A 230,686-nucleotide genomic window follows, 5' to 3' on the forward strand; every position below is an offset into this window, starting at 1 on the left:
GTATCTTCCAATTGTTTTTCAGAAGGCGTCAACTGTCGCTTAATCCATTTGTAGTACCCACCTCTAGTTACTCCAGCTATATCACATAGAATGGTAACTGCATAACCTTTTTCTGATAGCCCTTTGATGGCTTCAAACTTTCTCGTTTTTGGTACAGATTCCACTCCTCCTTTTACATCCCTAAGAGCTTTTTTAACATTGCATTCTCCGCTTCTAATCGTTTCATTTTAGCTTCTGGATCTTCTGGATTGTTTTTTGGTCTACCTATACCTGGACCTTTCGTTTTACCACGTTTTTCTTCTAGTCCTTTGATACCTTCAGCTTCAAAGTGTTTCACCCAACGTCTTACTACCGAGTGATCAATTCCTAATTCTTTAGCAACCGTTTTGTATCCCATTCCTTCTTTCAAGTATAAATTTACTGCTTTTTTCTTAAATTCTATATCATAAGTTACTCTAATTTTGCCCATAGAAAAATCCCCTCCATAGTAAACAGATTAATGTGCTTTCTTTTTACTGTCTACTATAAGGGGATCATATCAAAATGAGAGTGGTCTTTTTATTACTTTATCTATCAACCTTTCCAAATTATTCATATCAACACTTTCTTTTAAGACCTTCTCTTCCTAGGACCTACAATTAATTTAATCGCCGTTCTTTCTTGATCATTAATAGTAACCTCTTGAAATGCTGGAACAAAGGCCAAATCAATACCACTTGGAGCAACAAATCCTCTTGCGATTGCAATTGCTTTAATCGCTTGATTTATAGAACCCGCCCCAATCGCTTGAATTTCCACATTGCCACTTGTTCTTAGTACACCAGCTATTGCACCTGCTACTGAATTTGGTTTTGATTTTGAAGATACCTTTAATATATTTTCCATGTAAGTTGCTCCCTCTATTATTTAATCGCTCTTTTGTTACGGTTTAAAATATTTCAACGTATCTTTTATTACTATTCACACCAAAAGCAAACAATGCTACATATGTACATTCATTCGATACTTTTCGTCTTCTTCCTGCCCCACTACGTAAATAAAAGATAATAACCACAAACTCTAATATACAAACACTTCAAAATAGACATTCACTTAAACGATCACATCATTGCAACTGAGGATAATGGTTTTACTTTCACATGTAAAATATGAGTGCCCGCTTTACTTCAATCTTTCAAGATATTCCACTGATATTTCCACCAAAACATCAACCTTGTCTTCTTCAAAATCGTTACAGCTACTATTCTATTACTACATTTCATCGTATTAGCACTTTATACTCCAAATCTATCACCTTTTATATAAGACAAGCATAAAATACTATGAGTATACACTTCATTCATAATAGGAGGTCATATATTGGGTTCATACTATCATTCTTCAAATTCAAATAAAAAATGTTCATGTAACTCTTCTTCCAGTTCATATAAAAAATGTTCATGCAACTCCTCTTCTAGCTCCTATAAAAAATGTTCATGCGACCATTCACATAAAAAAAGCTGTCCAGCATACGGCACTTTTTGGCAAACTGAGTTTATAACTGTCCCTTTTGGAGATCCTTTTCCATTTAATCACGTTGGCCCTATAGCAGGAGGAGTTTCCTTACTAAATCCTACTACTATACAATTTAGTCAAGCTGGTGATTATAGAGTTTCTTTCATTTCAACGATTAACACTACTTCAAATCCTGTATTTCCACATATTCCAGTCATGACTATATTTTTAAATAATAATCCACTTGCTAATAGTCAAGGTGATTTCGCTTTCCAAATGAATACTTCATCAAATAACGAATGTCTTCAACTAGCAGGCGAAACGATTGTTACAGTGACAGCTAATTCCACTCTTCAACTGAAAAATAATAGTGGTTTTAATCGTCAAAGTATTGCAACTTGTGATAATGGTATTAATTCAGTTGAATTAACAGTTATAAAACTAAGTTAATAATCCTCTTCACATTCAGATGCTATTTCAGCATCTTTTTTATTGAATAATGCTCTTTTAATTCCTATAATCAAACATAAATTCCATTGTACGTTTCTGTTAATCTAATAAACATGAAAAAAGTACCGAACTCTTCTACTACAAAAGTTCGGTACTTTTTATATTAAAAACTTCTCATTCTTTCTTACTTCTCCACATAAACCGACTTAACAATTGTACGATTATACGGTTGTCCTTCTTTATTCGTCCCTTTTATATCCATCGTAACGTTATATACTCCTGGTTGCTTTATGTCCTTCAAAGCACCAGTAAACGTATTGTTATTACCCTTTTGTAATTCATTGTATTCAGAGACTAGTTTCCCTTCTTTATTAACTACTCTTACTGTTATAGAAAGATCCCCTTTCATTTCAGGTGCCACAGGTGATTTTTTCAGTTTATACTCAGATTTATTCACTTTAACTTTTGTAGGCATTTGGAGAACAAATGGTGCACCACTATTGTAATCGCTTACGATTAAAAATGCATCTTTCGACTGCTTCGCCATCATTTTAACTTTCCATTCTCCTACATCCATTTTATCAAATTTAAATGTTCTAATTGTCGCACCACCAAAGAAAGATTCACCTTCACCAGTAGTAATAACGCTATCCTTATTTGTATATATTTTTCCTTTTGGAGACATCATTTGTACTTCTACATCCGAAGACGCTGTTAAGATAGAAACTATTCCTTCAGCTTTTTTATCAACCGTAACAGTTTGCTCTATCCACTGATTTTGTGGCAATTCTCCTCCTAATATGTTTTGATTTGAAGTTGTATTTAATTGTTCTATATTTTCATTTGAACTAGTGCTGGATGCTACTAAAGCCGGTACGGCTACACTTGCTGTACGTAAATATGGTTCAATTCGAGAGAAAACAGAAGATCCTTTTCGTATATTATCATGATCAAATCTGGAATCTGTAAATAAATGCGTTCCATATGGCAGCTTAGCACTCCACTCATTTACTAGTCCATCATTTGAACCGTATGATGACAAATATAACCCGCCCATAGATAGCGCAGAAAATACTGGTCCCCAGCTAGTCCCAGTAGCCGTATAGTAACGGTTTAATTTAGCTGCTGGATTATTATCAATCGTTGAACGAAATTTTGCCATTTCGCCCATTTGTAATGAGTACGTACCATCATCTTTTTGACCTAAAATAGAAGCCAGCCATCCTGCCCACCAACTATATGATAAGTCCGCTAAATTTGAGCCATGATGTGGCGTCGCAAGCGTAATAACATTTCCTACAAATCGATTTGCACCATATCCTACTAATGCAGCCTGTGTATCGATACCGCCTTTACTATGTGCTACAATATTAACTTTTTTACCGAAGTGATTATATATTTCTTCTAATTTTTGTGCTAACAATTTTCCGTTGTCCCACTGACTAGCTGACCCTTTCCCAGCAGCATCATATAATTGTATAAATACTGTTTGATAGCCTGCTTTTAAAGCATAGTCATACATATCATTTATATCGTGATACACTGTCTTTCCATACCAACTATCAGCATTCCCATTCCTTCCTTGTACAAAAAGAATTGGAGGCTTATTCTCATCGTAATTAGCAGGTTTTTGACCTAAAAACCATTCTCCAGGTGTAAATACTTCTTTATCTGGAAATCCCGTTTTAATTTCTTTTACTTCCTCCGCCTCTACCTTCGTACTAACAGCCATCGGAGTTATAATAAAAAATGCGAGAAATAATAACATACACCTTTTCAAAATCCTCATTAACATTCCCCCTTTTTTGAAAGGAAGCACTATTTTACTCTAGTTATTTTTGCAGGTGAAATAACTAGTAACTGTCCTTTCTTATGAAACGTTATTCTCTCAACATGTATTCATTCCTTTTCCTATTAAGCTCATTAAAAATTTCTCAACATATTTCTAGCTAAAAAAGCTGCGTATAAAAGGTCTATTTCATAACCTTTTATACGCAGCTTCTTTCTTATAAATCAATGATATACTCATCATCATATTTATCGTATTGGAGCCCTGATCCTATTTTTGATTCCGTAACTTGATCTCTTAAAAACGGTGCAGCTTCCATTTTGCTAGTTGCAATTTCAATTCCATATTTTTTCGTTAAATGGGCTAATTCTATTAAAAACCACTCTCTTCGCAATGTAACTGGAATATCCAATGTTCTTCTTTTCATATATAATAGCACCTCTTTAATTTCATAACTTAATGAACATCACTACATGCACGTGTGAAAACTACCTTTCATCACTAACATCCAATGAAACATTATAGTATATGCATGTCCATTTTAAACGTGCTATTACAAAACATATTTTAGTTTACATAATCATATTATGTAAGAGTAGAAGAGAAAGGTATATCCCTTCCCTTCTACTCTAGAAACTTAAATTAAGAACATCTTGGTACACCTAAAGCTAAGAATAAACCTGCTACTCCCGCAGTAATCGGTACTTTTAACGTAATAACATCGTCTACTTTCGTTACTAAAAAGAAAGCATTACCTTCTTGTAATATACAAGTTACCAATAATTGAAATTCCATTTAAACCCCCTCCTTTCAATCTATATATTATACTTTATGAATTCTCTTTAAAAATGTAATAGGGAATATATCTATTTTTCCTTATATACGAAATAAATGTTTATAAGTCTATTAAAAATACTAATTTTCTAAATTTATATAAATCGTGTAATATCCAATAAGTTCCTATATAATCAATAGTGAAAATCTTACAAATGGAGGTATAAAAATGGCGATTTTGAGTAATATTGGTGCAGCTTTATTTTTTATTGCTTTTATTCTTTTAATACTATGTATCATTTCATTCTTTAAGAAAAATGGAAAAGCAAAACAATATGGTCGTCCTACTGTTATTCTTTTTATGATTTCAATTCTCTTAATAGGAATGGGCACTACAAAATCTGAACACCCAGTCATCGATTTTTTTGCTACTTTAAGTTTAATTTTATTTATTTTTTTCCTTGTTCTAGCAATCTTATCCGTAATTAAAAAGACAGGTGTAGCAAAAAAACAATTTATTATCACTGCTATTTTATTTGTCATTTTTGTTGCATTATCAAGTATTTCAGCTCCTTCTTCTGAAAAGACGACAGCAACAAATAAACAAGTCGCTTCTAATAAGGCAGAGAAAAAAGATGATAAAAAGAAAGAAGCGGACGAGAAAACTCAAAAGCAAGAGGATGAAAAACGCCAAGCCGAAGAGCAAGCTCGTAAGCAAGAGGATGAAAAACGTCTAGCCGATGAACAAGCTCGCAAACAACAAGAAGAGCAAAAACGTCTAGCTGATGAACAAGCTCGTAAACAACAAGAAGAGCAAAAACGCCAAGCTGATGAACAAGCTCGTAAACAACAAGAAGAGCAAAAACGCCAAACTGATGAACAAGCTCGTAAGCAACAAGAAGAGCAAAAACGCCAAGCTGATGAACAAGCTCGTAAACAACAAGAGGAACAGAAAAAAGCACAGCAAGCTCAAACACAACCTGCTGCAAGTAACAATAGTAATGTAACTTACAAAAATTGTACTGAAGTTAAAAATGCTGGAAAAGCTCCATTATATAGAGAGCAACCCGGTTATAGCTCTAAACTTGATCGTGATGGCGATGGAGTTGCATGTGAAAAATAGTAATAAAAAAGAAGCTTCTAATAAGCTTCTTTTTTTATCAAATAGTATGGTGACTAATTACCTCCTCTCTCTTCCGTTTATAACACTCCTATTATTCTCAAAACTGACACATTATAAGTGATTTCAATCACCACATTGTTTTTCATTTATCGCTATTCTTAATTTAGATATTACATTTAAACTTTATGGAGGCATTCATATGGAACATACATTTACTGAAACTTCAATTGTTGGTGAGATTGTCACACAATTTCCGAAAGCTAGTGATCTCTTTAAATCATATAGAATAGATTTTTGTTGTGGTGGTAATAAGCCACTTATTGATGCAATTCATGAAAGAAATTTATCGGCGGATGAAGTAATTACAGAGTTAAATACGCTTTATCATAATACGAAACGATTAAATGAATCTGAAATTGATTGGAAAAGTGCTTCTTATCGCGAATTGATTGATTATGTTATAAATAAGCATCATCGTTATTTAAATGAAGAGTTGCCACAATTAAGTCCTTATGTGACGAAAGTGTTACGTGTTCATGGAGCAAGTCAGCCTCATTTAGCTCAAATTCATAAGCTATTTCATGAACTAAAGATGGAATTAGAACAGCATTTAATTAAAGAAGAAACGGAAGACTTCCCATTAATTTTAGAATTTGAACAAAATCCAACTGATGAAAATTATGCAAAGTTACGTAATGTAGTAGATGAACTAGAAAATGAGCATAATCATGCTGGAAATATTATAAAAGAACTTCGTAAAGTGACAAATGACTTTACTCCTCCAGAAGGCGCTTGCGGTACTTATCGACTTGTCTACCAACGTCTTGAATCGCTAGAGTCTGATTTATTTGAGCATATTCATTTAGAAAATAATATTTTATTTCCACGTGCCATTAAGAAAGCTTAAATACAGTGCAGGACATGAGTATACATGCTTTGAAGTGACCCCATAAAGTTAGACAGATTATTTCATTAGGCAACCTTTTATGCATGGGTCCAGTATTGTAACGGGCCCATGCCCCTTTAGTTTTGCCTTAATTCTTTTATGATTATTGTACTTTATATATTTTGCTAGTTCTTTCTTAAAATGTTCTATACTCTTAAATTCTTTTCGATACAGACATTCTGACTTCATGATGCCAAAGAAGTTGTCAATCACTGCGTTATCGTAACAGTTTCCTTTACGAGACATTTTAATCCCCATTCCTTCATGATATGATACACTTTTTTATGATTTACTGTACGTCCGCGATTCGTAAGTTCATCACGAATACGACGATAACCATAAAGCCCATCATGTTCGTCATAAATGGTTCGAATCAATCCTTTTCCTTTAATTTCTTGAACGTACAAATTAATGTGGGTGCCTTATCTATAATGAGGACTGTTGGTTCTTCAAACGTTTTTACTAACCTTTTCATAAAGGTATATGCCGCCTAATGATTTCGTGTTTTTCGGGGTTGAGATATCCAAAGTGTATCATAAAAAATCCTTCTGTTTTTAAATTTTGGCTTGTCTGACCTATCAATAAACCTATACACACCAAAATTTAAAGACATAGTTTAAAACAGGAACTTTAATTTTTTTATTTTAGGAGGAATTTTATTATGAACAACAATGGATATTCATCTTATCCCCGACCACATGTAGATCTTCACTGTCCATTTGGACCAGGTAGCTGCCATTACGATGTTCATTATCCAGACCCATATGGACATGGTCCTGGTGCATTAGTACCTATTAGTCCATGGGGCGGAGGAATGGGTGGAGTACATGGACCTGGCCCTGGTGGTTTATTAATACCTGTTACTCCACCATTTGGTGGCGGATTTGGTGGCGGATTTGGCAGTGGGTTCGGTGGCGGACATTTCGGTCATGGTCATAGATAAATAATAATGTACGCGAATACAGACAAAAGAAGACACTTGATGTGTCTCCTCTTTGCAGCAAATACAACGAACACAATTGGATTGAACTGACTCCATAAAGTTAGACAGGTCCTTTCATTAGGCAGCCTTTAGGGCATGAATTCGGTATTGTACCGGACTCATGCCTTTTAATTTTCCCTTAATTCGTTTGTGATTATACTAATTGATATATTTTTCAAATTCTTGTTTAAAGTGTTCTATGCTTTCAAAATCTTTTAGGTAAAGAAATTCAGATTTCATAATACCAAAAAAACTCTCAATACCCGCATTATCGTAACAGTTCCCTTCACGGGACATACTTTGAGTAATCTTGCGTTCTTTTAAGGCATAACGATACTTCTTCATTTAATAGTGCCAGCCTTGATCAGAGTGAATAAGGAGGTTGTCTCCTTCCGTCAATTGTTGAAAAGACTTCCCTAACATCCTTGAGACAAGTGAATAGGTTGGTCTTGAGTCAATGGTATACGCAATAATCTCTCCGTTAAATAAGTCTAACATCGGTGATAAGTAGAGTTTCTCACCGCATAATTTAAATTTTTAATTAGGTGGGTGTCTCTTCACTCCCCCACCTAACCTATCTACCCACATAAAAAATTCCCTTTCACTCATCTCTTCACATAAATCCGAATTTTAACAATTTGTGAATCATTATAAAAATGTGATAAATATCACATCTCCCCCTTATTTAATTTTCTATAATAAAAATATAATCCTTTGTTCAATATTTCACATAAAAAGGGGAAACGAAAATGAAAAAACGTTTAGTTATGATCGGAAATGGTATGGCTGGCATACGTTGTATCGAAGAAATATTAAAACATGATAGTGATTTATATGAGATTACTATTTTTGGAGATGAACCGCATCCAAACTACAATCGCATTATGCTCTCTCATGTTTTACAAGGAAAAACAAATATGCAAGATATCATTATGAATGAATACAGTTGGTATGAGGAGAACGAAATAAACTTGTATACAGATGAAAGAGTTCAGAGTATTAACCGTGAAGAAAAAATCATTATCACAGAAAAGAATCGTACTGTTACATATGACAAACTCATTGTCGCAACAGGTTCTAGCGCTTTTATTTTACCTGTTGAAGGTTCCACTCTTTCTGGTGTAACAGGATTTCGAACTATTGAAGATACACAATTTATGATAGATACCGCTAAAGAAAAGAAAAAGGCCGTTGTCATTGGTGGCGGGTTACTCGGTTTAGAAGCCGCAAGAGGTCTAATTGACTTAGGAATGGACGTACATGTTGTTCATTTAATGCCTAGCTTAATGGAGCAACAACTAGATACGAAAGCAGCTTCTCTTCTGCGTGAAGATTTAGAAGCACAAGGCATGAAGTTTTTAATGGAAAAGAAAACTGTAAAAATTCTTGGCACAGAACATGTTGAGGGCATTCAATTTGAAGATGGTGAAGTTGTAGATTGTGATTTAATCGTAATGGCTGTCGGAATACGGCCAAATACGAAAATAGCAAGAGATGCTGGTCTCATTGTCAATCGAGGCATTGTAGTCAATGACTATATGCTTACAAATGATGAATCCATTTATGCAGTTGGCGAATGTGCAGAACATGATGGTATCGCATATGGACTTGTTGCCCCTCTTTATGAACAAGGCGCAATATTAGCGAAACATATAACGAATTTACAAACTGATGGATATACGGGCAGTATCGTCGGTACGCAATTAAAAGTTGCTGGTTGTGATTTATTCTCTGCTGGCCAAATTTATGAAGATGATCAGACGAAAGCAATTTCAATATTTGATGAATGTAAACGTTCCTATAAAAAAGTATTAATTCGTGATAATAAAGTCGTCGGTATCGTTTTATATGGTGACACAGCTGATGGCACACGCCTCTTTAGCATGTTAAAGAAAGAAGAAGATATACAAGAATATACAGCCGCTTCCCTTCTTCACAAAGCTGGTGAAGAAAGTGAACTTGACGTTGCTACAATGAGTGCAGATGACACGATTTGTGGATGTAATGGTGTTACGAAAGGTACAATCGTTCATGCCATTTTAGAGCAAGAGTTAACTACTTTTGAAGAAGTAAAAGGCTGCACGAAAGCCGCAGGATCTTGTGGTAAATGTCGTCCGCTTGTGGAACAAGTTTTATCTCATACACTCGGAGATGCTTTTGATGCTTCTGCGCAGTCTGCTGGTATGTGCGGATGTACAACTTTATCACGTGATGAAGTCGTAGCCGCCATTCACGAGAAAGGCTTAAAATCTCCAAAAGAAGTACGCAATGTTCTTGGTTTTGCACATGAAGACGGCTGTTCAAAATGTCGCCCTGCTTTAAATTACTACTTACGGATGGCGATTCCAGAAGAATATGAAGATGATAAATCATCTCGTTTCGTTAATGAAAGAATGAATGGTAACATTCAGCACGATGGTACATTTTCTGTTATTCCACGTATGTACGGAGGCGTTACAACAGCTGATGATTTAATGAAAATTGCTGAAGTTGCGAAAAAATATGACGTCCCTCTTGTGAAAATTACAGGTGCGAGCCGAATTGGCTTATACGGTGTAAAAAAACAAGATTTACCTAACGTATTTGCTGACTTACATATGACTTCGGGATATGCGTATTCAAAATCTCTTCGTAATGTAAAATCATGTGTTGGTTCTCGCTTCTGCCGTTTCGGTACGAAAGATTCATTAGGACTTGGTATGCTACTTGAACAATCATTAGAAATGGTAGATACACCACATAAAATGAAGATGGGTGTAACGGGCTGTCCTCGTAACTGTTCGGAAGTACTAACGAAAGATTTTGGCGTTGTTTGTGTCGAAAATGGATACCAACTTTATATTGGCGGAAATGGTGGTACAGAAGTACGCGAAGCTGATTTTGTAATGATTGTCCCAACTGAAGATGATGTCCTTCGCATCGCTACAGCTTACATGCAATATTATCGTGAAACTGGTATTTATGGAGAGCGTACTGCCTACTGGACAGAACGTTTAGGCTTCGATCACATAAAAGAAATACTACAAGATGCAAGTATGGTGACTACGCTAAATGAACGCTTCCAAACAGCTCGTAGCACATATACGGAAGCGTGGGGACAAGCACTAGAAACGAAGTCATTAAAAGCGATGTATGAAGTAGAAACTGTGAAATAAGGAGCTGTGATCTATATGATACAAACGAAAGAAAAAATAAAAGTTATGCGTGCGGAAGACCTTCCTATTCAAATCGGTAAAGAAGTGCAAATGAAAGGTATGTCTATCGCCCTATTCCGCCTTTCAAATGGAGATATTCGAGCTGTAGAAAATCGTTGTCCTCATAAAAACGGACCGTTAGCAGAAGGAATTGTATCTGGAGAATTCGTCTTTTGTCCACTGCATGATTGGAAAATCTCATTAATAACAGGTGAAGTTCAAAAACCTGATGACGGCTGTATCCAAACATACGAAGTAGAAGTTATTGATGGTGACATTTATATAAACATGTAATTTACGAAAGGAAGCCTCCTCTGGCTTCCTTTTAAATAAAAATAGAAGAGGTGCGATTATGAACGGATATGTATATTTAGTTGGTGCAGGACCAGGTGATGAAGGGCTTATTACAAAGAAAGCGATAGATTGTTTAAAGCGTGCAGATATCGTTTTATATGACCGTTTATTAAACCCTTTCTTTCTTAGTTATACAAAAGAAACATGTGAACTTATTTATTGCGGCAAAATGCCAAAGAATCATATTATGCGACAAGAAATGATTAACGCCCACCTCCTTCAATTCGCACAAGAAGGAAAAATCGTTGTCCGATTAAAGGGCGGAGATCCATCTATTTTTGGCCGCGTTGGTGAAGAAGCAGAAACTTTAGCAGCAGCGAACGTTCCATATGAAATCGTACCAGGTATTACATCTAGCATCGCCGCTAGTAGCTATGCAGGTATCCCCCTCACCCACCGTAACTACAGTAATAGCGTCACTTTATTAACTGGGCATGCAAAAGGCCCTTTAACCGATCATGGAAAATATAATTCATCCCACAATAGCGACACAATTGCCTACTACATGGGTATAAAAAACTTACCTACAATTTGTGAAAACTTACTACAAGCAGGAAAGAAAAAAGATACGCCAGTAGCCGTCATTGAATGGGGTACAACCGGAAAGCAGCGCGTTGTCACAGGAACACTTTCAACCATTGTTCCTATCGTCAAAAACGAGAATATTTCAAATCCAGCCATGACAATTGTTGGTGATGTCGTTTCCTTACGTAATCAAATCGCTTGGAAAGAACGTAAACCATTACACGGTAAAAAAGTTTTATTTGCATCCGCAACAAATAAAACAAGTTCAATGGTGCAAAAGTTACAAGAAGCCGGTGCAGAAATATATCAAATTCCAACTTTCAAAAAGGAAGAATACACATTAACATTTGAACAAATCAATGAAATTTTTAACGTTGATCGCCTTGTTTTTTGTTCAGCTGAAAGTGTAGAAATATTGATGCGATCATGTAGTAAACATCAGAAAGATGTTCGTTCCTTACAGGCGAAACTGCAATATTTGAACGTTGCCACTCAAGAAAAACTGATGCAATATGGGCTACTAAGTAAACAAGCAGAGTTCTCTTCCGATACTACTGTTTATTTAGGCAGAAATATTAATCGGATTGCTTTTATTCAAGAGAAAATTGGTGCCGGGTCATATATGATGACTCATGCGTATACAATTGATCATCGTTTCGATGAAGTCCATTCTCGTATGCTTTCTGAATTCTCATGGGATAGTATTGTATTTGAAGGGCGTGCCTCAATTGATACATTTCTATCAGAAATAAAACGCCTTGGCTTTATCGATATTCTTACTCTTCCCTTCTCATATACCGATATTCCAACTTTACACTATGCGAAGAAAGTCGGGTTTCATAACGTAGATCAACAATTACAAGACATGATTATGAAGAAAGACATGGTGGGACAATGAAAGGAATTGTATATGTTGGACACGGTAGTCGCCTGCAAGAAGGTAATGAACAATTCATTCACTTTATTCAATCTGTTATGAAAGAACGTAACGAACAGATTCAAAAAATAGCTTTCCTAGAACTAACGACACCTACCATTCAAGATGCAGTTACAGAAACGATACTAGAGGGCGCAACTGAAATAATGATTGTACCTGTTTTATTATTTGCAGCAGCTCACTATAAACGTGATATTCCTTTTGAAATAGAGCAACTACAAAAGAAATATCCTCAAATAACATTTTCAGTTGTACCACCTTTTAGTACGCATCCATATATGGTTGAACTTGTAGTAAAAAGAATACGTGAAGCTATGCCAAAGCAAGATAGTAGTATTTTACTCGTAGGACGAGGCAGTAGTGATCCACAGCCGATACATGAGTTACAACAAATCGGAGCTGCTGTCGAACGAAAACTCGGTATGCAAGTATCGTGCTCCTTTTTAACGAAAGGAACACCCTCTTTTACTGCTGAGCTCAAGACTATAACATCTACGGTATCCCATGTATATGTCATGCCGTATCTTCTCTTTACCGGACTGTTGCTTCAAAAAATTAAGTTGCATACAAAAAAATATGCTCACATCACGACTTGTAACTGTCTTCAGTTTGATACATATATGAAATTGACATTATTAGAACGAATGGAGGAATGTGTGTATGTATGACATGTACCCTCTTATGCTTAATCTAAATAAAAAAGTAGTTGTTATAGTTGGTGGAGGTAAAATTGCATATCGAAAAGCGTCTGGATTAAAAGATACAGGCGCTTTTGTGACCGTTGTCAGCCCAGAAATTTGCGAGGAAATGAAGGAACTACCTTTTATTACTTGGAAGCAAAAAACTTTTAGTAATGATGATATTAAAGATGCTCACCTTATTTACGCAGCTACAAATCAACATGATGTGAATATGATGGTCAAACAAGCTGCCCATGATTTTCAATGGGTTAACGTTGTAAGTGATGGTACAGAATCATCGTTTCACACACCGGGTGTCATACGAAATGGTGAATATGTTGTAACGATTTCAACTTCAGGTAAAGATCCATCGTTTACAAAGCGTTTGAAGCAGGAACTAACATCTATATTTCCTAAACTTATAAAAAAGCTTTCTCGTACTCACAAATAATAATCTATTTCTTAGCTAAAATAGTAATTCCCTTTGGACAAACGTTTTTTAGAAGCGTTTGTTCTTTTTGTATTGGTTCCTTTTTTGAATTAAGCCGCTTGATTATCAGGCATGGTACAATTGTAAACGACACCTAATATATCAAAGACTGTTTTCCTCTCATATCGATGGGATTTCCGTCCATCATTTACCGCCTCAAATCTATTCGGTTTTAAACGTATATTCAAAACAAAATATATGACAAATAAATAACGACAGTTACTGTAATTATGCTGAAAAGTGTTGAAAATAAAACGATTTGTGCATGTAGTTCAGGCTCTATTTGATACTCCATAGCAATGGTTGATGTATTTCTTGAAGTAGGAAAAGAACTTGCAATAAATAATGATTGTGCAACAATACCATCAATGTTTAGTAGGTAGATCATGGCAAGTGCTAATAATGGTCCCATCAGTAGCCTTCCAATTAAAGCCCATGTTATGACTCGATGGAAAAAATTAAGCTTAATGTTGGATAATTGTGCTCCTAGCAATATGAGTGCTATTGCAACAAAACTATTCCCAAGCTGATTAAGAGGTAGAAAGATAGAATTAGGTATTTGAATTGTAAAAGATTGAAAGAGAACCCCTAATATGAGTGCATAAAACACAGGCAGTCTTAGAAATGATCGAATAATACTTCCGATTGTTTTTGTTGCTGATAGTAAGTTATATATCCCATACGAATAAGTTAAAATATTCTGAAAAATAACAATAAAAATTTGAATGGAAACCCCCACTGGATTGTGACTAAAAATCAATTGACTTACTGGTAATCCATAATTACCGGAATTCATTAACGAAATGCTATTTTTTAGAGCTGCACTTTCTCCTTTTTCTAACTTTAATGTTTTTGAAATGAAATGACTTACTATCATCACACTCAGACTGTAAAGCATTAAATAGTATATTATCTGGAGCAACAAACCTGTTTCTATACTAATATCATATATATTCACAAATACAGCTGCTGGCATCAAGCAATAAGTAATAAGTGTAGATAGCTGCTTTAAGTTAAATTGGAACTTTCTTTGTAAGATTGCACCAATTAGCATCAATATTAATATTGGTAATATTACGTCTAATATAATAAAAACAAACATTTAAAACCTCATTCTAAATATATTTTATTTGGATTAAACACTTTAAAAAATATGGACACATTTAATTCAAATGTAGACCCTGACGCTACCTAAAATACCATTTAAAAGCATTCGTATACAGGATGTTATCGGTAGCTTGTTCATCAAATAGCTGTTGAATCAATTTGATATCTGCATACTCAAAAGGTCTTTTCGCTCTGGTAGATGGTAAATCTGTTCCAAACATAAGTGCATCTGGGTTAACTTCATAAATCGACTTTAAGGCATTCTCAACATCTAATTCGACACGACCAAAACCAGTAGCTTTCACATGTACCCCTTTATCAACTAGTTTTAATAAATGTGGTAAACCTTCTTCTGATAACCCTAAATGATCAATTGATATAGCTGGTAACTTTTCTATAGTGGATGCAATTTCGGGCAACTCTTTTGCATCCATATAAAGCTCACTATGCCATCCTACTAATTCATGAACTCTTCTAGCAAAGTAATCCAACTTCGATAAATCTTCTGAACCACCTCTTTTAATATTAAAACGTAATGCTTTTATCCCATTTTCATTTAAATTTAGTATTTCTTCATCCGTCACTGTAGAAGGTAATTGTGTTACGCCACAAAATGTTGAACCCAACTGTTTTAGTGTCTTTAATAAATATTCTTGATCAAACCCTTGGAAAGAACCAGATACGATCGCTCCACCAATTACATTCAAATTAGGAGTTTCATTCTGATAGTCTTCTACAATAAAGTTGGGCGGAAAATATCCTTGGTTCTCAATAACCGGAAAATTAAAATCAATAATATGAAAATGTGCATCAAAAATTCTCATTTCATTTCCCTCCCCTCTCTTTTCTTTAACATATCAAATATGACTCATAAAGAAAATTATGGATTATTTATACAAATTCATAATCTTATCTTATCGACCTAAACTTTATTCTTTATTTTAAGTGTACTTTTTCACAATATCCATTAGCCTTACCAAAAAATCTGGCCCTAAAAAATATGAAGTTTTTTCTTGTTATAAATACCGTCATATATTTTTATAATTTCGGGATATTTATATATGTTTCTATATATAAATATATAGTTTTTTAGAAAGGAGCGACTATTTATCGATTCGTTAGCGATCAATAGTCATCGTTTCATTCAAAAGTTATTACTTTCGTTCTCGTTATATTCCGAATGTTTTATGAGGATTTTTCGGTTGTTCATTTCAGTCTTATAACAATCGTACTGTTGCTTTTACTTTGGAAACTTTCAATAGACAATAAACTGAGTTCTCGATTGTTGAATTAGATTTAAGTTCATACATTTATCTCTTAATATCTTTATCTGTAGGCAAAACAATTGCAGCTATTATATAAAGTAACACTGTAAATCCGCTAGAAAAAAAGGCTGATAATGCAGTTACTATACGAAGGATACTAACATCAATTCCATACTTATCACTTAAACCACCTAATACACCTGATACTTGTTTATCTTGAGTAGACTTATATAATTTTTTCATCTAAACACCCCGATTCAATTAAATATTTGTATGTTAAAAATTAGTTCGATCTTTGGAAGAAATTTAAACTTTCTTTAACTAACCTGCCCTTTAATTGAATAACACCTGACATCTATATTTTAACATAAAATCCCATAAGCCTTCTTTTTTTCATTTTAAAACCACATTATTTTAGAAAACAAGCGTTTGTTGAGATATCAATAAAAAACATGTTAGAGCCTATTACTAAAAGAACCATACCAAAATACTTTGGGACGGTTCTTTTTCCTGATTAATGATTCTTTAACATCACTAACAGTTTCTCTTGGCTATACATCCATACTGTAATGATTAAACAAGCAAGTGCGACTTCTGATAATGCCATAAATCCAATTGCATAATGGCCTGTTAGTTGGAATAGTAAAGTTAAAATTAGCGGCGGGAAGAACCCTCCTAGTCCGCCTAAGGCTGAAACAAGTCCGTTTACAATCCCTGCTTGCTCTGAGAAGTACATTGGAACGAGTTTGAAAATTGTACCATTACCAATCCCTGCACAAAATGCGACTAGTAAGCAACCAAATGTATACACGTTCATACTAGGCATAAATGATAAAATAATACCTGAAAGTGTTAAACCGATAAATACGAAGATTAATATTTTAAATGGGTTAAATTTATCACCTAGCCAACCGCCAATTGGACGCATCATTGTTGCTAATACGATGAATCCAGCTGTCCGCATACCTGCATCCACTTTCTCTAATCCGAAGTGAGATACTAAAAAGTTTGGTAAGTATACTGTAAATGCGACAAATGATCCGAATGTTAAAAAGTAAAAGATACATAGAAACCAAAGTTTTTCATTTTTATATACACCTTGAATTTGTTCCATTAATGGTGTATTCACCTTTTTCTCCTTACGATCGCCTAATAAAAAGTTCATAAGTGCAAATGCTGCAAGTAAAACTAAATAACACTGTACTGTCGTTCTCCAGCCAACTGAAGTTGCAATGACAGGTGCTAAAAACGAAGTAATTGCTGTTCCGGCGTTACCGACACCGTAAATACCATTTACAAAACCGTGACTCTCTTTCGGAAAGTATTTCGGTAAAGATGTTACGCCTACAGAGAATACTGCGCCACCGATTCCGACAAATAATCCACCAATAATTAAATCCATCATTGAATTGGCAACACTAATATAAAAGACAGGAAATAATAATAGAATAAAACTAATAAAGAATAATTTTCTTGCTCCGAAACGATTTGTCCAATAACCAATTGGAATGCGAAGAACAGAACCTAAAATAACCGGTACTGCTGTTACCATAGAAATTTGTCCCGCAGTTAATGGAATATCCGCTTTAATATAAGGCATTAACGATGATAAAATGACCCATACCATAAAACCGATAACTAGATTAGAAGTTTGTAAACTTAATTGAAAATTAGGACTTTTCATCCTGTTCCCTCCTATGTATGCATAGTTATATTCATTCCCTCCAGCCTAATCACGTCCTAACATGATTAGGCTGAAAAGAATCAACCACCACTTACTGGCGGAATCATTGCTATAACATCGCCAGTTTGAATGATGTCATCCTCTAGTGCATACTCTTCATTGATAGCGACCATGATCTCACTTGAAATCGCTACATTGTATTTCTTAATGAGCACTTCCTTTAGTTCAGCAACCGTAATATTTTCACAATCTATGTGTAATGCTGGCTTACTTACTTCTTCTTGTAAATGTGCAAATAATAGTACTTCAATCATATTCTCAACTCCTTTCCAGGCTCACCATTTGCATATGCTACCTTCTCTAACTGATCACCAATCCATGATTCACCATCTTCCCAGAACTCTTTCTTCCAAATGGGAACAATTTGTTTTATACGCTCCATAATATATTCGTTTGCCTCATAGGCAGCTTCCCGGTGTGGTGTAGAAACAGCGACGACAACAGCAAAATCAGAAATTTGTAATGTACCAATGCGATGTGTAATGGCGACATATGTCTCAGGCCACTTCTCTCCTACTTCGGTGCCAATTTTCTCAAGCTGTTTTTCTGCCATTGTTTTATATGCTACATACTCTAAATATAGTGTACGACGGCCTTTCGTAAATTCTCTAACAGTACCAATGAAAGTAGTAACTGCGCCGCATTCACGACGAATTACTTTGTTTGTAACTTCTTCAATTGAAATAGGTGTATCAATTACTTCATAATACGTATGTGTCATCTTGCACCTCTTATCTTTGTATAAGTTAGTAATCTATTTTTCTATTATTTGTATGATCGAAGTGGTTCTTCCCAAGGCCACTCACTTCCGGCGTTTGATTCTAATAAAAGTACCGAAACAGTAATTCCTGCTTCAAATCCTCTCGTTCCTCCCGGCAGGACGATACATGCGTTCGCCTCTGCAAGTGAAGAAATGGCACTAGATTTGTCTAAACCAACTGGTGTCACTTGCAATTTTCCATCTACAATTTCCACTTTCCCTCTTACAAAACGAGTAAATGGGTTTGCTTTCGGAAAATCTTTCTGTAAAATTGCTTCCGCTCGATATACATGCGGATCTTTCTTATGCAAGTATGTTCTAATGACTGGCCTAACATATAATTCACAACCGACATAACAAGCAGAAGGGTTACCAGATAGACCAAATAGTAGTTTTCCTTCTAACTCAGCTACAGTTGTCACACTTCCTGGTCGCATCGCTATTTTGTTAAAAAGTACATTAGCTTGTAACCTTTCATAAATAGCAGGTAAATAGTCATAGTCTCCTACTGAAACACCACCAGTTGTAATTAAAATATCGACTTCTTTTATCGCTTTTTTTACAGTGTTATAACACGTCTCAAAATCGTCAGCGAATTGTCCATAATACTGTACAACTCCGCCCGCTCGTTCAATTTGAGCAGCAATCATATAAGAGTTACTATTTCGTATCTTCCCTGACTTTAATTGTTCATGTACTTCAAGTAATTCACTCCCTGTCGTCACAATCCCAACAACTGGGTGTTTTACAACATGTACTACACTATAACCAAACGTAGCAAGAAGCGCTGCTACTCCAGGGTTAATAACAGTCCCTTTTCTCACAAGAATGCTATTTTGTTTTACATCCTCTCCTTTAAAAGAAATGTTATCCCCAGAAGAGAAAGAACGTTTTAATTTCATATATGTCTTTTCATTTTCTTCAAACCCTTCTGTTAGCTCTAACATAACAACTGCATTACACCCTTTCGGAATTGCGGCTCCTGTCATAATACGGACAGCTTGAAATGCTTTCACTTCTTCTGTAAAAACAAAACCGGCTCCAATTTCGCCAATCACTTCAAACTGAATGGGGTTACTGCTACTTGCTTCTATTGTATCTTCCGCTCGAATTGCAAACCCGTCGTACGGAGAGCGATCAAAATGCGGAACATCATGGTCTGCATTAACATCTTCTCCTAGCGTTCTACCGTAGCTTTCTATAAGAGAAACCTTTTCTATTTCACCCTGGTAGGCATATTCCATTACACGTGCAACTGCTTCTGCCACTGGAATTGGTATACGTTTTTCTAACATTTTTTCACCTCGTTTTAATAAATTGAAACCCTCTTACTCTTTATCCCATATATTTTGCGTATAATCGTTTTGCTATTTTCACATCATTTGTCCCATGAATAAATGCCCTACCGTCTGTAAATAAAACGAAACGATATTGATCAATTAGAAATGATAGTAAGTACGGTGTTTTTTGGACATGTACACTTTTTTGTAATCGTTTTTGAATTTCGGTTAAATTAAGATCTCTCTTTATTCCTGAACGGATTTGAACTGTATTCCGTCCGCATAACACTTCCGTTTTCATTTGCGCTTCAAATGCTAGACTTGGATACGTTCGTGATTTCCCGCAAGATGGACATGTACTTTTTCTCTGTCTATTTACTTTTAATGAGAGATATTGATTGTTCCAAATATCAAATGATAACATTGTTCCTCGCAGCGCCTCAAAATCATCCACCAATATTTTTATCGCCTCTGTTACTTGGTGAGCAACAACCATCTGTACAGCTGGCTGAATAATTCCGGCTGTATCGCATGTTGCACCGCCCATAGGATGATCCATCAGACAGCGAAAACATGGTGTTTTCCCAGGAAGAATTGTATACGTTACACCGTAACTTCCAATGCAGCCACCATATATCCAAGGTATATTTTCTTTTTGTGAAATGTCATTTATAAGTAGGCGCGTATCGAAATTGTCAGTCGCATCTATTATAAGATCCACTTCTTTTGTTAACTCTGCTATTTCTTGCATTGTGACATCCGTTACAACTGGTATAATTTTCACTTCAGAATTAATCTTTCTTACATGTTCTGCCGCTGCAATTGCTTTCGGTTTACACTGGTGTACATCTTCTTCTGTATATAACTGTTGCCGCTGTAAATTACTCCATTCGACGTAATCACGGTCGGCAATTGTCAATTTCCCAATTCCCATCCTTACGAGTGCTTCTGCATTTGCAGCTCCTAGTGCACCCGCACCGATTAAGAGCACATGCTTTTCTCTTATTTTTCTTTGACCCATTTCACCAATTCCAGAAAACAATACTTGCCTTGAATATCGCCCTTGCATAGGGAATCCTCCTTTCGCTATCCGCCAATGTATGACATTTCAACTTTTGGACGTTTATTTGTACTTTCCGCCGTTCTTTCATCTGAATATCGATCTGTTCTATATCGCCACGTATGTTGTAAAATTTTTAATAGTGATGCATCAGGAATATTTTCTCGAAGAAGCGTTCGTAAATCCGTTCCTTTCGTTCCAAATAGGCACGTAAAAAACTTACCGTCTGCCGAAATACGAGCTCTCGTACAAGAGGAACAAAATGACTCAGATACTGAAGTAATAAATCCAACTTCTGCATCGCTCCCTACATATCGATACAATTTCGCAACTTCTCCAAAATAATTAGGCTTAACGGGCTCTATCGGATATACACGATTAATCGTCTCTATTAATTGTTCCTTCGTAATAACTTGTTCAAAATTCCATCCGTTCGTACTGCCCACATCCATAAACTCAATAAAACGGAGCTGAATTTCTTGTTCTTTAAAATAACGAGCCATATGAAGAATTTGACTATCATTCATCCCTTTTTTTACGACCATATTTACCTTTACTTCTAATCCAGCAGTCTTTGCTGCTTCAATTCCTTTCAGTACAGGTTTTGTACTTACATTTCTTCCGTTAATTTTTTGGAAGACATGGTCCTCTATCGCATCTAAACTAATATTTACACGTTTTAATCCCGCCTCTTTTAGCGCCTTAGCTTGTTTTGCTAAATGTATACCGTTTGTTGTGAGCCCAATATCTTTTAAACCTTCTAGCTTTGTAAGACTTGCAATTAACTGCGGTAAGTCTTTACGCAATAAAGGTTCGCCGCCAGTAAGCCTAATTTTATTGACTCCCATACTTATAAACAATCTTGCTAATCTTTCTATTTCATCGAACGTTAATAAAAACTCTTCTTGTAAAAAAGCGTAATCAGGCCCGAACACTTCAGCAGGCATACAATATGTGCACCTAAAATTACAACGATCAATAACTGAAATACGTAAATCTTGAAGTGGTCGTTCTAAAGAATCTTTCATTTTCTCGTGCATCTATATCCCTTCTTTTCTGCTGCAATCCTTAGTAAGCTTTCAATTTTTTTATTTGCCTTCATTATAAAAAAGAAGCGACATATTCAATGTGACTTTTCTCACATTACTTTCCCCATTCAAAAATTCTTCACAAATCTGTTCGAATTTTGTTCACATCTCCATCCCCTTACTACTTACGGTCATTGAAATTTTACATTATTTTTAAAATAGCTCTTGCATTTTCAGCATATTTACACTCAAAATAGGAAATGTATTGCTTATAAGAAGAAAGGTGATTGCTGTGACAAACAGTATGACATTATCTCAAGATTTAAAGGAATTACTTGCATCTGTTGAATATAAAATGCAGATTAAAAAAGGAAGTTTTATTTTTCAAGAAGGTATGGACGCGACAGAACTCTATATCGTCCACTCAGGAAAAGTACAAATTAGTAAACTAAGTGCTGACGGGCAAGAATTAACACTTCGGATTTGTTCGGAATATGACATTATCGGAGAATTAACATTGTTCACGGACAATGCGAAGTATTTATTAAATTCAAAATGCCTTGAAGATGTTGAAGTAGGCGTTATAAAGCGTGAAGCGTTAGAAAAAGCATTACTCCAAAAGCCCGCACTTGTATTTGAATTTATGAAATGGATTAGTGAACATTTAAGAAGAATGCAGACGAAGTTTCGAGATTTAGTATTACACGGCAAAAAAGGTGCCCTATATTCTACTCTCATACGAATGACAAATAGTTATGGTGTTTTAAAAGAAAATGGAATTCTCATCGATTTACCATTAACGAATCAAGAACTTGCTAATTTCTGTGCAACTTCACGTGAAAGTGTAAATCGAATGTTAAATGAATTAAAAAAGCAAGGTACAATTTCTATTCATAAAGGAAAGATTACAATTCACGATTTACAATTTTTAAAATGTGCAATTGCTTGTGAAGATTGCTCTGCTTCTGTTTGTAGCATTGATTAGCATCTTATTTAGATACTTATACCTATAAGGAAAGCCGAGGTCTCCAATTAGATCTCGGCTTTCCTTATAAATTACTAAACATATAAAACTAAATCATTTTTTCAATTCATTTGGAATACGTCTTCTGTAAATTACATAACTACGGCTTACATATTTAATTGGGGCACTAAATACATGTACCAGTCTAGTAAATGGCCATACTGCAAAAAGCCCTAAGCCTGCGAGAATATGAATTTTAAACCATACAGGTACTTCCGTCATATATTCAACTTTCGGTTGGAAAATAAAGAGACTTCGGAACCAAGGACCTATCGTTGTACGATAATCAAATCCTTTTGAGTCGATGTTTAAAAATGTTGAAGAAAGCCCTGCCATCATAACGATAAGTAATAAAATAAGCGCAATATAATCTCCCTTTGTACTCGTTGCAATGATGCGTTTTACCGTTACACGGCGGTATGTTAATATAATTAAACCGATGATAGAAGCAACACCTGCCGGAAGCCCGAAACTAATTGCTACTACATGATACATATGCTCAGAAATACCTATTGAACGATATACAGCTTCTGGAATTAAAATCCCCATAACATGACCGCCAATTACGAACATGATCCCAAAGTGGAATAATATACTTCCGATTCGGAGCATTTTCTTTTCTAATAGTTCACTAGATTTTGATGTCCATCCAAATTGATCATAGTTGTATCTGAAAATATGTCCACCGATAAAGATTGCAAAAATGATATAGGGAAACAATACCCATAGAAATTGATCCATCATTTTAACAACTCTCCTTTCTAATTTGTCTGTACACCCCATGCATCGATAGCGAGTAGAACAGCCGCAAGAATTGGTTCATACATACTATCTGCTTCTTTTAACTGAACGTGTAATGCTTGTATGTTCCCCTTGTATTTACTCATAATTAGTTCACTGTCTTGCTCATTTGCATTTGCAAAAAATTCGAGTAATAGCGGTAAATAATCAGGGAGTTCTTTATCTGTTACTTCAAAACCAGATTTTTTATAATGTTGTTTTAACTCTAGTAATTCAATACCTCTTTCTCTTTGTTCACCAGTGTTCATATAAGTAAGATACATATTTGTTTTCTTACCAAAATCGAATGTATATACGTAACTGTCAATGAGTTGATCATTCGTTTTATCTAGCACCTGTTTTACAAATGCTGTAAGTGATACTTTAACGTCTTCCTGTTCAATTGCTGCAATCTCTTCTTGTAATTCAGTTACATCTTCTCTCCACCCTAGTTCCGGGTAGGAGAGAAGGAATGAAGAACAGGAAAAAGCAGTTTGTAAACTTTGTTTCATATTTTTCTGCCTCCTTTATTTAAGAAATTGTCATACAAGAGCCTGGGCCACCTGCGAATGATAAACCACAGCTTCCTTGTTCGTTATATAAATCTGCAACTTGTTCGCGGTGAGTGGCCGGAATGACGAAGCGATCTTTATATTTTGCGATAGCAAGAAGACGATACATATCTTCTACATCCTGTTTCGTTAAACCAAGTTCTTTTAATACAGCTTCATTTGGTTCTTTATTAATTTGCAGTGCTCTCATATGCGTTCGCATGACAGCCATTTTTTTTAATGTAAGACGAATGTGTGATTCATCTCCTGCAGTGAGTAAGTTCGCTAAATATTGAATTGGAATACGCATATTATCGATAGCAGGGAAAATCTCTTCTGCTTGCCAGTTGCTTCCTTTCCCTTCCACCATGTTCATAATTGGACTAAGTGGCGGTATATACCAAACCATTGGCATTGTACGATACTCTGGATGAAGAGGTAGAGCAATTTTCCAATCGATAATCATTTTATAGATTGGCGACTGTTGTGCCGCTTTAATCCATTCTTCAGGAATGCCTTGTTTTTTCGCTTCAGCTGCTACTTCAGGATCATTTGGATCTAGGAAAACAGTAAGCTGAGATTCATATAAATCTTTTTCATCTCCAACAGAAGCTGCTTCTTTTACTTTATCAGCATCATATAGCATTACCCCAATATATCGAATACGTCCTACACATGTTTCCGAACAAATCGTTGGCATACCAGCTTCAATACGCGGGAAACACATTGTACATTTCTCAGCTTTATTCGTTTGCCAGTTAAAGTACACTTTTTTATATGGACAAGACGATACACAGAATCTCCATGCCCGACATGCGTTTTGATCCACAAGAACAATCCCATCTTCTTCACGTTTATACATCGCACCAGATGGACAAGATGATACGCAAGATGGATTCATACAATGTTCGCATATGCGTGGTAAATACATCATAAAGACATTCTCAAAATCTGTTTTAATTTCTTCTTCCATTTTCTTTACGTTCGGATCTTGCAATCCTGTTATATGTCCACCAGCTAAATCATCTTCCCAGTTTGGACCCCATTCAATTTTGTCAATAAATTCACCTGTAATTGCTGATTTCGGACGAGCAACTGGTTGATGCTTACGCTGCGGACTATTTGTTAACGTTTCATAATCATAGTTCCAAGGTTCAAAGTAATCATCGATTGTTGGTTGATCTGGATTGTGGAAAATATTCATAAGGCGTTTCATTTTCGAACCAGATTTCAGCTGAATTTCACCATTTTTCAATTCCCAGCCGCCTTTATATTTCTCTTGATCTTCCCATTGCTTCGGATAACCAATACCAGGTTTCGTTTCTACGTTATTGAAGTACATATATTCAGCACCTGGACGATTTGTCCAGGTGTTTTTGCATGTTACGCTACAAGTATGGCAGCCGATGCATTTATCTAGGTTCATTACCATTCCGACTTGTGCTTTAATCTTCAAGCCAATCTACCTCCTTCAGTTTACGGATTACGACATTTAAGTCACGCTGGTTCCCAGTTGGACCATAGTAGTTAAATCCATAGCTTAATTGGCCATATCCACCAATCATATGTGTTGGTTTAACATGAATACGGGTTGGACTATTATGTGTTCCCCCGCGGGTGCTTGTTAATTTCGTACCAGGTACGTTAATGTGGCGATCTTGCGCATGGTGCATAAATGCCATTCCTCTCGGTATACGGTGCGTTACAACAGCACGTGCTACGACAACACCGTTACGGTTAAAGCACTCGATCCAATCATTATCAGCAACTCCAGCTTCTTCCGCATCCTCTTTATTCATCCAAACAGTTGGACCACCTCTAAACAGCGTTAACATCGGCAAGGAATCAAAGTACATACTATGAATCGACCACTTATTATGCGGTGTTAAATAGTTTAGTGTAATTTCTTTTCCTTCTACTTCAGGTCTAGATTTACGGAAAGGTTTATGTTGCAGTATTGGCTTAAATGTTGCCATCGTTTCACCAAACTCTTTCATCATGTCGTGATCTAAGTAGAAAGATTGTCGACCAGTTATCGTTCTCCAAGGAATGAGACGTTCCACATTTGTTGTAAATGGTGAATAACGTCGTCCACCTTTTTCAGAACCTGTGAAGGCTGGAGAAGTGATTACTGTTTTCGGTTGTGCTGTAATTTGTTCGAATGTGAAGCATTCTTCTTCACGTTCTTCTGCTAAATCACGTAGTTTTAAATCCGTTTGTTTTTCAAGTGCTTCCCATGCTTTTACAGCCATGTGACCGTTTGTTGTAGAAGAAAGTGTTAATACCGCTTCAGCAGCATTGATTGCTTCTTTTATGTCTGGGCAACCTTTCGCAATAGAATCTGTTCGAACAACTCCTAATCGGCTCTTTAATTGCTCATATTCTTTTTCTGCAGACCAAGAAATCCCTTTCGTACCAATCGGTTGCTTTCCAGCATTTGGCCCAAGCGCTGTCATTTTTTCATAAATCGTTTTATAATCCCTTTCGACAACATGAATTTGTGGCATCGTTTTACCTGGGATTGGTTCACACTCGCCTTTGCTCCAATCTTTAATCTTGCCGAGTGGTTGTGCTAATTCTTGCGGTGTATCGTGAAGAAGTGGTGTTGCAACGATTTCTTTCATTGGTTCAAGATCGATTTTCTTCGCTAAATCTGACACAGCTTTAGAAAGAGCGGTGAAAATATCCCAGTCAGATCGTGCTTCCCACGGTGAACCGATTGCTGGGTTAAATGGATGCACAAATGGATGCATATCTGTACTACTTAAATCGTGCTTCTCATACCAAGTTGAAGCTGGTAAGACGATATCAGAATAAAGTGCTGTTCCAGCCATGCGGAAATCTAAATTAATAAGTAGATCAAGCTTCCCTTCCGGTGCGTCCTCATGCCACTTAATTTCTTCTGGTCGTATTGAATCACTATCGTCATTCATTAACCCGTTTGTTGTACCTAATAAATGTTTTAAGAAATATTCGTGTCCTTTACCAGAACTTGAAATTAAGTTTGCACGCCATACGAATAAGTTGCGCGGGAAGTTATTTTTGTTATCTGGATCTTCAATCGCAAATTTCAGTTCTTTTTCTTTTAATTTTTGTGCAACATATTTCCCGATTTCCTCTTGCGTTGTTGCACCAGCGGCAACAGCTTCTTTATATAATTCAATTCCATTTTTCTCAAATGTCGGATAAGAAGGTAACCAGCCGAGTCGTGCTGCTAATACGTTATAATCACCGTGATGTTGATAACGTGAGTTACCTTCAATTGGTGATGCTAAATGGCCAACAGGTGTATCTTCATAACGCCATTGATCTGTTACGAAATAGAAGAAAGATGTACCGTTTTGTAATTTTGGTGGCCCTTGCCAATCTTTTGCCATCGCAATCGTTTGCCATCCTTCTGCTGGACGCAGCTTTTCTTGGCCAACATAATGTGCCCAACCGCCGCCATTTACACCTTGTGCCCCCACGAGAAGAACAAGATTTAAAACGGCACGATAAATCGTATCAGAGTTAAACCAATGGTTAATACCAGCTCCAACAATAATCATCGAACGACCATTTGTATCAACAGCATTTTGTGCGAACTCACGAGCGATTTGAATAATAAGCTCTCGTTTCACTCCCGTCATTTTCTCTTGCCATGCAGGTGTAAACGGCATATCATCATTGAAGTCTTTCGGCTCTTGTCCGCCAAGTCCTCGGTTCACACCGTAATTTGCTAACGTTAAGTCGTATACAGTTGTAACGAACGCTTCGCCTTCTTCTGTCATAACCTTTTTCACTGGAATTGTGCGTTCTAATACTTTGTTTCCATCATCAGAGAAGTACGGAATTTGTACCGTACCAACCGCATCTTCCATTCCAAGTAAAGAAAGGCGTGGATCAATCTTTTCACCTGTTTGTTCATCTTCTAAACGTAAGTTCCATTTCTTTTCGTTATCCCAACGTGACCCCATTGTGCCTTGAGGTGTTGCAAAATCATTCGTGTTTTCGTTCCATAGTACAGGTTTCCATTCTCCTAACTTCGTTTCGCGTCCAATATCAGAAGCATTTAAGAAACGATCAGCAACGAATTGATCTCCTTTTTGTTTCAATGTGACGAAGAAAGGAAAATCAGTGTATTGCTTCGCATACTTTGTGAAGTATTCCACTTGATTATCTACGTAAAATTCTTGTAAGATCACGTGCCCCATTGCCATCGCAAGTGCACCGTCTGTACCTTGTTTCACACTAATCCAATCATCCGCAAACTTTGTTGACTCGGCGAAGTCAGGACTGACAGAAACAACTTTCGTTCCTTTATATCGAACCTCTGCTAAAAAGTGTGCATCTGGTGTTCTCGTCATCGGAACATTTGAACCCCATGTCATAATGTAACCAGAGTTATACCAGTCACTACTTTCTGGTACATCTGTTTGATCACCCCAAATTTGCGGAGAAGCTGGTGGTAAATCCGCGTACCAATCATAGAAGCTAAGCATCGGCCCGCCCATAAGTTGCATAAAGCGGCTACCAGCTGCATGACTTAACATCGACATAGCTGGAATTGGTGAGAAACCAACATTTCGGTCTGGACCGTATTTCATTACTGTGTAAAGTAAAGAAGCTGAAACGAGTTGTAATACTTCATCCCAATTCGCACGAACGAATCCTCCTTTACCACGTGCCTGCTTATACTTTCGTGCTTTTTCAGGGTTTTCCACAATACTTTTCCAAGCGTCTAGTGGTGATTCGTTATTTTGTAGTTCTTCTTGCCACATACTCCAAAGAACACCACGTACATACGGATATTTCACACGAAGTGGACTATAGATGTACCAAGAAAAACTTGCTCCACGTGGACATCCTCGCGGTTCAAAATCAGGCATATCTGGACCTGTTGTTGGATAGTTAAGCTCCTGCCCTTCCCAAGTTACAATTCCATCTTTCACATAAATGTTCCAACTACATGAACCAGTACAGTTCACGCCATGTGTAGAACGAATTACTTTATCATGTTGCCAACGCTTTCTGTACACATTCTCCCATTCGCGATCTTCATATGTTTCTTGTGTATGATTATCGTTATAACGATCTATTGGCGAAAAATATTTTAAACGTCTCATTAGTGCTGAATGTTTCTTCTTCATACTGTTCACTCCTTTAATACGTCTCTCTTACATACCCTTACTATAAGAGAGGTTGTAAAATACAGATGTGACATTTCGCACAGTTCAAGAGATTGTCAAAAATTCCGAAAAAAATATAAAAAAGTGAAAATCTAATCATTGTGGAGGGTTCATATCCTTCACTGACTGTTAAATTACTTCCTTGCTTCTAGCAAAGGTTAAGATGAAGTACAGATATGCAAAAAATTTCTTATATAATAGAGGAAGTAATTTGGGAGTAGTTAAATTTGATATGCCTAAATCGTTAGATGAATTAACAAATGAAAATATAATACTTTAAATCCACCATACCAAGGGTAACTATCCTGAAAATAGTTGAACAAAAAACGCCAGGAAATCTATATGAATTGTCAGCAACTTGGATTGAATGAAGAGAAGAATACACCAGAATGGCAGGACTTTAAGATAATAATAAAAGGAGAATATTATGATATTAGAACCGCTTTATGCAGAAAACATTATAGTAGCCGTCATATATAAAAATGAGTTTAGATGGTATGTAACAGATAAAGAACTATGGTTTTTAGATTATAATAAATTAGATAATGCATATAAAAATTTAGGTATAAGCATTGAAGATAATGACGAAACGGAAGAAAGAAATGGAATAAAAGTATTAGATCATGAAAATGTAGAAGTATTTTTAGTAAGGATTAATCAATATAAAACAACTAAAGAAGAATTAAATTATTTACTACTTGAAAATATTAAAATGAAAAATGCAGGAGAAGATCTATTAGATTTTAGTCCAGTCTTATTAATTAACTTTGATAATAAAATACTATATTCAATGTTTCCAGAACCGGCCTCATATGAAAACTATGTACCAAAAGATTGGAGTGGTACATATGAAGATTTCACTGAATTCATACCTACATCAGAGAAATATTGGATAGATAAGTTTAATAATAATCTACTTTTACTATAAGTAAGACAAGAGTAATGATAGTATAAGAATTTATTACCTTAATAGTGCTTATGAGATTAATAGAGAAGTAAATAGAGTCACTAAGGCCAGAAATAAAGGAGTGTATTAATTTAAATAGATGGCCTCTTCATGTGAAGCCGACTTTATTTTATTCCTATACATTTTAATCACACGGCGTATTAATATATGTTCCAAACTTTACGCGTAGGGTTTCCTACGCTATTTATTTTGCTCATTGAGGTCAATCTTTCCTTCCCCTCTTCTACTTTTACCGACGATACTATTCTATATCAAAACGTATTTCACATAAAACGAGAAATCATTATTTACCATATTGCCCTAAGTTCCGGAAACAATTATACTAGATGTAATCGCGATGAATAATCTGAATATTCTCAGAACTTAAGATAAGAGTTTTACTACTCGCAAATAGAGAGATAAATTCTATTTTCCACTAAATAGATTAGAAAATGATAATAACATTAGGAGGATTACGATGCACCAGCTTGATTCATTACATCCCATTATAGAAAAAATAATTAACAATATTGAAAAGTTAATGGTCGGAAAGCGAAAAGAAACGATCTTAGCTTTGACAGCTCTCTTAGCTGAAGGTCATGTACTATTAGAAGATGTTCCTGGCGTTGGGAAAACAATGTTAGTACGTGCTCTTTCTAAATCCATTGATGCTGATTACAAGCGCATTCAATTCACACCTGATTTACTGCCGTCAGATGTAACAGGTGTTTCTATTTATAATCCGAAAGAGCTCCAATTTGAATTCAAGCCTGGACCAATCATGGGGAATTTTATACTTGCTGATGAAATTAATCGTACATCTCCAAAAACACAGTCTGCCTTACTTGAAAGTATGGAAGAAGGCAATATTACAATAGATGGCATGACAAGACCGTTACCAAAACCGTTCTTTGTAATGGCTACACAAAATCCGGTCGAATATGAGGGAACATATCCTTTACCAGAAGCACAGCTCGATCGTTTCTTATTGAAGCTAAAAATGGGATATCCTACACCAGAAGAAGAATTTGAAATTTTAAACAGGATGGAAAAAACAAATCCCCTCTCCCATTTACAAGCTATTACAACAATAGAAGAATTACTTTATTTACAACAAAGCGTACGGGAAATAAGCATGGACAAAGCAATCAAGCATTACATTGTAAAGCTTGTTAGTCAGACTCGTTCTTATAGTTCTATACAACTAGGTGCAAGTCCACGTGGCTCGATTGCTTTAATGAAAGCTTCACAAGCTTATGCATTCATCCATGGTAGAAATTATGTTATTCCAGACGATGTTAAATTTTTAGCTCCTTACGTATTGGCTCACAGACTCATTCTAAAAATGGAAGCAAAATTTGAAGGAATTACAGGAGAACAAGTTATCACAAAAATCGTTGCGCGAACTACCGTACCTACTCAAAGGAAGATGAACCTTTAATGAAACGGATACTCCGAGCACTCTATCATTTTACTAAGTTATCACTCATTCCGTTATGCCTAGTCTTAACATTTGTATACGCTATGCTTCAAGGTGGATTTGTAAGTTGGTTTTTGTTTTACAGTGCAATTCCTATCGGCCTTTATTCACTACTGCTTCCCTTCTATGCTTTACGGAACGCCGAGGTAAAACGAAGAACAAATCAAGACGAATATGTAGCAGGAGAACCATTTTTAAGCACGATTACAATAAAAAGAAGTTTTCCATTTCCCTTACTTTATTTAATTATAGAAGATGAACTGCCATCACAATTTACAAATTGTAGGAAAACGAAGATGAATAAAGTAATACTCTTTCCAGGGTTAAAACGAAATATTTCGTTTCAATATGCAATTGACACAATACCTAGAGGAGAGCACACTTTTTCAAGCGTACGTGTCAAAACTGGTGATCTATTCGGTATGATGGAGAAAGAAGTAACTTTTTCAGTTCCAGATACATTTTTAGTCTACCCTCAGTATGTAGATATAACATATCGACAAATGGAAAATCATTTCGAACAAGGAGCACTTTCAGCAAATATAAATTTAGTAAAAGACTCTACCATTTCTGTCGGTGTGAGAGACTATAAACCTGGTGACCGCTTTTCATGGATTGATTGGAAAGCAACTGCACGAACAAACAACATTATGACGAAAGAGTTTGAACAACAGCGCAGCCATAATATTATGATATTCATGGACAGAACCCCATCCCCTCTATTCGAATCAGTCGTCACATTTACTGCCTCTATTGTCAGGTCTGTCTTGAAGCAAAATTCACCGGCGTCATTCGTATCTATCGGAAAAGAACGAACTTTTTTCCCTTTAGACAATGGGGATAGTCAGTTGCATCAAATCTTTTGTCATTTAGCGAAAGTACAAGCAGATAGTGTATTCCCGCTCTCCCGGAGTGTAGAAATGGAATTAAGAAAAATTTATGAGCCCGTCACGATTATACTCGTGACAAGCGATCTTTCTCCCGATATTCAAAAGGCGGCTGACTTTGCTGCTATAAAAAATAGAAAATTAATGGTGTTTGTCGTAAAAGAAAAAGCAAATCAACTCTCACACCGAGAACTCAGTATTCTAGAAACTCTACAAAAACGACAAATATTTGTAAATGTGGTTTATGGAAACCAGTATACAAACGTGTTTTTTGAGGTGAGCAAATGATAACATTACAGGAAAAAAAACAATGGGATATGACTAGATTTTTCATGCATGCATGCGCATTTCTACTTTTACTAGAATGGCTAAGGCCCCTTATAGGTATTACAAACGTAGGTAGATTGGATGTTTTTGTAATATTTATAGGGATTTGCTTCACGCTCTCTTTTTTTCAAACAAGGTGGCAGATTCCAATAAAGATCGTCACAATTTTATTCATCATTCATTTCCTATATTATAAAAACGCTTTTATAAATCCATCTTGGCTAATGAAATTTTTTACTGATATTTCTCGAAATTCCTCCTTGTTGTTTCAGGGGAATTTGCTAGATGTTTCTCCAGTTTTTCCAACACTTTTATTTTTTTTATCCTTTTGGTTTTTGAGTGCTTTCATCTCTTTTTGGATGATTCATAAAAAACGCGGGCTGTTATTTCTTATATTGACTATTATTTATATCACCGTTTTTCATAACTTACATTTATATCATGCAAACTACGCTATTATTCGTACTGTTGTCATCGGCTTTTTTATGCTTAGTCTTCTCCGCATAGAACGAATAAAAGAGATGGAACACTTACAAAATTATGCTAGAGAAATCTCAAAATTACTTAAACCTCTTACAATATTTATTGTATTGTCAGCAACTATCGCATACTTTGCTCCAAAATTTGGCCCTCAATGGCCAAACCCAATGGATTTTTTAAAATTCAACACATCCGAAGCAAGTAAAAAACAAGAAGTTTCTAAAATTGGGTATGGTTTAGATGACTCGCGATTAGGCGGTCCTTTTAAGGCAGATCCTACAATTGTTTTCACAGCACAAACGCAAAACAAACAATATTGGAGAGTCGAAACGAAAGATTTTTATACAGGAAAAGGCTGGGAAGTTTCTGAAAATCAAAAAAAGGTTTCTTTTAAAAATAAAAACGACGTCGTGAGCTGGTACGAACAAAATACAAAAACAGAGACAACTCAGGCAACAATCAACATGCAAAAAAGATATCCTCACCTTACCTATCCAGCAGGGTTAATATCAGTTGAGGCTTCTTCAGATGTATCATACAGCGTTGACCCATTTTCTGAAAAAATCTATACGATGGACGGAGGTTCTTCTACTACTTTACATTCATATAAAGTAACATATGGGGTCCCGGAGTTTTCCATAGAAAACTTGAAAGCTGTAAAAACGAATGAAGGTCAAGAAACAAATCCTTATTTCATGACAAAGTACACGCAACTTCCCGAATCATTACCGCAGCGAGTAAGAGACTTAGCTGTTAACCTAACAAATGATAAAGACAACCGATATGATAAAGTATTAGCTATTGAAAATTACTTCACCGACCATTCTTTCGTATATGAAACAATGAATGTGTTGTTCCCTGCCAAAAATCAAGATTATGTTGATCAATTCCTTTTTGATACAAAAAGCGGCTACTGTAATAATTTTTCGACATCTATGATTGTATTACTTCGTTCTGCTGGGATTCCTGCTCGATGGGTAAAAGGTTATACAGAAGGAACTCTTGATAACACACTAGTTGGTGCAGAAGGTGAGGATGTATTTAAAATCGCGAACGATAACGCACACTCTTGGGTCGAAGTATATTTCCCAGGATACGGATGGATTCCATTCGAACCAACAAAAGGATTTACCAATCCCTATAATTTCACAAATAATACTCCTGCTCCTACTTTACAAAATAGCGAAGAAACTAATTCTCAAAATGCGCAAATGCACAAAAGAAACAATGAAGCAAAGCTCAAAAGTTTAATTGAAGATACAGAAGACGCTCCTACTAAAAAGCTTACAAATTCTAAAAATGGACTTTCTTGGTGGTACGTATTCCTCTCTACGATACCAATTAGTATCATCGGATACATTCTCTTCACCACTAGAATGAAATGGATTACATTTTTTATTATTCTTTTCTACAAATACCGAAAAGATGATGCTGTTTATAGCAAAGCTTACGGTGCACTTTTAAAACAATTTGGCAGAATTGGTATACCACGAGGGGAAAGTCAAACATTCCGAGAATATGCTCTCCACATTGATACACTTTACAACTCGGCTCATATGCAACAACTTACTTTCAGTTATGAGAACGCTATGTATCAAAAGGGACAGGCCGCAGCAGAATGGAAGAAATCCGTACACATATGGGAAATTCTTATAAAAAAAGCAGCCTCTCCGCCTAAATCAAATGACTTCCATTCAGCGATTTAATCTTGATAATGTGAGTTGAAAGAAAACGCCTCAAAGAACTACATTGTTCTTTGAGGCGTTTTTTAATAAAGTGAAACTTCTAGTTATTCTCCAAGTACCTTCTCAATCTCAACCTCTAAATCTACCGGTTTCGTCTGCGGCGCAAAACGCCCTACTACTTTCCCGTCTTTTCCAATTAGAAACTTCGTAAAATTCCATTTCACTGCTTTCATACCAAGTAAACCTGGTGCTTGTTCTGTCATGTATGTATATAGAGGATGAGCCTTATCACCTTTCACATCAATCTTTGCAAACATCGGGAAGTTTACACCGTAGTTTAATTCACAAAAACTAGTAATATCTGCTTCTGTACCTGGTTCTTGTCCTCCGAATTGGTTACAAGGGAAACCGAGTATTTCAAGTCCTTGGTCTTTATATTTATCATACACCTCTTGTAATCCTTTATATTGCGGTGTGAAACCACACTTGCTAGCTACATTTACGATAAGAAGCGCTTTTCCTTCGTAATCTTTTAACGATTTATCTTCTCCTGTTATCGTTTTAGCTGAAAAATCATAAACTGTCATTGTCTTTGCCCCTCTCTTCACTATCATTCTATGTTTATACTATACTACATTCGTGAATGTGCAGCTCTTATTACGTACTTATAAGCTATAATGATAGCGCTTTATTTCCGTTCGGAAATTCGACACAAACTACTAGACTTTTATGATGGAAAGTTTTACAATTGAATTGTGAACAAAATGTGACAGTTTATATTCCATTATAAAAGAAAAGGATGGTGTCCATTATGAAAACTGCACAACATGAAACAATTTCAAATCGCGAGTTTTATTTCGTACTATATATGATGTTATTGTATGTTACTGGCTGGGTAATCGATGTAAATGGTTTATTCTTAAGCTCCTACTTTAATTTAGCAGGAGAGATTATGCTTCCAATCGTAGGTGGCATAGTTGGACTGTTCGTTATGTCTATCAATAAAGAACAAACGAAATAACAACACTTTAAAAAGGCAGAAGACGAGCTTTCGTTTTCTGCCTTTTTCTATTTTAGCGTATAATAGAAACATACAGTAACTAAGGAGTGGTAAAGATGAAAAAAGTAGAGCAATTATCTTCTCACCTATATCTTATTGATGATTTCGATTTACAGCATAATGAACGAACAGGTACGTACGTTTTATTAGGTGACGATATTACTTTAATTGAAACTTGTGCAGCCCCTTCTCTTCCGTATATTTTAGACGGCTTACAACAATTACATATTGATTTATACGATGTAAAAAACATTATCGTTACACATGTTCATTTAGATCACGCCGGGGCTGCTGGTTTAATGATGGAAAAGTGTCCAAACGCTACTTTATATGTGCATTCTCGCGGTGCTCGTCATATGATTGACCCAACAAAACTCATTTTAGGCGCAAAAGCTGTATACAAAGAAGATTTCGATAAACTATTTGATCCAATTCTTCCTATAGAAGAAAAACGTGTTCGTATTGTACAAAATGGTGATACGTTAAAAATTGCCGAAGACCGTACACTTACATTTTACGATACACCGGGACATGCTAAGCACCATATTAGCATTCACGATTCATTAACAAATGGCATTTTTACTGGCGATACAATAGGAATTTACTATAGAGAACTCGCAGACCTTGGTGTAGAACTATATTTACCATCAACGTCCCCTTCACAATTCCAACCAGATGCGATGATTGCTTCTAAGAATTACATTCAAAGTATGAATGTAGATACTATTTATTTCGGTCATTACGGTGCATCATCCAATGTTACAGAAGTATATAACCAGCTTGAACATTGGTTACTTATTTTCGTTCATACTGGTAAAGAGGTCTTTAAACAGTATAATGATTTCGATGAAGCGACTAAAGCTTTACAAACTGTATTAATGGATAAGATCTCTTCTCATCTGACAAAGTTAAACGTTCCAACAGATCATTCCGTTTATAACATTTTACATCTAGATATAGAAATTAGTGCGATGGGCATTATAGATTATTTCACGAAGCAAAAAAAAGCAAACCCCACTATTAAATAACCGTAAAAGAAGAGATATACAACAGTAGTTATTGTATATCTCTTTTTTCTTTGAATATATTTTGAGTAAAGGATGGTGGAATGCAATGCAAAAAGTAATGCTATACCTCTGCTTTACATTATTTATCGTCTTATTATTATTTGTCGGAGTGAAAACTCAATTTTATTTAGATACAGATGCGCAGGTGAATTTTAACGTTTATCCAAGATTATTCTACTTTACACTCTTCCCTCTTATAGTTGGCATTTTATTACGATTTCTTCAATCCATTAATCGCGAAATAAGTAAACAAAACTGGCGCTTTCAACCGGATAAATTTATCGCTATTACTGTGCCTACGCTATTCATTTCCTTTTCTCCAGCTCTACTCTTTTCACCAGTTGGTGCGTACCTACCTTATTTAGCAAATATTATTCTTATAAATACAACTTTTGTTACGATAATTAGTTTAATAGCTGGTTATTCCCTTTTAGATTGTTTTATACAAAAAGATAAGGAGAATAGTAAGGAATATAACTAAGTGATTTCCCACTTTTATTTTATTAAGCAAATCAAGATAATTATGCCCTGACTTGTATGCAAAAGAACTTAATGTTCAATTTTTAAGTGTCGTTGGTTATGGTAGTTTATTTATAAGTGCAATACTCCTTGTAAGAGTTGCTATACATGCGGTAAGGAAATTTATGTAATAACAAAACGAGTATGAAATCGCATAGATTTTATACTCGTTTTTTATTGTTCATATATTTAATTGACAATAGGAAATTTATGTTAAAATTAAGAAAGTCGTGCACTAAGTCAAAATATATTTCAAACAAGGGAGACTTATTATGAAATTAGGGACTTTCTCGTTTCTAACGTTTCTCGCAAGTATATGTTCTTTCTTTATTTTAAGAGGACCTCATGCAAATTTAACTTTAATTATTACGATTTTAGGCATACTTTCATTACTCGGAATTATTTTTGCGATCGCATCAAAAAATTGGTTATTCGGAATAGTTGGTACAGCATTAAATGCAGTAATATTAGTATTTGTATATTTCTTATTGCTAGCAAAAGGAATAGGTGGTTAATATATTTACGTTTCAATAAGAAAAGCTCACAGCTTAGGCTATGAGCTTTTTTATTTATCGCACCTTTTCATCTACATACTCCATAAACTGCTCTGCTTTCATAAACCTTTCTTTGTACGCCTCAGGTATATCTTCTACTTTTATTCCACCAGTCGATTTAGTCTTCACTCGTACTATTTCATGTGTCATTAAAGCTTCCATATAGCGATCAAACTCTTCTTGCGTTAATATTTCTTTACTAGATTTATGACCATTTAATTTATCAAAGTATGGTTGAAGGCCCATACTTACCTTTTTCATTTCTTCTCTTTTTTCTGGTGATAATTGATCATAATCAATATTACCGTTCGAATCCCCGTACGCAAGCTTTGCATTTGTTAATTTTTTTAGTTCTTTTGTAAATTCTTCATATTCCTTCGCACCCATTTCATCTTTCGCTTCTGATAATTTTGCATTAAAACGCATATATGCTTCTAACGTCATTGCTCCAGCATGTTTTTTTAAATTCTCAAACGATCCGTATATACCATCCGCCATAATAGATTGATACGCAAAACCAGTCGTTGGGAGTAAAAATACTGCCGCAAGCACCCCTGCGATAAGGCGCTTCTTCCTTTTACTTCCCCCGCTCTTCATTTTTATTTGGACAATTACTTTTTCCTTTAACTCCGGCGGAGCAATAATCCCCTTCGCTTCTTCTTGTATAGATTCTCTAACTCTACAATCTAAGCTCATTTCACATTCCCTACCTCTCCTAAAAAGATTTCTTCTACTTGCTCTTTTTGACGTAGTTTTTTTAATGCCGCGTGAATTCTAGATTTCACAGTACCAATTGGAATATGTAATATTTGTGCTACTTCTTCTTGTGAATAATCGTGTAAGTATCTTAAGATAATAACTTGTTTCAATTTATACGGTAATTTATGTATAAGTTCGATTAGTTTTTGGTTTGATATTTTACTTACAATATCGTTAGAAAAATCAATTTGTACTGGTTTTCTTTGCTCTTCTGCTTTTTTCACAATACGTAGTCGCATCCACCTCTTTCTTCTATAAGAATGAATTTGTTTAATCGCAAGTCCGATTAGCCAAGGATGAAATGGCTTCTCATTATCATATTTACGAAGCGATTCATATAGCTGTATGTATATTTCTTGAACGACATCATCTACATCCGTTTTATCACCTATTAAAAAATGTGCTGTTTTATATACTTCTTGAATCGTTTTATCATACAATTCGCCATACGCCTCTTTATTGCCTGATAAAGTTAATTGGATTAAATTTGTATACAATGTTTCATCCTTCATGTACCTTCCCTCCTTTGTCTTACACTTTATATTGGCAAGTAATTGATATTTCGTTCGATTTTTCAAAAGTTTTTTTATATAAATTAATATAATGATTCAATCAGTTCATAAGCTTCACTTATAATCACACATAACTATTATATAATTTTCCAATTTCTAATGACGATTTAAAATAATTTACATAATCAAATTTAGGAGGATATATAATGAAAGCTATCATTGTAACGTCGTTCGGTGGTCCTGAAGTGATGAAATATACAGTTGTGGATATGCCGACTATTTCAGAAGATCAAGTTTTGATTCGCGTTGTTGCTACTAGTATAAATTTCGCCGATATTAAATCCCGTCATGGTAAAAAAGGAAATACAGCACTACCTTTTATACCAGGGATAGATGCCGCTGGTATTGTAGAACGTGTCGGTTCTCAAGTGAAAAATATTTATCCTGGACAACGTGTCATTGCTTTTCCTCAAAATGGATCTTACGCAGAATACGTTTTCGCAAACAAAAACCTTACTTTCGTTTTACCTGATAACGTCGATTTTCAAACTGCAGCTGCTTGTCCGATTGTATCTTTTACAAGCTATAATTTACTCGCAAATGTTGCAAGGCTTCAACAAGGTGAGTCTGTACTCATTCATGCAGCGGCTGGTGGAATTGGTACGACAGCAATTCAACTTGCTAAACTATTAGGGGCTGGAACAATTATCGGTACTGTTGGAAATGAAGCGAAAGGTAAAATCGCTTTAGATGCTGGAGCTGATTATGTTATTTGTCATCAAGATGAGGGTTTTGTAGAGAAAATCAATGCGCTGACAAATGGCGAAGGGGTCGATGTAATTTTAGATTCTATTTCTGGAACGGTTTCGGAAAGAAGTTTAAAATGTCTTGCTTATTACGGTCGCCTCGTTCATTTCGGTAATGCAAGCGGTGAAATTGGTAACTTTCAAACGAAAGATTTACACGCAAGTTGCCGCTCTATACTCGGTTTTAGCTTTGGTACTACACGAAAAAAACGTCCTGAACTACTCCAAGAAACTGCAAATGAAGTTTTCCGTTATTTACGTGATGGTCGGCTGAAAATGAAAGCTGCGAAATCTTTTCCACTTCAAGATGCAGGGAAAGCACATGAATGGGTCGAAAGTAGAAAAAGTACAGGGAAAGTAATACTAACTGTTCAGTCCCCTTCCTGAAATGAATACTTGAAACCGAGGTGTCATTCATGGGATCACGAATTATGCATGCTATTATCGCTAACAGGATTGCCGAAAAACTAAATATCCAAGATAAAACTTCTTTCATACTTGGAGGTGTAGCCCCCGATGCGGTTCATTCAGCAGAAGAAAAAGGAGCTTCACACTTTTACGCTGGCACAACGAAAAACTATACGAGAAGGATAGATTTCAATTCTTTTTTTCAAAAATATAAAGTTCATATGGACTCCCCTTTTCTTTTAGGCTATTACACTCACCTCATTGCCGATGATAATTGGCTAAGTGGCTTTTTTCTACCGTGGCTAAAAAATAGAATAGAAAATGACGAAACGATCGCACCTATGTACTATAACGATTTTAAATTGTTAAATGCAAAGTTGCTTCATCATTACGATAACGAACAACGGCTCTTCTCTCTTCTCAATCAAGAGGCTCACATTGTGGATATTGAAGAGGTTTCTAAAGAAAACGTATTAGCTTTTCGGAAGTATCTTTTTGAAGATATGTTGTATCCGGAGCAACATTTGCATGAAGACTTACAAGTATTTACGCTTAATCAAATCATTGGTTATATTGAGACAGCTATTGAAAAAGGCGTATTTTATATTAATCAACTCTCTAATGAAAAATCCACTTCAAACATGTAATCCCCCTCAATATATTTGAGGGGGATTTTCACATAGCAATATTATTATCGGTTCTTTTCCATAACCGCAAAATAATTGCCTTCACTATCAGCAAAGTTAAACACTTTACCAGAAGGCATAGTTACCATTTCTCCAACAGTAACATTTTTATTTTTTAAATCTGTATATAATTGATCAAGATTTTCTGAGAAGAACATTAAAGATGGTGTACCAAGATTTAATTCTGGGCTCATCTTAGAAATAACTTCTTTATTATGTAATATAATGCTCGTTTCTGCACCGCTATTCGGAGCAATTTCAATCCATCTCATTCCTTGCTTATTATCTTCCTCTGCTACTACATGAAACCCTACCTTTTCCGTCCAAAAATTTACTGCCTCATCTTGATTATTTACATATAACATAATTTGTCCGACTTTATGAATCATTTCATTTCCCCCTAATGGTTTTAATATTCTATGTAGGTTTCTACAGGTGCTATTATTATTCCTTTTTCATTCAGTTGAATACTTATAAATCGCTAGTCAGTGAACTACCCACCACTTAGTATCTCTTACGTGCTTACCGGGAAGTGGAGGCTTCTCGGTTCATCGTTACTTTTGATAGCTAACTCCCTTGTTCCAAAGGTCATTTTGTTACTATTTATGCCAACGCTAAGAAGCGTATGGCTTCTTTTTTGATATTGATAGCTGCGCTATAATCACGACTGATTGTGAGTCCACATAATGGCATTTCTTTTTTATTTTCACAACGACTACACATCTTTGTAGAAGGAAACCATTTAACTATTTTTACAAGCTGTTTACCTTGTTCTTGTAGCTTATATGCTAAAAAAGGTCGTGAGCATCCGCCAACCGTTATACGCTACACTCTTACCAAATCTAAGTACTCGTGACATTCCTTTCATATTGTATTTAATAAATCATGGTAAAGTTTAAGGTCGATTATGGCTATAACTCTATATAAGCTTTTTCCCCACCTGGAATCTTAAATTTATTTACATCATATTCTTTAATTATATATTTCTTTATCGCTTCAAAATCTTTACCAAAAGCAAGAATTGGATTTTTTGAGAAATATATTATTTCTTCCTCGTCATAAATTCGGGCTTTAATTACTTCTTTGTCAGAGTGAAACGATAAATTGACTCCTTTGTAAAAATATTCATAGTACCCCTCTTCATCCTGTTCACTCTTATCTTCAAAAAGAACAGATTCAATATGATATATAGTTCCATTTACATTTATTGATTTCATACAACACTACTCCTTTCAAGAATATCCATCAGAACGTAAAGTGATATTAAAGTTGTTTAAATGTTGTTCAACTAAAACACCCGTTAGTTCACTTAAGGTAATCCAATTAAACCTGGAGTAACTCCTTCTATTCTTGCCCAGTCAAATAAAGTTTCAACTATCATTTGATTCTTACATTTAATTTTTAATAAACTGCCTTCTGACGTCGTACTTATTTCAAAATGCTCAATGATATTTTCTGTTCCTAAACTTTCTATTGTTAAATTGCGAATAGTAAAGAAAGAGATTTCCACATAAATTACATCCCTATTATTCCAGCGTTTAGGTTTATGTTCAACGTTTTCTTTTGTCATCAATTGGGTAACTAAGGTAGGGCCATCCCTTTTAAGACACACTTCTAATAACTCTGCGTCTTCAAATTTTGGTACTTTTCCAAAAATGCTAATTAACGCCTGGGGATTTAAAATTTTTAATTGATCAATCATTTTTATACTCCCTATTTATTATTCCTCTTCTCAAAATAATAATGTTTCTCCATCCCATCTACTTGTCCCATTCTTGTATTGTACTCAGGTCTTTCATTGGTTGATCTCCAATGCCACGTTTCCCGAAGATATGACCGGCTAAGTGATCTAGAATTATAATTTTTTGTCCATCGACTTCATATGTGAATTCCTGGGTCATAATAGGCTGTTTTTTATCATTTAGTATCCATTTTTTGAAGAGTCAATGGGCTTTATGTCGCAACACTCAAAATGAATTTCATAATATTCTTCCTCAGAAAATATTTGTACAATTTGTCCCGTGCCCTTATCAGCAATTGTAAATTCGTTAGTTTCAGAAATGTCCCAAAGCTCCTCAATAAATTTTGTGAAGTTCAAAATCCTAATATTTGCCCATATCGGTTCTAAACCATTAGGAACTAATATAAAATATTCTGTTATATGATTTGAAAAATTTAAAGAAGCTAAAGAATTTTCAATCCATAAAATATACTTACTTTTAACATTACCAATTGGAATACAAAACTTTGGTTTAGAGTCAACCTTACGAAACTTTTTCAATGGTATATCGAATAGTTCTATCCATGCAGAATCGGGATTTTCAAATTCAATAAATTTTAAATTTGAAAATAGGCTAATGATTTTTTCAGCACTAATTAACGCCTTCTTCCTACAAATCCTATCATTTTGATATATCATAATCTATACGCCCCTCATTTATTATAATAAGTATGATGATCGTTATTAAGCCTGAAATGTTCAAATATCTTTTCTTCATAAAAATCCTGTCTTTTTTCAAGACAATTATGGATGGTATCTTCCTTTCACGAGCTGTTGTAGACCCACTATGTATTCCACGCTCAATAATACTTTTTCATAATAATCCAATTCTATCTTAAGGTCAGGGTAGGTTTTCGGCATTTTCGTTCGCCAGGGGTTCGCAAAATCTGTGTAATATTTAAAACTTCGATTCTAAAACACCACGTTTTATGGGGGAGAGATAAATCCCTTTAAATATATTTGTATTACTTCGGATATGTCCACTTTATTCTACTGATAGTTCTCTATGGAAAACAACTATAAAATATGGAGTAATTAAATTTAAGTGAAAAAAGACCACACTTTCTAGTGTTTTTTACGCTTCAATATCTTTCCCTTCTGCTACCACTGTATCTCGCCACAACACAAGTAGTTTTCTAAATTCAGAGGTCTCAATTTTACATTGGTTATTTGGGGCACTCATAAATAAGTTAATAGCACTAGTATAATTAGGTTCAATGTAGACTGCTGCTACGTTCCCTTCTATTTCATATTGCGGAACTTCTTGCTTCACTACAGTATCTAAAATCTGTATATACTCATCTGCTTCATCATCTAAAATATCTTCTAAAAAATGAGAAATTATAGCAATCTCTTTGGGCAAACGTATTCTTAATCCGCCGAGTCCATCACGGTAAAATTCGTATATGTATTCCATTTTTCACCTCCTAATATAAATAGATTACACATTTATCATCTCATTATTCTGTATATTTTTTCTATTTTAAATCTGAGAGAGGTTTGTCTTACATATCTAACTGTATCGACTTCAATCTTATTATTATTTGCTTCTCACGCTTTGGAATTAACAATTACTGTCGTACGTATTGCATGTGGTATTGTTTTTGAAATGCGTCAGAATCAGAACTCATTTGCGTAGCAATTTTTTCAGCTTTTTGAACATTACTTTGAAAGATTGCCATTATAATTTAACTCCTTACTTTAATATATTTTTTAAATTACAAAAGAAGAGCCTATGTAGTTTTTATATTAATGATATTTAACAGGGAATATGTAGTATTTTCATATCCCCCAAAACATAGACCTATACCAATAAGTTAATCCATAAAATGGAACACACCTTTAATTATACTAATACATCCTTACATTGACTTAGAAAAAATTCAAGTTAGTGAATAATCTTTCTATATATTTTTAAGAGGAAATAATTAGTACCTAAAATGAGCATATTGACTCAAATCAAAAAGACGTAACTACAAATAGTTACGTCTTCCCTATTATTTATCCCGTAAACGTCCGATTGGTGAGGGATAATAATCAGTGGGGGAACCCCTACTGATTATTTTTTCACTTTATCTAGGCTTTTTCTTCCCAGTAAATGCTGGTTTCTTTTTCTTTGGTGCTTTCGGTTTCGTTTCTACAAATGATCCGTTGAACATTTCTTGCTTTGTAAACACGATACCTAGTTTTTTTGCAAATTGAAGTAATTTACGCTCTTCTTGTTGTGTTACAAGAGAAACGACAGTTCCTTCTTTACCCATACGTCCTGTACGTCCTGAGCGGTGAATATATTGGTCTACTGTGTCTGGTAACTCCAAGTGGATTACATGTGTTAAATCATCGATATCTATTCCACGTGCTGCAATATCAGTAGCAAGTAGAATTTCTAATTTCCCGCCGCGGAAAGCACGCATCGTTGCTTCACGCTCTTGCTTACTTGCTTCTGCATGAAGAGCTGCTGCTTTCATTTTACGGAATTGCAATTTCTGAGTAATTTCATCTAAACGGAATGGGTCATTTAAGAAAGCAACTGCTTTTACATCGCCCATATGCATAATTCTTCTTACGTAATCATTTTTTTCGCGTCGCTCACAAATGATATACGTATGCTCAACTAAGCTTTTTGTCTCTGCACGTGTTATACGTACTAATTGTGGTTCAACTGCTAAATCACGTGCAGCATCTTCTGCCGCTTTTGTAATTGTCGCCGAGAAGAATACTAATTGACGATCTCGCATTGTAGACTTAATTACATCTTGTACTGCGCCCATCATCTTTTGTTTTACAATTTGATCAAACTCATCAAATACAATCGTTTTCACTTCATGCATCTTTAGCTTTTTCATTCGAATTAATTCTAAAATACGTCCTGGTGAACCGACAATTACTCTCGGATGTTTCTTTAATTTTTCAACTTGGCGCTTAATATCTGCACCACCAATTAAAGATGCCCCTGAAATTTCAGTCCCTGCTGTAAACTTTTGAACCTCTTCGTGAATTTGCATTACAAGCTCACGTGTTGGCGCTAAAACAACAACTTGTGGTTGTTTTACTTCAGGATTAATTTTATGTAAAAGGGGTAATAAGTACGCTAATGTTTTTCCTGTTCCAGTTGGAGATTCAGCTATAACGTCTTGTCCTTCTAAAATAGTTGGAATCGCTTGTTTTTGAATTTCAGTTAATTCTTTAAAACCAGCCTTCTCCCAAGCTTGTTGTAAAAATGGTTGCATATCTTTTATCATTTGTTTTTCTCCTTTATCTCTATTTTTGAAGAAAATGTTGTATTGTTCGCACCGTTTCTATCATGTGTGAAATAACAGCTATTAAATCATCAACATGGTCTTCTGTAATCGCTTTTTGAAATAGAACCTCTACCTTATTATGATATGAAATCGCTTGCTTATTATATTCATATGAAATTTTCTGCGTAATCATTCTTTCTTTTCCCCATATAGAATGCATGAAAGTTTCAATTTCTTCACACACTACCTCTGGCTTTTCTATCGGGAATGAAAATGCTAACTTCATTTCACAACCTGGTGTAAATTGTGGTACTTCCAATATTTCACCAGACAAGTTCTTTGCATCTACAGATAGTGAAAATGTTGCTTTTACTACCGGTTCGAACGGTTCTGTTAATTGAAATGAAATATGGTATATACGACTTAATGAGGCAAGGTCCATCATGTCTTTTCGATCTGTTACAAGAATATCTCCATGTAAATCAAAATCATAAACAGCACCTTCTACGATTACTTTTAAATTATCAAAAGCAGTTGGATCAAACATAATTTCCTCCAAAAAACAGGCGCCTTTCGATGGAAAGGCGCCACTTGATGTATATATAGTTTACAGATAAACGAGATGAATTACAACCTTTTAGAATAAACCTACTGCTTTTCCATCTTCATTTACATCCATTTGTAGTGCTGCTGGCTGCTTTGGAAGGCCTGGCATTGTTAACATTGTTCCTGTTAACGCAACGATAAACCCTGCACCAATAGATGGTTTTAGCTCACGAATTGTAACGATAAAGTCAGATGGACGACCTAATTTTGTTGCATCGTCAGAAAGAGAGTATTGTGTTTTAGCCATACAAATTGGTAGGTTACTCCATCCTTCTCCTTCATATTGAGCTAATTGCTTACGTGCTTTCGGAGCAAACTCAATATCTTTTGCACCATACACTTTTTGAGCAATTGTACGAATTTTTTCTTCTAATGGTAATTCTAATTCATAAAGTGGTGCGTAGTTGTTCTCACCTTTTTCGATTTCTTTTAATACTTTTTCAGCAAGGTCAACTCCGCCTTGGCCACCCTTTTCCCAAACTTCCGTTAAGGATACTGCATAGCCACGCTCATTGCACCACTCTTGTAAGTATGCAACTTCTGCATCTGTATCTGTAATAAATTTATTAATTGCAATTACGAAAGGTACACCGAAGCTTTGAATTGTTTCAACATGCTTCTGTAAGTTTTCCATACCTTTTGCTAATGCGTCTACATTTTCTTCTTTTAATTGATCTTTTGCTACGCCACCATGCATTTTAAGCGCACGAATAGTCGCAACAATAACAACTGCTTCTGGTTTAATGCCAGCTGCTCGAGCTTTAATATCTAAAAACTTCTCTGCACCTAAATCAGCACCGAATCCAGCTTCTGTAATAACATAATCACCTAATTTTGCTGCCATTGTTGTAGCGATAACACTGTTACAACCGTGAGCGATATTCGCAAATGGTCCGCCGTGAATGATAGCTGGTGTATTTTCTAACGTTTGTACTAAGTTTGGTTTTAATGCGTCTTTTAATAATAATGTTAACGCACCTTCTACACCTAAATCTTTAACCGTTACAGGTTGATTTGCAAAGTTATAAGCAACTACGATGCGAGATAGACGTGCTTTTAAATCTTGAATATCTGTTGCAAGGCAGAATACGGCCATAATTTCAGATGCCACTGTAATATCGAAACCATCTTCACGTGGTACACCTTGAACTGGTCCACCAAGACCAATTACTACGTTACGTAGGGCACGATCATTTAAGTCAACACAGCGTTTCCAAACGATTTTACGCGTATCAATCCCAAGTGTGTTTCCTTGTTGGATATGATTATCAATAAACGCCGCTAACGCGTTATTAGCAGTTGTGATCGCATGAATATCTCCAGTAAAGTGAAGGTTAATGTCTTCCATAGGTACAACCTGTGAAAAACCACCACCTGCTGCTCCACCTTTTAGCCCCATCGTTGGTCCAAGAGATGGTTCGCGAAGTGCAATTACTGTTTTCTTACCAATTTTATTAAAAGCTTGACCTAAACCAACTGTTACTGTTGATTTACCTTCTCCAGCTGGAGTTGGGTTAATCGCTGTTACTAAAACAACTTTACCGTCTTTCTCGTTCTGTAAGCGCTTAAAAATATCAAGAGATAACTTACCTTTATAATGTCCGTATGGCTCTAATTCATCTTCTAAAATATTTAATTCAGCTGCAATTTCTTGAATCTTCTTCATACTCGCTTCTTGTGCGATTTCAATGTCGGATTTAACTGTTGTAGTAGTTGTCATATACCCTAGTCCCCCTTTAATTGGTTCTGATGATATTGTATCAGTTTTTTGTATTTTCTGCACTTATTTACCTCCTAAAAATTCTTTCATTTCTTTATACGTTTTTTAACATAAATACCCATAAGAATGTTAACGATTGTTGTAACTCGATAGGTAGTTGACCTAGCATCTTCTCATTTACTCCGCGCTTATATACACCGATGCCATCTACAACTTCAAAACCTTGTTCTTTCGCTAACTGTTCAAATTCCCAAGGCATCATCGTATTACAAACAACGTCTTTGCCGTATAAACGAGGATAGCTGTTCTCTCGAGGTTTTGCTGTCGGTCCTAAAATTGCAATACATGCATACCCATCGCTTTTTAAAATGCGCTTTATCTCATTTAATGCTCGTAATGGTTCCTCGGTCCATTCTAAAGAATTAATTGCCATAATTGATTCAAATTGCTCATTTTCAAATGGTAAGGAAGAAAGATCCCCTTTTATAAAAGATAAATTCGGTCCTTCTCCGCGCTCCTTCCCTTTTTGAATCATCACTTCTGATAAGTCTACTCCAACTGCTTTATAGCCCGCTCGACTTAATTTATATGTACCGTATCCATCCCCACAACCAACATCGAGCACCTGAGCTTCTTTCTTCACATACTGTTCAAAAAATGGAATAATTGTACTCCTACTCCCGCTATCCCACATCTCCTGACTATTTTGAGTCCAAAATTCTGCACTACTATCCCATTTTTTCTCTGCTGATTCATGCCAATTAAATTTCGTCATACATTCCCCTGCCTTCACGTTTTATCACTCATTTCATTCTACATCATTTTCCAAAATTCCTGTTTATCTTCACTAGGAGATGTACAAGCTAATAATGGAATCTTTATTCTCCAATTTTTGCTTTACTTGGGTTTAACTCATACTCATGTTCTTCTCTTTATGTAAGATACTATAGGTACACCCAATTGAAAGAGAGGGATGTACATGCGAAGAAAGAGAAATCATCATTTTAAAAGTGGTGAAAAAAACGAAGAGTATGCAGCTGAAATATCACCAACTGGCATACCAATTAGACATAAGCGTAAAGAAATTGCAAATGAAATAGAAGGTACAAATACCGGTGCAATGGTAGGCTATGTCGCTTTATTTCTTTCGCTTTTCTCAATTGCATTTTATCCGGTTACACTCGGCTCTCTTGCGATTTTAGTCGGCTTATTAGCTGTCAATTTCGGCGCAAGAACACTTGGATATACAGCAATTGGTTTTGGTAGTTTTTCTGTTTTATTTACTTTACTCTATCCGCTTGCTTTGTCAGCGTTTTAAAAAAACACACCAAGTTATACTTGGTGTGTTCATTCGTGGTACAACATAATATGACCGCATCCACAGCAATGTTTCGCTGTAATTTCTTGAAACACTGGATAATTTTCTTCATCCCGATGCTCAATAAACACCTTTTCAAATCGATACATATTTTGTGCATATGCCCAATCTTGTTTCGTACGGGCATACAAAGTTGAGGAAAAAAACTCCTCACCACCGCAAACGATACATGTATTCTTCATTACTACCCCTCCTATGCTTGTCTTACTTCATCTATATGAACATAAGCATAAGAAAAAGACCTTCTATTACTAGAAAGTCTTCTCTGAAACAAAAAGAAATGTACCAAACATTCCTACTCCGCTATATTCTTTCGTAACACCAGCTTCTGTTTTAAATGTTTGCTTTACAGTCATAAAAAATACACCATTTCGTGCATCTGCACTTTCAAATTGTAATCTTTCTTTTTTACCATCTACATTTTGTGTGCATTCAAAACTACTCTCATTACATTTCAATGCATACTTATCTTCTAGATACAATTTAAAATCTGATTCTTTCGGACAAGTTATAAGTAATATCGCCACGAGAATAATACTTACAATACCCACAATTGTATAATATTTCTTCATTTGTACTCCTTTCAAATGACAAGAAAACTTGACTGCATGCGCCAAGTTTTCTTAGTCCACAACCCATTGCCACTCTTGTTCTTTCTTATCAAAAATGAGCCAACCTGTCTCTGTTGCTTCTTCTTTCAATTCGTCAATATTATCTAGTACCTCATCCGTACTTTCATACGAACCAACTACATATACCGGAATTTCAAGACCTCTTCTTGACTCAATTTTCCCTGCTAGATCAATATAAAGACCATCTTCCATTAATGGAAGAAACCCCATGATCACTTCTTTCGAAATTGCTGGGAAAATTTTTGATTTTTGGAACAAAGAAAAACGTTTCTTACCGAAAGCACCGAGTTTATAAGGAATGACTTTACTTAACATTCCTACAAAGTCAGCAATTCTACGATAATACACTTTGTTGTACCATCCGTCATCATGTGAAAAATAAACAAATCTATTTTTCAATAGTGGAAAGAATGTTCTTGCAAGTGGTTCTTTTTTGTGAGCCAAATATAAAAGCTCTGCAATTTCTTTTGGCTCTAATTCATCTAAATCGCTTGCATCATCAAAATCTACCCAACAAAATTCATCAAATTCATCAATCTCTGCTTGAATTAGCTTATGTATATTTTCTTCCTCAACATATTCAAATAAAGTATGATAATGAAAATCTGTCCATTCAAAGTTATGCTTCAAAAGCAACACTTGATGAAGCGGTGAAGGGATGTTACTTGCAAACTCTTTAAACGTAATTCCTGATGTAATAAAACAATGACCCCGACGATTACCATTAATATATATCATATTCTTTACTTGGTCAGATCCTCCAGACAAAGCACCTAGCCACCTTCGTTTTATATGTTTCAATTCTATAGCATATTTTAACATGAAAAATTTTAGAAACATAGAAAAAAATTCAAAAACTATTTACAATTTCATGTGTTTTATTACATAGTGATTACAAGAAAAAACACCTGCTCGTGAGCAGGCGTTTTTAAAGGATTTCATCTGGGTTTTGAGGATGATGATTTCCCTCTTTCTTTTCATCTTTTTGGAACATCGATTGAATTTTATCAATTGTTTGTGGAGCTAATTCAATCATTTTTTCTGCTAAATGTGTCGCATTTTGTAGATGCAGAATATTTACTCCATCTTTATTCACTACAAGAAATGCTACTGGTGTAATAGAAACACCACCCGCGCTACCGCCACCAAATGCAGGGTTACCGTTCGCTCTTTGTCCATCATTCGTTTGGAAATCAGAACCTCCTGCTCCAAACCCGAACGCTACTTTAGAAACCGTTAACACTACACCACCGTCAGCCGTTTGAACAGGCTCTCCAACAATCGTATTTACATCGACCATTTCTTTTAAATTTTCCATTGCCGCTTTCATTAACCCTTGAATTGGATGATCCACCGTTCATAACCTCCTTTGTCATATCTTTCCTAGTTTTTCCGAAAGTTTGTGAACTAAACATAAAATTTTATATTGATTTCAAAAAACTTAAGTTGTAATATTTAGAAAAATAAAAAAAGAGGTCGATTCGTTATGATGCGAAAATTAACAAAGAAAGATCATGAACAAGTATTCGCTTACCTAAAAGAAGAAGCAGCCATTAACTTGTTTATTATTGGAGATGTTGAAGCTTTCGGTTATGACACAGATTTTCAAGAATTATGGGGCATATTTAAAGAGAATGGAACATTAAAATCAATTTTACTCCGCTTCCACGATTCATTTATCCCCTATAGTAAAGAAGACTTTGTTACCATTGATTATGAGACACTTCTTTCCGCATATAAGCCGCTTAAACTCTCTGGCAAGTCAACTATTGTAGAAAGATTTGAAACTGCTCCAAGTCTACAATTAGGCGCCAAAAATGAAATGTATTTTTGCGAATGTCTAAATGACAACAACTTACCTAGCACACCAATTTATGAAACAATTAAACTTGCCTCACTCGATGATATAGAACGAATTATGCAATTAAGAAGTGACATCGCTGAATTTCCGACTACTAATGAATCAGAGAAAATATTAAGGCAGGCTATCGAAACAAATACAGGACGCACATACTATATTGAAAAAGACGGTGCAATCATCGCATCCGCCTCTACTTCCGCTGAAAATTCATTATCCGCTATGGTAGTTGGTGTATGTACACACCCGAATTATCGTGGAAATGGCTACGCTTCACTCATACTACAAAAAATGATTCAGGACTTTACGAAAGAAGGCCGAACACTTTGTTTATTTTATAACAATCCAGCTGCTGGACGAATTTATAAACGACTAGGATTTAAAGATATCGGGATGTGGACGATGTATCGATAATAAGCAATCGTGTTCGCTTAATTACGATACTTTAGAGGTTGGAGACGTACAATGAGGAATGTTTTTGTTCAATACGGTTGTTGATACCGTTCACTCTTAACGATGTTTATCGTTATCCACATTTCACCCTACATCTTACTATTTGTACAAGCGGTAATATGTGAATTCCGTTAAATAAATACCGCAATAAATTCCGTATTCCGACGAATTTATCCACAAAAAAGACCGCCCTCTAAGGCGGTTTTCTTGTTGTATTCATTTTTCTTCCATCGCGTCCAATACATGCGTCTTCAAATATAAATACGCCGATATCTCCTCTTTCGTCATCCCTCTATCAGCACACACTCCGTCTAACAGAACCCATTCAGAATCTCCTACGAAATTCAAAAAGCGCTTCTTATCTTCAGCTACTACCAACATCATGGCTAACTCTTCAGTACTTGTTATCTCACGTTTCCGTCCTAGCTCATCGATATAGAATACGGATATTTCATTATCTGAGCGATACACCTCAAATTGAAACGTCTGCTTCCCTCGCTTCACTTCAATAGGATACCACTTTAGTTCTTCGTAACCTGGCATTGATGTTTCGTATTAGGGTGCGTGTCATATTTCGACTCCTTTTTCGTTATGTAATAACTACACAACTAAGTTTACCAAAGTTCCATTAAGTAAACGTTAAGCTAGCTTAACGTTTTTAATATACATTTACTCTATATCTATCATATTGTTAAATTTAAAGGTAAGTTTGTTATGGAATAAATAAAAAATTCCACACATATACAATTCCATTTTGTTGTTGATTTCACAAATTATCCCTATAAATATCAATATATCTATTTACTTTTAAAAGACAATATTATAATTTACTAAAAGTAATACACACATAGGGAAGGAATGGAAAATATGTTAAAAAAACTAAAAAAGGTTATGTTTGTTGTAATTGCTGCTATTACGTTATCTACAGGGTTAGCAACAATCGCCCCAAAAGAAGCTTCAGCACATTGGGCAGATCCTCAAATGGATTGGGCTATTAGAAACTATGTCATTAAATTTGATATGAGAGATAGTCCGGCGTATCGAAAAGACTTTTGGATTATGATTGCTAATTATTCTCAAAGACGGTACAACTCTTACGATGAAGCGCGCCAGTATGTAATAAATCGAGGTATTTCTGACGGATCACGTGGAGCTGATCGGATCACTCGTCATGAAGCGGTAGCCATGCTCTATCAAAAGCGTTTCAATAGCCCTGCATGGTCTCCTAAAGGCGGTTTCAGTAATTCAATTGCATGGGGAACAGGTCAAGGTATTTATGACGGTAGTCGTGGAAACGACTTTGCAACCAGAGCCGAAGTTATTACTATGTTATACAAATACACTGATAAGGGTAAGTGGGGCTAATCGTATATCGACTATGTCTCTAAGCCAGCATACATAGATATATAGATAAAAAAGAATGCTGTGTTTAAACTTGATGAACCGAACAAAAATAAAAGCCGCCCAACAGGACGGCTCTTATTTTTGTTAATCAAACTATTCTTTTATTTAAATGAACCCCAACTACTAACACGTTTTCCGTTTGAAGTTTCACCAGTTGCAATGTAACCATATCCGTTTGAACGTGGTTGACGTATCCATACATAACCGTCTTTTTCATAACCGAATGCATCATACTTTACTTCATCGCCTGCATTAAGTGTAGCGATAATTGGAGCATCAGTTAATGGTGCGGTACGAAGTTTAATAGATGTATTTAACTTAAATACACCGTCTTGTTTTGTAAACCAACTAGAATCATATTGACTATTTGCAATTGTTTCATCTACTCCAGTAAACCATGAAAGAGGTTTATCTCCTATAAGTGAGTTAAGATCACACTTACCAATGCCAGGTACATTTCCAGTTTCAGTGTACTGCCAAATATCACAAGGATACGCTGGCTTATTATCACCATATCGCGGAATCCATACAAAATCAGCTTGTATATTACGCGCTCCAAACGAATCATACGTATGATGCCCTACATATAACCCTATCTTTTTAGCTCCTAGTCGGCGTAGTTCATCGATAAACGCCTGTGTCCCACCTTGCATATCACTCATTGTTTGCACTTCAACATCAGCTACCCAAAACTTAGCTGATTTGTCACCACGAGCCCAAAAGTCTTGCGCTTCTTTCTTGGCATCGTTGATAGATACAAAACGACAAAATGCATAATTTCCAAAAGGAATATTCCTTGATTTCATCGCTTGTACATATCCATTATACAAAGGGTCTACATAATTCGAACCATCTTGCACACGTGCAATTACTAAATCTAATTGCGGTCCTGCTACATCCCAATTAATGTCTCCATTCCACTTAGAAATATCTGCAATATAACCCATTATTCAACATCTCCTTTTTTATTATCATATTCAGAGCTTGTTTTTTTGCTCTTACCACCTAAAACTTCTACTGCGTTTGTTAACGCTGAAGGTAACGGGATTCCCATACGCCCTGCATTTTCTAAAAGTGAAAGCAACTCATTTCCGATAAAGAAAAAGATTGTCGCTTCACGAATAGCACTATTACTTCCAAGTGCTGTATCTAACTGAATCGCGACTCCAACCAAAAGAAAAAGCACCACCTTTTTGGCGATGCCTTTAAAACCAACTTTACTTTTTAGTTCTCCGTTGTATCCTGCTGCTATCATGCCAGTTAAATAATCAATAACTGCCATCGTCACTAAGATTTTCAATGTTGCATCCCATCCTCCCAAAAAATACCCGCAGAATCCACCAAATGTAGCTATAAATGTTTTCAATAATACATCAATACGATCCACTTATTTACCTCCTTTTTTAAAAATAAAAAAAGCCCACTCTATTGCGCGCTTGTAATTAAGTCTTCTCTTCCATTTTCAGTTAAGTATTTATCGATTCTTTCTTTATATGCTTTCATCTTTGTGACGATAAATGTATACGTAAAAACTTCATCAATTACTCGTTGAGCCATGTACTCAGCCATGTTGCGTCAGCTCCTTTTTATTAGATACTAGAAATAATTAATTCATCTAAAGCTTGCTGCATTAATTCTTGTTGCTTTTTAAGCTTATCAAGTTCACTTGGTTGTGGTATTTGTGGCTTGTTCAACTCATCCAGTTCTTCTTGTGTGATTGTTTCAATCCACTTGCCATCTTTAAAAACAGGTTTCCAGTTTGGTTGTGGGAGGGGAATCTCTGTTGCATTATCAGGAATATCATAGACGTCTTTATACCCAATCACATCTTCCTCTTCATACTGCACTTCTTCATTCCCGTATATAGGGTACTTATAACCATCGGCTTCTTCTGTTCCGATAACCACCGTTTCAATTCTCGTTTTAGTAACCATACCTCTTATTTCTTCTTGTCTTGGAAAAATAACATCATCACCTATATAAGCTCCTGTGTCTTTGTTGTACAAATAAATATGTTTCATTGTTCAGCCTCCTTAAATGAGATACGTAAGTGTGAATGACCAGAATTTCAAAGGGGTACTTCCTTCGGATATCCACTCGCAATGGACCGAACCATCCGCACGAATGGTAATAATACCTTCAGCGGAATTTAGATCACTTTTTATATATGAACTTGAAAATCCCATATCACTTAACGGACGGAAAGTTGTTGGAAGTGTAGTAATGATTTGGTTATTTTTTACGCCTATAACATTAACAGTTAGGCAAACGGTATTTCCTGTTCTTTTTACCTTAGATGTTTTACCTGTTTGATTTGTTACTCCGTTTAGTAGAGTTAGGTTTGTCCAATCGGTGTCGTTCTTTGTTTTGAAATCAGCTAGTATACTGAAAGTTTTAGTTGCTGTATCGTGTTCGAAAACAGTGAGAGCATTTACGTTATCGTACAATCTAATCTTATTGGCGCTATTCATACCTAAATTAGTTTGGGCTACTCCATCTTTCGACCATAATATATCCCTAGCTGCCGTTCCAGTTCTGTCCAACGTTAAGTTTCCACTCATAGTATCTCCAGCTTTTTTAAGTACGTTTGTACCTGAAGCTAATATGTTAAACGCGTCAGTGTCATGGTTGTAAGCCCACGCTGTTTTAGTTCCTCCAGTGGAAGGAAAACCTTGAAGAGATGCGCCTGTTGCACTCATAGTCATTTGCCCTTTTTTAACTCCCCCAGCTGTCCACTGTAAGGTTTTGAAACCTCCAGTGATGTCCATGTCAAGATTACCTGTCATAGTGTCGCCACTACGTTTAACAACGTCTGCCTTATCGACCGCTATTTGCAAAGCATCTATCTGTTTCTTAAGCTTATCAAACTCTGCGATGTAATTTTCTATTGGGATGTTCCCTTGTTTCACATCGTTTCCTAACGAAATCCGTATGTCCTGTGTTGTAAAACGTTCAGTCCCTTTTTCAAAAGCAAAGTAACCAATCCACACTCCAGCACTTGATACAGCTTCTTTTGATACGATATACTCAAACACTCCGTCTTTTGCATTCGTAACAACTGCATCGTCACGAACGAAATTACCGTATGGGCTAATCGCTTCATACTTTACTACATAGCCCGTTAAATCCACTGGTTTCCCTCGTTCTTTCAGGTTAACAATAACCTTAAATCCGTTTCGATCATTCTCCCTTGAACTTATCGTTCTCGTCATGATCATGTTCGCTAGATCGATTAGCATCGTTTCCTAACTGTCCTAAAAGCGACAAAATACCTTTGATTAGTGCTTCGATTAATTTAACTCCTGCTTCTAAAAGCTTCGGTAGGTTTTTAATTATTTCGCCAACGAGAGTTATGATTAACTTAACTGCCGCTACTATTAATTGTGGAATCACTTGAAAAATACCAGCGATCAACGCTAGTAGAATGTTAACCCCTGCGCTTATAATCTGCGGTAAATTAGCGATAAGCGTCTCGACAATTTTAGCGATTAACGTTAAAGCTGCGTTAATTAACTGCGGTAATATCTGAACAATCCCATCTATCAACGCCATGAGTATCTTTACCCCTGCATCAATAATTGCGGGTAGATTCGCTAGAATTGTATCAGCAACTTTCGTTATTAAATTGACTGCTAAATCAATTAGCTGAGGTAACATTTGTACGATACCGTCTATTAACGTAGTCAATATCGAAATACCTGCCGAAATGATTGCCGGTAAATTCGCTGTAATCGCATCGATTAAAGTAGTAATAACCGTGATAATCGCAAGTACTATTAACGGAAGCGCTTGTGTAATACCTGTAATTAGCGTAGTCAATAAGTTAATACCTATCTCGATTAACTGAGGTAAGAACGATATCAATCCGTTGATAATCGTCTCGATAATCGTTACAGCTACGGGAATTAACGTAGGTATCATTTGCATGATTCCTTGGATTAGCGTAAGAATCAGCTGTAATCCCGTTTGGATAATCGTAGGTAGGACTTGTACAATTCCAGTGATTAGCGCCTGTAAAATTTGCATACCTACTTCAATTATCATAGGTAGATACGTAGCAATTGACTGTATAATCGTATTGATCACTTCAACCATCGCTTCTAGTATCGAAGGTGCCGCTTGGACCAATCCGTTTACTAGACTCATAATCATTTGCGAGCCAACTTCGATTAATTGCGGTAGTGTTCCCAATAGGAAAGCTGCTACTGAATTAAAGACATTCGTAATTACATCTAAAATAACGCCTTTGTTAGTATCGAGATAGTTGGCAATTGGGGCTACATATTTATACTCAAATTCTTTCCACTACAAATAGAGATATTTATGAAACATTCACCACACTTATGTCGCTATTATCTTTACATGCAAATGCCCTTCTTAATATTACTGCTTCTTATTATACTGTGCTTTCAAATCAATATATTCCTGTCTCGCATCCTGATTATTACCTTGGTGACTATCAAAAGATGTATGTATTTGTGATATATATTTTACTAAATTGCCCTCATCATTTCTCTTCTTATAATTCACTACAATACTTACTTCCAATATCTGCTTTGAACCATTTTTAGAATCAATATGCAATGCGATTGATCCACCACCATATTCATCAAATTGTATTTTCAACTTATCATTAATGATACTCTGAAACTCTAATTCAGTTAGTTTGTATCCGACAGTACTAGGCTGATCAAACTTTTTTATATCACCTCCGGGCTTCATCTTTAGTTTCCTTATTCCTTTTAAACGATTTACAATTAAGTTCACATATGAAACATCCAGGTTTGAATCCGGACTTTGTACCTGTCCATTTTGATACATAATATTGGTACTATAATTAACTTCTTCTTTATAATTTTTATTATCTACTTCCGAGGTAATTTCTTGTGTTGTATTTCCATATAAACTTTTATCTTTTATATTATATACACCTGTCGAAGTTTGGTAGATTGTTTTACTATGCTCTCCATCTTCTTTTTGTTCATATGTACTATATATACCTCTTTGTTTCACATACGCATATCCATCATCACTAGCGGACATAACCTTTTTCATGTCACCTTCATCCAATGCCTTAACAAATGGCTCATACTCTATCTTTTCTTCAAAAAACTACATGCTTGTAGTAGGCTGATTGCTATTATGATAGGAATCATTTTAGAAACCTTTTTTGTGTTCATTTCATCATCACACTACACTCTCTATATTTTCGATCAGATTATCTTCTAATCACTTTAATCACCTTACATAAGTAAATTTTCTTTTTGTAGTTCAAATACTCTCCTATAAATTATTACTTTTTCACCATCAAAACTTACAATACACACTTTCTTTATGCCTTACGTTTCGATTTACCTTTTTTATTTTTCTTTCGATATCTTGGAGTCTCTCTTTTATGTTGCTCCCATGAAATGTTAAATGACGGAAATTTAAACCTGCAATATGCTAATAGCTGAAATTCAGCTGCTCCGATTGCTATCGTATACATTAAAAAGGTCCCTACTACATACATAAATAAATCATCAAACCCATAATCGTTATGAAAATATAGCAAAATAAGAATAGTTACTGCGTATAGTGTAGCCCACTTCATCATCTTTCCTTTTGTTTTACTAAAGAAAGAAGCAGACCTCTCATCCATACTAAACGCACCTTCACTCGCTTGTTTAAACGTATCAATTGTTGTCACGATATGAAAAATCACTGCTCCTAAAAGCAATAAACCCGCATACAGTATTGTAATCCAGTCAATTGAATTATTAGCCATTTTAGTAACAGTCAACGCAGTAGGAGCTATTGTTGCCATTTGGAATGCATATAATAATACGACAAGGGTTTGTAGTTTTTGAAATTTAAATTGAGCTATCGGAAATGAATAAATAATGAAAAGAATTATTTGTAGGCTGTACAATAACACTTCTAACTTAACAATTCCTATATTAAAGAGAAGCATACAGTAATCCCACCCAGCTGATAAAACAATAGAAAAAATAGTTATTGAACTAAATAGTATTCCTCCAAACATAAATCCTGTAGCACCCTCCGGACTTAAACGATCATTACATGTCATCCTAAACTTATCTAAATCTTCCTCTTTTATATTCCACATCCTGGCTCTTCACCCTCTATACAGTTTAAATAATTTTCATTCACTTCAATTCTATTTCACTCTTATTTACTTTTCGATTGGGATTTTGTATTTTGCCTTCAAAATCTCCCACGCATTCTATCATTCTCTTCCCACGTTATATTAAATGGCGGACATTTAAATTTATTCTGCCATTTCCCTTTATGCCTTACGTTTCGATTTACTTTTTTTATTTTTCTTTTGATATCTTGGAGTTTCTCTTTTATGTTGCTCCCACGTTTTATTAAATGACGGAAATTTAAATCTGCAATACGCTAATAGCTGAAATTCAGCTGCACCTATGGCTATCGTATACATTAAAAAGGTCCCTACTACATACATACCTAAAGTATCAAATCCATAATCGTTATGAAAATATAGCAAAATAAGAATAGTTACTGCGTATAATGTAGCCCACTTCATCATCTTTCCTTTTTCTTTACTAAAAAAGGAAGCGGATCTTTCATCCATACTAAATGCACCTTCACTTGCCTGTTTAAACGTATCAATTGTTGTCAAAATATGAAAAATTACTGCTCCTAAAAATAATAATCCTGCATACAGTAATGTAATCTGATCAATTGAATTATTAGCCATTTTAGTACCAATCAAAACTACGAGTAATATTATTGCCATTTGAAATGCATTTAATAATACAACAATTGTTTGTAGCTTTTGAAATTTAAATTGAGCTTTTGGAAATAAATATAGAATGAAAAAAATTACTTGCAGAGCATATAACAACACTTCCAGCTTAACAATTCCTATATTAAGGAGAACCATACAGTAATCCCAATCACCTGATACAATAATAGAAAAAACGGCTATTGAACTATAAAGTATTCCTCCAAACATAAATCCTGTAGCACCCTCAGGACTTAAACGATCATTACATGTCATACTAAACTTATCTAAATCTTCCTCTTCTATATTCCACATCTTGGCTCTTCACCTTCTATACGTTTCAATTATTTTTCGAACACTAAAATTCTATTAATATATTATTTATTTTTCGTTTTGAATTTCTTATTTTGTTTTCGAATTCTTCCACACTTTCTCTCATTCTCTTCCCACGTCATATTAAATGACTTGAATTTAAATCTACAGTACACCAATAGTTGAAATTCTGCCGCTCCAATGGCTACTGCATACATAACAACATTACACATAACATAACCAAACATTGTGTTTAATGAGTAATTATTATTTATATAAATTAAAACAAGAAGAATTAACACATAAATTACAGCACCTTGTATAACATGTCCCTTTGTTTTACTAAAAAACGAATCTGATTTGTCCCCACTACTAAATGCACCTTCGCTTACTTGTTTAAATGTATCAACTGTTGTCACAATATGAACAATAATTCCACCTAATACTAATAGACCTACATAAACACGTGTATTGAGATCAATTGAATTCTCAATCATTCCAGAAAGAACAAATAACGTGCATCCGATAGTTCCAAGTTGAAATGCATATAATAATATAACGAGCGTTTGTAATTTTTGAAATTTATAACGTGCTTTAGGGAATAAATATAGAATTAAAAACATTACTTGCAAACCATATAACACTAATTCAATCCTAACAATTACCTTATCAAACAAGGTAGTATAATAATCCATTCCTCCCACAAAAATAATAACCATAAATAATGAAGTATAAAATATCGTTCCAAGCATAAATCCCGTCGCACCTTCAGGACTTAAACAATCTTGACATGTCATTCGAAACTTGCCTAAATCTTCTTCTTTTATATTCCACACCCTAACTTTTCACCTTCTATACAGTTTAAATAATTTTCATTCACTTCAATTCTATTTCACTCTTATTTACTTTTCGTTTTGGATTTTGTATTTCGCTTTCGAATTCTCCCACGCATTCTCTCATTCTCTTCCCACGTCATATTAAATGACTTGAATTTGAATCTACAGTACACCAATAGTTGAAATTCTGCCGCTCCAATGGCTACTGTATACAGTAAAACAATACCTACCGCATAAAGAACTAAAACATCAATTCCATAACCATTATGAAAATATATCAAAATAAACAGGATTAGCGCATATATTGTAGCCCACTTCATCACATCTCCTTTTCTTTTACTAAAAAATGAGATGGATCTTTCATCCTTACTAAACGCACCTTCACTCGCTTGTTTAAATGTATCAATTGTTGTCACAATATGAACGATAACTGCTCCTATAAATAATAACCCTACACAAATTAAAGTCATTCGATCAATTGAATAATCAGATATTCCAGGAAGAACTAACGCTGTAAATGTTATTGTACCTAATTGAAATGCATATAATAATACAACGAGCGTTTGTAACTTTTGAAATTTATAACGTGCTTTTGGAAATGAATATAGAATTAAAAAGATGAATTGTAAGCTATATAAAACAATTTCAGTTTTAACAATTGTTTTATCAAAATAAGTATGATAATAATCCAATCCCCCCATAAAAATAAAAAACATAAATACTGAAGTATAAACTATCCCTCCAATAAAGAAAACCATAGCACCCTCAGGACTTAAACGATCATTACATGTCATCCTAAACTTATATAAATCTTCTTCTTTTATATCCCACATCCTGGCTCTCCACCTTCTATACAGTTTAAATAATTTTCATTCACTTCAATTCTATTTCCCTCTTATTTACTTTTCGATTTGGATTTTGTATTTCGCTTTCGAATTCTCCCACGCATTCTCTCATTCTCTTCCCATGACATATTAAATGACTTGAATTTAAATCTACAGTATGCCAATAATTGGAATTCTGCCGCTCCGATTGCAACCGCATACATTAAAACAGTTCCTACTCCATACATAACAAAAAAATCAATTGAATAATCATTTTGAAAATACATCAGAAGAAGTAGTATTAATATATATATTATAGCCCCCTTTATCACAGCTCCTTTTGTCTTACTAAAAAACGAGGTGGATCTTTCATCACTACTAAATGCACCTTCACTTGCTTGTTTAAATGTATCTAGCGTTGCTGCAATATGGATAATAACTGCTCCTACAACTAGTAGCCCGGTATACATCCTACCAATTGAATTATCAGCCATTTCAGAAACAATCGAAACTACAAATAATATCGTTCCAAGTTGAAACGCATATAGTAATACGATTAGCGTTTGTAACTTTTGAAATGTAAAACATGCTTTCGGAAATAGATATATAATTAAACATATAATTTGAATACTAAATAACACAATTTCAGTTTTAACAATTGTTCTATCAAAAAAATTGTTGTAGTAATTCAAATCACCTACAAAAATAATAAACATAAATATTGAAATATAAAATATTGTTCCAAGCATAAAACCCGTAGCACCTTCAGGACTTAAACGCCCTTGACATGTCATTCGAAACTTATCTAAATCTTCTTCTTTTATATTCCACACCCTGACATTCCACCTTCTATACAGTTTAAATAATTCTCATGCACTAAAATTCTATTACATTCTTAATATTTTTAAGTACATAGATCTTTGTACAACTAAATTTAGATAATTTTTTAGGTATACCATTACCACATTAATTACGCTAATCATATAATCAGATTGCTTTTTGATAGTTCAAATAGTATCCTTTCTCCTCAAAAGTTCCAAATACTCTTCTCTCTTTCACTTAAGTATAACCGTCTTCTTGTCACCTTCATCCATTGCTTTTATTAGGCTCTCATACTTTATTTTGATTTCCTAAAACTACACGCGCTCAGCAAAACATAACTGTTATCACAGTAACTATTTTTCACTACCCCTTTACTCATATCCTCACAACATTTATCATTCTCAAAATTCAATCAAAATATATTATTTTTAATTTATATACTCTTTTTCATAATTTACATATTCTTTTTTGGCACTTTGATTATTATCTTCTCTGGTATGATAATATGTTGAAATTTCTTGATTGCGTTTTATAAGCTTATCTTCTTTTTTTTCTTCATAATTTACCGATATTGTTATTTGTATTATTCTCATTTGATTTTCTTTTGTATCATTAGGCGTATTAAATTCAATCATCAATATTGCAGAATCAAATTTATCATATTTTAAATTTAACTTATCATTCATGATGTCTTTAAACTGTAATTCAGTTAAATTATAGCTTATTATGCTCGGTTCACTAGATCTTTTTTTATCTTCACTCGGTTTCAATTTACTAAGTTCATTTAATCCTCTAAACATTAATTTTACATATGAAACATCTATGCCTTGATTCTGGGCTATTGAACGGGATTTTTCATTTTTTAAATTTGTACTATAGACCGTTTCTTTTTTGTAATTTTGATTACTACCAACGTTTTTATCATTTTTTATATCAGTAACAATCTTTTGAGTTGTTTTCCCATATAAGTCGTCTTCTTTCACATTATATACTCCATGGGTTGTTTGATATATTATCCTGCTATGTTCACCATCTTCTTTTTCTTCATAAGTACTGTCGCTAGTCTCTTCTTTCACATATGCATATCCATCATCACTCGCAGACATAACCGTTTTCATATCACCTTCATCCAATGCCTTTACTAATCTCTCATACTCTATTTTTGTTTCCCCGAAACTGCACGCGCTTAGTAAAAACGTTACTGTCATTACAATAACTATTTTTTTAACTAACCTTTTACTCATGCCATAACTACACCTTTCCCCTTATTTTATACATTACTTATTATTCAAATATTGTTTTTCATACTCCTCATATCGGGTTTTAGAAGCTTTATCGTTATCTTCTTTACTATTTAAATAGATTGCTATTTTTTGATCATGCCTTATTAATCGGCCTTCTTTATTCTTTTTTTCATATCCCATTGTGATGCTTATTGTAGTGAATTCCATTGGATTTTCTTTTGAATCTTTCGCCGAACTAAATTCCATTAATAATATTGCTTCATCAAATTTATCGTAGTCCACCTTTAACTTATTATTAATTATTTTTTGAAATTCCGATTCAGTTAAGTAATATGTTACCTTGGGTGGTTCATTAAATCTTTTTTTATCTTTTTTTGGCCTTAAACTATCTATTCCCTTCAATCTATCAAATATGAAATAAACATTCGAAACATCCAAATTTTGATCTGGACTTTTTAATTGATTATCTTCATATTTAATACTAGTTCTATATACAATCTCTTCTTTTTTTTGCTCACTATTTAATGAACTAGCAATTTCTTGCCAAGTTGTTCCATAGAACTTTTTTTCTTTAATATTGTATACTCCTCCTGTTGTTTGATATACGACGCTAATGCGATTATCATTTTCCGCCCAAAACGTGCTATCCCTAACCTCTTCTTTCACATAAGCATACCCATCATCACTCGCAGACATAACCGTCTTCATATCCCCTTCATCCAATGCCTTTACTAATCTCTCATACTCTATCTTCGTCTCCCCAAAACCACATCCACTTAATAAACTTGATACTATTGACAGAACTATCATCATCTTAGCTTTCTTCTTTAACTTCATACTGACACCCCGTTGATTTCTCTAGGCATTTTTAAGTTCATTATTTTCCCTTTTGGAAAGTAATACACTTCACCTGTACTTATTGGTATTTATTTACTCATACAGATTATATTGAAGATACTTTAATTTTTATTAGCATCGATTTTTATACAATTCTTAATTGCTTATATACTCTGTTCGAATTTTCAGAAACCAAAACTTATTTTATTTCTTTCGCTTTCTTTTCCGCTCTCTCTTTATAACGCTTTAAGAATTCCTGACGTTCCCTTTCATGTTCCTCCCACGAAATATAAAATGATGGAAATTTAAATCTACAATAGGCTAATAATTGGAACTCAGCTGCGCCTATGGCTACTGCGTACATTACAAGGGTTCCTGCCATATACCCCACTAAAACCCCTGTTTCATAATTATTATGAAAATAAATTAAAATAAGAAGGGTTAGTACATATATCGTAACACCAATCATTGCATTGCCTTTTGTTTTACTAAAAAATGAAGTTGCTCTTTCATCCATACTAAATGCTCCACTCTCTGCTTGTTTAAAGGTATCAATCGTTGTCACCAGATGAACAAAAACTGCTCCTAGAAACAATAAACCCACATACAATAATGTAATTTGATCAATTGAATAATTCGAAATTGCTGGAAGTATAAATAATGTGAATCCTATAGTTCCTAGCTGAAATGCAAATAATAATATCACAAATGCTTGCAACTTTTGATATTTGAAACGAGCTTTTGGAATTAGATATAGAATGAAAAAGATTACTTGCAAACCATATAACACTAATTCAATACTAACAATTATTTTGTCAAAGAGAGTTGGATAGTAACCCCAGCCAATCTTAATTAATGCTACCAAAATAAAAAGCATGAATAATGAACTATAAACTATTCCTCCAAACATAAACACCATAGAATCTTCTGGGCTTAAGCGATTTCTACATGTTATTTTAAATTCATCTAAATCTTTTTCTTTTATGTTCCACATTTGTTAACTCCACCTTTCCCCGAACTATAGTATATTACCAAAATATAGATGCAATTTTCTTAGTCACTGATTTTATACCTTTTTATTTTCATCGCCACTCTTAACCATCTCTTTTGTTGTACTGCGCCTTGTATTTTAAATATTCCTGTCTCGCATCTTGGTTATTATCCTGTTTTCTATTAAAATACGTTATTATTTGGAACATATTTTCTACTAATTTTCCATCCTCATTCTTTTCTTTAAAGTCTATATCTATCCTCATTTGCAAAATTTGTTTTGGATTTTTTGGGGCATCCAGGTGCAATACGATTGTTGCTCCATCAAATTCATCGTATTGTATCTTTAATTTATTATTAATAATATTTTTAAATTCAGATTCAGTTAGTCGATATCCCACTGAATTAGGCTGATCAAACTTTTTTATATCATCTTCAGGCTTCATCTTTAGTTTCCCTATCCCATTTAAACGATCTACAATTAAGTTTACGTATGAAACATCTAGATTTGAATCTGGACTTTTCACCTGTCCATTTTCATACTTAACATGAGTACTATAAATCGTTTCTTTTTTATAATTTTCATTTGTCCTTTTTCCCTTGTCTTTTTCTATATCAGTCGCAACTGTTTGTATCGCCTCTCCGTATAAACTTTTATCTTTTGTATTGTATACACCTTCCGTAGTCTGACGAATTGTTTTACTGTGCTCTCCATCTTCTTTTTGCTCAAACGTACTATAAATACCTCTTTGGATCACATAAGCATACCCATCATCACTTGCAGACATAACCTTTTTCATGTCACCTTCATCCAATGCCTTAATAAATGGCTCATACTCTACCTTTTCTTCAAAAAAACTACATGATTGTAGTAGGCTGATTGTTATTATGATAGTAATCATTTTAGAAACCTTTTTTGTGTTCATTTCATCATCACACTACACTCTCTACATTTTCGATCAGATTATCTTCTAATCACTTTAATCACCTTACATAAGTAAATTTTCTTTTAGTAGTTCAAATACTCTCCTATAAATTATTACTTTTTCACCACCAAAACTTACAATACACACTTTCTTTATGCCTTACGTTTCGATTTACCTTTTTTATTTTTCTTTCGATATCTTGGAGTCTCTCTTTTATGTTGCTCCCATGAAATGTTAAATGACGGAAATTTAAACCTGCAATATACTAATAGCTGAAATTCAGCTGCACCGATGGCTATCGTATACATTAAAACAGTTCCTATTACATATCCAATAAAAGTATCAAATGCATAATCATTATGAAAATAAATCAAAATAAGAAGGATTAATGCGTATATTGAAGCAACTTTCATCATAGTTCCTTTTGTTTTACTAAAAAAGGACACAGATCTTTCATCCATACTAAACGCACCTTTACTTGCCAATTTAAATGTATCTATTGTTGTTACAATATGGAAAATTACTGCTCCTAAATATAGCAAACATACATAATTCAACGTAATACGATCCATTGAATTATTAGCTATTTCAGAAACAACTAAAACTGTAAGTAATATAGTAGCCATTTGAAATGCATATAATAATACGACAAATGTTTGTAACTTTTGAAATTTAAATTGTGCTTTTGGAAATAAATATAGCACGAAAAAAATTACTTGCAGAGCATATGCCAACACCTCTAGCTTAACAATTCCTATGTTAAGGAGAACCATACAGTACTCCCAACCACCTGATACAATAATAGAAAAAACGGCTATTGAACTATAAAGTATTCCTCCAAATATAAAGCCCGCAGCACCTTCAGGACTTAAACGATCTTTACATGTCATCCTAAATTCATCTAAATCTTCTTCTTTTATATTCCACATCCTGACTTTTCACCTCTATACAGTTTAAATAATTTTCATTCAATAAAATCCCATTACATTCCTAACTTTTTAAGTACATTCATCTTTGTGTAACTATATTCAGATAATATTATCTCTACATTAATTACCGTACATAATCAGAATGCTTTTGATAGTTCAAATAGCCTTCTTTCTCCTCAAAAGCTCTAAATATTCTTCTCTCTTTTACTTAAGCATATCCCTCATACTCCCTGAAACTCCACCCACTTAGTAAAAACGTTACTGTCAGCACAATTGTATCGAGATAATAAAGCTCTTTAATTTTATCTTCAGAAAGGTGATAACTTCCCATCAACAATTTGCTAGCAGGTTATTACAGTTATTTTAAATTTGTTTTTTATTTTAATGGATTCGATTTTTGCAAATAATAATGTTGTTTAATTTGAGAAGCGAATATTAAAAACATACTGCTTAATAACTCGTGATTAAGTCTTCGCCCTCATATCTAGGATCTTTCTCAACTTTACCATCTTTTGTTTTGATGACTTTTAGTCTACCTAACCACTCTGCTCCGTTATATGTCTCTTCACTTACCCATACATTATGCTTTTTACCGTCTACCTCAACTACTAATGTGGGGTGTGTAAACATGAATTCCTTCTCTACATGCCTACCTACAATTTCTGCATGTAATGATGTACCTTCTTTAACTAGTTTACTATTCTGATACCCTTCGATAATAGGTAATCCAATAAATACAAAGAATATCAGTCCAAATATGATTACTTTCTTCTTTGTACTCCATTTATTCTTTTCTTTCAATTCCTTCTGTCTCGCTTCTCTTTCTTCGCGTTCCTCCAAACTCTCATTTAAAGCGTCTTCCCATGCCTTAATTTCCTCTTCGATTTCTGCTTCAGCTCTTGCTAGTTTTTCTAGTTGTTCATCGGTTGCTACCATCTCATATGAGTTGTCTCCAACCAAACGAATTTCAGCACCATTTTCTTTTACTTTTCGCAAGTCTTTTTCTGTACAATTAAACTCTCGAATGATTTCCCCTTGTGTGTTTACCAGTCTAACGTAAATGTTTTTTTCTCCTTCTTCTTAAACATCTGAATTCCCCCTTATTTGTTTCCTATCATAGATAACCCTATTGCAATTAAGATAAAGAAAAAGATAATAAGGAAATTCTTCCCTTTGCTTACTTGTGTTGTAGAACCTTCCAAGACAGCCCATATAAAAATTGGGAAAAGAAGAATACCTAGGAGAATATCAACCAACTTGTTGCTACTCTTCTTTAGTGGTTTTTCTTCTACTATCGGTTTTATCTGAACAGATTCTTTTCTTATTTGTTTCGGTTTCTTTTTCTTACGTCTATGATTCACCCAACATACTCCTTTTAGAATAACTTTTTCCTAACTATAAAAATACCGAAATATCCCATTTTCATCGTATAGGATAAAATGATTCATTTCTTCACAAATAGATTTCCACCATAAAAAACAGTCTATGACTATTATTTACAAATGTTATTTCAACTTTTATTTTATTCTTTTTCTATTCGCTATAAATTCTTGACGTTCTTTTTCATGTTGTTCCCACGTAATACTAGATGTTTAGATTCTTATTCAATCAAAAATAGACTTTCCTCTTTCCATGTTGGAAGAGGAAAGTCTATTTATTTCTAAATATATTATAGCCCTTGTTTTATTAATAATTGTTACTTATTATTTTCAGCCTTGTTCTTTATCGTTTTTACAAATTCATTTCGCCATATTTTAAAATTATGAGCAAATTTTCCTTCAATAGAATTTTTATACCCTTCAAATTTCACTTCTAAAATATCAAAGTCATTGAATAATTTATATGTCTCTGCCGTCAAACCTACTGGGTGTAATACCCCACCATAATCATAGAAAGTGTCTTCATCGAGAAGTATTCCTCTTGTAGTAATTACATACTCTACATCTTTTTCTTCCTCAGTACTCAACCTCACTACACTTCCTAAAGGCAAAACTTTCTCCATATAATCTTTCATATTAATTCACCGATCCTTTTAACACGATAATTTTCTCTTCTATTTTTTGTCGCCTTTTTTCTAATTGGCGGATACGATCAATAAAAGCATCACGTGTTTTACCTTGCAAACTATTATCAATACTACTTTCTAATTTTCTAATATCTCCTGTCAAAGATACAGCTGCTTTTTCAAGTTGCATAACAACGTTAATAATTTGATCTCGCCCACCACTGTCTGGAAATGTACTATGAACCCTCGACATTATCATATGTAAATCCATCCTCATACCCCCTTCCTTAACATTTATCAATAATAGGAAACTGAAGCTAACTCTTCATCTTTTGCTATCATAGAAATTACCGCATCTGTTACATCTTGACTTAACTCTTTTAAATCATTTGAAAGTTCGTTCACATCTCTGGAAATCTCTACTAATAATGAACGATTTAACCCTCTACTACCATCATTCATAAAATAGTTTAATAATGATTGGCGATGGCTTCTTACATAATCTCCAGCAATTGAAGCAATATTTGTATCAATTTCAAAGTCACCTTTAAATACATCTAAAATATCTTGAACAAGGGAAGATGCTACTTCTTTTGCAATTGCTATAATTTCATCACGGGATAAATAAAGAATGATGCATCCTACTAAAAAATCTACAGCTGCGTTAAATACTGATTCTAACACTTCAAGTACCTTTTCCTTACATTTTGCTAATTTATTCTCTATCCAATCCACAGCCGCATTCACCTGATTTCTAACTTCTTGTATAACTTCCTTACTAAATTTCAAAGCTTTTTTTCCTGTTTCTACACCTATACTTGCTATTTTTGTTGCTAGAGCACTAGTATCTCCCACTACTGTTATTGCAACTAGAATTGCACTGACTGGGGTTCCATTTACCACTAAATCCACTACAACTTCTTCTGTTGTACTTAATGTTTTTTTTCCAGTGATTCCTTTATATAGGTCCCCAGCAGATTCTGATATTTCTAAAAAACCAAATTTCCAATCAAATCCTGTTTCGCTAACCTTTTTCAATTTATCTATTGCTACATTCCCATTCCTAGAATAAAATTTTGGATCATATAAAAAAGAATGCCCTTCCCCATTTTCCATTTTATAAACCTGTCCAGGTATTACAAAATCTGCGGCCTTAATGGCGCCATACAAAGGATCATATTCATTTATAAGACTGCGGCAATTTTTCATATTGGTCCCGTATCCGTACTTAACCACATCTTTATTTAAAACAGGCGCAGGATTTAAAGCTAATACGTTTATATTATCTTCTTGATGTCTTAATGCAACTGTATTCGCTGCTCCGCCACCTAAGGAGTGCCCTAGTAAAGTTATCTTCTTTCCTTTATTCTCCGCCTTGACTTTTTCATAAAATTTTTCTGCTTGACTATACTGAAATTCCGCTAATGACCCCAATATAGGTGAATTAGTTAAATTATGTAGCCCAATTGCTCCATCGGTTGCTAAATCGCCTATTTGGCTCGGTTGGGTTCCAACGTATACAATGAAAATTTCATGCGTGTTTCTATCCTCTAAAGCATATGCCCCAAATCCAGTTACTGAATGAATATCATCAGAAGCTATAAGATTAGCATTAAAGTTGTCTTGTAACTTCTGTTGATTTATTATTGGATCAGAATTATTATATTTTTTTTCTTGTGCATTATAATCATAAATATCTTTTGCCGATAATCTTAATTTTCCTACATCACTACTTAATTTATAATCTTCCTCATTCACCATATTCTCCCCCCTTATATATATTAATGGCTTTCTTTAAATTTCTTTTCATATTGTAAGTAATCTTTTTTTGATTTCCGATTATTTTCTTCTTTATTATGTAAATATGTTGTTATTTCTTGATCATGCCTAATCATATTATTTTCTTCATTTCTTTGTTTATAGCCTATCGAAATTGTTATCTCTGTTATTTCCATCGGATTTTCCTTTGTATCCTTAGCAGAATTAAATTCAATTAGTAGTGTTGCATAACTAAACTTCTCATACTCTAATCCTAAATTCCCATTAAATATCTCTTTAAATTGAGTTTCTGATAAATTATAGCTTATCGTTGCTGGTTGGCTGAAGCTTTTTTTATTCACATTTGGTTTTAATTCTTTTATTCCTTGCACTCTATTGAGCATTAATTTTATATTAGACATATCTTTCCCTCGATTTGAAGCTTCTAGCTGTCCATTTTCGTATCTTATATCTGACTTGAATACAAATTCTTCTTTATATTGTGGGTTGTCACTATGTTTTTCATCCTCAACTGGAGTATTGACTTTCTTTTGTGTCTCACCAAAAAGAATATTATCTTTAATACTATAAATACCTTGCGTTGTTTGATAAACTACTCCTATTTGCTTATTATTATCCTCAATAAAAGTGCTATCCCTAACCTCTTCTTTCACATACGCATGCCCATCATCACTCGCAGACATAACTGTCTTCATATCCCCTTCATCCAACGCCTTTACTAATCTCTCATACTCTATCTTTGTCTCTCCAAAACCACATCCACTTAATAAACTTGCCACTATTGACACGACTATCATCACCTTAGCTTTCTTCTTTAATTTCATACTGTCACCTCGTTAGTTACTCTAGGCATTTTTAGTTTCATTATGTTCCCTTTTTGATAGTAATACACTTCATCTTTACCTAATGGTGCTTCGTTGCTTATATATTTTATGTTGAAGATACTTTGATCATTTAATGGCATTGCGATAATTGCTGCTGTTAGTTTACTTCTCATTTTCATAGGTAGAGCTTCACGATTTCGGTCCATGTAGTCATGGTGACCTGCTAATACAAAGTAAATACCTACTGTACGAGATAGATCAATTAAAGTCGCTGCATCCTCCATTTCTAAATAAACAAATTTACTAAACTCTTCAACATTTGTCATGATAATGAGTTGTTTTGTGAATACAGGAATTTCTCTACCTTCTTGTCTTGCTTGTGCTAATTCAAGAGCTCGTTCACGAATTACTTCCATCCAATACTTCGCATGCATATTTATTTCATTTTCGTCTACAATGTAGTGCGTCACATTGTCTTTATATTGAACGAAACTATACTCTGCTGTATCCACTAACGTCACATTTTCAAAATAATCTTTATTCAATTGAGATAGGATGCTAGATACAATTTGTTTTCTCATACTATCATCTACACTATAAATCATTAAATGATCATTCACTGCAATATCATGAGCTATAACTTCTACGTTTGCAAAATCAAGCCCCATTGGAATTCTTGCTGCTTGTAGAGCTTTTGTAACGTCTTTATTTTTACGATAAGTAGCAATATCAATCACTTCTGGCATCATTGGAATTGCCTTCGGACGTTCTCCATCCCATTCTCGGTCCATATCATTTGCTTCTTGTTGTAATAATTGAATTTGTTGTAGTTCATCTTCTGCTTTCGTAGGCAATGCAACCTGGAATAATGTAGGAGATTCTAGTTTTATTAACGCTCTTCCTGCTGTTTCTTCCACTTTTATATCAGATCTCCCTACAATACTAGCTACTTCACTTTGATCAATCATATATAGGCAAGTTTGGATTTTAATATTATTGTACAATTGAATTCTAAGTGCATTTTGTCGCCCTGCACTAATTAAGGTATGAATTCCTAAACTTGCACCATCTCGGACAATTTGCATAATTAGCATTTCAAAGCTTTCATAGAACTTCGCTTCTTTTACTGCATCATAATTATCGATTGCAATAATAATATGTGGTATTTCTTTCCCACTTGCCTTTTCATACATTTCAATATTTGCAACGTCATATTCACTTAATAATCGTTTACGATTTTTCATTTCTTGAGTTAATCTTTCAACAAACTTTAAACATTTTTCAGATTCGTCAATCGTAATCGTATCCGCTACATGAGGTAATCCTTTTAAAGGTAGAAGACCATTTGTTCCAAGGTCCACTAAATACACATGCAAATGCTCCGGACTATGCTGACGAGCTACATCCATAATGACTGATTGTAAGAATGTTGATTTTCCGTAGCCTGGACTTGAGAAGACCGCTACGTGTCCGTCTTTACTAATATCTAGTGTTAATGGTGTTTGTGATTGTAATTCAGGCTGATCTAGTAGACCAACTGTTGCTTGTAATGGTTTCTTTTCTTTCGTCCATGCTTCTTTGAACTGAATAGCATGTAAGTCTTGTAAATATACGCTTTCTGGAAGTGGTGGTAACCACGGTCTTGCTAACGCTTCAATTTCATTTATTTCTGCGTAATCGTGAATGTAGTCAATAACAGCATCCAGTTCAGATGGTACGCTTATTACTTCTTTACTGCTACCAAGTCCACTTAAGTCTTCACTTAATATTTCATATTGTCCTAGATCATTTATTGCATAGATTGTTGCATCTAAATGTTCTTTATCCTCTTTATTTTCTACATAGTCTGCTCCGCTCCAAGCTGATTGGAATAGTTCATAAATTTCATTATTCCCAACTTGTAAGTAAGCACGTCCTGGTAATGTAATTTCAGCAGCATCCGGTGTTTTTAAAATTTCATTACTATCTGACGTATTTTGAACTTTTAATGCTAGTTTGAATTTCGAGTTACTCCAAATTTGATCATCTACAACACCACTCGGTTTTTGCGTAGCTAATATTAAATGGATTCCGAGCGAACGACCGATACGCGCTGTTGAAACTAACTCTTTCATAAACTCTGGTTGTTCTGACTTCAGTTCCGCGAATTCATCACTAATTAAAAATAGATGCGGCATCGGTTCACTTACTAAGCCTTCTTTATACAGTTTTTGATACTGATTAATATGGTTTACATCATTTTCCCCAAATAAGCGTTGTCTTTTTTGCAATTCAGCTTTAATTGATGCGAGCGCTCTCATGCTTTGCGCTCCATCTAAGTTCGTAATTGTTCCTAATAAATGCGGTAAGTTTTTGAATAAATTCGCCATACCGCCGCCTTTATAGTCAATTAGTAAAAAGGCTACTTCGTACGGATGGAAATTAACTGCTAGAGATAAAATGTACGATTGTATAATTTCCGATTTACCTGAACCGGTTGTACCTGCTATTAACCCGTGTGGTCCGTGTGCTTTTTCGTGTAAGTTTAAGTTTACGATATCTTCTTTCCCACGTAATCCAAGTGGTACAGCTAAAGATTTATGCGCTGCATTTTTCTCCCAACGACTTGTGATATTCAGTTCTTTTACTTTTTCAACGCCGTACATTTCTAAAAATGTTACGCTTTCTGGAATACTATTTTTTAAGTTTTGCAAATGATTTAATGGTGCTAATGCCCGTGAAATATCTTCTAAATTGAATCCTTTTGGCACATGATTTAGTTTAAATTGACGGTTAACAAGTTCTCCTTGCTCTAAGATGATGTTCCCTTGTTTTGCATCTCTTATGTCTATTACCGTTTTCACATGCTCCGGTAAACTTTGCATAACATCTTGTACAAATACAAGTGATACACCTAATTGACTCGGATCATCATTAAAGAATTCCATAACAACATGGTCTAATATTAGTTTTTCATCTGTAATGAGAACGACATAGTGCGGTGCAAAGTACATTTTTTCATTAGTAGAACTTTTTTCATCTAGTTTTAATTTTCGTTCTTTCAATATTTGATACAAACTATTTAACACTTGATCACGGCTACGATCATGGTATACAAATCCACGTACATTTATATCGCGAACACTTCCATGAGGTAACCAGCGCATCCAATCCCATTTTTCTTTTTCCTCTTCCGGAAAAATAGTAATAAACTGCAAGTCATAATAACTATGGAATAAAGCCGTTTGTGCAACTAATAATTGTAATTGCTCTAACACTAAAGAGCGTTGACCAATATAACCGACTGGTCCATTCATTAAATCTGTTACAACTGGTACATCTTCCAATGATAGATAACGCTGTCTTAGTTCACGTGCTATATCAATTAATTCATCTTTCGTTTGACTAAATTCTTCTTCATTAAATTGAATTTCAAAACTCGTATTAGCTTGTCCTGTTCCAACGCTAAATGTTAAGAAATCATGATGTAACATTGTTTTTTCATAAATTCGAGGATTTACTTGAACTGCCATATTACGTATTACTTCTACATTTGGATTGTGATAATGTAATGCGTGACGCTGTTTTTCACTTTCTGCATGTAAATCTTTCGTTTTTTGTTTTATATACTCTCTATAGCTTTTATCACGTTCAACAATGTCGACTTTATATTGCTTTAAATTTTTTATATAAGATGTGACAGAAACAATGATTGTTACTAATGTCATCGCAATCGATGCGATAATAAACATTCCATATTTCATGAAAATTGCAAGTAATACGGTTACGACAATCATGACAAGTGAAGGTGCAATGATTCTTGCTAAATGCTCCGTTGGTTTTGATGGCATACTTGAAGGCTTTGCAATTGTCATTTTCTCTTCTGGTTCACGGTAAATAATACGCGGTGAACGATGATAGTCTGGATAACCACTTTGATAATTTGTTTCTGATTCTACTAAAATAGGTAACGCAGATTTCACTTTATCTTCTGAAGAAAGTACTTGAATGTCTTCACTACCAATCTCCAATAAAATACCATCAAAATATAATACGTCTCCTGATTCCAACATAACGCTATCTTTTAACTTCGTATAATTATGAAATACATCCCCGCCATACACGTTCACTTTAAAAGAATCGTACAACGTTTCGCGAGATAGCATTAAATCTACACTAGTCCCAGTAATAGAAATATCATCGTAATCGTTTTGACTCACTGTAAGAGAATGTTTCGTTCCGATATCAAACACTTTAGTTGTGCCAACAATAGATATAAAGATTTTCAAGCTCACATCTCTTGTTTTCCCAATCTCAATTTCCTTATTAAATTCTATTAACTGATCCTGTACCATCCAAGCATTTACTTCATTATTCCACTTTAACTCTACTTCTTGTTCTAAACTTGGATTCGTAATATCATTTGTCCACTCTTTTCCAATCGACACTATTGATTGCTCATTTGGATGTAATGTGCACTTATATATTTTGTCTCCATAAGTCAATACTAATAGTTGCTCCATCCGTGTTCACTGCTCCTTTTCAACTGTCTCATCAAGTGCTTGCTTACTCTTTTTTCTCTGTGTTCGACGAGTCTTTATCGTTTGATGCATCGCCATATTTCTTTTTATACTCATTTAATTGTTGCTCATATGTTTTTAACTTTTGATCACGCTCTTCACCTGATAAATCCGGATTATTTTTCAGTGATTCAATTTGTTTAACAAGGCCGTACATAATAAGCTGAGGATCATCAAGTATCTTAGCTAAATCTAATGATTTATCAAAATCACCTTTTCCGTTATACATCCAATACAACAAATACTTTTCATCACTTTTCAAACTAATATTTTTCATAATTGACTTCTTTTGATCTTCGCCTAGTTTTTCAGCTGTAATGTATGCAAATGCTAACTCATATTTAGATGCAATCGGTAATGATTCAAATTCCTCTTCATTTAATTGCGTAATTACTTTGTCATAATCAGTTGCTATGAAACTCACATTTGCTTCTAATAATTTATTTTGATAAGGAAATTTTATAAAAGTGAAATATATTAAAGGAGCAGCTAAAATAACTGTCGCCGCTATGAAGGAAAAAGCTAAGTATTTAAATGATTTATAGCTCTTTTTAGGTACTAACTGCATATTTTTTTCTGTTTTTGTTTGTTCCTTCTCAAAGCTGTCATCAAGAAACTGCAGTAATGCATCTAAACTTTCCATTTGAGCAACTGTCTGTTCAAATGTTGTTTCTTTTGCATCTTTTAGTAACCCAGCATATAAATCATCAAAATTGTGCTTTTCGGAGAATAAAGCAATAATTAGACACTTGTATTGCGTTAAAAATTGCTCTTCTAACAACGGGGTTGGTGGAACAATATCTCGAATTCCTCTATGTATAATACTTGGCATTAAATTCGCATTAAAAACTATATTGTCTGGATGTAAAAAGAACGTAATTCGTTTATTTAAATATTTACGAAATTGCGCAACATTTTGAAGCAGTCTCAATTTCTCATTTCTTCCAAAACGGCCAAGGTCGTCCCACTTATATAATTTTTTGTCGACTTGAAATAGAAACGTAAACATATCATCCATTTCTTCTATCGTTAATGGTACAAAGTCAGATGATGCGCCCGTAATTATATCGAATTGACGGAAGTCTTTTATACGTGTTTGAGATTTTGTCATCTCCAATTTCCAATTTTCTTTTTCTATTTGAAATTGATAGTTCATTGCATCAATTTGAATTGTTTTTTCCGTCATGTTTATCCTCTTCTCCTTTTCTTTATAACCAGTAATAACTTATTTTCCAAAAACTACAAGTAAGAAATATTCTTTATAAAACTTGTAAAATATCTCCGTCTGTTATTTGGTGATCAATTAAACGATCATTATCTGTTAAAACAATTGACTTATTTTTCACTTTCATTACAAAATGTGAACCTTCATGATTATCAATCTTTAACGTATCTAATAAGTTTTTCAATAAATATTTAATAGATTGATGATTCGGAATACGCAAATCATATGTATTTCCATTCCATTTACTAAAATCTACCGTTACATTAATATGCGTTTGTATTGCCATTACTTTACCTCCAACTTTTCCGAAGAACCGTATAAATACCGATGCAAATAAGTAAAACACTGCCGCCTAACAATATGATTACTGTTGTACTGATTGGCTTTTCATTCATTGTTTGATTACTCGCTACTTCATCAGCGCTTTTTCTTACAACGTATTCACTGCTAAATAAACTATTTTTCGTATCTTTAACACGAGTATTTTCTTTTTGTTTTATAAAAAGAGAATCTCTTAAGGATTCCATCTCTTTTTGTTCTTTCTTTTTCTTTTTTTGAATTTCTTCTTCTATATCTTTATTAAATAACTCAATTGATGCTTTATCTAATTCTGTTTCCTTATGTTCCTTTTTATTTTTTTCTTGGTCTTTATCTTCAAAGCGGTCTACTTTAAACTGAATCTTTCCATCATCACCAAGATAACTGTCCGCCGCGCTCCTAATCGGTAGCGCGACAAACAGTAAAAGGAAACAAATAAATGATAACTTAACCACTATGCTCCATTGTTTGATCATTTACTTCTTTTTCCTCCCATTTCTTGTGCCATACAAATAGATTACTAACTAATCCTATAATGGCAATTACAAACAATACGATAAAAATAACTTTTCCTGTATCTTTACCGCTAATAAAATCATTTAGAAAACCTTCTATATATTGAAGCGGTGAAAATTGACGCAATTTACCTACAGAAGACATTTGGTCTACTTTACTTCCAACTGCTTCAGTTAAAAATAGATACATACTTAAAAATACTAATAAGATAAACATCCCTACCATTTTTATTTGTCGTAGTAAGTATGTTGAAACTAATACGAACGCCATCATAATGATTGTGATAAATGCAATCCATAGTAAACTTTGATCCTGACCGAATTTTAAAAGACGGCCTGAAATGATTCCTATACTGATTCCTTCCACAATCGATATTCCAAATGCTACTACTGTAGTTGGTACATTCATATCAATTAAAGAGAATCTCTCTTCAAAATGATCTGATTGCGTTCGTTTCTTTTCTTGATTCGCAATTGCATATGCTGTAAATAACGCAACAATGAAACAAGTTAATACGATTAAGTATGGTGTAAAAGCATTACCAGCTACAATTACCCCATCATTTTGTTTCTGAACTGGACTAGATAAAAACTCATATAGCATCTCATTTTGACGATCTCCAATACGACTATTCGCCAAAATCTTCGTAAAGTTTTTCGAGAATGCTTTATCATCTTCCATTTTCTTCGTAAAATCATTTAATAAGGAATCTGCTTTCGAAACAATTGTCGTTCCGCTGTCTTGAATTTCTTTTGCTTGTCCATTAATTTGGTCAAATGTTTTATACACATCATCTGATGTCGCTAAACTATGCTTTGAACTCTCTACTAATGACTGAGTTTGCATCGTTAAAGATTTAATACCAGAGTCTAACGATAGTACAGCTGTTTGCTCACCTGCATTATTAGTCGTTAATACTTGTTGTTCTTCAGCTAACTTTAAGCTACTCTCACGCCATTTCGCTAAACCTTTTACATACTCTCCTAAATTTTGATTCATACTAGTTGCTTGCTGCATCGTTTCATTTAATTTCTCCGCTAGTAGCATTGAATTTTGATCTGCACTAGTAATGAGCTGTTGGTAAGAGTCTATTTTTTGTTTTAAACCTGTCATATCTTGCTTTACTTCACTCGTAATACTAGCTGAAACAAGATTTGAAATTAAGTCAATTAAGCTTTGTTTATTTAATACGTAATACAAAGATTGTTCAGTTGCAATTGTATCTAAACTTCCCTCTTCTAGCTTAGGACCTACATCTTTCGTTCTTAAATCAATCCCATAATACATTTCGTAAAGGCTCATTAAACCTTGATAACTTTCAACTGTATCTACTGCTTCTTTTATTAATACATTAGATATATTTTTTGTTAATACTTCTGTTTTTTGATGTACAACTTGATTCGTTGTACTTTCAATAGTTTTTGAATTGCTACCGTTATCTGTCCCAGTGTCTGGCTTCTCTCCTGTGTCAGGTTTTCCTCCCGTGTCTGGATTTCCTCCTGTATCAGGTTTTCCTCCGGTGTCTGGATTTCCTCCTGTTTCAGGTTTTCCTCCCGTTTCTGGTTTTCCTCCTGTATCAGGTTTTCCTCCTGCATCAGGCTTTACACTGTCACCATTATTACTCTGTTCTGTTTTTTGAATAATAGGCGTTTTAGCATTGTGTACTAACGGCATTATGCCATACTGTGATTTATGAACCACATTTTCCACCTTGCTATTTTCCGTTTGTGTTCCTTTATCCTCTTTATTAGGTTCTTCTTTTTCAGAACTAGTTTCTTTTTTATGAGTCCCGCTCAATTCCCACTGCCACGTTACAGGAGAGAAAACATCTATATTGATGTTTGGATCTTTTAACTTTACATGCAAGCTAATCTTTATATCCCCTTCATTACGAGGAGCTATTGTAATTTCTCCTGCTTCGCTTTGAAGAAAGTCACTTGTACGATCCACACCATCAATATGTAACGCTTCTGTACTTCCATCTAGTTTAAATTCTTCTGGAATATTTATCTTCAAATTTTGTGAAGATTCCATTTTAATTACTTTCGCAGTATCACTAAATGTAATTCCCTCTGTATAAAGTTTATCCTTTACTTCTTTAATAGCGCTTCCTAAAGATATTTTATTTACAGGATCATAATAAAAATTATTTTCTTTATTATATTTTTTTGTAAATTGAATTACATTTTGCAGTTGTAATTTCGTTGTATCTGGCAAATCACTTTGACCGATTTCTTCCATGTTTAAACTCGGTAATTTCGCAATTAAATTTTCGATTTGTTTCTTTATTCGAACATCTGGTTGCTTCATTAATGTATTTATAAAGATTTCTTGCTTTCCATCATTCGACATAGATTGCTTTAACTTTTTAATTACCGTCTCTTGAATATCACTTTCTAACTTTCCTGCAAGTTCTGTATCATATTCTGACACTTGTTTTTTTACATCTGTTAAATACTTTTGAATTGTTGAAGCATCAGCTAAAATATTAGGATCTTTCTCTGAAAGCGTAAACTGATTTGCGATAATTTTATTCGCAGATTCTAATGCACTTAACTGTTTTAAAACATCGCCTGAATTCATATCACTCATATACTGATTAAATTGATTTGTAAAATTATTCGCTAACAGATTATTATCCGTTTGTATTTTTTGAAAGTTATTAAATCCTTCTAAATACGTATTATTAGATTTATTCCCTTCATCTAAAGCTTGTCCAAACCCTTTTAAAACATCTTGGAATCCTTTAAAACTATTAACAGAAATACCAGTGTAATCTTGTACCGTTTTAAATTGGTTTGTGTAATTTGCCAACGGGCTATGTACATCTTTTTTATACATAGTCGTTTGATTGGTCCCTTTTTCAATTATTTTACCTATATTATCTTGTGCACCTTGCAACTTACCGATAACACTTGCAAAATAAACATCGATGATTTGCTTATTAAAATCTTCTAGAATAGCAGAAGCTGTATTTTCTGCCTCAGCTTTCAAATCTTTATTCCCAGTTGCATTTACTTTATAATTTAAAGTTAATTTCTCTGGAAGTTCTGAATCAATTGCAACAGCCTTTCTAGAAAAATCGTTAGGTATTACAATCATCATATTGTAATTATTATTTTTCAAACCACTTTCTGCTACACCACGACTTACTACGTACCATTCTTGTTTCGTATTTTTATTTACATTTTTAACAAATTGATCTCCAAACGCTATTTTATTACCTTCAAATACAGTACCTTGATCTTCATTTACCAATGCAACTGTCATTTTTTGCGTAGCATTCTCATTTGCTTTCTTAACATTTTGATTTAACGCTAAATAGGAGACCCCTGTTGATAACACAAGAGCTAAAATAATAAACAACAAGATGCTCCACTTGAACTTTTTCACTACTTATCACTCCTGCGACTGCGAGTCTATTAAGTTAAAGACTTCGTATCTTACTCTAATTTTAAAGTAATTTAGCCATACAACGTATGGTTGCATGGCTAAATTATATAGTTCTTTTTATCTGTCTTATTGTAGACCGAAATTACGAGAAAGATCTTCGTCATGTCTTGCAACAGCTTCTGCAGTTTTATTAAGCTGCATATTAATTTCTTGTAATAACTCTGCGAAGTTTTGTACTTTTGGCTTTAATTGATTGAACTGTTGATCAAAACCTTCGAAAGCACGACCTTCCCATTCTCCTCTTAATTCATTTTGTAAGTTTTGTAGTTGACGTAAAATGTCCTCAATTTGATTTGCACCTTGTCCATATCGAGTCGCTTTCGATTTAAGCTCCTCTGGTGACATGCGAATTTGTCCTGCCATGAATAAATCCCCCTTAAAATTTAAAAATAGTAAAATTAACCAATAATCAATTCTACAAATTGATTATATCAATAATTTAAAAATTTCTAAACAAAAAAATGATATTTTTCCAAATTTTATCTTTTACTATAATAACATTATATTATATAATACTAATTTATTTGTTTTTAAGCATACTCTATAAATTTAAAGAAAATCTTTTATTTTATGTATCTTTAAGAACTTATCCATTTTTAATTTCAGCAATAAAGTGTTCACTAAATCATTATTTTGTCCTATCTCATTTATGTAAGTTGATTCTATTTGTAATGCCGGATACACCATTTGCAAATACGCAACATATTCTCTTTCTCTTTTTATTTTTCTCACTTCAAAGTCATAATTACCTGTCTTTCAACAAAACCAAACTCTTCATACATCTCTTTCGCAAAATTCCCAGCAAATACATTCAAACGAATTTCTGAATAATTCTTTTGTAATTCCTTAATACCAGCCCACATTAACTTTCTTGACAACCCTTTTCCGCGGTACTCTGGAAAAACATACAATTCGTATATAAACCCTAGTTTTTCATGAGAAAAATAGTCCGTATTTTCCCCTATTAATATCCATCCCATTACATTGTTTTCTTCTTTAACGACTAAATAATATGCTCCCCTTTCTACAATCGGCCTTGTAATTTCAATCGCTTTCTCTGTACTTAAGTGACAATTCCCTCTTGTCCCTTCAAAAAGCGATTGAGCTGCATATTGTATTATTTCGTCCGTTTCTTCCCGATTTGCCTTTTCTATCATTTTTCACAACTCTCCTCTTTAATAGGCATTACTATCGCTCGTTCAAGTTCCTCCGACTCAATTACAATTGCCATCAATCCCTTTTCCGTACTCGTTTCATGAGATTCGTCCTTCTCCCAAAACACAGCTTGTCCCGCTTCCACCTTCACTTTTTCTTTATCTGCTCCGCATACATATCCTTCTCCGTCCACAATAAGAAGCAGCTGTGATACAACTGCTTCATGATATCCAATTATTCCATTCTCTCGTAAATGCATAGCACCGATATGTACATTTCCTTTATAGTTTAATATTTTTGACATTATGAAATTAGATTGAAATGCTGAGATTTTCTTTCCCACTTTTTCACTAAAATCAAAAATTTTCATTACTAATCCTCCCTATACGTATAAAACCATCCTTACTGTCTGCATCATATGTCCTTCAAAATCTTCTTCAAATTCCTCTAATTGTGCAAAACCTTTCGCTTCATAAAAACGTTTTCCTTTTTCATTCGCTGCTTCTACATGAATGTATAGTTTTCGAATTCCTTTTAATTCCGTTAACCCTTTTTGTAATAAAGCACTTCCTACCCCTTTCCCTTGCTGATCTGGTAACAAATAAATCGCTCCTAATTCTGCTTCGTTTTGCAATCTAACAGGTGAAAAATTCGCAAAGCCAATTACTTCTCCCTCTTCTTCCGCAACAAATAAATGTGTATTTTCAAGACGATATTTCATTTTTTCATCAGAATAGGCCTCGTCTAAAAATCTGTCTTGAATCTCTCTCGGAATAATGCTTTCGTATGTATCATGCCAAGCAACTTTCGCTACTGATTGTACCGCATGGATATCTTCTTGCTTCATTTCTCTAATTACATATGTCATCTCGTTGTCTCCATTCTCTTAAAATTATATTCTGCTAATATACTAGAAGAAATGGCAGAACCATTTTCATAATTCACCTTAATTAATTTTAATTTCTCAATTGAAGCTGTTGCATAATCAAATTTTTCATAAATATATTCCATTGCAATTAAAAACTGATTTGCATGTAACTTATTTGCAATCGTACAATGCGGAACCCATTTTCCTGGCACATAATATGAATTTAAATTATCATGAAAAGTTTTAAAATTATCATGATAATAATGATGAAGTTTTAACAATTCATCTGTAATGGTCGGTGCTAAAAAGATCGTTCCATTAGTAGGAAAAGTTCCAACAGAAGGAAAATTTATTGCAGCCATATTTTCTTGAACAGCTACAAACTCCTCTAGTTTCTTAGTATATAAGTTAACATCTACCTCATTGTAATCAGCTAATGTAATATGAGGTTCTACTCCTGCTAATTGATTTGTGCCAATGATATTTGTTATTTCATTTTGCAATTCTATAATTTTATTAGTAAACACACGATCAAATGTAGCAATAATAACGTACATACTTCCTCACCCCTTCATTACATATAACGCTTCCCATTCTTCACGAATCATTCCCATTCGAATAGAATCATAGTACGTTCCGTTATAGTATCGGCATTTGCGCATTCTACCTTCTAAACTCATTCCTATTTTCTCCGCTACTTTCATCATGCGTCCATTACCAGACCAAGTCGTGATTCCTACTCTACCAATCTCCATCTTTTCAAATAGTAAATCTCGATATAACGTTAACGCATCTGTACCGTAGCCACCATTCCAGTAATTTGGATTATAAATTACAAGCCCCATCTCTAACCAACGCGTCGGCTTATACTCCCAATAAAACCCGACCGTCCCTATAATTTGACCGTTATTTTCTATAATTAAATTTGATAGTGGTTCTTCTTTTAAACGAGTTTCCATCTTCTCTTTATAAGACGGGTATTCTTGCATTGAGAACGGGAAATATGGCGCATCCCATTTTTTCCATTCTGGATTTTCTTCTTTAAATACGAGATCCCATAATGTTTTTATATCTGATTCTTCAATTGTACGAATTGTAACTTTATCCCCTTTTAATATTACGCTTTTCATAATTTCCTCCTACAATCCTCTTTATTTCATATATAATTATAATGTTTTTTCAGAAAAATCAAAACAAATATCGTTTATTGTATTGTATAATTTTGTTATAAGATACCAATTATTCATGTAGAAAGCTGGTGATTCAATGAATAATCGATTTAGTATTGCTTTATTTCTCACTATTATTACGACAAATATTATTCTCTATTTCTTCTTACCATTACGTATTGTTACGAAATGGGACTTCAATGGAACGCCTACATCAACAATGGATAAAAGCACCTTTGTTATCGTAAATATAATTATATGTACCTTCTTATTCTTTTTATTTTTAGCTTTATCTAAAGCAGCGAGTAACCAGAAATTTCTCCTTTGGATTGGCAACACAATTTTACTATTTTTATTTTTTGTCGATATTGTCATTGCTCTCATCGCTCTTGGCTTCACTCTTCCTCTTGATCATTTAATATTTTTAGCATTAGGGCTTTTGTTTATAGTAATAGGCTATTTCAGTTCCAAAATTGATACGAGTAAATCAACGGTTTCATTGGAATGGAATGATAAACACCTTGAAAAAAGAGCTTCAAATATTTGTAGTATTTCAATGGTAATAGCAGGTATTTTCCTATCCGGGCTTCCATTGATCGTTCCTGTTCCGTATAGAGGTTATGCTATAATCGCAATTATTTTAGGAATGACGCTTGCCATTTTACCGAGTACGATTTGCTTACTTATGAAAGACAGCAAGCAATCTACTCATTTAAAAAGGTAATAAAAAATAGGTTCTATATATTATGTCATATAGAACCTATCCTTCTTTATAATTCTTTATAAAAAGAAAAACTTACCTTATCATAACCTTCTCTTTCATAAAAGCGGTGAGCGTCTAATCTAGGAAATGCTGATGTAAGAGCGATGGACTCACATTCGTTTTCTTTTCCCCAGTTCTCTATATATGATAGTAATACATTCCCATACCCTTTTGAACGATGTGCTTCTGCTGTTACAAGGTCATATACGAAAACGTGCTTCTTATTATAAAAATTCGTACAAATCGCTACACCAGCTAGACTCACAACTTCATCCCCTTCATTACGTAGCGAAAACAGTTTATAATTTTCTTCTTTCATTTTTTGAAATAAAGAACTTACTTCTTCTTTTGAAAGTTTTGTTCTTAACTGTTGTAATACAGGAAATACATCATGTAAATCCTCTTCTGTTACTACTGCTTTAATATTCATTATGATTCTCCCCTTACTATTTATAAAATTTTCTAAATGTTATATCATCATTATAGAAAGCCACTGTCCTTAGCTTAAGTGACAGTTTTATTCTTTTTTATAAGGCCAGTATGAAAAGGAGCGTCTACGAATGGATCTGACTATCCCATTAGTATTACAAAGTAAAACACCCCTTTACTTACAAATTTATGAATATATGAAACGTGAAATCTCTCATGGATCACTACGTGCCGGTACACGCCTTCCTTCTCACAGAAATTTAGCTATGCAACTTAATGTGAGCCGTATTACAGTGGAATCTGCTTATCAACAATTACTAGCTGAAGGGTATGTAGAAAGCAAACCGAAACGTGGGATTTTTGTTGCAGAAGTTAATATTGATGTCATTCAAAAGAAACAGCAAATTGCGTCAAACAGTGCTAACAATAAAGAAAACGAACAATATGATTATGATTGTAGTCAAGGACTTATTGATCAAAAAGCTTTTCCGATAACAAACTGGAAAAGAGCAATCCACGAAACTTTATTTCAGTATGAAAATGAATTATTTGCTAAGGAAGATCCACAAGGTGAGCTCATTCTACGAGAACATATTTCAAAGTATTTATATCATGCTCGCGGGGTACATTCTTCACCTGATCAAATTATTATCGGAGCAGGTACGCAGCCTCTTCTTTGGCTACTACTTCAGCTGCTTGGTTCAAAAAAGGAATTCGGAATCGAAAACCCTGGATTTCACCGTATTCCTGCTATGATTCAAAGTTCTGGTCTTACCGTTCACCCCATCCCTTTAGATGATAAAGGAATTCATATTTCCGCTTTACGTGAATCGGGTTGCAATGTAGCGTATGTCACTCCATCTCACCAATTTCCACTTGGAATCATTATGCCATTATCTAGAAGACTCGAGTTATTACAATGGGCGAATGATTGTAAGGGCTATATTATTGAAGATGATTACGACGGGGAATTCCGTTATATAGGAAAACCTATTCCTTCTTTACAAGGACTAGATGCAAATGAACGTGTTATTTATATGGGAACTTTCTCGAAATCTTTTTTACCTTCTTTACGAATGGGATATATTGTTTTACCACCTCATCTGTTAAGAGCCTATGAAGAGCTTGGTGGTATGTTTAAACAAACTGTTTCTACGTTGCAGCAACTTACCTTTGCCACGTTTATTCAAAATGGTGATTGGGAACGTCATATTAACCGAAGTCGGACGTTATATAAAAGAAAACATATTTCTTTAATTAAATCTATTACAAACGAGATGGGAAATAACGTTCATATACTCGGTGAACAATCCGGACTTCATATTGTACTTCACGTTCATAACGGGATGAATGAACAAGAACTTATTCATGCAGCCGCAAAAGAACGTATTAAGTTATACCCTCTCTCCACATACGATTCTGTTCATAATGTAATGGATGAGTCGTATGTATTGCTCGGTTTTGGCAGTATTCCAGAGGATCGTATCGAAACCGTTGTCCAATTACTGAAAAAGGCCTGGTTCGCTAAATAAAAATAGCTCTACGCAAGTTATACTTACGTGGAGCTATTTTCATTCACTATTTTTCTGATCTCGCAGTCCTTCCCGGACGTTTGACACCAGTTGTTTCTGTTGAATAGGAAGCTTCAATGATAGCAGTTGGATCTACAGAGAGAACGAGATCTTTCATTTTCGGATAAATGAAACGGTTTGTAATACAATAAATGATTCTCTTATGTTCTCCTAAAAAACCACCTTCTCCATGTAGATACGTAACGGATAATTGCAATTCTTTCATAAGTAGATCGCCTATTTCTTTATTTTTACCAGAAATAATCATAACGCTCTTTCCTTGATTAATACCATCTAATATGAAATCAATCATCTTCGTAACAATATAGAAAATTGCTAATGAGAACATCGCTTGTTCAATTGAAAATAAAATGGCAACAAAAATGAAAATAACCGCATTTACAGCAAGTAAAAATGTACTAATCGGCACTTTAAAATGTTTATTCATCCACACAGCTAACATTTCTGATCCATCAATTGCTCCGCCCATTTTTACTACAATCCCTACACCCACACCAAATAGAACTCCTCCATAAAGAACAATTAACAATTCAGAAGTTGTAATTGCTGGAAATGGTTTTAAATAAATCAATCCGAGTGTTGTAACAACATTTGCATAGGATGTACGGATGAAGAACTTCTTGCCCATTACTTTTGCAGTAAATAATAAAATCGGGATATTAATTCCTAAGAACACTCCATAAAGCGGCAATCCTGCAACTTTATTCGCCATAATAGCAATGGCCGTTACTCCGCCATCTACTAATCCATTAGGTGCTAAAATAAGTTCTAATGAACCCGCTACAATAATTGAGCCAATTGTTAATAATACGTATTCAAATACTTTCTTCATTCATTACCCCCAAAACTTATATATTTTCTTAGTATTATTTTAACGTAATTTTACTACTAATTCAAAGATATGAGTTTATATACACAAAAGTTTCACCTTTACAGTGATTTTTTATGTAATTTATTTATAGAAACACACTTACATATTACAGTAAGTGTGCTCCAAACATTTATTTAAGTTTTAAGTATGAATTCATCTTCATTTTAAATATTTCATCAACTGCCCTATTATACCCACCAGCATTTCGAAGTGACTCTCCAACTTTACGACTATTTTCCTTAAACGTCACATCATCTATAACTTTTTCTACAGTCTCACGTAACAATTCAGAAGTTAATTCTTTACGATTAAGCCTTATTCCAGCCCCTACTTCGGTCACTCGTTTCGCAACTAAAGGCTGATCTCCTGTTACCGGAATTACAACTAACGGGACACCATAATATAACGCTTCACTCGAACTATTCATACCACCATGTGTCACGAATACATCAGCATACTGTAATACTTCTAATTGCGGCACATAATTATACAACTTAAAATTATTCGGAATGTTTTCAAATTGATTTATATTTATTTTCTTACCAACAACTAATACGACTGTCGCTTCTACATCTTTAAACGCTTCAAAACATTTTTCATATAGTTCAGGTTGTTCATTAAAAACTGTTCCCATAGAAATGAAAATCAATTTTTCATCTTTTAAATCTTCCATAGAAAAGCTGTCTACTTCTTTTCGAGTAGCAATAGATGGGCCGACAAACTTATACGATTCATCGAATACATCTGAACGCGGCTGGTATTCTTTTGAAGTATATACAATAGTAATATCACCAGGATGATTCATAATGTCATACATACTATTACATTTCATTCCATACTGCCTATTCCATTTTTCCATTCCCGCTAAACAAGATTGATATAATGGATTCGTTTCATCTACTTGTCTTGATTCTTGTTCATCGTTAAAAGTAATGTACTGATTAAAAGCAAATGTTGTACAAGAAGAAACGCTAGGTAATTTTAAAACATTGGCTATAATACGTCCTACGGGAAAATGATTATCGTATATCAAGTAATCGTACTTTTCCCCTTTTGTTTCTTCTACAATTTGAGTCACAATACGCTCTGATGCCTCAATCATATGAGATAGCATCGTCAAAGGACTCCCACCTTCATTTACTCGTTCCATAATATTAATTTGAGAGAGGAAATTCTCAAACACTCGGAATTCTGCACCTGTTGCTTCAATCTTCTTTCTATAATCTTCAATACAATACGAAACAACTGTCTCCCCTCGCCGAATTAACTCACTTACAATAGCTAAAGTCGGATTTATATGACCTTCTCCAGGAAAATTTATTACGAGTACATTTGCCATCATATTCTCTCCTATCTAACAATATTAATAGTTAATTATATTAATTAATTTAAAACTATTATAAAGGAATCTATTCTACTTCTTCATATTTTTCACTTCATTTTATTATTGAGAAATATTTTTCATAACCTACATTATAACTCTTATAAAAGTATGCTTAACCTTTCATTTATTGAAAAATACGGGATTTACATTCAGGCATTTTTACAGATTTATCATCAGAAACATTATTTTGATAATTCATACAAAACTAGAAAAATATAATTTCCACACTGATTTCTCACTATAAATTTATTTAAGTTCTATGTTGTCCTTATCTTTATCCATTTGGAACATATTCTGTTATATAATGAATTTATAGAATTTACAGAAAAAATGAGCAACTTCATGCTACAACAACTATTCACTTCACCTATTTTATCTATTCAAGCTTTACACCCAGGTTATGAAGACCATGCAAGCGATGTGTTTCTCGTCCGAACAGAAGATGCAGAAGTCATCGTTCGTTCTTCTAAAATGAATGAAGAGCCAAATAATGATTTTTGGTGGGGATGTAAAAACCTATTTGGAATTAATCCAAGGAACGTACATCATTTAAAAGCTGTACATACATTGCTGCAAGAACATACTAATCTTCCTATCCCAGCAATATTAGAAAAACATATTTTAAATGGCCGTGAATTCGTTGTAGCCGAAAAGTTAGTAGGTAACACAGTTCAATCTTTTATCGGGCAACCAGATTCTATTTTATTCAGTCTAGGAAAAGGGCTTGCAGAAATACATACATTTAAAGCCGATTACATAGGAAATGTGTCAGGTTCCTTCCAAATTACACTAGATGAATTCCAATCACACATTTTAAATGTGAGTAAAGAGCTTGTGAATATGTTTTATTCCGATAATGAAAGCATACAAAATGCATTTCCTACTTTTGAATCACAACTTTCTTCCTTACCAGCACCAAAGGAATCAACGCTCGTTTTAATTGATATGGACCCTACTCAGTTTTTATCAGATGGTACAACTATTACGGGATTAGTAGATACAGAAGCCTATGCCGTTGCTCCCCGGGAGTTTGATTTTATCGGCTTAGAATATGTGTTTACAGAAAAAGAGGCGCATGCTTTTAAACAAGGTTACGAAACCATTATGCCCCTTCCTCATCTTGCAGAATGTAGACCTCCCTATCGATATTTGTACCGGTTATTATCTGTTCAGGGCAGCGTGGAGTTAAAAAAGTGGCTTAGTCATCCATCCTATTTTTAAATACGAATGAGAGGGGTTATGAAATGAATATTGAACAAAAGAAATCTTTAATAACAAACGAAATTCAGCGCATGAAAGATTTAGCTCATATTTGTGGGCAACACGATCAAATTGATTACTCATCAGATTTACATATAAACTTTTTAACTGCTCGTACTAATGAAGAGATAAATGATTTCCTATTTTATGATAATACTCAATTAATCGGTGCATTAAGTATGTATGATTTTGAAAGACCGACAAAACTGGAGTTAATAGGGTTTGTTCATCCGAACTATAGGAAACAACATATAGGCACTACTCTTTTACAAACTGCAATGAAAGAAATACGAATCCGAAAGGCAGATGAAGCTCTTCTTATTATGAATGGGGATTCTGATTCTGGGAAAGAATTTGCAAGACATATGAAGTTACCTTATTTATATAGTGAATATAGTATGGAGTTCAAAGCAAAAGAAGTGCAAAAATCAACAAAGAATACTATACAGCTCACTCTTGCATCTTCAGGGTCACTTCTTGATCTTATTGAAATTTCCAGTAAAGCTTTTGGAGATTCAGCAAAAAATACCGCTACATGGTTACAAAAAATGATGAATTCCCCTTCCTATCAAGTTTACTGTGCTCTTATCGACGAAAAAGTGATAGGAACGATTACAGTTTCTGAGCAAGAACAATCTACTACACTATCAGGGTTCGCTGTTCATCCTTCTTATCAAGGTAAAGGATACGGAAAAGATATTCTTAGTTATATGGTACATACCCTTATTACAAAAGGAATTTCAACAATTGAATTAGACGTCGAAACGAAAAATAACCACGCTTTAAAACTATATACACAATGTGGTTTTGAAATGAAAAAGAAGCATAACTATTATAATGTAATGAATCTTGAGGTGAATACATATGTGTAAAAAACTAATTTATTCTGATTATGATATTTTTGCAGACATCTATAATAAACATTGGGGACATTTTGCTGAACACTCCTATCTACTTTTGGAAAAATTCGTTTTACAATATGCACCACCACATTCTCATATTTTAGATCTTTGCTGCGGGACTGGTCACCTTACTAAGAAATTAATTGATAATAATTTTGTAGTAACTGGTATAGATGGTTCTGCTCAAATGATTGAATACGCACGTCAAAACGCGCCAGACGCAACCTTTATCGTCGATGATGCTCGTTATTTCAATATAAATGAGCAATTTCACTATGTTATCTCTACTGGCGATAGCTTAAACCATATTTTAAAATTAGATGAATTAAAAAATGTTTTTCATAATGTTTACTCCGTATTACATAGCGAAGGTACATTCGTATTTGATATGAATATGGAGAAAGGTTTTCTTGAAAATTGGATTGCTTCATTTCATATTTCAGCGGAAGAATATGTATGTACAATTGATTCTACATATGATAACGAAAATAAAAAAGCAGAAATGAACTTTATACTATTTCAACATGACATAGATAATAATTGGACAAGAAGTGACTTTTCTTTTGAGGAAGCTTGTTATTCCAATGAAGAAATAATTTCTTCATTGGAATCTGTAGGTTTTAAGAACATTCAATTACACGGTACAAACAGAACATTTTTCATTTGTCAAAAATAAAAAAACTGAATCACAACGATTCAGTTTTTTCTTAGTATATTTACGACAGCAGCCGTTTCATTATTTTCTTTATAAACTCGTGGAATTCTTCTGTCTAACATACATGTAACTTCATAGTTAATTGTACCTAACATATCCGCTACTTCTTCTACCGCAATTTCTTCTTCACCTTGTTTACCGTAGAATACTACTTCATCCCCAACTTGTACTGGCATTGCTTTTGAAACGTCTAACATAAGTTGATCCATACAAACACGGCCAATAACAGGTACTCGAACTCCATTTATTAATGCATGCCCTTTATTAGATAACTGACGATTATATCCATCAGCATAGCCAATCGGTACAGTTGCAATCCATTCTTCACCAGTCGTTACATACGTATTCCCATAACTTACACCGCGATTCTTCTTCGCATGTTTAATATGAGCTACTTTTGATTTTAACGACAACGCAGGCTGTAAAGAAACGACTGCATGATCTACCTCTTTTGAAGGATACATTCCATATATTCCAATACCTACACGGACCATATTTTGAAATGTATTGCTAAGCTCCATTGAACCTGCACTATTTGAACTATGAATATATGGAATATGAATTCCTAATTCTTTTGCTGCATTGACAGCTTTCTCAAATAAACTTGTTTGCATATTCGTATATGATTTATCAATTTCATCTGCCGTAGAGTAATGTGTAAACATTCCTACTACCTCTACATACTCCATACGGTTTAATTCTTCTAAAAATGGTTTAACCTCTTCTTCTTGTAAACCGATACGACTCATTCCTGTATCAATTTTCACCTGAATTTGCGCTTTCTTTTGAAGACGGTTTGCGATTTCATTTATACCTTGTAAATCTTCACTTCTATAAACAGTCATCATAACGTCATATTGAATTGCCTCTTCCGCAGCTGCTACTGATGTATAACCTAAAATTAAAATCGGCACGTTAATTCCTGCTTCTCTTAACTCTATCGCTTCATCTACAAATGCAACTGCAAGCTGATTTATTCCTACTTCAATAGCAGCTTTCGCAACTTCAACCGCCCCGTGGCCATACCCATTTGCTTTTACAGCAGCCATCATTGCAATATTTTCATCATTCACACGCTTTTTAAATTCTTTTACATTATGTTTTACTGCATTTAAGTCAACTTCAATAATTGTATCTCTTCCATATTTCAAACTCATTGGTCTAACTCCTAACTCAATAATTGCATTCCATTCTATTTCACGTTTCATATGACCTTTTACAATATAATACTTTTCAATATGCTAGTCAAACTACTAGAATTTTCGGAATTTTGAGTATGATATAATACTCTTAAGAAACTATTATATACGGAGAAGAGGAGAATTACAATGTTTGTACAATCTGCATTGCATCAACTACAAGTTGCTGTTGATACTTCTATTCAAATGCTTAACCAATATAATGAAGATAGTTTAAAAATACAACCAATTCACTCGAAGCGATCTTTATTTGAAATGTGTGCACATCTTTCTCTTATTTGCCATGCAGATTTACTCATTTTAAATGGTAGTACGGATAAAGAGTTACGTACTTTTTATTTAGAATATACACCGGAAACAATTGCCCATATGCAACAAATAATGATTGAAGGATACAATCTTCTCTCTAAAACATTTCTTTCCTATTCCCAAGAAGAATTAGCAGAAGTTATGACTGCCTATTGGGGTGTTTCTTATTCTCGGTTTGAATGGTTACTTGAAATTCTCTCACATTTTTATCATCATCGTGGGCAAGTTCATATTTTATTGTGCGAGCATATGAAAGATCCTCGCATTCCTTTATTTGAGTGATTTTCCACTCATTCATTATCCAATTTACATATCATCAAATACACGTTCATTATTAATAAATAGAGAAGCTATAAAACCAATAAAAAGTATCATTCCTAATAAAATAAACGTTTGAGCATAACTTCCTATTTTCATAAGATAAATAGAAATGATGGGTCCTATACTAGTACCTAAAAATAAAATAAAAGTATAAATGGAAACTGCTATTCCCCTTGCTTTTCCTCCCAATTGGCCTACAAGAGAAACTAAAGACGGAACTGATATAGCAATACCTATTACAAAACAGACACTCATTATGACAAGTAGAGGCAGGTATGAAACAAAACCCATTGCACTTAGACTAATAATAGCGACCAACAATCCCCCCTGAAGAACTTTCCTTACTTCGAACCTCTTTGTTAAACGACCCGCAATCGGTGACAGCAACATACCAAACAGCCCCGCTAAGCGAAAATAAAGGATTTGTTCTGCAGTTAAAGTGTAAATAGGAGAGCTCAAATAATTCCCTAAAACAATATACATATTAACAAAAGCCATTAATAAAACAAATGCAATCATATAGCTCATTACTAAGCTTTTATGTGTAAAAACTTTACCCATTTGTTTAATTGGTCCCAAAATATCAGTATAGGATTGAGACGTCTCTCCTTTCGGAAGAGAATAATGAACCCATACAGCAGTAATCATATAGACAATGCTAAGAAGAAAGAACACCATATGCCATCCAAAATGCTGACTAACAACCGTACTGATTACCTGCCCTACAATTCCAGCTACTAAAAAACCGGTACTAACAAATCCTATTGTTGTAACCTTTTTTTCTACTGGAAACATTTCTACAACGTAGGCTAACGCTACCGGAGAAAATGTAGCTGCTGCGATACCCTGTAATCCTCTAAGAATAACAAGCCAAAATAAACTCCCTACAAACCCTAAGGAAAAAGAAATAATCGACAGAGCAAGTAAGCCAATGAAGATCACTTTTTTTCGCCCATATTTATCAGAGATTGCCCCAAATAACAAACAACCTATAGCAAAGCCAACAGAAAATATACTGCCTGTAGCTGCAGATTGTGCTAGTGAAGCATTAAAAAAGTCTGAAAATAGAGCAATTAAAGGGATTGTTACATATAAGCTAGACATAACTACCATACCCGACCAACATAATACAACGGTCATTATTGTGTAATTCTTTTCACTATTTATTTCCTTTCCTATTTCCATCATAATATCTCTCCCTTATTATAATTTTTTTATCCACTTAAAACCTCTAAAGTACGCAAAATGGCATTTCTTTAACTGCTACTCGTTTTAAAAAATATGACTGTCTCTAAAGTTAGTTAAACATATAATAAGGTAAGCTAATTATATTTCCAAATAAATAAGTTGATCCTCATAATCAACTTATTTACCTACCTTCTCCTAATTTCACCTGCATAGTTACTTGCATTTTATTTAATAGCTTCTCTAAAACTTGACGCTCTTCTTGATTAAAGTCTTCAACTAACGAAGCGCAAGATAACCAAAAAGTTGGTAAAGATTGCGTAACTAGTTCTTTTCCTTTCGGGGTAATTTTCACTTTTAATCTTCTTCGATCTTCAGAATGATGGAGTCTTACAATTAACTCTCGTTTCTCCATCCAATCTAATAAACCAGTGACAGAAGCACGTGTTATCCCTAATCGACTCGCAATATCCGAAGGACTCATATTCACTTCTTCCCCATTTGATTCCATTTCACGCAAAATAAACAACAGTAAAAAATCTAGTTTACTTTCCGAAATACCAAGCGGAGCTAAATCTACGTCAACAGCATCAAGAACATTATCAGACGTCCATAACATTAACAAACCAAGTTTTGCTGCGATTGGATCCGTATCCGCTGATGCTGTCTTTTTTATTAACTCTGTATACGGCCCAATCCCTAAAGGTAGAGAATCATTTTTTGAACCCATTTATCTTCACTCTCCTTCCCCTTAAATTAATTAGCTTACCTAATTACTTTTCATTATACTCACATTTTTACTTTTATTGCAAGAATATTGTTAAACAAAAAATCCTGTCATGAAAACAGGATTTTTCAAACTGACTAGCTATTATCTTTAAATAATACGAAACTCCTTTAAGGCAAAGGAAATACCACCTTCACTTGCCTTCTTTGTAACGAAATCAGCTTTTGTTTTTAGTACTTCTCCGCCATTCCCCATCGCAATTCCTAATCCTACATATTGCAACATCTCAATATCGTTTCCACCATCACCAAAAGCAATTGCTTCTGATTTACAAATGTTTAAGTGATCCAATACTTTTTGAATTGCGGTGAGCTTCGATACTTTATTATCTTCCAATACATTTATGACATAACCATGAAAACGGTCGAATGTAAGCATTGGGTATTTTTCAATAAATTTTTGAGATTCTATTTCATCCGCATACAGACATAAACAATAGATCTCTTCAGACAAATCCTTGCTTTTTTCAGGGTACTCCCCTAAATTTAACGTCTCGCTAAGCGCTTGCATTACACGCTCATTATCTGAGGCTATTCCGTTCATTGTAAAACCCTCAGTAAAATAAGAAACGCCGTGACCATGTAATTCTGCAAACTCTGAGATATCATGAACGATTTCACTGGAAAGTACTGATTTATGTATAACTGATTCCTCACACTTAATATGCGCACCATTTGCAGAAATAAACGTATTTATGCCTAGTTCCTTAAATTGCGAACATAAGCTATATGGTCTCCCTGTAGTAACAACTACATGAATCCCTTTATCTATTAATCTTTGTATCGCTTCTTTTGTACTATCGTGCATACTTCTGTCAATCTCACTTAAAAGCGTACCGTCAACATCAAAAAATACTACTTTATACATAGGTTTTTACATCCCGTCCAAATGATTCGTATCATTAATGAAATGTATCGTTTTTTGTTCACCATCAATTTCAATTAAACTTATTCCCGTATCTCCCATTTTAAAATAATAATCCATTGAAATTGGCATTTTGAAAAACGCACGTAATAGACTATTTATTACACCACCATGTGCAACGATTGCAATTCGGTCATATGTATTCTCTGTCACGATTTTAGAAAAGATGCCTTCTATTCTCATTCTAAATTCAATAAATGATTCCCCGTTTTCAAATCGATCATGAAGAAACTTTGGCTCTGGATATTTTTTTGCCTCTTCAAATGATAAGCCAGCTTGTACCCCATTATTAAACTCCATTAGTTCCTCTTCTAATTGAATTGGGCATCCAATTCCTTCTGCTAATGTTTCACCTGTTTCGCGAGCACGTTTTAATGTACTTGCCCAAATGAAATCTGGCGGAAAATCTGCTTTCACTTTCTGCATAAGCCTTTGCACTTGCCTTCTTCCTTTTTCTGTTAATTCAAAGTCTGCTCGTCCTTCATGTACATGTAAAATATCTGCTTCGGATTCACCGTGACGTATTAATAATATTTGCACTTGTTTCCCACTCCCTTGTTTAATATCCACAAAATTCCATTATATCATATTTTAAATTTTCTTTAACAAAAATATATTACTTTGACAGTTTTTTAACCGTCTAGTAAACGTGTTATTCCACTTAACAATTCCAAACACTCTAAACTTATAATTCTTTGAAAAGTGACAAACAAAAAAGCCCTATCCATAATGGCAAAGGACTAATATTTTTTATCCTACTCAAAAATAAAAAGAGAAATGGCATCCCATTTCTCTTTTTCACTCTTATTGTTCTTTTGGTGTATCTGAAGAAGGCAATTTCTTCGCTTGTTTTTCTTTAAAGATTTCTCCAATTGCCCCGAGAGTACCAAGTGTTTCAATTGCATTAGACGGAATAAAGACTTTATTTGCTGGACCTTTTGCAACCTCAATCAATGATTCAAATGATTTATAAGCAAGTACGCGTTCATCTAAATCTGCTGCACGAAGTAATTCAATTCGATTTTGTTCTGCTTTTGCAATTTCCTCAATCGCTCTTGCTTCCCCTTGCGCTTCTAGTTCTTTTGCTTCCTTTATACCTTCAGCTTCTCGAATACGTGCTTCTTTATCACCTTCAGCCATTAAGATTTTACTTTGCTTTTCACCTTCAGCACGAAGAACTTTATCTTGTTTTGCAGCTTCAGCTTCTAAAATAATCGCACGTTTATTACGTTCTGCTTTCATTTGTTTTTCCATCGATGCTTGCACATCTTTTGGCGGATTAATATCAACAACTTCAACACGCTCAATGCGAACGCCCCATTTTTCTGTTGCTTCATCAAGTGCTAAGCGAATTTCTGTTGAAATTTTTTCACGACCAGATAGCGTTTCATCCAGTTCCATTTTACCGATAATTTGGCGCATCGTTGCAGAAGTAATATTACGAACACCATATTCATAGTTCGAAATACCATATGTCGCAAGTTCTGGTTCCACAATTTGATAGAAAATGATTGTATCAATTTCTACTTGTACATTATCTTTCGTAATTACCTTCTGTGGTGGTACATTCGTTTGTTGAATACGTAAGTCATGATATACACGAACACGGTCTACAATTGGTATTAATAAATTTAATCCCGGCTCCATAATACGCTGAAACTTACCAAATCTTTCAACGACTCCAACTTTTTGCTGTGGAATAATTTTAATTGTTAATGCGATAAATGTAACAACAATTAGTGCGAAAATAATCGTTAATGTTAATGCTACTGCCATATTTATTCACTCTCCTTTTTTACTTGTAATATAGTACTATGCCTCTTTATAACAATTACTTTTTCTCCAGCATCAATTGGATCATCTGCAATAGCTGTCCAAATATCTCCATCCACCTTCACAATACCATTCGCTTCTTTTGTGATCGCTTGCATAACAATGCCTTTTTTACCGACAAGCATATCTACTGTATCAGTAAAACCTTTTGCTTCTCGAAAGTTTTTTGAAATTCTTTTCGTAAAGAAAGTCAATGTTAAACTTACAATCGCACCAGCAACAACTTGTAACAGTAGTGCTTCAGGAGCAAACAAAGCAATTAGACCTCCGACAACAGCTCCAATTCCAAGCCAAAGCATATAAAACGTAATCGACAACATTTCCGCAATAAATAAAATACCAGCTATTATAAACCAAATCACCCAAGCAGCCATATGCAACCCTCACTTTCTTTCTCATTTTCTATATGTATATGAAGAAAAGAATGGTTTATCCGCCCTTTCTTATACCAGGGCATTTACTACAAGCTATTGTACATATTCACTGTTATAAAAAGTATTAATAAAATACTATATTAATATATTCTTCATTATACATGAAAATCCCTTTCAAAAAGCGACAAAAAAATGAAATTCTTTCGAAAATTTAATTTTCAATTTATAATTATTTTAACTACTAAAATATTATTTTTTAGGAAGGTGGTGTGCTTGTTGCAAAGTCGTTCATTAACTTACTATTTAGGCTCTAAAATATGCATTACTCTCGCTGACATCGTATACATCATGATTATTACAACTCATATGTATATCACAACGAAATCAGCTACATTAACCGCTCTTTTTCCATTAGTACAAGTCATAACTAATCTTATAGCAAATACATCTGCACCACTTATAATGAATCGTTTTTCATCTTATTCATTACTTTTCACACTACAATGGACAAAAACTGCTCTATTATTTTTATTAGTGATATTATTCCCATCCCTGTCCACAAATATTGTAGCACTATTCATTTTCATTTTTTTCATTTCATTATGTAGCGGTTGGAGCGCGCCATTATTATACGGTATCCTTCCTCGCCTTACACGAAAAGAACAATTAGTAAAAGTAAATAGTATTTTTTCCTTTTCCACACAAATTGCGCAAGCCGCTGCTTATTCATTTACAAGTGTCATCGTTCTTCATATCGGTGCTACTTCTACACTCATGATGAATAACATTTTGATGATTTTTGGATGTGTTGCACTACACGTTTCATTACGCTCCATATATACTGAACGAGTAATAGAGCCTTCTTCAAAAGGCGCTGCTTTATTGGAAGGTTGGAAACTCTTATTTCAGAACCCTTCTCTCCGTATCGTTACATGTATGGACTTAATTGAAACTTTCGCAGGGACAATATGGATCGGTGCTATTACAATGGCTTATGTAACGACTGTTCTTCATAAAGGAGAAGAATGGTGGGGATATATTAATACAAGTTATTATGTTGGGACGTTAATTGGCGGGATATTAGCATGGAAAATGAGTACATACATTCAAAACAATTTAATACGCTCCATGGCGATAGGCTCTCTTATGTTTAGTATTCTTACATTTTTATATGGTATGACAAGTAGCGGGTTTATTGCGCTTTTTCTATGCGTTCTAATGGGTCCATGTTATCAAATTAGAGATATTTCTCAAACGACAGTGCTACAATCAAGTGTCGCCCCTACTTTACTATCAAAAATGTATACAGCTCATGGTGCACTCCTCTCGACAGCTTCTGGTCTCTCTATGCTTAGCGTTGGAATTATTACCGATTTGTTCGGTGTTCGTACGATTTATATTCTCGCTTCTATCCTTATATTGTGCTCTGCTTGTTTATCATTTAACTTATTAAAATATGATAAAACAGAGCAAAAAGATATTTCACTTTAATTAACAAAATAAATAGGACAGGAATTCCTATCCTATTTATTTTATTCATGATAAGTTAGGGATTTTCCGATGCTTTGTCGCTTGTTCAAAAGCGTATGCTAGTTTAATCAAGGTCCCCTCAGAAAAAGCAGTGCTTGCAAGAGTAATTCCAAACGGTCTCCCGTTATCCATATATCCCGCAGGTATTGCTATAGACGGATAACCTGCTTTCGCACATATAGTGGAGCCTATATAAGAAGGGAACAGAATCGCATCAAGATTATATTTATCCAGTGCAAAATCAATGCCTTGTTCTTGAGAAAAATATATATCTTCTAATCTTGCATTTAAATATTCTGGATTTCTTAACGTATTAGGAACATCTTTTCTTCTCTCCAACTTAGTTTGTCCATATTTCAAAGCTCTTTCTGCTATATTTTCATTAAACTCCATTAACTCTGAAATAGAATGCACTGGAATAGTAGAAGGTAATTTTGAAAGATAGTTATCTAAACTATGCTTTAATTCATAGAGCGATACACCCCAGCTCCATTCTCTATGAAAAGACGGAATATTAATATCCTCTACTACTGTCGCACCCCCACTACGCAACACTTCAACCGTCTCCTTAAACAACTTTTCATCATACTCACCAGTTTCATAATAATCTTTTGGTGCATTGCTAAATACACCAATCTTCGCTCCATGTAAGCCAGTAACATCAAGATACTTTGTATAATCATGTTCTGCTATACCTTCACTTTTATGAGTAGCTACATCCTTCTCGTCTACCCCAGTTAAACTCCCTAGCAAAACAGCAGCATCTGTAACCGTTCTAGCAAATGGTCCCGCTGTATCCTGCGAATAAGTAAGCGGAATAATTCCCCTACGACTAATTAGACCAACAGTCGGTTTAATACCTACTACAGAGTTTTGAACAGCTGGACTCAATATAGAACCATCTGTTTCTGTTCCAACAGATACTACTGTAAAATTAGCGGCAACTGCTATCGCAGATCCTGTACTTGAGCCTCCAACAAACATATCATCCTCACCTGTACCATAAGGGTTTATTGTTTGCCCACCTCTTGCACTATATCCAGCCCACATGTCAAAAGACATTCCATTTGCTAATTCTGTCATATTTGTTTTTCCTATTATCACTGCTCCTGCTTCTCGCAGTTTCGTAACGAGAAATGCATCTTCAATACTTATATTTTGTTCCAGGGCAATCGTACCTGCACTGGTATGCATAGAGTCATTCGTTTCAATATTGTCCTTAAGTAAAACAGGTATACCATGTAATGGTCCCCGTCCACCTTTTGTCTTTCTTTCATAATCTAACGCTTCTGCAATAAAGATAGCGTCTGGATTGATTTCTAAAATAGAATTGATTTTTGGTCCTTCTTGATCATATTTCGCGATTCTATGAAGATAATACATAACTAATTCTTTTGAAGTTAATTGCCCAGCTTCCATCGCTACTTGTATATCATGAATATTTAATTCTTTTTGTAATCGTGCATTGAACTGAATCTCCATCTTCATTCTCCTTCTTTAAAAGCTTTTATTGATAACGTGTATCTATTACTTTTTCATTTTCTCCGCTCCTCGCATATACAATTACAATCCCTTTCAAAGAATTCAACTTACCAATATAAAAACCTTTTATTTCCTGAAAAATAAAAAAAGTCTGAAACGAATGAACTTCCGCTTCAGACCTTTTATTACTTTACATATACTTCATCTAACAAATGTAAAAACTCACCTTGTTTCCCCGCTAATTCAGGGCATTTTGCAATATCAATCCATTCGTAGCAAAATACTAAACCTTCATCTTCCTCACCGGCACTTACAGTATGTTCCCAATTATCCTTTACATCTGTTGGTAACGTTACGTGGAAAAAATGGCGTTTTTGATATTCCTTTTTCTCCTTTACATGTATGATGTAGTCGGCTAGGAATCGTTCTATGCATAAATGACGTAATCCAGACTCTTCTTGTACTTCACGTAACACTGCTGTTTCTAACGTTTCCCCTTCGTCAACTGTTCCCCCCGGTACTTGTATACCAGCTTCAGGTATATCACGATGTTTAAAAACAAGCAGTTGCATAACTCCCTCTTTTTCTCTTGTTACATACACGTGTACCTTTTTCTTATATAACACCGTCATAATCCTTCTCTCCCCTCAATTGTTCACTCTGTTACTTCTTCAAGTGTCAGTTGATTTTCATATAAATATGTAGCTTGTGGATTTCCCACATACCTCACGTGCCATGGTTCAAATCGATAGCCCGTAAGCGATTCTTTCTCTTTTGTATATCGAATGACAAAACCAAATTTATGGGCATTTTCAGAAAGCCACTGCCCTTCTTTCGTTTCACCAAAAATTGTCTCTAACTGAAACTTAGCAGATTGCGATGTAATATCCATAGCTAGTCCAGTTTGATGTTCACTCGTTCCAGGAACTGCACTCGACATTGCTGTTTTTGCTTCTCCATCTTGTTTTTTATACATCGTATTTAATGCTTTTTGTCGATCAAAAGATCTAAATCCAGAGACTGCAAAAAGGAAAATACGCTCCTTATCAGCTTGCTGAAACATTTCCTCAAGTGCCCCTGCTGCCTCTTTCCTCATTTTTTTCTTTTCTTGATCACCTTCACTTGAGTAACGTACTTTCGGAATAACTAAATCTGGCGGTCTATACCCATCTGGCAAACGCCTACTTTTATTCACAAGCACAAGCATCGAATTCGGATTACTAATGACCGCAATATCACCATCCATATTGGCAATCGTTTCTTTCGCTTTCGGAAATATGTTATTTACATTTACCTCGCGCGCCTGCTTATCCTTATACATTTTATAATTGATTCCTGCTACTCCAACAATGAGTATCATCGCTACGATACCAAGTAGTGTCCATCTTTTTTTCATATAACGACCTCTTATTTTAATAATTTGGCCATTTCATACTCATCGATGTTCTCTCCATCGATAATAAGAGCAGCTCTTTTGACACCTTCTTTCTCAAATCCAGCTTTTTTATATAGTGCCTGAGCTCTTGTATTGTGGGCCATTACCGTTAATTCTAAACGCCATACATCATGTAATCTTGCCCACTTCTCAGCCTCTTTAAACAATCTCGTCCCAATACCTCGCCCGCTATACTCTTGCAAAATACCAATTACAATACTTGCTACATGTCTCTTTCTTTGAATATGATTTCCATTCACTAAAATAAACCCTACTATACTCTCTTCTTCAACTGCTACAAATATTGTTGCATATTCATTTTCTATAAAGCGATGAATCATTTGTTCTTGTTGCTCGGCTGTAAATTTTCTTTCTCCTGGTTCGTATAACATAAATTTCGTTTCTTCGTCTAGTTGCTTACTTAATTGCAAAAATGGTGCTGCATCTTCTATTTTGATCTCCCTAATCACTTCAATCACCCTACCAGTTTCATAATAAAAAGTTTTCCTTGTAAAAAGATTTTCTCTACTTTCCCGAAAATCCCTTTGTAAATCTCCCAGTATAATTTGACAAATTTCGATATTACTATAACAACGACAAATTATGTCTATTCTGTGACGTCTCATCATGACAAAAAACGCAAGCATTACACTCACGTTTTTTCAGACTCTCTCACAAATTTATGTTTCATTTTATCCATTCACCTTTTCTGCCTGCCAGAAATATTCACCAAATGCTTTAGCAAGGGCATCAATCGATCGATTTAGTTCTTCCTCCGTATTATCTACGCCACCAACTTCAATTAATATCGCTTGCCCTGACAAGTCTTGATTGTAGACACCATTTCCTGTTTGGAATCCTTTTTGAATGACACCACGACTCACTCCTGGGTACTTCTTACTAATCGTCTCATGTAAAGCCGTTGCTAATTGTAAGTTCTTTTCATAATTTTTATTGCCTTTCCCTACTACAAACGCAAGCTTCGCATATGATTTATCACCAATTGCTTTTGTCGTGACATTTTTCCGAGCACTATCACGATGTAAATCAAAAAAGTATTGTAGTTCTTTATTGCCGGCCATTGCTTCTTGTACAATTTCCCGTGACATTTTGTAAGAACTATTACTATTTAACCCTTTACTAATCAACTTTTGACCGACATCAGTCTTGTCGTTAGTAGCTCCGATCCCTTCACTTGCTAATTGTTCACGAAATCGGTCGCCGACTATTGAAATATTCGTGACGGAACTTGTCGCTTTATTCGGATTTGGATCGTTTGTTAAATTGAGTAACGGCAAATAAGATTCCCAGCTATGCGAATGATAAATAAACGCAACTTGTCGTTTTCCTGTCGTTTGATCTGGTTGCTTTTTCCCTTTGTTCGTATCCGGCTTTGGAGCCTGTCCACCTTCTCCAGTCCGTTCTTTTACTACTTCTTCAAGTGGAACGCTCGACTCAATCGGTAAGTTAGAATAATTGGTCCCTTCACCCGCAATAACAATTTCTGTATCGTACTTACCAAAACCAGGTAGCTCTTTGCCGACAAAACTGCGTACATCATTAAAACGAATATTCGTAGCCATCGAAAAGAGAAACGAAGAAATCGAAAAATCCTGATTTAAATTTCGATACTCTTGTGTAAAATAATGATTCTCTTTCCCAAGAACATACATGTAACCATTCATTGATAACTCATTTAACCAATTATATAAATACGTGGACTTTGTCTCTTTCATAGAAGTTACCATCATACTAATAAGAAAAAAAGTCGCAAGTACTGTAGCAATAATAAATAAAACTAACTTACGTACACTTGTGAATTTCACATAAAAAAAGCCTCGATTCATACTATCACCCTCTCTATTCCAAGTTATGTACAAGCTCTAGAGAATAGACCGTCTAAATTTCGGCTATATTGTTAATGAGGTGAAATGAATTGAAGCTACTAATAGGAACATTACCCTTTGTACTATCATTTATTTTTTATTGGCTTGCTAAGCATCCTACAATCCGTGTTTCTTTACATATTTCAGCTTACTTAGCACTTTATGTACTCGGTACAATTATTTCTATTAATATATATGACGTTTTAATACAAGATTTAGTTTTTATGACAAGCATTCATGGAATTTTACTAAATCCATTTTTTCTTATATCAGGAGCGTATATAGGGATATACACCTTGCACTTAATCTTGTCTTACATTATTACGAAAATAAAAAATGGAGCGTAATGAAATGCAACCACCATTCATTTGTCATACATGCAAAAAAAGAATTGCGCGAAAGAAAGATCTTATTACTGCCACATCGTACTTCCGCTTTTATTTATTTCACAGTGATTGCTTTAAGCGACAGCAAGTGTTTATCTCACGGTTTATCCCTGTGAATACCCTTTTTAATTTCTTTCTTATTATATATGGACTTATTTTTGGCAGCATGCTTATGATTACAGAACCATCTATTATTTGGGTGATTTTCTTATTTCCCATTTTATATCGGTTTCTTTCCTATTATTATGTTGAACGTTTTTTCTCTACATAACGTGCAGACTGTCCTCTAGGAATACTTAAACATTCCCACTCTTTTTCTTTTAACATTTTACCGATGTAAATAATTTGTCCTATATGCAAAGCATAATGAGAAATTTGTCTTTCTATCGCTTGCATGACAGTATGTGCTTCACCACGAATATATACCGTCTGTAATAAATCTTCTGGCGTTAGCACATGCATCGTTTTCAAAACATATTCCCATCCGTCATTCCATGCTGCGAGAACCTCTTCCTTAGAATGATAACCACCTTCAAATTCAGCATCTCGGTTACGATCTATTTTTTCACCATCAGATGTTAAAAAATCCGTCCATCTAGAACGCATATTACCATGCAGATGCTTTATAATAACCGCTATACTATTTGTTGCTTCATGAGAAGACCATTCGATCTGTTCATATGATAATTGAGAAAGCACCCGTTCCCCTTGTTTCTTTGTTGCTTTAAAATTCGAAATCGCACATTGTAAATATTCTCGTCCAATATCCATGTTCCCCCGCCTTTACACTAACTAATTTTCGTTCCATTTGGTAATTCCATATTAGGCTGAAGTAATACGACATCACCAGCTTCAGGTACTCCGCCTAAAACAAGCACTTCTGATTTAAATCCAGCCACGCGCTTCGGTGGAAAGTTTACAATCGCAACGATTTGCTGACCGATTAAATCTTCTGGGGTATATCTCTTCGTAATTTGAGCACTTGATTGCTTAATTCCAAGCTCTCCAAAATCAATTTCTAGTTTAATCGCTGGAACTCTAGCTTCTTTAAATTCCTCTGCATGTGTTACAGTTCCAATTCTTACATCCAACGTTAAAAAATCTTCAAAATTAGCCATTTTATCATTCCTCCCATTTATTACTTAGACAAAACAATAAAATCCCCTTTAAAAAAAGAAAGGCGCCTAAGCACCTTTCTTTTGTAGTTCACTTGATTCATTTGATTTATAGAAGAAGAAACCGAGGATCCCGCCAATACATGATGGGATTAACCATCCTATTCCTTCATTATATAATGGTAACATTTGTAGTACGTTAGAAATCGCGTCAATTTGAATATTCGCACTTTCTAAACCGTTAAAGAAACTAATTAACAATGCACCTAAAATAGCTCCAATATAAATGGTATTACGCTTCCCTATCCATTTATGGAAGTAAGAAAGTACGATTAATACGATTGCAACTGGATAAATGATCATTAACACTGGTAAAGTGACTGCAATTAATTGTGTTAAACCTAGGTTAGATACAACTAAACTAAACACACATACCATTGTTACAATCGTTTTATGCGAAAGTTTTGGGAATATGTTTGTAAAGAAACCAGCACAAGCTGATGTTAATCCAACAGAAGTTGTTAAACAAGCAAGTATAATAACAAGTCCTAATAAAATTTTACCACTTGTTCCATATAACTCATTTACAACATTCGTTAAAATAAGTCCACCATTCTCCGAGACACCAAGTGATGTACTCGTTGAACCAAGATAAGCAAGTGATAAATAGATTAACGTTAAACCAAGTACAGCAATAATACCTGATACTACTGTTATTTTTGCAACTTCACTACTCTCTTTTATCCCTTTAGAGCGGATAACTTGTACAACGACAATTCCAAATACAAGTGCACTAATTGCATCCATCGTTAAATACCCTTGAATAAATCCACCAAAGAAAGCATTTTCTTTGTATGCCGCTAGCGGTGCAGCTGGTTCTCCAATCGGATCAATAATTGCCTTTCCGACAATAACAGCAACAATCAATACTAACAATGGTGTAAGAAATTTCCCGAACCAATCCACTAATTTAGATGGATTTAATGATAAATACCACGTTATTCCGAAGAAAATTATAGTGAAAAGAAATAGCATGTACCACTCTGAAACCAATGCCTCTGATAGAAATGGCTTCATACCCATTTCAAATGAAACGGCTCCCGTACGCGGAATCGCGAAAAATGGTCCAATCGCTAAATAACTAATCAATGGGAAAATAAACGCAAATACAGGGTGAACTCTAGAAGATAGCGCTTTCAAGTCCCCCTCTACAAACGCGACAGCTGTTACAGCTAATAGGGGTAATCCGACTCCCGTTACTAGGAATCCAATTGTAGCAATCCAAACATTCTCTCCAGCTTGTTGCCCTAAAACTGGTGGGAAAATTAAATTTCCTGCTCCTAAAAATAGTGCAAATAACATTAAACCAATTGCTACCGTATCACCTGGCCTTAAACGTCCCTTCATACTTTTCATTTGCATAGCACTTTTTCATTGTTTTTCTCTATTTTCACAATATGCTATGCATCCTCCTCTCTGCTCAAGATGATAAAATATGCCCCTTACAAAGCAGTGTCTTTCTCCATAATTTCTCCATTCCCCTTATTCTTACTCTAACTATTATTTTTTGATTTTTTTGAATTTTTAACTCATTAGAGTGGTATTGCGTGGAGTATAGTTGTCAGACCTCTTTGTTTTTATCACACATATAGTAACATATTTAGTTGAAAAATAAAAACATATTTTCAAATTGATTTTTTTGAAAATCAAAATTATCTACATTTTTCATTCTTTCACACAAATATTGTTACAATCTCAACTTTTATCCTATCGTTATTTTCAAATAATTTTATACACGTAACATAGTAAAAGCCATCCAACATAATTAGATGGCTTTTGTATGTTACTCTATCGTTTCAACTTCACGTGGATTTTTCATCTCTTCCACATACACAACTCTAAATCCATGATCTTCTAAATCTTTCAATAACGTCTCTAATTCACCATCGTTAAACTCTTCTCCTAATGTAAACATAATTCTACGAACTAATAAGGCATCATTATCAAAAGTCATTAAACTTTGGATACCTGTATATTTTTTTAATACTGTCGATAATTTTTGAATGGCCCCATTATAATCTTGTGTCCCAATCATGACAGAATATTTACTAGAATGAACGCCCCAAGCATCTTCTAATAACTCGAAAACCTTTTTATGCGTTAAAATTCCAAGAAAGACTCCATTTTCATCAACTACTGATAAATAAGGTAATTTTTTTATTGTAAAAAATACTTTAAAGAACGAAGAATCTTCTCTAACATAACCTTCTTTATCGTTTAATAATTGTACTACACTCTCTTCAAGCGAACCTTTATATTCTAAAATATCTACTTTGTATACATTCCCTAAATATTTCTCTTTTTTTTCATCTAAAACTGGTACACAACGATACCCAGTTTTATTTAAATGCTCCAGTGCTTCCCCTATCGTAATTGAACTTGAGCAAAATAAAACTTCCCTTTTCGGCACATAATTCCCTTTAATCCTCATAAACAGCCTCCTTATGTTAAAATACTTTCTGTGCCATAACTATATTATATTTTCAGAAAAAAATAAATGATTTATTTAACTTTTCTGAAAATTATTCATTTTCTTGTCATAATTTATTCACGTTTCATTCACTTATATCCCCTACAATACTAAATTTCTTTAAGAAAAATATATTGTAACTTACGCCAAAAAAAGCTAAAATAAGAATAAGAATTTTCTGAATATTCTAAGAGTAGGTGATTACATGTCTTTATTGCGCTCACATATATGTAAATTTATCGTTGGTGTTCTCATTATATTTATCATTAGTCCTATTCCTGCATTATTCATTACACATAAATACTCATACATAACTGGCTTTATAAGTATTTTTCATAACTTCGCACAACTTTCTTCTATGACAATTCCAAAGATTGATTGGATGCACGAATCTATCTTTTTCTCAGCAAATCAAATGGTTAACACTTCTAATCATTCAACACCGTTATTCCCTTACATATGGGAAATATATTTTTTATCGATTGTTCGTTTTACCTTTACTCTTGCAATCGGATTCTTTATCAGCTTAGGGATTGGCCATTTATTTTTTAAAGCACCTCAATCGGTTAAGAAGTTCACTTCTTTATTAAAATGGATACCGTACTCTTTTTGTACTGTATTATTACAATGCTCAGTCTTATTACTACTCCTATACATCACAAAATTGATAAAGCTTCCTTACTACTCATCTTTTATCATCGTTTGTAGTACTTCCATGATTATCATTATGCAAGCAATAAAAAAGTGGATTCCTTTCTTAAGTAACACAAATGAATATGAAATAAAACAATCTTCTTTCCTTGTAGATACATTGTTTTTAGCGCTTACTTCGAATCACAAATCTATTCTAGGTTCCATTATTCTTTCATTCGTTATTATGGAATGCGTTTTTCATGCAAGCGGACTATTGCAATTTATCGTTCAATTCGGCGGAAATGCACCTGTTATTGTTACAATTAGCTTATTACTTTTGTATATCCCATATTGCATACTCTCTTTCCTTCAAACACTATGGACGACAAATCACGTTAAACAACAATCATATGCTTTAACGAGAAGTATTCCAAAACCTTAATTTGAAATAACCCTCTATAATCTGAAAGTAGGGGGTTATTCCTTTTGTATAGCGGACAAAATAACAGCAAATTCAAAAACAATTGCAGAAACATACCAATATTTACCCTTTTTCTTTGACTATTCTTTTCGTTTGGATTTATTATAAAAGTATAACATAATCGCAGGAGGTGACATCTTTATTCCAAACTACGGAATAGAGAACACACTTGGACATATTAAATATTTTTCTCATCTTTGTACTCATCCTTATTTCCGGCTTTTTCGTTGCATCAGAATTCGCTGTTGTAAAAGTACGAAAAAGTCGTATTGACCAACTTGCAAATGAAGGCAATAAACAAGCTTTAGCTGCAAGAAGTGTCCTATCTAATTTAGATGTTTATTTATCAGCTTGTCAGCTCGGGATTACGATTACTTCTTTAGGGCTTGGTTGGCTCGGTGAACCGACTGTGGAACATTTACTACGACCGCTCTTTGAAAAGATTAATATTACTGGAACAATGGCGAATACTTTATCCTTTATTATTGCTTTTAGTGTTATTACATTTTTCCATGTTGTATTAGGTGAATTAGTTCCAAAGTCTTTCGCCATTCAAAAAGCAGAAGCAATCACACTTAAGTTTGCACGACCACTTATTTTATTTGATAAAATTATGTATCCATTCATTTGGCTACTTAATAGTACGGCAATCTTTTTCACAAAACTACTCGGTTTAGAGCCTGCGAAAGAAAATGAACTTGCCCATTCTGAAGAGGAACTACGACTCATTTTAGGTGAAAGTTTCAAAAGCGGCGAAATAAACCAAACCGAATATAAATATGTAAATAATATTTTTGAATTTGACGACCGGGTCGCGAAAGAAATTATGGTCCCTCGTACAGAAATGATTTGCTTATCTACTGAAAATACGTTAGAAGAGAATATGGATATCGTCGCAACTGAAAAGTATACACGCTATCCGATCATCGAAAAAGATAAAGATGATATTATCGGTATGATCAATACGAAAGAAATATTTCACGATCAAACGAAAAACATTCATAAACCACTTGAATCTTACATACATCCAGTACTAACTGTATTTGAAACTGTTCCAATTCGCAAAACATTAGTACATCTACAAAAGAATCGCGTTCAGATGGCAATCGTTATGGATGAATATGGTGGTACTGCTGGACTTTTAACAATGGAAGATATTCTTGAAGAAATCATTGGAGAAATTCAAGATGAGTTTGATGCGGATGAATCACCTATGATTGAAAAACGTACGCCGAAGCTTACTGTTTTAGATGGGAAGGTGCTCATTTCTGAAGTAAATGATATGTTTGGCCTGCATATTGATGATAGCGATTTAGATACAATTGGAGGCTGGCTCCTCTCTCAAGCAGTTGATTTAAATATTGAAGCTGGTTATTCCATTGAATTTGCCGGTTTTCAATTTAAAGCACTAGAACTTGATGGACATCAAGTGAAAAAAATTGCGGTACATAAATTAGACACGAAGAAGGAGTTATAAAGTGACAGTATTATTAACAATCTGTATCATTGCCTGTTTCATTGTTTCATTTCTCGCCTTTATTTATCCTATCATTCCAGGCATCCTTGCTGTCTGGGCTGGATATTTAATTTACCATTTTGGTATAAATGGCGGAGAACTAACAACTTCCTTTTGGATTATTCAAGTCATTTTCACACTATTTATTTTCATTGCTGATTTTATTGCAAATGGATATTTCTTAAAGAAATACGGGAGTTCTAAATGGGGAGAGCGTGTCGGTATGATTTCTATCATTGTCGGATCTTTCTTCTTCCCACCATTCGGTTTAATTATCATACCGTTCTTATCGGTATTTATTACAGAACTAATGCATAAAAAAGCGCCAAAAGACGCCTTTCTAGTAGGAGTTGCTACTGTAGTTGGTTTTTTAAGCAGTACAGTAGCGAAAGCTATTCTCCAAATCATTATGATTCTCATATTTGTATGTTATATCATCTTTTAACCATCCCAATTTCGGGATGGTTTTTTTAATATGAAATACCTACTCGACTATTCTCATATTTGTTTTCACTACACAGATTCCACGTAAATTGCGCTGTATCACCAACTGTTATTTTCGCTCCCCCTTCTGGTAATACATCTTTTTCAGTTCGATACACTCCTGTCACATCACCGTCTATTAAATGCGTCGGACAAACGACCGTCCAACATAAATTACTACTACTAAGTATCTTATATGCAGCTAAATGATCTTCTGCTGCTGTTGTCATTTTCCTTTTTGATTCAGCTGATTGAAAACGATATAAATTTAGATTTGTTCTTGCTTGTAAAATACCAGCTGTTCCTATTGTAATGATCTTATCAACCCCTACTTCTTCCATTTTCTTTATAATAAGTGGCATACTCTTCGCCAATGTCCCATTTTGATCCGTTCCAAGTGCACTAATTACTATATCGCTTCCTTCTATCACTTTCTTTATATCATTTTCATTCCATACATTACCTTCTATAACTCGTAACCTTTCATGATTTATTTCTATTCTATTTAAATCACGCGCTAATGCAGTCACTTCAGCTGCATCCTTTAATGCTAATTTTATTATATTTGAACCTACTCGACCAGTTGCTCCCAATATACATACTTTCATTTGTTTTCCCCCTTTTTCATTCTTTCTCTATTTTTCAATAATTTTAATCAATTTTCAACAAAAAAGCTTCCTCATATATAGGAGGAAGCTTTATTATTATTTTACCCCGCTTTAACGGGCAGTAAGACCCCACCTCAAAATTCAGTAAAAACAAAGAAGTTAGATGGGGATCAACTGCCCGTAAAAGCCCGATTGGTTCAACTAATAATCAGTGGGGGATGCCCCACTGATTAAAGTTTCACTTTATTTCTTTTCTTTAGAATCTGTAGACTTCTCAGTTCCACTTGTTTCTTTATCCTTTTTGTCCTCTTGTTGTGTTGTTGTATCGTCTTCTTTCTTCTTGTCCTCACCTTTACTACAACCTACCATTAATAAAGAACTTGCAAGTGCCATAGCAGTTAATGATTTAACCCATTTGTTCATTTGCGTTTCCTCCTTTAGATAGAATATGTACAACCCCCATATTACTCTCTATTTTTAAAGGAAAGATTGAAAAATAGTAAATAAACGGTAAATATTTGTAAATTTTCTGATAATAAATATGTACACCTAGTCTTTTTTCTCCATGAAAAGTAAAAAAACTAAGGCGCCTATCTTTCCGCCTTAGTTTCTTATGCAAACTTCTCATTTTCATATACATGTTTAATCTTATACTCTTTCTTCACAACATATTGCCATACACTATAGGCATAACGATTCATTTTCAGGAAGCAATTTTCTAAAAACGAGCGGAATTCTGGATTCGCAACTTCAACTGCCACTTGAGCGAACTTTAGTGCTAACCGTTTTAAATGCGAAATATAACAAGTTGCAATATGGATATCCCCTGCATATTTACTATCAGTTTCCTTTTCCATTTCATGAAAATGAAATGAGATTGGTTCACAAGTTATATGCTGTACATTCTCTCCTTCTTGAAAATTCACTTGTTCATTATATGCTTGCAACATATATGGTAAATGATGCTGCAATAGTTCCTTTAATTCTTCATCTCTTACCTTTCCTGTATACTCCCCAACCTTATATATAAGCATATAACTATATCTCATTAATTCTTTCATACAATCCATGAAAGTGCCTCCCTTCTCTTTTGTCTATATGCTATAAATATGATGCTATAACATTTGCTATTCTTGCTAAAAACCAATCCCATTTACTAATTTTCTCAAAATCTTCTTCCGAAAATTTTTTTGATTTATGAAAGTCTTCTTTTAATCGGTTCCATACGTCCGCTGTTACTCCCTTATCATAGATAATACAATTAGACTCCGTATTTAAATAAAAACTTCTATTATCAAAGTTTGCGGTACCAATATCAACAATTTCTCCATCAATGATTGTTACTTTCCCGTGAAAAAAACCATTCTGATATTGATAAATCTCCGCTCCAGCATGTAACATGTCTTTCAAATACGGATAGGCAGCTTGTTTTAACAATACTGCATCACTTTTAAATGGTACGAGAATTTTCACATTGACACCGCGGTTTAATGCATCTTTTAACTCTTTCATCATTTCTTTACTTGGTACAAAATATGGCGTTGCAATAATTAAAGACGTTTTAGCCTGCTTTAAAAGTGCTCCATATTTTTCCCATAAACCTTTTCCATCTGAAAATAAATATTGATATTTCACATTCCCAATTGCAGGTAAACTTTCATGTATAGGCGTTTTTTCTCCTGTATCTTCTTCCCAGTCAGTTGCAAATTTTCTTTCCATATCCGTGGCACCATTCCCCTTGACTCGTACATGATAATCACGCCACGGACCAAATTTCGGATTTTGTCCAAGGTACTCCTTTCCAATGTTAAAGCCGCCAACGTATGATACTTTTCCATCTATCGTAACGATGCGTCTATGGTTCCGTTGGTGCAACGAATAGAATAAATGTTTCAATTTAGGTTTTTTACTAAAGGTAAACTGGACACCATTGCTTTTTAGTTGATGAATTATCTTTTTCTTCAGCTTATATCCGCCTATTCGATCGACTGACAATTTCACTTCTACTCCGCTCGTTGCCTTTTTCTCAAGTAACTGCAAAAACTCTTTGCTTATTTCATCTTTACCTACAATATAAAAATGGATATATACGTACTTTTCTGCATTACGTATATCCTCAAATAATTTCTTATATAACTCTTCACCGTTCGTATATAGTTGAAATTCACCTAATCGAACTTGTCCTAATTCATATTCACTAGCCATTTTTTTCCCCATTTCCACATCGATGTTCATCCAAATGAATACACCTACTAAAAAAAGGAGTACAGCGAAAAAGTGTTTCATGGATATTTTCCTTTCTCCACTTACTGTTATTTCTATATCTTCCCTTTTTTAATACATTATCATTCAAGAAAATATGTCATTACATGATATATGTCCATATCAAACGATAGCTCATTTGCATATTGTATGTTGTATCTTAAAATAAAAGGAGGAAATAACAATGGGCTTCGCACATGGTAATGGATTCGCGCTATTAGTCGTATTATTTATCCTCTTAATCATCGTCGGTGCTGCTTGCTTCTGCTAAGTAGTTATCGTCATATGATATGTGGATGAAAAAACTATAAAAGCGGACACCTATTTTTAGGTGTCCGCTTTTCATATGAAAAACATTTCAGTCCGTTATAATATCTTTAACGACTACATATTCAACTCAAAAAGTTAGTAATGTGGCTACTTTCTTACTCTCCGCCTTACGTATATGGCGTTGTTCTGCACGCAACACAGCAATGCGATGTAATTCTTTCTCTTCTTCTGTTTCAGGGATTACTCGAGGAACTGGAACTGGATTATTATCCTTACTAAGTGCAACAAAAGTAACAAATGACGTTGCTGCTATACGTTTCTCACCTGAAATTAAATCTTCTGCTACTACCTTCACAAATACTTCCATAGAAGTTCTACCCGTCCAAATTACAAAAGATTCATAACTAACACAATCTGAAGAGCGAACAGGATGTAAGAAATCTACCCAATCCATAGATGCTGTGACACATTCTTTTCTTGCGTGCCTTGTTGCCGAAATAGAAGCAACCATATCCATCTCGGCTAATATCTTCCCACCAAATAGCGTATTATGATCGTTTAAATCTGTTGGAAATACTCGGCTCGTTTTAAACACTCTAGACTCATTAGCTGTTTTCCCTTTTACTTCAGTCATTGTTATCACCTCTTTGATTATTTAACCCGCTATTTGCAGACATTAAGACTCCCACCACAAAATTCGGCTGGAGCAAAGAAGTTTGGCAAGAGTTTCATTTTCCATTAACACTAGAACCGTATGAGCTTATTATCACTACACGTTTAATATTAACAACATTCAGAACTTTTAGTCCACAAAAAAGAACCGATGTTATCAATCGGCTCCTCTAAATACATATTGTTCTTTTGGCGGTTCAACCTTATTCCATTTCGTTACTTCTAATACAGGGATATTCGCATGGAATGGCTGATAAAATTCCGTTGATATTTCTCCTTCAACTTGAATCCAATCATCATTTTTCCATTCTATACCTTCTGGTTTTTTCACTAACATACCATATACACCAGAATCCGCTACACAATGTATAATCCCGAAACGGAATAAGAAATATTGTTCTTTTTGAGAAGAGTCATCTTTGAAAACAAACCCTTTAAAAGATAATTTTTTCCCAGTAAACTCGCCAGGATAATTATAAATTGTTTCCATCCCTTTTAGAAAATCTTCATCTTTTAAAGTAATACTATCTTTCGTAACAAACTCTTTTTTCCCCTTTTCCATTACACCACGGTATCCTTCTTTCCCGTAATAAATGCTCGTATCAGGTCTTAGAAATTGCCTTGTCATAAATGGATCTGTACTTTCTGCTTGCGCAACAGGAAAATGAAATCCTTTCGCCTTAACAATATCTGAATCTAATGTCGCAATTGGGAAAAATAATCCTGAGACAATTGGAAAACAAAACAATGAGTACGAAAATGCTTTTTTCCACCATGTATTCTCATCTTTTGAATGATCATGCCCGCAATGGCTATGATCACAACTACAATCTTGTTTTTCTTGTTCTTTCTGATGTTCTTTTTGGAATACGATAATAATTTGAACGACCGTTAAAAAACCTAAAATAATAGCTGCTGTTGTTGATAAATAAGCATACTTCATATTGATATACTTCGTAATATTACCGGAAATATGAAGCTGCGCGATTAAGATTGTAAAACCTAATAATATATACGCTCGAAACATAACCTACCACCCCATCGCATAAATGAGTAGTGAGCTTGCATAAACAACAAGTGTAACTGTAACTGTAACGACAATTACAAATTTCGTTTTAAACGTTGCAAGCATCATAAACATATTTTTAATATCCACCATCGGTCCATATACGAGGAACGCGACAAGTGACGCTGTTGAAAATGTACTTTGGAATGACGAAGCAATAAACGCATCCGCTTCTGAACAAAGTGATAATATGTAAGCTAGTCCCATCATAACAGCTGGTGAAGAGAACGGCCCTTGTCCTATAGCAAGAAGTGTTGAAGTTTGTACGAACGTTTGAACTGCCGCTGCAATTAACGCACCTAATACTAAATATTTTCCCATCGAGAAAAATTCCTCAACAGCATGCGTACATACATCCCACATTTTTTTACGTAATGGACGCTTATGATTCACTTCTGGGAAGTGATCATCTCGTAATTGATGTTCTTTAAACATAAATGATAATATAATTCCAACGATAATTGCTACGATAATCGCTACAATAGAACGATACCATACCATGTGCATACTACTTCCAAAGGCAACGTATGTTGCAAATAATACGACCGGATTAATAATTGGCCCAGTTAACATAAATGCAATCCCGGCATATGGCGGAACCCCTTTTCCGATTAACCGTCTTACAATCGGAACGATTCCACATTCACAACCTGGAAACATCATACCTAAAAAAGTAGCCATTAAAACAGACAGAAAACGGTTTTTCGGCATCCATTTTGCTACCATATCTTCTGTTACAAACATTTGAATGAATCCTGAAATAAATACACCAATGAGCACAAAAGGAAGTGCTTCGATCAATATGGAGATAAAAATTGTATTCATTTGCAGGAATGCTTTCGGTAATTGAAACAATTCCATGATGTATTTCCTCCAACTTTTCATTAACAATATGTAATTTTAACCTCATTTTATGAATTGGACAAGACTTATACGGAATTCACCCCTTTCATATACATTACATTTTATAAGTTATATTCTATTCAAAATTTGGGATTTCATAGCAAAAAAGCTGCTCTAGCGCAGTTACACAACTATGCTAGAGCAGCTTTTTTCTCGTTAAAAGTAACGTTTCTTCCAAAAAACAAATGCTAATGTGAAAGATAGTGTTACACATATTATGAGTACAATTACAAAACCATGTGCTTCCCCTTCAAACGGAACCTTTACGTTCATTCCAAAGAAACTAGAAACCATCGTTGGTAACGATAAAATGATTGTAATAGACGTTAACAGTTTCATAACACTATTTAAATTATTTGATATAACGGAGCTAAAAGTATTCATCATTCCACTTAAAATGTGACTATATATTTCCGCCATTTCAATAGCCTGTTTATTTTCAATTAATACATCTTCTAATAAATCTTGATCGTCTTCATACATTTTTAAAAATGTACTGTTACGCATTAATTTTTGAATTACAATTTTATTCGCCTTTAATGATGTTGTAAAGTAAACTAAACTTTTTTCAAGGCCTAGCAATGTGAAAATCTCTTTATTTTTCATCGACTTATTTAATTGATGCTCTAAATCGATTGTTTTTCTGTTAATTTGCTTTAAGTATCTTAAATAATAAGTAGAAATCGTATATAAGAGCTGAAGTGCAAAGCGTGTCTTTTTAAACGTATAAAATTCTTTAATACGTTGATTAATAAAGCGTTCAAAAATTGGGTTTTCTTCTAAACAAATTGTCACAAAGCAATCTGGCATTACAATCATACCTATTGGAATCGTGTCATAAATCGAATTTCCTTCTTCATCATGTCTAACTGTTGGAATATCCACGATTATTAAAGTATTATTGTCTTCCTTTTCAATACGAGAGCGTTCTTCATCATCTAAAGGGTCTTTAATGAAATCTAAGTCTACATTTAAAGTTTGTACTAGATATTGAATTTCTTCTTCCGTTGGATGAAGTACATTAATCCAGCAACCCTTTTGCATTTCCTCAACCTCTTGTAGTTTTCCGTTTCGGTCTGTTAAATAAATATTTAACATACTATCACCCCGATTCTTTTTACATGTAGGAATCTACCTCTCTTACATAACAGTTTTTGAACCGCCATTCTCAGCATATGAAACATACGTTTAAATTTCAATAGAAAAATTATTTTGAAAACGTTTTTATAAGAAAAATATTCTAAACAAAGAAAAAGACAGAGTGCTCTCTGCCTTAAAAAGCTTATGTTGCCTTTATAACATATTTAGAAAGCATCCACAAGTTAAAGCCAACTGAAATCGTATAACCAGCGTATGTTGAAATAATAAAACTTACATAATCGAAATAAGGAAGCAATACGATATTTAAAACTATCTTCACAATAATACCAATTACTAATCCTAGCACTGTTTTCTGTTGTTGATTAATTCCTTGTAACATCGCAGCTGTAACTGTAAAAAGCGAAAATAGTATACAGGCAGGAGCATAATACTGTAAAATAACTCTCCCCATCTCCGGATCATTTCCGGTACCAAATAAAAGAGTATATACTGGTTTTGCTAACAACATCATTCCAATTGCCGCTGGTACCGTAATACCTACTACTAATACATTCGTCCTCGTAAAATGTTTGTACAGTAACTTCACATTCCCTGCTGTATAGGCTTTTGTCATCTCAGGTACGAGAGACATACTAAAAGCAGTCGCAACGGAAACCGGAATAAGTACAACCATCTGGACAAGACCAATTATTGCATTAATCTTCTCCGCTTCTCCTTGCATATACCCTATTTGTATAAGTAGTTTATTAATTGTAAATGTATCAATCGTCTGATACAACGGAATTGCTAAACCAACCACAACAAACGGTATTGAATATGTAAAGAGCTCCTTATACAGCGAGAAGAAAGATTTCGTTGTTTGCGGTATACTTGCCATCTCTTTTTTCTTTAAGTGCTTTCTCCTCCTTATGTAATACGCACTTAAAACTGTTAATCCACCTATCGCTCCCATAAAAGCACCGAACGTTGAAATACCAACAGCTAGCGAGATAGAAGCTTTTAAAATATATAAAACGACAAAACTTCCTATTAATATGGTTAAGACCCGAAAAAATTGCTCGACAACTACACTTAAAGCAGAAGGCCCCATCGATTGAAATCCTTGAAAGAAGCCCCTTAATAAACTCATTACTGGTACAAGTATTAACGCAAAACTTACAATTTGAATATTATTAGTGACAGCTGTTATGCTATTCCCAGTTTGATCATTTCCATCGATTACAAGTTTAGCTAAATGTGGAGCTAATATATATAGCGCAAAACATGAGATGACTCCCATTATTAACATAAAAAAGATACCACTCTTAAGTACTCTCTTAACCGTATGATAATCATTCAGTTGATCATATTTTGATACCATTTTTGAAACGGCAAGTGGTAGTCCCATCGTCGCAATGCTGAGCATAATCGTATATGGGCGATAAGCATACGTGTATAAAACGTACCCACTCGTACCGACCATTGCTGTAAATGGTATAACATATATAAATCCTAACATTTTAGATATCATCGTTGCCATCGTTAAAAATATCGTTCCACGTATAAACGGTGACCCTTTCATCACATTCCTCCGCTACGCTTTATTATTACACATTATGGACAACTCCTTTTTTTTAGAACCGAAACAAATAAAAAAAGCCAATGAAAAATCATTGACTTTAACGCGCTGCTTTTTTCTTTTTGAAATACTTTAAACCGAAGTATAGAGCACCAAAGAGAACAGCTCCTATAATTATGTAATGTGTGTAATCAGATGCATACTCTTTAATGTGTCGCCAATTTCCACCAAGCTTTTCACCTAAGTAGATAAATAGTATTGACCATGGAATAATCGCAACCACAGTATACAGTGTAAATAGTTTTAATGGCATTTTAGCTAATCCTGCTGGAATAGAGATTGCATGTCGTACTACTGGGATAAAGCGTGCAGAAAAGATTACTCCTGCTCCGTAACGCTTAAACCAACCTTCCGCTATGTCTAAATGGTGTTTATTAATAAGTAGATATTTCCCATATTTCTCTACAACCGGACGCCCTCCGTAATATCCAAGCCAGTATAAAAAGATTTGGGCTAAAGTACCACCAATAGTTCCGGCGATAACTGCACCGACAAAACTAATTTTTCCATCCGCTACTAAAAATCCAGCATACGAAAGTACAATTTCACTCGGGATAATTTCAATCATTAAAGCTAGCGCTACTCCAAAGTAACCTAGGCTTGCAAAAAATTGCAATAACTGATCTATTATGCTTGCTAACATTTTATTTTCTATCTCCTTTTTTCTTCACATACCATCCCATTATTACATAAAGGTTGCATTCTGCCAATATCTTTATTTCAACAATATCATCGGCATAGGCATTATTAATCTATTAATGTTTCTTTTTGAGGTTCTTTCATGTAGGCAAACATTTCTTTAATTTGCTCTTCTGTATTTCTAGCAATCGATAAATTAGGCAATTCATTCTCACCAAAAAACTCCACATCTTCTGTTTCAATACTAATTTTCTTTTCACCACCAACAATCTTACAGCCAATAAAAATTTTATATACATGTGTTGCTGAAGGCGATGGTTGATGTTTTTCTTTATCAAATATAGCGAATAGCTTAAAATCATCTACTTCATAACCCGTCTCCTCTAAAACTTCTTTTGCTGCTACTTCCGTTGGCGTATAACCGATATCGGCCCATCCACCTGGCAATGCCCATTTCCCATCACTTTTTTCTTTCACAAATAATAGTTTTTCATTTTGAAAAATGACTGCTCTTATATCAACTTTAGGTGTTTGATAGCCTGTCTCACTTGCAAATAACTTCTCTATTATTTCCCAATCTGTCTTTGTATAATGTGACATCATTGAAATCGTAATATCCCGTAATTGTTGGAAACGCTCTATATCATACACATCTTTAGAATACGTTAAACCCGCTTGGGCTATAGCTTGTATTTGTTTTACCCAATCAATCCATTTTACCGTCATGTTTCCACATCCCCCATACTCTTTTAAGTGAATAGTAAGTCAGTTTTGTTGATACATCTTTATTATACAAAAAAAGAGATTGATAATGTTCCAATCTCTTTCAAAATTAATCCAATTCATGTAAGTGGTCTTGTATATACTTTCTTCTTTTATTTATATATCCATCGATCATATCAGCTTCTTGATCAAATGTTTCTAATTTTTCTTTCATATATGGATCTTGTAGTAAATAAGGACGAATCGATTCACACAAACTTTCAACTTTCGGCATCATAAACGAAACGGTAAATTGTTCTTCTAGTATTTCTTCCAAAATACTTCGGTATTGCTTTCTAAATACAGGTATATCTAACAATCTTGCACTTAACGTGTTATAGCCTTGAATGCGAATATACTCATGATTAAGTGGTCTTCCTTGTACATCTCGCCCCCAAGTTGCATCATAATCCCACGGTATCACTTCAAATAAATTTGTTTCATCGTTATGATATAGTGCATAGTTATGAACGAAACCATCAAAGTTTTGTGTGAAAATAACGCCAGCTAACCACCTTAAATATTTATCAACATGTAGAAACTTCCCAATTTCTTTTTCATAAACTTCCCTCGACAAAGCGTTCGCTTGAAATACAAATTCACTCAGTTGTTCTTCACTATTTTTATTCGAATATTTAAATTCATAACCCGCAAAGAGCTCGGTCTTAACATCTTTATCTCTCTCACTCATTAAAGAAAAATTCGCATCATCATCTATTGCATAATAAATAGAACCACCCGGTAATCCTCTATTTTTCAAAAAGTTTTCATCAACTGATTCTAACTGTAAATATACACCTTGAATTTGACCATTAATTTTTATAAATACATGTTGTGATTTTGGTGAAAGTACACCAATATCATGAAAAAAGTCTAAAGATAATTTGTTTCGTATGAGAGACGGATCCATAAACTCAGAATTTAAATGAATTTCTTTCGCACCTTGAAATTTTTTCGGTTTATAAAACATAACATGATAAGACTTTTTCTCAAACTCACGAATATGAGCCCCCCGGTATACGATATCAATATCATACTTCTTTTTTCCATAAGTTAATTTTGCTGGCACTGGACTGTCTGACCAAATGTCTTTTTTTAATTCCACTAAGTACATTGGATGAATAAAAAAATCATATGAAGGTAGCATGTTTTATCATCCCTTCTCAGTTCTCTTCATTCAATGTATGCGCCTTGTCTTGTCCATACATCCGCTATCATCCATTTATATAAAATTACACTCTTGTCTTGTTCAGAAAGACGTCATATCTCATATCATGTTAAGGAAAAAGAATACCTTTTCACCTGAATACATGATAAGGAGGATTTCTATGAAACGTGATATTAGAAAAGCTGTTGAAGAAATCAAAAGTGCTGGGATGGAGGATTTCTTACACCAAGATCCAAGTACTTTTGAGTGCGATGATGATAAATTCTCTCATCATCGATGTACAACAGGTTGTAAATGTACAACTGGGGGTAAATGTCCAAGAACAAGATGTACTCGCGTGAAACATTGTACTTTTGTTACAAAATGTACGCACGTAAAAAAATGGACATTTGTTACAAAATGTACTCGTGTGCGCGTTCAAAAATGGACATTCGTTACGAAAGTGACTCGTAGAAAAGAATGCGTTTTAGTTACAAAACGTACTCGCAGAAAACATTGTACTTTCGTTACAAAATGCATACGCTTTGAAAAGAAATTTTTCTGGACAAAACGAAGTTTCTGTAAAAAATGCGAATTCTTCCCGCATAGAGACGGTCACTCGTGCGATGATTCATGTGATCATGATAGAGACTGTCACGATAATGGACACAAATGGAATGATTGCAAAGGCGGACATAAATTCCCATCTTGCAAAAACAAGAAATTTGATCACTTCTGGTATAAAAAACGTAATTGCTAGTTTTTATACCAACCAAAAAAGGCCGTTTTGCGGCCTTTTTTACGTTCATTGAAAATGACTTATATCTGCAAATTGCTTCACTTCACCTTTATCTTCTTCAAATTCTATTATACTTAGACTAGCACTATGCATAAATGGATCATCCCACACATTTTCTATTTCAATACCCGCAAAATGTCCTACAAGTAGTTTTGCCGCTGCCGCATGGGAAACAATTAATATACTTTCTCCTTTATGCTTTTCTAAAAGAAGCTGTATCCCCTCAATTACCCTTTTATAAACAGACTCAAAATTTTCTCCTGATGTTGACTGAAAAAGATGTGGCTCATACCAAAACAATTGTATTTCATCTGGGTATTCCCTTTCTATATCAGCGATTGCCTGTCCTTCCCATATACCCATGTTAATTTCATAGAAATGCTCATCCGCTATTATCGGTATATCACGATCGCCCTTTATTAACTCTGCAGTATGAAGGGTTCTTTCACTCGGACTACTATAGATCGCATGGATAGATAAATCTTTCATTCGGTCTCCTAATTGCTTTGCTTGTAACATACCATTTTCAGTTAAAGCAGAATTTTTCCGCCCTTGCATTCGTTTCGATACATTCCATTCCGTCTCACCGTGCCTTGTTACATATACAGTTGTTTTCATTTCACATTCCCCCTTACCATTTTGGCCGCAATTCCCACGGTTCTACTCGTCCTACAATCCATTCATCACATTTATTCTCAATTCCTTTTATTACCCCATCCGATATTTCTTCATGGGTAAGCCATCTCCCGTATGTATCTTCTAATATAAAACCTAATATTATTCTATGGTAGCTACATTGCGTACCACCTATTTTTTGTGCGGGTATACGCGACGCTTTACTACCTAAAATATGAAAAACGTTGTATGTTTCAGACGACAAATCCACTTCTCTACAAATGAATGACAACGTATCCTTCGCACTTGCGTGTACCCATGCGACAACTAATGTTATTGGGCCATTCTGCACAATTGTGCTTTTAATAGCTAGCTTTACATCGTCATCATTATGATAATCTAACGGAAGACATGTGATACTTTCTGGCGCAGCACTCTCTCGCTTAACATTTTCTAATTTCACTTTATCTCGTCCAATAATAGAAACATGAAATCCTTGCTCACAAAGCCACATAGAAACTCTCTTTAGCATTCCTGTTCCACCAATTACTAGCGCATACAACTTCTTCCCCCCTTAGTAAAATGTCATATGAGACTTATCTTCCCTATAATAGTTCAGTCGGTCTTGCAATGTCCCTGAATGAAATTCAAACTTATGGCCGTCAGGATCAACAAAATATATAGACTTACAATCCCTTACATCCCGTTCTCTTCCTTGTAAAATATGAACATCGTTTTCTTCTAATCGTTGCAGTAGACGTTCAAAGTCTTTCTGTTCAACTGAAAACGCAATATGCGTATAAGATTGATGAATCTCATTTCTCGGAATATGTGTTTCTTCATTAAGTGCTACCCATACCCCACATATATTAAAATACGCAAGTTTTCTCCCTTTAACTAATAATTCTCCTTCTAGTACTTTTTCGTAAAATATAATAGATTTTTCTAAATTAGACACTGAAAAACAAAGATGATTGATTCCCTTTAACAACTCTAATTCCTCCTATACAAATAAAAGATGAGCGAAAATTCACTCATCTTTTATTATACTATTTCTTTGTAATATATGCCCATTTATAACTGAAGTCCCCACCAAACGTATGATTCGCAATACCTTTTACGTATGGCTTCTCTAAGTAAGCCGTACTTTGTTGGTACGTAGGAGAAATGGCAGCATCTTGACCAATTAAGATTTTTTCAGCTTCTGCAAGGGCATTCCAGCGTGCTTTATCATCTTTTAATAGCTCTCCTTTTGATTTCGCTACTAAATCATCATACTTCGGATTAGAATAATCCATTTCATTAAATGAGCTTCCAGTAACAAACATATCAATATAAGTCATTGGATCTGGATAGTCCGGACTCCATGCAGATAATGAGAATTCATATTCAAATTTCTTTTCTAACTCTAGCTTTTGCTTATATGGTTGTTGTTTCAAATTCACTTTAATACCAGGTAAATTTTTCTCTAACTCTTCTTTAATAAAGTCACCCACTTTTTTACGGCTACCGTTATCATCATTTAGAAATTCTACTGTAATTGTATCTTGGCCAAGCTCTTTCTTCGCTTCTTCCCATAATTTTTTTGCTTTTTCAGCATTATCTTTGCTGTCACGGAAATTTTTATTTACAGTACGGAAATCTTTCCCATCTGGTCCTGTCGTAAATTTCTCAGGTACTAAGAAATATGCTGGTAATGATCCGTCATTTAAAATAACATTTGCAATTCCTTTTTTATCGTATGCCAGATCAATCGCTTCACGAACTTTTTGATTTTTAAACGTTGCATTTTTCTGGTTAAAACGTAAGAAATACATACGTGGATCTAACTTCGTTTTAAATTCATCCGGCTTATTCTTTTTATACTTATCAACAAATTCAGAACTTAAAATAACACGGTCCGCTTGATCACTATCATATAAGTTTACTCCCGTGCTCGTTTCCTTCACAATATTTACATTAATTTCTTCTAACTTCACAGTATCTTTATCCCAATAATTAGGGTTTTTCTTTAACTGATAACTTCGTTCATGTTTCCATTCACTCATCGTAAATGGTCCATTATATAATAGTTTATCTGCTTCTAATGCATATTTATCCCCTTGTTCTTTCACATATTTTTCATTTAAAGGGAAAAATGTAGGGAATGAAGTAAGCTCAAGGAAATATGGTGCTGGCTGTTCTAATTCTACTACTAACGTTTTATCATCCTTCGCTTTCACTCCTAATTGATCTAGCGGTAATTCTCCTTTATTTACTTTCTGTGCATTTTTTACATCAAATAAAATAAATGCATACTCAGCAGCCGTAGCTTTATCTAATGCACGTTGCCATGCATATACAAAATCTTGCGCTCGAACCGAATCACCATTAGACCACTTTGCGTCTCGTAATTCAAATGTATATGTCTTTTTATCCTCACTAATCTTCACATCTTTTGCCATACCTGGAGTTGGTTTATTATCCTTATCTAAACGATATAACCCTTCCATTGCATTTACAAAGGCACGGAATGATACAGAGTCTGTTGATTTTGACGTATCCATTGAAGGAATTTCTGCTGTTTCTAGTAAGTTTAATACTTGCTTCTCTGCTGCTCCCTTACCTGCTTCTTTCTTCGTTGTAGATGCCTTCTCCCCATTTCCGCAACCTGCAACTAATACACTAGTCGATAATGCAACTGCAGCAATCATTGTTACTTTTCTTTTCATTCTTCCTTCCCCCAATCTATATGTATAAATGAAAGCCAGTATAATATATATTATTATACAAAAGATTCAGATTATTTCAAATATTATTTTTGTACAGTAAAAAAAGAAGCTGATAGAACACTCTTCTATCCACTTCTTTTTCTATTTCTTTTACTTGTAATCCATCCTCTATATCAAATGGGTTTTGAACTTTAAATATTTCGTCCATTATCTTCAAAAATTCTTCCTCATTTTTAGATTCGCCGTTAATCGTAAGTGAGTACGGCTCAATCTCACCCAATTTATAATCAACAACAAATTGGATTTTCACCTTCTTCCTTGGCATATCAGGACTAACCCCTTGGAATTCTACTAATTCTAATCCTTCCGTTCCACGATAATATATCCAACCTGGATTTCTAAAGTAACTTTCAAACGATTCACCAATGGAAAAGAACGGATATTCATAAAGCGAGCTTGTACGAACTTTTTGAATAATATCTCGATCTGTCGGGAAAAAGAAATGGCTGAAAAAGATACTAGCAACCGCTAAAATCGTAACGATTGTCGCTCCTACATTACTCGTTCCACCACTATCACGAATGAGATAGTTTTCAACCGATGCATCTTGAATTCCCCGTGCTTTTATTCGATATATACGTCTTTCTGCAAATTGATAATATAATCCATTTGCAAAAATCCCCATCCCAAACAGAATAAAAATGAGTAACAGAAACGTAAGAGGCACCATATTAATGATTGGTAATGCTACGTTGAAGCCCATATAATAAGAAAACGCATCACATGCTACTAATAACAGTAAAAATAATGCTGCAGATACATAATACTTACGATATCCAAGCCAACCCACATTGAAAATAGCAGCCCAACCATTCCAGCTCCACCTAGCAATCCGCTTATCCTCAAGTTCCCATTTCCTTTTGTAATACCGATATTGTCTACCTACATATACTTCTAATTCCTTGTCTATTAGCGAGCATCCTTCACCTTGTTCAGTATGCAAAGTCCGCTGGCAACTTTCACAATTCAACCGATCTCCCTCGCAAATTTGCCCACAATTTATACATTTCAAAACAATCCCTCTTCCCATCCATACGTCATTTCAAAATACCTTCGTGATTTAATAACCACTCTTTCCTCCATAAACCGCCCGCATACCCAACAAGCTTCCCGCTCTTTCCTATTACACGATGACACGGAACGATAATTGAAATTGGATTACGACTATTTGCTCCTCCTATCGCTCGTACAGCTTTCGTATTTCCGACCTTCTCTGCAATATCTAAATATGAAGCACTTACGCCATAAGGGATAGTATAGAGCACATCCCATACATTTTTTTGAAATGCTGTTCCCTCAGCAGACAGTGGGACCGTAAACTCTCTTCTTTTCCCCTTAAAATATTCATCTAGCTCATTTATACATTGATCTATCATTTCATTTTTATGTTCTTCTTGTCTCTCATCAACAAATATAACAGACGTAATTCCTTTATCGTTCGCTGTAATTTCCAGCAAGCCTAATTCACTTTCATAATAAGCCTGGTACATATGTCATCCTCCAATTCAATTCATATTAATTATTGTAACACGAATAGACAAAATTTTTCGTATAAGCGTTTTATTAGGGAAACAAAAACAAGAATGATAAAATGTAAGAAAATTAAATCTAGGAGGCTATTGGATGAATTCTGAACTTTTTTCACCTTATACAATTAAGGACGTTACATTAAAAAACCGTATCGTTATGTCACCTATGTGCATGTATTCATCAGAAAACGAGGATGGCCAAGTAACTAATTTCCATCACGTTCATTACGGAACAAGAGCTGCTGGTCAAGTTGGTTTAGTTATGATCGAAGCAACAGCCGTGTTACCTGAAGGAAGAATTTCTAATAAAGACCTAGGTATATGGGATGATAGCCTAATTGAAGGCTTACATAAAACGACAACTTTTATACATGATAACGGCGCAAAAGCCGCCATTCAACTTGCTCACGCCGGAAGAAAAGCTGAATTAAAAACGGATGCTCTCGCTCCATCCGCAATTCCGTTTAATGAAACTATGAAAATCCCAGTAGAAATGAGTATACAGCAAATAAAAAAGACCATATTAGCTTTTCAAGAGGCTGCAATGCGATCCAAACAAGCTGGATTTGACGTTATTGAAATACACGGCGCTCACGGTTATCTTATTAATGAATTTCTTTCTCCACTTTCTAATAAACGGACTGATGAATATGGAGGTTCACCTGAAAATCGCTATCGTTTCTTACGTGAAATCATTGACTCAATAAATGAAGTTTGGAACGGACCGTTATTTGTTCGTATTTCAGCAAACGATTATCATCCTGACGGTTTAACGGTTCAAGATTACGTTCCATATACAAACTTGATGAAAGAACAAGGAGTAGATTTAATTGATTGTAGTTCTGGAGCTGTTGTTCCGGCACACATCGATGTATATCCCGGGTATCAAGTGCAATATGCTAAACATATTAAAGAACATGCTAACATTGCAACTGGGGCTGTTGGTTTGATTACGACTGGAGTACAGGCAGAACAAATTTTAAATAATAACGAAGCAGATTTAATTTTTATCGGACGTGAGTTACTTCGCAATCCTTACTTTCCAAGAATAGCCGCCAATGAACTTAGCTTTGAGTTAGAAGAACCGTATCAATACAAACGAGCACCGGGGAAAATCATTACAAATAAATAAAACCGAGAAGTCATTCTTCTCGGTTTTATTTATTCTATCGTTGTAATTTCATTTGAATTATAAATATGGATACCCGATTCTTCTCGCAATGCAGTTATATACATTCCTTTCGCCACATCTTTAGCTGAAATAGGTTTATACTTTTTGAAAGCCCCTTTAAATATAAAAGGAATGATACGAGATAACTTTTCAGCCATTCGTTCACCGAAACGAAATTCTTGTCGATTTCCTACTAATAAAGATGGCCTAAAAATGTGAATACCACCAATGACTAACTTTTGTAATTCCTCTTCCATTCTCCCTTTAACTTGCGAATAAAAGAAAAACGATTTAGGTTTTGCTCCCATTGAAGACACAACAAGGAAATTTTGTACCCCTTGTTTTTCAGCTAAACAAGCAGCTCGTAACGTATATTCATAATCTACCTTTTTGAAATTTGCCTTTGTTTTTGCTTTTTTGATTGTTGTTCCTAGACAACTAAATACGTCATCTACAGCAAAAAACTCTTTATATTCCTCTAACATCGAAAAATCTATTTGCTTTTGCTGTAACTTTTCATGTTGCCATTGCATTGGTTCCCTTACAAAAATAGTAACCGAATCGTAGTAATCTGATTCAAGTAATAGACGCGTTATCTCTTGTCCAACTAAACCACTTGCACCAAGTACTAACGCTGTTCGCTTATTCATATATGCATATACCTCTTATTTTACTTTTCTCTCCTTCAGTAAAATACAACTTTTAGGAGTTTCCTGCTCTCATTTTACCACAAGTAAAGCACTATGCGTACGCATAGTGCTTTACTCACTCTTTTTTCTCATCTTTCTCTCGCAATTTTGTTACTGTTGATGCATCTCCTAAATTACTTATTAATCTTCTTAAAAAAATTAAGACTAATGCTAATGGTAATACTACCGCTAATATCAATAAAATAGCTTCCATTAAGTAACCCAAACACTCATCCCCCTCTACACCCTCCTTTCAAATATATGAACGTAGCGTTGTCACATATGCATGCATTCCTAAAAATAATACATCCAAATTTGACAACTTTATAACAAAAACAAATCGGAATGATTATTATTTATTGCAACTTTATAAAAGATGTATTATACTAAGTTCGCAAACTAAAACGTAATTATTCCGTTTTGCATTAAAATGATATTTTTCTTCTATAATTGGGGAAAATATATCCGTAAAAAAAGAAAAGAGGAGAACTTCATGCCTAAAAGATTGACTATATTTTCATTCTTACTTATTTTCACTTTAATTTTTACTGGCTGCTCAAATAAAAAAGAAGGTAATGCCAAGAAAGACGGAAAGCTAACTGTTTATACTACTATTTTTCCTCTTGCAGATTTTGCAAAAAAAATTGGTGGCGACTATGTAACTGTTGAAGCGATTTACCCACCTGGTGCAGATTCACATACATTTGAACCAAGTCAAAAACAAACAGTAAAAGTTGCAAAAGCAGATTTATTCGTTTATAACGGTGCTGAATTAGAACCATTTGCTGAAAAAATGGAAAAAGCATTACAAAAAGAAAATGTTAAAATTGTAAATGCATCAAAAGGTATTGAACTGCGTACTTCTACTGAAGAAGAGCATCATGATCACGGAGACGGTCATAAAGAGGATGAACATCATCACGATAAAGACCCACACATTTGGTTAGATCCTACTTTAGCAATGAAACAGGCAGAAAAAATTAAAAATGCACTTGTAGAATTACAACCTGATCATAAACAAGAGTTCGAAAAAAACTTCGCAGCACTTCAAACAAAATTTACTGATTTAGACGATCAATTTAAAGCAGCAGTTGCGAATGCAAAAACGAAAGATATTTTAGTTTCTCACGCAGCTTATGGATACTGGGAACAACGCTATGGCCTGAAACAAATTGCTATCGCTGGTATTTCAGCTTCTGATGAACCATCTCAAAAACAGCTTGCTGACATTACAAAAACAGTAAAAGAACATAATCTACAATATATTTTATTTGAAACATTCTCTACACCAAAGGTAGCGTCCGTAATTCAAAAAGAGACGGGTACAAAAATTTTACGCTTAAATCACTTAGCTACTATTTCTGAAGACGATGCGAAAAATAATAAAGATTACTTCACTTTAATGGAAGAAAACGTAAATACATTAAAAGAAGCTACTAACTAATCAAATTTTTAAAAGAAGCTGAATATGTCATTCAGCTTCTTTTTTATTTGTTCTTACTTGACTTGACCAAAATAACAAGTAAAATTATCCATATTAGCTTTTAAGCTATATTAATTTAGAAGGTGAGTTGGAATTATGACTCTTCACATTTGTGAAGTTACAGCAAAAAATTGGCGTTCGGTAGCTGCTTTAAACGTCGCAAAAGACCAGCAGCAATTTATTGAAAGCAATGCGTTTTCTCTAGCAGAAGCATTATATGAGGGAAACGGAACGTCAGTAGGTTTATATGATGGAGAAACACTAGTAGGATACGCAATGTATGGATGGTATTGGGAAAAACGTAAAAGTGTGTGGTTAGATCGCTTTATGATTGACGAGCAATATCAAGGAAAAGGATACGCAAAACGTTTCCTTCGCATACTCATTCAATTCTTACAAGATAAATTTGAATGTAAAATAATTTATTTAAGTTTACATCCAGACAACAAACTCGCAATGGGATTATACGAGTCATTTGGTTTCCGTTTAAATGGTGATATTGATGACGAAGGTCCAGTTGTAGGTGTTGTAATGGAGTTACTATTAGATGAACATACAAGCCTGTGAAAACGGGCTTTTTATTATCCTTCGTCTTTTGCAATCTAGCATTTTTCCATAGGGTACTTAGTTAATTCCAAAAAATAAGCCTGCAATATATGCAGACTTATTTCACACACTCCTCAAAATGTTCTTGGAACCATTCTTTATTAATATCTTTTCCGATAAACACGACTTCACTTACTCGTTCTTCGCCCTCTTGCCACTCTCTATCGTATGATGCAGCAAACAATGTATGCACACCTTGGAAAACGATACGTTTATCTACTCCATCAATCGATAAAATTCCTTTGTAGCGATATAAATATTCACCTAGTTCTTGAACGACAGCTGACATCCATTCATTTAGTTTTTGTAAATCTAACGGACGTTCTTCACGCAGTACAAACGATTTTACACCTTCTAGATGATTATGCTCTGTATGGGGATAAATTTGTAACGTATCTTTCGTTTTAAACGTCTGAATTTGTAGTAACGATTGAATATCCACATCACAGTTAGTCGCCTCGATTAACTTTGCAGTTGGGTTAATACCTTGCAGTTCCCGCAAGAGATTTTCCTTTTCACTTTCACCCACTAAATCTAATTTATTTACTAAAACGACATCAGCAAATGCAATTTGTTCCTTTGCTTCTAGTCCTTTTTCAAAATGTTTATGTATATGATAACTATCTACTACTGTTACAACGCCGTTAATTTGGTATGCAGATTGAATAACAGGATCTAGAAAGAATGTTTGAATAATCGGACCTGGATTTGCAAGACCAGTCGTTTCAATTACTAATCCATCAAAATCCATTTTCCCTTCTGCTTTTACGTCCAGTAATTGTTTTAAAGCGACGAGTAAATCTTCACGTACAGTACAACATAAACATCCATTCGTCATCTCCATAATCTCTTCTTCTACATTCATAATCAACTGATTATCAATACCAATTTGCCCTATTTCATTTACGATCACTGCTAATTTCTGACCGTGATTCTCTGATAAAATACGATTTAATAATGTCGTTTTTCCTGACCCTAGAAAACCCGTTAATATTGTTACTGGAATCATCCATTACATCTCCTTATAGCTATATGTTTCTACATTATAGCATATAGAGAAAATCGTTTTTGTAGCAAAACATATTTGTTGTATGTACGATACTGTAACTATATAATAATATGTAGCAAGAAAGCCTTTTCAAAAAATGATTCATTCATCAAGGAGGTACTTATAATGGAACGAGTTCAAATGGCCGAAACACTAGAATTTTCTCGTATTATTCAAGGTTTTTGGCGTTTAGCAGAATGGAATATGACAAAGCATGAGTTACTTTCTTTTATGGAAGCTTGTATGGATATGGGAATTACTACTTTCGATCATGCTGATATTTATGGCGGCTATACGTGTGAAGGATTATTTGGAGAAGCGTTACAACTCAAGCCTTCCTTACGCGAAGACATGCAAATTATCACAAAATGTGGAATCGCTCCCCCATCACCAAAATTTCCAGAGCGATATGTTGCGCACTACAATACTAGTGCTGAACATATAATAAAAAGCGCGGAAGACTCATTACAAAACTTACATACAGATTATATTGATGTACTGCTCATTCATCGCCCTGATCCATTTATGGATCCAAATGAAGTAGCAGAAGCGTTCTCACGCTTAAAGCAAGAAGGAAAAGTCTGTCACTTCGGTGTATCTAACTTTTTACCTTCACAGTTTAATATGTTAAGTTCTTATTTAGATTTCCCGCTCATTACAAATCAAATTGAAGTATCTGCGATGCAGCTTGAACATTTCGAAAAAGGGACAATTGATTTATGCCAAGAAAAGCGAATCAATCCTATGATTTGGTCGCCTCTTGCTGGCGGAGAAATCTTTACTGGTCAATCAGAACGTGCCGTACGTGTACGTGAAACGTTACAAAAGGTTGCTACTGAACTAGATGTTACTAGCATCGATACAGTTATGTATGCATGGCTGCTTGCTCATCCTGCTAACATGATGCCAATCGTTGGATCTGGTAAACTAGATCGTGTTAAAACAGCCGCTCTTGCTACAAAAGTTAATTTAGATCGTCAACAATGGTTTACAATTTTCGAAAGCTCTAATGGACATCCTGTACCATAATACACAAAAAGAAGAGCTGTTTCTTTACAGCTCTTCTTTTTCATATGTATTTCTAGTCATGGCAAATACACACATATCCCTTAATCCATTTCCATCTACCGCTACACTCGCACTTTCCAATGTACCTTCTAACTTAAATCCTAATTTCTCAGGTATCGCTCTACTCTTCTTATTTAAAGAATCACATCGAATTTCTACGCGGTTTGCTTTCAGCTCAGAAAAAGCATAATCCATTATACCCTTTGCAGCCTCTAGCATATAACCCTTTCCACTAAACCTTGAATCAATCCAATACCCAATTTCAAATTGAGGTATATCCCAATTAATACGATGTAATCCAGCTGATGCAATAAATTCACCTGTTTCTTTCGAAAAAACTAGCAATCTTAAATCCTCACGCTGCAAAAATTGAATATGCGATTTTCTAATGCTCACTTCTACTTCTTCCTCTGTTTGCTCTTTTTGTGCAAAAACCATCCATGGTTTTAATTCTTTCATAGAAGCTTGAATTGCATCGTATACAGCTTTACCGTCACCTGGTTTCGGCATTCGAATAAATAGCCTTTCAGTATAAAATTCAGAAGGAAAATCGAATAATAACGGATTCACTTTCAACACTCCTTTTAATTCTTTTATATATAATAATATCCACCTTAAACTATACAGTAAAGAAATTTCTGAATTTTACACATTTTAATCATTCACCTCTACCGCTACACGAACGCCCGATTCAATTGCACCTTGTATCCATCCGTGATATAACGTTGTATGATCACCTGCAAAGTATAATCTCCCCTCTGGTTTTATAATAACTGGTTGTAGTTCGGATTCTTGACCTGCCTGAAATAGCGCAAATCCTCCAAGTGCATATGGATCCAATGTCCAACTTTTTGATATGCCAGACATGAACTCATCATATACTTGACCGCCTAATATTGTTGCCAAGTTTTGTAATGTATAATAAATACGGTCACCTTTTGATAAGCCATCCCATAACAACGCATCATAAGACCATGTATAGCTTCCTAACATCATAGCAGGGCCTTTCTCTCCAATTCCGTGACTTGGATAATAAGCGTAACGAATTGGCAAATCCGTTATAATTCTGCCACCTAATTGTCCTTGCTTTTCCCAAAATCGACTTTTAAATTGAATTCCTATTTTCGTTGCTGGCATATAATGCAATTCACGAATTGCTTTCCATTTTTCATGAGATATAGAATCAAATGGATCTACTTCCACAAAGCGCATTGTCGAAAATGGAATTGTAATAATAACTAAATCCCCTGTAATACTACTATATTCAAAAGTTTCCTCGTTTCGATAAAAAGCTGTTACACCATTATCGTGTTGTTGTAGCTTCATTAGTTTTTGATTATATATAATGTTTTCTTCTAATTGTGGTAAAAATGACTTTGGTAATCTATCATTCCCTCCTACTATTTCACAAAAGCCACTCTCCTCTTGCATAATATATAAAAAGCGTAACGTCTCAACAAATGACCTTTCCAAAAAACCTTCTAAATCTAATAAAACACCGATCATCTCGATTGTTACTGGTGAAAAGTAAGTATTATATTGATAAGGATGATACTTTAAAAATTGTCCTGTAGAGTATCTCCCAAAATCCTTTACTACTATATCCCAATTTTTCTCTGGGTTCTTTTTTATAAAATTTATAATAGGCTGCACTGCTAGTAATAATAGCTCCTCTGACGTTTTCCCGACTTCATTCATTTCCACAGGATACTTTAATATACTTGGATCTTTTTCATATTGTTTTAATGTCGTTTTTCGGCCATTTACATAAACGATATCTGTCTCATTTCTATTAATAAAAGGGCTTACCTGTAGCCCAAATTTTCTTATATATGCCATCGTTAATGTGTGCGAATACGGAATCCTCATTGCTCCAACATCCAAATATAATCCGGTATCTTCCATTCTAATCGTTTCTATACGACCACCTACCCGGTTGTTTGCTTCAAAAATCTTCACTTCATGTCCTGCAGTTTTTAACAAAGACGCCGAAACCAACCCAGCCATACCGGCTCCTACTACTATAATTTGCTTCGGACGAGTCGTCTTCTTTAACCCTTTATTTATAACTTTCAACACTTCATCCATCTCAGTGTTATACATTATATCTTTCTGCACAATTCCACCCCTTACTTCATAAAGTGAAACTATAATTAGCGGGAGATTCTTCCTCCACTGATTATTAGTTGAACCAATCAGGCATTTATGGGGAGTTTTACTCCCCGTTAATGCGGGATAAAATGGGCATTAGTGGTTTAGTGCATTTTATTCATAAATTCCTATAAACATAACAACATAGCAAGTGAAATATTCACTAAAAGTACATAAGAGTTAGCTTTCACACCTCATCACGCTTCGTATAATATAGCAACGGCAAAGAAGGAGTGGTTGAAAATGAAACAAACTTACGACTACAACGCTACAAAGAAGTATTTAGAAGGAAAGAAACACCAACTATGCAACAAACTTAGTAGTAAACAACTATCTAAAAAAGAGCGTGAACAACTAAAACTTGAGATTGATAACTACGAATATATATTAAATTTAGTCGAAATGAATCATTATGAACGAGGCTTTCCTCGTTAAAAGTGGATAAGTGGTTTATCCATTTTTTATTTTGAGCATTTTATTACGCATTTTTCGTAAGTAAATATATAATAGGATGTACATTAAGATTGCGAGGTATATTCTATGATCAAATTAAGTGTGTTAGACCAATCCCCTATTTCAGATGGTAGTACAGCAGCCCAAGCTTTTTCACATACAGTTACACTTGCACAAGAAGTTGAAAAATTAGGATTCACACGTTTTTGGGTATCTGAGCATCACAACTCTGTCAGCCTTGCTGGTTCAAGTCCTGAAATACTTATTTCACATATTGCAGCAAAAACAGATCGTATGAGAGTGGGTTCAGGTGGTGTTATGTTGCCACACTATAGCCCATATAAAGTGGCTGAGAATTTCCGTGTTTTAGAAGCGCTTTATCCAAATCGTATTGATCTTGGTGTCGGCAGAGCACCTGGTGGTATGCCAATTGCAACTCGCGCACTTCAAGAAGGCAAAATGGTCTCACTTGATCAATACCCAGAACAAATTGCAGATGTTGCAATGTACTTACATGATCAAGTACCAGAAAACCATCATTATGCAAATTTAAAGGCTACTCCTGTCATTCCAACATCTCCCGAGATGTGGATGCTTGGTTCTAGCGGAGAGAGTGCAATGATTGCCGCAAAACAAGGTGCTTCTTTTGCATTCGCACAGTTCATTAACGGATACGGTGGCCCTGAAGTAATGAATGCTTATCAAGAACAGTTCCAACCTTCTTATTTAGGAGATAAACCAAAATCAATCGTCTCTATTTTTGTTATTTGCGGAGAAACGAATGAAGAGGCGGAAAAAATTGCTTCTAGTTTAGATTTATCAATCTTATTACTAGAACAAGGAAAGCGTACAACTGGTACTCCTTCTATCGAAACTGCACAAAATTATTCATACAGCGCTTATGATTTATTCCGTATAAAAGAAAATCGTCAACGTATGATCGTCGGTGATCCATCTTCTGTGAAAGAACAAATCGTAAACTTAAGCAAAGCGTACAATACTGATGAATTTATGATTGTCACAATTACTCATCGATTTGAAGATAAATTGAATTCTTATCGCTTACTAGCAAATGCTTTTCATTTATAATGACAAAAGGGAGATACATCAATTATGATGTATCTCCCTTTTTTACTACTTATTATTTTTGTCGTCTATATATTCAATAGCTTCTTTTAATAGTTCATCAAAACCCTTAGGATAATCATGATTTAAATTGGGTACAACTTTAAACTCATGTTCTATATTCTTATCTCTTAATAATTGTACAAATTGCTGCGTACATTCGAAACAATCTTCATCTTGATCCCCGCACACTATATATCCCTTTATATTTTTATTCTGTAGCACTCCCAACAACTCATTCCATTCTTCAATCTCTGGAAGCCACGGCGCCACAAAAATAAAACCATCTACATCTATATCTTTTTGTAAAATTGTATACAAAGCTACTCTTGCGCCAGCAGAAAAACCACCAATTATTACACTTTCTACTGTATGATTTTCTATAAACGTAACGTAATGCTCTTTTAATTCTTCTTTCCCTCTATGTATATCGTCCCAAACAAATCCATCTGAAAACTGAATTTGCGAAGATTGTGGTAAAGCTAACGTATAATCTTGTGTCAAAACAGATTTCCAATATGGTTCTATTATTTCTATATTTTCTTGATCCCCGTGCATTGCAATGAATAGTTTTCCTTCTTTATTGCTGTCTAAATATTTCACGTCTGCTCGTTCTGTTTTCTTTGCTAATTCTTCTCTTTCTTTACATAATTGAACCATTTTATGAAACTCTTCAAATTTATGTAGTGGTGTTAAATCATCGTCCGAAATTAAATACTCATTTCCGTACCAAAATCCATTGTCTATAATAGCTTCCTTCATTATCTGTAACGCTTCTTCTTCAAGCCCCGCTGCACTCGCTAGCGCATATTTAAAATTATATATTTGCGCTTTATTCCCCACTACACCTTTAGCATGCTCCATTATATAAGTGTACGCTTCCAAACTCCCTTTATTTGCGTAACAATGTAACGTTTCATTTAATAATTGAATGTAAGTCATACTATTTTTCATACATCCATTCCCCCGTAATCTTTTATAATATTTATTTTTCAAACCTTTATACCATTCTGTAATCACTGTATATAACTCACGCTAACAATACTTAATCATTACTTCTCTTCGTCCAATAAGTTTAGTATAAAGTTTAATAAACAGAAAAATCAATATTTTTAAAAACAAAAAAAGACAACAATATATTTATTGTTGTTCTCAATACATCTACCCACTCTTTTGTTTTTTTCTGTCCGGTTTACTTGAAACTAAATAATGTTTTTCTGAAATATATAGGTCTCTTTTTAATATACGATTTAAATACGGCCCTAATTTCATCCCGCATATAAGACGCTCTTCACTACCTTCAACAAGTGGAAACATTTCTTTTTCTGTTACGTACTGATCTACTGCTTTTTGTACGATATCAATTTCTTTAACTAGGTTTAGATTTTCTTCTGTATGTTCAAATACCTCAAGCGTTTCCTTCGTAATAAGAAAACTATTTGTTGGAAATGCAAGTAAATACGGCTTTAACAAATCATAATTTACTGTATAATCATCATTTACTAATACTGTATAAACGATATTAGCATTCGTTTCTAGAAACTTAGCCATCGCTTGTTCTAATTCATCTTTCGTAATTTCACGCTCTTCTTTTCCAGTTCTGAAAAAGCGAAACATCGCATCGCCTCCTTTTTACTATATTATAGCATAAAAGAAAACTGAAAAATGACAAAAAAAGCCATTGAAAGAATTTTTCAACGACTTTTTTCTTTATATACTTATATTTATTTTAAGAACGCACTTAGCATCCATACATGTTGTTCTAATGTTGTATGAATCGCTAACAACATGTCTGCTGATGTTTCATCGCCAGCTTCGCCAGCAACTTCCATACCTTCTTTTAATTCTTGAATAAGTGCAGAGTAATCATTCACTAATGTTTGCACCATTTCTTCTGCAGATTCCTTGCTTGTCCCTTCACTCACACTAGATGTTGCAAGATATTCTTTCATTGTCGCTAGCGGTTTACCTTCCAACGCTAAAATACGTTCTGCTAATTCATCAATATTTGTTCCAGCTTCATTGTAAAACTCTTCAAATTTCTCATGTAACGTAAAGAAGTGTGGTCCTGTCACATACCAGTGATAATTATGTAGTTTTACATATAACACATTCCAGTTTGCTACCTGCTTGTTTAATACTTCAACAACATTTGTTTTCGTACTCATACAATCCACTCCTCTTATCATTTCATAATGTTTATCTTTTCATAACCTAGTTACATGTTACCATACATTTCCTATCCTTTCGAACGATTGGCTCATATGTAACAAAGTTTTAACACCTTTAATACTTCCCTAATATCTTTTAATTCATGTATGTTTTCAAACACTTCATACGTCTAATTGTCCAAGCTCATACATATGCATAATAGTAAATCAAGCTCATCGTAGTAGAAAGAGGGATAACATGGACAATCAACAATGGCAAGTAGCAAAGAAGGTCGCTGCTACTTATATTGGAACAGTCGTTGGAGCTGGATTTGCTACTGGACGAGAAATCGTTGAATTTTTTACAGTGAACGGATTATATGGAACAATTGGCATATGTGTAAGTGGATTTTTTTTTATTTGGCTTGGCACAAAGATGATGTTACTTTCATCACAAATCGGTGCATTTTCAGCACAAGAATTTAACAAATATTTATTTGGGGATGTATTTGGCAATGTTGTAAACACACTATTATTACTCGTATTATTTGGTGTAACGAGCGTTATGTTATCAGGAGCTGGGGCGGTATTTGAAGAGCAACTTCGTTTACCAAGACAACTTGGTATTTTCATTATATTGATCGCCTGTCTGATTATAGGTAGTCGCGGATTACAAGGGGTTTTTGAAGTTAATACACTTGTCGTACCTATTATGATGATTTTTATTATCGGACTTGCTATTACAACTTTTTTTCACGGTACAACTCCTATTAGTGACACTATTCCTGCAGAAAGCTGGAATATGAAGTGGATTACTAGTCCTATTACATATGTCGCCTTAAATCTTTCTCTCGCCCAAAGCGTTCTCGTCCCGTTAGCCAGTGAAGTAAAGGATCGAAAGGCCATTTTATGGGGCGGTATTTTAGGCGGTGCAGGACTTTCTTTAATTTTATTATGTAGCCATTTAGCTATTTTATCAGTCGATCAATTTTATCAATATAATATCCCAATGGCTGAAGTCATAAGAAAATTCAATGCAACTTTTCACTTTTTCTTTGTTCTTATCATTTTCGGTGAAGTGTTCACAACTTTAGTTGGTAATGTGTTCGGAATGACAAAACAAATGCAATCCATCACCGGATGGAAAAGTAACAATATTATTTTCTTCATTTTACTAATTAGTTATTGCTTTAGTTACATTGGTTACAGTGAATTACTCCACATTCTATATCCTATAATTGGATGGGTCAGCATCATTTTACTGCCAATTATTGCTTTTAAACAACTTCAAAAAACATAAAAGAAGCATCCATGTTATCGGATGCTTCTTTTATGTTCATTCACAATCATCGCATACTTCCCAGTACGGCCCCATTTCGAGTGCTAAATATGGCTTTAATTGCAACCGAATCATCCGACTAGGCATACGTTCTAAAACGAATTGAATTCCTTCTTCCTCTTCGTCTAATTCAACTTTTGAAATCGCAATTCTTTGCATAGTAGAAATAGGCATTCCATCTTTATATAAAGTGATTTTCACCTCATCATATTCATTAAAATACAATTCAACACTCATTTGATTTTTCAACAGTTCATCAACAATTTCATATTTATCATTTCGTTCCTGGATTATATATTTCCAGCCGCCTCTACCTTCTTCTTTCGGAGCTGCTTGAAATAATGTCATCAAATCCTCGTATAGCATAAGATAACCCCTCTCTTACTAAAAAACGATGAGTATTTTATATACCCTTTATCTCTATCACTATCCATATGTATTGTACCATATATCGTCGTTTTTACCGTATTCATTTGCTTCATAATTGCATGTAAAACACCTGATTCTCTTCATTATTATATGAATTGTCTCTCATTATATTTCTTAATATGCTTCTAACGCTTTCCAATCATATCAAACATAAGTAAATGCACTCTTTGTCCATCCTCCGCTTAGTATTTCCTTACAATAACAAAAAAGAAGAGTGACTTTTATCACTCCCCTTAAAAGAATTTCCCCGTAGCTACTAACGCTAATACTAGTATTAAAATTGTAAATAATAATGATACAATGAAACTAAAAATAGGTAATGCTTTCTTTTCATTCTTCTTAAAGAGTAACTTTAAACTAAGAAAGATGTTTACTGGTACAAGTATAAAATAAAAATATTTAACAATTTGCACCGAACTATTCGAAAGTGTTTTTAAAATAAACACTTCAATTAAAAAGACAATAAAAAATGAAATACTTAACCAAAATGAGACATAACTAAGCCAAGAATGTCTTTTGGTACCCCAATAAACTCCCATAGTAATCTCCTTTATTTGCATTTTATACGATTATAATTATACACAAAGCAAACAAATACCTCTATTTTTCGACAAATATTATACATGATATACCTTTAAACATCATAAAAATACTCTCTATCCCATTTCATGTTACATAATAAAAACAGACTACTCCAAAATCGCATACTGCTATTTTGGAGTAGTCTGTCCTCTGTTACACTTTAAATCTTTCAATTAACCCTTGTAACTCTTCAGCCATTTGAGATAATGTACCAGCCGCCGAACTAATCTCCTCAATGGACGCTAGTTGTTCTTCTGCTGATGCTGCAACGTTTTGAGTACTCGTCGCATTGTTCTGTGCTGTCATTGCAATTTGACCTACTGAAATAGACACTTCATTTGCACCTCTTGACATCCCATTAGCCGTTTCAACCATCGTTTTAATTTGATCTGCAATTTCATTTGTAGATAGTAAAATCTCAGTAAAGTTTTGCTTCGTTTCATTCGCAATAACAAGTCCAGATTGAACTTCTTCATTTACATGCCCCATAGATTTTACCGTCTTACTCATGTCATCTTGTATTTCACATATTAATTTACTAATTTCACTAGAAGATACACTAGACTTCTCCGCCAATTTACGTACTTCATCTGCAACAATTGCAAATCCTCTTCCGTGCTCTCCTGCTCTTGCAGCTTCAATTGCCGCATTCAAAGCTAGAAGATTCGTTTGATCTGCAATATTTTGAATGACTTCTAGTATGTCACCAATTTGTTTTGATTTATTATTTAGCAACTGTATAACTTCATCTGTTTGTGAAACAGATTCTGCAATAGACTGCATTTGATTTACTGTTTTTCCGACTAGTTTCCCGCCATCTTCTGCTTTTTCACGAGTATGAGCAGAAGCGGTACTAATTGATGATGAACTATTTGCTACATGCTGAATTCCTTCTGTTACATCAAATAATAACATTGCACCATTTTCTACGCTCGTTGTTTGCGTTGTTGCCCCGCTCGATATTTCATCCATTGCCATTGTAATTTGCTCAGTCGCTTCACTCGCTTGTCTTACACTTGCCGTTAGCTCTTCTGATGCTGCTGCAACATGTCCAGCCGAAGTATTAATTCTTCCAATTAACGTTCGCAATGCATCTGTCATCTCATTGAATCCTTTTGCAAGTTGGCCAATTTCATCATTAGAATGAATCTCGATTGTTTGCGTTAAATCTCCCTCACTTATTTCTTTAGAAGTGGCAACTAATCTTTTTAATGGCTTCGTTATAGAAAGTGTCACAAAATAAATAAGTGCTCCGCCTATAACTAATGAAATGAACATAACAATTAACATATTATAAAATACAGGCTGCGCAGCTTCAATTATTTCATTTGAGTACATCGTTCCACCGATTTTCCAACCTGTTTTTACATTTGTAGCAAATACCATTTGTTTTTCGCTGCCATCATACATATATGAAAAAGCACCATGGTTATCCTCATAAATTTTCTTCGCCCAAGAATCAGCTGCTTTTTCCCCAGATTTTTCTTGAGGATGTGCAATTATTTTTTGTTTTCCATCTAAAATGAAAGCATATCCCTTTTTACCGATATTGATTAACTTTGTTGTTTTTAATAAATTATCTAAACTTAAATCTATTGCTACAACACCGTTTTTATCTTCTGCTTGTTTTGCAATTGTTACGACAATATGTCCATTTCCTTGCGCCTTATACGGCTCAGTAACGACAATACCCCCTTGTTTTGCCACTGCATCTTTATACCAAGAACGTTCTGTTGGATCATAGTCTGCTGCCATTTGTATATTTGGTTCTTGCACAAATTTCTTATCATTCCCACCAACGTATACTTGTTCAACATCTTTATTCAAATTAATATATTGAGATAACATTTTTCTTAATTCATCTTGATTATCCCCTTGATACATATTACCTTGAATCACTCGTGCAAAATTATTTACATCGTTAAATTTCGCCTCAATCATTTGATTGATTAAATTATCTAATATTTTTATATTGTCGTGAGCACTGCTCGTAATTTGTGATTCAAAATTCTTTTTAGCTGTTTGATAAGACATGCCTCCAATAATAGAGACAGCCGCAATTAAAATGACAAAAAACGAAATTAGCAGTTTTTTTGCTACTTTCATATCACGAAACCAATTTAATAGTCTACCCATTACAAACCTCCTGCTTTTCAATTTCAATAGTTAAATCTAGCGAGTTGTAAACATTCCCCATCCCTAAATTATTATTTTCATAATCTATTACGATGAATACCTTGTAAAGTTTAAACAATTAAATTCCCTTTGTCTATATATTTGAATAATATTATTATAAAATTTACAAATGCAAAAAAAGCCAAAGGGAACCACCCTTTGGCTTTTCATATTTTTTTATGCTGTTTAGAAATCTTTTTCCACTTATCACGCTCTGCTCTCGCAAGAATAGCATCTTGTTTTCTCATAAAATACGCCAGTTCTCTTTGTAATTTTTTATAGCTTTGCAAACGATTTATCGTAATAATTCCGTTATCAATTGCATTATGCACTGCGCACCCTGGCTCATTTTCATGTTTACAATCCCTAAAACGGCACGTTTTTGCTAATTCTTCAATATCAGAAAATGTTGTTTGAATTGCATCGCTTCCTTCCCAAAGCTGTAGCTCCCTCATACCCGGAGTATCAATAACTAAACCACCACTCGGTAATCGGAACAATTCACGATGAGTTGTCGTATGCCTTCCTTTACTATCTTCCTCACGAATATCTCCCGTTTTTGCTACTTCAAGTCCTATGAGTGCATTTAACAAAGTGGATTTTCCAACCCCCGATGACCCGACTAAAGCAATTGTTTTTCCTGAAGAAACAAATTGCTGCAACGATTCAATACCAGTATGCTTTAAACTATCAACGACGAAGATCGGAACACCAATTGCCACAGCTTCCGTTTCAACAATTTTCTGTTCCACGTCTTCACATAAGCTACTCTTTGTTAAAACAATAACAGGCATTGCACCACTTTCATACGCTAATAGTAAATAACGTTCTATTCTTCTTACGTTAAAATCATGGTTAAGCGCATTTACTAAAAATAGATAATCTACATTTGCTGCTATTACTTGTTCTTCCGTTCGATTACCAGCCTCTTGTCTAGAAAAAGAGCTTCTTCTTTGAAAAATACGATGAATAATTGCTTTCTTTTCATTCTCTATTTTCTTTATATACACCCAATCACCAACCGCTGGATAATCTCCCTTCGTTACTGCTTCATGCCGAAACTTTCCAGACAGCTCTGCCATATATTCACCATCATTACAAATAATTCGATATATATGTTTATGCTCTAGTAAAATACGCCCTACTTCAAAGTTCTCTACAGCTTGTTCTTCAAAAAAAGAATCCCAGCCGAATGATTCTAAAATATTTTGATTCAAATTGATATCCTCCCTAGTTTAAGCTAAGCGGAAGGATCGTGCGCTCACTTATACAGTCTCGCCCTTTCCATCCACCTTTGTATTTGGTTTATGATTCATATACGTTATTTTCGCCATAAAACATCACTCCGTTCTCATTTTAATTACTCTCATTATATGGAATATTTATTTAAAAAGCTACCTCATTTAACGCAATTTTCAAATATTTTATTTTTCATCATTCTAATTTGTCCACGGTGACTAACCTCATCTTCTAGCACATGAAACCACAGATAGTGTTGGTTATGCACTACACCGTTAGGCCACTTTCTTTCTGACATAAGCCATTCATCATCTTGTTCACTCAAATACTTCAGAGATTCTTCTCGAACACTTTGTAGAAGTTGTACATAATACTGTATTTCATTACCACGAATTGTTCTCCCCGCTTCCCCTAAATACAGTCCGTCTTCCCATATTTCTAATTCTTCTTTTGTAAAGTCGCGCTCTTGAAATGAAATAAGTTGATGGGCTTTTTCTATAGCTGCTATATGCTTTAGTAACGCTCCGATGGAATTCCCTCCACTCGTCATAATGAAATCTAATTGCTCAACAGATAGATCGTTTATTTCCTGTAATGTTACAGCCCTCGTATGCTCCAGCATGCTTACTAATTCCCCTATATTTTTTGTATAACCATCTACACTTCTTATTCGATAATCTATATTCATATCACGCACCTCTTTCTACATTCATATTAAGGAATAACCGCTTCATATAATAGACTGAAATATATCAGATTTTTCTGTTATAATTAAATTGAATACGTAATAAACCCAAACAAACTTTCTCAATATGCTTCTATGAAATATTAAAAGGAATCAATATAAAAGAATCGAATCTTATTCACTAAAAGGAGTGGATTCGATGGAAATGTATCAATGGCTAACTGCTGTTCTCGTTGGTGGCATTACCGGTTTCGTTTCCCATCTTATCAATAACCAAGGCAAGTTATTGCTTCCACGCCGTTTGAAAACTTTTTTCCACTTTGGGTTTTTGACTGATATTTTCACTGGTAGCTTAGCTGCACTTCTTGGACTCGTTTTATTCGATGTCACCTTAATAAAAGAAATTATAAAAGTATCCATTGTGACTGCTATTTCCGGTCAGACTTTCTTACTGCACCAAGCGCTTGGTGGTGAGCAGGCTAAAAATTCACAAATTGGGAAAGCTGATGAGAAGATTCAAGAAATTGACAAATTATTACGACGTTAGTCTATACTTTCTTTAAAAATTATTGCTATAATAAACAATAAATATTTTCTATTGCGTCGTTTGTCAGAAGAAAGGGTGTTTCGTATGACAAAAAAGAAAATAGAAGATTTCTTAACAAACACTGAAAAAGAGGAACTGCTAGAAAACTATAAATGTTTACGAGAAGCCCGCACAAAAAGCGAAGCTAATTATTTTGGTGAAGCAGTAGACCATCTATTAAATAAAGCAAAACAACGAATTATTAAAGATGCAGGCATACATGATGAAAATGCAGCAACAGTTCAATCAAAGAGAAAAGCACTGTTTTAGTTACATTAGCTAAAACAGTGCTTTTTATTTAGAATTTTTTCTTCTTGCCATGCTATATTCTCTCTGCCTTTATTCTTCCCATTTTTACAGTTTCAAAAGTCATATAGGCCTAGAGATCCACTTAATAATATTAGCCCGTGCAAACCATTTTAATAATAGGTTTATTAAATCGCTTCTTTTAAATCTGAATGCGGATTTGGTCCGTATTGATTGCCACTTTCTTCACTTTCAATGATAAAAAATACAAGTAAAACAACGCTACCAAACGGTACGAAATTTAATAGTTGCCACCATCCTGTTTTCCCAATATCATGCAATCGTCGTGCACCAACCGAAAAACTTGGTATAATCATTACTAACATAAATAGCAACGCAATAATAGCAACTAACACCTCTGAAAATGATGATAAAAATAACAGTAACCAAAAAATTACGATATTCGATAAACTAAAAGTCCAGTACTCTTTTCGCGTAGCTCTACCACTAAAATTCCCATAATTCTTTAGAGCTTTCAAATACCATTGCATTTAAACCTCTCCCTTTTATCCCCAATAAAATTAAAACATGTAATTATTAACAGTTAAGTAGAAATATAACACAGCATTTATGTAAAATCCATATCCTAATCTAAATTATCCTCTATTAAAATAGTTTTTTCTTTCAGCATTTTTCACATTACTTTCACATCTATTTCACAAATATAAGTAGTCCTATATGTTAAACTACATATATCCTTTTCCAAGGAACTATATGCCGATATATAAATCCCTATCTTTGTAGGGATTTTTATTTTTGGATTCTCCATAACTTTGTTACAATGCCTATACACTATTTCTCTACTTTCTGTAGCTTCTGCACTTAAAAACTACTTCGTGTATTATTACTCTTCTAATATTGATTTAATATATTTCATATTTGGTTTTCAACTGACATTTTCATTGCTACACTAACTGCACTTCTTGTACTCGTTTTATTTGATGTCACCTCAACCGAAGAAATACAGCTATTTTTTATTTGAACAGGCTTTATGACGCAATTCCTGTTTCATGATTTTCAGTAAGTTTTTCACTTTTTCTAAACAATAATAAAGCAACTACATATAGGAAAGCAGTAAAACTACCTACAAATATAAAATTGTGAGATGCAGCAAATAGCAGTCCTGCTATTGCCGCTCCTATCATTTGACCAATATACATCGAAGCATTAGCAAGAGCTGCTCCTGTTCCTCTTGCTACACTGGACATGTTTTGTAAGTGCCTCATCATCAATACAAACAAAATTCCTGTCACAAAAAATAAAACAAAGAATAATAACTCCACAAATATAATGTTCTTTACATGAGGAAGTAATACATATAGCACTGCTGTAAATAGAATGCCGCCATAGAAAGAAAGGTTATAACCAATTTTATTTACGATTCTAGGACCAAAAATATTCCCAGTTAAATTCCCTAATTCTAATATGAGCATAGCTGTTCCTATTTCATGAATTTGTAAGCCAAATTGAATGGAAAGCCATACGCCAAAGAATGAAAATGCAGCAAAATTACCAGTTTGAAAAACAAAATATGCAAAATAAGAAAGTGAAACCTTTGAATCTGTAAGTAATTGTTTATAGCGTTTTAAGATATTTGTTTTATTTCCACCTATATGAACCGGTTGTATTTCTGGTAATACTACATAAATAAGAATGACAAGTAGTGCTGATAATATACCAATGACGAAGAATGGTGTAGTATAGTGTATCATTGCTACATACGACCCTACTGGTAGACCTAAAATTTGAGAGATTGATAACCCTGCTGTTGCAATCCCAATCGCCTTTACAATTTGCTCCTTCTCTATAAGGAGCGGAATAGATGCCCACACTTGTGGAGATACAAAGGCTGCACTTACACCTGCTAAAAATCTAAATGCTAGCATCCATAGAAAACCCGGTGCCATTCCACATAAAAACGTACTTAACGCAAAAAAACTCATTCCTATTACCATCACTTTTTTTCTGTTTAAGCCATCTGATATAGGACCAGCAATAAGTGCAAATCCAGCGTATCCTAAAGCATATGAACTTACCATCCACCCTGACAACTCAGTTGAAACATGATATACCTGTTGTAATGTCGGTAAAAGTGGTGAAATTAAGAAAGTATCTGTACCAATCATAAACATTATCGTAAAGAATACAGCTAGTACTCTTTTCATTTAAATCTTCTCCTTTTATATAAAAAGAGGGAACTACCCCTCTTTTTAACTAAGCTTCTAAAATAGATTCAATCTCTTTCATAACCTTTTCATTCAATGAAACTTCCACCGCTCTTACACTTTCTCTTATTTGCTCCGCTCGTTTCCCACCAGGAATAACAGTATCAATTCCTTTTTTGTTTAGAAGCCACGCTAAAGCTAAATGCGATACTTCAAGATTCATTTCTTTAGCTAAGCCTTTTAACATTTCTACTTTCTTAAAATTACTTTTGTATGTATTTTCTTCAAAGAGATTTACACTTTGACGCCAATCCCCTTCGTTCAATTTAAAATATTCTGTATATTTTCCACCTAGTATCCCAAAGGCAAGAGGCCCATACGGAATAAATGAAATACTTGTTTCTATACAATACGGCAAAAGTTCTTCCCCAGCATTACGATCTAACATATTATATGGTGATTGTACAACATCTATATGTCCGTGCTGATTCGCTTCTTTTAATTGCTCTACATTAACGTTAGATATTCCAATTGAACGAATTTTCCCTTCTTCTTTTAGGCGATTAAGCTCTCCAATTGAATCTATGTAACTTGTTTCAGGATTTGTAAAATGTAAATAATATAAATCAATATAATCAGTTTGTAATCTTCTTAAGCTATTTTCCACAGCATTTCTTAAATAGCTTGGTTCATTATTAATATAAACTTCTCCATTTAATAACGGCTGTATTCCACCTTTTGTAGCAAGTACAACTTCGTGGCGTTTTCCTTTCAATACTTCCCCTACCAATTCCTCTGATCTACCGAATCCGTATGAATCTGCTGTATCAAAAAATGTAATCCCTTGCTGAATAGCTTCTTCAATTAATTGTTTTCCTTCTCCCTCATTCACATCAGCATATAAATTATGTCCCCCTACAGCGTTTGTTCCTAGCCCCAACTTTGAAATATTAAGTCCTGCCTTTTGCAATTTTATATACTTCATTTTTTCTCCCCCTATATTTCTATTGTTCGAATATATTCGAACAATAGAAATATACCACTTTGTATGTTATAGTGCAAATATATGAACTTATACAAGCAGGTGAAAAAATGCGTACTCTCTATCATCCAAATCGAGAAGAAATTCAATTCTCTTCTGTCTTATACGCACTTAGCGATCAAATTCGTTTACAAATTGTAACTATGCTACTAGAGAAAAATGAACAATCTTGTGGTGCGTTAAACATTCCAATTGCGAAATCAACTTTATCTCACCATTTCAAGGTTTTACGTGAATCCGGTGTTATGTATACACGCCTTGAAGGCACACAACGTTTCATTTCAATTCGTGAAGATGACTTAAATGCTAGATTCCCCGGTTTATTAGATGTCGTAATACATGCGACAGAACCATACTAAAAAAACATCCCACATGAATATGGGATGTTTTTTTAGTTTTTCTATTCTTTTCATACAGTAAAACTTTAATCAATGAGGACTTTGTTCATCACACACTAGGAATACATGCGTTTAATTCTTTTTTACTTTAATAATTTGATTACATTTTATACACACCATTAATATAGGGCCACCTACCTGTTTCAATTCCTGTAGTTGCTTATGCTCACACTCCTCCATATTATTACCTCCCTTATCATATAATTAGGTCATTTTGTAATCACTATAACTACTAAGTCCATTCCTAATTTAAGGTCTGAATAAAACGTTTAAACGCCGATATCCCTTCGTCATCTCGTTTAAAAACACCAGCATCTTCAAGCGCCTTTATAAATTTCCGTCCCACTTCTTCTCTTATAATCTCCTGTACATTGTGTTCATGTATCCGATTGCCATATTTGATTTTTAATTGTTCTGCCCATCGTATATGAGGCGTTGGAATATCACTTGGAATGTTAAGTAAGAATTTTTCCACTTCCTGAAGTTCTGTTTTTAAACGCGCCGGAAGTACAGCTAACCCCATTACTTCAATCAGTCCGATATTTTCCTTTTTAATATGTTGTATTTCCGCATGAGGGTGGAAAATACCTAGCGGATGTTCTTCACTTATACGATTATTCCGCAAAACAAGATCCAATTCGTACATACTATTCCGGTAACGAGCAATCGGAGTTATCGTATTATGTGGAACATCATTCGTAAATGTAAATATATTAACAGATGGATCACTATATCCCTTCCACCTCTCTAATATGTACTCCCCTGCATTTACTATTTGTTCTATGTCTTTACTTCTTAAGCGAATAACTGACATAGGCCATTTAATAATAGAACATTGCATTTCTCGAAAATTAGTTAGTTCAAAAATTAGGTCGTTTGATGCATTTGCCATAGCAAATTCATAGTTTCCACCTTGATAGTGGTCATGTGTTAGAATAGATCCTCCTACAATTGGCAAATCTGCATTGGAACCAAGGAAATAATGTGGGAATTTTTCTACAAATTTTAACAAACGTAAAAATGTTTGACGGTCAATTTTCATATCACGGTGTTCTGAAGACAATACAATACAGTGTTCATTGAAATATATATACGGAGAATACTGTAGAAACCAGCTTTCATCTGTAAGATTCATACGAATCATACGATGATTCGAGCGTGCTGGATGTCCAATTCTCCCTCTATATCCTTCATTCTCAATACAGAGTAAACATTTTGGATAATTTGTACTTTCCAATACTCTCTCTCTAGCAATTTGTTTCGGGTCTTTTTCCGGTTTTGATAAGTTAATCGTTATATCAATGGGTCCATATTCCGTATTTACTTTATAATTTATATTTTTGGCAATTTGCTTCATTTGGATATAGTTGCTGTTTTTACTTAACTCATAGAAGTAATTTGTCGCAGCCTTCGGATTTTGTTCGTATTTTTCATAAAATAGAGAATTGATAACGGACGGTTTGGACATAAAAACATCCATAATTGCACTTGCTAAAATCTCCTTCTCGTCCATTACTGCCTCAATGACTTTATGCATACAAGCATATTCAATTAACTCTTCCAATAACTCCGAAATTGCTTTCTTTGCGGGTGCGGGCGCTGACGCTTCCACTACAAAGTCATCTAAACGAAGTAAGGAAAGGATTTGATTCCTTGTATATATTTCATCTTCTTTTTCAATTAATTGAACTTCAATAGCACGATCAATTAACTGCTGGATAACTTGATATATCATCAGTATATACCTCCTCTAACCTTATAGCGGTTTTCGTTGTTACGATGCAAGTTCTATGTACCTTTTATAATTGTACGGGATAACCACCAGCCTAATATACATTTCGTAAAAAAGAATTAAATACTAGATTCCCCTGTATTGCGACAGAACCATACGAAAAAACATCTCATATTCATATGAGATGTTTTTTCGTATTTGCTATTCTTTTAATAAATCTATTAATCCATTCCCTTCAGATGTACGTTCATACCCTAAAGGTACAGTTCTTTTAATAAGTTGTGCATATATTTCTGGCTCTGATAACTTTCTACCATATTCTCTCTCACACTGCTTAATGAGCAATGCCAGTGCTCCAGCAACATGCGGTGTTGCCATAGAAGTACCACTTAATACCGCATATTTTCCTTCGGGATACGTAGATAATATTTCATCACCTGGCGCCACTAAATCAATTTCTTGATTCGAATTACTAAAACATGCGATTTTCCGTTCTAAATTGACAGCACCGACTTCAATTACTTCTGAGTACGCACCTGGGAAGTCCAGTTCCTCCGTGTTATCATTACAATCTCCATTATTCCCAGCAGCACATACGACGAGAACATCTTGTCTTACCGCATTTTGAATTGCTTCATGTAATTCTAGAACGTCTTGCGGGCCACCAAGTGACATTGAAATGACCCTAACTCTTTCTTTATTAGGTCCTCTCCAATTTACAGCATAATGAATCGCCTCAATAATTTGCTCATAACTTCCAGAACCATCTCCCGCTAAAACCTTTAACACTAACATTTTAGCAAGTGGTGCGACTCCTAAAACACCAACACCATTTTCAGTCGCTGCAATTGTCCCCGCTACATGAGTACCGTGTCCGTTATTATCAAGATAAATATTTGGATCCCCTTCGTAATCTTTCGTGAAATTTCTTCCACCGATAATGCGATCCTTTAAATCTATATGATTCACATCACAACCTGTATCTAATACGGCAACAACAATATCTTTTCCTTTCCCACTCTTCTCCCATACTTGTGGAGCATGAATGAGTTGTACACCTGGTGGAATTTCATTTACTTGTTCAACCACCTTATTTACTGTAAAAGGAATCAATTGTATACCTTTTTGTTTATTCGCTGTACTACTATTCATCGTAATCCCTCCTGAAAATATATTATTTTCATTTCAGACCACTTTTGAAAAGGTTTAAATGTAACATTCGTTTTATTCGTTTCGTTTTCCTTCCTTAAAAATATTTCTCAATATAGCTTACTAATTTTATACTACTCTTTTATTAATCTCATAATTTTTATTCACCAAAAATCCAATTGGTACAACCAATAACAAAAATAAAAGGACCAATTTAATGGTCCTTTCATAGTTTTTAAAGAATGATATGAAATTTTAAAAATAAAATAAATTAAGACTAAGCCTCACTCTTATTTAAAAACTTCTCTATTTCTTTTATTAAATATTTCGCTCCATCTATACTAACAGTAATGTTTCCATTTGCTAATGATATGTTTTGATTTGAAACATCACCTGTTATTTGACAAGCATTGTAAGGTTGATATTTTTGTAAAATGACTTTATCTTCTTCTACGAAAATTTCAAGTGGTGATTTGATTTGTATTCCTAATACTTCTCGTAACTCTTTAGGAATAACAATTCGTCCTAATTCGTCTACTTTTCGAATAATTCCTGTTGCTTTCATATTACTCCCCCCTTACTTTCTATTAATTTTTCCACCTCGCTCTTTCCATTTTATCACTTTTTGGTAATACTTGTATCTTTTTAGAAAATTTTGTACTCAAGTTAAAAATACACATTTAACGAATACGTAATCTCTCTTTCAATTGTTTTAAATAAAGAGATCGTATCAATAAGAAATATACAACTTGAATTCCTACGAAAACACTTAATACAATCGCATTTTCTTTAAATAGTGAGTACTCAAACATCTGTCCCAGTGCAGTTAACGCTACTGCCCCGTGTAATGTTGCAACACCTATTGGAACGAAGAATAATAGTGCTAATCGAATTGTAACTACTTTCGATAATTCTCCGCTCGTTAAACCTACTTTTCTAATCATTTCAAACAAACGAGTATCATCCTCTAAATCAGAAAACAAACGGAAGTAAAGGAAGCTTCCTGCACATACGAAAAATACTATACCAATAAAGAAACCTACAAATAAAATTGGTCCTGCTATTTGTAAACTTTGGTTTTGTTCGTACTCTTCTGCACTAAACGTTGCATGTTCTTCATAAGTCTTTATCTGATGCGTAAGTTCTTTACCAACTTCAATTTCATCTTTCGTTCCCTCTGTTTTGTACACATAATCTTTTTCCTCTTTAAATCCATCTTGTAATGCATCATATTGATTTTTAGAGATTACATAAACGTTACCTCTTAGTATTTTACTTAATGAAGAAGTATTAACTTTTTTCACTTTTAAAGATTCATTCAAATGTGGTAAAATAATTTCTTTTCTTTCTTTCATCGGTGGGCCTGGTATATCGACTGATAAAAATAAAGCTTCTTTATTTGCTACAGTTTGAAATGGTTCTCCTGTTAACTTCGCATACTCCTTATAATCTGATTCTTTTATGAAAATAGCACTTCTTAAAGACTGCTCCTCTGCCCTTTTCGTTGAAATAGTAGCTTTAGACGCTGTTATACTATGCTTCTTTAATCCTTCATTAATCATCTTCAAATGCTGTGATTCATTACTATTTCCTTGCTTGGAGTGGTAATGAAACGCAATTGGTCTTTCCATAATTTCTTTCGTCATTGATGTGAAACCAACTAATGTACCTATTGCTGAAAATGCTACAGTTGAAATAATAGTTACAATAAAAAACATTCTGGCGTTGTCTCTCATACGGTAAGCTAAATCTGATAACGTAACAATATTTGTCTGTGTCCAATAGAAACGTTTACTTTTTTTACATAGTCTAATAATAAAGACACTCAACTGCTTGTACAGCAAATACGTACCAATAATGACTACCGTTGTAACAGGAATCATCATGACAAATACCATTGCGCCGTGTGACAGAAGCGCTCCTGCATATCCCGCACTAAGCAATATGACTGCTAATATAGAAGAAATAATGGAAGCTTTCGGTTCCGGCTTCGCTTCTGCTGATCCTCTAAACAATTTCATTATTTTATTTTTTCGAATCATTCCTGCACTAAACAATGAAATGATCATAAATAATACGAAAAACATAATACTCGTTACAACAATGGCTTTCATTGGTATGTAATAAGCTAAGGAAATATCTAATTTTAATATCATCGGAGCTACAAATATTAACATGCCGGAAAATAGCATTCCTGCAAGTATTCCAAAAATAATTGCCCCTATCCCAATCATAATATTTTCAAAGAAGATAAGACGCTTTAATTGATATTTCGTCATACCTAACATCATTAAAATTCCTAATTCACGCTTTCTCGTTTTTAAAAACATTCCCATCGAATATAAAATAAAGAAAAATGTAAATAAGTAAATAATGGACTGTGCAAAAGACATACTTACGAACACGTATTGCCCCAGTTCTCCAGCACTTAATGCCGGATGAAACGCAAAAAATGAATACACAAAAAAGGCCATAATAGCAAATGCACTACTTAAAAAATATGCTGAGTATGTTCGTCTATTTCGTGTTACATTCCGGTATGCGAGTTCTCTAATGTTCATATTACTTCTCCGCCCTTCTACTAACTATGTTTTTATATTAGTAAAATACGGAAATACCTTCCATCGATTCAAATGACAAAAACCTTACATTATTGAAAGGTTTCAAAAAAATTGCTTAAACGAAGCAGTTTCATTATAATGACTACATTCATATTCATACACGCATCCTATTGTATATTCGCTAGTTTTGCGAAATAATAAAGGATAGAAGTATGTACCAATATACATATAAACTTAATTACTGCTTTAATATGAATAGGAGGAAACATAATGACATTACAAGAACAGATTATGAAAGCATTACATGTTCAGCCTGTAATTGATCCGAAAGCAGAAATCCGTAAACGTGTTGATTTCTTAAAAGATTATGTAAAAAAAACAGGTGCGAAAGGATTTGTACTTGGAATTAGTGGCGGACAAGACTCTACATTAGCTGGACGTTTAGCTCAGCTTGCAGTGGAGGAAATTCGTAATGAAGGTGGTAACGCAACGTTTATCGCCGTGCGCCTTCCTTATAAAGTGCAAAAAGACGAAGATGATGCGCAATTAGCATTACAATTTATTCAAGCTGATCAATCTGTTGCATTTGATATCGCTTCAACAGTTGATGCTTTCTCAAGCCAATACGAAAACTTATTAGGTGAATCATTAACAGATTTCAATAAAGGTAACGTGAAAGCACGTATCCGTATGGTTACACAATATGCAATTGGTGGACAAAAAGGTCTACTTGTTATCGGAACAGATCACGCGGCAGAAGCTGTAACAGGATTCTTTACAAAATTCGGAGATGGTGGTGCAGACCTATTACCATTAACGGGATTAACGAAACGCCAAGGACGTGCTCTATTACAAGAATTAGGTGCGGACGAGCGACTTTACTTAAAAATGCCAACAGCTGATTTATTAGATGAAAAACCAGGTCAAGCTGATGAAACGGAGTTAGGTATTTCGTATGATCAACTAGATGACTATTTAGAAGGTAAAGCAGTTCCAGCTGACGTTGCAGAAAAAATTGAAAAACGTTACGCAGTGAGCGAGCATAAAAGACAAGTACCAGCATCAATGTTTGATGATTGGTGGAAATAAATAAAACATAAAAAAGAAGCTAATCTCATTAGCTTCTTTTTTATGTTAACGATACACCCCTACTCTTTTCTCTAGTAAGTCCTGTAAACAATCCTCATGTTGTTGATTAAACAATGGTGGCATTTTGTTTAGCGGGAAAAACTTCAATTCCAACGTTTCATCACCGTCTACTTTTTGCTCTCCACCGGCAATTGAGCATGAAAAGAATATTAAAATTGACTGGGCATTATCTCCATTTGGATATGCTTGAAAATATTTTGTATACACCCCGATAAGCTCATTTATTTCCACGTCATAACCTGTTTCTTCTTTTATTTCTCGAATCGCGGTTTCTGCGGCAGATTCTCCAATTTCCATTGCACCGCCAGGAAATCCCCAAGCGTTAAAATCACCTCTTTTTTGCAGTAATACTTCTCCATGTTCATTCAACACACAACCACCCGCAAAGTTTATGAGAACACAGTCGTGACCTACTTTTTCACGTAATTCTTTTATATAATTAGCCATCCTCTTCCCCTTTTCATACATCTTCTATCATTATTTCTTATCTTTTTCAAGCAATTCAATCATTCGATCTAGCTTCTTATTCATATTAATTACATGTTATTTTTTTGCAGCGCTGTTTTGCAATAATCTTCTAAGGAACAAAGTAAATGATAGGAAAAAAAAAACGATAAGTCCGATTACTAAACAAGTATATATCAATGTAAAAATATTACTTTCGAACAAATTCATTCAAATCCCACATCCTTCCTTTTTATATTTCATCACACAATTCTGTTTTTTAAAGTGATACATAATAAAAAGAGCATCTTTCCAAGATGCTCTTCTTAATTAATAAGTAAATGTAATTGTCGCTAATGAATAATCTGCCATTGCACTATATGGTGCTACTTCATAAGATACACGTTTTGCACCTTTTGGCCAATTTATTTCATTTAACACTTTCTTTATATCTTGCATTGTTCCATCCATAGATTGCTTATATCGTACTTCTACCTTTTCTGGCTTAGAAGCGAATTGTTGCTGTAATTTTTTCTTAAATTCACTATAATTATCTGCCCCGTATTGTGCAGACAAATATTTCAAATTTGTTTCTTTTAACATTTGTTCATACGCAGCAGTCTTTGAACTACCCGTTTTTATTTTGTTTGTTAATTCATTAAAGTAACTTGCAGTTGCCGCCGGATATTTACTACGATCCCATTCATGATCTTTACTTAATTGCTCGTCAGACATATTAAAATATGAATATGTTACACGCCCAGCTTTATCTGGTACTGGATCATCGAATGTCGTATCAAGGTGGTACCATTTGTTTTCAATGTTTACTAAATTCCATGCATGAGCTTGTCCATTCCCTGTGCCTGTTACAATATGATTTTGAATACCTGCTTCTTTTAACAACTCATACGTTAATAACGTATAGCCTTGGCAAACGGCAGAACGATTCGCTAATGCTTCATATGCTGTATACGCTTTATAAGACGTATCATAAGATACATGTTTTACAACGTAATCATGAATCGCTTTTACTTTCTCATGCTCATCCATTCCTGGTTTTACAATTGAACCAATAATTGCTTTTGCCTGAGATTTCACATATTGTGTTTGCTCTTTTGATTCACGGTACTTAACTTGCAGTGTAAACGTATAGTTTCCTGGTAACCCTTTAATAGAATATTTAGTAGACGCCACATTATATTTTACATACTCATCTGCATCTACAACTTTATTAAACTCGCCATACAATTGGTCCATAACATTTCTAGCATTTCTATCTTTTGATTTATATGTGATTGTAATATTTTCTTCTCGATTATCAACCTGTTTTTTTAATTCTTTTCGGAAATCATTTAATAGTTTTGCATCTGATTGTGTTGTCGCTACAGACGGATTCGTAGCTGCATAAGATACCGTTGACGCCTGTAAGCCTCCCATTACTATAGTTGAACAAAGCAGGGTAGCTGTCACATACTTACTTGTCTTTCCCATCATGTCACTCCTTACATTCTATAACTATACGAAAAAGTATCGTATAGTTTCAGAGTATACAATACTTTTTCGTATAGGTCATATGAAATTATGCATATTTAACATTGTAAAAAGGTTGTTCTTTTTACAAGAACAACCTTTTTCATTAACAAGTTTGTAATACACAACATACATTTTCAAAACGTCGATTTTTCAAGTCTTCATTTCCAATACAGAAATAAAGCATTCCTAATTCTCCCCACATCATATTACAATTTTTAGTATCTGAATCAATTTGGAATAAAAGCGTCATTTGCTGCGGGTCAATCCCCATATATTCTCCTGTCTCATATAATACTTCCTCTTGTACAGAGAATGGCTCACCAAACATTTGATGGTTATCGTAGTTATCTGGAATTAACTCTTCAAGCAATTGTAAGAAACGATCTGAATCAGCCTCATCTTCAATAAAAAGCTCTGGCAATTTATATGTCAGTTCAAAAGTAGTTGCACACTGATTATAATTCGTTTGCAATTCATCGGCTCTTCGCAATTGCTCTACAGGAACATCATAATAAAGCACACGCCCCGCTTCAGTTGGATTCACATCTTCCTCAAAGTAATTTTCAACGCTGAAAAAGTATAACATTCCTGTCTTAGGTAGATTGTGATCCATAACAGCATTTTGTAAATCATTTAAATTAAACTGAGCGATAAACTGTAACGGATTTCCTTTGTGTGTTGGGTATTCAAATACAGCTGGTAAATCAGGAACTCCTCCCATTTTCGAACTACCTATCGCAACGGTTTCCTCCTGCTTTGGCACAACTTTTACACAAGGAAATACAGTATTCATAAGTTCCTCTTTTAAATGTGTCAGCCCATATTTATCAATTAAAACTTCAATTTGTTTATTCATAAATTCTCCTTACATTTACATATTTATATCATCGCACAAAAATTATACTCCATTCTTTGTGAAAACAACAAGCCTTCAAAAAAACGGGCTCTTCCTCCATACGCGAACAAGTTTAAAAAAGCATAGTATACATTGTTCCTACAAACACGATAGTTCATTATTTCTTCCAGTACATTTTCCCCTCGTTCATTTTTATTTTTAATTTAAGGAGGAATTCCACATGGGTTACGGATATAGTTGCTGTGGTTACGGATACGGTGGCGGTGGCGGCGGTTGTGGTTATGGAGGTTTCGCTTTATTAATCGTTTTATTTATCCTTCTAATCATCATCGGAGCTAGCTGTTGGGGCGGCTTTGTAGGCTGCTAGTAAATTTAAAAACTATTGTAAAAAAGCACGTACAATACGTGCTTTTTTGCCATTTTCAAATCTTTTATTCGAAAGGAAGTATGATTGATGAAGATTGATGGTGTTTTTGAAGGAGGCGGTGTACGCGGGATTGCACATGTAGGGGCAATTTGCGCGTTAGCTGAAAAAGGCTATGAATGGGAGCGTGTAGCTGGAACATCAGCTGGTTCCATTATCGCTGCGCTCCTAGCAGCAGGATATTCTTGCTCAGAGTTAAAAACGATTATAACCGATATCGATTATAATACATTTACAAAGAAAACCTTTATTGACAGAATCCCCTTTATCGGAAAAGGATTAAGCGCATGGACTACTCTTGGTATTTACTCTAATATATTTATAGAAGAATGGATTGAAGAATTACTTCGCAAAAAAGGAGTTCACTTATTTACAGATTTACCTGATTTAAATAAGCTTAAAATTATCGCTTCTGATATAAGTAATGGCAAAATGGTTATCTTTCCTGATGACTTACCAAACTACGGATTTTTAAATTATCGCTTCTCTATTGCTAAAGCTGTAAGAATGAGTAGTACAATCCCTTTCTTCTTTGAACCGGTAAAATGGAGAACCCCAAAATGGAAGCAACCTTGTTATATGGTTGATGGAGGGATTTTAAGCAATTACCCAATTTGGATTTTCGACTCACCTTCCTCTCCTCGCTGGCCAACATTTGGATTTCATTTCGTAAAAGATGAGATTCAAGCTGATCCTGCCCACTATAATGAGCCTATTTCCATGTTCAAAGGACTTTTTAAAACGATGATGCAAGCCCATGATTTACGACATTTAGACAAGGAATCAAAAGCAAGAACGATTACAATTCCAACAGGGTCCATTACAAGTACAAACTTTGAGTTAACAAAGGAAGAAAAAGAGTGGCTTTACAATTCTGGTTATAACGCCGCAAATAAGTTTTTACACTCTTGGAACTTTAGACAATATATTGATGACTATAGAAACGGAAATCAGGACCGAAAAACAAATCGGTATTTCCGTCAACTTGACTCATAATACTATTACTTTTCATACGAAAACACGTAACGCTTTCAAAAAAAATAAGCCTAGTAATATCATAGATTACGAGGCTTATTTACTTCCTGCTGCATCATTATTATTCGTTGCTTAAGGATACGTTAACCCTTCAGCTTCTTCCGCAGTAATAACTGTGTATCGATTTCCCGTTCGTAATCCTAACAATTCTGCTTTTTCAATTGCATCCTGCTTCGACTCCGCATAAGCAGCTAAATATTTTTCTCCATTGATAATTTGGCAAATTACGTATTGTTTCATTATTTTCTCCTCTTACTTTTTCATTAGTTTTGCAAGTTTTTTGATACCTATTTCAATTTCTTCTAACGTTGCGTATGAATAGGATAGACGCAAAAATTGGTTTGCACTTCTATCATACAAAGTACCTGGATTTAATAAAATCTTTTCTTTCAAAGCTTTGTCGAATAAGCTACGGTTCGAAACGGGTACATTCATATGTAACCAAATATAAAAACCACCTGTCGGTTCATACCATGTTGCTATATCACGACAATATTTCTCTAACATTTGCAACATAAAATCTCTACGTTTTTTCAACTTAGTTCTTACAAACTGTAAATGTTCATCATACAATCCATCTGCAAACCATTCCGCTGCAATTTGCTGGGATATAGAACTTGAACCATAATCTGTTTGCATTTTTATGTCTGCCAATCTTTGAATGACTGGCTCAGATCCAACAATCCATCCAATTCTTAACCCTGGACTAATAACTTTAGACATACTCCCAATATGTAGTACAATTCCGTTTTTATCATATGCTTTTAAAGGCTTTGAAACAGGCTCATCAAACCATAAGTCTTGGTACACCGCGTCTTCTATAATTGGCAAACCAATTTCGTTACATATTTCCATCACTTCTATTCGTTTCTTCTCATTCATACTAAAGTTCGTCGGATTATGAAAAGACGGGATTGTATATAAAATAGATGCATTAAATTGCTTCTTATATTTCGTAATATATGATGCATGTAAACCGTTCTCATCCATTGGTATACCAATTAAACGCATTCCTGCTGATTGAAAAACATTAAGAGAATATAAATAAGATGGTTTTTCTAATAAGATGGATGCCCCTTTTGGAAGAAGCCCCATAGAAATAAGTTGCAACGCTTGAATTGCTCCTGAAACAATTAATATAGAATCAGGATTTACATCTATACCATGTCCTTTTAAATAGTCCGCAATTTTCTTCCTTAAATAGAAATTCCCTTTCGGTTCTTCATACCCAAGTATCATGCTCGACTTTAAAAGCTTATTCATAATATCTTTCATCTTTTTTTCAGGTAAAAGACTTGGCGCGAGCTCACCTGTTCCTAAACGAATTACATGCGGATAAAATTCAGCTTGATTAATCTCTTGAATAGCAGGCAGATTCGGATAATGAAGTCCCGTTTCTACATAAGACTGCCAATTAGGCGGGGGCGCGTACGTTGAAGCATTCTCATTATTATTTACAACAATTGTTCCTTTCCTGCCCTTCCCTTCAATGTATCCCTTTGCCACTAGTTCATCGAAAGCCATTACAATTGTACTCCGGTTCACACCAAATGTATGTGCCAAATCTCTTTGTGAAGGCAATTTCGTTCCAACAGTCCATTCTCCATTAACGATTCTTTCTTTTATATACGTTTCTATTTGTTTATACAGAGGAGTCGCTAGAGACATATTCGGTTTCCAAACAAAGCTTTCCATCATATCACCTTATATTCTTTTTGGTTGGTAACCTATCCAACCATATGGATGGATACAAATTTTCATTTCTTCTATACAATATACACTATCATACTGAATTAAAATAGGAGGTAATATGATGAGTGAAGCAATTATTCATGGTATCATTCTTGCATTTGGTCTTATCATTCCATTAGGTGTCCAAAATGTTTTCGTCTTTAACCAAGGTGCCAGCCAACCAAACATTTGGAGGGCAGCCCCTGTAGTATTAACTGCCTCTATATGTGATACGTTACTCATATTGATTGCAGTGCAGGGTGTCTCCCTTGTACTCCTTACTTTTTCTTGGCTAACTAACACGTTATATATAATTGGATTTTTCTTTCTCCTATATATGGGCTTTGTTATTTGGAGAAGTAACCCTTCCAACGATATAAAAAAAGAAAACAGTATGCCATTAAAAAAGCAAATCCTTTTCGCTGCATCGGTTTCGTTATTAAATCCACATGCAATTTTAGATACAATCGGTGTAATCGGAACAAATTCTATTCAATACATAGGAAGTGAAAAATGGGCTTTCACACTTGCAACTATTATCGTTTCTTGGATTTGGTTTATAAGCTTAGCCTTAGCGGGGAAATTTCTAAAAAGAATGGACTCAACTGGAAAGACAATCGTATTATTAAACAAGTTTTCGGGTCTCATCATTTGGGGTGTCGCACTTTATATGTTAAAACAAGTTATGTATTCTTAATAAACGAAAGAGAATTGCATGTTCCTTAAAACACCATGCAATTCTCTTACAAATTATGAAGTAGGTTCCGTTTTCTGTTTTACCGTCTTTGCATCTTTTGCTGGTTTAATCCAAATTATTGCTATAACAGCACCGATACCAGCGAAAATACTTGTTACATAAAACACTTCATGGTCAGCACCTTTCATGAAAAAAGAGTATAGAGGTGGTCCAGCTGCTACACCAATAAATCGCATGGAACTATAAAATGACGTAACTGTTCCCCTTTGCTCCTTTTCAATTCCTTGTGTAATTAGGGCGTCTAAACATGGGAGTGCCATACCAATTCCTATCCCCATAATAACGAGACAAAGAAGTAGTAAATAAATCCCTTTTATAAATAAAGGAATGATGACTGATGCAGCTGCCATTAAAAAACCAATATAAATACACTTCTTCATTACATTTTGATTATCTCCAATTTTTTTACCCGCCATATATGAACTAAGTGACAGTACAAGTAACGGGATAGCAAGTACACAACCTTTCCATATACCATGTATGTCATACTTTGATTCCAGTATCGTCGACAAATAAAAGAGAATTCCGAATAAAATAAGCATAATAATTGCACCTAATACAAAAATGGCAATTAACCATCTTCCCTTTTCTCGAAACGTAGAGATAATAGATTTTATAAACTCTTTAAGTGGTGGCACTTCTCCTTCTTGTTTCTTTGCCTTTACTAGAACAAGTAATAAAACAATTGATACTATGCATAAAACTGGAATTGCCCAAAATGGTAAGAACCATACAATGGCAGCAAGAGCAGATCCTAAAATAGGGCTCAGCACTTTTCCAAATGTATTGGATGTTTCAATGATTCCTAAACCTGTACTAACTTGTTTTTCATCTTTGTATAAATCACCAACACACGGTATAACAACTGGCATTGCACCAGCAGCACCAATACCTTGAATCGCTCTACCGATCAGTATCCAAGTGTAGGGATTATCAACTTTCCATGATACCCAACCTGTTACCGCTCCGCCTATAGCCGCAATCAGCAAACTCGGAACCATTATCATCTTTCGTCCCCATCTATCTGATAAATAACCAGCAATCGGTATAAGTAAAATGGCTACAATAGAGTAAATTGTAATAATCATGGATACTTGAAACGATGAAATATGTAATTTCTTTTCAATAGTCGGCAGAATTGGAATAAGCATTGAATTCCCTAATGTCATAACAAGTGGAACTGATGCAAGCGCAATTAAACAACAGTTTTCTTTTTTTAACATGTTGGCTTCGGAACCCTTTCATCGTATATTTCTGACCATATAATAGCCCTGGTGGAACGTAATTTTTCATTCCACCAGGGCTATTACATCTTTACTACTTCCCATTCACAACAAAAGAAATTGGGGAAAATATAGTATTATTCCTATTCTTTGAATCCAGTTCGCAATATATTCATACCAATTAATTGAAAAAAAAAGAAAGGAAGAATCCTTCCTTTCTCCTATAACCTTCTACAATTAGCGAGTATATCCGCCACCAAGTTGTTGTTCTGCCATCGCTACTAGACGTTTTGTAATTTCACCGCCTACAGAACCGTTTGCACGTGAAGAAGTATCAGCGCCAAGTTGTACACCAAATTCTTGTGCAATTTCATATTTCATTTGATCTAAAGCTGCTTGTGCTCCATGTGATGCTAATTGATTAGAGTTACGATTTCTAGCCATTACCAATCACCTCCTTATTTATATATAAATTGTGTTAAATTTTAATTTAAATACATGGTAATTTTTGGTTATTTGTATTTTTAAAAAAAGAGTCTCTACAATGAGAGACTCTTACATCATTTTATATTAAGAAGTTACTACTTCTAAATTTCTATCTGTTAATACTTTCATTTCTTCTTTTAATATATCTTTCGCATTATGTCCAAACCATTCGAGTGAAGCAAAATGGTCAGTATCTCTCACTTCCTGAATAATCTCATCATAATTTACCACACCTTCAAATAATGGAACCATACCAATTCGACTTCCCGCTGCTGCATATACATTATTTGGTTCAAACACATGCAAATAATCTGCTGACGATATATTCTTAAAATGGTAATGTTGTATCCACGGCTTTAGTCGATGGAAGCTGTCTATTGGATCTGCACCAGACTCCCATATATGAAGAAAATCAAGGTTTATTTTCAAATTCGGATGATCTACTTCTCCTAATAATTCCAAAGTAGAAGGCAGCGTATCCGTTAACGTATTTGGATGTGTTTCTAAAAGTACATACATATTATGCTGAGCAAATACTTCACAAATCATGCGAATACGATTCACATACTCTTTTCTCTCCTGTTCCGAGAAATCTTCGCTACCTTTTTGTCCAGCAAACGTACGAATTTTGTTTGTTTTAAACCAATTAGCTAATATTGCAAGTTGTTCACATTTCTCTATCGTTTTTTCAAAATCTGCCGATAATGATATGTCTAAGTAATCACTTATCATCGTAATTTCCAAGCTTTTATCCTTTAAACAATTCAATTCTCGTTCTGTCGTTTCATACTCTTGCATATACAAATTTTGTGCATGAGTCCCCCACAATTCAATTCCTTCAAAACCGTTTTCATATGCAAACTGAACAATATCAGTAAATGAAATTAATTGATGACGAAAGGAAATAGTACATAATGAATATTTCATAGGTTTGAACTCCCTTATCTTAAATTCAGTTAGGTTTTTAAAATGCTAAGACAGACTCGTTTGTTTTCATTTCTTTCCATGATACAAACTGTCTCTCTAATTCAGCCTTAATTTGCAGTTCAATTGCATTCATTTCATCCAACTTTTCAACAATTGATAATAACATACCTTTATTATTCGTCATTGCCATTTTAATTGCTCGATACTGTACATTTGTAAATCCTTGTACAATATCCTCTACCCGATCACACCAATAATCAAACTCTTGCTCCGAATATTGCAACGTTTCACGGAAGTATGCAAAGGCATGTTCATAACTATATTTACGAATCGCAAGTACTGGTATTTGTTTGACTGCCGCTACAAGACCAGAAAGCGAATACCCGCCTTCTTCATTTGCCATTTTTATAATTAAATTTTTCAGCTCCATAGTCAGTTCATTGTCATTTCTTTTGAAAGTTTCTATGAAATAACTCGCTACCATTTCTTCTGTTGGCTCCTGAATTTCTTCTACATCAATGAAATACCCTCCACCAAATGGGTTATCTTGAACAGAGTGAAGCACTTTTTCTCTTTCCATATTCCCTTCCCAACGAAAATCAGGATCTAGCATGAACCATTCTTCTTCTTTCTCTGTCTTCGATATCATTAAATAATGTGGAAACGGTTTTTGATGGAATTTATTTTCCCTCTCTGGCAATAAAGACATATCAACCATTACAATGACATATCGATTTTCTGGCTTGTTTTCTACTAATTGTAAAAACGTTTCTACATTGCTACCTTTATCTTTTGCATGATCATACCATTCGTTCACTTTCATACCATACAATTTTTCATACCATAGTAAGTAATTATCATGGTTAATGTTTTCAGAGTGATACGAAATAATTCCGCCTTCTGTTATATCAAAATCGCCGTCCCATAATCCAAAATAAAATGGACGGAAATCTATATCGCTACGCCTTTTTATAATTTCACAAAAACAACTCACTAAACAGTGCACTTTAATTGAAGTCATACTCTCATCTACTTTCCTAAAGGTTAGTTATTCACATTTACTTCCTGTAGCGGTTGTAACTCCTCCATAAAATCAAGCAAAGATTCTACAGTAAGAAATGCCTTTGGATCTACTTCATCCTCCGGAACGCATAACTTTATATCCATTTCTATGTAGACTATGAGTTGTAACATCATTACCGAATCTATATATAAATCTTGGTTTAAACGCATCGTTTCTTCTAAATGCGTTACATTTTTTAGCTCCATTTTTTCTGTCATAATTTTCAAAACTTCATTTTTTAATGTTTCACGTCTCATGTTGTAACCTCTCCCATCTCTAGTAATTTTCTACTTACTTTTCCAGTTTTATTTTTCGGAATTTCAGTTACACTTTCAATCTCATGCGGAACTTTATAAGATGGTAAATGCTGCATACACCATTCTCTTATTCGCACTGGATCAACATGAGAGATTACTTTCGCTTTAACAATTTCGCCCATCACAGGATGTTTCCCTCGATATACAATTGCCTCTTGAACACCTTCTAGTCGAAGCATCGTTTCTTCTACTTCTATAGGAAAGACTTTTAATCCTGAAACGTTAATCACATCATCCATGCGCCCCATAAAATGAAGGCCTCGCTCAGACTTATACCCTAAATCTTTCGTGAAAATTTCTTTACCGCTCATTTTCACTACAATTTCTTCAGGCATATTTTCATCTGAACCTATACTTATACTCGCATGAGGTAGTGGATTTCCTAAATCTAAATGGCTTTTCATATCATGACATATACTAATACAACCTGCTTCAGAACAACCGTACTGCTGCATCATATATGTTGTCATTTCTTTTAGTTTATAAAATAATGCTTCTGGTAAAGGTGCTCCGGATGTCATAATTTTATGAAACTGAAACGTTCCTTGCGGGAAACTCCCCATAATATGTAACATAAGCGGTACTGCATAAATGATATGTTTTTCTGTATTGCGAACTATATTTAATGCGAATTTAGGGTTTTTATTCGTAATGATGATAGGTTTGCTTCCCCGCGTAATTGCGGATAACGTACCACATATGAGTCCGTATGAATGTGAAACAGGAGCCATAACGATCGGCACTTCATCTACTTCACAGTTTAAAGCTTCATTATAAGCCGTAATTTCTGTATCCACTTCCGCCCATGCTCTACGAATCAGTTTTGGTTCTCCTGTTGTTCCAGAACTATATTGCAATAAAGAAGGCTCTTCTAGTAAAGCGTTCACTACTTCTAATTTCGTAAAATCGCCATATTCTCCATATAATATCCCGATACAATTTGCACGCTTTGCCATTTCAATAGCCGTTTCTTTTGGCGTATCTTCATGTATAAGCAATACTGATAATTTCTTTTCTTTTAAGAAAAACACAAGCGTAATAATATCGAATGGATCTTTCAGACAAAGCGCAAATCTATTTCCTTCTGCTTCTTGAAATTGTTCCATTTCCTCATAAACTTGTAATCTCAAATCAAAATCACTTTTGCTATACTCTTGTTTATTAACGATTAGCATAATTTCCCCCTGTAACAACTGATTTTTGTTTCATAAGTTGGCTTGCTCTATACAATGGATTTGGAACTTCATGAACAAGCGATTCCACATCCATATATAATCGTCGCTTCGTTAATTGCTCAGCATAGAATGTAGGAGTGTATAGCTGAATACTTTCAAATCTATCTTTCAAGTGTGGATATTTTCTAAAATGATTTTCAATTTCTTCGACAACTATCATCCAAAAAATTTCTTCTTTCCAATCATATTCGTCTGCAAGTACGAAAGCTAATTCTCCTACATTAAATAAGAACAGTGCATCTAATACCATCTCTTGTAAACATTCAATACGATTCATTTCAAAGAAATCATTCATTTTCCCATTCACATACGTTTTATGCATTTTAGTAAAGTCTGGACATTTATTCATTTCTTTTAAGAATGGACGATAAAACTCAAGTCCTTCATGGAAATCCTTTAATGCAATACGGACAGGTAGCCCTTCTTTATGAACTAAAATCATATTTTGTCCGTGTGATTCTAATGCGATTCCATGCTCTACAACAAGATGTATAACTGGTATGATCGCTTTTTGAATCAGTAATCGTAGCCAATTTTCTATCCCATATTTGTTTAACCATGCATCAATAACTGGTGTCCCGTCTTTCTCTTTTGCATATAAGCCGTTAAAGGGAACCGCATCCTCTTTCTCATTTAAATATTTATGAACGCTTTCACGCCAAATGCATCCTAACGAACCATATGTGGCTTTCTTATTCGTATCATACGTTACACTCGAAAATTCCTTTAGCAAAATAATGCGCGATTCATCCCTTAAATAAGAATCCTGACTTACGACATCACTTAACCAATTCGATATAGCTGGTGCACTCACAACTGAATATGGTTTCAGCGTACGGAGTGTTGAAGTGTTAAGTATGTTCAGCGATAACTTTACATATGGTCTCTTTGGATTCGTAACATTTCTTAACGTCCTCATCGATTGTTGCGCGCAATAATCATCCGCCGATTGTCCTAAATAAATTATATTTTTATCCTGTATATGGTCAGCGTAATTTGGAATGATGAAATTCTCCCACTGCCAAGGATGAACAGGTATAAACACGTACTGTTTTGGATTACATTCCGCACTGTGAATTCGTTCCATATACGTTTCTAATGTATGCGCGCCTATCTCACCTTTTAAAATATTGTCATAGATTACTTCATTTTCATAACCTACAGCCGCATATTTCTTATGCGCTGCAATCCATATAATTTTTATTGGTCTCATAAATTCATATCCATATTGAAAATTGTCACGATATTGAAACCCAATGCGTGCTTTATAACTAGGATGATATGGATGGCCGTCTATTAAATGACTTTCAAACTCATCGTAAGATTTTTGAGTGTATTCTTCTTTATTATTTCTTTCAAATTGAGCAATCGTGTCTTTAAATATCGTTTGTTCTAATTCATGAATAAAAGAATCTAATTTCGTTTGTTCTACGTTAACAATCCGAAAAACTTCTTCCAAAAATTGAGAGACTGAGTGTATTTCTTGTTTTCCCTCTTGAACTCTTATTACTAATGAATCTATAGAGATACGTCCAAATGTCATTCGTTCTCTTCCGTAACATTCGTACGTGACACTTTTGTTGTCCTCATCAAGTCCTTGTATAAGAAAAAGAATTTGTTCTTCATTTTCTATGCGAATTGGCGTAATAATCCCCTCATAAATTAACGACTCTACTAATTGACGTAACACTCTTCTTCGTACTGAAATGTAATCTTCTGATTCAAGCGCTTTCAATATTCTCGTATGATACATGTCCACTCTCATAACTCCCTCCGCCTTACGAAAAAATACCATTATTTGTATTACATGAAATTTTAACGTTATTTATGAACGAACAGCCACTTCTCTAACGAGCGGATTCTGTACCTGTACGTAAATTGCCTGTTCTAAAGGATTACTTAACTCATCGACATCGAAAAATCTCGTTAATAAATTTGCTTTACATGCCAACTTATCCTCTTCTAACAATTCTCTTAAAAAGGTAGAAGGTTCACGGTTATACGGAAGGAACGATTCAAGTACAGATCTTAATTCAGAGAGAAGAAATTCCTCCTTAATTAATCCTGCTGTGCCAAAACCGTTAATGAGACCAAACATATGATTAAAAATTAAGTAGTAACGAAATCTCTCATCTACAATATAATCGTCATATAGATTTCCAGTACGTTCTCCAATGCCAGCCAACTCATTATTAAGCATCTCTTTCATTGAATTACAGAAATAAAACCCTTGATTATCACGGAAATAATATTTGACCGGATAACCATCCTTTAGCTGAACAACGCTATTTTGCTGATGCGCTTCTAATGCAACACCATAACGTAAGTACATCCATACCATTGGCTTTAAAGAAATATTCATATATCGTCTAAACCAATCTAAACTTACTTCTTCACAGCTTCTACCTTCTAAATCTGCTAGTCGATGAATAATATTCGATAAACGAGTACGTTCCCCAGGTATAGTATCTTGAACTAATCCAGCAATTAAAGTAGCGTCATTTGCATGTTCACCATAAAAAGGGTTCTCTCGTATAATTACTTCAAATCCAGATTCTTTTGCCCCGTAATTTAATGTAATAAATGCTGGATCACAAATAAAATCAAAACCTGGAAACTTATCTAACACTTCACCAATTGCTGTATTTAGCATTTCCTTTCCTTCAAGACCACTCTCTAGTTCCTTCAATTTATTAATACGCATTGAATTTGTTACTTTTACTGGGAATGAAAACTTAAGCATATATTTTGATTGGGGATGATATAACGTCCTAAGTGATGATGTTGCCATATAATACTTACCGACAGGACCGATATATTCAAGTACTCCTTGCTCTATCCAATCCTGTACGTATGATTGGTGTAATAGCCATTCTGCCTGAAGCGGATGAATTGGAAGTAATGAATATTCATCTTCATTACAATACTTCGATATAAATTCTTTACAAACCATCTCATCATTACATAGCTCTTCTTTTAGAATTACTGTTGTAGAATCTAATAATAATGATTTTTCCTTTACTATACTTTTATGTGCCCTAAAATAATGAAGCTGACATTCTCCTTTTAATTCTGGAGAATACATTGCACTTTTCCATTCCAAAATACCTTGTCTACTCTTTGGGGTTGGATGCGTTAAATGTCCAAATAATAAAGATTGCTCTGCCTCTATAAAAGTTGTATGGAAACCGTATAATGCAGATGTATCTTCTATTCTCTCCTTTGTAAATTCTTCAATATTTTGACAACTACAAATAACTCGAAGCATAAGTTCAGCAGGATTCGTCCCTTCTCCGTAGTTGATAGACATCTCTTTTATTAAGAATGTAATAACAGTAACGTAATCTGCTTTTATAACATTCTTATTTTCTCCCATTTGATAATAAAATTGTTCTCCAAACAAATGGCGATCTGTTGCTGATTTATATATAACTTCTCCATACAAAGTAATGTGTTGTGCCGATAGCCGACAATATAAATATGTGGGGACTATACCTCTATTCAACGTATTACTGAAGATACTTTTCATTTTTTCATCCTCTGTAATCCATTCTCCACTCCCTGTTTCTCTTAAATAACAGTTTAAAAAACTTTGTAATGTTGCATGTTCTGCGATTTGTTTCGCATGCTGCATATTGGTCCTCCTCTTTATATTAAAGCTATCGAAATTTTATATAATAAACAACAATTGAATATCGTTATCAATTATGATTCTAATTGATAATGATATTCAATTCAATAGTATATTTCAGAATTTTTTTATCTAATTTAATTTTTCTTGTTTTCTATCTTTTCTTTAATCTAGTTAAAAATTCACGTAAAAAATACTCAATTTCAAACTACATACTTACTATTTTTCATTAGTAATCCATCCAAAATAGTTAAACAAAAGAGGTATACCTTAATTGGCATACCTCTTTCAAAGAATAAGTTTACATAATAATATTATTTATATCTCTCCAACAATAGGCTGTCTCTTCTACCTGTACTCGCTCTAAAAATTTTGTATCAATTTTTTCTGGATTAAATTTTTCATAAAAATTTTTAGAAGGATTATTCGTAACAACCCATACTAAAAGTGATTGCATATCATTATTTATACATTCTGATAATAGAGATTGAAATAACTTTTGTCCTATTTTCATTCCTTGATACTCTTGTAAAAGGTAGATTGCATATAATTCCCCATCACAATTATATGCACCACTTCTTTCCACTCCCCCGTCAATGAATCCGATTATTGTTTCATCTGACGTCTCTGCTACAAATCTATATTGGTATGTATCTTCTTGTTGAAAAATGTTTTCCCATTGTTTTTCTCGTTGCTCATATGTTATATTTTCTAAAAATTCGTCAGCAAATATCCCTTTATACGTTGTTTTCCAGCTATCAACATGCACCTTTGCTATACCTCGTATATCATCTTTTATCGCTCTTCTAATATGTATTTCCATCATTTCTCCCCCTTGTTATTCATCATTATATCAATTTTTTTCCTTAAAAATCCAAATAAAAAAAGAGTGAATGCACTTCACTCTTTTTTATCACAATTATCTACTTTCCACTTCAACTGAAACAACACGATCAATCTCTTTCAAGGAACTATATAACTCTGTTGTATATAAATCTTCTGGAGCTAAAATAACCATTTCCAATTGCTGAAATGCTCCACCATCTATATCTTTAATTTTTACGCGTTTCACATGCATACCTAAATTTTTAATTTGCTTAAATATACCATCTAACTCATGATGCTCTTTTACAGTAATTTTTATAGATAAATCTTTTTGTCTTAATGAATACGGACCTGCAATTTTCACAAGTTGTGGAAGTACGTTAATTGCTAAAATAATTAAAATCATTGCAACCGTCGCTTGTAAATAAAAGCCTGCCCCAATTGCTATACCTAAAGCTGAAGCAGCCCACACCATAGAAGCTGTCGTTAATCCAGAAATAACATCATTACTTCTTCGTAAAATAACACCTGCCCCAAGAAAACCAATCCCACTCACAATTTGAGCAGCTAGACGCATTGGATCCATATTTGTATGCCCTGGAACAGAATATACATGTACGGCTTCAATTGAAACCATCGTAATTAAACAACTTGCTACAGAAATAACCATACTTGTTTTCACACCAAGCGGTTTATTCTTTAGCTGCCTATCTATCCCGATGAATAATCCTAAAAAGAGCGCTAAACCTAATTTGAGTAAAAATTCATATGACATATTTCCATTCTCCTTACTTTACAATGTTTCCCTTGGAATAATTCACTATAACTCTTTTATGATATCAATTCCAGTCTTTTCTATTCATTCAACGTAAAAAACCGAAAAAACATTTGTAACGATGTTTCTCCGGCTTTTTATTATGATTAAGATTCTTCTTTATTTCTGATTTTTAATCTTAATCTCTGCATCTTTGTAGAATGCTAATTTACTGTCATTATACTCTTTTGTAAAATTGTTAAATTGCTCTTTTGATTTTTGTGCTTCCACAGTTAATTCATTAACAGCCTTAACTTTTTCACCAATCTCTTTTAATTTCGTTTCTTTTACTTTTAATTTTTCATACAGTTCTTTTTCAGTCGCTAACGCCTTCGTATAATTTTCATTCATCTTTTGGAATGCATCATAACGGTTTTGATACGACTCTCCTACTGCTTTCGCTTGTTTTTGTAACTTCTTATCTTCAAGCTTCTCTATATTTCCTTGAACAGATTTTGTTTCTTTCTGAGCTTTTTCTAGCATTTCTTTCTCAGTTTTTAATACTTTTTCACGGTCATCTATATTTGCAGTAGCTTGCTCTATCTTCTTCATAACAGTGTCATTATGATCTTTACCTTCTTGTAAAATTTGAGAATATAGTTCTTGACCTTCATTCTCTAATTTCTCTAACTTCTTCGCTTCATCAACTAATGATTTTTCTTGTGTCGCTGCTGTTTCAAAAGCTGTATATAGATTTTCTTCTGGTTTTTCACCGAAACAACCTGTTAATAGTCCTACTGACAGTGCTCCAACTACTGCTACTTTTCCATACTTCAACGTTCATTCCTCCATTACATACGGTTATCATGCCAGAAATTCACTGGGAAGTGACTCTCTTCATGATAAGCTTCAAACTCATAACCCTTTTCTTTTAACCCTTTTAAAATTGCTGGCACAGCAGCAACTGATTGTGGGTGAATGTCATGCATTAAAATAACTTCCTGTGGTTTTGTTGCATTTGTTATTACATTTTGAGCAATTTCTGCTGCCGCTGCATCAACTTGCATTTTGTTATATTTCCAATCTAATGAATCAATTGTCCAATCCCATACTTTAAAACCGCCCTCTACTACTTTATTTCGAAGACCTTCATTTAATCCAGGCATCGAACCGTATGGTGGACGTGTTAATTTAGGTGATTTTCCAATAATATTTGCGATTAAGCTTTGATCTTCTTTCATTTCATTTACATACTCGCCATTTTTATATAACTTTGCAAAATTATGTGTCATACTATGCATACCTACATAATGACCCTCTGCATTTTCACGTTTCACTAAATCCGGAAATCCTTTTACATTCGCTCCAATTAAAAAGAACGTCGCCTTCGCATCATGCTGTTTTAACATATTTAACAATTCAGCCGTATATTTCCCTGGGCCATCATCAAATGTAAGATAAGCAACTTTTCTTTCTTTTCCATTAAAACGACTTGGTGCCGTTTTATTCATTTCTACTTTCGGTTGTTCACTTGCAAGCTGTACTACGTTTTCTTGTTTTGCAACAGCCTTTGCTGGTGAAGTAATGGATTGAAACATGAAATACCCTATAGCTACTGCTGCAATCGCTATTAATCCGAATACTACTCGTTTAACTTTAAAAGCTTTTTCCATTCTATCGAATTCCTCTCCCTATTAATCTTATATATAAATCACCCAATATAATTATACATCTATTTATTTTATTACACTATATAAACAGACATATATATGTATTATAATGGGAGTTTTATTAAAATGGTTGTTCCTATTCCTTCTTTACTTATAAAACTAAGTGTGCCTCCATGAAGCTCTACCATTTTTTTAACGATAGTTAAACCGAGACCAGCACCTGTAGCATGGTTATTAATCTGGTAAAATGACTGTTCTATATATGGTAAATGCTCTTTAGCAATTCCAATCCCTTCGTCTTTCACCTTGATCACTACTTGTCCTTCATTGTTAGTCGCTTCAATGTGTATTGTACCTTTTTCATGTGAATATTTAATAGCATTTTGAACAATATTCAAGAAAATTTGCTTTAGCCTATTTCGATCTCCCATCAATTCAATTCTTTCTATCGTATTAATAAATTGAATTTGTTTCTCTTCAGCGTTAGGAGTTAATTGCCAAATCGTCTCCTCTAGTATATCGTATATTTGCACCTTTTGTTTATATAAATTGAAATGATTTGATTGTAATCTTGAAAAATCTAGCAATTCTTCTACTAAATGAATCAATCGGTCTGTCTCACCTGAAATAATTCCCATGCCTTGCTTTATCTCTTCTTCTGTTAAATGATCTACCGTTTTTAACGTCTCACTCCAACCTTTAATTCCAGTTAAAGGCGTTCGTATTTCATGAGAAATAGAAGCAATGAATTCATTTTTCATCTGTTCCGCTTTTTCTATTTTATTAGACATATGATTTAAACTATGTGCTAACTCACCTAATTCACCTGGATAATCCTCTTTAATTTTCTTCTTTAATGTACCTTCTGCAATTTGTGAAGAAGCATGAATAATAGATTCGATAGGTTTAACAAACGAATTCGCTAATCGTCTACTGATTAAGAATACGATACCAGAAATGACAATTCCAACTGAAATAGTAAACATAATAATTTCAATAATCTTTGCATTTACATTCGTTAAAACAGTTGTATATTTCAAAGCACCGATCGTTTGTCCTTGATGAATAAGTGGACTAATCACTTCCAATTGTTTCACATTGTCTTTCGTAGCAGTCACTTGATGATACATTTCTCCTTCTAGTAACGAATATGGAATAACTACTTTACCTTCTACCTTTTGTCCACTTGACGATTGTATAATCGTACCATGCCGATCAATTAATTGTAATTCGGTTCCTTCTAACTGAAAGCTCTCAATTATATCCCCGCTGTATTCTTGCAATCGAATAAAGTATAGTGAATTGTATTCAGAGAAAAATCGCGTACTTGTCTTCGCATGAGATTCTATATATTGCACAATACCATTATAATAATATCGATAAATGGAGACTGAAAATACGACTTCAAATAATACAAGCATAAGTATAATGACCGTCATAAAATATAAAGTCACTTTTCTTTTCATCTTATACTTTCCTTCCACACATATCCTTTTCCCCACACAGTAAGAATAAATTCAGGTTCTGATGGATTACATTCTATCTTTTGGCGTAACCGCCTCATATTTACATCTACTACTTTCGTCTCACCTACATAATTCGTTCCCCAAATCATATTTAAAATTTCATCACGTGAAACCGGCTTTGAAGCCTGATCCATCAAATACTGTAATATCATATACTCTGTAGGGGTTAAATCAACTAATTGTCCACTTTTATATAATCTTTCTTCTATAACATTTAACGAAAACGGGCCAGATATGATTGTATTCGCTTTTTCATCATGTACTTCTATTCTTCTTAGTAACGATTGTATACGTGCAGTTAGTTCCACTGGACTAAACGGCTTTGCGATATAATCATCTGCACCAATTCCTAGTCCTTGTACTTTATCTTCATTTTGTACGCGTGCGGTTAACATAATAATACCTATTTTTTTATTTTCTTCCCGGACGGATTTACAAACTTGAAAACCATCAATTCCTGGTAACATTACATCAAGCAATGCTACATCAACAGTATGTTCACATAAAATCTGTAACGCCTCTTCTCCCGTACTAGCTTCTAACACATAAAATCCAGCACGTTTCAAATTCAAGACGATAAAACTACGAATAGGCATTTCATCTTCTAAAACTAAAATTGTTGGCATAATTTCCACCTCCCTACTCTTGTTGATAATCCGCTAGCGGTTTTACATATGCTTTCACTTTTTCAAAATGTGGTTGTTTCGGTACAGCATATACGTGAGAAGCTGTTTTAACTGCTGCTTCGTATCCTTTTATTTTGAACCATTCTTTCCGCTCAAATATATGGACTTCAAGCCATAATTCTTTTGTACTTGTTTCCAAAAACTTTTGAGAATTTGATTCCTTTTGCTCATCTGGTATCGTAATTTTTCCAATTAACTCTTCAGGAATTTTCACATAATATCCTTTTTCTATATCGATATATCTTTCTTCAATTGGTTTAATTCCAGATTCACTCCACTGTATGTAACGTTCGAAAAGCGGACTATCACCATGTGATTTATCTTCCCAACCTTTTGGACGCACTGTACGAACAAATTCAATAATGCCGTCTTCATTTATATCTTTGCTTTCGACTACATAATCATTGAATAAATCTTCTTTCCCATCTATAGGTAGTGGCTCATAATGACCCTTATCAAATTTTGCTACATATGTTATCCCTGAATGAGCACCAACACCTGCGTCAATTACAACCGCCTTTAGTGATTCAGAAATGCGGCCCATTTGTATTCTTTGAATGCTATTTATAAATGGATCGAATGACGCTTCAGATAAAGTCTTAAATTGTTCCATGAACTCAACTGTCAATTTCTCATCTTTTTCATACGTAACAAGACTTATATCTTTCAGTCCATTTTTATTTAAATCCTCTATGAATAACTTCGTATAACTTCGATTATATATTTCCTTCATATCTTCATTTTCTTCCGAAAAAACATACATAACATGTTCTAACGATTCACGACTTACAGAAATTCCGATTAATAACTCTCGCTTCCCATTCCCTGTAAAATCACCGACTTCAACGATATCTACATCTCCACCATCAAATCTGTGCGTGGACTTTACTTTCCATCCATTTCCGACTTCTTCATATACAGCTAAGTATACGCTATGATCTTCATTCGGCAATTTATAAAATAAGATGGCTTCTTTCTTATTATCTTGTTTAAAATCCATTGACCAAATCATCTGTTTATCTTTATTAGACATTGGAGTAAGCAATCGATAATTTACAGGCAAATCTTTATCTATTTGCTCTTTTAGTTCATTAATCCATTTCTCATTGGCAGGAGCACCCATTAAACTTGTTGGAGCTTCAGACATTTTACATCCAGTCAACATAAAAATGATTCCCATAATGCCTATCCATTTCTGCATATGATATCTTTCCTTATTACAGATTTTTATTATTTTTCTTTACTTTTTGCTTCTCCAATATTCTCATACATATGAGTATAGTTTTTCTAAAATAAAAAATCGTTACAGAAAAGTTACAAATCCATTCCGATAAAAAAAGATTGGCGAAAGCCAATCTTTTTTTATTATTCGTTTCGAACTGGTTTCGGTGTTACACCTAGATGATCATTTATTTTTTTCGAAATATCTTTCACATTTTTTTCATTTGGAATGTAATAATAAATACCTCCGATACGTTTATCCGTACCTTCTATTTGCATTTTTTCCATTTCTAAATTAGATCCTGCCATATTTTTTGTAATCGCAAGCATATCATCGAAAGTTAAGTTCGTTTTCATATTTTTATCAACCGCATCAAGTAAAGAGCCCATTTTGCTAATTGATTGCACAGACATCGCTTTTTTTGCAATTGCTTCTATTACAAGTTGTTGTCTTTGTCCACGCATTGCGTCACTATCAATTTTACGCGTTCTTGCAAGTGCAAGTGCTTGTTCTCCATTTAAATGTTGGAAGCCTTTTTCTAAATGAATCATACCCGCTTGGTCTTTACTATCTTGCTCTGTGAAAGTAACAGGTACATCAATATCAATACCACCAAGTGAATCGACAATTTGTACGAATGATTCAAAGTTAAACTTCACATAATAATCAACAGGAACATTTAAAAATCTTTCCACTGTATCTCGTGTACTTTCAACACCACCAAATACGTGTGCGTGTGTAATTTTATCTAATTTCTTTCTAGATGGAATATATACACGTGAATCACGCGGAATACTTACTAATTTAACTGATTTATCATCTTTATTAATTGTTGCTAATAAAAGTGCATCTGTGCGAACAGCTTCACCATATTGACTTTTTCGCATTTCACTACCATCTACACCCATAATTAAAATAGAGATGTTATCCTTTAAAGGCTCAACTTCTTTATCACGTTTTGATGATTTATCAATTTGTGCATACGCATCACTTACAACAGCTTTTGCTTTATTATATATTAATGATCCATATCCTACTCCTCCAAAAATAAGTAGGAAAAATGGAATTAAAATGAACCATTTTATTGACCTTCTTTTAGAACGTTTTTTATTGCTTCTCGTATTTTGTTCTAATTCAGAGCTCATCTTCATTCGCCTCTCTTTCTCTTTCCCTAGTATAATGTATGTCTAGTATTCTTCATATTGAATTTCCTTTCAAACACCTTACATTTTTGTAAGGTTACATGATGAATCCAATATGTATTCCATTTCACATTATACTCTCGTGCTTATTTTTGGCAAGTCACTATTTTCCAACTTCAAATATTTAACACTTCGCAACATTCTAAATTATAGATTTATAAATTTATTCGTTTCGAATCCTTCAATTTTCACCTGAAAAATTAGTAATGCAACAATACATTTCATATTATCTCTCAAGCGGTGTATACATTGTTTTCTTCCCATGATTATTAATGAAAGCGGATTTTGCTTTTAGTTTCGTCTTTTCTATTTCTATCTCTTCATTCGAGAAATTCACAATAATTTTAATATCTTTTCCATAAGAAGCAGATTGAACTAATTTATCTTCTGACAAATATACAAAGTTCGTCATTTCTTCTTCTACTGCCTTTTCATGAACGTCATTCCAAACTTTCAGGTGCTGCGTAATTTCTTGTTTATGCTTATTCCACTCTACTTCATCTAAATGGTACAACGGAGGAACATTATACAATAATTCGTATAGCATACGGTTCCCTACCTCATCTTTTACTTTCAAACTTCCCCATTCCCAGTGGTGCGTTGTAATTACAGAATCATTGTATACTAATTTATATAACGGTACCGAATATACTGGATTTAAATATACTTGTTTATATTCTTCTTTTAACGGTACTTGTTTTGCATATTTTTCTGGAACATTTTGATTCGGTGACCAATATCCGCCCACATAATACGGACTTGTTTTATTTTTCCTCATATCTTCATCGTCCCATTTAATAACCGGCGTTTCAATACCGTGAGCAAATGTAATCGTACTACTTGCAAAGTCATTTCCGCCTTCTGAGCCAACTACCATACCTTTTTCTTGCGCAATATAATCCATTCGTTGCAATCTTGCTTTTAAATCTTGTTCTTGTGTCGTTATATGTTTGGCTGAATAGTCATCATAAATTTCACCTGTTGCATCACAATCAATAAACCATGAATTATATTTAGGTCCATTTTGTAATATGTCGTTCATTCGCTCTTTTACACTAGGAAGAGATAAAGTTGGATTTAACTTTCGCCCTCTACCTAAAAATCCTTGCACTTTTTCTCCATTTTTCTTCGTCACAGTTGCCTCTTCATATAACGATGGATCCTGAAAAGAAGCTGTATTCCAATTTTTATCAGCTTTTTCGTGAATAGAATGATAAGAATCATACGGACCAACTAAATATCCTATTTTTTTAGCTTCTGTCACGAAATCAGGCTGCATATACCCTTGTTCCCAGTTCGGTAACCCAATCCACGCTTTGTCTATTCCTGATTCTTTCATTTCCTTTATAATATCCGTTCCATCTGCGTTACCCCATTTACTTACTTCTTCAATCGCATCACCGAGCGCCGACTTTAATACATGCTTATTTAAGTTATATAACTCCATCTTCGATAAGTGATCTACCCCTTTGTTTAATAACTCACTAGCGTTCTGATCAACCTTTTGAAAAATATCATCTTTATACAATTCCTTCATTGATAATACTTCATTTACATAACGCAAAATAACATTTTTTTGGTACTTATCAATGAAATCTTGTTTACTTACTTGCTCAAACACACTCAGTTCTCCAGGCACCGAACTATTCTTTTGAATAAGCCCTTTTATATGACTAAATACAGGACTATTTATTTGCTCTCTTATTTTAGGCCAATTTACGTTACTGTCAGACAAACCATTTTGATTCCAAAAATAAAAATGAGCCGCACCATAAAGTTTTTCAATCTCTTTATTTTTTCTAGCCTTTTCTTGTAATGTTTTAAATTCACCTTTTCGAGCAATATTATCCTTATACAGTTTAGCAATACTGGCTGCATCATTATTTGTCACATATAATTGAAATCCATATGTTTTATTTTTATTTATACTCGGGAATTCATGTATAAAATCAAATCCTATTTTCGGATCCGAATGAAATTTCAATTCATTATTAAACATATTGTTCGCAATATATACAATGGAATATTTCGAACCATTTAACGCAAAAAACTTCATAGAAAATGATTCAGCAAATGAATATGCATCATCCTTTAAAAACTTCTTCCAATTTTCATCATTACTCGGAATTTGTTTTCCTTCCCATAACGGAAGTGTATAATTTTCAGCTTGTACTTTCGGCCATATAAAACTTTCTGCACCAGTCGATTCCACTTCAATATTTAAGTGATCTTTTTTCTTTTCTAGATTCACTTTTACTTTTTGATCTGGGTATTCCCAAGATGTGCGATCCTTGTCTTTTTTTACATTCGACACCTTCATTTTCGGTAACGGCTGTGATGCCTGTTCCTTTACACCATCATGTTCTACAGTTAACGTGAAAGTCTCTGGATTTACATCGTAAGTGAACTCTTTATACGTCGCTTTCTTTACTTTAGACTCTTGTACAGCCTTGTTACCTTTTACATCACACCCGACCAAAGTCGAAAATGACATCGTTGTAAGAAGACATATTGCTATCATTTTTTTCATCTTCTGCACCTCCACCACTGAATATACAGGGGCTTTGTTACAGGAATGTGGCAAAAAAATAGAACTAGCATAACGGTAGCTCTATTTTGAGTATTATAAATAAGTGTGTATGAACAACTATAATCTGCTTAAAGTATATGTAGTACAATAGTGTTTTTTCATCCCCACTAAATATAAAAGCAAATAATTCGAATCTTTAACACTTATTTTTTAACTAAAAAAATAAGTGTATATAATACACCCTAAAACTAGCACTAAAATTACTAGCGCTGTACCTTTCCAATTCATACCACCCGTCATATCCACTGGACTACCTGATTCAGCTCTGTTTAATCCATCCTTTAAAGAGCCGGTAGGATTATTTTTCAATTCACTTTGCCTTATACGTTCCCTGTTTTCTTCTGGTGACTCTTTTTTCATACGATCGCCTCCAAATGAATACACGCTTTACTAAATTATACATTATTACTTTTCTTTTATATGAAAACTGAAAAGATATTTACAACAAAAAAAGCTAGCAATGCTAGCTTTTTTTATAGTTCTATATGTTCTTCTTTATTTACAGTAATTCCTCTATGATCGATTTCTAGCTCACACACTTTCATAGACGTAAATACTCTCGCTAATTGCTCAGCAATTTCTTGACGTTTATCATATGGCGTCAATATAAAAATGGATGGACCTGCACCACTAAGCGCTGTGCCGTATGCGCCAAACTCTTTTGCACATTTACGAATTGATGGTAATAGCGGTACGAGTTCTAAACGATACGGCTCGTGAAAATGATCTCTTTCCATCATTTCACCTACAACTTCCCACTTCTTTTGACAAAACGCAGCTACTAATACGTTGCTGATTGCACTAGCCTTAACTGCTTCATGAAATGGAAACACATCTGGTAATACAGATCGGCTTTCCTCTGTATTTAACTCTTCATTTGGAATAAGAGAAATTACACCTAATTCCTTACTTTCAATTCTTACAACCGAAACATTCTTTCCATCAAGTGCTCCGATTACAGTTCCTCCTAATATAGAAGCAGCAACATTATCTGGATGTCCTTCAAAATTTGTAGCAATTTGAACTTTTTGATCAGTCGTTAAGTTCAAATTGCCAAGTTGATTCGCAAGCTCTATCCCTGCTACAATGGCTGATGCACTACTTCCTAGTCCTCTTGTAAGCGGGATATTACTAGTAACTTCTATTATGTGAGCTGATAAAGAAGGACATACTTTACATGCCGTGCTAACGATTAAATTTTTATCATCTGTCGGAATTGATTCTTCAAAGGAATGGATTACTTGCCATTTATCAGCTTTTTCTTTTACCACCACATCTAAATATAATGACAAAGCTATTCCTACTGAATCAAATCCAGGTCCAACATTCGCTGTACTAGCAGGAACACGAATACTTAATGGTATCACGACATAATCACCCCTTTTATATGCTCTTTAATTTGTTCTATATCATTTGAAACACTTGCAATATCTAATGTATTAGAAGAGATTGCGATATCAGGATCTTTCAACCCATTTCCAGTTAAAACCGCAACAACTGTCTCTCCTTTTTTGATTTTTCCAGATTGAACATGTTTAATAACGCCGGCTAATGAAGCATTTGATCCTGGCTCAGCGAAAACCCCTTCTGTTTTTGCTAATAATCTATACGCATGTAATATTTCTTCATCTGATACCATATCTATTTCACCGTGAGATTGTTCGGCAGCCTCTACAGCATATGACCAACTCGCTGGGTTACCGATGCGAATTGCTGTTGCAATTGTTTCAGGTTCTTCAATGACATGTCCTTTTACAATAGCAGCTGCTCCTTCCGCTTCAAACCCGTGAATTCTTGGCTTCTTATAGCCTTTTTCTTTCTCATATTCACAGAAACCTTTCCAGTACGCTGTAATATTTCCAGCATTTCCAACAGGAATCGCTAAAACATCTGGTGCACTTTGCAACTGGTCACAAATTTCAAATGCTGCTGTTTTCTGCCCTTCAATTCGATAAGGATTCACTGAGTTTACTAGTGTAATCGGCTCTTCAGCAGCAATATTTCTTACAGCCTTAAGTGCATCATCAAAATTTCCTTCTATTGAAATGATTTCAGCTCCATAGGCGACTGCTTGCGCTAATTTTCCATGTGCAATCTTTCCTTCAGGGATTACGATTATACATTTCATTCCAAGGCGTGCCGCGTATGCTGCGGCCGATGCCGAAGTATTACCTGTGGATGCACAAATAATTGCCTCCGAACCTTCTTCTTTCGCCTTCGCAACAGCCATTACCATACCACGATCTTTAAAAGAACCTGTCGGATTCGCTCCTTCATACTTACCGTATAACTGAATTCCTAATTGTTTTGATATATTTAATAACGGAATAAGCGGTGTATTTCCTTCCATTAAGCTCACATCAGGTGTATTTTCATTCACCGGTAAATAAGAAGCATACTGTTTTAATAATCCTTTATACATATTGTTTTTCCTCCTCAATAATGTAATAACTGTTTATTTCACTTGCGACATCTTCTATCGCTCCTAGTACTCGTTCGAATTGATACTTTGAAGTTTGATGTGTCACAACAACGACTTCTGCAAGTTCACGATTTAAAGGTAATTGAATAACTTCTTTTAAACTTACAGAATAATTAACGAAACATTCTGTTATTTTTTGTAACATCCCAGGTTCATCTCGTAATGAAATACGTAAGAAATATTTCGAAACGACTTCTTCATCTCCTTGTAACTCGTATGGCTCTGGTTCTTTTAACGCACTTTTATTTTTCGGAACTTGATTCATATTTTTAACGATTGAAATAATATCACTTACAACAGCAGAACCAGTCGGTAACTTCCCAGCTCCAGGTCCGTAAAACATTACTTCCCCTACTGCTTGACCGTGAACATATACTGCATTAAATTCATTATTTACATTTGATAATGGATGATGGCTTGGTAAAAGTGTCGGTTCTACACTTAAATGAATGGCTGACCCTTGTTTCTCTGCTTTACCAATTAATTTCATAGTAAATCCTAACTTTTCAGCCATTTGTAAATCTTCTTTTTCGACCTTTCGAATCCCTCTTACTTGCACATCATCTAAAGAAACATTCATCGAAAAACCTAAGTTTGCAAGAATGGCTACCTTTCTCGCCGCATCTAACCCATCTACATCCGCTGTTGGATCCGATTCTGCGAAACCTAATTTTTGTGCTTCTTGTAATGCCTCTTCATACGACCATCCATTTTGACTCATCTTTGTTAACATGTAATTCGTTGTGCCATTTACAATTCCCATTATTTTTTCAATTTGATCTGATGCTAATCCGTCTTTTAATCCTCTTAACACCGGAATACCGCCCGCTACACTTGCTTCATAACATAGATCACAATCATTATCGTTCGCCAGTTGGAGAAGCTCTGCACCGTATGCAGCCATTAAATCTTTATTTGCTGTTACGACATGTTTCTTATTTCGTAAAGCCTTAACAATATGCTGTTTTGCTTCTTCAATTCCGCCCATTACCTCTACTACAATATCAATATTTGAATCATTTAGAACTTCATCGACATGACTTGTTACTACAATTCCATCAATACAAACATCACGTTCTTTTTCTAAGTCACGTACAACGACTGTCTTTACCTTCACTTCATACCCTGTATCAAGTGCTATTTTTTTATAATGTTCTTTCAAAATATGGACAACACCACTTCCAACCGTACCTAATCCTAACACCCCAACATTAATAACGTTATTCATCTTCTAATCTCCTCCTACAATTTTATTATTTATCTCTATCAATCACCTTGCTCTGCTTTTTAATCATGCAGGTGGTGGTTATTTCCGTACGTACAAATCGTTTCATTTTACTGCACCTCCTTTCAAAGTAAAAAAACACACTCATCCCTAGGAAAGGGACGAATGTGTTTTCGTGGTTCCACCCTTGTTCCAATCCAGACTTATTTCCTTCTAGATTGCTCAAGTTCAGATAACGGCTGATTCCGTCAATAATTACTAGATTACTCGTTCACTATTGAAGTTCAAAGGTGGTAAAACCATTTCTCGTGTTAGGAAGCTCACACCCTTGGCTCCCCTCTCTGTAAACCGTAAAAATGATTTCATGTCCTTATCGTTACTTTTTCGTTCATGTTTATTTGTTAACTCATTATACTCGCATAAAAAACAAAATCAATACTATTTTTTGATTATTTTTAATTTTCAATCTTCACATCCATAAAAAAAACACACTCATCCCTAGGAAAGGGACGAATGTGTTTTCGTGGTTCCACCCTTGTTCCAACCTAGACATATTTCTCCCTAGATTGCTCAAGTTCAGATAACGGCTGATTCCGTCAATAATTACTAGATTACTCGTTCACTATTGAAGTTCAAAGGTGGTAAAACCATTTCTCGTGTTAGGAAGCTTACACCCTTGACTTCCCTCTCTGTAAACCGTAAAAATGATTTCGTGTCCTTATCGTTACTTTTTCGTTCATGTCTATTTGTTAACTTATTATAGTTATCAACTTTTCAAAAAGCAAGCCTATTTTTACTAAAAATTTTCAAAATCATTTTTTATTGTATTTCAAAATAACATTATGCAACTACCACTTGATTTACCTATTTTGTTATTTCTCCAGTTTGTAAATCAACGATTCTTATATGAATATCACATTCTAAAATGTGTACATATTCACCTTGCAAAACTATATCTATAAAGTTTTTTCAATACAATCTTTTCGTATAGCTTTCTTCTAAAGAGCGTGCAACATCTTCTTCAGAAGTATTTACTTTCGCATGCTCCAGCAACATTTTTGCTGCTGAAGGTAACTCTTTTTTATTCAACCATGATTCTGGATCCCACATCTTAGATCGGATAAAAGCTTTTGCACAATGAATATAACACTCTTCTATTTCAACGACAATTCCAAGTAACGGATTGCGTCCATTCACCTGCATTTCTTGCAATATCTCTTCGTCGTTTGTAATATACGCTCGGCCGTTTATCCGGAGCGTCTCCCCAAGGCCTGGAATAAAAAAGAGTAACCCTACGTGCGGATTTGAAATAATATTCAAAATGGAATCTATACGACGGTTACCTGGTCTTTCTGGAATGATAATTTGATTATTATTTAATACGTATACAAATCCAGGTGCGTCACCTCTCGGCGAAGCATCGCACTCTCCTAATTTATTTGCAGTAGACAATACTAGAAAAGGAGATTTTGACAAAAAATCTATGCAATGGTGGTCTAATGATGAAATAACTTTCTTTAACGCTCGCTCACTTGGTTGCCCCAATATTTTCCGTAATTCTTCCTCTGTTGAAATAATCGATTTTATTTCTTTACTCTCTATCCTCACTATTAACCACTCCGTTTTTCTTTATTTTCCCAAAATTCAATACAAATATTGTATAATAAAATTTGCAGAAAGGGGAATTTAAATGACAGAGTGGTTAACAATATTTGATCCTGAAAGAAATACACTTGGGAAGAAATTGCGTGATGAAGTGCATCGTGACGGTGATTGGCACGAAACATTTCATTGTTGGTTTGTAGAAAAAGATGATGAAGATATGTTCTTATATTTCCAATTACGCTCTAAAAATAAAAAAGAAGCTCCGGGTATATGGGATATTACTTCAGCCGGACATATTATGCATGATGAAGATGTACAAATTGGTGGTCTTCGTGAAATTAAAGAAGAACTGGGGCTTTCTTTTCAAACGACTGAGTTAGCATACAAAGGCATCTTTAAAATAGATTATGAAATTTCAAATCTTACAGATCGCGAGTTTTGTCATATGTATTTTCACAATGTCATCAATCCACTTCCATTCGCACCAGGTGAAGAAGTAGACGATGTGATGAAAGTACATGCAACTTCTTTTCTACAACTACTAAAAAGAGAGATTTCATCTTTTACAGCTATTTCTGTTTTAAGCAATAAACCGATAACGATAACATTTGAAGATATTTATCCATATGATCTTGCATACTATGAATTTGTTATAGAGCAAGGAAAAGACTTACTAGAAAATAATAATTTATAAATAAGATAGGGCTCCCATTTTAAAGTACTTAGGAGTCCTATTCTTAATAGTGGATGATTGACAATACCCGACTAATTTAAACTCCACTTTATTTTCTCTCTTTCGATGTTTGGAACATACTTGGCAGCGTTACAAAACGTGCCCCTTTCGTTTTTAACTGCGGAATAATTTTGTCTAGCGCCTCTACAGATCCTTGTAAATGCCCACCTGGAGTCGAATGCTGAAGTATGACACTGCCAGGAAATGAATTCCCTAACACATTATTTGTAATTGTGTCCGCACCTACACCTTTCCAATCAACTGTATCAACACTCCACTGTACAATCATAAAGTTTTGCTCTGTTGCCCACTTCAATTGATTTTCAAGTATTTCACCGTATGGCGGACGTATAAACTTAGGAGCATAACCAGCTAAACGATTTAATATTTCTTCTGTTTTTATAATTTGATTACGGTACTCAACATCATTTACTTTCGCTAAATTTGGATGACTATACGTATGATTACCAATTACATGCCCCTCACTCGCAATACGCTTTACTACGTTCGGATACTTTTCTGCGTTTTCACCAAGTAAGAAAAAAGTAGCTTTTACATTATAGTGTTTTAACTTATCTAAAATTTTCGGCGTAAATTCTAAATCTGGTCCATCATCAAATGTAAGAGCGACTTCCGCTTTATTGTACGGTCCTGAAAATGCGTACGCATATTTTTCGACCCACGAAAATGGTGTCCACGATCCACGCTCATATGCTTTCATTTGTACTGTATAGTTTTGAGGGATATATGTGTATGGCAATGAGCTCATATAGTCTCCATAATAAAATGAGTGATATGGCATATAGGCGTAAGAAACATCTCGTTCTAGTCCCCATTCATATGGGGCAAACATTTCTGACGAATAAAAATAATACATGATAAAAACCTCCCTAAAATTTCATATGTAATTCCGCTGTACTTTGTTAGGGAAATTCCTATTCATGAACAAAAATAAGACTGTCCATAATTAGGACAGTCTTATTGCTTACTATTATTAATAAATCGATGTACTATCTTTCGGCAAAGCTTTCACATGTTTTAAATAGCTTGTCACTCTGTCATCATCACCTTGCGGGTATTGATATCCATATGTGTTAGCAATTTCATTCGCTACTTCCCTAAATAAATTACCCATGACAAAGAATGACTCCCATATGTTTTCATATTCTGCATCCGAATAGGTCAGTTTAAAATGCTGCCACATATCTTTTTCCATATATTGCTCGAAATGCTTCCCAAACTTTCCTGCATTACCTGTAAAGTCTGTTTTCATACCAATATGCCATTCTAGCATTACAATGAACATATCTCGTACTGGACCATCGAGCATCCCTTTCGCATAAGAAAGTTCCTCTCTCCATAACCCTTTTGCCACATTCGTACTACACCACCAAAATTCATTACAGCAATCTAAAAAATCTTTTTCTGTAGGCTTTTTTATTAAGTAATCCCTATCGCTTGCTGGTAGAAATTCATTCATACAATCATCTTTATCAAGAAGCAGTTTACTTAAACTATCTTGCCCAACGAACTTATTTATCAAATTAAAAGGAACTAGCGTTAAATCAATTCGATTTCCATCCATGAACTGCATTAAATACGGAAATTTCCCGTCTTCATCTGCTGGAAGTAACGACATTTCTTCCGGCATTTGTACAATCATAATTTCTCCAAATCTATGAATCCAATTATGATTTGACGTAAAAGATTGTATATCATTTACAACATACATAATGTCATAGTCTTGAAAACAATCTTTTTTCACATTTGGATTTACACGTGACCCATTCATGATGACAGCCCGAATTCTTCCATCCTCTTTTGCTGTACTAATAATTAAGTCTAACATTTCTTTTTCAGTTCTCATCTATTCCTAACCTCCAATTTTTATATAAACTTATATTTTCAAGTATGTTGGAGGTCCACGAGCTAGCTGTGTTGTACACGATACATGTTATAATTTTTGAAATTTCTTTTTCATCTTTTTATCTCCTTTCATCATTCTTTTACGACTGCCATTACAAACCCATCGTAGCCTTTACTTCCTACAGTTTGAAGCGCAGTAGCACTTACACTTGGCTCTTCAGCTATTAATTCATAGAAGCGACGTATCCCTTGCACGCGAGGATCATTACTCGTATTGTCAATAACTTCTCCTTCACGTACTACGTTATCCCCAATAATTATAGTACCAGGGCGTGATAGCTTCAGTGCCCATTCAAAATAAGCAGGGTTATTTTGTTTATCGGCGTCTATAAAAATAAAATCAAATGGTTCATACTTCTCATTTTCGATTTGCCGTAAAGAATCTAAAGCTAATCCTGTTCGTACTTCAATTCTATCATTCAAATTGGCACGCTCAATATTGCTACGTGCAATTTCTGCATGTTTTTCGCTTGCTTCCAAAGTAACAACTCGGCCTCCAGATGGCAATCCCCTTGCAAGCCATATCGTGCTATATCCACCTAGAGTACCAATCTCTAATATATTACGAGCCCCTTGAATTTGTACTAGTAGTTGCAAAAACTTACCTTGCGTTGGCGATACATCGTGTGCTGGTAATTTAGCTGCAGCGTTTGCTTGAAGAACTTCTTCTAATGTAGAATCTTTCGGTATTAATACATCACTCACATATTGATCAACAGCCGTCCATCTCTCAATCGTACTCATGTAAATACCATCCCCTTCAATTTCTTAATACTTTTCTACCATTCACTTTTGATTATACTGTAATTTCTGTCTCATATACAAAAAATAAAGAAGGGACATCCACTCCATCACAGAATAGATATCCCTTCTTTTGTTTCTAAATTTATCCCTTACGGATTAGTAGACCAAAGTCCTGCTGATTTAATAAATGTACGTTTATTTAATTTCAGCTGTGCTACGATAAACTCTGCAATATCTTCTGCTTGCATTACTTTATCTGGGTTTCCATCAGTTAATCCTAAATCTACAGCCATATCCGTTGCTACTGTACTTGGTGTTAAAGCTGTCACACGAATGTTATGTTTACGAACTTCCATCGCTAACGATTCTGTTAAGCCAAGAACACCAAATTTAGAAGCACTGTATGCACTTGTTACAGGTGCACCCTTTTGTCCTGCTGTAGATGAAATGTTAATGATATCACCAGATTGTTGTTCAATCATACTTGGTAAAGCTGCACGAGTTGCATAGTACACACCCATTAAGTTTACTTGAATGATTTTTTCCCAATCAGCAACGTCTAGTTCTAAAAACTTACCGAATTTAGAAATACCAGCGTTATTAATTAAAATATCGATAGATCCTAAACCGGTTTTTAACGTTTCAATTGCAGTCGTTACCTCTTCATATGAAGATACATCAGCAGTCGCAATAACAGCTTTTACGCCTTCTGCTTCTACTTCTTTCGCTACAGCTTTTAAGTTTTCTTCTGAACGAGCTAAAAGACCTACGTTTACGCCTTCTTTCGCTAATGCAATCGCTACAGCACGACCAATCCCTCTACCTGCTCCTGTAATTAAAGCATTTTTGCCTTGTAATAATTCTGCCAAGTATAACACTCCTTAATCGTCTCAGTTGTTTATTATTATATTAAAAGTGTAACTATATTTATGTAAAAAGGCAATGATGCACTTTCATGTGCGTAGGTTACCTGTGGGTAACTATAATATTTTTTTATAAGTCTCACATGTTTTATCATCATTCATGTAAAATAAAAATAAATCCAGCATAGGGGAGTGTATGTGTATGAAAAGAAAAAAATGGTTCTTGTCACTAACTGCAGTCGGACTATGTATCATATTTTTGCGATGTACTTTATATTTGGTAATCCACTACATTATAAAGTAATAGAAAAAGATACTAGCAATTATCTCCATACTATAAAAAACTATAAGCAAGAAGAAATACAAAGCATAACTGGAAAATATACTCCCATTTATAATATCGGCTATTATGCAGAGGTAGTATATAAAGACGAACCCTATTTTACATACTCTTATACATACGATAATAATAATAAAATAATACAAGACAATGGCATTTTAGGAAGACATACTGAATCATTTGAGCATCTTAATTTAAATTGGTCACTGTTCGACCAATTAATAAGAGGTATTCATACAAACTTACAAGAAAGAGGTTTAAGTGAAAAAAAGGATTATTCTATACGAAGCGTTCAATTCATTGATATCGATGATGATAAAAACGGTGCAGAAGCATATGTTAACTTTAAGAAAGATACAAAATCAGATTATTCATACCGTATGAATAACGAAGAAAAGGCTTATCAATATAGTTGCAGTAACGGGGAATGTATTTTTAAAGAGAAATAGTGTTAGAAGATATCCTCCTAACACTATTTTCCTTCATTATTCGGAATACACACAATAAATTCTGCGCCATTCCCTTCCTCACTCTCGACTTTTATTTCTCCTTGATGAAGGTCGAGTACTTTTTTTACGATGGCCAAACCTAAGCCACTTCCTCCATAAGTACGATTTCGTGAAGTGTCCGCTTTATAAAAACGTTCAAAAATATGTTGTTTCTGTTCTTCGGATATACCAATTCCCGAATCGCGAATACGTACTTCCACTACTTTCTCATGTTTTTGTAACTGGATTGTAATTGTGCCGCTACTTGGAGTAAATTTAATACTATTATGAATTAAATTAATCCAAACTTGACTCATACTTTCTTGGTCAGCAGTTATATGCACTTTTTCTAAATCAAGGTCTAATTCAATTTCTTTTTCAGCCCAGAGCGGTTCACTATTTAATACAATTTGTTTTAACTGTTGATCTAATCGATAAGTCACTCTTTCTGGTGTATACTCTTCCGACTCTAAAAGAGTTAGTTTCAGTAAATTTTGACTTAGTTTAGACAATCTCGTCGTTTCTGTTTCAATAATGGTAAGATAATGCATTCTTTTTTCCTCGGAAATATTGTTATCTTGTAGCGCTCTAGCAAATCCTTTTATAGAAGTTAATGGCGACTGTATTTCATGAGAAACATTCGACACAAATTCCTGACGCATTTTCTCCATCGCATTTAGTTCATCTGTCATATCATTTATACTTTTTACGAGTACACCAATTTCTCCATCATACTCTTCTTCATTTCGTATTTTTACGGAGAAGTCTCCTTTTGCAATTTTTTGTATCGGTTCAATAATAGTCCAAATCATCGCCTGTCGTTTTGGCCTCATTAATATCCCAAACAATGTCCAAATAAGAACAATAAATACAAAACCGACCATATCACTAATTAAAAAGGCAACAAACGACGATACATGTATTTCAAGAGCATTCAATATACTAGTTGCTACATAAAATGCGATAGACCAAATTAAAGTGAGAAAAGAAAAGAGCGCTATTATCGCTCCCGTTACTTTCAACATCTTCAACTTACTCATTCTTTTTCTTTTTCTCATTTACTTACCTCTAAGCGATACCCTAAGCCTCTTATCGTTTTAATACTGAACTTCGACTTCTCTTCTTGAAACTTCTCACGTATCCGATTAATATGAACGTCTAGTGTACGTTCATTTCCTTCAAAATCATATCCCCATACATCTTCAATTAATTGCTCTCTCGAACAAGTTCTTCCTGCTTTAGAACCTAGAGTAAAGAGCAATTCGAATTCTTTTAGCGGTAATGTAACTATTTGTTCTCCAATTGTAACTTCAAATGTTTTACGATTTAACAGTACATTTCCAACTTGAATCGATTGCGATACTGTAATTTGGTAACGTTTCAGTAGTGCCTTTACTCTCACTACTAGTTCTATCGGATCAAATGGTTTTACAAGATAATCATCCGTGCCAAGGTGAAATCCTTTTACTTTTTGGGACGTCTCCCCTTTAGCAGTTAGTATCAAAATCGGAATATCATAGTACTTCCTTAATTCAAAACATACATCAAATCCATCCATATTCGGCATCATGATATCAAGAATAACCATATCAACTTTTACTTCGTCTATTTTCTTAAGTGCATCTAGTCCATCAATTGCCTCATATGTTTGAAAACCTTCTCGTTCTAAAAATACAGAAACAAGTTCTCTAATATGCGGATCGTCGTCCACTATTAAAATGTTAGGTATCAAAGAAACCATTTCCCTTCTAATTAGCATCCTTTATAAAGCTTTTAAAAATGAATAATCAGTGGAGTACATACCCCACTGATTATTCATTTTATAATGCGCCCTCTTTAATTTTCAATTGTTGCGTTGCAAATTCACGATACATATCATGTGTCTGTAATAATTCATCATGTGTACCGCTTCCTGTAAGATTCCCTTTTTCTATAAAGATAATTTTATCTGCATCTACAACAGTAGAAAGTCTATGTGCAATAACTAACGTTGTTCTGCCTTTCATTAAGTTATTTAATGCCTTTTGAACGACAGACTCGGATTTACTATCTAGACTAGAAGTTGCTTCATCTAACATAAGAATTTGTGGATTTCGAAGTAACGCTCGAGCAATCGCAATTCGTTGTCTTTGCCCTCCAGAAAGCTTCACACCACGTTCTCCAACTTCTGTTGCGTATCCGTTTGGCAAATCATGAATAAATGCATCAACATATGCCATTGCTGCTACTTTTTCAATTTCTTCATCTGTCACTTCGCCCTCAACACCGTAACAAATATTATCACGAATCGTTCCATCAATTAACGGACTATCTTGTGAAACGTAACCAATTTGACGTCGCCATGACTGTAGTGAATAATTCTTAATTGAGTCTTTTCCTAATTTAATGGCACCGCTAGTTGGCTCGTAAAAACGTTCTAACAGTGAGAATAACGTCGTTTTCCCACTACCACTTGGTCCTACGATTGCTGTTACTTTACCTGATTCAATTGTGAAATCAATATTCTTTAAAACTTGCTCTTCTTCGTTATACTCGAAATATACATTTTCAAGAACGATTGGCTGCTTAGCATTTGTGACTTTCACACCAGTTTCATGATCTTCTACTTCATATTCTAAAATTGTATTAATTCTTTCCGTTGCACCAATTGCCTTTTGGAATTGTGTAAAGAACATAGATAATTGACTCATCGGCATTATAATTTGAACTAAATATAAAATAAACGCTACTAGTTCTCCTGTAGTTAATGCACCGCTAGAAACTCGCATTCCACCATATCCTACGATAATAACAAGCAATGCCATTAAAACAAACGACATAACTGGTGAAATTAACGCTTGCACTTTTCCCTCTTTCAAACCAAATTGCAATAGCTTTTCAATACCTTTATTTCCAGTTTCATATTCCTTTTTTTCTGTGTTCGAAGATTTCACTAAACGAATTTCTGATAACACTTGTGTTAATACACTAGTAAAAGAAGCCGTTTCATCTTGAAGTGCTTTTGAAATCTTATACATTTTTCGTCCAAGTGGAACTAAAATGAGTACTGATAACGGAATAACCGTTAAAAGTAAAAGTGTCATTTTCCAGTCTAAAACAAATAATACAATTAATGATCCAACAATTGAAATACCGCCTGTTAATAAATTTGACAAATGCTCAGAAATTAATGTTTTCACAACTCCTGTATCATTTGTCATACGGCTAATTGTATCGCCTGTTCTATTTTGATCATAATAAGTTACCGGTAAAATAAGCACCTTTTTCCACAAACGTTCTCTCAGTCCAGCTACAATCTTCTGCCCAATATAATTTAGTAAATAGATAGACAATCCTGCGGCTATAGTTTGCATAATAAAGAATGCAATTAGCCCAACAATTTGTCCTGTACTAATTGACGAAAGTGAAAAATTATCTACTAACCCTTTCGTTAACATCGGTATAAATAAACTAGCTCCCGTAGAAAGCAAACTCATTAATAAAGCAAAAGCAAGAATCCCTTTCGGAGGATTTGTATCTTGAATAAGGCGTAAAAACTGCCTCCAGCTCCCTTTTTTCTCTATCTCATTTCTAACTTCCATTTTTGTTCATCTCCTCATATTAAACCAAACTGTTCTTTCTAAAAATAGAATACAATACAAATGTAAACTGAATGTAAACACACTTTTTCTATTTTTACAAAATATACATGCAAACGCATCTTTACAACAGATGTAAACATCTGATATTATTACCTAGTACTAAATATTATTCTATGCGAATTATAGATAACCAATTTACAATACTATATAAATCTCCCGTTATTGAAAGGAGTATCCTTTTTGCAAACAAATATACATTCCGAAAAGGAAACAATCATTTTTATTCATGGCTTAGTCGGCAATCGTCGTGCCTTCAAAAAAGAGCATAAACGATTTTCAGCCACCTATAACATTATAACTTACGACTTATTAGGTCATGGCGATGATAAAGGTGCAGATATCGAATTTTCATTACAGCGCCTCGTAGATCAATTATTGAATTTATATGAAAAAGAAGGCATTCAAAAAGCTCATATTTGCGCTCTAAGTTACGGCTGTTATATCTCTACAATTTTTGCACAAATGCATCCAGAAAAAGTATTGAGCATTTGTCACATTGGTGGACATTATAATAATCCATCCCTTTTATATAACGTATTTCAAAAGTTCTGGGAGAACCGAGGAGACGAGTACTCTAAATGGCTCTCTCAATACGCAAATACCATTTTCCCAAGTGGCATGCTAAAAGCAAATCCGTTCGCAGTCATTTCAAGAAATATTTATTACCGTTTCGGATTGCAATTGCATTCATCAATTATTGCCCAATCATTACGGCATCGTTTAGAATTCGATTTAAAATCTAAATTGAAATCACTTCCCCACCCTATTCTATGGGTAATGGGTGAACATGATCATCTCTATAAATCTTGTCTTTTTGATTTGAAATCCATTCTTCCTAACGTTTTATATAAAGAAATACCGCTTGCAGGACATGCAGCAAACTTATTTCGTCCGAACTACTTTCATGACCTATACGCTCGATTTTTAAATGGGAAGTTACAGTAAAAACTACTACACTCCCAATTTATTCAACTATAAAAAGGCTTCCCAAGTTTCCCTGGAAAGCCTTTTCTCTATACGAAAAGTATATAAAACTACTTTTTCTTAGTATGCTTTTGTGTAACCTAAAATGTGCTTGCTCCAGTAAGAGTTGCTTACAGAACTAATACGTACACCAGTTGCATCCGTTTCTGCACTAATGAACTGACCGTTTCCTAAGTAAACACCCATGTGAGAAGGACCCTTTTTATAAGTATTTTGGAAGTATACTAAATCACCTGGTTGTGGATTGCTAGTTTTTGTTTTAGAGCTCCAGTATCCAGCAACTGTTTGACGAGCGCCTTTATGACCAGTTTGATTTAATACGTAGTGAATGAATCCACTGCAATCAAAACCAGCAGGTGTTGTACCAGCAGTTCTGTATGGTGAACCATTTAAAGATCTAGCGAATCCAGCGATTGAAGATGTATCTCCACCTGTTGTTGGTTTTTGTACGTCTTTACCTGGTTGTTGAACGTTATTTGTAACGTTGTTTACTCCGCCTTTTACAAACTTAACGAAGTCTGCACTTACGTAACCTGTACGGCCGTTATGGTTAATTTTGTACCAACCATTTTCAGCGCCAGTAACGTTTAATACTTTACCTTGTGTTACGCCACCGATTACAGCGTTGTATGTAGCTGGGCCTGTACGTACTTTTAAAGCACCAGTGTTAACAACATAAGAACCACCAGTTTGAACTGTAGTAGTATTGTTGTTTGTAGTTGGTTGTTGTGTTTCGTTAGATACAGCAGAACCACCTTTTGTTACGAAGTCTTTGCTTACGTATCCAGTTCCACCATTGAAGTTGATTTTAAACCAATCTTGTACTTCACCTACAACTTGTACTGTTTTACCTTTATTTACAGAGCCTAATACTGTATGAGATGTACTTGGGCCTGTACGTACGTTAAGTGAAGAAACGTTTACTGTGTAAGTACCAGTTCCTTGTTGAACAGTAGTTCCTGTTTTACCACCAGTCGTTACGAAGTCACCACTTACATAACCAGTTTGACCGTTTACAGTTACTTTGAACCAACCGTTTTCTTGTCCAATTACTTGTAGTACTTGACCTGATTTCACTTTAGAAATAACGTTATGTCCTGTACCAGCACCTGAACGTACATTTAATACATCAGCTGTTACCGTGTATTTTAATTCAGAAGTTGTTTCTACCTTTTTTGTTTCAGTTACAGTCGTTTGAGTTTGAGTTTGTCCATTAATTTCTTTTAGCGCTTCATTTGAAACTTGTGCCTGAGCAGAATCCATACCTGGAACTGCAACACCTACTACTGAAGCTGCTGCTAAACCTGCAATTACTTTTTTCATAAGTTGTCTTTACTTCCTTTCCCTACTATCCTCTTTAAAAAACTTATAAACTTAATACTTTACAATATTATTAAAGTAAAATATTCATTAAGTTCCATTTTTTAACAAGAGTTTTATTTTTCACACAGAGTTCATTTTAAATGAATGAAGTGTATTCCGTGTGAACTTCATGTGAACTTTACCATTAAACTTATTGTTTTTGCAATGCTTTTTTCAATTCTCTTATGTATTTCATTGAAAATTCGACATTCCATTCATTATCTTAATATACATTGTCTATCCACTTTGAAAAACCCTATTCATCTAATCCAATGCAAAGAATATATTTCCTAGTAAAGCTCCTCCCATGAAGCATACTCTTATCATGACAAAAAATACTTTTTTTATCAATAGTATAATATTTTTAGAAAACTATTTTTGATACTATCTATCACTTATAAAAGATTTGACGATTTGTAAGATTTAACTTCAAAAATTCTGTTCTAATTTAGCGAAAACACACACACCACTACCTACTTTTCACTAACTATGGAATTTATAGGATATTTATATTATCATATATATAGTGGTATTTTAACCAATACAAATTTTATTTACCCTACACTGAAACCTATCGAACTTTTACAGGGCGGTACATTGAATTTTAAGATGGAAGTCTTATTGCCTGCAAATATTGGGATTAAAGAAGGAGGTATATTTATGAAAAACATAATAGATGATCCTATAAATAAAAATATAGAATTATACTATGCTTTTTTTCAATTCGTTTCAATTATTACCTTACAAAAAATATCAACTATTGAAACACGTAAAAACGAATTAAAAGATCAGATGAAAAATTCCTATCAAAAAAATCCTTATTACTTATAAAAGGTGAACAGGTTGTATCCCTGTTCACCTTTTATCTCGCATTATTTATAAATTTTCACACGATTTTCTAAAGGTTGGTATTCTTTTTCACCTGCAGTTACCACCGGTTTACCAAACGGCATTTGCGCAGTAAGTTTCCATCTTTCTGGAACTTCCCATTCTTTTCTCACTTCTTCATCAATTAATGGATTGTAATGCTGCAATGTAGCACCAAATCCTTCAATTTCTAAAGCTGTCCAAATTGCAAATTGTAACATTCCTGAGGATTGCTGTGACCACGTTGGGAAATTCTCTTTGTATAATGCAAAGTTTTCTTGCAGTTCTTCCACTACTTGACTGTCTTCAAAGTATAAAACCGTTCCATAACCACTTTTAAATGCATTCATTTTTTCTTCGGTAGATGCAAAGTTATTTTCAGGTACAATTTTTCGTAACGTTTCTTTCGTAATATCCCATAACTTATCATGTTGTTCTCCTAGCAAGACGACAACGCGGGCGCTCTGAGAGTTAAAAGCTGAAGGTGTATGTTTTACAGCATGATAAATCACTTCTTGAATTTTTTCATCAGAAACTACTTGCTCTTTACTAATTGCATAAATAGATCTTCTGTCTTCAATTGCTGAGTAAAAATCTTTTGCCATCATAATTCCCTCCAATTTTCATTTGAGGCTTTTTCATATGTATACATCATGTTCCGCCTCTTAAAACTTATCATTAATAAGCTTCTAACTTTATACTATCAACAAACAATAATAAACTCAAATAATAACACTCACATTTTTTACCTTTTTATTTCCTAATGCTAAAAATAAAAAGGCAATTTATTGTTACCGATAATAGGTAACAACAAACTGCCTTTCTGATATGATGATCTAACTCAGTATTTCACTTAATTAACTAAGCCAAATGCATAAGACATTAGCTTATTCGTCTCTGTAAAGCGCTTCGTTTTACCTTTCGTTCCCATTACAACTGTAATAATACGAGTATCACCTTGTTTTGCTGTACCCGTAAAACAATACCCTGCGCTATCTGTAAATCCTGTTTTTAATCCGTCTATTCCTTCTATATATAAAGCTTTATTATTTTTATTTAACATATCATTTGTACTTATAACATTAATATTATTAAATGCTAACTGACTTTGACGTAAGTGAGTCACTTCTAATATTTCTGGATAATCTTTTATAAGATGATACGCCAAGTTTGCTACATCAGCAGCTGTCATCTTCGTCTCACTTCCATCAGGTTCCTGTAGTCCTGATGCATTTGCGAATTTAGCATAATCCGACATTTTTAACTGCTTCGCTTTTGCATTCATAATTTGAACGAAATCTTTCTCCGTTTTTGCCATATGTTCCGCTAGCGCCACAGCCGAATTATTTGCTGATTCAATCATTAATGCATGGAACAGATCTCTAACAGTCAATGTGTCATTCACTTGAACTGGGATTCTCGCACCTTCTGTTTGTGCCGCTTTCGCACTCATTTTCACTGGATCTTCCCAACGAATTTTCCCATTATGTACATTTTCTAATAAAAGGTACGCTGTCATCATCTTGGACATACTAGCTGGCGCAAAAGCTTCATTTTCATTATGTTGATAAATAATATCTCCATTACTCGCATCGATAATCATAGCTGCTTTTGCATCAATTTCCGGTGGTATGTACTTTGGTGGCACTACTTTTTCAGTTAATCCTGTTTCAGGTAATTCTGCCACTTGTAAAGGTGGTCCCTCTGCACTTGCTGTACTCTTTTGAGTTCCTTGGAATAAGAACCAACATACCCCTAAAATAAAAACTAATAGGATCGTTATCCTTCCCCATTTTAACCGCTTCATTTCAAAACTCCTTTAGCAAACCTTTTATACACTCACACTCAACCATAACAATTTTCCCTTTATATCGTCAAGGTAAAAAGCATATTTATTCATCTATAGCAATTATTATTTCAATGCATTTATGTTACAATAAAAACACTGAAATATAAGAATATTCATCGATAAATCCTCATAAATAAAATTTTTAAAATAGAAGGGATTCATGCAAATGATACTTCCAAAATCATTAAAATACGGAGACACAATCGGCATTTATTCGCCCTCTTCACCAGCAACCTACACTTCTCCAAAAAGATTTGAACGAGCGAAATCTTATTTACAACAGAAAGGATTTCACATATTAGAAGGTTCACTAACAGGTCGATATGATTATTATCGCTCTGGCAGTATACAAGAGCGTGCAGAGGAACTAAATAACTTGATAAGAAACCCTGATGTTTCTTGTATCATGTCAACTATTGGCGGTATGAATTCTAATTCATTATTACCTTATATTGATTATGATGCTTTTCAAAATAATCCCAAAATAATGATTGGCTATTCAGATGCAACAGCTTTATTACTAGGGATTTATGCTAAAACAGGAATTCCTACATTTTACGGTCCGGCGCTCGTTCCCTCTTTTGGAGAGTGTGAGCCTTTTGTAGATTATACATACAAATATTTTGTAGAAACATTACTACATGATCAAATGCTTCCTTACAACATAAAACAACCTTTATTTTGGTCAGATGAATTTATTAATTGGGAAGAGAAGACGAAAGAAAAAGAACTTAGACCAAACAATTGGATTTCTGTAACAAATGGACAAGCTACTGGACGTATTATTGGAGGGAACTTAAATACAATAGAAGGAATTTGGGGTAGTCCTTATATGCCATGTATTCAAGATGGGGATATTTTATTTATTGAGGATAGTTCAAAAGATGCAGCTACTATTGAAAGAAGCTTTTCATTACTTAAAGTTAACGGCGTATTTGATAAAGTTTCAGGTATTATTCTTGGAAAACATGAGCAGTTTGATGATTGTGGTACAAATCGCAAACCTTATGAAATATTATTAGAAGTAATGCAAAATCAAAGAATTCCTTTATTAGCTGACTTTGATTGTTGTCATACCCATCCGATGATCACTATGCCGATAGGTGTTCAAGTGAACATGGATGCAACTAATAAAACAATACATATTTTAGAAAAATGGAAGATATAAAAAAACACTTATATTATTAGGAAGAAAATATTATAAACTTTTCCATTAGAAAACATAAAAAAGCTCCGTTCATCACAAAACGGAGCTTTTTATTATTGTCCTAAATTTTGAACCTTCTCTTTCAAATCACGAACTTGATCAATCGTCTGCATAAGTTCAGAGTTTTTAAATTGCTCTACATCCACTTTTCCTTCTTCTATCTTCGTCATTGCCGTATCAATTAATGTATTTAACTTTTCGTTATATCCGACGATTTGCTGATGAAGATCCTTTGCTACATCAGGTGGTGTTAATTCATTGAAAGCGGGTATATCTTGTTTAATTTCACTAAGCTTCGTTTCTAACTCTTTTCGAGCTTCGCTATCATTAACAGCCTTTTCAGCTAATGCTGGTGCATCATTTGCAAATGCACTTATTTCATTTACATAGTCTGTCGCTTTTTGAGCATAATCTATGGAGTTCTTTCCTTGCTCTACTAGTGAACATCCCATTAAACCAATTGAAACTATAAACACTAATAAAATTGATTTGATTTTCATTTTAGACTCCCTTCGCCTTTATAATTGTCTGCAATTTTCTCTATGCATAACTTCTAGCTAAATTACTTATAACCTTTTTCAAATAGCTATTTACCCTCTTACATGCCCTATTATCGTTACAACATCTATTTCTATATTTACGCTAATAATATCTTCAATTATATCCATATATCCTTGTCCTATAGCTGTTCCATAGTGTAATGTAAGCCCCTTCTTTTCATACACTGACTTTGGCACCGAAAAAATAAACCTCCTCAAGTTACTTTCATCAGCTGGTTCCATAATTAAAACAATCCCATCCTCATCAAACATATACGCTCGCCCTCCAACTTTACATTCACTATGGCTCAGTATTGCCTTTGTCAGCTAAATTTAAAACATAATAAGTTAAGATACAACTTTGCTGTATCATAAAAATAAAAAACATTAATTCTTTTTTGTTAAGAATTAATGCTTTTTAAAAAATCATTTTCTGACTCTAGCATCTTTTTTTGACGAGGTTTTATTTTTCTTACGGGAACTCCAGCATAAATATACCAATCATCTAAACTCTCTTTTACCATACTCATCGCACCAACTGCTGTGCCTTCTCCTACAGTTACATTTGGAAAAATAATAGAATCAGCACCAATAATCGTATGTTTTTTTAAAATAACTTTTCCTGTTTTCACATTCCTATATTGATTCGGGACAGTTGGGCCCATTAATGTATTTCCACTGAAATCATCTAGTACTGCATATACGATTGTTTTAGCTGAGATATTTGCAAAGTCATACATTTCAATCCCAACTTCCCCTCCATATAACGCTGTATACGCTGATATATGCGAATAACTTCCAATTGTGATTTTACCACTTAAAATACAAAAATCATCAATTCTTACATTATTACCAACTGATATAACACCTGGATTATATATACTTGCTTTTTTACTAATCCATACATTTTTCCCAACAGATAAAAATCCAATTTTATTTAGCTCTTCTTGACTATAAAAACTATTCATCTGCCGACACCACCTTCTGCCCTAAACAGATTATAATTTGTTCTACTATTTCTTTCGTCATTCCTTCCCATAAAGGTAAACTTACTATTCGTTTGGCTATTTTATTCGTTTCTATTAAATCTGTAGACTTATAAGTTCTAAAAAGAACTTGTTGGTGGCATGATGGTGAAAAGTATAATCTAGCTTCTATTTTCTGTTTTTTCAGTTCTTCTATTACTTGTATGTTGTGAACTTCTTCCGGACAAAGAATAGGCATAAATTGTTGAATAACTGCTTCTGTCTTTTGGAGTTTCCATCCTTTTTTCATTAATCCATTACTTTGTAACAATTGTTTATACCATTCAGAAATACGGGTGCGTTCTTTTAACTTTTGATTCCATTTTTTCACAGTCGCAATCCCAACAGCTGCCGCATATTCAGACATTTTACAATTAAACCCCATCATCGTACATTCACGATTTTTATCAAATCCGAAATTACCCATTCTTTTAATACGTTGTATATCTTCTTCCTTTTTACTATATATGAGCCCTCCTTCACCAATTCCGAACGGCTTTGTTGCATGAAAGCTATATACGATCATACCACTAAAATCCTGACCGTAATGCATACTTCCATTCATTAACCCAAATCCCGGTGCCGCATCTACGACAACCGGAATACCCTTTTTCTCTAATTCTTCATATTTTTCTAAGTCCATCCATGATCCAAAAGTTGCGTACGGGACAACAATCGCAACCTCTTCTTTTAATTCTTCAATTTTATCCAAAAGTACTGTTTTATCCATATACCAATCATCTATTGAAATATCAATAAAATAAGGTTCCAATCCACACCAAATAGCCGCTAATGGAGTCGCAGGGAATGTAAAACTAGGCATGAGGGCATATTTTCCTTTTCTTCTTTTCTTAAGTTGAATAGCGGCCATTAACCCTAACGTTGCGTTTGCCACTGTTGTAACAGCGCCCCTGTTCTGAAAAAACTCCGACATAATTGTTTCTTCAAAACGTTGATTTATAGGTCCATAATTCGTATATATGTGAGATGTATCAATTTCCTTCAATTCGTCCAAATACTCAATTACAGGTACAGTTGAAGCACGCAAAAAAGGAATATTCTCCATATCTATCTATTCCTTCCTATCATTTTCGGACAATATAGAGCGTATCTGTTTCAGATAATCCAAATTTCCTAGCACTTTTCATTCCTTTTCTTTCAGCTACGTTATATAATTCCACCTTAAACCCTGCATTCATTAATCGTTGAATGAATCCCGATTGATTATAAATTCTCACATGATCTTCTTGACCAAAAGCTAATTTTCTCAATTGTGGTGTTACAATTAATTTATTTTCTATAATAGAATCTACATTCATTACGATTGGTACTTGAATAATTCCCCATCCATTTGGCTTTAATACTCTATATAACTCTCTCATTGCTTTGTCATCGTCAAGAACGTGTTCTAATACATGGCTACATAAAATTACATCAAAAGTATTACTATCATATGTAATGCTTGTAACGTCAATTTCCTTCATTAATGGATCCTTTGGTTCTATATCCCCACATACATACGTAATATTTTTATACTCGTTAAACCAATCTCTTAACTTCTCTTCAGGTGCAATATGAAGCATAGTGTATTCTCTACTTAACAAGTCCGTTTCCATTTCAATGTACGCACGATACAACCTTTCACGATCCATTGAACTACAAACTGGGCATATCCCTGTATCTTTATTCCACATCTCAAATTTATATTTTGGAAAATCATAATGTGCTGGCCAAGGTGAAAATTTTTCAAATTGCTGATTGCAATATTGACAATAACAACATTCTTTCTCAAACATATGAGCGACTAGCTTGTTTAACCCTTTTTTTATCTTTTCATTATAAATTTGATCTAGTTCCCCATTTCTTACCGCATCCTTAACTATAAATCCCGCATTTTCTAAACAATAAGATAAACTCTCTTTATAATCTCTCTCAGAACTTAAAAATCCACTATTATATGCATCTATAATTAATTCAATCCACTCTTCAATTGTCATTAAAATAAAATGTATTTGTTTTTGATTTTGTCCACTATGTTGTCTAAAATAACTAAGAGGTTCTTGTATATAAACTACTTTACCTTTCCTCATCATATCTAGCCAAGTTGCAATGTCATTAATAGAAGAATAAGCCTTTCCTTTAAAATACCCAAACTTCCCTTCAAACAAATCTCGATTAAACAGAACAGTTGTCGGCTCACCAACTATATTTTTTAAATTTTTTAATATGTAATTTCCTAATTCTTTTCCTTCAAAAAGTGTAGTTTCTTTTGCAATTTTCATATTCAATGTTGAGGGTGGTAATATCTCTCCATTCTCATCAATCAGTTCACGATATGACGTCACAAATGAAATATTTTCTAACGTCAAAAAGTATTTCATCATTCTCTCGATCTTTTCATGATGAAATAAGTCATCGTCTAATAAAAAGTTTATATAATCCCCATTCGCAAGTTCTATACACTTATTAAAGTTTTCAGCAACTAACGGAGTTTCATTTTTAGCATATGTAATACACTCATATTCACGTAAATACGGTTGAATCATAGCATTAACTTCATTATTTGTACTGTCGTCAGAAATAATAATTTCAATATTTTCATATGTTTGATTCAGTGCGCTATTGAGCGCTAATTCCAAGTAATAAGGTCTATTGTACGCGGGAATAAGTATACTTACTTTTGGTAAAGGAGAATTATTATTTATATGTTGTTTTTTCTTTTCTATGTTTATTTTCTTTCTCCTAATTTTTTGATAATAATCTAATGTATACAATATCGATGATGGAACTATCCTTCTTGCATAATCTAGAAAATTAGTTATCGCTTTGTCTAATTCTTTTTCGTCGGATAAGAAACCATATTTTTTTCCTGCTATAATACTATGTGAAAAATCTTCTAACCCATCCATCATTTTATTAGATTCATTTAACTGTTGATCTGGATGTAATCGAAAGTAACTAAGTGTCTCTGCTATATATACTGCTTTTCCTTTACTTAATAAAGATAACCATGAAGCTATATCTACGTTACATAGATACCGCCTCTTATCAAAAATCCCATACGGTTCTTGTAAATCATTTTTACGAAATAAAACTGTTGTCGGTTCTCCAATGTAATTTTTTTGATCCACAATTACCCTATTTGCTAATTCTGTTCCCTCTATAATCGTATCCTCTTCAAATAAACGGACAGTTGAATAAATATGTCGTAGTTCTTTCCCTTTATCATCAATTACTTGGCGATGAGATGTTACAAGCTTAATTTCATTATCTAGATCATTCAAAAAATACTTCATCATTTTTTCAATTTTATTCACGTGAAATATATCATCATCCATTAAAAAGTTTACATACTCACCGTTCGTTTCATTAAATAACATTAGCGCATTTTCAAATTGTCCGAGAGTTGACCTGTTTTTTATATAAATAATATTTGAATGATTACATAAGTATTTTTGTAACACCTTTTCTGTTTCGTCATTCGTACTATCATCTCCAACTATAATTTCTATATTAGGATACGTTTGTTCTAACACACTACATAATGCCTTTTCAAAGTAGCGAGGTCGATTATACGTAGGAATTAACACACTTACCAACGGAAGTTGATCTACCACCTCTACAGTTCTTTCAATACGAGTTCTCATTTTACTCTCTCACCTCTTCGCATATTATTTGTATACGCGATGCAAAAATCACATTACTTTAACTGTATGGAGCCTATATACTTTTATGCAAATATGAATCGAAATATCATACTTTTCGTTCCTGAATAAACATATTTAATAACGCGGACATTTTATTTGCACCTTTTTTATTCATATGATCACTATCATAAAAATCTTCATCACAAAATAATGGTGAATCAAATAGATCTATGATTTGAAAAGAATATTGTGCTTGAAAATCATTTATAACTTTATAAAAATCTTCTTTTAATTTCTTACTACTACAATTGAAATAATGTGAAGTAACAGGGAAGACAACAATTAGTGGCTTTATATCATTTTTTAACAGTAATTCTAAATATGTTTTAAAAATCGTTTTATGTTCAACTAAAGTATGAGGATACGACAATTTAGCATGTGAAGCTGCTCTCATTTTCCCATGTTCTTCAAAAGGAATATGAAGGGGAGTGGTATTCCATTCAGCATTTATCCAAGGTAGTATCAATGATTCATCTTTTAGTTCGTCTAATAAAATATATTCAAAATGCAAATTAAAAATAGAAAAAAGTGGTTTCGGACTATCTAGATGTGAGAATCCATCAGTAGGTAGAGGAGAATGAACTACAGTATGATGACCGTCTTGAAACAATGGATAATATACTTTGTGAATTCTATATGCTTCAGATGATAACGACATGTCAAAGTAAAAAGAGAAATAGGCTATTCCTATCAAACAATATTGAAATGAATGATCGTTTGATAGAAGTTGTGACGCTATTAAATAATCATAGTATAGATCTTGCGATGGAAGTGTTAATTTTATTGACTTTTTTGAGAGGAGCTCGGTACTTATGCCACAATGCGGATAAGACAAACCGGTAGCAAACAATTCATATGTGGGATCACTCTTTACTTTTTTCATAGACATGTATAAAAACATAAGATCCGGATTTATTTGATATATAGAAATTAATTTATTCCTCCATTCATACATGTATTTTGTTAAATTAATAATTTTTTTACTTTGCACGCCCTTGTTTATCAATTCATTTGTAAGTTTTTCTGCTTCCACTCTCCAAATGACTATATATTGAAAAGAATTTTCTATACGAACAATAGTTGAAACGTCTACAACATGAACTATTGTTTTACATTTATTTTTGTCTAATGCATTTTGAATCCTTGCCCCTGATACTTCATCACTTAAAACAATAATTTTATACTGCTCCTTCATGTATATCCCCCTCCATTATATGTATAATATGAAATTCATTTTTCATTCATAATGATCATATACATCTGCAATCCAACATTAAAAAAGAATAGAATATTCATTTCAAAACAAAAATAGCTCCACCATTTGGCGTAGCTATTTTTACAATTATTACTTATTCAAACTATATTCCTTTATCTAACTCATAAAGCTTTCGATACTTCTCGTTTTCTTTCAGAAGTTGTTCATGACTGCCTTGCATCACAATTTGACCACGATCAAGGAATATAACTTCATCTACATGTTCAATTCCTACAAGGTGGTGTGTAATCCAAATAACAGTCTTTTCTTCTGTTGCAGAAAACATTGTTTCTATTAAAGATAGTTCTGTCTTTGGATCTAAGCCGATCGTAGGTTCATCAAGTACAATAATTGGAGCCTCTTGCATTAGCGTTCTAGCAAAAGCAACCCGTTGTCTTTCTCCACCAGAAAACCTTTTCCCCATTTCATGCATTTTTGTTTGCAATCCATCTGGAAGAGAAGCTATATGCGAAGCTAATTGTGCTTTCTCTAAAGCTGTCCATATCTCTTCATCCGTAGCCTCTGGTTTACCGATTCGCACATTATTTCCAATTGTCGTATCGAATAAATGCGGTTTTTGATTCAATACAGAAATATATTTTGATAAAAGATTCGTATGAGCATGTTCACTATGCAATAAAACTTCACCATGCAACGGGCTTAGCGCACCTGCTAACAATTTTAACAAAGTAGATTTTCCTGTTCCACTTCTTCCTAAAATGGCAATTTTCTTTCCTGCCTTTATTTGCAGTGATACTTCTTTCAATACAAATTCATTACTATCTGGGTAACTATACGATACATTATTTACTTCAATGTCTATATGTTTTGATGCAACATAATCTTTATCCTCATGTAATTCCTTTTCATCCTGTAAAACATCATTAGCTTCTACTTTAATTAGACGATGAGCAGATTCTACATATGATGGAATTCGATCGATAGCATCTGAAAGAGGAATAAGCGCGTTTGTGACTGATAACGTCATTAAGACGAAAGCCGCAATAACGGTAGGTGCAATCTGTTCACTTGCGGCCTCATTTCCAGTCCATATGATCATTGAAATAACTACAATCCCCACTACTAATTGAATGATACTGTCCCGAATATGATTCCAGCGCTTCATTCTTTTTTCCGTTTTTAACAACTGAGCATTTTGCTCTACATACTTATCAATGAATTCATCTTTTCTACCACTTGCTTGCCAATCTGATAATCCAAAAACAGCGTCTGTTAATTGTTGATACAAACGGCTTCTTCCTTGTTTTAAAGTAACATGATGTTGCTTCATAAAAAGTAATGATACAAACGGAAGCAGAAAGACGATAATAGCCAACATACTTGCTGCAATAAGTGCAAATACTACGTCAAATGCACCGATAACAAGTACGAATATGCTATATACAACTAATGCTAATAGACTAGGAAATATTGTACGTAAATATAGGTTTTGCAAATGCTCTATATCTTCGGATAATATACCTAACATATCGCCCGTTTGAAATCGTGAGCGGAAAAATAACGCCTGCGGTTCTACTATTCTATATAGTTTCGTTCTCATCTTTTCTAATATGCGTAGTACGACATCGTGTCCAACTAAACGCTCTAAATAATGAAATACCGCTTGTCCTATACTAAACGCACGTGTTGCAACGATAGGAACATATACAGCCATTACATTTTCTGGTCTAAGAGCAGATTTAGAGATTAAATAACCTGAAATGAAAAGTAACATCGCACCTGAACTAACTCCAAGAAGACCAAGGAAAATAGTTAAAGTCATTCTACCTTTATTTTGCTGTATATAAGGTTTAATCCAGTTACTCATCTCTATCCCCTCTCTTTCCTGTGAAAATGTAATGCCTCATTCTTTAAAAGTTCTTCATACGTTCCGCTTTCTATCATTTCCCCTTTATTTAAAATAAGAATATGATCCATCTGTTTCATCCAGTGAAGACGATGTGTTGCAAGAAATACTAGCTTACCTTCAAACAGACGTAACATCGCTTGCTTTATTTCAAATTCAGTTTCAATATCAAGATGTGCTGTAGGCTCGTCTAATAAAATAATTGGCTTTTTGCTTAAAAGTGCACGCGCCATAGCGACACGTTGTTCTTGCCCGCCACTAAGCATACGTCCACCTTCTCCAATTCTTTCATACATCCCGTTCGGAAGCGATGTAACGAGTGAACGAAGACCAACTTCATTAATAACTCTTTCCACTTCTGCATCAGTTATATTTGTTTCATAGAAACAAATGTTATCTTTTAATGAAAGCGGGAAAATATAAGGTTGCTGCGGAATATAAGCAATATTCTTTTGCCAATCTTCTCGAGTAGACCCGTCAATTTTCACACCATTTATTATCAGCTTTCCACCCGAAGGAGTTAAAAATCCTGCTAATACGTCAATTAACGTCGATTTCCCTGCCCCACTTTCACCAATTACACCTATAGCGCCGGTGCCTTTCCAAGTAAAATCAATTCCCTCTAATATAGCTTTTTCAGATTCATTATTCTTTACTTTTACATCTTGTAATTTCAAGTTACTAGAGGCATTCCATATTAAACCTACATTAGATTCTTTCGTTCCTATTTCTTTTTGTTGCTGTAAAATCTCTTCTATTTGCTCCATTGCAAGTTGTCCATCTAACGTAGCATGATAATTCGCTCCAACTTGTTTAATCGGCAGAAAATATTCTGGAGCTAAAATTAAAATCGTAAGGGCTGGCAATAGTACAATTGTCCCATCTATTAAACGTATCCCTAATCCGACTGCCACAAATGCGATTGATAAGCTCGTAAAGAAATCTAATGCAAAAGAAGAAAGAAAAGCAACTCGCAAAGTACGCATCGTTGCTTTTCTATATCTTTTACTTACTTTTTCAATCTTTCCTTCGTGCTGTTTACTTTTACCTAAATACTTTAATGTTTCTAATCCTTTTAACGTATCTACAAAATGATTAGAAAGAACACGATATGTTTCATATTGGCTATCCGCCATTTTCTGCGCTGCTAATCCTAATAGGATCATAAAAATAATTACGATAGGAATCGTTACAACTAAAATGATTCCAGACTCAATATCTAGCGTAAAAACGTATAGTACAATTAACCCCGGTACGATACTACTTCTAATCATTTTAGGAATTGTTAATTCAATATATGTTTTAAATTTCTCAATACCTTCTATCGATAAGGTAACCAAATGACCCGTTCCAGCAGTTTGAACATACCGTGGACCTAATGTAAAATACGCCTCTATTAATTGTTTTCTCAGTAGCGATCCTGTTTTTTCAGCGAAACGTTCCACTAATATTTGCGATATTCTAACTAGCATGTGACGTACTGCAAACATGATTCCAAAATAAACAGTTTCATTTAACACAGATTGCACTGTTTCTCCTTGAAATAAAAACGTAATAGCCCGCGCTAAAAACACTGTTTGCGCAATAATACTTATAGCTTCTAAAATGCTAATGAGTGTTAACACTACATATAAAACTCGGCTACCAGGATACGATGGAAGTCCTCTTTTTCTTTTCATTAGTACTCCAAATCTTTATCTGACTTAACAGGTTGTCTAAACACATAGAAACTCCATATTTGACTTCCCAAAACAAATGGCAATATAGCAATTGAAAAATACGTCATCAGTTTTAGTGCATAATCTCCCGATGCTGCATTATAAATTGTTAAATCGTATATTGACCCTAACGAGCTAATTAAGACACGTGGGAACATGCCGGCAAACACACTCGCACTTAGTAAAATGATTGTTAAACTCGTCATAACGAAAGCCCAACCATCTCTTCTTCTTTTATTTAATAATGTTGACGCACATAATGCTACAAAAGCTCCGATCGGAACCATAATCCACTCTGTACCATGACCAATGAATATATCTGTTTTCCATAACCCTACACCGGCAAAAATAAGAAGTGCTATAATTGCAAGCGGTGCAATTTTCAACGCAGCAATACGCGCACGTTCTCTTAACTTACCAGTTGTACGTATAGTAAGGAATTGCAATCCGTGAACAATACATAGCAGAAGGAACATAACTCCTCCAAGTAATGCAAATGGATGAAGTAATGGTAAGAATCCACCTACAGCATTTTTCGTCTCATCAATTGGAATACCTACCATAAAGTTAGCAATGGCAACTCCCCAAAGGATTGGTGGTAGTAAACTTCCTAAAAACATACCCCAATCCCAAAAACCTTTCCATTTATGATTGTCTATTTTCGCACGGAATTTAAAGGAAACACCTCTTATAATTAAAGCAAGAAGCATAAACACAAAAGGAATGTAAAACCCACTAAATAAAGTTGCATACCAGTGCGGGAATGCCGCGAACATAGCACCACCAGCACAAACAAGCCATACTTCATTTGCGTGCCAAAATGGACCGATTGTATTTAAATATATTCTTTTCTCTAAATCGTTTTCCCCTAAAAACCTTGAAACTATACCTACACCGAAATCGAAACCTTCAAGTACAAAGAATCCGACGAATAAAACCGCAATAATAATAAACCACAACTCATTAAGAGATAACATACTCATCCTCCTTATCAAATGGATCATGGCTTTGAGAATCCTGTTTCGCTTTCTTATTCTCATGTCCTTTAATGATACGAACGAATAAGTAAACTGTAATTCCACCTATAATTAAATATAGTGATGTGAACGAAACTAAAGAGAATAATACTTCTCCGAACGTAACATTTGGAGATACAGCATCTTCCGTTTTCATAACACCGAAAACTACCCAAGGCTGACGTCCCATTTCAGTCATAATCCATCCTACTGTATTACCGATAAACGGTAGTGAAATTGCATACACCATTAATTTTAAATACCAAGTTTTTTCAGCTAATCGATCTTTTCTTGATAAGAACCATCCGTACGCTCCTAGAAGAAGCATAAATGTTCCACTCATTACCATCGCTCTAAAACTCCAGAACATAGTGTGTACTGGTGGAATATAATCTCCAGGCCCATATTTTTCTTCATATTGCTTTTGAATTTGATTCATCCCTTCTACTTGCCCGCTAAATTTATCATATGATAATAGACTTAGCATATAAGGGATTTGAATTTCAAACGAATTTTCTTGCTTCTCTGCATCAATTTTTGCAAATACTGTAAATGGCGCTGGATCCTCACTCGTATTCCATAACGCTTCAGCTGCTGCCATTTTCATTGGGTGTGTCTTAATTAATTGTTGTGCTTGCGCATGACCGAAGAATAATACTAGCGCAGTTGTAAGTGTTCCAACAATGATAGAAATGCGGAACGATTTTTTAAACACTTCAGTTTCTTGTGATTTAGTTATTTTCCATGCACTCACACCTGCAATAAAGAAGGCACCAGTTGCAATTGCCGCTGTAATTGTATGCGGGAATTGTACCCATAATTGTGGGTTTTGAATAATTGCTAAGAAATCATTCATTTGTGCACGTCCATCTGCTGCCATTTCATATCCTACTGGTGATTGCATAAATGCACTTGCAGTTAAAATCCAAAATGCAGATAACATTGTTCCAATTGAAAGGAGCCAAATACATAAAAGGTGAATTCGCTTCGGTAATTTATCCTCGCCGAATACCCATAAACCTAAGAATGTAGACTCAATGAAAAATGCTAATAAACCTTCAATCGCTAGTGATGGACCAAACACATCACCTACAAAACGTGAATAGGTTGACCAGTTCATACCAAACTGGAATTCTTGTAAAATACCAGTTACTACACCTACCGCAAAGTTTACAAGGAATATTTGTGTCCAAAACTTTGTCATCTTTTTATAAATTTCTTGTCCCTTTACCACGTATAACGTTTGCATTAACGCAATGATAAAAGCTAAACCAATAGACAGCGGAACAAAAAAGTAATGGAAAATCGTTGTTGATGCGAATTGTATTCGTGCCAATTCGAGCGTTTCCATACTACAATCACTTCCTTCATAATTTTTTATATCGTAATTTCGATTGAATTGTATTAATAAAACAACTCAAATCTTAGAAATATAGAAAGATAAATTTGTTTATGTACTTTTAGAAAATATAAATTTTCAGTTTTTAAGATCATTACAAAAGAACTTTCTCATAAAATTTACCTTTTCACTATTTCAGTAGTGTTTTATCCGTTAATCGAATTGTATAATATTCCTGCATAGTAAATTCAGCGGATTTTTGACGTATTATTGACATCATTTTGTCTGAAATATGTCTTTTGGAATTTTTTTGAATTAGTTTTTTTTCATAAATAAAATGTGCTTTTTTAATATAAGACTTACTTTTATATCAATAAAATAATCATTTTTCTCTTCATACGCTTGACTTTCCTCCGAAAAAATGTCCTATGAATCAATTAGAAAATCAGCTGTTTTTTTGTCAAGAGAAAAATGCATTCCCAAAATTCAAACATGAAATAATGTTATTCAAAAATAGAAAACACCTCCCTCTTTCTAGACTAAAAATTCATTTTTTTGTCATTTTTCCAAACTGAATTAATACATAAAAAAAATACCGAGAATCAGTTAGACTCTCGGTATTTTTTAAATTATTTTGCTGTATGCTTTCTAATAGCCGGTAAAATTTCAGTAGCAATTAATTCAATGTTTTTCTCAATTTTATCAAATGGTACACCACCAAAATCAATTTGTGCCATAAAGCGTTGTTGCCCAAACAATTCATATTGATAAAGCATTTTTTCAATAATTTGTTGCGGGCTACCAACCATTAACGCGTCACGGTAATCTATTGCATTTGTAAATTGTTCTTTCGGATACCCACCACCGCGTAGCGTAAGCATACCAGCATTAATGTGAGGGTAGTATTCACTAAGTGCATCTTGGGAATTTTTCGCTGTATAAAATAAACTCGTTGTTGCAACGGGCAAACTTGCTGGATTGAATCCACTTTGCTCAGCCGCCTCACGGTAAGCATCTACTGATCCTTTAAAGTTAATAGCTGGACCACCTAGTGTCGTTATCATCATTGGTACACCTGCACGTCCTGCTTTAATCGCACTAGCTGGCGGGCCACCTACTGCACGCCAAATTGGTAAGTTATTATTTTTAGCTCTTGGAATAACCGCTGCATGCGCAAGCGGTGCTCTGAACTGTCCATTCCATGTTACATGTTCCTCTTTATTAATTTTTAATAAAAGATCCATCTTCTCTTCAAATAACTCTTCATAATCATTCACGTCATAACCAAGTAAGCTATATCCCCCAATACGCGATCCACGGCCAGCCACAATTTCTGCACGTCCACTAGAAATCAAATCAAGTGTAGCAAAGTCCTCGTATACTCGTACCGGATCAGATGTACTTATTATCGATGCTGAACTTGCAATTTTTATATTTTTTGTAGCTTGTGCAATAGCTCCTAAAATAACTGTATGAGCTTGCGTCGTAAAATGAGTTTGATGACTTTCACCGACAGCAAATACATCAAGTCCAGCCTCATCCGCTAACTTTGCTGTTTCAATTAATTCATGAATTCTTTGTTCTGCACTAATTTTCACTCCGTTATGTGGATTTAAAACATGATCCCCAATTGAATATAATCCAAACTCTATTCCTTTACTTGTATCCATACGGTATTTTTCCATAGTTGTTCTCTCCTTTAATTCAGTCGTATTCATTTTCTTCAATCACCATCACTTGATTAGTCAATTGATGGTGTAAAAAAAATTACTCTTGCGGCAATTCTTTTTTTTCACTATGCTTATGAACTCTCGTCATCAGCTCGTATAATATTTTCTGCTCTTCTTCACTTAAGACATCATCAAAAAACGATGATTGAAATGCAAGTTGCTCTGGCAACGCCCTCTCTAAAGCTGCTTCCCCTTGCTCTGTAAGACTAATTGTTTTCGTTTTCCAGTCTTGTTTTCGCACAATATATCCTTCTTTTTCAAGACGAGTTAACATTCGAGAAATACCACCTTGTGTAACAGTAACCTTCTCAGCTAACTCCATTTGTGTTAGTGGCTGATACGTACGTATTTGCAAAAGCACATCAAATTGAGCTGTCGTTAAATCAAAACGTTTTAAAAACTCATTTGACATCTGATTACTTTGGTTCGTAAATCGTATTAAACGTAACCATATTAATGATCCTATCGTACTATCACGCATGTTTGATCACTTCCTATCGTGAATCTTACTATCACTTTACCACTCAAGTGATAGTAATGCAAGAAATAATTTCATTTTTTATATAACTCAACTTACTTGTACTTAACTAAAGGCATCACTCGTGTAGTATTAGGTCTACTTACCATTCTCTACATCTCCATAAAAAAAGGATTAAGCTCAAACGCCAATCCTTATCATGCATTTATTTTTTGTTTTTAAAACAGTATGTTTGAAATTCACACCATCTAATCTATTATTTTCTTTTATCGTACCGTAAGTATACTGGCTTCATGTAAAACCTGTATAAGTTTGCATAAAAGGCCCTTGTTTACACCAATCGGGCTTTTACGGGATAAATCATTTAAGTTCTACTTTTACTTCCTCTTTAGACATAACATCAGGTCTATAAATTAATTCAAGATTAGAATCACCTTTTTTCGCTTCAAATGTTATGGCTCCTGTTAACTTACCGTTTGGATCTACATCTTTAATTTTAAAAATATTTTTATTACTAGTTGAAAATGTATGGTCCACAATACTTCCGTCGCCTCTTTCAAGGTAAAAATCTAATGGGTTAATTCTAACTTTTTGATTACCAATATTCTCTACTGTAACATGAACAATAACAAACTCATTACCTTTTTCCAGCTTATCATATTCTGCCACTTGTGCTATTTGTACTTTATGGACTGTTAATTTTTGATTTCTAATTTGAGTAGTTTTTTCGACACTATATTCTCTTGTATCTTCATTCTTCGTATTTTCTTTTTTGGCACTACTTTGCTCTTCCTTAGTATTATTTGATACAGTTTTAGCTACTTCTTTCTTCTCATCACATGCCGATAAACTGAAAGCTAAAGTCCCTCCTAAAGTGACTGTCGCGATTTTTTTAAACATAAATTCCCTTCCCCCAATGTGAAAATGATAAAAATCCCCAAAAACTATATATTATACTAACAGATAAATGAACAGTATATTGTCGCTATGTGTCGAATGTAGTAAGGCTATATATAAGTATGAAGTCTTACTTTGCTTCATCTCTCAACTGTTCGACATATGATAAAATCTTAACAATAAGATATCTACCTTACTTACGAACTCTTTCTTCCCATAACTATGAGTATCATAAAGTTTTAAATAAGAAAAAATTCAAATAAAATGATAAAATTAAACAAAGCACTAGTATAAAGGTGGGCAGAACATGCATATTTCTAAACAATTTATAAAACCATTTCCTGAATATGAAGACATATTTTATGATGATTTGGAACAACATAAAAAGCACTTTTTACCCATTTGTTCTATAAACTTACAATGTATTGAACCGGAATTGGAAGATTGGTTACATATTGTGTCAGCAAAAGAAATCCATGATGGTTGCGTGGGTGATTTCACCAAACTATTTCACACAAATTTTACGAAAGCAGATACATTAGGATTCGATGTCATTAATGGAAAATATAAATTTGAAGCGGATTGGAATTATTTCGAAATCGAACAAAATAATTCTGACATAATAGAACAAGCCTACGAGAGTAATGAAAGAAATTATCAAATCCGTAAAGAGTATTTTCAACGTAATCAAAAAATTTATCCTTATTCTAGCTTTGGAAAAGAAATAACATCTGTAGAAGTATTAGAACAAGAGTTTGCTGAAAAACAAACAAATGGCTGGGGATTAAATTATCCCGTGGTAAATGGTATCCTAGATGATGTTCGTTTTATGACAGAAGAAGGTGAAGAATTATTAGAAGACTGCGATAACGAAGACGAAATTTTTGACTTTACGAATCTTCTATATGTACCAAAAGATAAATATGGACATCCATTTACATATGTTGGATTTGTTACAGGATATTATTTTCAAGCTTATGGTGCCGATCGTATTTACTTATTCTTTAATAAAGAATTAAGAAAAGCAGTAATTTGTTTTGAATATACATAAGATAATTAAGAAAAGTCCATTTTGAACATTATTACTTGACTCAAAATGGACTTTTTATAAATAATTTATTTATATTTCAATTCCTCATCTACTGTGAAATGTGTAAAACCTCATATATTGTAATATCCTCCATCTCTTCAATTTCAGGCTTTACTTCATAAAATTCAAACTGACTATATCCCCACTTATCTGGGTTATACACTATTACATTCCCTTTACAATTTTCTGTATTCTGGACATTCTTATTAAAAATGCTAAATTGAGTCCCCCTCAATGAATTACTTTGAGAAATACTCCCTACATATTCAACAACATACTTACATTTCTTAAAATCATCACTTAAATTAACAACTAATGGAACACCTATATTTATTTGTTGCCATCCAAAAGATTGTAAAATATTATCGTAATACCCTTCAAAGATAAATTTGTTCATTCCTTCATGGCCATTCCAAATATATAAAGGTGCATAACAGTTATAGAAATTCCCATGCTTACCTGCCTCAGTCATTAAATATGCTTTGAAATTCAATTCTTGAAAACCATCCGTTTTATGCCCATTATCCTTTACCCTTTTCTTAATAATCTCCATATCATAATCTTTTGGCAAAATGACCTTATATTGCATTCCAATCATGTTTATCACTCACTTTCCATCTTATATACACAATGATAAGGCGATGATTGACTAACGTAAAATAGGTATAAATTATGTTTGGTATCATTTATAATGATATCGTATAAGGGGCTGTGATAAATGGAAATAAATGATCTTATTATATTCAAAACTGTAGCTAGCGAAGGTTCTATTAGTAAAGCTGCTAAAGAGTTAGGATATGTTCAGCCAAACGTAACTGAGCGAATCAAAAAATTAGAACAAGAATTAGAAACTCCTTTACTACATAGAGATAACAAAGGCGTTTCCTTGTTACCTTCTGGTGACATTTTATTAGACTACACGAATCAAATATTAACTCTAGTAGAAGAAGCAAAAGATAAAATTAAAACGAATGGTTCTTCTTATATAATTGCGACGTCACAATCTATTTTGACTAATTATGTAAGTAAGCGCATTAAAGAAAATTTCAGGAATTATCAAATATATGTAGAAAATAGTAGTCATTTGCAAAAATTACTGCAGCAACAAAAAGTTGATATGGTCATTACTTATGAGGATTACCCGGACACAGCGTTTAAAAAAGTATTTTCCACTTCAATTTCTGTAGGCTTATTAAAAGCGAAAGAAAAGTGTACCATTGACTTTTCAAAGGAACTCTTCTTCGTTAGCAATGACAAAAAGTGCCCTTTTAGAAATAGGACGATACAATTTCTAAAAGAAAATAATCTATCTCAGCATCAACTTCAACAATTAGATTCTTATTCACTCATTGAAGATTTTATAAACGATGGCAACGGAATAGCCTTTTTACCGATTAGAAATGATACATTGGTACCAATTGAAAATGTTCCAATTGAGAAATTAGCTGTTCATTTTTTTACAAATCAAAACTCTTTAAAACAAATCCCTGATGAACTATTTGATTAATATAATAGCTATAAACTAATTACATACACCAATAAAAATCCCTCCTTTATGAATCTAAAAGAGGGATTTTTATATTCTATACAATTGATTTTTCACACATTTTGCTCCACTTCTGCACTTTTCTCCTTCTTACTCTGTTTCACATTCTTCAGTCTCTTAATCGTGCCAACTAATCCTTTCGGAAAAACTAACAAGACGATAATGTACAATAAACCAAGAATAATTGTCCATCTTTCAAAAATCGGGTACGCTGTGGCTAGTTCTGATAAATAATATTTCAGTGATTCAATAATTCCAGCTCCAGCAATTGCTCCAATTAACGTTCCAACGCCTCCAATCATTGTCATCAATAATGCATTTAATGTCATTTCAATTGAAAATACAGTCGTATTAACAAAGCGTAGTGTGATAACAAATAAACCACCGCTAATTGTAGCAACTACTCCTGCAACAATACTAGCAATAATTTTATAATGAAGAACTTTATATCCTAATGCTTCAACACGTTGCTCATTTTGTGAAATTGCCTTTAATACTTTTCCAATAGAAGATTTTGTGAAAAGACGTAACAGAATAAAAATGACAATTAAACATATAAGTGTTACATAATAAAACGTAAAACGATCACGGAATAAGTCTGGTACACCAAATGTAAAACCGTCTCCTCCATGAGTGAGTCCACGCCATTTTTCAGCAAGTACGAAAAACAACTGTGAAATAGCAAGTGTTAACATTGCATAAAAATGACTTTTCAGCCGTAACGAAAGCAAACCGATTATATAACTAACAATTACTGAAATGATAATTGCAGCTACTAGCCCTATTAAAAAGTTCGTTATGGATACTCCTTGCCGATCAAATAAAAGTGCTACCCCATACGCTCCTATTCCAAAGAACATACAATGGCCGAATGATACAATTCCGGTATATCCAAGCAATACATCAAAACTCATTGCAAAAATAGCAAAGATGAAGATTTGAGTGAACAAAATTAACAAACTCCGTGAATCATTTACGAATGGAAATACACTTAAACAAATGAGCATACATACTCCGAAGTATACTTTAATTCGATTTGATGTGCTGTTCACCATTTCACCCCTTTTCACTAACAAGTCCATTTGGCTTCACGATTAAGAAAAATAGTAGCATTAACATATTGATTGCAAGTGATAAATCCGGTATAAAATACGCTGTAAAAGCACCCGCTAATCCGACAATTAAAGAAGCGATTGCTGAACCTTGTACACTTCCTAACCCTCCAATGATTACTACTATGAAAGCCAAAATTGCATACTGCATACCCATCTCGGCGAAAATAACGCCTGAATACGGTGCTAATAAGAAGCCTCCCAACGCTGCCATTCCTGCGCCTAATAAAAAGACGAAAGAAAATATCGCTTTTACGTTAATACCGAGCGCTTGAACCATCTCTTTATCCATTACGCCTGCGCGTATCATAAGACCTACCTTTGTTCTTTTGAGCAATAATAGTAAGGCAATATAAATGATAATCCCAATTAAAATAACGAATAGACGGTATTTAATTAATATAACGCCTCCAAATGTATAACTACCTTGTAGCCATAACGGTAATTTTGCTCCAATTGGATTGGGTCCCCAAAATACTTTAATACATTCACTAAGTACAAGCATTCCTCCAAGCGTCACAAGAAGCTGGCGAACATGATTTCCATATACCGGTCTAATAAGAAATCTTTCTAAAATGAATCCAAGAAACATACCCATTCCAATTGCTCCAATTAACGCTAATACATAACTACCTGTCATATTAAATAGCCAAACACCTGTAAACGCTCCCCACGCAAATAAACCACCATGTGCGAAGTTTAGAACGCTCATTAAACCGAAAATAAGTGAAAGACCTGATGCTAATAAAAAAATAAGCATCCCTGTTGAAATCCCATTTACAAATAAATTGATTAACACATCCATCCTTCTCACCCCGGATTCATGTTAAGAGATTCCTAAATATTTATGACACATTTCCTTATCCTCTTTTAATTCATGCATAAAACCGTTATGAACAATTTTTCCGTTATCCATAATATAAAAGTAATCACCAATTTGACTAGCCATCATAAAGTTTTGTTCAACGAGTAAAACTGTTGTTTTCTCCTTCATTTTTAAAATGGCTATCATTAATTTTTCTATCATAATAGGGGACAAGCCTTTACTCGGCTCATCAATAAGTAATAAACCATCACTATTTATAAATGCCCTTGAAATTGCTAGCATTTGCTTTTGTCCTCCGCTTAATAGTCCACTTTTTTTGTGCCAAAACTGCTTTAAATCCGGAAATAGTTCAAGCATCCACTCGATTTTCCCTTCCGCTTCTTCTCCCTTCCCTCTAGCAAGAGCAAATGTTTCTTCTACTGTTAAATCATGAAAAATACCTTGATTCTCTGGTACATACCCTATTCCTTTCCTTGAAATTAAATGTGTAGATAATCCATTTACTTGTTTACTATCATAATAAATTTCACCATGTGCGATATGGTGAAATCCCATAACCGAACGTAATGTCGTCGTCTTCCCTGCCCCATTTCTTCCAAACAGTACAGTAATCGTTCCTTTCTCAACAGCAAGAGATACCCCTTGTAAAATATGAAACTGATCTAAATACGTCTCTATATTATTCACTTGTAATAGTGCCACTATATAATCCCCCTAAATAAGCACTTTGTACACGCTCATCTTTCATCATTTCTTCGGGCAAACCTTCAGCTAATAACTCTCCATGGAATAAAACGATAAGATGGTCTGACAAACCTAGTACCATATCCATCTTGTGTTCAATTAGTACAATTGTACTCTCTGGATGTTTCTTAATATTTTCAATCACTTGTAAAATAGCCGGTACCTCCTCAACTGAAATACCTGCCGTCGGCTCATCCAGTAGTAACACATCCGTTTTTAAAGCTAATAACATCGCAAGCTCTAACTTTCGTTTTTCTCCATGTGCTAAATCTTTCGCTAACACATGTTCTTTCTCCTGAAGTAATACTGTTTTTAAGAAACGTCTCGCCTCTCCCACTTGTTGCTTAAATTTTGCCGGACTCGGAAAAAAACTATAGTAATCTTGCACGAACGATTGAACACTTAAACGAACATTTTCAAGTACCGTTAACTCTGGGAATATATTTGTAAGTTGAAAAGAACGACCAATTCCTAATCGAGTTCGATCTGAAATTGATAAATTTGTAATCTCTTGTCCTTTAAAATACACTTCACCCTTTGTTGGAGAAATTTGCCCACTTAGTAAATTAAATAACGTTGTCTTTCCTGCACCATTTGGTCCAATAATGGAAATTAGCTTTCCTTTTTGTACTGTCAAATTCACATCCTTAATAACATGATGCTCGCCAAAAGATACGCTAAGATTTTTCGTTTCGAGCAAATGTGTCACGAAATCCCTCCCTTTAAAGCTTTAAGTAAGAAAGAAATGCGTATAAAGAGGGTATCCCCTCTTTATACAAAAACAACAGAAAATTCAGTCTATTTATTTTGAACTGGTGGTTCTGTCTCTTTCATCGTTAATTCTCGCTCTAATACTGGCACCGGATAATCAACACCATCTTGCTTTTTCAATGTGATAGAATACAGTGTTTGCATCGCTTGGTGATCCTTTTCTCTAAACTTCATCTTTCCTTTCGGTGTATCAAATTCCATTCCTTCCATTTTCTTAATCAGTGTATCTACATCTGTATCCCCTTTTGATTTCTTTAAAGCTTCTACAATAGAAATTGCCGCGGACATTCCACCTGCTGTAAATAAATCTGGCACCGCACCATTAAATCGTTTTTTATGTTCTTCCACTAACCAATCATTCACCTTATTTTTCGGGAGTGTATGATAATAAACAGAAAAACCTTGCATTCCTACTAACGCATCCATCGTTTTTAATGCCGGTATATCTGGTGCACCTGTAGAAATTTTAATACCTTGCGCTTCCACATTCATATCCTTCAACTGTTTCCAAGGTGAATTTGCCCCTGCCCAAACGATAAATAAATAATCCGGTTTTGAGCTAATGATATTTTGAATATTTGCAGTGAAGTCAGTCGAATTCGTATCAGCATATTGCTCGTTTACAATATTCGCACCTAATTTCTTCGCTCCTGCTTTAAATGCCGCAATTCCCTCACGGCCGTAAGCATTATCTTGTGCTAACGTTGCTATTTTCACATCTTTTTTAGCAATTGCCGCCGCACCAGCGACTGCATCTTGAGATGAATTTCTACCTGTTCTAAAAATATATTTATTCCAGTTCTTCCCGGTAATACTATCAGCTACTGCTGGTTCTACAACCATTATTTTTTCATATTCTTCAGCTAGTGGTAGAACAGCTAATGTATCACTTGAACTAGACGATCCGAC

Annotated in this window: 238 protein-coding genes, 12 pseudogenes and 2 other annotated features (1 of these 252 cut by a window edge); of the genes and pseudogenes, 58 read left to right on the plus strand and 192 right to left on the minus strand. The window is 34.2% G+C overall.

Annotated elements, in window-relative coordinates:
• Positions 1-172 precede the first annotated feature (172 nt).
• Together JDS82_RS10855 and spoVS are read right to left on the minus strand one after the other, a co-directional pair.
• The gene (locus JDS82_RS10855) at positions 173-469 is read right to left on the minus strand and encodes a transposase (RefSeq protein WP_000516529.1); all 297 of its coding nucleotides are present in this window, start codon (positions 467-469) and stop codon (positions 173-175) included.
• 140 nt (positions 470-609) lie between these two features.
• Positions 610-885: a stage V sporulation protein SpoVS gene (spoVS, locus tag JDS82_RS10860; protein WP_000427789.1), complete on the minus strand. Its 276-nt coding sequence runs from the start codon at positions 883-885 to the stop codon at positions 610-612.
• Between the two features lie 474 nt (positions 886-1,359).
• Here spoVS and JDS82_RS10865 point away from each other — a divergent pair, with 474 nt between their 5' ends.
• Positions 1,360-1,944, plus strand: coding sequence for a hypothetical protein (locus JDS82_RS10865; RefSeq protein ID WP_002085940.1), 585 nt, complete (start codon positions 1,360-1,362; stop codon positions 1,942-1,944).
• A gap of 184 nt (positions 1,945-2,128) precedes the next feature.
• Here JDS82_RS10865 and JDS82_RS10870 read toward each other — a convergent pair whose 3' ends face one another.
• From JDS82_RS10870 to exsG, 3 genes are all read right to left on the minus strand, one after another.
• Complete coding sequence (locus JDS82_RS10870) at positions 2,129-3,712, minus strand: esterase/lipase family protein (protein ID WP_472926241.1); 1,584 nt, start codon at positions 3,710-3,712, stop codon at positions 2,129-2,131.
• Positions 3,713-3,950: 238 nt separating this feature from the next.
• On the minus strand, positions 3,951-4,160 hold the full coding sequence (locus JDS82_RS10875; protein WP_000830260.1) for a hypothetical protein: 210 nt from the start codon (positions 4,158-4,160) through the stop codon (positions 3,951-3,953).
• A 215-nt stretch (positions 4,161-4,375) separates the two neighbouring features.
• The gene (exsG, locus tag JDS82_RS10880; protein WP_000395678.1) at positions 4,376-4,528 is read right to left on the minus strand and encodes an exosporium protein ExsG; all 153 of its coding nucleotides are present in this window, start codon (positions 4,526-4,528) and stop codon (positions 4,376-4,378) included.
• A gap of 202 nt (positions 4,529-4,730) precedes the next feature.
• On the opposite strand from exsG, the gene JDS82_RS10885 reads away from it, so the two are divergent.
• Positions 4,731-5,630: an excalibur calcium-binding domain-containing protein gene (locus JDS82_RS10885; protein ID WP_471659784.1), complete on the plus strand. Its 900-nt coding sequence runs from the start codon at positions 4,731-4,733 to the stop codon at positions 5,628-5,630.
• Positions 5,631-5,829: 199 nt separating this feature from the next.
• Complete coding sequence (gene ric, locus JDS82_RS10890; protein ID WP_071742716.1) at positions 5,830-6,537, plus strand: iron-sulfur cluster repair di-iron protein; 708 nt, start codon at positions 5,830-5,832, stop codon at positions 6,535-6,537.
• A gap of 57 nt (positions 6,538-6,594) precedes the next feature.
• On the opposite strand, the pseudogene JDS82_RS30355 reads toward ric, so the two are convergent.
• From JDS82_RS30355 to JDS82_RS29720, 3 genes and pseudogenes are all read right to left on the minus strand, one after another.
• Positions 6,595-6,822, minus strand: a pseudogene (locus JDS82_RS30355) (IS3 family transposase); the annotation flags it as partial.
• Entirely contained in the window at positions 6,786-6,983 is a 198-nt protein-coding gene (locus tag JDS82_RS30360) for an IS3 family transposase (RefSeq protein ID WP_428830803.1), read from the minus strand. The gene JDS82_RS30360 and the pseudogene JDS82_RS30355, both read right to left, overlap by 37 nt.
• Positions 6,956-7,109 (minus strand): annotated as a pseudogene (locus JDS82_RS29720) (IS6 family transposase); the annotation flags it as partial. The gene JDS82_RS30360 and the pseudogene JDS82_RS29720, both read right to left, overlap by 28 nt.
• A gap of 128 nt (positions 7,110-7,237) precedes the next feature.
• Here JDS82_RS29720 and JDS82_RS10900 point away from each other — a divergent pair.
• Positions 7,238-7,519, plus strand: a complete 282-nt coding sequence (locus tag JDS82_RS10900) for a hypothetical protein (RefSeq protein ID WP_064056664.1) — start codon at positions 7,238-7,240, stop codon at positions 7,517-7,519.
• A 117-nt stretch (positions 7,520-7,636) separates the two neighbouring features.
• Here JDS82_RS10900 and JDS82_RS10905 read toward each other — a convergent pair.
• Positions 7,637-8,095 (minus strand): annotated as a pseudogene (locus JDS82_RS10905) (IS3 family transposase); the annotation flags it as partial.
• A 212-nt stretch (positions 8,096-8,307) separates the two neighbouring features.
• On the opposite strand from JDS82_RS10905, the gene nirB reads away from it, so the two are divergent.
• The 5 genes from nirB to JDS82_RS10930 are packed head-to-tail and all read left to right on the plus strand — an operon-like array spanning position 8,308 to position 13,699.
• Positions 8,308-10,713, plus strand: coding sequence for an NADPH-nitrite reductase large subunit (nirB, locus tag JDS82_RS10910; RefSeq protein ID WP_199713230.1), 2,406 nt, complete (start codon positions 8,308-8,310; stop codon positions 10,711-10,713).
• 15 nt (positions 10,714-10,728) lie between these two features.
• A complete protein-coding gene (gene nirD, locus JDS82_RS10915; protein WP_000616689.1) occupies positions 10,729-11,046 on the plus strand; it encodes a nitrite reductase small subunit NirD in 318 nt (105 codons plus the stop codon).
• A 58-nt stretch (positions 11,047-11,104) separates the two neighbouring features.
• Complete coding sequence (locus JDS82_RS10920) at positions 11,105-12,529, plus strand: uroporphyrin-III C-methyltransferase (RefSeq protein ID WP_199713231.1); 1,425 nt, start codon at positions 11,105-11,107, stop codon at positions 12,527-12,529.
• The gene (locus tag JDS82_RS10925) at positions 12,526-13,236 is read left to right on the plus strand and encodes a sirohydrochlorin chelatase (protein ID WP_199713232.1); all 711 of its coding nucleotides are present in this window, start codon (positions 12,526-12,528) and stop codon (positions 13,234-13,236) included. Before JDS82_RS10920 ends, JDS82_RS10925 begins: the two co-directional genes overlap by 4 nt.
• A complete protein-coding gene (locus JDS82_RS10930; protein ID WP_000272176.1) occupies positions 13,229-13,699 on the plus strand; it encodes a precorrin-2 dehydrogenase in 471 nt (156 codons plus the stop codon). Before JDS82_RS10925 ends, JDS82_RS10930 begins: the two co-directional genes overlap by 8 nt.
• A gap of 223 nt (positions 13,700-13,922) precedes the next feature.
• Here JDS82_RS10930 and JDS82_RS10935 read toward each other — a convergent pair whose 3' ends face one another.
• The 9 genes from JDS82_RS10935 to moaA all read right to left on the minus strand — a co-directional run bounded on the left by JDS82_RS10935 (position 13,923) and on the right by moaA (position 21,994).
• A complete protein-coding gene (locus JDS82_RS10935) occupies positions 13,923-14,840 on the minus strand; it encodes an AEC family transporter (protein WP_000497511.1) in 918 nt (305 codons plus the stop codon).
• A gap of 85 nt (positions 14,841-14,925) precedes the next feature.
• The gene (locus tag JDS82_RS10940; RefSeq protein WP_199713233.1) at positions 14,926-15,669 is read right to left on the minus strand and encodes an amidohydrolase family protein; all 744 of its coding nucleotides are present in this window, start codon (positions 15,667-15,669) and stop codon (positions 14,926-14,928) included.
• A 486-nt stretch (positions 15,670-16,155) separates the two neighbouring features.
• Entirely contained in the window at positions 16,156-16,353 is a 198-nt protein-coding gene (locus tag JDS82_RS10945) for a PspC domain-containing protein (protein ID WP_000737851.1), read from the minus strand.
• A 271-nt stretch (positions 16,354-16,624) separates the two neighbouring features.
• Complete coding sequence (narK, locus tag JDS82_RS10950) at positions 16,625-17,794, minus strand: nitrate transporter NarK (RefSeq protein WP_000841868.1); 1,170 nt, start codon at positions 17,792-17,794, stop codon at positions 16,625-16,627.
• Between the two features lie 80 nt (positions 17,795-17,874).
• Entirely contained in the window at positions 17,875-18,108 is a 234-nt protein-coding gene (moaD, locus tag JDS82_RS10955; RefSeq protein WP_000573670.1) for a molybdopterin converting factor subunit 1, read from the minus strand.
• A complete protein-coding gene (locus JDS82_RS10960) occupies positions 18,105-18,575 on the minus strand; it encodes a molybdenum cofactor biosynthesis protein MoaE (RefSeq protein WP_199713234.1) in 471 nt (156 codons plus the stop codon). The genes moaD and JDS82_RS10960 overlap by 4 nt, the downstream gene beginning before the upstream one ends.
• A gap of 44 nt (positions 18,576-18,619) precedes the next feature.
• On the minus strand, positions 18,620-19,909 hold the full coding sequence (locus tag JDS82_RS10965; RefSeq protein WP_199713236.1) for a molybdopterin molybdotransferase MoeA: 1,290 nt from the start codon (positions 19,907-19,909) through the stop codon (positions 18,620-18,622).
• Between the two features lie 40 nt (positions 19,910-19,949).
• A complete protein-coding gene (locus JDS82_RS10970) occupies positions 19,950-20,963 on the minus strand; it encodes a molybdopterin-synthase adenylyltransferase MoeB (protein ID WP_064056656.1) in 1,014 nt (337 codons plus the stop codon).
• A gap of 17 nt (positions 20,964-20,980) precedes the next feature.
• On the minus strand, positions 20,981-21,994 hold the full coding sequence (moaA, locus tag JDS82_RS10975) for a GTP 3',8-cyclase MoaA (RefSeq protein ID WP_199713238.1): 1,014 nt from the start codon (positions 21,992-21,994) through the stop codon (positions 20,981-20,983).
• Positions 21,995-22,274: 280 nt separating this feature from the next.
• Here moaA and JDS82_RS10980 point away from each other — a divergent pair, with 280 nt between their 5' ends.
• Complete coding sequence (locus tag JDS82_RS10980) at positions 22,275-22,967, plus strand: Crp/Fnr family transcriptional regulator (RefSeq protein WP_064449668.1); 693 nt, start codon at positions 22,275-22,277, stop codon at positions 22,965-22,967.
• A 93-nt stretch (positions 22,968-23,060) separates the two neighbouring features.
• Here JDS82_RS10980 and narI read toward each other — a convergent pair whose 3' ends face one another.
• The 4 genes from narI to JDS82_RS11000 are packed head-to-tail and all read right to left on the minus strand — an operon-like array spanning position 23,061 to position 29,466.
• On the minus strand, positions 23,061-23,750 hold the full coding sequence (gene narI / locus JDS82_RS10985) for a respiratory nitrate reductase subunit gamma (RefSeq protein ID WP_000969202.1): 690 nt from the start codon (positions 23,748-23,750) through the stop codon (positions 23,061-23,063).
• A gap of 17 nt (positions 23,751-23,767) precedes the next feature.
• Positions 23,768-24,298, minus strand: coding sequence for a nitrate reductase molybdenum cofactor assembly chaperone (gene narJ, locus JDS82_RS10990; RefSeq protein WP_199713240.1), 531 nt, complete (start codon positions 24,296-24,298; stop codon positions 23,768-23,770).
• 19 nt (positions 24,299-24,317) lie between these two features.
• The gene (gene narH / locus JDS82_RS10995) at positions 24,318-25,793 is read right to left on the minus strand and encodes a nitrate reductase subunit beta (protein WP_199713241.1); all 1,476 of its coding nucleotides are present in this window, start codon (positions 25,791-25,793) and stop codon (positions 24,318-24,320) included.
• The gene (locus tag JDS82_RS11000; RefSeq protein WP_199713243.1) at positions 25,783-29,466 is read right to left on the minus strand and encodes a nitrate reductase subunit alpha; all 3,684 of its coding nucleotides are present in this window, start codon (positions 29,464-29,466) and stop codon (positions 25,783-25,785) included. Before JDS82_RS11000 ends, narH begins: the two co-directional genes overlap by 11 nt.
• A gap of 466 nt (positions 29,467-29,932) precedes the next feature.
• Between JDS82_RS11000 and JDS82_RS11005 the strand changes: the two genes are divergently transcribed.
• The 4 genes from JDS82_RS11005 to JDS82_RS11020 all read left to right on the plus strand — a co-directional run bounded on the left by JDS82_RS11005 (position 29,933) and on the right by JDS82_RS11020 (position 35,331).
• A complete protein-coding gene (locus JDS82_RS11005; protein WP_088081378.1) occupies positions 29,933-30,433 on the plus strand; it encodes a hypothetical protein in 501 nt (166 codons plus the stop codon).
• 496 nt (positions 30,434-30,929) lie between these two features.
• Positions 30,930-31,892, plus strand: a complete 963-nt coding sequence (locus tag JDS82_RS11010) for an AAA family ATPase (protein ID WP_088081379.1) — start codon at positions 30,930-30,932, stop codon at positions 31,890-31,892.
• Positions 31,892-33,106, plus strand: a complete 1,215-nt coding sequence (locus JDS82_RS11015) for a DUF58 domain-containing protein (protein WP_088081380.1) — start codon at positions 31,892-31,894, stop codon at positions 33,104-33,106. Before JDS82_RS11010 ends, JDS82_RS11015 begins: the two co-directional genes overlap by 1 nt.
• Positions 33,103-35,331, plus strand: coding sequence for a transglutaminase TgpA family protein (locus JDS82_RS11020; protein ID WP_199713245.1), 2,229 nt, complete (start codon positions 33,103-33,105; stop codon positions 35,329-35,331). Before JDS82_RS11015 ends, JDS82_RS11020 begins: the two co-directional genes overlap by 4 nt.
• An 83-nt stretch (positions 35,332-35,414) precedes the next feature.
• Here the strand turns inward: JDS82_RS11020 and bsaA are convergent, their stop codons facing one another.
• A complete protein-coding gene (bsaA, locus tag JDS82_RS11025; protein WP_000219424.1) occupies positions 35,415-35,897 on the minus strand; it encodes a glutathione peroxidase in 483 nt (160 codons plus the stop codon).
• Positions 35,898-36,121: 224 nt separating this feature from the next.
• Between bsaA and JDS82_RS11030 the strand changes: the two genes are divergently transcribed.
• The 4 genes from JDS82_RS11030 to JDS82_RS11050 all read left to right on the plus strand — a co-directional run bounded on the left by JDS82_RS11030 (position 36,122) and on the right by JDS82_RS11050 (position 38,471).
• Positions 36,122-36,331, plus strand: a complete 210-nt coding sequence (locus tag JDS82_RS11030; RefSeq protein WP_000844980.1) for a DUF3925 domain-containing protein — start codon at positions 36,122-36,124, stop codon at positions 36,329-36,331.
• Between the two features lie 95 nt (positions 36,332-36,426).
• Positions 36,427-37,398 carry an MBL fold metallo-hydrolase gene (locus JDS82_RS11035; RefSeq protein WP_199713246.1) on the plus strand — a complete coding sequence of 324 codons (972 nt, stop codon included), beginning with the start codon at positions 36,427-36,429 and terminating at the stop codon, positions 37,396-37,398.
• Positions 37,399-37,483: 85 nt separating this feature from the next.
• Positions 37,484-37,918, plus strand: a complete 435-nt coding sequence (locus tag JDS82_RS11040) for a hypothetical protein (RefSeq protein WP_199713247.1) — start codon at positions 37,484-37,486, stop codon at positions 37,916-37,918.
• Positions 37,919-38,228: 310 nt separating this feature from the next.
• Positions 38,229-38,471 (plus strand): hypothetical protein, encoded by a 243-nt coding sequence (locus JDS82_RS11050; RefSeq protein ID WP_002065089.1) that lies wholly within the window; start codon positions 38,229-38,231, stop codon positions 38,469-38,471.
• Positions 38,472-38,525: 54 nt separating this feature from the next.
• Here the strand turns inward: JDS82_RS11050 and JDS82_RS11055 are convergent, their stop codons facing one another.
• Both JDS82_RS11055 and JDS82_RS11060 read right to left on the minus strand, forming a co-directional pair.
• Entirely contained in the window at positions 38,526-39,206 is a 681-nt protein-coding gene (locus JDS82_RS11055; RefSeq protein ID WP_097815688.1) for a DUF3600 domain-containing protein, read from the minus strand.
• Positions 39,203-39,781 (minus strand): sigma-70 family RNA polymerase sigma factor, encoded by a 579-nt coding sequence (locus JDS82_RS11060; protein ID WP_048561710.1) that lies wholly within the window; start codon positions 39,779-39,781, stop codon positions 39,203-39,205. Before JDS82_RS11060 ends, JDS82_RS11055 begins: the two co-directional genes overlap by 4 nt.
• Positions 39,782-39,987: 206 nt before the next feature.
• Between JDS82_RS11060 and JDS82_RS11065 the strand changes: the two genes are divergently transcribed.
• Both JDS82_RS11065 and JDS82_RS11070 read left to right on the plus strand, forming a co-directional pair.
• Positions 39,988-40,974 carry a quinone oxidoreductase family protein gene (locus JDS82_RS11065; RefSeq protein WP_199713248.1) on the plus strand — a complete coding sequence of 329 codons (987 nt, stop codon included), beginning with the start codon at positions 39,988-39,990 and terminating at the stop codon, positions 40,972-40,974.
• A 29-nt stretch (positions 40,975-41,003) separates the two neighbouring features.
• Positions 41,004-41,642 carry a zinc dependent phospholipase C family protein gene (locus JDS82_RS11070; protein WP_048561708.1) on the plus strand — a complete coding sequence of 213 codons (639 nt, stop codon included), beginning with the start codon at positions 41,004-41,006 and terminating at the stop codon, positions 41,640-41,642.
• 44 nt (positions 41,643-41,686) lie between these two features.
• Here the strand turns inward: JDS82_RS11070 and JDS82_RS11075 are convergent, their stop codons facing one another.
• From JDS82_RS11075 to JDS82_RS11130, 11 genes and pseudogenes are all read right to left on the minus strand, one after another.
• Complete coding sequence (locus JDS82_RS11075) at positions 41,687-42,070, minus strand: VOC family protein (RefSeq protein ID WP_197229769.1); 384 nt, start codon at positions 42,068-42,070, stop codon at positions 41,687-41,689.
• Positions 42,071-42,284: 214 nt separating this feature from the next.
• A pseudogene (locus JDS82_RS11080) lies at positions 42,285-42,552 on the minus strand (zinc ribbon domain-containing protein); the annotation flags it as partial.
• A 40-nt stretch (positions 42,553-42,592) separates the two neighbouring features.
• Positions 42,593-42,898 carry a hypothetical protein gene (locus tag JDS82_RS11085; protein WP_098642996.1) on the minus strand — a complete coding sequence of 102 codons (306 nt, stop codon included), beginning with the start codon at positions 42,896-42,898 and terminating at the stop codon, positions 42,593-42,595.
• 92 nt (positions 42,899-42,990) lie between these two features.
• The gene (locus JDS82_RS11090; protein ID WP_199713249.1) at positions 42,991-43,383 is read right to left on the minus strand and encodes an immunity 50 family protein; all 393 of its coding nucleotides are present in this window, start codon (positions 43,381-43,383) and stop codon (positions 42,991-42,993) included.
• Between the two features lie 58 nt (positions 43,384-43,441).
• Positions 43,442-43,582 (minus strand): HNH/endonuclease VII fold putative polymorphic toxin, encoded by a 141-nt coding sequence (locus JDS82_RS11095; RefSeq protein WP_242474895.1) that lies wholly within the window; start codon positions 43,580-43,582, stop codon positions 43,442-43,444.
• A 20-nt stretch (positions 43,583-43,602) separates the two neighbouring features.
• Complete coding sequence (locus tag JDS82_RS11100; protein ID WP_075310914.1) at positions 43,603-44,100, minus strand: hypothetical protein; 498 nt, start codon at positions 44,098-44,100, stop codon at positions 43,603-43,605.
• Positions 44,101-44,536: 436 nt separating this feature from the next.
• Positions 44,537-44,878: a hypothetical protein gene (locus tag JDS82_RS11105; protein WP_199713250.1), complete on the minus strand. Its 342-nt coding sequence runs from the start codon at positions 44,876-44,878 to the stop codon at positions 44,537-44,539.
• 655 nt (positions 44,879-45,533) lie between these two features.
• On the minus strand, positions 45,534-46,703 hold the full coding sequence (locus JDS82_RS11115; protein WP_048561706.1) for a DEAD/DEAH box helicase: 1,170 nt from the start codon (positions 46,701-46,703) through the stop codon (positions 45,534-45,536).
• A gap of 19 nt (positions 46,704-46,722) precedes the next feature.
• Positions 46,723-47,250, minus strand: a complete 528-nt coding sequence (locus JDS82_RS11120; RefSeq protein ID WP_000460226.1) for a hypothetical protein — start codon at positions 47,248-47,250, stop codon at positions 46,723-46,725.
• 90 nt (positions 47,251-47,340) lie between these two features.
• The gene (locus tag JDS82_RS11125) at positions 47,341-49,029 is read right to left on the minus strand and encodes a formate--tetrahydrofolate ligase (RefSeq protein WP_012644371.1); all 1,689 of its coding nucleotides are present in this window, start codon (positions 49,027-49,029) and stop codon (positions 47,341-47,343) included.
• A gap of 94 nt (positions 49,030-49,123) precedes the next feature.
• Positions 49,124-49,804, minus strand: coding sequence for a class I SAM-dependent methyltransferase (locus tag JDS82_RS11130; RefSeq protein ID WP_000160052.1), 681 nt, complete (start codon positions 49,802-49,804; stop codon positions 49,124-49,126).
• Between the two features lie 204 nt (positions 49,805-50,008).
• On the opposite strand from JDS82_RS11130, the gene JDS82_RS11135 reads away from it, so the two are divergent.
• A complete protein-coding gene (locus tag JDS82_RS11135) occupies positions 50,009-50,347 on the plus strand; it encodes a hypothetical protein (protein ID WP_001253209.1) in 339 nt (112 codons plus the stop codon).
• Between the two features lie 29 nt (positions 50,348-50,376).
• Here JDS82_RS11135 and JDS82_RS11140 read toward each other — a convergent pair whose 3' ends face one another.
• The 4 genes from JDS82_RS11140 to ytfJ all read right to left on the minus strand — a co-directional run bounded on the left by JDS82_RS11140 (position 50,377) and on the right by ytfJ (position 52,393).
• On the minus strand, positions 50,377-50,589 hold the full coding sequence (locus JDS82_RS11140; protein WP_000798748.1) for a hypothetical protein: 213 nt from the start codon (positions 50,587-50,589) through the stop codon (positions 50,377-50,379).
• Positions 50,590-50,658: 69 nt separating this feature from the next.
• On the minus strand, positions 50,659-50,979 hold the full coding sequence (locus JDS82_RS11145) for a hypothetical protein (protein ID WP_000761183.1): 321 nt from the start codon (positions 50,977-50,979) through the stop codon (positions 50,659-50,661).
• Positions 50,980-51,030: 51 nt separating this feature from the next.
• Positions 51,031-51,807: an oxalate:formate antiporter gene (locus JDS82_RS11150; RefSeq protein ID WP_048561704.1), complete on the minus strand. Its 777-nt coding sequence runs from the start codon at positions 51,805-51,807 to the stop codon at positions 51,031-51,033.
• Positions 51,808-51,967: 160 nt separating this feature from the next.
• Complete coding sequence (ytfJ, locus tag JDS82_RS11155) at positions 51,968-52,393, minus strand: GerW family sporulation protein (protein WP_000349987.1); 426 nt, start codon at positions 52,391-52,393, stop codon at positions 51,968-51,970.
• Between the two features lie 132 nt (positions 52,394-52,525).
• Here ytfJ and JDS82_RS11160 point away from each other — a divergent pair, with 132 nt between their 5' ends.
• Positions 52,526-53,311 (plus strand): GNAT family N-acetyltransferase, encoded by a 786-nt coding sequence (locus JDS82_RS11160; RefSeq protein ID WP_064056644.1) that lies wholly within the window; start codon positions 52,526-52,528, stop codon positions 53,309-53,311.
• A 255-nt stretch (positions 53,312-53,566) separates the two neighbouring features.
• Here the strand turns inward: JDS82_RS11160 and JDS82_RS11165 are convergent, their stop codons facing one another.
• Positions 53,567-53,893, minus strand: coding sequence for a hypothetical protein (locus JDS82_RS11165; RefSeq protein WP_064056643.1), 327 nt, complete (start codon positions 53,891-53,893; stop codon positions 53,567-53,569).
• 324 nt (positions 53,894-54,217) lie between these two features.
• On the opposite strand from JDS82_RS11165, the gene JDS82_RS11170 reads away from it, so the two are divergent.
• Positions 54,218-54,715: a hypothetical protein gene (locus JDS82_RS11170; protein ID WP_064449651.1), complete on the plus strand. Its 498-nt coding sequence runs from the start codon at positions 54,218-54,220 to the stop codon at positions 54,713-54,715.
• A gap of 140 nt (positions 54,716-54,855) precedes the next feature.
• Here JDS82_RS11170 and JDS82_RS29725 read toward each other — a convergent pair whose 3' ends face one another.
• From JDS82_RS29725 to JDS82_RS11340, 37 genes and pseudogenes are all read right to left on the minus strand, one after another.
• Entirely contained in the window at positions 54,856-55,128 is a 273-nt protein-coding gene (locus JDS82_RS29725; protein ID WP_239661033.1) for an SH3 domain-containing protein, read from the minus strand.
• Positions 55,105-55,701 (minus strand): annotated as a pseudogene (locus JDS82_RS11175) (glycoside hydrolase family 25 protein); the annotation flags it as partial. The pseudogene JDS82_RS11175 and the gene JDS82_RS29725, both read right to left, overlap by 24 nt.
• Positions 55,701-56,141, minus strand: coding sequence for a phage holin family protein (locus tag JDS82_RS11180; protein ID WP_061672521.1), 441 nt, complete (start codon positions 56,139-56,141; stop codon positions 55,701-55,703). The pseudogene JDS82_RS11175 and the gene JDS82_RS11180, both read right to left, overlap by 1 nt.
• 38 nt (positions 56,142-56,179) lie before the next feature.
• Positions 56,180-56,323 carry a hypothetical protein gene (locus JDS82_RS11185; RefSeq protein WP_000852846.1) on the minus strand — a complete coding sequence of 48 codons (144 nt, stop codon included), beginning with the start codon at positions 56,321-56,323 and terminating at the stop codon, positions 56,180-56,182.
• 20 nt (positions 56,324-56,343) lie between these two features.
• Positions 56,344-56,775, minus strand: a complete 432-nt coding sequence (locus JDS82_RS11190; protein WP_061672522.1) for a hypothetical protein — start codon at positions 56,773-56,775, stop codon at positions 56,344-56,346.
• A gap of 12 nt (positions 56,776-56,787) precedes the next feature.
• Positions 56,788-57,966: a BppU family phage baseplate upper protein gene (locus JDS82_RS11195; protein WP_061672538.1), complete on the minus strand. Its 1,179-nt coding sequence runs from the start codon at positions 57,964-57,966 to the stop codon at positions 56,788-56,790.
• 28 nt (positions 57,967-57,994) lie between these two features.
• Positions 57,995-59,041, minus strand: a pseudogene (locus JDS82_RS11200) (phage tail protein); the annotation flags it as partial.
• Between the two features lie 96 nt (positions 59,042-59,137).
• A pseudogene (locus JDS82_RS11205) lies at positions 59,138-59,910 on the minus strand (DUF3952 domain-containing protein).
• A 176-nt stretch (positions 59,911-60,086) separates the two neighbouring features.
• Positions 60,087-60,863 carry a hypothetical protein gene (locus JDS82_RS11210; RefSeq protein WP_199713251.1) on the minus strand — a complete coding sequence of 259 codons (777 nt, stop codon included), beginning with the start codon at positions 60,861-60,863 and terminating at the stop codon, positions 60,087-60,089.
• Positions 60,864-61,043: 180 nt separating this feature from the next.
• Positions 61,044-61,820 carry a hypothetical protein gene (locus tag JDS82_RS11215; protein WP_199713252.1) on the minus strand — a complete coding sequence of 259 codons (777 nt, stop codon included), beginning with the start codon at positions 61,818-61,820 and terminating at the stop codon, positions 61,044-61,046.
• Between the two features lie 62 nt (positions 61,821-61,882).
• The gene (locus JDS82_RS11220; protein WP_075310926.1) at positions 61,883-62,653 is read right to left on the minus strand and encodes a hypothetical protein; all 771 of its coding nucleotides are present in this window, start codon (positions 62,651-62,653) and stop codon (positions 61,883-61,885) included.
• Between the two features lie 62 nt (positions 62,654-62,715).
• On the minus strand, positions 62,716-63,486 hold the full coding sequence (locus JDS82_RS11225) for a hypothetical protein (protein ID WP_075310928.1): 771 nt from the start codon (positions 63,484-63,486) through the stop codon (positions 62,716-62,718).
• Between the two features lie 62 nt (positions 63,487-63,548).
• On the minus strand, positions 63,549-64,310 hold the full coding sequence (locus JDS82_RS11230) for a hypothetical protein (protein WP_199713254.1): 762 nt from the start codon (positions 64,308-64,310) through the stop codon (positions 63,549-63,551).
• A gap of 231 nt (positions 64,311-64,541) precedes the next feature.
• Positions 64,542-64,678 (minus strand): annotated as a pseudogene (locus JDS82_RS30365) (DUF3952 domain-containing protein); the annotation flags it as partial.
• Between the two features lie 49 nt (positions 64,679-64,727).
• On the minus strand, positions 64,728-65,543 hold the full coding sequence (locus JDS82_RS11235) for a DUF3952 domain-containing protein (protein WP_075310932.1): 816 nt from the start codon (positions 65,541-65,543) through the stop codon (positions 64,728-64,730).
• A 33-nt stretch (positions 65,544-65,576) separates the two neighbouring features.
• Complete coding sequence (locus tag JDS82_RS11240) at positions 65,577-66,380, minus strand: DUF3952 domain-containing protein (RefSeq protein WP_075310934.1); 804 nt, start codon at positions 66,378-66,380, stop codon at positions 65,577-65,579.
• A gap of 199 nt (positions 66,381-66,579) precedes the next feature.
• Positions 66,580-67,374, minus strand: coding sequence for a hypothetical protein (locus JDS82_RS11245; protein WP_116867944.1), 795 nt, complete (start codon positions 67,372-67,374; stop codon positions 66,580-66,582).
• Positions 67,375-67,474: 100 nt separating this feature from the next.
• Positions 67,475-68,272 carry a DUF3952 domain-containing protein gene (locus JDS82_RS11250; protein WP_242474896.1) on the minus strand — a complete coding sequence of 266 codons (798 nt, stop codon included), beginning with the start codon at positions 68,270-68,272 and terminating at the stop codon, positions 67,475-67,477.
• Between the two features lie 176 nt (positions 68,273-68,448).
• A complete protein-coding gene (locus JDS82_RS11255; protein ID WP_075310938.1) occupies positions 68,449-69,225 on the minus strand; it encodes a hypothetical protein in 777 nt (258 codons plus the stop codon).
• 450 nt (positions 69,226-69,675) lie between these two features.
• Entirely contained in the window at positions 69,676-70,221 is a 546-nt protein-coding gene (locus tag JDS82_RS11260; protein ID WP_199713256.1) for a hypothetical protein, read from the minus strand.
• Positions 70,222-70,325: 104 nt separating this feature from the next.
• Positions 70,326-70,586 (minus strand): hypothetical protein, encoded by a 261-nt coding sequence (locus JDS82_RS11265; protein ID WP_001016552.1) that lies wholly within the window; start codon positions 70,584-70,586, stop codon positions 70,326-70,328.
• A gap of 335 nt (positions 70,587-70,921) precedes the next feature.
• Positions 70,922-71,239 (minus strand): DUF4176 domain-containing protein, encoded by a 318-nt coding sequence (locus JDS82_RS11270; protein ID WP_000656387.1) that lies wholly within the window; start codon positions 71,237-71,239, stop codon positions 70,922-70,924.
• Position 71,240: 1 nt separating this feature from the next.
• Positions 71,241-71,501: a hypothetical protein gene (locus tag JDS82_RS11275; RefSeq protein WP_075310942.1), complete on the minus strand. Its 261-nt coding sequence runs from the start codon at positions 71,499-71,501 to the stop codon at positions 71,241-71,243.
• 26 nt (positions 71,502-71,527) lie between these two features.
• Positions 71,528-72,991, minus strand: coding sequence for an alpha/beta hydrolase family protein (locus JDS82_RS11280; protein ID WP_075310944.1), 1,464 nt, complete (start codon positions 72,989-72,991; stop codon positions 71,528-71,530).
• A gap of 20 nt (positions 72,992-73,011) precedes the next feature.
• Complete coding sequence (locus tag JDS82_RS11285; RefSeq protein ID WP_199713258.1) at positions 73,012-73,833, minus strand: DUF3952 domain-containing protein; 822 nt, start codon at positions 73,831-73,833, stop codon at positions 73,012-73,014.
• Positions 73,830-78,059: pseudogene (essC, locus tag JDS82_RS11290) on the minus strand (type VII secretion protein EssC); the annotation flags it as partial. The pseudogene essC and the gene JDS82_RS11285, both read right to left, overlap by 4 nt.
• Positions 78,054-78,335, minus strand: a pseudogene (locus JDS82_RS30370) (FtsK/SpoIIIE N-terminal domain-containing protein); the annotation flags it as partial. The pseudogenes JDS82_RS30370 and essC, both read right to left, overlap by 6 nt.
• Before the next feature lie 43 nt (positions 78,336-78,378).
• Complete coding sequence (gene essB / locus JDS82_RS11295; RefSeq protein ID WP_199713261.1) at positions 78,379-79,578, minus strand: type VII secretion protein EssB; 1,200 nt, start codon at positions 79,576-79,578, stop codon at positions 78,379-78,381.
• A gap of 73 nt (positions 79,579-79,651) precedes the next feature.
• On the minus strand, positions 79,652-79,903 hold the full coding sequence (locus JDS82_RS11300; RefSeq protein ID WP_001007572.1) for an EsaB/YukD family protein: 252 nt from the start codon (positions 79,901-79,903) through the stop codon (positions 79,652-79,654).
• Between the two features lie 4 nt (positions 79,904-79,907).
• On the minus strand, positions 79,908-80,411 hold the full coding sequence (gene essA, locus JDS82_RS11305; protein WP_088091360.1) for a type VII secretion protein EssA: 504 nt from the start codon (positions 80,409-80,411) through the stop codon (positions 79,908-79,910).
• On the minus strand, positions 80,383-83,844 hold the full coding sequence (gene esaA, locus JDS82_RS11310) for a type VII secretion protein EsaA (protein ID WP_199713263.1): 3,462 nt from the start codon (positions 83,842-83,844) through the stop codon (positions 80,383-80,385). The genes essA and esaA overlap by 29 nt, the downstream gene beginning before the upstream one ends.
• Before the next feature lie 126 nt (positions 83,845-83,970).
• A complete protein-coding gene (locus JDS82_RS11315) occupies positions 83,971-84,267 on the minus strand; it encodes a WXG100 family type VII secretion target (protein ID WP_000918598.1) in 297 nt (98 codons plus the stop codon).
• Between the two features lie 365 nt (positions 84,268-84,632).
• Complete coding sequence (locus JDS82_RS11320; RefSeq protein WP_064056306.1) at positions 84,633-85,061, minus strand: GNAT family N-acetyltransferase; 429 nt, start codon at positions 85,059-85,061, stop codon at positions 84,633-84,635.
• Positions 85,058-85,429 (minus strand): cupin domain-containing protein, encoded by a 372-nt coding sequence (locus JDS82_RS11325; protein ID WP_000688085.1) that lies wholly within the window; start codon positions 85,427-85,429, stop codon positions 85,058-85,060. The genes JDS82_RS11320 and JDS82_RS11325 overlap by 4 nt, the downstream gene beginning before the upstream one ends.
• Before the next feature lie 12 nt (positions 85,430-85,441).
• The gene (locus tag JDS82_RS11330) at positions 85,442-85,927 is read right to left on the minus strand and encodes a GNAT family N-acetyltransferase (RefSeq protein WP_000222830.1); all 486 of its coding nucleotides are present in this window, start codon (positions 85,925-85,927) and stop codon (positions 85,442-85,444) included.
• On the minus strand, positions 85,924-86,484 hold the full coding sequence (locus JDS82_RS11335) for a 2'-5' RNA ligase family protein (protein ID WP_080497067.1): 561 nt from the start codon (positions 86,482-86,484) through the stop codon (positions 85,924-85,926). Before JDS82_RS11335 ends, JDS82_RS11330 begins: the two co-directional genes overlap by 4 nt.
• A gap of 6 nt (positions 86,485-86,490) precedes the next feature.
• Positions 86,491-87,057: a GNAT family N-acetyltransferase gene (locus JDS82_RS11340; protein WP_199713265.1), complete on the minus strand. Its 567-nt coding sequence runs from the start codon at positions 87,055-87,057 to the stop codon at positions 86,491-86,493.
• Positions 87,058-87,193: 136 nt separating this feature from the next.
• Here JDS82_RS11340 and JDS82_RS11345 point away from each other — a divergent pair, with 136 nt between their 5' ends.
• On the plus strand, positions 87,194-87,820 hold the full coding sequence (locus tag JDS82_RS11345; RefSeq protein WP_199713267.1) for a DUF1648 domain-containing protein: 627 nt from the start codon (positions 87,194-87,196) through the stop codon (positions 87,818-87,820).
• Positions 87,821-87,866: 46 nt separating this feature from the next.
• Here JDS82_RS11345 and JDS82_RS11350 read toward each other — a convergent pair whose 3' ends face one another.
• A complete protein-coding gene (locus tag JDS82_RS11350) occupies positions 87,867-88,289 on the minus strand; it encodes a GNAT family N-acetyltransferase (protein ID WP_199713269.1) in 423 nt (140 codons plus the stop codon).
• A 130-nt stretch (positions 88,290-88,419) separates the two neighbouring features.
• Between JDS82_RS11350 and pdxR the strand changes: the two genes are divergently transcribed.
• On the plus strand, positions 88,420-89,820 hold the full coding sequence (gene pdxR, locus JDS82_RS11355) for a MocR-like pyridoxine biosynthesis transcription factor PdxR (protein ID WP_000366308.1): 1,401 nt from the start codon (positions 88,420-88,422) through the stop codon (positions 89,818-89,820).
• Between the two features lie 46 nt (positions 89,821-89,866).
• On the opposite strand, the gene JDS82_RS11360 is transcribed toward pdxR, so the two are convergent.
• A complete protein-coding gene (locus JDS82_RS11360; RefSeq protein WP_000755133.1) occupies positions 89,867-90,712 on the minus strand; it encodes a YitT family protein in 846 nt (281 codons plus the stop codon).
• 169 nt (positions 90,713-90,881) lie between these two features.
• Positions 90,882-92,090, minus strand: a complete 1,209-nt coding sequence (locus JDS82_RS11365; protein WP_000024481.1) for a macrolide family glycosyltransferase — start codon at positions 92,088-92,090, stop codon at positions 90,882-90,884.
• A 387-nt stretch (positions 92,091-92,477) separates the two neighbouring features.
• Here JDS82_RS11365 and JDS82_RS11370 point away from each other — a divergent pair, with 387 nt between their 5' ends.
• Genes JDS82_RS11370 through JDS82_RS11380 form a run of 3 tightly spaced genes read left to right on the plus strand, consistent with a single transcriptional unit; the run spans position 92,478 to position 94,973 of the window.
• On the plus strand, positions 92,478-93,356 hold the full coding sequence (locus JDS82_RS11370; protein ID WP_000941380.1) for an aminoglycoside phosphotransferase family protein: 879 nt from the start codon (positions 92,478-92,480) through the stop codon (positions 93,354-93,356).
• 23 nt (positions 93,357-93,379) lie between these two features.
• The gene (locus tag JDS82_RS11375; protein ID WP_001019656.1) at positions 93,380-94,267 is read left to right on the plus strand and encodes a GNAT family N-acetyltransferase; all 888 of its coding nucleotides are present in this window, start codon (positions 93,380-93,382) and stop codon (positions 94,265-94,267) included.
• The gene (locus tag JDS82_RS11380) at positions 94,260-94,973 is read left to right on the plus strand and encodes a class I SAM-dependent methyltransferase (RefSeq protein ID WP_000335144.1); all 714 of its coding nucleotides are present in this window, start codon (positions 94,260-94,262) and stop codon (positions 94,971-94,973) included. The genes JDS82_RS11375 and JDS82_RS11380 overlap by 8 nt, the downstream gene beginning before the upstream one ends.
• A gap of 20 nt (positions 94,974-94,993) precedes the next feature.
• Here the strand turns inward: JDS82_RS11380 and alr are convergent, their stop codons facing one another.
• On the minus strand, positions 94,994-96,169 hold the full coding sequence (gene alr / locus JDS82_RS11385) for an alanine racemase (RefSeq protein WP_199713391.1): 1,176 nt from the start codon (positions 96,167-96,169) through the stop codon (positions 94,994-94,996).
• 171 nt (positions 96,170-96,340) lie between these two features.
• Between alr and JDS82_RS11390 the strand changes: the two genes are divergently transcribed.
• Positions 96,341-96,802, plus strand: a complete 462-nt coding sequence (locus tag JDS82_RS11390; protein WP_000498023.1) for a DinB family protein — start codon at positions 96,341-96,343, stop codon at positions 96,800-96,802.
• A gap of 24 nt (positions 96,803-96,826) precedes the next feature.
• On the opposite strand, the gene JDS82_RS11395 is transcribed toward JDS82_RS11390, so the two are convergent.
• From JDS82_RS11395 to JDS82_RS11420, 6 genes are all read right to left on the minus strand, one after another.
• The gene (locus tag JDS82_RS11395; RefSeq protein WP_199713392.1) at positions 96,827-98,026 is read right to left on the minus strand and encodes an MFS transporter; all 1,200 of its coding nucleotides are present in this window, start codon (positions 98,024-98,026) and stop codon (positions 96,827-96,829) included.
• A gap of 184 nt (positions 98,027-98,210) precedes the next feature.
• The gene (locus JDS82_RS11400) at positions 98,211-98,756 is read right to left on the minus strand and encodes a MarR family winged helix-turn-helix transcriptional regulator (protein WP_199713271.1); all 546 of its coding nucleotides are present in this window, start codon (positions 98,754-98,756) and stop codon (positions 98,211-98,213) included.
• Positions 98,757-98,903: 147 nt separating this feature from the next.
• Positions 98,904-99,680 (minus strand): Cof-type HAD-IIB family hydrolase, encoded by a 777-nt coding sequence (locus tag JDS82_RS11405; protein ID WP_199713273.1) that lies wholly within the window; start codon positions 99,678-99,680, stop codon positions 98,904-98,906.
• Positions 99,681-99,686: 6 nt separating this feature from the next.
• Positions 99,687-100,277 carry a histidine phosphatase family protein gene (locus JDS82_RS11410; RefSeq protein WP_199713275.1) on the minus strand — a complete coding sequence of 197 codons (591 nt, stop codon included), beginning with the start codon at positions 100,275-100,277 and terminating at the stop codon, positions 99,687-99,689.
• Between the two features lie 264 nt (positions 100,278-100,541).
• A complete protein-coding gene (locus JDS82_RS11415) occupies positions 100,542-101,513 on the minus strand; it encodes an SPFH domain-containing protein (RefSeq protein ID WP_000257391.1) in 972 nt (323 codons plus the stop codon).
• 2 nt (positions 101,514-101,515) lie between these two features.
• Positions 101,516-101,944 (minus strand): NfeD family protein, encoded by a 429-nt coding sequence (locus JDS82_RS11420; RefSeq protein ID WP_000741980.1) that lies wholly within the window; start codon positions 101,942-101,944, stop codon positions 101,516-101,518.
• Between the two features lie 276 nt (positions 101,945-102,220).
• Between JDS82_RS11420 and JDS82_RS11425 the strand changes: the two genes are divergently transcribed.
• Positions 102,221-103,435 carry an MFS transporter gene (locus JDS82_RS11425; protein WP_142950418.1) on the plus strand — a complete coding sequence of 405 codons (1,215 nt, stop codon included), beginning with the start codon at positions 102,221-102,223 and terminating at the stop codon, positions 103,433-103,435.
• Between the two features lie 45 nt (positions 103,436-103,480).
• Here the strand turns inward: JDS82_RS11425 and JDS82_RS11430 are convergent, their stop codons facing one another.
• The 5 genes from JDS82_RS11430 to spoIIP form a co-directional block, all read right to left on the minus strand.
• On the minus strand, positions 103,481-104,956 hold the full coding sequence (locus tag JDS82_RS11430) for an amidase family protein (RefSeq protein WP_199713277.1): 1,476 nt from the start codon (positions 104,954-104,956) through the stop codon (positions 103,481-103,483).
• Positions 104,957-105,141: 185 nt separating this feature from the next.
• On the minus strand, positions 105,142-105,588 hold the full coding sequence (locus tag JDS82_RS11435; protein ID WP_016088209.1) for an NUDIX hydrolase: 447 nt from the start codon (positions 105,586-105,588) through the stop codon (positions 105,142-105,144).
• Positions 105,589-105,611: 23 nt separating this feature from the next.
• Complete coding sequence (locus JDS82_RS11440; protein ID WP_048559704.1) at positions 105,612-106,352, minus strand: M15 family metallopeptidase; 741 nt, start codon at positions 106,350-106,352, stop codon at positions 105,612-105,614.
• Positions 106,353-106,363: 11 nt separating this feature from the next.
• Entirely contained in the window at positions 106,364-106,861 is a 498-nt protein-coding gene (locus JDS82_RS11445; RefSeq protein WP_048559703.1) for a GNAT family N-acetyltransferase, read from the minus strand.
• 222 nt (positions 106,862-107,083) lie between these two features.
• Positions 107,084-108,238 (minus strand): stage II sporulation protein SpoIIP, encoded by a 1,155-nt coding sequence (gene spoIIP, locus JDS82_RS11450; RefSeq protein ID WP_048559702.1) that lies wholly within the window; start codon positions 108,236-108,238, stop codon positions 107,084-107,086.
• Between the two features lie 89 nt (positions 108,239-108,327).
• Here spoIIP and JDS82_RS11455 point away from each other — a divergent pair, with 89 nt between their 5' ends.
• Together JDS82_RS11455 and JDS82_RS11460 are read left to right on the plus strand one after the other, a co-directional pair.
• On the plus strand, positions 108,328-108,624 hold the full coding sequence (locus JDS82_RS11455) for a hypothetical protein (RefSeq protein WP_097815698.1): 297 nt from the start codon (positions 108,328-108,330) through the stop codon (positions 108,622-108,624).
• A gap of 4 nt (positions 108,625-108,628) precedes the next feature.
• Complete coding sequence (locus JDS82_RS11460) at positions 108,629-108,934, plus strand: permease (protein ID WP_142291201.1); 306 nt, start codon at positions 108,629-108,631, stop codon at positions 108,932-108,934.
• Here JDS82_RS11460 and JDS82_RS11465 read toward each other — a convergent pair.
• From JDS82_RS11465 to cbpA, 4 genes are all read right to left on the minus strand, one after another.
• Positions 108,907-109,434, minus strand: coding sequence for a DUF1572 domain-containing protein (locus JDS82_RS11465; protein ID WP_088112800.1), 528 nt, complete (start codon positions 109,432-109,434; stop codon positions 108,907-108,909). The two genes, JDS82_RS11460 and JDS82_RS11465, sit on opposite strands and share 28 nt — an antisense overlap.
• Before the next feature lie 17 nt (positions 109,435-109,451).
• A complete protein-coding gene (gene csaA / locus JDS82_RS11470) occupies positions 109,452-109,781 on the minus strand; it encodes a chaperone CsaA (RefSeq protein WP_048559698.1) in 330 nt (109 codons plus the stop codon).
• Between the two features lie 66 nt (positions 109,782-109,847).
• Entirely contained in the window at positions 109,848-111,185 is a 1,338-nt protein-coding gene (gene brnQ4, locus JDS82_RS11475; RefSeq protein ID WP_406655997.1) for a branched-chain amino acid transport system II carrier protein BrnQ4, read from the minus strand.
• A gap of 436 nt (positions 111,186-111,621) precedes the next feature.
• Positions 111,622-112,269, minus strand: coding sequence for a cyclic di-AMP binding protein CbpA (gene cbpA / locus JDS82_RS11480; protein WP_001220512.1), 648 nt, complete (start codon positions 112,267-112,269; stop codon positions 111,622-111,624).
• A 244-nt stretch (positions 112,270-112,513) separates the two neighbouring features.
• Between cbpA and JDS82_RS11485 the strand changes: the two genes are divergently transcribed.
• The 3 genes from JDS82_RS11485 (at position 112,514) to JDS82_RS11495 (ending at position 115,383) form a co-directional block, all read left to right on the plus strand.
• Positions 112,514-113,383: a hypothetical protein gene (locus JDS82_RS11485; protein ID WP_199713278.1), complete on the plus strand. Its 870-nt coding sequence runs from the start codon at positions 112,514-112,516 to the stop codon at positions 113,381-113,383.
• A gap of 208 nt (positions 113,384-113,591) precedes the next feature.
• A complete protein-coding gene (locus JDS82_RS11490; RefSeq protein WP_000353741.1) occupies positions 113,592-114,899 on the plus strand; it encodes a hemolysin family protein in 1,308 nt (435 codons plus the stop codon).
• A gap of 1 nt (position 114,900) precedes the next feature.
• Positions 114,901-115,383, plus strand: coding sequence for a DUF456 domain-containing protein (locus tag JDS82_RS11495; RefSeq protein WP_000217333.1), 483 nt, complete (start codon positions 114,901-114,903; stop codon positions 115,381-115,383).
• A 25-nt stretch (positions 115,384-115,408) separates the two neighbouring features.
• On the opposite strand, the gene JDS82_RS11500 is transcribed toward JDS82_RS11495, so the two are convergent.
• The 4 genes from JDS82_RS11500 to cls all read right to left on the minus strand — a co-directional run bounded on the left by JDS82_RS11500 (position 115,409) and on the right by cls (position 118,315).
• A complete protein-coding gene (locus JDS82_RS11500) occupies positions 115,409-116,029 on the minus strand; it encodes an NAD(P)-dependent oxidoreductase (protein WP_199713280.1) in 621 nt (206 codons plus the stop codon).
• A 243-nt stretch (positions 116,030-116,272) separates the two neighbouring features.
• The gene (locus JDS82_RS11505) at positions 116,273-116,452 is read right to left on the minus strand and encodes a hypothetical protein (protein WP_001045960.1); all 180 of its coding nucleotides are present in this window, start codon (positions 116,450-116,452) and stop codon (positions 116,273-116,275) included.
• A 188-nt stretch (positions 116,453-116,640) separates the two neighbouring features.
• Complete coding sequence (locus JDS82_RS11510) at positions 116,641-117,099, minus strand: spore coat protein (RefSeq protein ID WP_048559695.1); 459 nt, start codon at positions 117,097-117,099, stop codon at positions 116,641-116,643.
• Between the two features lie 31 nt (positions 117,100-117,130).
• Positions 117,131-118,315: a cardiolipin synthase gene (gene cls / locus JDS82_RS11515; protein WP_137050790.1), complete on the minus strand. Its 1,185-nt coding sequence runs from the start codon at positions 118,313-118,315 to the stop codon at positions 117,131-117,133.
• 160 nt (positions 118,316-118,475) lie between these two features.
• On the opposite strand from cls, the gene JDS82_RS11520 reads away from it, so the two are divergent.
• Complete coding sequence (locus JDS82_RS11520; protein ID WP_000505094.1) at positions 118,476-118,562, plus strand: YjcZ family sporulation protein; 87 nt, start codon at positions 118,476-118,478, stop codon at positions 118,560-118,562.
• 126 nt (positions 118,563-118,688) lie between these two features.
• On the opposite strand, the gene JDS82_RS11525 is transcribed toward JDS82_RS11520, so the two are convergent.
• The 8 genes from JDS82_RS11525 to cotH form a co-directional block, all read right to left on the minus strand.
• Positions 118,689-119,195 (minus strand): acyl-CoA thioesterase, encoded by a 507-nt coding sequence (locus JDS82_RS11525; protein WP_000141166.1) that lies wholly within the window; start codon positions 119,193-119,195, stop codon positions 118,689-118,691.
• Positions 119,196-119,390: 195 nt separating this feature from the next.
• Complete coding sequence (locus tag JDS82_RS11530) at positions 119,391-120,260, minus strand: TIGR03943 family putative permease subunit (RefSeq protein WP_197229756.1); 870 nt, start codon at positions 120,258-120,260, stop codon at positions 119,391-119,393.
• Between the two features lie 3 nt (positions 120,261-120,263).
• A complete protein-coding gene (locus JDS82_RS11535; protein ID WP_000418724.1) occupies positions 120,264-121,160 on the minus strand; it encodes a permease in 897 nt (298 codons plus the stop codon).
• A 198-nt stretch (positions 121,161-121,358) separates the two neighbouring features.
• Positions 121,359-122,300 carry a magnesium transporter CorA family protein gene (locus JDS82_RS11540; RefSeq protein ID WP_000932392.1) on the minus strand — a complete coding sequence of 314 codons (942 nt, stop codon included), beginning with the start codon at positions 122,298-122,300 and terminating at the stop codon, positions 121,359-121,361.
• Between the two features lie 184 nt (positions 122,301-122,484).
• The gene (locus tag JDS82_RS11545) at positions 122,485-123,864 is read right to left on the minus strand and encodes a putative polysaccharide biosynthesis protein (protein WP_199713282.1); all 1,380 of its coding nucleotides are present in this window, start codon (positions 123,862-123,864) and stop codon (positions 122,485-122,487) included.
• A 97-nt stretch (positions 123,865-123,961) separates the two neighbouring features.
• Positions 123,962-124,564, minus strand: a complete 603-nt coding sequence (gene uptA / locus JDS82_RS11550; RefSeq protein WP_048559690.1) for an undecaprenyl phosphate transporter UptA — start codon at positions 124,562-124,564, stop codon at positions 123,962-123,964.
• Positions 124,565-124,668: 104 nt separating this feature from the next.
• Positions 124,669-125,286: an NUDIX hydrolase N-terminal domain-containing protein gene (locus tag JDS82_RS11555; RefSeq protein WP_048559689.1), complete on the minus strand. Its 618-nt coding sequence runs from the start codon at positions 125,284-125,286 to the stop codon at positions 124,669-124,671.
• Positions 125,287-125,392: 106 nt separating this feature from the next.
• Positions 125,393-126,469: a spore coat protein CotH gene (cotH, locus tag JDS82_RS11560; RefSeq protein WP_199713283.1), complete on the minus strand. Its 1,077-nt coding sequence runs from the start codon at positions 126,467-126,469 to the stop codon at positions 125,393-125,395.
• 181 nt (positions 126,470-126,650) lie between these two features.
• Between cotH and exsB the strand changes: the two genes are divergently transcribed.
• A complete protein-coding gene (gene exsB / locus JDS82_RS11565) occupies positions 126,651-127,229 on the plus strand; it encodes an exosporium protein ExsB (protein ID WP_048559687.1) in 579 nt (192 codons plus the stop codon).
• Between the two features lie 45 nt (positions 127,230-127,274).
• Here the strand turns inward: exsB and JDS82_RS11570 are convergent, their stop codons facing one another.
• From JDS82_RS11570 to JDS82_RS11595, 6 genes are all read right to left on the minus strand, one after another.
• Positions 127,275-127,886, minus strand: coding sequence for a phosphoserine phosphatase 1 (locus JDS82_RS11570; protein WP_097815368.1), 612 nt, complete (start codon positions 127,884-127,886; stop codon positions 127,275-127,277).
• Positions 127,887-127,899: 13 nt separating this feature from the next.
• The gene (locus JDS82_RS11575) at positions 127,900-128,445 is read right to left on the minus strand and encodes a short-chain dehydrogenase (RefSeq protein WP_199713284.1); all 546 of its coding nucleotides are present in this window, start codon (positions 128,443-128,445) and stop codon (positions 127,900-127,902) included.
• 12 nt (positions 128,446-128,457) lie between these two features.
• The gene (fosB, locus tag JDS82_RS11580) at positions 128,458-128,874 is read right to left on the minus strand and encodes a FosBx1 family fosfomycin resistance bacillithiol transferase (protein ID WP_000911696.1); all 417 of its coding nucleotides are present in this window, start codon (positions 128,872-128,874) and stop codon (positions 128,458-128,460) included.
• 58 nt (positions 128,875-128,932) lie between these two features.
• Complete coding sequence (locus JDS82_RS11585; protein ID WP_048559683.1) at positions 128,933-130,594, minus strand: peptide ABC transporter substrate-binding protein; 1,662 nt, start codon at positions 130,592-130,594, stop codon at positions 128,933-128,935.
• A 76-nt stretch (positions 130,595-130,670) separates the two neighbouring features.
• Positions 130,671-131,684, minus strand: a complete 1,014-nt coding sequence (locus tag JDS82_RS11590; RefSeq protein WP_199713286.1) for a DUF2628 domain-containing protein — start codon at positions 131,682-131,684, stop codon at positions 130,671-130,673.
• Between the two features lie 7 nt (positions 131,685-131,691).
• A complete protein-coding gene (locus JDS82_RS11595) occupies positions 131,692-132,144 on the minus strand; it encodes a methylated-DNA--[protein]-cysteine S-methyltransferase (RefSeq protein WP_000283889.1) in 453 nt (150 codons plus the stop codon).
• A 133-nt stretch (positions 132,145-132,277) separates the two neighbouring features.
• Here JDS82_RS11595 and namA point away from each other — a divergent pair, with 133 nt between their 5' ends.
• Positions 132,278-133,315 (plus strand): NADPH dehydrogenase NamA, encoded by a 1,038-nt coding sequence (gene namA / locus JDS82_RS11600; RefSeq protein WP_199713288.1) that lies wholly within the window; start codon positions 132,278-132,280, stop codon positions 133,313-133,315.
• A gap of 29 nt (positions 133,316-133,344) precedes the next feature.
• Here the strand turns inward: namA and JDS82_RS11605 are convergent, their stop codons facing one another.
• Positions 133,345-134,004: an oxidoreductase gene (locus JDS82_RS11605; protein WP_001042748.1), complete on the minus strand. Its 660-nt coding sequence runs from the start codon at positions 134,002-134,004 to the stop codon at positions 133,345-133,347.
• A gap of 115 nt (positions 134,005-134,119) precedes the next feature.
• Positions 134,120-134,269, minus strand: a complete 150-nt coding sequence (locus tag JDS82_RS11610; RefSeq protein WP_000540925.1) for a hypothetical protein — start codon at positions 134,267-134,269, stop codon at positions 134,120-134,122.
• Between the two features lie 267 nt (positions 134,270-134,536).
• Between JDS82_RS11610 and JDS82_RS11615 the strand changes: the two genes are divergently transcribed.
• Positions 134,537-135,487, plus strand: a complete 951-nt coding sequence (locus JDS82_RS11615; RefSeq protein ID WP_199713290.1) for a metal ABC transporter substrate-binding protein — start codon at positions 134,537-134,539, stop codon at positions 135,485-135,487.
• Positions 135,488-135,622: 135 nt separating this feature from the next.
• Positions 135,623-136,093 (plus strand): GNAT family N-acetyltransferase, encoded by a 471-nt coding sequence (locus JDS82_RS11620; protein WP_000172415.1) that lies wholly within the window; start codon positions 135,623-135,625, stop codon positions 136,091-136,093.
• A 97-nt stretch (positions 136,094-136,190) separates the two neighbouring features.
• On the opposite strand, the gene JDS82_RS11625 is transcribed toward JDS82_RS11620, so the two are convergent.
• A complete protein-coding gene (locus JDS82_RS11625; RefSeq protein WP_199713291.1) occupies positions 136,191-137,141 on the minus strand; it encodes a CobW family GTP-binding protein in 951 nt (316 codons plus the stop codon).
• Positions 137,142-137,306: 165 nt separating this feature from the next.
• On the opposite strand from JDS82_RS11625, the gene JDS82_RS11630 reads away from it, so the two are divergent.
• Complete coding sequence (locus JDS82_RS11630; protein WP_199713294.1) at positions 137,307-138,209, plus strand: aldo/keto reductase; 903 nt, start codon at positions 137,307-137,309, stop codon at positions 138,207-138,209.
• Between the two features lie 24 nt (positions 138,210-138,233).
• Here the strand turns inward: JDS82_RS11630 and JDS82_RS11635 are convergent, their stop codons facing one another.
• Positions 138,234-138,818, minus strand: coding sequence for a GNAT family N-acetyltransferase (locus tag JDS82_RS11635; protein WP_199713300.1), 585 nt, complete (start codon positions 138,816-138,818; stop codon positions 138,234-138,236).
• Positions 138,819-138,902: 84 nt separating this feature from the next.
• Entirely contained in the window at positions 138,903-140,366 is a 1,464-nt protein-coding gene (locus JDS82_RS11640) for a flavin monoamine oxidase family protein (protein ID WP_064056299.1), read from the minus strand.
• Between the two features lie 276 nt (positions 140,367-140,642).
• Here JDS82_RS11640 and JDS82_RS11645 point away from each other — a divergent pair, with 276 nt between their 5' ends.
• Together JDS82_RS11645 and JDS82_RS11650 are read left to right on the plus strand one after the other, a co-directional pair.
• Positions 140,643-140,834, plus strand: a complete 192-nt coding sequence (locus JDS82_RS11645; protein WP_000815501.1) for a DUF3896 family protein — start codon at positions 140,643-140,645, stop codon at positions 140,832-140,834.
• A gap of 105 nt (positions 140,835-140,939) precedes the next feature.
• On the plus strand, positions 140,940-141,941 hold the full coding sequence (locus JDS82_RS11650; protein WP_000594048.1) for an LLM class flavin-dependent oxidoreductase: 1,002 nt from the start codon (positions 140,940-140,942) through the stop codon (positions 141,939-141,941).
• Between the two features lie 45 nt (positions 141,942-141,986).
• Here the strand turns inward: JDS82_RS11650 and JDS82_RS11655 are convergent, their stop codons facing one another.
• The 3 genes from JDS82_RS11655 to JDS82_RS11665 all read right to left on the minus strand — a co-directional run bounded on the left by JDS82_RS11655 (position 141,987) and on the right by JDS82_RS11665 (position 144,145).
• The gene (locus JDS82_RS11655) at positions 141,987-142,931 is read right to left on the minus strand and encodes an alpha/beta hydrolase (RefSeq protein WP_064056298.1); all 945 of its coding nucleotides are present in this window, start codon (positions 142,929-142,931) and stop codon (positions 141,987-141,989) included.
• 207 nt (positions 142,932-143,138) lie between these two features.
• Positions 143,139-143,594: a DUF3939 domain-containing protein gene (locus JDS82_RS11660; RefSeq protein ID WP_061671840.1), complete on the minus strand. Its 456-nt coding sequence runs from the start codon at positions 143,592-143,594 to the stop codon at positions 143,139-143,141.
• Positions 143,595-143,701: 107 nt separating this feature from the next.
• Positions 143,702-144,145 carry a Dps family protein gene (locus JDS82_RS11665; RefSeq protein WP_000105195.1) on the minus strand — a complete coding sequence of 148 codons (444 nt, stop codon included), beginning with the start codon at positions 144,143-144,145 and terminating at the stop codon, positions 143,702-143,704.
• Positions 144,146-144,386: 241 nt separating this feature from the next.
• On the opposite strand from JDS82_RS11665, the gene JDS82_RS11670 reads away from it, so the two are divergent.
• Positions 144,387-145,427 (plus strand): YkvI family membrane protein, encoded by a 1,041-nt coding sequence (locus JDS82_RS11670; RefSeq protein ID WP_000370199.1) that lies wholly within the window; start codon positions 144,387-144,389, stop codon positions 145,425-145,427.
• Positions 145,428-145,463: 36 nt separating this feature from the next.
• On the opposite strand, the gene JDS82_RS11675 is transcribed toward JDS82_RS11670, so the two are convergent.
• The 5 genes from JDS82_RS11675 to JDS82_RS11695 all read right to left on the minus strand — a co-directional run bounded on the left by JDS82_RS11675 (position 145,464) and on the right by JDS82_RS11695 (position 150,579).
• Positions 145,464-145,832 carry a DUF3979 family protein gene (locus JDS82_RS11675; RefSeq protein ID WP_000965083.1) on the minus strand — a complete coding sequence of 123 codons (369 nt, stop codon included), beginning with the start codon at positions 145,830-145,832 and terminating at the stop codon, positions 145,464-145,466.
• A gap of 296 nt (positions 145,833-146,128) precedes the next feature.
• Entirely contained in the window at positions 146,129-146,434 is a 306-nt protein-coding gene (locus JDS82_RS11680; RefSeq protein ID WP_000539573.1) for a hypothetical protein, read from the minus strand.
• Positions 146,435-146,630: 196 nt separating this feature from the next.
• Positions 146,631-148,613 (minus strand): HAMP domain-containing methyl-accepting chemotaxis protein, encoded by a 1,983-nt coding sequence (locus JDS82_RS11685; RefSeq protein WP_199713302.1) that lies wholly within the window; start codon positions 148,611-148,613, stop codon positions 146,631-146,633.
• A gap of 206 nt (positions 148,614-148,819) precedes the next feature.
• The gene (gene rsgA, locus JDS82_RS11690) at positions 148,820-149,869 is read right to left on the minus strand and encodes a ribosome small subunit-dependent GTPase A (RefSeq protein ID WP_001073065.1); all 1,050 of its coding nucleotides are present in this window, start codon (positions 149,867-149,869) and stop codon (positions 148,820-148,822) included.
• A 182-nt stretch (positions 149,870-150,051) separates the two neighbouring features.
• Positions 150,052-150,579: a DinB family protein gene (locus tag JDS82_RS11695; RefSeq protein ID WP_001018111.1), complete on the minus strand. Its 528-nt coding sequence runs from the start codon at positions 150,577-150,579 to the stop codon at positions 150,052-150,054.
• 196 nt (positions 150,580-150,775) lie between these two features.
• On the opposite strand from JDS82_RS11695, the gene JDS82_RS11700 reads away from it, so the two are divergent.
• Both JDS82_RS11700 and JDS82_RS11705 read left to right on the plus strand, forming a co-directional pair.
• Positions 150,776-151,123, plus strand: a complete 348-nt coding sequence (locus JDS82_RS11700; protein ID WP_000426319.1) for a DUF4257 domain-containing protein — start codon at positions 150,776-150,778, stop codon at positions 151,121-151,123.
• A gap of 84 nt (positions 151,124-151,207) precedes the next feature.
• A complete protein-coding gene (locus JDS82_RS11705) occupies positions 151,208-151,432 on the plus strand; it encodes a hypothetical protein (RefSeq protein WP_000162604.1) in 225 nt (74 codons plus the stop codon).
• A gap of 164 nt (positions 151,433-151,596) precedes the next feature.
• Here JDS82_RS11705 and JDS82_RS11710 read toward each other — a convergent pair whose 3' ends face one another.
• The 3 genes from JDS82_RS11710 to JDS82_RS11720 all read right to left on the minus strand — a co-directional run bounded on the left by JDS82_RS11710 (position 151,597) and on the right by JDS82_RS11720 (position 154,618).
• Positions 151,597-151,959 (minus strand): DUF805 domain-containing protein, encoded by a 363-nt coding sequence (locus JDS82_RS11710; RefSeq protein ID WP_199713305.1) that lies wholly within the window; start codon positions 151,957-151,959, stop codon positions 151,597-151,599.
• Between the two features lie 498 nt (positions 151,960-152,457).
• Positions 152,458-153,633 carry an MFS transporter gene (locus tag JDS82_RS11715; RefSeq protein ID WP_199713308.1) on the minus strand — a complete coding sequence of 392 codons (1,176 nt, stop codon included), beginning with the start codon at positions 153,631-153,633 and terminating at the stop codon, positions 152,458-152,460.
• A gap of 49 nt (positions 153,634-153,682) precedes the next feature.
• Positions 153,683-154,618, minus strand: coding sequence for an aldo/keto reductase (locus tag JDS82_RS11720; RefSeq protein WP_199713311.1), 936 nt, complete (start codon positions 154,616-154,618; stop codon positions 153,683-153,685).
• Between the two features lie 107 nt (positions 154,619-154,725).
• Here JDS82_RS11720 and JDS82_RS11725 point away from each other — a divergent pair, with 107 nt between their 5' ends.
• A complete protein-coding gene (locus JDS82_RS11725; protein WP_001259916.1) occupies positions 154,726-155,034 on the plus strand; it encodes an ArsR/SmtB family transcription factor in 309 nt (102 codons plus the stop codon).
• 283 nt (positions 155,035-155,317) lie between these two features.
• Here JDS82_RS11725 and galT read toward each other — a convergent pair whose 3' ends face one another.
• From galT to JDS82_RS11745, 4 genes are all read right to left on the minus strand, one after another.
• Positions 155,318-156,808, minus strand: coding sequence for a UDP-glucose--hexose-1-phosphate uridylyltransferase (gene galT, locus JDS82_RS11730; RefSeq protein WP_199713313.1), 1,491 nt, complete (start codon positions 156,806-156,808; stop codon positions 155,318-155,320).
• 198 nt (positions 156,809-157,006) lie between these two features.
• The gene (locus JDS82_RS11735; RefSeq protein WP_199713316.1) at positions 157,007-157,957 is read right to left on the minus strand and encodes a serine protease; all 951 of its coding nucleotides are present in this window, start codon (positions 157,955-157,957) and stop codon (positions 157,007-157,009) included.
• A 274-nt stretch (positions 157,958-158,231) separates the two neighbouring features.
• Positions 158,232-158,519, minus strand: coding sequence for an AbrB/MazE/SpoVT family DNA-binding domain-containing protein (locus tag JDS82_RS11740; RefSeq protein WP_061671834.1), 288 nt, complete (start codon positions 158,517-158,519; stop codon positions 158,232-158,234).
• 115 nt (positions 158,520-158,634) lie between these two features.
• Positions 158,635-160,515, minus strand: a complete 1,881-nt coding sequence (locus tag JDS82_RS11745; protein ID WP_199713318.1) for an ABC transporter permease — start codon at positions 160,513-160,515, stop codon at positions 158,635-158,637.
• 270 nt (positions 160,516-160,785) lie between these two features.
• Here JDS82_RS11745 and nadE point away from each other — a divergent pair, with 270 nt between their 5' ends.
• Complete coding sequence (nadE, locus tag JDS82_RS11750; protein ID WP_076536961.1) at positions 160,786-161,604, plus strand: ammonia-dependent NAD(+) synthetase; 819 nt, start codon at positions 160,786-160,788, stop codon at positions 161,602-161,604.
• A 45-nt stretch (positions 161,605-161,649) separates the two neighbouring features.
• On the opposite strand, the gene JDS82_RS11755 is transcribed toward nadE, so the two are convergent.
• The 4 genes and pseudogenes from JDS82_RS11755 to JDS82_RS11770 all read right to left on the minus strand — a co-directional run bounded on the left by JDS82_RS11755 (position 161,650) and on the right by JDS82_RS11770 (position 164,497).
• Positions 161,650-162,111, minus strand: coding sequence for an NUDIX hydrolase (locus JDS82_RS11755; protein ID WP_046954986.1), 462 nt, complete (start codon positions 162,109-162,111; stop codon positions 161,650-161,652).
• 30 nt (positions 162,112-162,141) lie between these two features.
• Positions 162,142-162,339, minus strand: a pseudogene (locus tag JDS82_RS11760) (DUF4083 domain-containing protein).
• Between the two features lie 99 nt (positions 162,340-162,438).
• Positions 162,439-163,599 (minus strand): transglutaminase domain-containing protein, encoded by a 1,161-nt coding sequence (locus tag JDS82_RS11765; RefSeq protein ID WP_199713321.1) that lies wholly within the window; start codon positions 163,597-163,599, stop codon positions 162,439-162,441.
• A gap of 145 nt (positions 163,600-163,744) precedes the next feature.
• Positions 163,745-164,497: a YwqG family protein gene (locus JDS82_RS11770; protein WP_199713324.1), complete on the minus strand. Its 753-nt coding sequence runs from the start codon at positions 164,495-164,497 to the stop codon at positions 163,745-163,747.
• Between the two features lie 220 nt (positions 164,498-164,717).
• On the opposite strand from JDS82_RS11770, the gene JDS82_RS11775 reads away from it, so the two are divergent.
• On the plus strand, positions 164,718-164,864 hold the full coding sequence (locus tag JDS82_RS11775) for a YjcZ family sporulation protein (RefSeq protein WP_076536956.1): 147 nt from the start codon (positions 164,718-164,720) through the stop codon (positions 164,862-164,864).
• Between the two features lie 87 nt (positions 164,865-164,951).
• On the plus strand, positions 164,952-165,917 hold the full coding sequence (locus tag JDS82_RS11780; protein ID WP_199713326.1) for a patatin-like phospholipase family protein: 966 nt from the start codon (positions 164,952-164,954) through the stop codon (positions 165,915-165,917).
• A gap of 111 nt (positions 165,918-166,028) precedes the next feature.
• Here the strand turns inward: JDS82_RS11780 and JDS82_RS11785 are convergent, their stop codons facing one another.
• Both JDS82_RS11785 and JDS82_RS11790 read right to left on the minus strand, forming a co-directional pair.
• Positions 166,029-166,196 (minus strand): DUF3933 family protein, encoded by a 168-nt coding sequence (locus JDS82_RS11785; RefSeq protein WP_000816376.1) that lies wholly within the window; start codon positions 166,194-166,196, stop codon positions 166,029-166,031.
• 12 nt (positions 166,197-166,208) lie between these two features.
• A complete protein-coding gene (locus JDS82_RS11790) occupies positions 166,209-167,651 on the minus strand; it encodes an aminotransferase-like domain-containing protein (RefSeq protein ID WP_199713329.1) in 1,443 nt (480 codons plus the stop codon).
• 118 nt (positions 167,652-167,769) lie between these two features.
• Here JDS82_RS11790 and JDS82_RS11795 point away from each other — a divergent pair, with 118 nt between their 5' ends.
• The gene (locus tag JDS82_RS11795) at positions 167,770-168,384 is read left to right on the plus strand and encodes a LysE/ArgO family amino acid transporter (protein ID WP_088058235.1); all 615 of its coding nucleotides are present in this window, start codon (positions 167,770-167,772) and stop codon (positions 168,382-168,384) included.
• A gap of 53 nt (positions 168,385-168,437) precedes the next feature.
• Here the strand turns inward: JDS82_RS11795 and JDS82_RS11800 are convergent, their stop codons facing one another.
• From JDS82_RS11800 to JDS82_RS11905, 22 genes are all read right to left on the minus strand, one after another.
• Positions 168,438-169,667 carry a bacillibactin exporter BcbE gene (locus JDS82_RS11800; RefSeq protein ID WP_199713332.1) on the minus strand — a complete coding sequence of 410 codons (1,230 nt, stop codon included), beginning with the start codon at positions 169,665-169,667 and terminating at the stop codon, positions 168,438-168,440.
• Positions 169,668-169,904: 237 nt separating this feature from the next.
• Positions 169,905-170,111, minus strand: coding sequence for an alpha/beta-type small acid-soluble spore protein (locus tag JDS82_RS11805; protein WP_000113545.1), 207 nt, complete (start codon positions 170,109-170,111; stop codon positions 169,905-169,907).
• 126 nt (positions 170,112-170,237) lie between these two features.
• Positions 170,238-171,080 carry a petrobactin biosynthesis 3-dehydroshikimate dehydratase AsbF gene (asbF, locus tag JDS82_RS11810; protein WP_199713335.1) on the minus strand — a complete coding sequence of 281 codons (843 nt, stop codon included), beginning with the start codon at positions 171,078-171,080 and terminating at the stop codon, positions 170,238-170,240.
• Positions 171,081-171,117: 37 nt separating this feature from the next.
• Complete coding sequence (gene asbE / locus JDS82_RS11815; RefSeq protein ID WP_199713337.1) at positions 171,118-172,101, minus strand: petrobactin biosynthesis protein AsbE; 984 nt, start codon at positions 172,099-172,101, stop codon at positions 171,118-171,120.
• A 23-nt stretch (positions 172,102-172,124) separates the two neighbouring features.
• Positions 172,125-172,400, minus strand: coding sequence for a petrobactin biosynthesis protein AsbD (gene asbD, locus JDS82_RS11820; protein ID WP_199713340.1), 276 nt, complete (start codon positions 172,398-172,400; stop codon positions 172,125-172,127).
• Positions 172,397-173,635 carry a 3,4-dihydroxybenzoic acid-AMP ligase AsbC gene (asbC, locus tag JDS82_RS11825; RefSeq protein ID WP_199713343.1) on the minus strand — a complete coding sequence of 413 codons (1,239 nt, stop codon included), beginning with the start codon at positions 173,633-173,635 and terminating at the stop codon, positions 172,397-172,399. Before asbC ends, asbD begins: the two co-directional genes overlap by 4 nt.
• Entirely contained in the window at positions 173,622-175,460 is a 1,839-nt protein-coding gene (locus tag JDS82_RS11830; protein WP_199713346.1) for an IucA/IucC family protein, read from the minus strand. The genes asbC and JDS82_RS11830 overlap by 14 nt, the downstream gene beginning before the upstream one ends.
• 60 nt (positions 175,461-175,520) lie before the next feature.
• A complete protein-coding gene (locus JDS82_RS11835) occupies positions 175,521-177,329 on the minus strand; it encodes an IucA/IucC family protein (protein WP_199713348.1) in 1,809 nt (602 codons plus the stop codon).
• Positions 177,330-177,627: 298 nt separating this feature from the next.
• A complete protein-coding gene (locus JDS82_RS11840) occupies positions 177,628-178,149 on the minus strand; it encodes a GNAT family N-acetyltransferase (protein WP_000402429.1) in 522 nt (173 codons plus the stop codon).
• A gap of 96 nt (positions 178,150-178,245) precedes the next feature.
• A complete protein-coding gene (locus JDS82_RS11845) occupies positions 178,246-178,926 on the minus strand; it encodes an MgtC/SapB family protein (protein WP_000119501.1) in 681 nt (226 codons plus the stop codon).
• A 159-nt stretch (positions 178,927-179,085) separates the two neighbouring features.
• Positions 179,086-179,742, minus strand: a complete 657-nt coding sequence (locus JDS82_RS11850; protein ID WP_199713350.1) for a YkyA family protein — start codon at positions 179,740-179,742, stop codon at positions 179,086-179,088.
• A 14-nt stretch (positions 179,743-179,756) separates the two neighbouring features.
• Complete coding sequence (locus JDS82_RS11855; RefSeq protein ID WP_199713352.1) at positions 179,757-180,578, minus strand: peptidoglycan-N-acetylglucosamine deacetylase; 822 nt, start codon at positions 180,576-180,578, stop codon at positions 179,757-179,759.
• Positions 180,579-180,679: 101 nt separating this feature from the next.
• Positions 180,680-182,041 (minus strand): sensor histidine kinase, encoded by a 1,362-nt coding sequence (locus JDS82_RS11860; protein ID WP_000824505.1) that lies wholly within the window; start codon positions 182,039-182,041, stop codon positions 180,680-180,682.
• Positions 182,038-182,727 (minus strand): response regulator transcription factor, encoded by a 690-nt coding sequence (locus JDS82_RS11865; protein WP_199713353.1) that lies wholly within the window; start codon positions 182,725-182,727, stop codon positions 182,038-182,040. The genes JDS82_RS11860 and JDS82_RS11865 overlap by 4 nt, the downstream gene beginning before the upstream one ends.
• 13 nt (positions 182,728-182,740) lie before the next feature.
• Positions 182,741-183,988 carry a hypothetical protein gene (locus tag JDS82_RS11870; RefSeq protein WP_061671827.1) on the minus strand — a complete coding sequence of 416 codons (1,248 nt, stop codon included), beginning with the start codon at positions 183,986-183,988 and terminating at the stop codon, positions 182,741-182,743.
• Between the two features lie 164 nt (positions 183,989-184,152).
• Positions 184,153-185,154, minus strand: coding sequence for an LCP family protein (locus tag JDS82_RS11875; protein ID WP_000093638.1), 1,002 nt, complete (start codon positions 185,152-185,154; stop codon positions 184,153-184,155).
• Between the two features lie 283 nt (positions 185,155-185,437).
• Positions 185,438-187,741 (minus strand): glycoside hydrolase, encoded by a 2,304-nt coding sequence (locus tag JDS82_RS11880; RefSeq protein WP_199713355.1) that lies wholly within the window; start codon positions 187,739-187,741, stop codon positions 185,438-185,440.
• A 210-nt stretch (positions 187,742-187,951) separates the two neighbouring features.
• Complete coding sequence (locus tag JDS82_RS11885) at positions 187,952-188,161, minus strand: DUF6366 family protein (protein WP_199713356.1); 210 nt, start codon at positions 188,159-188,161, stop codon at positions 187,952-187,954.
• 113 nt (positions 188,162-188,274) lie between these two features.
• Positions 188,275-189,168 (minus strand): homoserine kinase, encoded by an 894-nt coding sequence (gene thrB, locus JDS82_RS11890; RefSeq protein WP_199713358.1) that lies wholly within the window; start codon positions 189,166-189,168, stop codon positions 188,275-188,277.
• Positions 189,165-190,223, minus strand: a complete 1,059-nt coding sequence (gene thrC, locus JDS82_RS11895; RefSeq protein ID WP_000276441.1) for a threonine synthase — start codon at positions 190,221-190,223, stop codon at positions 189,165-189,167. Before thrC ends, thrB begins: the two co-directional genes overlap by 4 nt.
• Positions 190,216-191,511, minus strand: coding sequence for a homoserine dehydrogenase (locus JDS82_RS11900; protein ID WP_199713359.1), 1,296 nt, complete (start codon positions 191,509-191,511; stop codon positions 190,216-190,218). The genes thrC and JDS82_RS11900 overlap by 8 nt, the downstream gene beginning before the upstream one ends.
• Before the next feature lie 151 nt (positions 191,512-191,662).
• Positions 191,663-191,894, minus strand: a binding site (T-box leader).
• A 116-nt stretch (positions 191,895-192,010) separates the two neighbouring features.
• Positions 192,011-192,242, minus strand: a binding site (T-box leader).
• 235 nt (positions 192,243-192,477) lie between these two features.
• Positions 192,478-193,116: an MSMEG_1061 family FMN-dependent PPOX-type flavoprotein gene (locus JDS82_RS11905; protein WP_199713360.1), complete on the minus strand. Its 639-nt coding sequence runs from the start codon at positions 193,114-193,116 to the stop codon at positions 192,478-192,480.
• A gap of 82 nt (positions 193,117-193,198) precedes the next feature.
• On the opposite strand from JDS82_RS11905, the gene JDS82_RS11910 reads away from it, so the two are divergent.
• Entirely contained in the window at positions 193,199-193,807 is a 609-nt protein-coding gene (locus tag JDS82_RS11910; RefSeq protein ID WP_199713361.1) for an NUDIX hydrolase, read from the plus strand.
• 88 nt (positions 193,808-193,895) lie between these two features.
• On the opposite strand, the gene JDS82_RS11915 is transcribed toward JDS82_RS11910, so the two are convergent.
• The 4 genes from JDS82_RS11915 to JDS82_RS11930 all read right to left on the minus strand — a co-directional run bounded on the left by JDS82_RS11915 (position 193,896) and on the right by JDS82_RS11930 (position 197,385).
• On the minus strand, positions 193,896-194,723 hold the full coding sequence (locus JDS82_RS11915) for a peptidoglycan-N-acetylglucosamine deacetylase (RefSeq protein ID WP_199713362.1): 828 nt from the start codon (positions 194,721-194,723) through the stop codon (positions 193,896-193,898).
• Positions 194,724-194,840: 117 nt separating this feature from the next.
• A complete protein-coding gene (locus JDS82_RS11920) occupies positions 194,841-195,713 on the minus strand; it encodes an aminoglycoside 6-adenylyltransferase (RefSeq protein WP_199713363.1) in 873 nt (290 codons plus the stop codon).
• A gap of 131 nt (positions 195,714-195,844) precedes the next feature.
• On the minus strand, positions 195,845-196,516 hold the full coding sequence (locus tag JDS82_RS11925) for an O-methyltransferase (RefSeq protein ID WP_000103870.1): 672 nt from the start codon (positions 196,514-196,516) through the stop codon (positions 195,845-195,847).
• 149 nt (positions 196,517-196,665) lie between these two features.
• Positions 196,666-197,385, minus strand: a complete 720-nt coding sequence (locus JDS82_RS11930; RefSeq protein ID WP_000818988.1) for a 3-ketoacyl-ACP reductase — start codon at positions 197,383-197,385, stop codon at positions 196,666-196,668.
• Between the two features lie 196 nt (positions 197,386-197,581).
• On the opposite strand from JDS82_RS11930, the pseudogene JDS82_RS11935 reads away from it, so the two are divergent.
• A pseudogene (locus JDS82_RS11935) lies at positions 197,582-198,168 on the plus strand (DUF3139 domain-containing protein).
• A gap of 23 nt (positions 198,169-198,191) precedes the next feature.
• Here JDS82_RS11935 and hitS read toward each other — a convergent pair.
• The 3 genes from hitS to JDS82_RS11950 form a co-directional block, all read right to left on the minus strand.
• Positions 198,192-199,265 (minus strand): envelope stress sensor histidine kinase HitS, encoded by a 1,074-nt coding sequence (hitS, locus tag JDS82_RS11940; protein ID WP_199713364.1) that lies wholly within the window; start codon positions 199,263-199,265, stop codon positions 198,192-198,194.
• Entirely contained in the window at positions 199,262-199,939 is a 678-nt protein-coding gene (gene hitR, locus JDS82_RS11945) for an envelope stress response regulator transcription factor HitR (RefSeq protein ID WP_242474898.1), read from the minus strand. Before hitR ends, hitS begins: the two co-directional genes overlap by 4 nt.
• An 88-nt stretch (positions 199,940-200,027) precedes the next feature.
• The gene (locus JDS82_RS11950) at positions 200,028-201,788 is read right to left on the minus strand and encodes an ABC transporter ATP-binding protein (protein WP_048566554.1); all 1,761 of its coding nucleotides are present in this window, start codon (positions 201,786-201,788) and stop codon (positions 200,028-200,030) included.
• Between the two features lie 240 nt (positions 201,789-202,028).
• Between JDS82_RS11950 and JDS82_RS11955 the strand changes: the two genes are divergently transcribed.
• Entirely contained in the window at positions 202,029-202,793 is a 765-nt protein-coding gene (locus tag JDS82_RS11955) for an alpha/beta fold hydrolase (RefSeq protein ID WP_199713366.1), read from the plus strand.
• A gap of 99 nt (positions 202,794-202,892) precedes the next feature.
• Here JDS82_RS11955 and entFM read toward each other — a convergent pair whose 3' ends face one another.
• Positions 202,893-204,155 carry an enterotoxin EntFM gene (gene entFM / locus JDS82_RS11960; RefSeq protein WP_199713367.1) on the minus strand — a complete coding sequence of 421 codons (1,263 nt, stop codon included), beginning with the start codon at positions 204,153-204,155 and terminating at the stop codon, positions 202,893-202,895.
• Between the two features lie 699 nt (positions 204,156-204,854).
• Here entFM and JDS82_RS11965 point away from each other — a divergent pair.
• Entirely contained in the window at positions 204,855-205,025 is a 171-nt protein-coding gene (locus JDS82_RS11965; protein ID WP_000789341.1) for a hypothetical protein, read from the plus strand.
• Positions 205,026-205,066: 41 nt separating this feature from the next.
• Here the strand turns inward: JDS82_RS11965 and JDS82_RS11970 are convergent, their stop codons facing one another.
• On the minus strand, positions 205,067-205,669 hold the full coding sequence (locus JDS82_RS11970; protein ID WP_179866387.1) for a nitroreductase family protein: 603 nt from the start codon (positions 205,667-205,669) through the stop codon (positions 205,067-205,069).
• 245 nt (positions 205,670-205,914) lie between these two features.
• Positions 205,915-206,868 (minus strand): D-alanyl-D-alanine carboxypeptidase family protein, encoded by a 954-nt coding sequence (locus JDS82_RS11975; RefSeq protein WP_199713368.1) that lies wholly within the window; start codon positions 206,866-206,868, stop codon positions 205,915-205,917.
• A gap of 208 nt (positions 206,869-207,076) precedes the next feature.
• Between JDS82_RS11975 and JDS82_RS11980 the strand changes: the two genes are divergently transcribed.
• Positions 207,077-208,078 (plus strand): S66 family peptidase, encoded by a 1,002-nt coding sequence (locus JDS82_RS11980; protein WP_199713393.1) that lies wholly within the window; start codon positions 207,077-207,079, stop codon positions 208,076-208,078.
• A gap of 92 nt (positions 208,079-208,170) precedes the next feature.
• Here the strand turns inward: JDS82_RS11980 and JDS82_RS11985 are convergent, their stop codons facing one another.
• The 13 genes from JDS82_RS11985 to JDS82_RS12045 all read right to left on the minus strand — a co-directional run bounded on the left by JDS82_RS11985 (position 208,171) and on the right by JDS82_RS12045 (position 223,691).
• Positions 208,171-208,617: a DUF6376 family protein gene (locus JDS82_RS11985; protein ID WP_000695207.1), complete on the minus strand. Its 447-nt coding sequence runs from the start codon at positions 208,615-208,617 to the stop codon at positions 208,171-208,173.
• A gap of 90 nt (positions 208,618-208,707) precedes the next feature.
• Positions 208,708-208,929 carry a hypothetical protein gene (locus JDS82_RS11990; protein ID WP_000459113.1) on the minus strand — a complete coding sequence of 74 codons (222 nt, stop codon included), beginning with the start codon at positions 208,927-208,929 and terminating at the stop codon, positions 208,708-208,710.
• Between the two features lie 128 nt (positions 208,930-209,057).
• Positions 209,058-209,624, minus strand: coding sequence for an acyltransferase (locus tag JDS82_RS11995; RefSeq protein ID WP_001084198.1), 567 nt, complete (start codon positions 209,622-209,624; stop codon positions 209,058-209,060).
• Entirely contained in the window at positions 209,617-210,747 is a 1,131-nt protein-coding gene (locus JDS82_RS12000; protein WP_199713369.1) for an aminotransferase class I/II-fold pyridoxal phosphate-dependent enzyme, read from the minus strand. The genes JDS82_RS11995 and JDS82_RS12000 overlap by 8 nt, the downstream gene beginning before the upstream one ends.
• Before the next feature lie 19 nt (positions 210,748-210,766).
• Complete coding sequence (locus tag JDS82_RS12005) at positions 210,767-213,328, minus strand: glycosyltransferase (RefSeq protein ID WP_048566556.1); 2,562 nt, start codon at positions 213,326-213,328, stop codon at positions 210,767-210,769.
• Positions 213,329-213,434: 106 nt separating this feature from the next.
• Positions 213,435-214,583, minus strand: a complete 1,149-nt coding sequence (locus JDS82_RS12010) for a hypothetical protein (RefSeq protein WP_199713370.1) — start codon at positions 214,581-214,583, stop codon at positions 213,435-213,437.
• 163 nt (positions 214,584-214,746) lie between these two features.
• The gene (gene cydC / locus JDS82_RS12015) at positions 214,747-216,471 is read right to left on the minus strand and encodes a thiol reductant ABC exporter subunit CydC (RefSeq protein WP_199713371.1); all 1,725 of its coding nucleotides are present in this window, start codon (positions 216,469-216,471) and stop codon (positions 214,747-214,749) included.
• A gap of 2 nt (positions 216,472-216,473) precedes the next feature.
• Positions 216,474-218,189 (minus strand): thiol reductant ABC exporter subunit CydD, encoded by a 1,716-nt coding sequence (gene cydD, locus JDS82_RS12020; RefSeq protein ID WP_199713372.1) that lies wholly within the window; start codon positions 218,187-218,189, stop codon positions 216,474-216,476.
• A complete protein-coding gene (gene cydB, locus JDS82_RS12025) occupies positions 218,189-219,205 on the minus strand; it encodes a cytochrome d ubiquinol oxidase subunit II (protein ID WP_064470220.1) in 1,017 nt (338 codons plus the stop codon). Before cydB ends, cydD begins: the two co-directional genes overlap by 1 nt.
• Complete coding sequence (gene cydA / locus JDS82_RS12030; RefSeq protein WP_060630475.1) at positions 219,192-220,595, minus strand: cytochrome ubiquinol oxidase subunit I; 1,404 nt, start codon at positions 220,593-220,595, stop codon at positions 219,192-219,194. Before cydA ends, cydB begins: the two co-directional genes overlap by 14 nt.
• Before the next feature lie 617 nt (positions 220,596-221,212).
• On the minus strand, positions 221,213-222,268 hold the full coding sequence (locus JDS82_RS12035) for an LLM class flavin-dependent oxidoreductase (protein WP_199713373.1): 1,056 nt from the start codon (positions 222,266-222,268) through the stop codon (positions 221,213-221,215).
• Positions 222,269-222,350: 82 nt separating this feature from the next.
• The gene (locus JDS82_RS12040; RefSeq protein ID WP_199713374.1) at positions 222,351-222,794 is read right to left on the minus strand and encodes a MarR family winged helix-turn-helix transcriptional regulator; all 444 of its coding nucleotides are present in this window, start codon (positions 222,792-222,794) and stop codon (positions 222,351-222,353) included.
• 357 nt (positions 222,795-223,151) lie between these two features.
• Positions 223,152-223,691 (minus strand): DUF4352 domain-containing protein, encoded by a 540-nt coding sequence (locus JDS82_RS12045; protein ID WP_000473160.1) that lies wholly within the window; start codon positions 223,689-223,691, stop codon positions 223,152-223,154.
• A gap of 304 nt (positions 223,692-223,995) precedes the next feature.
• Here JDS82_RS12045 and JDS82_RS12050 point away from each other — a divergent pair, with 304 nt between their 5' ends.
• The gene (locus JDS82_RS12050) at positions 223,996-224,739 is read left to right on the plus strand and encodes a siderophore biosynthesis protein (protein WP_199713375.1); all 744 of its coding nucleotides are present in this window, start codon (positions 223,996-223,998) and stop codon (positions 224,737-224,739) included.
• Between the two features lie 88 nt (positions 224,740-224,827).
• Here the strand turns inward: JDS82_RS12050 and JDS82_RS12055 are convergent, their stop codons facing one another.
• A complete protein-coding gene (locus tag JDS82_RS12055; protein ID WP_048561100.1) occupies positions 224,828-225,376 on the minus strand; it encodes a DUF4865 family protein in 549 nt (182 codons plus the stop codon).
• A gap of 120 nt (positions 225,377-225,496) precedes the next feature.
• Between JDS82_RS12055 and JDS82_RS12060 the strand changes: the two genes are divergently transcribed.
• Positions 225,497-226,285 carry a LysR family transcriptional regulator gene (locus JDS82_RS12060; RefSeq protein WP_199713376.1) on the plus strand — a complete coding sequence of 263 codons (789 nt, stop codon included), beginning with the start codon at positions 225,497-225,499 and terminating at the stop codon, positions 226,283-226,285.
• 92 nt (positions 226,286-226,377) lie between these two features.
• On the opposite strand, the gene JDS82_RS12065 is transcribed toward JDS82_RS12060, so the two are convergent.
• The 5 genes from JDS82_RS12065 to JDS82_RS12085 all read right to left on the minus strand — a co-directional run.
• Positions 226,378-227,331: a branched-chain amino acid ABC transporter permease gene (locus JDS82_RS12065; protein ID WP_048561510.1), complete on the minus strand. Its 954-nt coding sequence runs from the start codon at positions 227,329-227,331 to the stop codon at positions 226,378-226,380.
• A 49-nt stretch (positions 227,332-227,380) separates the two neighbouring features.
• Positions 227,381-228,241 (minus strand): branched-chain amino acid ABC transporter permease, encoded by an 861-nt coding sequence (locus JDS82_RS12070; protein ID WP_064449345.1) that lies wholly within the window; start codon positions 228,239-228,241, stop codon positions 227,381-227,383.
• Positions 228,242-228,262: 21 nt separating this feature from the next.
• Positions 228,263-228,964 carry an ATP-binding cassette domain-containing protein gene (locus JDS82_RS12075; RefSeq protein ID WP_199713377.1) on the minus strand — a complete coding sequence of 234 codons (702 nt, stop codon included), beginning with the start codon at positions 228,962-228,964 and terminating at the stop codon, positions 228,263-228,265.
• The gene (locus tag JDS82_RS12080; protein WP_064449344.1) at positions 228,942-229,715 is read right to left on the minus strand and encodes an ABC transporter ATP-binding protein; all 774 of its coding nucleotides are present in this window, start codon (positions 229,713-229,715) and stop codon (positions 228,942-228,944) included. The genes JDS82_RS12075 and JDS82_RS12080 overlap by 23 nt, the downstream gene beginning before the upstream one ends.
• A gap of 89 nt (positions 229,716-229,804) precedes the next feature.
• Positions 229,805-230,686: the 3' portion of a substrate-binding domain-containing protein gene (locus JDS82_RS12085; protein ID WP_199713378.1), read on the minus strand. The gene runs 336 nt beyond the window's last position; only the last 882 of its 1,218 coding nucleotides appear in the window; its start codon lies beyond the right edge, outside the window — the gene reads right to left on this strand; the stop codon is at positions 229,805-229,807.

The sequence above is a fragment of the Bacillus cereus group sp. N14 genome, from assembly GCF_016483555.1.
GTDB lineage: Bacteria > Bacillota > Bacilli > Bacillales > Bacillaceae_G > Bacillus_A > Bacillus_A wiedmannii.

Excerpts from the sequence above, each read along its gene's own strand:
- JDS82_RS10855 (WP_000516529.1), bottom strand. The coding sequence starts at position 469 with ATGGGCAAAATTAGAGTAACTTATGATATAGAATTTAAGAAAAAAGCA.
- spoVS (WP_000427789.1), bottom strand. The coding sequence starts at position 885 with ATGGAAAATATATTAAAGGTATCTTCAAAATCAAAACCAAATTCAGTA.
- JDS82_RS10870 (WP_472926241.1), bottom strand. The coding sequence starts at position 3,712 with ATGTTATTATTTCTCGCATTTTTTATTATAACTCCGATGGCTGTTAGT.
- JDS82_RS10875 (WP_000830260.1), bottom strand. The coding sequence starts at position 4,160 with ATGAAAAGAAGAACATTGGATATTCCAGTTACATTGCGAAGAGAGTGG.
- exsG (WP_000395678.1), bottom strand. The coding sequence starts at position 4,528 with ATGGAATTTCAATTATTGGTAACTTGTATATTACAAGAAGGTAATGCT.
- ric (WP_071742716.1), top strand. The coding sequence starts at position 5,830 with ATGGAACATACATTTACTGAAACTTCAATTGTTGGTGAGATTGTCACA.
- JDS82_RS10900 (WP_064056664.1), top strand. The coding sequence starts at position 7,238 with ATGAACAACAATGGATATTCATCTTATCCCCGACCACATGTAGATCTT.
- nirB (WP_199713230.1), top strand. The coding sequence starts at position 8,308 with ATGAAAAAACGTTTAGTTATGATCGGAAATGGTATGGCTGGCATACGT.
- nirD (WP_000616689.1), top strand. The coding sequence starts at position 10,729 with ATGATACAAACGAAAGAAAAAATAAAAGTTATGCGTGCGGAAGACCTT.
- JDS82_RS10920 (WP_199713231.1), top strand. The coding sequence starts at position 11,105 with ATGAACGGATATGTATATTTAGTTGGTGCAGGACCAGGTGATGAAGGG.
- JDS82_RS10925 (WP_199713232.1), top strand. The coding sequence starts at position 12,526 with ATGAAAGGAATTGTATATGTTGGACACGGTAGTCGCCTGCAAGAAGGT.
- JDS82_RS10930 (WP_000272176.1), top strand. The coding sequence starts at position 13,229 with ATGTATGACATGTACCCTCTTATGCTTAATCTAAATAAAAAAGTAGTT.
- JDS82_RS10935 (WP_000497511.1), bottom strand. The coding sequence starts at position 14,840 with ATGTTTGTTTTTATTATATTAGACGTAATATTACCAATATTAATATTG.
- JDS82_RS10940 (WP_199713233.1), bottom strand. The coding sequence starts at position 15,669 with ATGAGAATTTTTGATGCACATTTTCATATTATTGATTTTAATTTTCCG.
- JDS82_RS10945 (WP_000737851.1), bottom strand. The coding sequence starts at position 16,353 with ATGAAAAAATTATATAAGTCTACTCAAGATAAACAAGTATCAGGTGTA.
- narK (WP_000841868.1), bottom strand. The coding sequence starts at position 17,794 with ATGAAAAGTCCTAATTTTCAATTAAGTTTACAAACTTCTAATCTAGTT.
- moaD (WP_000573670.1), bottom strand. The coding sequence starts at position 18,108 with ATGATTGAAGTACTATTATTTGCACATTTACAAGAAGAAGTAAGTAAG.
- JDS82_RS10960 (WP_199713234.1), bottom strand. The coding sequence starts at position 18,575 with ATGACACATACGTATTATGAAGTAATTGATACACCTATTTCAATTGAA.
- JDS82_RS10965 (WP_199713236.1), bottom strand. The coding sequence starts at position 19,909 with ATGTTAGAAAAACGTATACCAATTCCAGTGGCAGAAGCAGTTGCACGT.
- JDS82_RS10970 (WP_064056656.1), bottom strand. The coding sequence starts at position 20,963 with ATGCAAGGGCGATATTCAAGGCAAGTATTGTTTTCTGGAATTGGTGAA.
- moaA (WP_199713238.1), bottom strand. The coding sequence starts at position 21,994 with ATGCACGAGAAAATGAAAGATTCTTTAGAACGACCACTTCAAGATTTA.
- narI (WP_000969202.1), bottom strand. The coding sequence starts at position 23,750 with ATGATGGATCAATTTCTATGGGTATTGTTTCCCTATATCATTTTTGCA.
- narJ (WP_199713240.1), bottom strand. The coding sequence starts at position 24,298 with ATGAAACAAAGTTTACAAACTGCTTTTTCCTGTTCTTCATTCCTTCTC.
- JDS82_RS11000 (WP_199713243.1), bottom strand. The coding sequence starts at position 29,466 with ATGAAGAAGAAACATTCAGCACTAATGAGACGTTTAAAATATTTTTCG.
- JDS82_RS11005 (WP_088081378.1), top strand. The coding sequence starts at position 29,933 with ATGATATTAGAACCGCTTTATGCAGAAAACATTATAGTAGCCGTCATA.
- JDS82_RS11010 (WP_088081379.1), top strand. The coding sequence starts at position 30,930 with ATGCACCAGCTTGATTCATTACATCCCATTATAGAAAAAATAATTAAC.
- JDS82_RS11015 (WP_088081380.1), top strand. The coding sequence starts at position 31,892 with ATGAAACGGATACTCCGAGCACTCTATCATTTTACTAAGTTATCACTC.
- JDS82_RS11020 (WP_199713245.1), top strand. The coding sequence starts at position 33,103 with ATGATAACATTACAGGAAAAAAAACAATGGGATATGACTAGATTTTTC.
- bsaA (WP_000219424.1), bottom strand. The coding sequence starts at position 35,897 with ATGACAGTTTATGATTTTTCAGCTAAAACGATAACAGGAGAAGATAAA.
- JDS82_RS11030 (WP_000844980.1), top strand. The coding sequence starts at position 36,122 with ATGAAAACTGCACAACATGAAACAATTTCAAATCGCGAGTTTTATTTC.
- JDS82_RS11035 (WP_199713246.1), top strand. The coding sequence starts at position 36,427 with ATGAAAAAAGTAGAGCAATTATCTTCTCACCTATATCTTATTGATGAT.
- JDS82_RS11040 (WP_199713247.1), top strand. The coding sequence starts at position 37,484 with ATGCAAAAAGTAATGCTATACCTCTGCTTTACATTATTTATCGTCTTA.
- JDS82_RS11050 (WP_002065089.1), top strand. The coding sequence starts at position 38,229 with ATGAAATTAGGGACTTTCTCGTTTCTAACGTTTCTCGCAAGTATATGT.
- JDS82_RS11055 (WP_097815688.1), bottom strand. The coding sequence starts at position 39,206 with ATGAGCTTAGATTGTAGAGTTAGAGAATCTATACAAGAAGAAGCGAAG.
- JDS82_RS11060 (WP_048561710.1), bottom strand. The coding sequence starts at position 39,781 with ATGAAGGATGAAACATTGTATACAAATTTAATCCAATTAACTTTATCA.
- JDS82_RS11065 (WP_199713248.1), top strand. The coding sequence starts at position 39,988 with ATGAAAGCTATCATTGTAACGTCGTTCGGTGGTCCTGAAGTGATGAAA.
- JDS82_RS11070 (WP_048561708.1), top strand. The coding sequence starts at position 41,004 with ATGGGATCACGAATTATGCATGCTATTATCGCTAACAGGATTGCCGAA.
- JDS82_RS11075 (WP_197229769.1), bottom strand. The coding sequence starts at position 42,070 with ATGATTCATAAAGTCGGACAAATTATGTTATATGTAAATAATCAAGAT.
- JDS82_RS11085 (WP_098642996.1), bottom strand. The coding sequence starts at position 42,898 with ATGAAATCAATAAATGTAAATGGAACTATATATCATATTGAATCTGTT.
- JDS82_RS11090 (WP_199713249.1), bottom strand. The coding sequence starts at position 43,383 with ATGATTGATCAATTAAAAATTTTAAATCCCCAGGCGTTAATTAGCATT.
- JDS82_RS11095 (WP_242474895.1), bottom strand. The coding sequence starts at position 43,582 with ATGACCCAGGAATTCACATATGAAGTCGATGGACAAAAAATTATAATT.
- JDS82_RS11100 (WP_075310914.1), bottom strand. The coding sequence starts at position 44,100 with ATGATATATCAAAATGATAGGATTTGTAGGAAGAAGGCGTTAATTAGT.
- JDS82_RS11105 (WP_199713250.1), bottom strand. The coding sequence starts at position 44,878 with ATGGAATACATATACGAATTTTACCGTGATGGACTCGGCGGATTAAGA.
- JDS82_RS11115 (WP_048561706.1), bottom strand. The coding sequence starts at position 46,703 with ATGATAAAAGATATGCAACCATTTTTACAACAAGCTTGGGAGAAGGCT.
- JDS82_RS11120 (WP_000460226.1), bottom strand. The coding sequence starts at position 47,250 with ATGTTTGATCCAACTGCTTTTGATAATTTAAAAGTAATCGTAGAAGGT.
- JDS82_RS11125 (WP_012644371.1), bottom strand. The coding sequence starts at position 49,029 with ATGACAACTACTACAACAGTTAAATCCGACATTGAAATCGCACAAGAA.
- JDS82_RS11130 (WP_000160052.1), bottom strand. The coding sequence starts at position 49,804 with ATGACGAAATTTAATTGGCATGAATCAGCAGAGAAAAAATGGGATAGT.
- JDS82_RS11135 (WP_001253209.1), top strand. The coding sequence starts at position 50,009 with ATGCGAAGAAAGAGAAATCATCATTTTAAAAGTGGTGAAAAAAACGAA.
- JDS82_RS11140 (WP_000798748.1), bottom strand. The coding sequence starts at position 50,589 with ATGAAGAATACATGTATCGTTTGCGGTGGTGAGGAGTTTTTTTCCTCA.
- JDS82_RS11145 (WP_000761183.1), bottom strand. The coding sequence starts at position 50,979 with ATGAAGAAATATTATACAATTGTGGGTATTGTAAGTATTATTCTCGTG.
- JDS82_RS11160 (WP_064056644.1), top strand. The coding sequence starts at position 52,526 with ATGATGCGAAAATTAACAAAGAAAGATCATGAACAAGTATTCGCTTAC.
- JDS82_RS11165 (WP_064056643.1), bottom strand. The coding sequence starts at position 53,893 with ATGCCAGGTTACGAAGAACTAAAGTGGTATCCTATTGAAGTGAAGCGA.
- JDS82_RS11170 (WP_064449651.1), top strand. The coding sequence starts at position 54,218 with ATGTTAAAAAAACTAAAAAAGGTTATGTTTGTTGTAATTGCTGCTATT.
- JDS82_RS11185 (WP_000852846.1), bottom strand. The coding sequence starts at position 56,323 with ATGGCTGAGTACATGGCTCAACGAGTAATTGATGAAGTTTTTACGTAT.
- JDS82_RS11190 (WP_061672522.1), bottom strand. The coding sequence starts at position 56,775 with ATGAAACATATTTATTTGTACAACAAAGACACAGGAGCTTATATAGGT.
- JDS82_RS11195 (WP_061672538.1), bottom strand. The coding sequence starts at position 57,966 with ATGACGAGAACGATAAGTTCAAGGGAGAATGATCGAAACGGATTTAAG.
- JDS82_RS11210 (WP_199713251.1), bottom strand. The coding sequence starts at position 60,863 with ATGTGGAATATAAAAGAGGAAGATTTAGATAAGTTTAGGATGACATGT.
- JDS82_RS11215 (WP_199713252.1), bottom strand. The coding sequence starts at position 61,820 with ATGTGGAATATAGAAGAGGAAGATTTAGATAAGTTTAGTATGACATGT.
- JDS82_RS11225 (WP_075310928.1), bottom strand. The coding sequence starts at position 63,486 with ATGTGGGATATAAAAGAAGAAGATTTATATAAGTTTAGGATGACATGT.
- JDS82_RS11235 (WP_075310932.1), bottom strand. The coding sequence starts at position 65,543 with ATGAGTAAAAGGTTAGTTAAAAAAATAGTTATTGTAATGACAGTAACG.
- JDS82_RS11240 (WP_075310934.1), bottom strand. The coding sequence starts at position 66,380 with ATGAAGTTAAAGAAGAAAGCTAAGATGATGATAGTTCTGTCAATAGTA.
- JDS82_RS11245 (WP_116867944.1), bottom strand. The coding sequence starts at position 67,374 with ATGTGGAACATAAAAGAAAAAGATTTAGATGAATTTAAAATAACATGT.
- JDS82_RS11250 (WP_242474896.1), bottom strand. The coding sequence starts at position 68,272 with ATGATTACTATCATAATAACAATCAGCCTACTACAATCATGTAGTTTT.
- JDS82_RS11255 (WP_075310938.1), bottom strand. The coding sequence starts at position 69,225 with ATGTGGAATATAAAAGAAGAAGATTTAGATGAATTTAGGATGACATGT.
- JDS82_RS11270 (WP_000656387.1), bottom strand. The coding sequence starts at position 71,239 with ATGAAAGATTATATGGAGAAAGTTTTGCCTTTAGGAAGTGTAGTGAGG.
- JDS82_RS11275 (WP_075310942.1), bottom strand. The coding sequence starts at position 71,501 with ATGGATTTACATATGATAATGTCGAGGGTTCATAGTACATTTCCAGAC.
- JDS82_RS11280 (WP_075310944.1), bottom strand. The coding sequence starts at position 72,991 with ATGGTGAATGAGGAAGATTATAAATTAAGTAGTGATGTAGGAAAATTA.
- JDS82_RS11285 (WP_199713258.1), bottom strand. The coding sequence starts at position 73,833 with ATGAAATTAAAGAAGAAAGCTAAGGTGATGATAGTCGTGTCAATAGTG.
- essB (WP_199713261.1), bottom strand. The coding sequence starts at position 79,578 with ATGACGGAAAAAACAATTCAAATTGATGCAATGAACTATCAATTTCAA.
- JDS82_RS11300 (WP_001007572.1), bottom strand. The coding sequence starts at position 79,903 with ATGGCAATACAAACGCATATTAATGTAACGGTAGATTTTAGTAAATGG.
- essA (WP_088091360.1), bottom strand. The coding sequence starts at position 80,411 with ATGATCAAACAATGGAGCATAGTGGTTAAGTTATCATTTATTTGTTTC.
- JDS82_RS11315 (WP_000918598.1), bottom strand. The coding sequence starts at position 84,267 with ATGGCAGGACAAATTCGCATGTCACCAGAGGAGCTTAAATCGAAAGCG.
- JDS82_RS11320 (WP_064056306.1), bottom strand. The coding sequence starts at position 85,061 with ATGATAGAAAAGGCAAATCGGGAAGAAACGGACGAAATAATACAATAT.
- JDS82_RS11325 (WP_000688085.1), bottom strand. The coding sequence starts at position 85,429 with ATGAAAATTTTTGATTTTAGTGAAAAAGTGGGAAAGAAAATCTCAGCA.
- JDS82_RS11330 (WP_000222830.1), bottom strand. The coding sequence starts at position 85,927 with ATGACATATGTAATTAGAGAAATGAAGCAAGAAGATATCCATGCGGTA.
- JDS82_RS11335 (WP_080497067.1), bottom strand. The coding sequence starts at position 86,484 with ATGTACGTTATTATTGCTACATTTGATCGTGTGTTTACTAATAAAATT.
- JDS82_RS11340 (WP_199713265.1), bottom strand. The coding sequence starts at position 87,057 with ATGAAAAGCGTAATATTAAAAGGGGATAAAGTTACAATTCGTACAATT.
- JDS82_RS11345 (WP_199713267.1), top strand. The coding sequence starts at position 87,194 with ATGAATAATCGATTTAGTATTGCTTTATTTCTCACTATTATTACGACA.
- JDS82_RS11350 (WP_199713269.1), bottom strand. The coding sequence starts at position 88,289 with ATGAATATTAAAGCAGTAGTAACAGAAGAGGATTTACATGATGTATTT.
- pdxR (WP_000366308.1), top strand. The coding sequence starts at position 88,420 with ATGGATCTGACTATCCCATTAGTATTACAAAGTAAAACACCCCTTTAC.
- JDS82_RS11360 (WP_000755133.1), bottom strand. The coding sequence starts at position 90,712 with ATGAAGAAAGTATTTGAATACGTATTATTAACAATTGGCTCAATTATT.
- JDS82_RS11365 (WP_000024481.1), bottom strand. The coding sequence starts at position 92,090 with ATGGCAAATGTACTCGTAATAAATTTTCCTGGAGAAGGTCATATAAAT.
- JDS82_RS11370 (WP_000941380.1), top strand. The coding sequence starts at position 92,478 with ATGCTACAACAACTATTCACTTCACCTATTTTATCTATTCAAGCTTTA.
- JDS82_RS11375 (WP_001019656.1), top strand. The coding sequence starts at position 93,380 with ATGAATATTGAACAAAAGAAATCTTTAATAACAAACGAAATTCAGCGC.
- JDS82_RS11380 (WP_000335144.1), top strand. The coding sequence starts at position 94,260 with ATGTGTAAAAAACTAATTTATTCTGATTATGATATTTTTGCAGACATC.
- alr (WP_199713391.1), bottom strand. The coding sequence starts at position 96,169 with ATGAGTTTGAAATATGGAAGAGATACAATTATTGAAGTTGACTTAAAT.
- JDS82_RS11390 (WP_000498023.1), top strand. The coding sequence starts at position 96,341 with ATGTTTGTACAATCTGCATTGCATCAACTACAAGTTGCTGTTGATACT.
- JDS82_RS11395 (WP_199713392.1), bottom strand. The coding sequence starts at position 98,026 with ATGGAAATAGGAAAGGAAATAAATAGTGAAAAGAATTACACAATAATG.
- JDS82_RS11400 (WP_199713271.1), bottom strand. The coding sequence starts at position 98,756 with ATGGGTTCAAAAAATGATTCTCTACCTTTAGGGATTGGGCCGTATACA.
- JDS82_RS11405 (WP_199713273.1), bottom strand. The coding sequence starts at position 99,680 with ATGTATAAAGTAGTATTTTTTGATGTTGACGGTACGCTTTTAAGTGAG.
- JDS82_RS11415 (WP_000257391.1), bottom strand. The coding sequence starts at position 101,513 with ATGGCAGTAGCATTAACATTAACGATTATTTTCGCACTAATTGTTGTT.
- JDS82_RS11420 (WP_000741980.1), bottom strand. The coding sequence starts at position 101,944 with ATGGCTGCTTGGGTGATTTGGTTTATAATAGCTGGTATTTTATTTATT.
- JDS82_RS11430 (WP_199713277.1), bottom strand. The coding sequence starts at position 104,956 with ATGGAGATTCAGTTCAATGCACGATTACAAAAAGAATTAAATATTCAT.
- JDS82_RS11435 (WP_016088209.1), bottom strand. The coding sequence starts at position 105,588 with ATGACGGTGTTATATAAGAAAAAGGTACACGTGTATGTAACAAGAGAA.
- JDS82_RS11440 (WP_048559704.1), bottom strand. The coding sequence starts at position 106,352 with ATGAAAAAAAGATGGACACTACTTGGTATCGTAGCGATGATACTCATT.
- spoIIP (WP_048559702.1), bottom strand. The coding sequence starts at position 108,238 with ATGAATCGAGGCTTTTTTTATGTGAAATTCACAAGTGTACGTAAGTTA.
- JDS82_RS11460 (WP_142291201.1), top strand. The coding sequence starts at position 108,629 with ATGCAACCACCATTCATTTGTCATACATGCAAAAAAAGAATTGCGCGA.
- JDS82_RS11465 (WP_088112800.1), bottom strand. The coding sequence starts at position 109,434 with ATGGATATTGGACGAGAATATTTACAATGTGCGATTTCGAATTTTAAA.
- csaA (WP_048559698.1), bottom strand. The coding sequence starts at position 109,781 with ATGGCTAATTTTGAAGATTTTTTAACGTTGGATGTAAGAATTGGAACT.
- brnQ4 (WP_406655997.1), bottom strand. The coding sequence starts at position 111,185 with ATGAAGGGACGTTTAAGGCCAGGTGATACGGTAGCAATTGGTTTAATG.
- cbpA (WP_001220512.1), bottom strand. The coding sequence starts at position 112,269 with ATGAGGATTAAAGGGAATTATGTGCCGAAAAGGGAAGTTTTATTTTGC.
- JDS82_RS11485 (WP_199713278.1), top strand. The coding sequence starts at position 112,514 with ATGTCTTTATTGCGCTCACATATATGTAAATTTATCGTTGGTGTTCTC.
- JDS82_RS11500 (WP_199713280.1), bottom strand. The coding sequence starts at position 116,029 with ATGAAAGTATGTATATTGGGAGCAACTGGTCGAGTAGGTTCAAATATA.
- JDS82_RS11505 (WP_001045960.1), bottom strand. The coding sequence starts at position 116,452 with ATGAACAAATGGGTTAAATCATTAACTGCTATGGCACTTGCAAGTTCT.
- JDS82_RS11510 (WP_048559695.1), bottom strand. The coding sequence starts at position 117,099 with ATGGATTGTATGAAAGAATTAATGAGATATAGTTATATGCTTATATAT.
- cls (WP_137050790.1), bottom strand. The coding sequence starts at position 118,315 with ATGAAACACTTTTTCGCTGTACTCCTTTTTTTAGTAGGTGTATTCATT.
- JDS82_RS11520 (WP_000505094.1), top strand. The coding sequence starts at position 118,476 with ATGGGCTTCGCACATGGTAATGGATTCGCGCTATTAGTCGTATTATTT.
- JDS82_RS11525 (WP_000141166.1), bottom strand. The coding sequence starts at position 119,195 with ATGACTGAAGTAAAAGGGAAAACAGCTAATGAGTCTAGAGTGTTTAAA.
- JDS82_RS11530 (WP_197229756.1), bottom strand. The coding sequence starts at position 120,260 with ATGTTTCGAGCGTATATATTATTAGGTTTTACAATCTTAATCGCGCAG.
- JDS82_RS11535 (WP_000418724.1), bottom strand. The coding sequence starts at position 121,160 with ATGGAATTGTTTCAATTACCGAAAGCATTCCTGCAAATGAATACAATT.
- JDS82_RS11540 (WP_000932392.1), bottom strand. The coding sequence starts at position 122,300 with ATGTTAAATATTTATTTAACAGACCGAAACGGAAAACTACAAGAGGTT.
- JDS82_RS11545 (WP_199713282.1), bottom strand. The coding sequence starts at position 123,864 with ATGAAAGGGTCACCGTTTATACGTGGAACGATATTTTTAACGATGGCA.
- uptA (WP_048559690.1), bottom strand. The coding sequence starts at position 124,564 with ATGTTAGCAAGCATAATAGATCAGTTATTGCAATTTTTTGCAAGCCTA.
- JDS82_RS11555 (WP_048559689.1), bottom strand. The coding sequence starts at position 125,286 with ATGACGGTAAAATGGATTGATTGGGTAAAACAAATACAAGCTATAGCC.
- cotH (WP_199713283.1), bottom strand. The coding sequence starts at position 126,469 with ATGCTACCTTCATATGATTTTTTTATTCATCCAATGTACTTAGTGGAA.
- exsB (WP_048559687.1), top strand. The coding sequence starts at position 126,651 with ATGAAACGTGATATTAGAAAAGCTGTTGAAGAAATCAAAAGTGCTGGG.
- JDS82_RS11570 (WP_097815368.1), bottom strand. The coding sequence starts at position 127,886 with ATGAAAACAACTGTATATGTAACAAGGCACGGTGAGACGGAATGGAAT.
- JDS82_RS11585 (WP_048559683.1), bottom strand. The coding sequence starts at position 130,594 with ATGAAAAGAAAAGTAACAATGATTGCTGCAGTTGCATTATCGACTAGT.
- JDS82_RS11590 (WP_199713286.1), bottom strand. The coding sequence starts at position 131,684 with ATGGGAAGAGGGATTGTTTTGAAATGTATAAATTGTGGGCAAATTTGC.
- JDS82_RS11595 (WP_000283889.1), bottom strand. The coding sequence starts at position 132,144 with ATGTACCAGGCTTATTATGAAAGTGAATTAGGCTTGCTGGAAATTACA.
- namA (WP_199713288.1), top strand. The coding sequence starts at position 132,278 with ATGAATTCTGAACTTTTTTCACCTTATACAATTAAGGACGTTACATTA.
- JDS82_RS11605 (WP_001042748.1), bottom strand. The coding sequence starts at position 134,004 with ATGAATAAGCGAACAGCGTTAGTACTTGGTGCAAGTGGTTTAGTTGGA.
- JDS82_RS11615 (WP_199713290.1), top strand. The coding sequence starts at position 134,537 with ATGCCTAAAAGATTGACTATATTTTCATTCTTACTTATTTTCACTTTA.
- JDS82_RS11620 (WP_000172415.1), top strand. The coding sequence starts at position 135,623 with ATGACTCTTCACATTTGTGAAGTTACAGCAAAAAATTGGCGTTCGGTA.
- JDS82_RS11625 (WP_199713291.1), bottom strand. The coding sequence starts at position 137,141 with ATGATTCCAGTAACAATATTAACGGGTTTTCTAGGGTCAGGAAAAACG.
- JDS82_RS11630 (WP_199713294.1), top strand. The coding sequence starts at position 137,307 with ATGGAACGAGTTCAAATGGCCGAAACACTAGAATTTTCTCGTATTATT.
- JDS82_RS11645 (WP_000815501.1), top strand. The coding sequence starts at position 140,643 with ATGAAACAAACTTACGACTACAACGCTACAAAGAAGTATTTAGAAGGA.
- JDS82_RS11650 (WP_000594048.1), top strand. The coding sequence starts at position 140,940 with ATGATCAAATTAAGTGTGTTAGACCAATCCCCTATTTCAGATGGTAGT.
- JDS82_RS11655 (WP_064056298.1), bottom strand. The coding sequence starts at position 142,931 with ATGAAAAATAGTATGACTTACATTCAATTATTAAATGAAACGTTACAT.
- JDS82_RS11660 (WP_061671840.1), bottom strand. The coding sequence starts at position 143,594 with ATGTTTCGCTTTTTCAGAACTGGAAAAGAAGAGCGTGAAATTACGAAA.
- JDS82_RS11665 (WP_000105195.1), bottom strand. The coding sequence starts at position 144,145 with ATGAGTACGAAAACAAATGTTGTTGAAGTATTAAACAAGCAGGTAGCA.
- JDS82_RS11670 (WP_000370199.1), top strand. The coding sequence starts at position 144,387 with ATGGACAATCAACAATGGCAAGTAGCAAAGAAGGTCGCTGCTACTTAT.
- JDS82_RS11675 (WP_000965083.1), bottom strand. The coding sequence starts at position 145,832 with ATGCTATACGAGGATTTGATGACATTATTTCAAGCAGCTCCGAAAGAA.
- JDS82_RS11680 (WP_000539573.1), bottom strand. The coding sequence starts at position 146,434 with ATGGGAGTTTATTGGGGTACCAAAAGACATTCTTGGCTTAGTTATGTC.
- JDS82_RS11685 (WP_199713302.1), bottom strand. The coding sequence starts at position 148,613 with ATGGGTAGACTATTAAATTGGTTTCGTGATATGAAAGTAGCAAAAAAA.
- JDS82_RS11695 (WP_001018111.1), bottom strand. The coding sequence starts at position 150,579 with ATGAATATAGATTATCGAATAAGAAGTGTAGATGGTTATACAAAAAAT.
- JDS82_RS11700 (WP_000426319.1), top strand. The coding sequence starts at position 150,776 with ATGGAAATGTATCAATGGCTAACTGCTGTTCTCGTTGGTGGCATTACC.
- JDS82_RS11705 (WP_000162604.1), top strand. The coding sequence starts at position 151,208 with ATGACAAAAAAGAAAATAGAAGATTTCTTAACAAACACTGAAAAAGAG.
- JDS82_RS11710 (WP_199713305.1), bottom strand. The coding sequence starts at position 151,959 with ATGCAATGGTATTTGAAAGCTCTAAAGAATTATGGGAATTTTAGTGGT.
- JDS82_RS11715 (WP_199713308.1), bottom strand. The coding sequence starts at position 153,633 with ATGAAAAGAGTACTAGCTGTATTCTTTACGATAATGTTTATGATTGGT.
- JDS82_RS11720 (WP_199713311.1), bottom strand. The coding sequence starts at position 154,618 with ATGAAGTATATAAAATTGCAAAAGGCAGGACTTAATATTTCAAAGTTG.
- JDS82_RS11725 (WP_001259916.1), top strand. The coding sequence starts at position 154,726 with ATGCGTACTCTCTATCATCCAAATCGAGAAGAAATTCAATTCTCTTCT.
- galT (WP_199713313.1), bottom strand. The coding sequence starts at position 156,808 with ATGATATATCAAGTTATCCAGCAGTTAATTGATCGTGCTATTGAAGTT.
- JDS82_RS11735 (WP_199713316.1), bottom strand. The coding sequence starts at position 157,957 with ATGAATAGTAGTACAGCGAATAAACAAAAAGGTATACAATTGATTCCT.
- JDS82_RS11740 (WP_061671834.1), bottom strand. The coding sequence starts at position 158,519 with ATGAAAGCAACAGGAATTATTCGAAAAGTAGACGAATTAGGACGAATT.
- JDS82_RS11745 (WP_199713318.1), bottom strand. The coding sequence starts at position 160,515 with ATGAACATTAGAGAACTCGCATACCGGAATGTAACACGAAATAGACGA.
- nadE (WP_076536961.1), top strand. The coding sequence starts at position 160,786 with ATGACATTACAAGAACAGATTATGAAAGCATTACATGTTCAGCCTGTA.
- JDS82_RS11755 (WP_046954986.1), bottom strand. The coding sequence starts at position 162,111 with ATGGCTAATTATATAAAAGAATTACGTGAAAAAGTAGGTCACGACTGT.
- JDS82_RS11765 (WP_199713321.1), bottom strand. The coding sequence starts at position 163,599 with ATGGGAAAGACAAGTAAGTATGTGACAGCTACCCTGCTTTGTTCAACT.
- JDS82_RS11770 (WP_199713324.1), bottom strand. The coding sequence starts at position 164,497 with ATGAATAAACAAATTGAAGTTTTAATTGATAAATATGGGCTGACACAT.
- JDS82_RS11775 (WP_076536956.1), top strand. The coding sequence starts at position 164,718 with ATGGGTTACGGATATAGTTGCTGTGGTTACGGATACGGTGGCGGTGGC.
- JDS82_RS11780 (WP_199713326.1), top strand. The coding sequence starts at position 164,952 with ATGAAGATTGATGGTGTTTTTGAAGGAGGCGGTGTACGCGGGATTGCA.
- JDS82_RS11785 (WP_000816376.1), bottom strand. The coding sequence starts at position 166,196 with ATGAAACAATACGTAATTTGCCAAATTATCAATGGAGAAAAATATTTA.
- JDS82_RS11790 (WP_199713329.1), bottom strand. The coding sequence starts at position 167,651 with ATGGAAAGCTTTGTTTGGAAACCGAATATGTCTCTAGCGACTCCTCTG.
- JDS82_RS11795 (WP_088058235.1), top strand. The coding sequence starts at position 167,770 with ATGAGTGAAGCAATTATTCATGGTATCATTCTTGCATTTGGTCTTATC.
- JDS82_RS11800 (WP_199713332.1), bottom strand. The coding sequence starts at position 169,667 with ATGTTAAAAAAAGAAAACTGTTGTTTAATTGCGCTTGCATCAGTTCCA.
- JDS82_RS11805 (WP_000113545.1), bottom strand. The coding sequence starts at position 170,111 with ATGGCTAGAAATCGTAACTCTAATCAATTAGCATCACATGGAGCACAA.
- asbF (WP_199713335.1), bottom strand. The coding sequence starts at position 171,080 with ATGAAATATTCATTATGTACTATTTCCTTTCGTCATCAATTAATTTCA.
- asbE (WP_199713337.1), bottom strand. The coding sequence starts at position 172,101 with ATGACTTCAATTAAAGTGCACTGTTTAGTGAGTTGTTTTTGTGAAATT.
- asbD (WP_199713340.1), bottom strand. The coding sequence starts at position 172,400 with ATGAGACGTGAAACATTAAAAAATGAAGTTTTGAAAATTATGACAGAA.
- asbC (WP_199713343.1), bottom strand. The coding sequence starts at position 173,635 with ATGCTAATCGTTAATAAACAAGAGTATAGCAAAAGTGATTTTGATTTG.
- JDS82_RS11830 (WP_199713346.1), bottom strand. The coding sequence starts at position 175,460 with ATGAGAGTGGACATGTATCATACGAGAATATTGAAAGCGCTTGAATCA.
- JDS82_RS11835 (WP_199713348.1), bottom strand. The coding sequence starts at position 177,329 with ATGCAGCATGCGAAACAAATCGCAGAACATGCAACATTACAAAGTTTT.
- JDS82_RS11840 (WP_000402429.1), bottom strand. The coding sequence starts at position 178,149 with ATGGAAATACATATTAGAAGAGCGATAAAAGATGATATACGAGGTATA.
- JDS82_RS11845 (WP_000119501.1), bottom strand. The coding sequence starts at position 178,926 with ATGTCATATGAATTTTTACTCAAATTAGGTTTAGCGCTCTTTTTAGGA.
- JDS82_RS11855 (WP_199713352.1), bottom strand. The coding sequence starts at position 180,578 with ATGGAAAAAGCTTTTAAAGTTAAACGAGTAGTATTCGGATTAATAGCG.
- JDS82_RS11860 (WP_000824505.1), bottom strand. The coding sequence starts at position 182,041 with ATGAAAAGAAAAGTGACTTTATATTTTATGACGGTCATTATACTTATG.
- JDS82_RS11865 (WP_199713353.1), bottom strand. The coding sequence starts at position 182,727 with ATGCCAACAATTTTAGTTTTAGAAGATGAAATGCCTATTCGTAGTTTT.
- JDS82_RS11870 (WP_061671827.1), bottom strand. The coding sequence starts at position 183,988 with ATGCAGAAATGGATAGGCATTATGGGAATCATTTTTATGTTGACTGGA.
- JDS82_RS11875 (WP_000093638.1), bottom strand. The coding sequence starts at position 185,154 with ATGAGCTCTGAATTAGAACAAAATACGAGAAGCAATAAAAAACGTTCT.
- JDS82_RS11880 (WP_199713355.1), bottom strand. The coding sequence starts at position 187,741 with ATGAAAAAAATGATAGCAATATGTCTTCTTACAACGATGTCATTTTCG.
- JDS82_RS11885 (WP_199713356.1), bottom strand. The coding sequence starts at position 188,161 with ATGAAAAAAGAGTCACCAGAAGAAAACAGGGAACGTATAAGGCAAAGT.
- thrC (WP_000276441.1), bottom strand. The coding sequence starts at position 190,223 with ATGTATAAAGGATTATTAAAACAGTATGCTTCTTATTTACCGGTGAAT.
- JDS82_RS11900 (WP_199713359.1), bottom strand. The coding sequence starts at position 191,511 with ATGAATAACGTTATTAATGTTGGGGTGTTAGGATTAGGTACGGTTGGA.
- JDS82_RS11910 (WP_199713361.1), top strand. The coding sequence starts at position 193,199 with ATGACAGAGTGGTTAACAATATTTGATCCTGAAAGAAATACACTTGGG.
- JDS82_RS11915 (WP_199713362.1), bottom strand. The coding sequence starts at position 194,723 with ATGTATTATTTTTATTCGTCAGAAATGTTTGCCCCATATGAATGGGGA.
- JDS82_RS11920 (WP_199713363.1), bottom strand. The coding sequence starts at position 195,713 with ATGAGAACTGAAAAAGAAATGTTAGACTTAATTATTAGTACAGCAAAA.
- JDS82_RS11925 (WP_000103870.1), bottom strand. The coding sequence starts at position 196,516 with ATGAGTACGATTGAGAGATGGACGGCTGTTGATCAATATGTGAGTGAT.
- hitS (WP_199713364.1), bottom strand. The coding sequence starts at position 199,265 with ATGAGAAAAAGAAAAAGAATGAGTAAGTTGAAGATGTTGAAAGTAACG.
- JDS82_RS11950 (WP_048566554.1), bottom strand. The coding sequence starts at position 201,788 with ATGGAAGTTAGAAATGAGATAGAGAAAAAAGGGAGCTGGAGGCAGTTT.
- entFM (WP_199713367.1), bottom strand. The coding sequence starts at position 204,155 with ATGAAAAAAGTAATTGCAGGTTTAGCAGCAGCTTCAGTAGTAGGTGTT.
- JDS82_RS11965 (WP_000789341.1), top strand. The coding sequence starts at position 204,855 with ATGAAAAACATAATAGATGATCCTATAAATAAAAATATAGAATTATAC.
- JDS82_RS11970 (WP_179866387.1), bottom strand. The coding sequence starts at position 205,669 with ATGATGGCAAAAGATTTTTACTCAGCAATTGAAGACAGAAGATCTATT.
- JDS82_RS11975 (WP_199713368.1), bottom strand. The coding sequence starts at position 206,868 with ATGAAGCGGTTAAAATGGGGAAGGATAACGATCCTATTAGTTTTTATT.
- JDS82_RS11980 (WP_199713393.1), top strand. The coding sequence starts at position 207,077 with ATGATACTTCCAAAATCATTAAAATACGGAGACACAATCGGCATTTAT.
- JDS82_RS11985 (WP_000695207.1), bottom strand. The coding sequence starts at position 208,617 with ATGAAAATCAAATCAATTTTATTAGTGTTTATAGTTTCAATTGGTTTA.
- JDS82_RS11990 (WP_000459113.1), bottom strand. The coding sequence starts at position 208,929 with ATGTTTGATGAGGATGGGATTGTTTTAATTATGGAACCAGCTGATGAA.
- JDS82_RS11995 (WP_001084198.1), bottom strand. The coding sequence starts at position 209,624 with ATGAATAGTTTTTATAGTCAAGAAGAGCTAAATAAAATTGGATTTTTA.
- JDS82_RS12000 (WP_199713369.1), bottom strand. The coding sequence starts at position 210,747 with ATGGAGAATATTCCTTTTTTGCGTGCTTCAACTGTACCTGTAATTGAG.
- JDS82_RS12005 (WP_048566556.1), bottom strand. The coding sequence starts at position 213,328 with ATGAGAACTCGTATTGAAAGAACTGTAGAGGTGGTAGATCAACTTCCG.
- JDS82_RS12010 (WP_199713370.1), bottom strand. The coding sequence starts at position 214,583 with ATGAAGGAGCAGTATAAAATTATTGTTTTAAGTGATGAAGTATCAGGG.
- cydC (WP_199713371.1), bottom strand. The coding sequence starts at position 216,471 with ATGAGTAACTGGATTAAACCTTATATACAGCAAAATAAAGGTAGAATG.
- cydD (WP_199713372.1), bottom strand. The coding sequence starts at position 218,189 with ATGAAAAGAAAAAGAGGACTTCCATCGTATCCTGGTAGCCGAGTTTTA.
- cydB (WP_064470220.1), bottom strand. The coding sequence starts at position 219,205 with ATGTTATCTCTTAATGAGTTGTGGTTTATTATTATTGCGGTTTTATTC.
- cydA (WP_060630475.1), bottom strand. The coding sequence starts at position 220,595 with ATGGAAACGCTCGAATTGGCACGAATACAATTCGCATCAACAACGATT.
- JDS82_RS12035 (WP_199713373.1), bottom strand. The coding sequence starts at position 222,268 with ATGGAAAAATACCGTATGGATACAAGTAAAGGAATAGAGTTTGGATTA.
- JDS82_RS12040 (WP_199713374.1), bottom strand. The coding sequence starts at position 222,794 with ATGCGTGATAGTACGATAGGATCATTAATATGGTTACGTTTAATACGA.
- JDS82_RS12045 (WP_000473160.1), bottom strand. The coding sequence starts at position 223,691 with ATGTTTAAAAAAATCGCGACAGTCACTTTAGGAGGGACTTTAGCTTTC.
- JDS82_RS12050 (WP_199713375.1), top strand. The coding sequence starts at position 223,996 with ATGCATATTTCTAAACAATTTATAAAACCATTTCCTGAATATGAAGAC.
- JDS82_RS12055 (WP_048561100.1), bottom strand. The coding sequence starts at position 225,376 with ATGATTGGAATGCAATATAAGGTCATTTTGCCAAAAGATTATGATATG.
- JDS82_RS12060 (WP_199713376.1), top strand. The coding sequence starts at position 225,497 with ATGGAAATAAATGATCTTATTATATTCAAAACTGTAGCTAGCGAAGGT.
- JDS82_RS12065 (WP_048561510.1), bottom strand. The coding sequence starts at position 227,331 with ATGCTCATTTGTTTAAGTGTATTTCCATTCGTAAATGATTCACGGAGT.
- JDS82_RS12070 (WP_064449345.1), bottom strand. The coding sequence starts at position 228,241 with ATGGATGTGTTAATCAATTTATTTGTAAATGGGATTTCAACAGGGATG.